199 protein-coding genes, 4 tRNA genes, 3 rRNA genes, 1 other RNA gene and 5 pseudogenes (1 of these 212 cut by a window edge) are annotated in these 230,686 nt (G+C 58.1%); 140 read left to right on the top strand and 72 right to left on the bottom strand.

The window, feature by feature from the left end; genetic code table 11:
• Positions 1-119 precede the first annotated feature (119 nt).
• From PP4_RS24380 to hrpB (PP4_RS24345), 8 genes are all read left to right on the top strand, one after another.
• The gene (locus tag PP4_RS24380; protein WP_016501775.1) at positions 120-1,796 is read left to right on the top strand and encodes a hypothetical protein; all 1,677 of its coding nucleotides are present in this window, start codon (positions 120-122) and stop codon (positions 1,794-1,796) included.
• A 176-nt stretch (positions 1,797-1,972) separates the two neighbouring features.
• Positions 1,973-3,844 carry a KAP family P-loop NTPase fold protein gene (locus PP4_RS24375; RefSeq protein WP_016501774.1) on the top strand — a complete coding sequence of 624 codons (1,872 nt, stop codon included), beginning with the start codon at positions 1,973-1,975 and terminating at the stop codon, positions 3,842-3,844.
• 196 nt (positions 3,845-4,040) lie between these two features.
• A complete protein-coding gene (gene qatB / locus PP4_RS24370) occupies positions 4,041-4,742 on the top strand; it encodes a Qat anti-phage system associated protein QatB (protein WP_014592512.1) in 702 nt (233 codons plus the stop codon).
• Positions 4,739-6,007 carry a Qat anti-phage system QueC-like protein QatC gene (qatC, locus tag PP4_RS24365; RefSeq protein ID WP_016501772.1) on the top strand — a complete coding sequence of 423 codons (1,269 nt, stop codon included), beginning with the start codon at positions 4,739-4,741 and terminating at the stop codon, positions 6,005-6,007. Before qatB ends, qatC begins: the two co-directional genes overlap by 4 nt.
• Before the next feature lie 579 nt (positions 6,008-6,586).
• Entirely contained in the window at positions 6,587-6,841 is a 255-nt protein-coding gene (locus PP4_RS24360; RefSeq protein WP_016501771.1) for a hypothetical protein, read from the top strand.
• 310 nt (positions 6,842-7,151) lie between these two features.
• Positions 7,152-7,436 (top strand): hypothetical protein, encoded by a 285-nt coding sequence (locus PP4_RS24355; RefSeq protein ID WP_016501770.1) that lies wholly within the window; start codon positions 7,152-7,154, stop codon positions 7,434-7,436.
• Positions 7,437-7,487: 51 nt separating this feature from the next.
• Entirely contained in the window at positions 7,488-7,910 is a 423-nt protein-coding gene (locus PP4_RS24350) for a hypothetical protein (protein ID WP_041168143.1), read from the top strand.
• Between the two features lie 98 nt (positions 7,911-8,008).
• Positions 8,009-10,543: an ATP-dependent helicase HrpB gene (gene hrpB, locus PP4_RS24345; protein ID WP_016501768.1), complete on the top strand. Its 2,535-nt coding sequence runs from the start codon at positions 8,009-8,011 to the stop codon at positions 10,541-10,543.
• 80 nt (positions 10,544-10,623) lie between these two features.
• On the opposite strand, the gene PP4_RS24340 is transcribed toward hrpB (PP4_RS24345), so the two are convergent.
• The gene (locus PP4_RS24340) at positions 10,624-11,109 is read right to left on the bottom strand and encodes a helix-turn-helix domain-containing protein (protein WP_016501767.1); all 486 of its coding nucleotides are present in this window, start codon (positions 11,107-11,109) and stop codon (positions 10,624-10,626) included.
• Positions 11,110-11,344: 235 nt separating this feature from the next.
• On the opposite strand from PP4_RS24340, the gene PP4_RS24335 reads away from it, so the two are divergent.
• The 4 genes from PP4_RS24335 (at position 11,345) to PP4_RS24320 (ending at position 13,392) form a co-directional block, all read left to right on the top strand.
• Positions 11,345-11,731, top strand: a complete 387-nt coding sequence (locus tag PP4_RS24335; protein WP_016501766.1) for a hypothetical protein — start codon at positions 11,345-11,347, stop codon at positions 11,729-11,731.
• Positions 11,732-11,734: 3 nt separating this feature from the next.
• Positions 11,735-12,130, top strand: coding sequence for a DUF6957 family protein (locus PP4_RS24330; RefSeq protein WP_016501765.1), 396 nt, complete (start codon positions 11,735-11,737; stop codon positions 12,128-12,130).
• Between the two features lie 72 nt (positions 12,131-12,202).
• Complete coding sequence (locus PP4_RS24325) at positions 12,203-12,934, top strand: metallophosphoesterase (RefSeq protein WP_016501764.1); 732 nt, start codon at positions 12,203-12,205, stop codon at positions 12,932-12,934.
• A 62-nt stretch (positions 12,935-12,996) separates the two neighbouring features.
• Positions 12,997-13,392, top strand: a complete 396-nt coding sequence (locus PP4_RS24320; RefSeq protein WP_016501763.1) for a hypothetical protein — start codon at positions 12,997-12,999, stop codon at positions 13,390-13,392.
• 20 nt (positions 13,393-13,412) lie between these two features.
• On the opposite strand, the gene PP4_RS24315 is transcribed toward PP4_RS24320, so the two are convergent.
• The 3 genes from PP4_RS24315 to PP4_RS24305 form a co-directional block, all read right to left on the bottom strand.
• Positions 13,413-14,300, bottom strand: coding sequence for a transporter (locus PP4_RS24315; RefSeq protein ID WP_016501762.1), 888 nt, complete (start codon positions 14,298-14,300; stop codon positions 13,413-13,415).
• 19 nt (positions 14,301-14,319) lie between these two features.
• On the bottom strand, positions 14,320-15,828 hold the full coding sequence (gene iaaH, locus PP4_RS24310) for an indoleacetamide hydrolase (protein WP_016501761.1): 1,509 nt from the start codon (positions 15,826-15,828) through the stop codon (positions 14,320-14,322).
• A 90-nt stretch (positions 15,829-15,918) separates the two neighbouring features.
• Positions 15,919-16,617, bottom strand: coding sequence for a helix-turn-helix transcriptional regulator (locus PP4_RS24305; protein WP_016501760.1), 699 nt, complete (start codon positions 16,615-16,617; stop codon positions 15,919-15,921).
• 402 nt (positions 16,618-17,019) lie between these two features.
• Between PP4_RS24305 and benA the strand changes: the two genes are divergently transcribed.
• The 5 genes from benA to catA all read left to right on the top strand — a co-directional run bounded on the left by benA (position 17,020) and on the right by catA (position 21,873).
• Complete coding sequence (benA, locus tag PP4_RS24300; RefSeq protein ID WP_016501759.1) at positions 17,020-18,378, top strand: benzoate 1,2-dioxygenase large subunit; 1,359 nt, start codon at positions 17,020-17,022, stop codon at positions 18,376-18,378.
• Complete coding sequence (gene benB, locus PP4_RS24295; RefSeq protein ID WP_016501758.1) at positions 18,375-18,860, top strand: benzoate 1,2-dioxygenase small subunit; 486 nt, start codon at positions 18,375-18,377, stop codon at positions 18,858-18,860. Before benA ends, benB begins: the two co-directional genes overlap by 4 nt.
• 55 nt (positions 18,861-18,915) lie before the next feature.
• Positions 18,916-19,926, top strand: a complete 1,011-nt coding sequence (gene benC / locus PP4_RS24290; protein WP_016501757.1) for a benzoate 1,2-dioxygenase electron transfer component BenC — start codon at positions 18,916-18,918, stop codon at positions 19,924-19,926.
• Positions 19,927-20,044: 118 nt separating this feature from the next.
• Complete coding sequence (locus tag PP4_RS24285; protein WP_016501756.1) at positions 20,045-20,803, top strand: 1,6-dihydroxycyclohexa-2,4-diene-1-carboxylate dehydrogenase; 759 nt, start codon at positions 20,045-20,047, stop codon at positions 20,801-20,803.
• Between the two features lie 143 nt (positions 20,804-20,946).
• Entirely contained in the window at positions 20,947-21,873 is a 927-nt protein-coding gene (gene catA / locus PP4_RS28340; RefSeq protein WP_016501755.1) for a catechol 1,2-dioxygenase, read from the top strand.
• An 84-nt stretch (positions 21,874-21,957) separates the two neighbouring features.
• Here catA and PP4_RS24275 read toward each other — a convergent pair whose 3' ends face one another.
• Together PP4_RS24275 and PP4_RS24270 are read right to left on the bottom strand one after the other, a co-directional pair.
• Positions 21,958-22,866, bottom strand: coding sequence for a transporter (locus PP4_RS24275; protein WP_016501754.1), 909 nt, complete (start codon positions 22,864-22,866; stop codon positions 21,958-21,960).
• Positions 22,867-23,148: 282 nt separating this feature from the next.
• Positions 23,149-24,126 (bottom strand): AraC-like ligand-binding domain-containing protein, encoded by a 978-nt coding sequence (locus PP4_RS24270; protein ID WP_041167898.1) that lies wholly within the window; start codon positions 24,124-24,126, stop codon positions 23,149-23,151.
• Positions 24,127-24,456: 330 nt separating this feature from the next.
• Here PP4_RS24270 and PP4_RS24265 point away from each other — a divergent pair, with 330 nt between their 5' ends.
• Positions 24,457-25,491: a carbon-nitrogen hydrolase family protein gene (locus PP4_RS24265; protein WP_197538704.1), complete on the top strand. Its 1,035-nt coding sequence runs from the start codon at positions 24,457-24,459 to the stop codon at positions 25,489-25,491.
• Positions 25,492-25,551: 60 nt separating this feature from the next.
• Here PP4_RS24265 and PP4_RS24260 read toward each other — a convergent pair whose 3' ends face one another.
• Positions 25,552-26,442 carry a LysR family transcriptional regulator gene (locus tag PP4_RS24260; RefSeq protein WP_016501752.1) on the bottom strand — a complete coding sequence of 297 codons (891 nt, stop codon included), beginning with the start codon at positions 26,440-26,442 and terminating at the stop codon, positions 25,552-25,554.
• A gap of 142 nt (positions 26,443-26,584) precedes the next feature.
• Between PP4_RS24260 and PP4_RS24255 the strand changes: the two genes are divergently transcribed.
• The 3 genes from PP4_RS24255 to PP4_RS24245 all read left to right on the top strand — a co-directional run bounded on the left by PP4_RS24255 (position 26,585) and on the right by PP4_RS24245 (position 30,368).
• Positions 26,585-27,925, top strand: coding sequence for an MFS transporter (locus PP4_RS24255; RefSeq protein ID WP_016501751.1), 1,341 nt, complete (start codon positions 26,585-26,587; stop codon positions 27,923-27,925).
• Between the two features lie 167 nt (positions 27,926-28,092).
• Positions 28,093-29,340 carry an OprD family porin gene (locus tag PP4_RS24250; protein ID WP_016501750.1) on the top strand — a complete coding sequence of 416 codons (1,248 nt, stop codon included), beginning with the start codon at positions 28,093-28,095 and terminating at the stop codon, positions 29,338-29,340.
• A gap of 68 nt (positions 29,341-29,408) precedes the next feature.
• Positions 29,409-30,368: a helix-turn-helix domain-containing protein gene (locus tag PP4_RS24245; protein ID WP_016501749.1), complete on the top strand. Its 960-nt coding sequence runs from the start codon at positions 29,409-29,411 to the stop codon at positions 30,366-30,368.
• Positions 30,369-30,404: 36 nt separating this feature from the next.
• Here the strand turns inward: PP4_RS24245 and PP4_RS24240 are convergent, their stop codons facing one another.
• From PP4_RS24240 to mdlC, 3 genes are read right to left on the bottom strand one after another with little or no spacing between them, the layout of a single operon-like run.
• Complete coding sequence (locus tag PP4_RS24240) at positions 30,405-31,484, bottom strand: mandelate racemase (protein ID WP_016501748.1); 1,080 nt, start codon at positions 31,482-31,484, stop codon at positions 30,405-30,407.
• On the bottom strand, positions 31,481-32,662 hold the full coding sequence (locus tag PP4_RS24235; RefSeq protein ID WP_016501747.1) for an alpha-hydroxy-acid oxidizing protein: 1,182 nt from the start codon (positions 32,660-32,662) through the stop codon (positions 31,481-31,483). The genes PP4_RS24240 and PP4_RS24235 overlap by 4 nt, the downstream gene beginning before the upstream one ends.
• Before the next feature lie 8 nt (positions 32,663-32,670).
• Positions 32,671-34,257: a benzoylformate decarboxylase gene (mdlC, locus tag PP4_RS24230; protein ID WP_016501746.1), complete on the bottom strand. Its 1,587-nt coding sequence runs from the start codon at positions 34,255-34,257 to the stop codon at positions 32,671-32,673.
• 151 nt (positions 34,258-34,408) lie between these two features.
• Between mdlC and PP4_RS24225 the strand changes: the two genes are divergently transcribed.
• From PP4_RS24225 to PP4_RS28330, 7 genes and pseudogenes are all read left to right on the top strand, one after another.
• On the top strand, positions 34,409-35,110 hold the full coding sequence (locus PP4_RS24225; RefSeq protein ID WP_016501745.1) for a helix-turn-helix domain-containing protein: 702 nt from the start codon (positions 34,409-34,411) through the stop codon (positions 35,108-35,110).
• A gap of 103 nt (positions 35,111-35,213) precedes the next feature.
• Positions 35,214-36,737, top strand: coding sequence for an indoleacetamide hydrolase (gene iaaH, locus PP4_RS24220; RefSeq protein ID WP_016501744.1), 1,524 nt, complete (start codon positions 35,214-35,216; stop codon positions 36,735-36,737).
• Between the two features lie 67 nt (positions 36,738-36,804).
• The gene (mdlD, locus tag PP4_RS24215) at positions 36,805-38,115 is read left to right on the top strand and encodes an NAD(P)-dependent benzaldehyde dehydrogenase MdlD (protein WP_016501743.1); all 1,311 of its coding nucleotides are present in this window, start codon (positions 36,805-36,807) and stop codon (positions 38,113-38,115) included.
• Between the two features lie 108 nt (positions 38,116-38,223).
• A complete protein-coding gene (locus PP4_RS29135) occupies positions 38,224-38,703 on the top strand; it encodes a hypothetical protein (protein WP_016501742.1) in 480 nt (159 codons plus the stop codon).
• Between the two features lie 990 nt (positions 38,704-39,693).
• Positions 39,694-40,140, top strand: a pseudogene (locus tag PP4_RS29935) (methyl-accepting chemotaxis protein); the annotation flags it as partial.
• Positions 40,141-40,144: 4 nt separating this feature from the next.
• Positions 40,145-40,473, top strand: a pseudogene (locus tag PP4_RS29930) (DUF4113 domain-containing protein); the annotation flags it as partial.
• 210 nt (positions 40,474-40,683) lie between these two features.
• Positions 40,684-41,049, top strand: coding sequence for a histone-like nucleoid-structuring protein, MvaT/MvaU family (locus PP4_RS28330; RefSeq protein WP_016501740.1), 366 nt, complete (start codon positions 40,684-40,686; stop codon positions 41,047-41,049).
• Positions 41,050-41,115: 66 nt separating this feature from the next.
• Here PP4_RS28330 and PP4_RS24190 read toward each other — a convergent pair whose 3' ends face one another.
• Entirely contained in the window at positions 41,116-41,382 is a 267-nt protein-coding gene (locus tag PP4_RS24190; protein ID WP_016501739.1) for a hypothetical protein, read from the bottom strand.
• A 269-nt stretch (positions 41,383-41,651) separates the two neighbouring features.
• Here PP4_RS24190 and PP4_RS24185 point away from each other — a divergent pair, with 269 nt between their 5' ends.
• Positions 41,652-42,947, top strand: coding sequence for a RusA family crossover junction endodeoxyribonuclease (locus PP4_RS24185; protein ID WP_016501738.1), 1,296 nt, complete (start codon positions 41,652-41,654; stop codon positions 42,945-42,947).
• A gap of 431 nt (positions 42,948-43,378) precedes the next feature.
• Here PP4_RS24185 and PP4_RS24180 read toward each other — a convergent pair whose 3' ends face one another.
• Entirely contained in the window at positions 43,379-45,664 is a 2,286-nt protein-coding gene (locus tag PP4_RS24180) for a 3'-5' exonuclease (protein WP_016501737.1), read from the bottom strand.
• Positions 45,665-46,044: 380 nt separating this feature from the next.
• On the opposite strand from PP4_RS24180, the gene PP4_RS24175 reads away from it, so the two are divergent.
• Together PP4_RS24175 and PP4_RS24170 are read left to right on the top strand one after the other, a co-directional pair.
• The gene (locus tag PP4_RS24175; protein ID WP_016501736.1) at positions 46,045-46,503 is read left to right on the top strand and encodes a hypothetical protein; all 459 of its coding nucleotides are present in this window, start codon (positions 46,045-46,047) and stop codon (positions 46,501-46,503) included.
• Entirely contained in the window at positions 46,500-47,534 is a 1,035-nt protein-coding gene (locus PP4_RS24170; protein WP_041167890.1) for a serine/threonine-protein kinase, read from the top strand. Before PP4_RS24175 ends, PP4_RS24170 begins: the two co-directional genes overlap by 4 nt.
• 346 nt (positions 47,535-47,880) lie before the next feature.
• On the opposite strand, the gene PP4_RS24165 is transcribed toward PP4_RS24170, so the two are convergent.
• Complete coding sequence (locus PP4_RS24165) at positions 47,881-48,627, bottom strand: hypothetical protein (protein WP_041167889.1); 747 nt, start codon at positions 48,625-48,627, stop codon at positions 47,881-47,883.
• Positions 48,628-48,916: 289 nt separating this feature from the next.
• Here PP4_RS24165 and PP4_RS28325 point away from each other — a divergent pair, with 289 nt between their 5' ends.
• Complete coding sequence (locus PP4_RS28325; RefSeq protein ID WP_016501733.1) at positions 48,917-49,147, top strand: DUF2188 domain-containing protein; 231 nt, start codon at positions 48,917-48,919, stop codon at positions 49,145-49,147.
• Positions 49,148-49,545: 398 nt separating this feature from the next.
• On the top strand, positions 49,546-49,815 hold the full coding sequence (locus PP4_RS28320; protein WP_197538703.1) for a hypothetical protein: 270 nt from the start codon (positions 49,546-49,548) through the stop codon (positions 49,813-49,815).
• Between the two features lie 163 nt (positions 49,816-49,978).
• Here the strand turns inward: PP4_RS28320 and PP4_RS24160 are convergent, their stop codons facing one another.
• Positions 49,979-50,791, bottom strand: a complete 813-nt coding sequence (locus tag PP4_RS24160) for a helix-turn-helix domain-containing protein (RefSeq protein ID WP_016501732.1) — start codon at positions 50,789-50,791, stop codon at positions 49,979-49,981.
• 328 nt (positions 50,792-51,119) lie between these two features.
• Here PP4_RS24160 and PP4_RS24155 point away from each other — a divergent pair, with 328 nt between their 5' ends.
• Complete coding sequence (locus PP4_RS24155; RefSeq protein WP_016501731.1) at positions 51,120-51,518, top strand: hypothetical protein; 399 nt, start codon at positions 51,120-51,122, stop codon at positions 51,516-51,518.
• A gap of 265 nt (positions 51,519-51,783) precedes the next feature.
• Here PP4_RS24155 and PP4_RS24150 read toward each other — a convergent pair whose 3' ends face one another.
• The 5 genes from PP4_RS24150 to PP4_RS24130 form a co-directional block, all read right to left on the bottom strand.
• Positions 51,784-52,611, bottom strand: coding sequence for a hypothetical protein (locus PP4_RS24150; RefSeq protein ID WP_016501730.1), 828 nt, complete (start codon positions 52,609-52,611; stop codon positions 51,784-51,786).
• A gap of 92 nt (positions 52,612-52,703) precedes the next feature.
• Positions 52,704-54,101, bottom strand: a complete 1,398-nt coding sequence (locus PP4_RS24145) for a tyrosine-type recombinase/integrase (protein WP_016501729.1) — start codon at positions 54,099-54,101, stop codon at positions 52,704-52,706.
• The gene (locus PP4_RS24140; RefSeq protein WP_016501728.1) at positions 54,094-54,702 is read right to left on the bottom strand and encodes a hypothetical protein; all 609 of its coding nucleotides are present in this window, start codon (positions 54,700-54,702) and stop codon (positions 54,094-54,096) included. The genes PP4_RS24145 and PP4_RS24140 overlap by 8 nt, the downstream gene beginning before the upstream one ends.
• A complete protein-coding gene (locus tag PP4_RS24135) occupies positions 54,689-56,785 on the bottom strand; it encodes a Site-specific recombinase phage integrase family domain protein (RefSeq protein WP_014592493.1) in 2,097 nt (698 codons plus the stop codon). The genes PP4_RS24140 and PP4_RS24135 overlap by 14 nt, the downstream gene beginning before the upstream one ends.
• Entirely contained in the window at positions 56,772-59,045 is a 2,274-nt protein-coding gene (locus PP4_RS24130) for a hypothetical protein (RefSeq protein WP_115283665.1), read from the bottom strand. Before PP4_RS24130 ends, PP4_RS24135 begins: the two co-directional genes overlap by 14 nt.
• A gap of 88 nt (positions 59,046-59,133) precedes the next feature.
• Between PP4_RS24130 and hrpB (PP4_RS24125) the strand changes: the two are divergent.
• The 8 genes and pseudogenes from hrpB (PP4_RS24125) to PP4_RS24090 form a co-directional block, all read left to right on the top strand.
• Positions 59,134-61,236 (top strand): annotated as a pseudogene (gene hrpB, locus PP4_RS24125) (ATP-dependent helicase HrpB); the annotation flags it as partial.
• A 97-nt stretch (positions 61,237-61,333) separates the two neighbouring features.
• Positions 61,334-62,824 carry a site-specific integrase gene (locus PP4_RS24120; RefSeq protein ID WP_016501725.1) on the top strand — a complete coding sequence of 497 codons (1,491 nt, stop codon included), beginning with the start codon at positions 61,334-61,336 and terminating at the stop codon, positions 62,822-62,824.
• Positions 62,814-64,703, top strand: coding sequence for a hypothetical protein (locus PP4_RS24115; protein WP_016501724.1), 1,890 nt, complete (start codon positions 62,814-62,816; stop codon positions 64,701-64,703). The genes PP4_RS24120 and PP4_RS24115 overlap by 11 nt, the downstream gene beginning before the upstream one ends.
• Positions 64,703-66,751, top strand: a complete 2,049-nt coding sequence (locus PP4_RS24110; RefSeq protein WP_016501723.1) for a hypothetical protein — start codon at positions 64,703-64,705, stop codon at positions 66,749-66,751. The genes PP4_RS24115 and PP4_RS24110 overlap by 1 nt, the downstream gene beginning before the upstream one ends.
• 3 nt (positions 66,752-66,754) lie before the next feature.
• A complete protein-coding gene (locus PP4_RS24105) occupies positions 66,755-67,183 on the top strand; it encodes a hypothetical protein (RefSeq protein ID WP_016501722.1) in 429 nt (142 codons plus the stop codon).
• A gap of 84 nt (positions 67,184-67,267) precedes the next feature.
• A complete protein-coding gene (hrpB, locus tag PP4_RS24100) occupies positions 67,268-69,790 on the top strand; it encodes an ATP-dependent helicase HrpB (RefSeq protein ID WP_016501721.1) in 2,523 nt (840 codons plus the stop codon).
• Between the two features lie 494 nt (positions 69,791-70,284).
• On the top strand, positions 70,285-71,472 hold the full coding sequence (locus PP4_RS24095; RefSeq protein WP_016501720.1) for a hypothetical protein: 1,188 nt from the start codon (positions 70,285-70,287) through the stop codon (positions 71,470-71,472).
• A gap of 175 nt (positions 71,473-71,647) precedes the next feature.
• A complete protein-coding gene (locus PP4_RS24090; RefSeq protein ID WP_016501719.1) occupies positions 71,648-71,860 on the top strand; it encodes a hypothetical protein in 213 nt (70 codons plus the stop codon).
• A 64-nt stretch (positions 71,861-71,924) separates the two neighbouring features.
• Here the strand turns inward: PP4_RS24090 and PP4_RS24085 are convergent, their stop codons facing one another.
• Positions 71,925-72,386 (bottom strand): helix-turn-helix domain-containing protein, encoded by a 462-nt coding sequence (locus PP4_RS24085; RefSeq protein WP_016501718.1) that lies wholly within the window; start codon positions 72,384-72,386, stop codon positions 71,925-71,927.
• Between the two features lie 143 nt (positions 72,387-72,529).
• Here PP4_RS24085 and PP4_RS29735 point away from each other — a divergent pair, with 143 nt between their 5' ends.
• Genes PP4_RS29735 through PP4_RS24070 form a run of 3 tightly spaced genes read left to right on the top strand, consistent with a single transcriptional unit; the run spans position 72,530 to position 73,827 of the window.
• Complete coding sequence (locus PP4_RS29735; RefSeq protein WP_016501717.1) at positions 72,530-72,928, top strand: DUF6957 family protein; 399 nt, start codon at positions 72,530-72,532, stop codon at positions 72,926-72,928.
• A 42-nt stretch (positions 72,929-72,970) separates the two neighbouring features.
• Positions 72,971-73,441 carry a hypothetical protein gene (locus PP4_RS24075; RefSeq protein WP_016501716.1) on the top strand — a complete coding sequence of 157 codons (471 nt, stop codon included), beginning with the start codon at positions 72,971-72,973 and terminating at the stop codon, positions 73,439-73,441.
• 2 nt (positions 73,442-73,443) lie between these two features.
• Positions 73,444-73,827: a hypothetical protein gene (locus PP4_RS24070; RefSeq protein ID WP_016501715.1), complete on the top strand. Its 384-nt coding sequence runs from the start codon at positions 73,444-73,446 to the stop codon at positions 73,825-73,827.
• A gap of 349 nt (positions 73,828-74,176) precedes the next feature.
• On the opposite strand, the pseudogene PP4_RS29625 reads toward PP4_RS24070, so the two are convergent.
• Positions 74,177-74,330, bottom strand: a pseudogene (locus PP4_RS29625) (phosphoglycerate mutase family protein); the annotation flags it as partial.
• A 167-nt stretch (positions 74,331-74,497) separates the two neighbouring features.
• On the opposite strand from PP4_RS29625, the gene PP4_RS24065 reads away from it, so the two are divergent.
• The 3 genes from PP4_RS24065 to PP4_RS24055 all read left to right on the top strand — a co-directional run bounded on the left by PP4_RS24065 (position 74,498) and on the right by PP4_RS24055 (position 76,705).
• Entirely contained in the window at positions 74,498-75,892 is a 1,395-nt protein-coding gene (locus PP4_RS24065) for a hypothetical protein (RefSeq protein ID WP_016501714.1), read from the top strand.
• 139 nt (positions 75,893-76,031) lie between these two features.
• Positions 76,032-76,241: a hypothetical protein gene (locus tag PP4_RS24060; RefSeq protein WP_016501713.1), complete on the top strand. Its 210-nt coding sequence runs from the start codon at positions 76,032-76,034 to the stop codon at positions 76,239-76,241.
• Between the two features lie 161 nt (positions 76,242-76,402).
• Positions 76,403-76,705, top strand: a complete 303-nt coding sequence (locus PP4_RS24055; protein WP_016501712.1) for a nucleotidyltransferase family protein — start codon at positions 76,403-76,405, stop codon at positions 76,703-76,705.
• On the opposite strand, the gene PP4_RS24050 is transcribed toward PP4_RS24055, so the two are convergent.
• From PP4_RS24050 to PP4_RS24040, 4 genes are all read right to left on the bottom strand, one after another.
• Positions 76,695-77,000, bottom strand: a complete 306-nt coding sequence (locus PP4_RS24050) for a hypothetical protein (protein ID WP_016501711.1) — start codon at positions 76,998-77,000, stop codon at positions 76,695-76,697. The two genes, PP4_RS24055 and PP4_RS24050, sit on opposite strands and share 11 nt — an antisense overlap.
• 314 nt (positions 77,001-77,314) lie before the next feature.
• Positions 77,315-78,112, bottom strand: coding sequence for a carboxymuconolactone decarboxylase family protein (locus PP4_RS24045; RefSeq protein ID WP_016501710.1), 798 nt, complete (start codon positions 78,110-78,112; stop codon positions 77,315-77,317).
• Positions 78,081-78,455, bottom strand: coding sequence for a (R)-mandelonitrile lyase (locus PP4_RS28310; protein ID WP_016501709.1), 375 nt, complete (start codon positions 78,453-78,455; stop codon positions 78,081-78,083). Before PP4_RS28310 ends, PP4_RS24045 begins: the two co-directional genes overlap by 32 nt.
• A gap of 171 nt (positions 78,456-78,626) precedes the next feature.
• The gene (locus tag PP4_RS24040; RefSeq protein ID WP_016501708.1) at positions 78,627-79,070 is read right to left on the bottom strand and encodes a (R)-mandelonitrile lyase; all 444 of its coding nucleotides are present in this window, start codon (positions 79,068-79,070) and stop codon (positions 78,627-78,629) included.
• Between the two features lie 103 nt (positions 79,071-79,173).
• Here PP4_RS24040 and PP4_RS24035 point away from each other — a divergent pair, with 103 nt between their 5' ends.
• Entirely contained in the window at positions 79,174-80,076 is a 903-nt protein-coding gene (locus PP4_RS24035; RefSeq protein ID WP_016501707.1) for a LysR family transcriptional regulator, read from the top strand.
• A 21-nt stretch (positions 80,077-80,097) separates the two neighbouring features.
• Here PP4_RS24035 and PP4_RS24030 read toward each other — a convergent pair whose 3' ends face one another.
• Together PP4_RS24030 and PP4_RS24025 are read right to left on the bottom strand one after the other, a co-directional pair.
• Complete coding sequence (locus PP4_RS24030; protein ID WP_016501706.1) at positions 80,098-80,439, bottom strand: cyclophilin-like fold protein; 342 nt, start codon at positions 80,437-80,439, stop codon at positions 80,098-80,100.
• 242 nt (positions 80,440-80,681) lie between these two features.
• Positions 80,682-81,629, bottom strand: a complete 948-nt coding sequence (locus tag PP4_RS24025; protein ID WP_041168130.1) for an AraC family transcriptional regulator — start codon at positions 81,627-81,629, stop codon at positions 80,682-80,684.
• Positions 81,630-81,852: 223 nt separating this feature from the next.
• On the opposite strand from PP4_RS24025, the gene PP4_RS24020 reads away from it, so the two are divergent.
• On the top strand, positions 81,853-82,881 hold the full coding sequence (locus PP4_RS24020) for an alpha/beta hydrolase (protein WP_041167885.1): 1,029 nt from the start codon (positions 81,853-81,855) through the stop codon (positions 82,879-82,881).
• Between the two features lie 81 nt (positions 82,882-82,962).
• Positions 82,963-84,135, top strand: a complete 1,173-nt coding sequence (locus tag PP4_RS24015; RefSeq protein ID WP_041167883.1) for an MFS transporter — start codon at positions 82,963-82,965, stop codon at positions 84,133-84,135.
• Between the two features lie 41 nt (positions 84,136-84,176).
• Here PP4_RS24015 and PP4_RS24010 read toward each other — a convergent pair whose 3' ends face one another.
• Complete coding sequence (locus PP4_RS24010) at positions 84,177-84,626, bottom strand: 3'-5' exonuclease family protein (protein WP_016501701.1); 450 nt, start codon at positions 84,624-84,626, stop codon at positions 84,177-84,179.
• A gap of 409 nt (positions 84,627-85,035) precedes the next feature.
• On the opposite strand from PP4_RS24010, the gene PP4_RS24005 reads away from it, so the two are divergent.
• Positions 85,036-85,437 carry a hypothetical protein gene (locus PP4_RS24005; RefSeq protein WP_016501699.1) on the top strand — a complete coding sequence of 134 codons (402 nt, stop codon included), beginning with the start codon at positions 85,036-85,038 and terminating at the stop codon, positions 85,435-85,437.
• Positions 85,434-85,643 (top strand): hypothetical protein, encoded by a 210-nt coding sequence (locus tag PP4_RS24000; protein ID WP_041167882.1) that lies wholly within the window; start codon positions 85,434-85,436, stop codon positions 85,641-85,643. The genes PP4_RS24005 and PP4_RS24000 overlap by 4 nt, the downstream gene beginning before the upstream one ends.
• A 1,404-nt stretch (positions 85,644-87,047) precedes the next feature.
• Here the strand turns inward: PP4_RS24000 and PP4_RS23990 are convergent.
• The 3 genes from PP4_RS23990 to PP4_RS23980 form a co-directional block, all read right to left on the bottom strand.
• A complete protein-coding gene (locus tag PP4_RS23990; protein WP_016501695.1) occupies positions 87,048-89,528 on the bottom strand; it encodes a DEAD/DEAH box helicase in 2,481 nt (826 codons plus the stop codon).
• Positions 89,529-90,323 (bottom strand): Hachiman antiphage defense system protein HamA, encoded by a 795-nt coding sequence (locus PP4_RS23985; protein WP_016501694.1) that lies wholly within the window; start codon positions 90,321-90,323, stop codon positions 89,529-89,531.
• 629 nt (positions 90,324-90,952) lie between these two features.
• Positions 90,953-91,609, bottom strand: coding sequence for a YciC family protein (locus tag PP4_RS23980; RefSeq protein ID WP_016501693.1), 657 nt, complete (start codon positions 91,607-91,609; stop codon positions 90,953-90,955).
• A 167-nt stretch (positions 91,610-91,776) separates the two neighbouring features.
• Between PP4_RS23980 and PP4_RS23975 the strand changes: the two genes are divergently transcribed.
• The 5 genes from PP4_RS23975 to PP4_RS23955 all read left to right on the top strand — a co-directional run bounded on the left by PP4_RS23975 (position 91,777) and on the right by PP4_RS23955 (position 96,216).
• Entirely contained in the window at positions 91,777-92,541 is a 765-nt protein-coding gene (locus PP4_RS23975; protein WP_016501692.1) for a DUF2076 domain-containing protein, read from the top strand.
• A gap of 159 nt (positions 92,542-92,700) precedes the next feature.
• Entirely contained in the window at positions 92,701-93,180 is a 480-nt protein-coding gene (locus PP4_RS23970; RefSeq protein WP_016501691.1) for an NYN domain-containing protein, read from the top strand.
• 9 nt (positions 93,181-93,189) lie between these two features.
• A complete protein-coding gene (locus tag PP4_RS23965; protein ID WP_016501690.1) occupies positions 93,190-93,795 on the top strand; it encodes a 3'-5' exonuclease in 606 nt (201 codons plus the stop codon).
• Between the two features lie 122 nt (positions 93,796-93,917).
• Entirely contained in the window at positions 93,918-94,838 is a 921-nt protein-coding gene (gene yedA / locus PP4_RS23960) for a drug/metabolite exporter YedA (protein WP_016501689.1), read from the top strand.
• 55 nt (positions 94,839-94,893) lie between these two features.
• Positions 94,894-96,216: a DEAD/DEAH box helicase gene (locus tag PP4_RS23955; protein ID WP_016501688.1), complete on the top strand. Its 1,323-nt coding sequence runs from the start codon at positions 94,894-94,896 to the stop codon at positions 96,214-96,216.
• Between the two features lie 35 nt (positions 96,217-96,251).
• Here PP4_RS23955 and PP4_RS23950 read toward each other — a convergent pair whose 3' ends face one another.
• From PP4_RS23950 to pmrG, 3 genes are all read right to left on the bottom strand, one after another.
• Entirely contained in the window at positions 96,252-97,493 is a 1,242-nt protein-coding gene (locus PP4_RS23950) for a TIGR03862 family flavoprotein (protein WP_016501687.1), read from the bottom strand.
• Between the two features lie 148 nt (positions 97,494-97,641).
• Positions 97,642-98,556 (bottom strand): histone deacetylase family protein, encoded by a 915-nt coding sequence (locus PP4_RS23945; protein ID WP_016489319.1) that lies wholly within the window; start codon positions 98,554-98,556, stop codon positions 97,642-97,644.
• A gap of 182 nt (positions 98,557-98,738) precedes the next feature.
• On the bottom strand, positions 98,739-99,425 hold the full coding sequence (gene pmrG / locus PP4_RS23940) for a lipopolysaccharide core heptose(II)-phosphate phosphatase PmrG (RefSeq protein WP_016501686.1): 687 nt from the start codon (positions 99,423-99,425) through the stop codon (positions 98,739-98,741).
• A 179-nt stretch (positions 99,426-99,604) separates the two neighbouring features.
• Here pmrG and PP4_RS23935 point away from each other — a divergent pair, with 179 nt between their 5' ends.
• The 4 genes from PP4_RS23935 to PP4_RS23920 all read left to right on the top strand — a co-directional run bounded on the left by PP4_RS23935 (position 99,605) and on the right by PP4_RS23920 (position 102,869).
• Complete coding sequence (locus PP4_RS23935) at positions 99,605-100,174, top strand: GNAT family N-acetyltransferase (protein ID WP_016501685.1); 570 nt, start codon at positions 99,605-99,607, stop codon at positions 100,172-100,174.
• A gap of 96 nt (positions 100,175-100,270) precedes the next feature.
• Complete coding sequence (gene tesB, locus PP4_RS23930; protein WP_016501684.1) at positions 100,271-101,140, top strand: acyl-CoA thioesterase II; 870 nt, start codon at positions 100,271-100,273, stop codon at positions 101,138-101,140.
• A complete protein-coding gene (locus PP4_RS23925; RefSeq protein ID WP_016501683.1) occupies positions 101,137-101,727 on the top strand; it encodes an HAD family hydrolase in 591 nt (196 codons plus the stop codon). The genes tesB and PP4_RS23925 overlap by 4 nt, the downstream gene beginning before the upstream one ends.
• A 131-nt stretch (positions 101,728-101,858) precedes the next feature.
• Positions 101,859-102,869, top strand: a complete 1,011-nt coding sequence (locus tag PP4_RS23920) for a zinc-dependent alcohol dehydrogenase family protein (RefSeq protein ID WP_016501682.1) — start codon at positions 101,859-101,861, stop codon at positions 102,867-102,869.
• Between the two features lie 79 nt (positions 102,870-102,948).
• On the opposite strand, the gene PP4_RS23915 is transcribed toward PP4_RS23920, so the two are convergent.
• Complete coding sequence (locus PP4_RS23915) at positions 102,949-103,650, bottom strand: FadR/GntR family transcriptional regulator (RefSeq protein WP_016501681.1); 702 nt, start codon at positions 103,648-103,650, stop codon at positions 102,949-102,951.
• Positions 103,651-103,911: 261 nt separating this feature from the next.
• Here PP4_RS23915 and PP4_RS23910 point away from each other — a divergent pair, with 261 nt between their 5' ends.
• From PP4_RS23910 to PP4_RS23895, 4 genes and pseudogenes are all read left to right on the top strand, one after another.
• A complete protein-coding gene (locus PP4_RS23910) occupies positions 103,912-105,264 on the top strand; it encodes an MFS transporter (RefSeq protein ID WP_016501680.1) in 1,353 nt (450 codons plus the stop codon).
• 19 nt (positions 105,265-105,283) lie between these two features.
• Entirely contained in the window at positions 105,284-106,639 is a 1,356-nt protein-coding gene (gudD, locus tag PP4_RS23905) for a glucarate dehydratase (protein ID WP_049824903.1), read from the top strand.
• Between the two features lie 398 nt (positions 106,640-107,037).
• Complete coding sequence (locus PP4_RS23900; protein WP_016501678.1) at positions 107,038-108,429, top strand: amino acid permease; 1,392 nt, start codon at positions 107,038-107,040, stop codon at positions 108,427-108,429.
• A 143-nt stretch (positions 108,430-108,572) separates the two neighbouring features.
• Positions 108,573-109,613: pseudogene (locus PP4_RS23895) on the top strand (PDDEXK nuclease domain-containing protein).
• 7 nt (positions 109,614-109,620) lie between these two features.
• Here the strand turns inward: PP4_RS23895 and PP4_RS23890 are convergent.
• On the bottom strand, positions 109,621-110,490 hold the full coding sequence (locus PP4_RS23890; protein ID WP_016501675.1) for a LysR family transcriptional regulator: 870 nt from the start codon (positions 110,488-110,490) through the stop codon (positions 109,621-109,623).
• A gap of 280 nt (positions 110,491-110,770) precedes the next feature.
• Here PP4_RS23890 and PP4_RS23885 point away from each other — a divergent pair, with 280 nt between their 5' ends.
• From PP4_RS23885 to PP4_RS23875, 3 genes are all read left to right on the top strand, one after another.
• Entirely contained in the window at positions 110,771-112,312 is a 1,542-nt protein-coding gene (locus PP4_RS23885; protein ID WP_016501674.1) for an MFS transporter, read from the top strand.
• A gap of 189 nt (positions 112,313-112,501) precedes the next feature.
• Complete coding sequence (locus PP4_RS23880) at positions 112,502-112,987, top strand: hypothetical protein (RefSeq protein WP_016501673.1); 486 nt, start codon at positions 112,502-112,504, stop codon at positions 112,985-112,987.
• 139 nt (positions 112,988-113,126) lie between these two features.
• The gene (locus PP4_RS23875) at positions 113,127-115,520 is read left to right on the top strand and encodes a TonB-dependent siderophore receptor (protein ID WP_016501672.1); all 2,394 of its coding nucleotides are present in this window, start codon (positions 113,127-113,129) and stop codon (positions 115,518-115,520) included.
• A 96-nt stretch (positions 115,521-115,616) separates the two neighbouring features.
• Here PP4_RS23875 and PP4_RS23870 read toward each other — a convergent pair whose 3' ends face one another.
• The gene (locus PP4_RS23870; protein ID WP_016501671.1) at positions 115,617-116,264 is read right to left on the bottom strand and encodes a TetR/AcrR family transcriptional regulator; all 648 of its coding nucleotides are present in this window, start codon (positions 116,262-116,264) and stop codon (positions 115,617-115,619) included.
• Positions 116,265-116,386: 122 nt separating this feature from the next.
• Here PP4_RS23870 and PP4_RS23865 point away from each other — a divergent pair, with 122 nt between their 5' ends.
• The 7 genes from PP4_RS23865 to PP4_RS23835 all read left to right on the top strand — a co-directional run bounded on the left by PP4_RS23865 (position 116,387) and on the right by PP4_RS23835 (position 123,967).
• On the top strand, positions 116,387-118,423 hold the full coding sequence (locus PP4_RS23865) for an NADH:flavin oxidoreductase (RefSeq protein WP_016501670.1): 2,037 nt from the start codon (positions 116,387-116,389) through the stop codon (positions 118,421-118,423).
• Positions 118,424-118,549: 126 nt separating this feature from the next.
• Positions 118,550-119,857: a M24 family metallopeptidase gene (locus PP4_RS23860; protein WP_016501669.1), complete on the top strand. Its 1,308-nt coding sequence runs from the start codon at positions 118,550-118,552 to the stop codon at positions 119,855-119,857.
• 13 nt (positions 119,858-119,870) lie between these two features.
• Complete coding sequence (locus PP4_RS23855) at positions 119,871-120,680, top strand: amino acid ABC transporter ATP-binding protein (protein WP_016501668.1); 810 nt, start codon at positions 119,871-119,873, stop codon at positions 120,678-120,680.
• Positions 120,680-121,321: an amino acid ABC transporter permease gene (locus PP4_RS23850; protein WP_016501667.1), complete on the top strand. Its 642-nt coding sequence runs from the start codon at positions 120,680-120,682 to the stop codon at positions 121,319-121,321. Before PP4_RS23855 ends, PP4_RS23850 begins: the two co-directional genes overlap by 1 nt.
• Positions 121,318-121,977: an amino acid ABC transporter permease gene (locus tag PP4_RS23845; RefSeq protein WP_016501666.1), complete on the top strand. Its 660-nt coding sequence runs from the start codon at positions 121,318-121,320 to the stop codon at positions 121,975-121,977. The genes PP4_RS23850 and PP4_RS23845 overlap by 4 nt, the downstream gene beginning before the upstream one ends.
• Before the next feature lie 58 nt (positions 121,978-122,035).
• Positions 122,036-122,869 carry a substrate-binding periplasmic protein gene (locus PP4_RS23840; RefSeq protein ID WP_016501665.1) on the top strand — a complete coding sequence of 278 codons (834 nt, stop codon included), beginning with the start codon at positions 122,036-122,038 and terminating at the stop codon, positions 122,867-122,869.
• Positions 122,870-122,959: 90 nt separating this feature from the next.
• Positions 122,960-123,967, top strand: a complete 1,008-nt coding sequence (locus PP4_RS23835; protein WP_016501664.1) for an Ldh family oxidoreductase — start codon at positions 122,960-122,962, stop codon at positions 123,965-123,967.
• A 46-nt stretch (positions 123,968-124,013) separates the two neighbouring features.
• Here the strand turns inward: PP4_RS23835 and PP4_RS23830 are convergent, their stop codons facing one another.
• From PP4_RS23830 to PP4_RS23795, 9 genes are all read right to left on the bottom strand, one after another.
• Positions 124,014-125,882 carry a DUF2075 domain-containing protein gene (locus tag PP4_RS23830; RefSeq protein ID WP_016501663.1) on the bottom strand — a complete coding sequence of 623 codons (1,869 nt, stop codon included), beginning with the start codon at positions 125,880-125,882 and terminating at the stop codon, positions 124,014-124,016.
• Positions 125,883-125,906: 24 nt separating this feature from the next.
• On the bottom strand, positions 125,907-126,290 hold the full coding sequence (locus PP4_RS23825; RefSeq protein ID WP_016501662.1) for a nucleotide pyrophosphohydrolase: 384 nt from the start codon (positions 126,288-126,290) through the stop codon (positions 125,907-125,909).
• 524 nt (positions 126,291-126,814) lie between these two features.
• Positions 126,815-127,078 (bottom strand): DUF3077 domain-containing protein, encoded by a 264-nt coding sequence (locus PP4_RS23820; RefSeq protein WP_016501661.1) that lies wholly within the window; start codon positions 127,076-127,078, stop codon positions 126,815-126,817.
• A gap of 88 nt (positions 127,079-127,166) precedes the next feature.
• A complete protein-coding gene (locus PP4_RS23815; protein WP_016501660.1) occupies positions 127,167-127,409 on the bottom strand; it encodes a hypothetical protein in 243 nt (80 codons plus the stop codon).
• A 359-nt stretch (positions 127,410-127,768) separates the two neighbouring features.
• Positions 127,769-128,161: a transfer-messenger RNA gene (gene ssrA, locus PP4_RS27615) on the bottom strand.
• A gap of 99 nt (positions 128,162-128,260) precedes the next feature.
• Positions 128,261-128,557: a hypothetical protein gene (locus tag PP4_RS23810; protein ID WP_016501659.1), complete on the bottom strand. Its 297-nt coding sequence runs from the start codon at positions 128,555-128,557 to the stop codon at positions 128,261-128,263.
• Between the two features lie 316 nt (positions 128,558-128,873).
• Complete coding sequence (locus PP4_RS23805; protein WP_016501658.1) at positions 128,874-131,684, bottom strand: FAD-binding and (Fe-S)-binding domain-containing protein; 2,811 nt, start codon at positions 131,682-131,684, stop codon at positions 128,874-128,876.
• 75 nt (positions 131,685-131,759) lie between these two features.
• Positions 131,760-132,905 (bottom strand): FMN-dependent L-lactate dehydrogenase LldD, encoded by a 1,146-nt coding sequence (lldD, locus tag PP4_RS23800; protein WP_016501657.1) that lies wholly within the window; start codon positions 132,903-132,905, stop codon positions 131,760-131,762.
• A 63-nt stretch (positions 132,906-132,968) separates the two neighbouring features.
• The gene (locus PP4_RS23795) at positions 132,969-134,639 is read right to left on the bottom strand and encodes a lactate permease LctP family transporter (protein ID WP_016489185.1); all 1,671 of its coding nucleotides are present in this window, start codon (positions 134,637-134,639) and stop codon (positions 132,969-132,971) included.
• 254 nt (positions 134,640-134,893) lie between these two features.
• Here PP4_RS23795 and PP4_RS23790 point away from each other — a divergent pair, with 254 nt between their 5' ends.
• Positions 134,894-135,661, top strand: coding sequence for an FCD domain-containing protein (locus tag PP4_RS23790; protein WP_016501656.1), 768 nt, complete (start codon positions 134,894-134,896; stop codon positions 135,659-135,661).
• Positions 135,662-135,759: 98 nt separating this feature from the next.
• Here PP4_RS23790 and smpB read toward each other — a convergent pair whose 3' ends face one another.
• A complete protein-coding gene (gene smpB, locus PP4_RS23785) occupies positions 135,760-136,242 on the bottom strand; it encodes an SsrA-binding protein SmpB (protein ID WP_016501655.1) in 483 nt (160 codons plus the stop codon).
• A gap of 162 nt (positions 136,243-136,404) precedes the next feature.
• On the opposite strand from smpB, the gene PP4_RS23780 reads away from it, so the two are divergent.
• Entirely contained in the window at positions 136,405-136,839 is a 435-nt protein-coding gene (locus PP4_RS23780; RefSeq protein WP_016501654.1) for a type II toxin-antitoxin system RatA family toxin, read from the top strand.
• 63 nt (positions 136,840-136,902) lie between these two features.
• On the opposite strand, the gene PP4_RS23775 is transcribed toward PP4_RS23780, so the two are convergent.
• Positions 136,903-137,439, bottom strand: a complete 537-nt coding sequence (locus PP4_RS23775) for an outer membrane protein assembly factor BamE (protein ID WP_016501653.1) — start codon at positions 137,437-137,439, stop codon at positions 136,903-136,905.
• A gap of 97 nt (positions 137,440-137,536) precedes the next feature.
• On the opposite strand from PP4_RS23775, the gene fur reads away from it, so the two are divergent.
• Complete coding sequence (fur, locus tag PP4_RS23770; RefSeq protein WP_003249922.1) at positions 137,537-137,941, top strand: ferric iron uptake transcriptional regulator; 405 nt, start codon at positions 137,537-137,539, stop codon at positions 137,939-137,941.
• A gap of 195 nt (positions 137,942-138,136) precedes the next feature.
• Here the strand turns inward: fur and recN are convergent, their stop codons facing one another.
• Positions 138,137-139,810, bottom strand: a complete 1,674-nt coding sequence (recN, locus tag PP4_RS23765) for a DNA repair protein RecN (RefSeq protein ID WP_016501652.1) — start codon at positions 139,808-139,810, stop codon at positions 138,137-138,139.
• A gap of 193 nt (positions 139,811-140,003) precedes the next feature.
• Here recN and grpE point away from each other — a divergent pair, with 193 nt between their 5' ends.
• From grpE to PP4_RS23725, 8 genes are all read left to right on the top strand, one after another.
• Positions 140,004-140,561, top strand: coding sequence for a nucleotide exchange factor GrpE (gene grpE / locus PP4_RS23760; protein ID WP_016501651.1), 558 nt, complete (start codon positions 140,004-140,006; stop codon positions 140,559-140,561).
• Positions 140,562-140,662: 101 nt separating this feature from the next.
• Positions 140,663-142,588, top strand: coding sequence for a molecular chaperone DnaK (gene dnaK, locus PP4_RS23755; RefSeq protein WP_016501650.1), 1,926 nt, complete (start codon positions 140,663-140,665; stop codon positions 142,586-142,588).
• Positions 142,589-142,784: 196 nt separating this feature from the next.
• Entirely contained in the window at positions 142,785-143,909 is a 1,125-nt protein-coding gene (gene dnaJ / locus PP4_RS23750; RefSeq protein ID WP_016501649.1) for a molecular chaperone DnaJ, read from the top strand.
• Between the two features lie 13 nt (positions 143,910-143,922).
• Positions 143,923-144,726, top strand: coding sequence for a 4-hydroxy-tetrahydrodipicolinate reductase (dapB, locus tag PP4_RS23745; protein ID WP_016501648.1), 804 nt, complete (start codon positions 143,923-143,925; stop codon positions 144,724-144,726).
• A gap of 309 nt (positions 144,727-145,035) precedes the next feature.
• Positions 145,036-146,172 (top strand): glutamine-hydrolyzing carbamoyl-phosphate synthase small subunit, encoded by a 1,137-nt coding sequence (gene carA, locus PP4_RS23740; RefSeq protein WP_016501647.1) that lies wholly within the window; start codon positions 145,036-145,038, stop codon positions 146,170-146,172.
• A gap of 105 nt (positions 146,173-146,277) precedes the next feature.
• Positions 146,278-149,499: a carbamoyl-phosphate synthase large subunit gene (gene carB / locus PP4_RS23735; RefSeq protein WP_016501646.1), complete on the top strand. Its 3,222-nt coding sequence runs from the start codon at positions 146,278-146,280 to the stop codon at positions 149,497-149,499.
• A complete protein-coding gene (gene greA / locus PP4_RS23730; RefSeq protein ID WP_016501645.1) occupies positions 149,496-149,978 on the top strand; it encodes a transcription elongation factor GreA in 483 nt (160 codons plus the stop codon). Before carB ends, greA begins: the two co-directional genes overlap by 4 nt.
• Complete coding sequence (locus PP4_RS23725; RefSeq protein ID WP_016501644.1) at positions 149,956-150,405, top strand: hypothetical protein; 450 nt, start codon at positions 149,956-149,958, stop codon at positions 150,403-150,405. Before greA ends, PP4_RS23725 begins: the two co-directional genes overlap by 23 nt.
• Positions 150,406-150,417: 12 nt before the next feature.
• Here the strand turns inward: PP4_RS23725 and PP4_RS23720 are convergent, their stop codons facing one another.
• Positions 150,418-150,726, bottom strand: coding sequence for a YhbY family RNA-binding protein (locus tag PP4_RS23720; protein WP_016489174.1), 309 nt, complete (start codon positions 150,724-150,726; stop codon positions 150,418-150,420).
• 102 nt (positions 150,727-150,828) lie between these two features.
• On the opposite strand from PP4_RS23720, the gene rlmE reads away from it, so the two are divergent.
• From rlmE to pnp, 15 genes are all read left to right on the top strand, one after another.
• On the top strand, positions 150,829-151,455 hold the full coding sequence (gene rlmE / locus PP4_RS23715) for a 23S rRNA (uridine(2552)-2'-O)-methyltransferase RlmE (RefSeq protein ID WP_041167880.1): 627 nt from the start codon (positions 150,829-150,831) through the stop codon (positions 151,453-151,455).
• 202 nt (positions 151,456-151,657) lie between these two features.
• On the top strand, positions 151,658-153,562 hold the full coding sequence (ftsH, locus tag PP4_RS23710) for an ATP-dependent zinc metalloprotease FtsH (RefSeq protein ID WP_041167879.1): 1,905 nt from the start codon (positions 151,658-151,660) through the stop codon (positions 153,560-153,562).
• Between the two features lie 8 nt (positions 153,563-153,570).
• Entirely contained in the window at positions 153,571-154,422 is an 852-nt protein-coding gene (gene folP / locus PP4_RS23705; RefSeq protein ID WP_016501641.1) for a dihydropteroate synthase, read from the top strand.
• A 16-nt stretch (positions 154,423-154,438) separates the two neighbouring features.
• Positions 154,439-155,779, top strand: coding sequence for a phosphoglucosamine mutase (gene glmM / locus PP4_RS23700; RefSeq protein WP_016501640.1), 1,341 nt, complete (start codon positions 154,439-154,441; stop codon positions 155,777-155,779).
• Positions 155,780-155,844: 65 nt separating this feature from the next.
• Complete coding sequence (gene tpiA, locus PP4_RS23695) at positions 155,845-156,600, top strand: triose-phosphate isomerase (RefSeq protein WP_016501639.1); 756 nt, start codon at positions 155,845-155,847, stop codon at positions 156,598-156,600.
• A 4-nt stretch (positions 156,601-156,604) separates the two neighbouring features.
• Positions 156,605-157,003 carry a preprotein translocase subunit SecG gene (gene secG / locus PP4_RS23690; protein ID WP_016501638.1) on the top strand — a complete coding sequence of 133 codons (399 nt, stop codon included), beginning with the start codon at positions 156,605-156,607 and terminating at the stop codon, positions 157,001-157,003.
• 21 nt (positions 157,004-157,024) lie between these two features.
• Positions 157,025-157,110, top strand: a tRNA-Leu gene (locus PP4_RS23685).
• A gap of 101 nt (positions 157,111-157,211) precedes the next feature.
• Positions 157,212-157,288, top strand: a tRNA-Met gene (locus PP4_RS23680).
• Between the two features lie 130 nt (positions 157,289-157,418).
• Positions 157,419-157,877, top strand: coding sequence for a ribosome maturation factor RimP (gene rimP, locus PP4_RS23675; RefSeq protein WP_033702568.1), 459 nt, complete (start codon positions 157,419-157,421; stop codon positions 157,875-157,877).
• 59 nt (positions 157,878-157,936) lie between these two features.
• Positions 157,937-159,418, top strand: coding sequence for a transcription termination factor NusA (nusA, locus tag PP4_RS23670; RefSeq protein ID WP_016489167.1), 1,482 nt, complete (start codon positions 157,937-157,939; stop codon positions 159,416-159,418).
• A gap of 27 nt (positions 159,419-159,445) precedes the next feature.
• Positions 159,446-161,974, top strand: coding sequence for a translation initiation factor IF-2 (gene infB / locus PP4_RS23665; protein WP_016501636.1), 2,529 nt, complete (start codon positions 159,446-159,448; stop codon positions 161,972-161,974).
• A gap of 116 nt (positions 161,975-162,090) precedes the next feature.
• Complete coding sequence (gene rbfA / locus PP4_RS23660; protein ID WP_016501635.1) at positions 162,091-162,489, top strand: 30S ribosome-binding factor RbfA; 399 nt, start codon at positions 162,091-162,093, stop codon at positions 162,487-162,489.
• Positions 162,490-162,492: 3 nt separating this feature from the next.
• Entirely contained in the window at positions 162,493-163,410 is a 918-nt protein-coding gene (gene truB, locus PP4_RS23655) for a tRNA pseudouridine(55) synthase TruB (RefSeq protein ID WP_016501634.1), read from the top strand.
• Between the two features lie 147 nt (positions 163,411-163,557).
• Positions 163,558-163,827, top strand: a complete 270-nt coding sequence (gene rpsO / locus PP4_RS23650; RefSeq protein WP_012274241.1) for a 30S ribosomal protein S15 — start codon at positions 163,558-163,560, stop codon at positions 163,825-163,827.
• A 249-nt stretch (positions 163,828-164,076) separates the two neighbouring features.
• Positions 164,077-166,182, top strand: a complete 2,106-nt coding sequence (gene pnp, locus PP4_RS23645) for a polyribonucleotide nucleotidyltransferase (protein ID WP_016501633.1) — start codon at positions 164,077-164,079, stop codon at positions 166,180-166,182.
• Positions 166,183-166,300: 118 nt separating this feature from the next.
• On the opposite strand, the gene PP4_RS23640 is transcribed toward pnp, so the two are convergent.
• Positions 166,301-167,719, bottom strand: a complete 1,419-nt coding sequence (locus tag PP4_RS23640; protein ID WP_016498256.1) for an IS1182 family transposase — start codon at positions 167,717-167,719, stop codon at positions 166,301-166,303.
• 314 nt (positions 167,720-168,033) lie between these two features.
• Here PP4_RS23640 and PP4_RS23635 point away from each other — a divergent pair, with 314 nt between their 5' ends.
• The gene (locus PP4_RS23635) at positions 168,034-168,384 is read left to right on the top strand and encodes a BON domain-containing protein (RefSeq protein ID WP_016501632.1); all 351 of its coding nucleotides are present in this window, start codon (positions 168,034-168,036) and stop codon (positions 168,382-168,384) included.
• A gap of 78 nt (positions 168,385-168,462) precedes the next feature.
• Here the strand turns inward: PP4_RS23635 and PP4_RS23630 are convergent, their stop codons facing one another.
• On the bottom strand, positions 168,463-168,765 hold the full coding sequence (locus tag PP4_RS23630) for a putative quinol monooxygenase (protein ID WP_016501631.1): 303 nt from the start codon (positions 168,763-168,765) through the stop codon (positions 168,463-168,465).
• A 60-nt stretch (positions 168,766-168,825) separates the two neighbouring features.
• Here PP4_RS23630 and PP4_RS23625 point away from each other — a divergent pair, with 60 nt between their 5' ends.
• Positions 168,826-169,239, top strand: coding sequence for a VOC family protein (locus PP4_RS23625; RefSeq protein WP_016501630.1), 414 nt, complete (start codon positions 168,826-168,828; stop codon positions 169,237-169,239).
• A 121-nt stretch (positions 169,240-169,360) separates the two neighbouring features.
• Here PP4_RS23625 and PP4_RS23620 read toward each other — a convergent pair whose 3' ends face one another.
• From PP4_RS23620 to dksA, 13 genes are all read right to left on the bottom strand, one after another.
• Positions 169,361-172,297 carry a DUF748 domain-containing protein gene (locus PP4_RS23620; RefSeq protein WP_016501629.1) on the bottom strand — a complete coding sequence of 979 codons (2,937 nt, stop codon included), beginning with the start codon at positions 172,295-172,297 and terminating at the stop codon, positions 169,361-169,363.
• A 78-nt stretch (positions 172,298-172,375) separates the two neighbouring features.
• Entirely contained in the window at positions 172,376-173,245 is an 870-nt protein-coding gene (locus PP4_RS23615; RefSeq protein WP_016501628.1) for an oxygenase MpaB family protein, read from the bottom strand.
• Positions 173,246-173,287: 42 nt separating this feature from the next.
• Positions 173,288-175,222 (bottom strand): acetate--CoA ligase, encoded by a 1,935-nt coding sequence (acs, locus tag PP4_RS23610; protein ID WP_016501627.1) that lies wholly within the window; start codon positions 175,220-175,222, stop codon positions 173,288-173,290.
• 198 nt (positions 175,223-175,420) lie between these two features.
• Positions 175,421-177,085, bottom strand: a complete 1,665-nt coding sequence (pgi, locus tag PP4_RS23605) for a glucose-6-phosphate isomerase (RefSeq protein ID WP_016501626.1) — start codon at positions 177,083-177,085, stop codon at positions 175,421-175,423.
• Between the two features lie 177 nt (positions 177,086-177,262).
• Positions 177,263-178,126 (bottom strand): pantoate--beta-alanine ligase, encoded by an 864-nt coding sequence (gene panC, locus PP4_RS23600; protein WP_016501625.1) that lies wholly within the window; start codon positions 178,124-178,126, stop codon positions 177,263-177,265.
• Complete coding sequence (panB, locus tag PP4_RS23595) at positions 178,123-178,923, bottom strand: 3-methyl-2-oxobutanoate hydroxymethyltransferase (protein WP_016501624.1); 801 nt, start codon at positions 178,921-178,923, stop codon at positions 178,123-178,125. The genes panC and panB overlap by 4 nt, the downstream gene beginning before the upstream one ends.
• A gap of 262 nt (positions 178,924-179,185) precedes the next feature.
• Positions 179,186-179,665 carry a 2-amino-4-hydroxy-6-hydroxymethyldihydropteridine diphosphokinase gene (gene folK, locus PP4_RS23590; protein ID WP_016501623.1) on the bottom strand — a complete coding sequence of 160 codons (480 nt, stop codon included), beginning with the start codon at positions 179,663-179,665 and terminating at the stop codon, positions 179,186-179,188.
• Positions 179,662-181,050 carry a polynucleotide adenylyltransferase PcnB gene (locus tag PP4_RS23585; protein ID WP_016501622.1) on the bottom strand — a complete coding sequence of 463 codons (1,389 nt, stop codon included), beginning with the start codon at positions 181,048-181,050 and terminating at the stop codon, positions 179,662-179,664. The genes folK and PP4_RS23585 overlap by 4 nt, the downstream gene beginning before the upstream one ends.
• 842 nt (positions 181,051-181,892) lie before the next feature.
• Positions 181,893-183,335, bottom strand: coding sequence for a sigma-54-dependent transcriptional regulator (locus tag PP4_RS23580; RefSeq protein ID WP_016501621.1), 1,443 nt, complete (start codon positions 183,333-183,335; stop codon positions 181,893-181,895).
• 4 nt (positions 183,336-183,339) lie between these two features.
• Positions 183,340-186,315, bottom strand: coding sequence for a sensor histidine kinase (locus PP4_RS23575; RefSeq protein WP_162471775.1), 2,976 nt, complete (start codon positions 186,313-186,315; stop codon positions 183,340-183,342).
• The gene (locus tag PP4_RS29120; RefSeq protein WP_003250005.1) at positions 186,299-186,475 is read right to left on the bottom strand and encodes a hypothetical protein; all 177 of its coding nucleotides are present in this window, start codon (positions 186,473-186,475) and stop codon (positions 186,299-186,301) included. The genes PP4_RS23575 and PP4_RS29120 overlap by 17 nt, the downstream gene beginning before the upstream one ends.
• Before the next feature lie 243 nt (positions 186,476-186,718).
• Complete coding sequence (gluQRS, locus tag PP4_RS23565) at positions 186,719-187,606, bottom strand: tRNA glutamyl-Q(34) synthetase GluQRS (protein WP_041168127.1); 888 nt, start codon at positions 187,604-187,606, stop codon at positions 186,719-186,721.
• Positions 187,607-187,669: 63 nt separating this feature from the next.
• The gene (gene dksA / locus PP4_RS23560; protein ID WP_016501618.1) at positions 187,670-188,116 is read right to left on the bottom strand and encodes an RNA polymerase-binding protein DksA; all 447 of its coding nucleotides are present in this window, start codon (positions 188,114-188,116) and stop codon (positions 187,670-187,672) included.
• Between the two features lie 210 nt (positions 188,117-188,326).
• Between dksA and PP4_RS23555 the strand changes: the two genes are divergently transcribed.
• A complete protein-coding gene (locus tag PP4_RS23555) occupies positions 188,327-189,499 on the top strand; it encodes a pyridoxal phosphate-dependent aminotransferase (protein WP_016501617.1) in 1,173 nt (390 codons plus the stop codon).
• Positions 189,499-190,212: a DNA/RNA nuclease SfsA gene (gene sfsA / locus PP4_RS23550; RefSeq protein ID WP_016501616.1), complete on the top strand. Its 714-nt coding sequence runs from the start codon at positions 189,499-189,501 to the stop codon at positions 190,210-190,212. Before PP4_RS23555 ends, sfsA begins: the two co-directional genes overlap by 1 nt.
• Here the strand turns inward: sfsA and PP4_RS23545 are convergent.
• Positions 190,202-190,519 (bottom strand): Rieske (2Fe-2S) protein, encoded by a 318-nt coding sequence (locus tag PP4_RS23545; RefSeq protein ID WP_016501615.1) that lies wholly within the window; start codon positions 190,517-190,519, stop codon positions 190,202-190,204. The two genes, sfsA and PP4_RS23545, sit on opposite strands and share 11 nt — an antisense overlap.
• A 148-nt stretch (positions 190,520-190,667) precedes the next feature.
• Between PP4_RS23545 and PP4_RS23540 the strand changes: the two genes are divergently transcribed.
• From PP4_RS23540 to PP4_RS23525, 4 genes are read left to right on the top strand one after another with little or no spacing between them, the layout of a single operon-like run.
• Entirely contained in the window at positions 190,668-191,552 is an 885-nt protein-coding gene (locus PP4_RS23540) for a heme/hemin ABC transporter substrate-binding protein (RefSeq protein WP_041167878.1), read from the top strand.
• A 50-nt stretch (positions 191,553-191,602) separates the two neighbouring features.
• Positions 191,603-192,586 (top strand): FecCD family ABC transporter permease, encoded by a 984-nt coding sequence (locus PP4_RS23535; protein ID WP_162471788.1) that lies wholly within the window; start codon positions 191,603-191,605, stop codon positions 192,584-192,586.
• Positions 192,586-193,353, top strand: a complete 768-nt coding sequence (locus PP4_RS23530) for a heme ABC transporter ATP-binding protein (protein WP_016501612.1) — start codon at positions 192,586-192,588, stop codon at positions 193,351-193,353. The genes PP4_RS23535 and PP4_RS23530 overlap by 1 nt, the downstream gene beginning before the upstream one ends.
• A 12-nt stretch (positions 193,354-193,365) precedes the next feature.
• A complete protein-coding gene (locus PP4_RS23525) occupies positions 193,366-194,250 on the top strand; it encodes a ChaN family lipoprotein (RefSeq protein WP_016501611.1) in 885 nt (294 codons plus the stop codon).
• Positions 194,251-194,456: 206 nt separating this feature from the next.
• Here PP4_RS23525 and PP4_RS23520 read toward each other — a convergent pair whose 3' ends face one another.
• Positions 194,457-194,735, bottom strand: a complete 279-nt coding sequence (locus PP4_RS23520; protein ID WP_016489141.1) for a TfoX/Sxy family protein — start codon at positions 194,733-194,735, stop codon at positions 194,457-194,459.
• A 252-nt stretch (positions 194,736-194,987) separates the two neighbouring features.
• Positions 194,988-196,550 (bottom strand): bifunctional aminoglycoside phosphotransferase/ATP-binding protein, encoded by a 1,563-nt coding sequence (locus PP4_RS23515; RefSeq protein ID WP_016501610.1) that lies wholly within the window; start codon positions 196,548-196,550, stop codon positions 194,988-194,990.
• A 115-nt stretch (positions 196,551-196,665) separates the two neighbouring features.
• On the opposite strand from PP4_RS23515, the gene mrcB reads away from it, so the two are divergent.
• From mrcB to PP4_RS23430, 17 genes are all read left to right on the top strand, one after another.
• On the top strand, positions 196,666-198,987 hold the full coding sequence (mrcB, locus tag PP4_RS23510; RefSeq protein ID WP_016501609.1) for a penicillin-binding protein 1B: 2,322 nt from the start codon (positions 196,666-196,668) through the stop codon (positions 198,985-198,987).
• 15 nt (positions 198,988-199,002) lie between these two features.
• Positions 199,003-199,803, top strand: coding sequence for a tetratricopeptide repeat protein (locus PP4_RS23505; protein WP_041167877.1), 801 nt, complete (start codon positions 199,003-199,005; stop codon positions 199,801-199,803).
• Complete coding sequence (locus PP4_RS23500) at positions 199,803-200,135, top strand: YqcC family protein (RefSeq protein ID WP_041167876.1); 333 nt, start codon at positions 199,803-199,805, stop codon at positions 200,133-200,135. The genes PP4_RS23505 and PP4_RS23500 overlap by 1 nt, the downstream gene beginning before the upstream one ends.
• A gap of 410 nt (positions 200,136-200,545) precedes the next feature.
• Positions 200,546-202,270: an acetolactate synthase 3 large subunit gene (locus tag PP4_RS23495; protein ID WP_041168126.1), complete on the top strand. Its 1,725-nt coding sequence runs from the start codon at positions 200,546-200,548 to the stop codon at positions 202,268-202,270.
• A 1-nt stretch (position 202,271) separates the two neighbouring features.
• Complete coding sequence (gene ilvN / locus PP4_RS23490; protein WP_003250040.1) at positions 202,272-202,763, top strand: acetolactate synthase small subunit; 492 nt, start codon at positions 202,272-202,274, stop codon at positions 202,761-202,763.
• A gap of 54 nt (positions 202,764-202,817) precedes the next feature.
• Positions 202,818-203,834 (top strand): ketol-acid reductoisomerase, encoded by a 1,017-nt coding sequence (gene ilvC, locus PP4_RS23485; RefSeq protein ID WP_003250043.1) that lies wholly within the window; start codon positions 202,818-202,820, stop codon positions 203,832-203,834.
• A gap of 150 nt (positions 203,835-203,984) precedes the next feature.
• On the top strand, positions 203,985-204,836 hold the full coding sequence (gene pssA, locus PP4_RS23480) for a CDP-diacylglycerol--serine O-phosphatidyltransferase (RefSeq protein WP_016501605.1): 852 nt from the start codon (positions 203,985-203,987) through the stop codon (positions 204,834-204,836).
• Positions 204,837-204,915: 79 nt separating this feature from the next.
• Positions 204,916-205,929: a protein-methionine-sulfoxide reductase catalytic subunit MsrP gene (gene msrP / locus PP4_RS23475; protein WP_016501604.1), complete on the top strand. Its 1,014-nt coding sequence runs from the start codon at positions 204,916-204,918 to the stop codon at positions 205,927-205,929.
• Complete coding sequence (gene msrQ, locus PP4_RS23470; protein ID WP_016501603.1) at positions 205,929-206,540, top strand: protein-methionine-sulfoxide reductase heme-binding subunit MsrQ; 612 nt, start codon at positions 205,929-205,931, stop codon at positions 206,538-206,540. Before msrP ends, msrQ begins: the two co-directional genes overlap by 1 nt.
• 681 nt (positions 206,541-207,221) lie before the next feature.
• Positions 207,222-208,758 (top strand): 16S ribosomal RNA (locus tag PP4_RS23465).
• An 87-nt stretch (positions 208,759-208,845) separates the two neighbouring features.
• Positions 208,846-208,922, top strand: a tRNA-Ile gene (locus PP4_RS23460).
• Between the two features lie 24 nt (positions 208,923-208,946).
• A tRNA-Ala gene (locus PP4_RS23455) sits at positions 208,947-209,022 on the top strand.
• Between the two features lie 244 nt (positions 209,023-209,266).
• Positions 209,267-212,158: ribosomal RNA gene (locus PP4_RS23450) — 23S ribosomal RNA — on the top strand.
• Positions 212,159-212,292: 134 nt separating this feature from the next.
• Positions 212,293-212,408 (top strand): 5S ribosomal RNA (gene rrf / locus PP4_RS23445).
• The 16S, 23S and 5S rRNA genes sit together here with 2 tRNA genes alongside, the layout of an rRNA operon.
• A 255-nt stretch (positions 212,409-212,663) precedes the next feature.
• On the top strand, positions 212,664-213,323 hold the full coding sequence (locus tag PP4_RS23440; RefSeq protein WP_016501602.1) for a paraquat-inducible protein A: 660 nt from the start codon (positions 212,664-212,666) through the stop codon (positions 213,321-213,323).
• Positions 213,310-213,933: a paraquat-inducible protein A gene (locus PP4_RS23435; RefSeq protein WP_016501601.1), complete on the top strand. Its 624-nt coding sequence runs from the start codon at positions 213,310-213,312 to the stop codon at positions 213,931-213,933. Before PP4_RS23440 ends, PP4_RS23435 begins: the two co-directional genes overlap by 14 nt.
• Positions 213,926-216,226 (top strand): PqiB family protein, encoded by a 2,301-nt coding sequence (locus tag PP4_RS23430; RefSeq protein ID WP_016501600.1) that lies wholly within the window; start codon positions 213,926-213,928, stop codon positions 216,224-216,226. The genes PP4_RS23435 and PP4_RS23430 overlap by 8 nt, the downstream gene beginning before the upstream one ends.
• 247 nt (positions 216,227-216,473) lie before the next feature.
• On the opposite strand, the gene rpsT is transcribed toward PP4_RS23430, so the two are convergent.
• On the bottom strand, positions 216,474-216,752 hold the full coding sequence (gene rpsT / locus PP4_RS23425; RefSeq protein ID WP_003247625.1) for a 30S ribosomal protein S20: 279 nt from the start codon (positions 216,750-216,752) through the stop codon (positions 216,474-216,476).
• Between the two features lie 250 nt (positions 216,753-217,002).
• On the opposite strand from rpsT, the gene murJ reads away from it, so the two are divergent.
• From murJ to ispH, 6 genes are all read left to right on the top strand, one after another.
• Complete coding sequence (gene murJ, locus PP4_RS23420; protein WP_016501599.1) at positions 217,003-218,541, top strand: murein biosynthesis integral membrane protein MurJ; 1,539 nt, start codon at positions 217,003-217,005, stop codon at positions 218,539-218,541.
• A 118-nt stretch (positions 218,542-218,659) separates the two neighbouring features.
• On the top strand, positions 218,660-219,610 hold the full coding sequence (gene ribF, locus PP4_RS23415; RefSeq protein ID WP_016501598.1) for a bifunctional riboflavin kinase/FAD synthetase: 951 nt from the start codon (positions 218,660-218,662) through the stop codon (positions 219,608-219,610).
• Positions 219,607-222,438 (top strand): isoleucine--tRNA ligase, encoded by a 2,832-nt coding sequence (gene ileS, locus PP4_RS23410; protein ID WP_016501597.1) that lies wholly within the window; start codon positions 219,607-219,609, stop codon positions 222,436-222,438. The genes ribF and ileS overlap by 4 nt, the downstream gene beginning before the upstream one ends.
• Positions 222,431-222,946 carry a signal peptidase II gene (gene lspA / locus PP4_RS23405; protein ID WP_016501596.1) on the top strand — a complete coding sequence of 172 codons (516 nt, stop codon included), beginning with the start codon at positions 222,431-222,433 and terminating at the stop codon, positions 222,944-222,946. The genes ileS and lspA overlap by 8 nt, the downstream gene beginning before the upstream one ends.
• Complete coding sequence (fkpB, locus tag PP4_RS23400) at positions 222,939-223,376, top strand: FKBP-type peptidyl-prolyl cis-trans isomerase (protein ID WP_016501595.1); 438 nt, start codon at positions 222,939-222,941, stop codon at positions 223,374-223,376. Before lspA ends, fkpB begins: the two co-directional genes overlap by 8 nt.
• Positions 223,377-223,390: 14 nt before the next feature.
• Positions 223,391-224,338, top strand: a complete 948-nt coding sequence (gene ispH, locus PP4_RS23395) for a 4-hydroxy-3-methylbut-2-enyl diphosphate reductase (protein ID WP_016501594.1) — start codon at positions 223,391-223,393, stop codon at positions 224,336-224,338.
• Positions 224,339-224,382: 44 nt separating this feature from the next.
• Here ispH and PP4_RS23390 read toward each other — a convergent pair whose 3' ends face one another.
• The gene (locus PP4_RS23390) at positions 224,383-224,874 is read right to left on the bottom strand and encodes a GspH/FimT family pseudopilin (protein ID WP_016501593.1); all 492 of its coding nucleotides are present in this window, start codon (positions 224,872-224,874) and stop codon (positions 224,383-224,385) included.
• Positions 224,875-224,983: 109 nt separating this feature from the next.
• Here PP4_RS23390 and PP4_RS23385 point away from each other — a divergent pair, with 109 nt between their 5' ends.
• The 5 genes from PP4_RS23385 to thiO are packed head-to-tail and all read left to right on the top strand — an operon-like array spanning position 224,984 to position 227,811.
• Positions 224,984-225,163, top strand: coding sequence for a prepilin-type N-terminal cleavage/methylation domain-containing protein (locus tag PP4_RS23385; protein ID WP_016501592.1), 180 nt, complete (start codon positions 224,984-224,986; stop codon positions 225,161-225,163).
• Positions 225,160-225,807: a PilW family protein gene (locus tag PP4_RS23380; RefSeq protein ID WP_016501591.1), complete on the top strand. Its 648-nt coding sequence runs from the start codon at positions 225,160-225,162 to the stop codon at positions 225,805-225,807. Before PP4_RS23385 ends, PP4_RS23380 begins: the two co-directional genes overlap by 4 nt.
• Positions 225,804-226,268: a hypothetical protein gene (locus tag PP4_RS23375; RefSeq protein ID WP_016501590.1), complete on the top strand. Its 465-nt coding sequence runs from the start codon at positions 225,804-225,806 to the stop codon at positions 226,266-226,268. The genes PP4_RS23380 and PP4_RS23375 overlap by 4 nt, the downstream gene beginning before the upstream one ends.
• Position 226,269: 1 nt before the next feature.
• Complete coding sequence (locus PP4_RS23370; protein WP_016501589.1) at positions 226,270-226,659, top strand: type IV pilin protein; 390 nt, start codon at positions 226,270-226,272, stop codon at positions 226,657-226,659.
• 54 nt (positions 226,660-226,713) lie between these two features.
• Positions 226,714-227,811 (top strand): glycine oxidase ThiO, encoded by a 1,098-nt coding sequence (gene thiO / locus PP4_RS23365; RefSeq protein WP_016501588.1) that lies wholly within the window; start codon positions 226,714-226,716, stop codon positions 227,809-227,811.
• 85 nt (positions 227,812-227,896) lie between these two features.
• Here the strand turns inward: thiO and PP4_RS23360 are convergent, their stop codons facing one another.
• Both PP4_RS23360 and PP4_RS23355 read right to left on the bottom strand, forming a co-directional pair.
• Positions 227,897-228,127 (bottom strand): PP0621 family protein, encoded by a 231-nt coding sequence (locus PP4_RS23360; RefSeq protein ID WP_016501587.1) that lies wholly within the window; start codon positions 228,125-228,127, stop codon positions 227,897-227,899.
• 94 nt (positions 228,128-228,221) lie between these two features.
• Positions 228,222-229,241, bottom strand: coding sequence for an outer membrane protein assembly factor BamD (locus tag PP4_RS23355; protein ID WP_016501586.1), 1,020 nt, complete (start codon positions 229,239-229,241; stop codon positions 228,222-228,224).
• Positions 229,242-229,388: 147 nt separating this feature from the next.
• Between PP4_RS23355 and rluD the strand changes: the two genes are divergently transcribed.
• Both rluD and pgeF read left to right on the top strand, forming a co-directional pair.
• A complete protein-coding gene (rluD, locus tag PP4_RS23350; protein ID WP_041168125.1) occupies positions 229,389-230,351 on the top strand; it encodes a 23S rRNA pseudouridine(1911/1915/1917) synthase RluD in 963 nt (320 codons plus the stop codon).
• Positions 230,348-230,686: the beginning of a peptidoglycan editing factor PgeF gene (pgeF, locus tag PP4_RS23345; protein WP_016501584.1), read on the top strand. The gene runs 402 nt beyond the window's last position; the window shows 339 of its 741 coding nt (coding positions 1-339); the start codon lies at positions 230,348-230,350; its stop codon lies off the right edge, out of view. Before rluD ends, pgeF begins: the two co-directional genes overlap by 4 nt.

The following is a 230,686-nucleotide window of genomic DNA, read 5'->3' as shown; positions in this document are numbered from 1 at the left end:
GAACGCACCAGCCTCCTCAGTCACCAAGCTACCCGTCCCCCCACCCCCATCACCGCAATCGCAATCACCTCAATTTCCAAGCATGATCAGCACATCCAAATTCATCACCGGGATAGTGCATGAGCGGGTCGAAAGCTAAGCTAAAAACTAGCGCTGAGAAGAAAGCCGAAGCCAAACCAAAGCGTGACGACTTCGTGGGATCAACACCGCAGAAGATTCGCGACAGTGCTGGAAATGTATGTTCATACCCAGGCTGTCACGTACACACTCATGGTGCGAAATTAAACGGAGGAGGCACAGTAAACGTTGGTGTCGCATGCCACATCAAAGCTGCTGCCCCAGGTGGCCCGAGGTACGATGAAAAGCAAACCTCAGAACAGCGCAGGCACTTCGATAACGGCATCTGGATGTGCCAGACACATTCAAGGTTGATCGATGCAGACGACTCTGCCTTTAGCGTCGAAACCTTACTTCAGTGGAAGCGCGATGCGGAAGCTAGATCCAACTCGTTACTGAACCAGAAAAGCTTCACCGAAAAGGAAGTGAAGGTCGCTGCAGAGCAAGGCTCAGTAGATCTGCTCCATCGCTTCGTGAATCGAGCTAACGACCCGCTGGATACACCTGTAGCGGAGATAGTGAAGGGCTACGAATCTAACCTGGAAAACCTCGATTCGCGCTTCACTGTTGAAGTGAACAAAAGCGGAAATCACTACACGCATGTGATTCAGGCGGCTCAAGACAAGGTCAGCATCGACTTGGTTTTGCAGAACCTCGATAAGCTGGATGACTTCTGGGCGGCGCAGAAGGCGTTTGTTGAAGAAGGCAGGGAGCTTAGGATCCCCGGCAAGCATTTTGAGCTCAAGGGTTCCAAACTCTTTGACGCTATTCAGCAGAGAGCCACTGGTGGTGGCCAAGGGGTGCTGATTATCGGCGGGGTCAAGAAGCCGATCGTAGCCAATCTCTACATCCGCACGGATAACGGGAGCGAAGTGTTCCTTGAGTCATTCACCTGCTACTACACCTCCGGCACTTTACGAACAGTCTTCGAGGGCTCGGCCTTGGAGGGCTTCATCGCGGTCAAAGCCCATTGCTCGCATGAGGGCCAGGATCATCAGTTTGATCTGTCATTCAACGTTGAGTCTTGGAAGGGGAAAAACATACTCGAGCTGCCTCGTTTTTCTCGGCTGTTGAAAGCAGCCCAGCTGATGGACAAGGGAAGGCTGGTGTTTGAGCTGGAGGTTGGCAGCAATGCTGCAGCGTTTGACTCAAAATCGAGCACGGTCTCGGATGAGTTCCACGCCCAGTTGAAGTGGGTGATTCTCTATATAGACGTGGCACGCAAGATCGCTGAGGAGTGTGGTAGGCCTGTGCTGCTGAATGAGCTCGACTTCGACTATGAGCTTTATAAAGAGCTGAAGAAGTACGTGAAGCTTTTAGCTGGCCCCGTCCATACGCAGCAGACCTCTGGTTTTGTTTGCTCAGGGGTACTGAATGAGTACGAACCTGGTGCGATGGAGCGTGCTCAGTCCAGAGGCTGTTCTTCTCAGATCAAGCTGGCACAAGAAGACTCGTTGGTGTTCGGGCTGTTTGGGACGGTCATACGGGCGCCAAGGAGGGAGTACATTTATACGGGCGTTGAAGCGCTCTACTTCAGCGACGTCGAAGAGCGCGGTGAGCCAAGGGTTGAGATTCACGCGACTCCTGAGACGAGTGTTGTGGTTCAACTGCAGCCTGGCGAAGCGTGGACTGTTTTGGACGACTGGGATGGATCAGAGCTACCGGCAGTAATTGACTGATCTCACCAGAGTTCCTTCAGCCTGGCTGACCCCTTTAGGCGAGCGGAGCACATGCAAGCTCGCGACAGACGATCACCTCCCGCATAAGTCGTGCCGGTTGTAGTGGCCATTTGCCAAGCGCGACGGCTACTATTGGCCGGAGTTGCTTCACGCCAAGACTTCCAGGGAGGGTCGCCATGTGGGTAGATAACGAGACGGATACCGACTTCCTCAATTTCTCAGGGGTAGCAGATACGGTTGCTGAGATCATCTACTCAGCCAACGGCCGTCCGATTTCCATCGGCGTCTCTGGTGCCTGGGGCGCCGGCAAGTCGTCGATGATCAAGCTGATCCAGGCTTCTTTGAAAAACCCTCCCGAGCCAGGTGAAAAACCGGCCAAAGACTTCGTGTTCGTTGAGTTCAATGCCTGGCTCTACCAAGGCTACGACGATGCACGCGCAGCGTTGATGGACGTGATCGCATCGCAACTGGAAGCCGAGGCACAGGCTAGAAAAAGGGGGTTGGACAAAGTTGTAGATTTGGCCGCGCGCGTGAACTGGCTGCGTGCCGCTAAGCTTGCTGGCAATGGCATCGTATCGCTCGTGACGGGGTTTCCACCCCCTGGATTGATAGGTGACATGGTCGGACTGTACGACCGAGTCCGTTCTGGTGGGGTCGATCAAGACGCGATTGAGGCGGTACACGATGCCGCCGAAGAGGCAAAAGGTGAGGCGGAAAAGTTGTTCCGTAGCGCACCTCCCAGGAAGTCCCCTCCGAAAGAGATCCAAGCCCTAAGGGATAACTTCGAAGACATTCTCGACGAGCTGGGCGTCACGCTGGTGGTGCTTATCGACGACCTTGATCGTTGCCTTCCCGAGACCACGATCTCTACTCTCGAAGCTATCCGTCTCTTCCTGTTCCTGCGCAACACAGCGTTCGTGATTGCTGCCGATAACGAGATGATCAAGCACGCGGTGCGCAAGCACTTCAGCGGCGTACCGGATGATTTCCTGGTCACCAGCTACTTCGACAAGCTGATTCAGGTGCCCATTCGTGTTCCTCCACTGGGTACCCAGGAGGTGAGGGCGTACATGATGATGCTGTTCCTTGAGAACAGTGCGTTGCCGAAAGAGGTGCTCGAGGATATCCGGCTAAAAGTACGCGGCCAGCTCCGTTCGACCTGGCAAGGCAGTCGCGTGGATCGAGCCTTCATGCAGGGCTTGTACAAAGAATACCCCTCCGAACTGATTGGCAAGTTCGATACTGCCGAGCGCTTGGCAGCAGTCATGACTTCTGCCTCAGGTATTCAAGGCAACCCTCGACTCATCAAGCGTTTCCTCAATGCGTTGGCCATTCGCATGAGCATCTCTCGTGCCCAAGGCGTAGGTGTAGATGAAGCTGTGTTGGTGAAGCTGATGTTGTTCGAGCGCAGCGGTAATCCGAAGGCCTACGAAGAGCTGATGAAGGCGGTGGCTACCGACAAACACGGGAAGCCGGCCATGCTTCGAGACTGGGAAGATCATATAGACAAAGGCAAGAACCTAGCTCTATCCCAGCCTTGGGATCAGCCCTTTGTGAAAGAGTGGTTGGCTCTGCCTCCTGCGTTGGCAGACAAGGATCTTCGTGGCGCGATCTACGTGAGCCGTGAGCATGCGCCCATCATTACCGATGAGGATCGACTGTCCTCCGAAGCAGCGGAGCTTTTGACGGCTCTGCTGGAGATGCCTGAGATGGCACCTCAGCTGAAGGAGCGTTTGGGAGCCCTTGCACCAGTTGAGATCAACGTTGTTATGGATCGCTTGCTGGACAAAGCAGGTGGAGAACAAGAATGGGGCGTGCCAGACATTCTCGAAGCGATGCTGGTTGTTGCAAGGCTGGATGCGCAGCAAGGAGTTAGGCTGGCTGCATTTTTGAAGGAGCGTCCGCCAGCGCAAATTCAGGCCGGTATTGTGCCTAAATTGAGCGATGAAGAATGGGCCAAGTCGGTGTGCGATTTCTGGCTGAACGCCGACGTCGGCATGCCGGTAAAAACTGCGATAAGGAAGTTGAATGGGAACGTCACAAAATAACGACGGGCCTGGGAAGGGCACGCCATACGTACCACCTTGGACGCCGCCATTGCCTCCGGTGCCGCCTCAGCCGCCTGCTCCTCCTGAGCCGTTAGACCCGACCGATCCGGAGTGTGGCCCTCCAGATGAAGGGCCTCCTGATCCAGATCAGGAGGTAGCTGACGATGGTGATGAGGGGACTGATGATCCAAGGCAGGTGCCGCAAGCACCGCAGCCAATAGCGCCACCTGGGCGTTTTGGTGGTGCACGCCGTGGTCTAGGTGACTATGCGAGCAACGGTGATCGGCGCAGTCTGCGCAAAAGCCTTCGCGACTATGTACGTCAGGGCTACGGTGGGTCTAAAACAACCACTGCGCGATTCGGCGGCACTGCTTCGGTCGCCGGCGCTCTGGGTGCTGCACTCGAATCCGTTGCTGATGCTGCCAACCAGGCCGCACCAGGTGTGCTCGATCCCGCTATGTGGCAAGGGCGTTCACCTTCTGAGGTGATGGATGCGCTGGTTGAGGCGGTGCGTCCAGTAGACGGTACTCAAGATGCAGAAGCTGAGCGAGCATCCATTCGCGGCTCCCTTTCTGACGTTCTCGTGCGCTATCCAGATGCTGACCTGCTCAACCTTTCGACGGAGCAGCGGGCATTTGTGATCGAGCGTTACACAGCGATGGATGTATTCCATCGATATGAGCTCGACCTCGGTAAAACCATTCAAGAGAAGGCTAAGTCGGCAACCGTGGCTGTCCGCCGCTTGAAGGAAATCAAGGACTACATCAAAGAGTGTGTCTCTGCGTCGTTCCGTAAGATTGCGGCAACTGGGGCGCGGCTGACAACGGGCCGGATTTCGCAGGTGGTCAGCCAGGCATTGCAGGACACCTTTGAAGTGTTTGAGGGGTACGTAGAATGAAGTTCGTATGCGGCCCAGCCGACTTCAAGGTGCCGGGTGTCGATGATGCGATGCAGATAGTGATCTACGGTAAGGCAGAGAAAGGGCAGGTGAGTGTCGGAGGGTATGCTCGCGAGCTTCTTGAGAAAGCCCACCTGGAGATCGATCCCCGAGCTTGGGATTTCCTGAGCATTGCGCTTGCGGTAGTCGCAGCAGACTTCACTGCTCTCCGTGCAAAAAGCGCAGATGCTTGGACGCGTGTGATTGATCTAGAGATTGCCGTTCAAGATCCGGTGTTCTGGAACACCCAAGCTCGAGCGCTTGAAGGAGCTTTGCGCTTTCTCACCACGGATCGTTGGACGCTCACATTCCATGCGGGTGGATTCGGGCCACCTGCGCAGCTGCAGGCTCTGCATCCTAGCGAAGACTCTGTCGTGCTTCTGTCGGGTGGCTTGGACAGCTTGATCGGTGCTATCGATTTGGTGGAGCAAGGTGTGAAGCCCTATGCGGTGAGCCAGATCGTCAGGGGTGATGGAGAAAAGCAGGATCGCTTCGCCAAGAGTTTGGGCTTGGAGCGACTTGGCCTTAACCATGTCACGAAATCACCCGGGCAGCAGGAGCCTTCGCAGCGTGCTCGTTCGATAATCTTCTTGGCGTTTGGTTTGGCGGTGGGGACGTCGCTTGACCGTTATCACCGGGGCCAGACTGTGCCGCTCTACATCTGTGAGAACGGCTTCATTGCAATCAACCCTCCATTGACGATGTCCAGGCTCGGTAGCCTGAGCACGCGCACAGCCCACCCTGAATACCTCGGGCGGCTTCAACAAATCCTCGATGCTGCAGGCATCAATGTGCAGATTCTCAATCCCTATGCCCTGATGACCAAGGGTGAAATGCTCGCTGCATGCCGAAACCAAGAGCTGCTCAAAGAGCATGCTGTGGCTTCAACAAGTTGCGGACGATTCCAGCGTTTCGGGTACAAGCACTGCGGTCGGTGTGTGCCTTGCCAGGTGCGGCGCGCCTCCTTCAAACAATGGTCTGCGATACGCGATGACACCCGGTACGTCTATGACAACCTGACCCTGGATGATCTGCAGCATGGGAAGTTTGAGGACGTACGGTCTGTCGGCATGGCGTTAGCCAATGTTGCCCACGAGGGATTTGAGCACTGGCTGGGGCACAGTCTGTTCTCTCCCTTTATCCAGGATCGAGCTGGTTACAGCGCAATGCTTGCCAGAGGTTTGGAAGAGCTTGGCCGTCTGCACCAAGCCTACAAGCTCAACTAAATGTCTCATCGCTAAGCCAAGCAAGAAGCAATGCCAGTCGACGCCTCGCGGATGGGATGTCGACTTGCCCGAGAGAGGGCGCCCACTTGAAATGCGCATGCTGCAGCGGCGCAAAATCCTGCCAGTTTGCGTCGCTCAGTGCCGGGAATCAGGGCGGTTTGATAAAGAAAAAAGTTATTTGTAACAAGATAAATCAAGATTGAAACGCTGGAACCCTTGTGCCATGCGGGCTGTGCATGCGTACAGTACCCGGATGGGATCCAAGACACAGTTTGCGCACAAGTTATCCACACCCCATCAACTTGCGCGTCTCGAAATAGCCCCTTATCTTGTAGCTAAGTCGTAACGAGCCCACTATATCTTGGGTTTCGGCGGCTGAAGCGGAATCGAAAAAGCTAGCAGGCACATGCGCAACGTTTGCAGACACAACGCATGAACCTGCCACCCGATACTGCTCGTGAAAGCGGTGGGATGCGCATTTAGAGATAACCAGGGGAGGGTGTCAATGCTCTACCAGAGGTTTCTGCTCAACGTGCTCCCGCCTGAATCTCGATTCAAGACTGTGGAGTATTCCCTGCTATGTCTAAAAATTCGAAAGAAACGTCCCCGAAGGTTGCCACCCTGGCATCTGAAACCCTGCGTGACTCGAACGCCTCTGCTATCCAGAAGCAGCTGGCAGCCTCTGCCATGTCCCAATCGTCATCTGGTAAGCAGACCAGTGCTGAGATGGAGGCGGTTGCTGGTCGCGTGCTGGAAAGCGACAAGTACAACGCGACTACCAAAACGTTGGCAGCTTCGGTGCTCGCTCAGTCCAACAAAGAGCGGGGTAACTGACCATGGCTCGTTATTACGTGAACAGAAACGCGCAAGCCAACGGTGATCATGAAGTGCACACCGGTAGCTGCACCTTCCTCCCTTCGATTTACAACCGTCAAGATTTGGGCGAGCACACCTCGTGCTTGACTGCTGTTCGTCAGGCTCGGGTGACGTACCCACAGTCCAATGGCTGCCGGTTCTGCTCTTCGCTCTGCCATACCAGCTAACCCTTGGCCAGGGTCGACGCTCCTTGTTTTGGAGTGCCGACCCCTGGAGTTTATGCAGCGATTTGCTGCGTGTAGAAATCTCAAAGCCTAGGAGGCAGGACATGGCTGTAACGGTGAAGCGTTCGGATCTGCAGCAGAAGTACAAGTACACCTGGAAGCGCGATAAAGGGGATGGGACGTACGCCGGCCCACTTGACCGAGCTAAGGTTGACAAGGACGAGGGCTATGAGGTCGCTGACTTCATCGAGAAGCTGATGAATGACCATGGCAAGTCTGGAGCGGCAAATATCCGTGCCGCAGAGGAAGCTCTCAAGGCACCTCAACTCAGCACCATGACTTCTCGAGCGGATCTCTATAAGGCGGTCAAAGCTGATCTGCGCTGGTAGGTCTGCTAGCCAGTACCTTTCACGATAGTCATGAGATCTATGGGGAAGCGCATGTTGGATGCACCGTTTTTCGATCCGCGTATGCCTTGGTGGTTTGACCAGGTCGCGAAGGATTACAGCCAGAAGCTGGCCACGCTTGGAAAATGGCTTTTTGTAGGAAGTGGCGGGCTGTTTTTTGTTCCGCTAACTCAGTGGTTAGCTCTGGGGTTGGCCGGGGTGCTGCTTGTGAGTGCGGTCATCCTGGGGCGTGCTTACAATAAGCATGTTGATGAATTCATCGAGCACACTTCACTCGCAAACCTCATCAAAATTTTCGCTCCAACCTGGCGATTCGTGCTCATGACGAGCATTCTTCTCGGGGTTGGCTGTGGGCTGACTGAGTGGAGCTTCTTCGCCGAGTACAAGCAGATGATTATTGGTCTGTTCGTTTCGGGCGGGATTTTGGATCTGGCTAAAGGTCTCTTCAGCAACTGAAGAATGGCGGGTAGCGGCCCGGTTTGGCCAGCTATCCGCTACACAGATCCGTCACCTGGCGAACCTTTGTATACTGCGCTCCTGCCGCAGGAGTACTCATGAGTTTGTTGCCAATCAACGCCGCGTTGCCGGCCCTTCTTGAAGCCCTTCAAAATCGAAATGAGGTGGTGCTTCAAGCACCGCCTGGCGCCGGTAAAACGACTCGCGTCCCGCTTGCCTTGCTCGATGAACCATGGCTCCAAGGGCATACGATCATCATGTTGGAACCTCGCCGGCTCGCAGCCCGAGCTGCCGCCGAGCGCATGGCGAACGAGCTAGGTGAGAAGGTCGGTGAGACCGTTGGCTATCGGATTCGCCTGGACAGCAAAGTCGGAGCAAAGACGCGGATCGAGGTGGTGACGGAAGGAATACTGACGCGCCGGCTGCAAAGCGATCCTTCGCTTGAGGGCGTCGGCTTGGTGATCTTCGACGAATTCCACCTGAGAAGCCTGGATGCCGATCTCGCCCTTGCCCTGACGCTCAATGGTCGCGAGCTTTTCCGGGACGATGCACCGCTGAAGGTGCTGCTGATGTCGGCAACGTTGGAAGGTGAAAGGTTGTCCCGTCTGCTGAATGACGCACCGATCGTGACGAGCGAAGGACGCATGTTCCCGGTCTCGACAGTCTGGGGGAAACCTCTGCAACCTGGAGAATACATCGAGCCGCGAGTCATCAGTGCGTGCCTTGAAGCACTTGCTGATCAGACTGGTAGTTTGCTGGTTTTCCTCCCTGGTCAAGCCGAGATCCGTCGAGTCGTGACAGGCCTGGAAGATGCTTTGACCCAGTCTCCATCACTTCAGCGTGACGTTCTTCTTTGCCCCCTTCATGGTGAGCTCGATCTGAATCAGCAGCGGGCCGCGATTGATCCGGCACCGGCAGGAAAGCGGAAGGTTGTGCTGGCCACAAACATCGCTGAGACCAGTATCACCATCGACGGTGTGCGTGTCGTTATAGATGCAGGCCTTGAACGTGTACCACGTTTCGATCCTCGCAGCGGGATGACACGGTTGGACACCCAACGCATATCGAAAGCCAGTGCTACTCAACGTGCTGGTCGAGCAGGGCGGGTCGAGTCAGGTGTGTGCTACCGACTCTGGTCTGAAACCCAGCACGACCAAATGGCGGGTTTCAGTTCGCCCGAAATTCAACAAGCGGATCTCACAGGTTTGGCCCTGCAGCTCGCTAAATGGGGCGTCCAGCCAAGTGACCTGAAGTGGCTTGATGCTCCGCCTACAGCTGCATACTCGCAAGCGAACGATTTGCTTCGACGGCTTGGCGCGCTGCAACCAGATGGGCAACTGACAAAGCACGGCCAAGCGATGGCCGAGCTGCCGAGTCATCCTCGGATCGCACATTTGCTAATGCGTGGCCATGAGCTTGGTCTGGCTGAAACCGCGTGCAACATCGCTGCTTTGCTCGGCGAGCGTGATATTCAGCGTGGCGGTGGAGCAGACCTTCACAGTCGTTTGGCCATCCTGTCCGGTGAGCAGAGAGCACAGCGCGGTGAGCAAGGCGGTGCTCAAAGAGCGAAGCAACTAGCAAGGCAATACCGGTCGTACTTGCGCGGCCCAGCATCGCGACCAGTCGCTGATTCAGACCACCCGAGGTGGGTGGGCTGCCTTCTTGCTTTGGCGTATCCCGACCGGGTCGCACATCAGCGTCGTGCGGGTGGGGCTGAATATCGATTGGCAAATGGTCGTGCAGCGATGTTCACCGAGACCGATGCACTGATGAAGCATTCTTGGCTGGTGATTGCCGACTTGGGTAGCAGGCAAGGCCAACGTGAGGAGCGGATCTACCTGGCCGCCGATCTGGATGAAGCGCTGTTCGACACTGTTCTGAAAGAGCAGGTTAGCCAGGTGGACGAGCTCGACTGGGATGAGCGTGAAGGTGCTTTGCGCGCTGAGCGGCAAGTGAAAGTAGGGGAGCTGATTTTGTCCCGCGCGCCGTTGTCCGACCTGAGCGATGAAGCGCGCGTTCAGGCTTTGCTTAACTACGTTCGCCGGAAGGGTTTGGAGCTTTTGCCCTGGACGCCTGAACTACGTCAGTGGCAGGCCAGGGTGGAGCTGCTGCGCACTCTTGATGAAGAGTCCGGTAATCAAAGCTTATGGCCTGATCTTAGGGATGAAGCCTTGCTCGTGTCGCTTGAGCAGTGGTTGGGGCCATATGTAAGTAAGGTGACTCGGCTGAGTCATTTCGGGCAGCTAGACCTGTCCTCAATCATCCGCAATCTGTTGCCTTGGCCACTGCCACAGCAGCTGGATGCGCATGCTCCCCAGACAGTTTCGGTGCCGTCAGGATCGAACATTCGAATTGACTACAGCGAGCGTCCGCCGATTCTTGCGGTGAGATTGCAGGAGCTGTTTGGACAGGCTGATACGCCACGCATCGCGAATGGGCGACAGGTGCTCAAGCTGCATCTTCTGTCACCAGCGCGCCGTCCGGTGCAGGTTACCCAAGACCTGGCCAACTTCTGGCGCACGACCTACGCCGAGGTGAAGAAGGATCTGAAAGGTAGGTACCCAAAGCATTTCTGGCCCGATGATCCAATTGTTGCCCAAGCCACCGCACGAGCCAAACCGAGGGGTACCTGATTTACTCGGAATGGATAGGTAAAAGGTGAGGGCTAACATTCTGCTGCTGCCTTCGTTAACCGACTTACCGCTACCTCACCTTACTGATCAGAAGTTGGCATGTGCCATATTTTGTGCACCGAAGTGGTCGACAGGCCTAACGCCTTCGAAGTCTCCTTCTGTGTCATCCCATCAGCCTTGCACTTAAGCACAGCTCTGATTTTCTCCTCAGTAATCGGCGGCTTGCCTGCTTTCGCAGTGGTCAATTTTCCATCAGAGAATTGCGCGGGCAAGCTTTCTAAAATGCGCATGTCGCGCAGCTTGGCAAGCTCTGTCGAAAGATACGCCATGTACTCCTCAAGCGATTCTTGGCGCTCAAAGCTCGATGCGGCTGCCAGCAGGGCCACTACATCTATGTCCAAGCGTTTGCTGATGCCTTCGAGCATCTCCATTGTGACGCCGAATTTTCCGTGTTCGACATTGTGGAGGTGACGGGCTTCCTGCGTACCCACCAGTTGATCTCGGGAGAGGCCTCGAGCGGCACGAGTGGTGCGCAGGACTGCTGCCAGGGTGTATCGCGATGGCATGAGTGCTTCCCGCAAAGGGAAGGATAAAGCCATACCCGATAATTCGCATCTATGAAATATATTGCGCGAATGCGAATTGGTGATAAGGTGGCCTTTCCCATTTCAGCTGGTAGAGAAACGTTGAAGTTGTGATGGCAGGACAATCATCGCTCGGCGGGCAGTTGTCAATTTATATGAATTATTGAGTGGCTCTCAAAGCTAAAAGAGCCCGGCACAGATAGGCGGTAAGACAGTCGTGTTCTTCACTAAACAAGCAGAGCTTCAAGGACAGTTTTTGGCTCATGATAGCCTTCGCTTGCTGTGGAATTCAGCGAGCTTGAACCCTGACAGCTACTACTTCGTGATCGAAGGTTGTGGGTTGGTTGATGACGGTTTTGGCCCCTCGGTGCGCCTGGTTTCCAGCGTCGCGGAGGTCGATGCTTTGTGCAAGGGGGATGCAGTCGACTTCTTGAACGTGAACAAGGTGCAGCTAATTGCTCCTCCTTCTATGACCAATCAGTCAGAGTTCTCGATGCAGCTATTGACGGAGATTAGGATCAAGGAAGGGAGCGAGGGTCAGGCGCACCCGGTGTATGAGTTTGTCACTCGAAGCGGACAGATCTACTCAAGCGTGAGAGCTTGACCCATGTCTGCCTCCTTGGAAGACGCGATGTCATTTCTATACGGCTCTTGTGAGGTCGCCAAAGGTTGGGCTGGTGAGAGGGCCGACCTAATTGAAGCTGCTCAGGAGCGCTTCCCTGGAAAAGCATTCTGCCTCGTGAAGCGATGGATCATTGTCGAGATTTCCGCAAATGAGGCTGAGCCGTTGGCCGGCGGGATTGCTCCAATGGTCGTGCTCGCTCATGAGGTCATCTACGACAGTCGAGGGCGTTTCGTACCTGGCAGTTGGGTGAGATCGACCTATGCGGTTTCGCATGAGTGCCCATGGATGTTCGAGACTTGCAACACAGTCTATCTCCTTGTCGGCGACGGATACAGAAAGCAAGCATCACTGGAATTGGTGATGTCGTTTCGTCCTTGAGCATTTCAGCTTTGTAGCCCGGTCGTCCTTTGGACTGACCGGGAGTAGCGACGCAGCCCTATGGAGCACCGTATGAAGATCGCGATCTACTCGGATCTACACAATGAGTTCTCGGAGTTTGAGCCACCTCAGCTGGACGTCGACCTGGTCGTGCTCGCCGGAGACATCTCAGTGCGTGGCAGAGGGGTAACGTGGGCAAACGCTAAATTTGACTGTCCGGTGATCTACGTCCCCGGTAACCACGAGTACTACAAAGGTGGGCACCTGGATCGTACGCTCATCAAGATGAAGGAGGCAGCGGAGGAGCATGTGCATGTCCTCGAAAACGAATGCCTGGTCATTGGTGATACCCGATTTTTGGTGACCACCGCCTGGACAGACTTCACCTCAACCGGCGATTACAAAACTGCGATGTACGAGTGTTGGGAGTGGATGAATGACTTCAGGGTTATCCGAAGCGGTGAGGGTTTCAGGAAGCTTCGCCCCGTCGATCTCATTGCTCGGAACATTACCGCTCGCGATTTTCTTGCCACTGAGCTTGCTAAGGGCTTTGAGGGAAAGACGGTTGTGGTCACTCACCACTGCCCGATCCAAGAGGTAGCTGGTGATGGGCACGAGGGTCATCTCAGGGCTGCGTATTTCAACCAATGGCATGCCTTAGTTTCGCAGGCTGATGCCTGGATCTTCGGTCATACCCATCACGCGGTCGACACGGTCGTTTCGGGATGTCGGCTCGTTTCGAACCCGAAAGGGTATTCAGGTGAAAAGACCGGCTTTGTACCGGATTTCATCATTGAAATCTAAGCGCCTCCAAGAGCGGAAGCTGTCAGGGGGATGTTGAATTGGACGCAGGAGCGCAAGAACACATGACAGATGAGATCATCAGGTACCCAGGTGAAGAGCCATCGATTCTTCAGCTCACGCGCATCATACAAGCGATGGGTCAGCAGTACCCTATGCCGATTACTGCCTATCTGAGCGACGCAAAAATTTCGAACGATTGCGCAGTCGGGGTTGTGGTTGGTCAAATCGTTCCAGGGCTCATTGAGAAGCGCACAGGGGCATATTTGCTGACGACCACGCCGATCTTCTCGTTGGACAGAGTAGAGCGCTTCTGGGTAGTTGGTACAAAGGCTGGGAATTTTGTCCTGACTTCATTCAAGCGCGGAGCGGGGCGGAAGAGTTTTCGAGCGCTGATCGCAACCTCTGACCAACCTGGCGCATCTTCGGGGCGCGAGCCAGGCGCCTTCGCGGGCGCCTGAATGGCCGATCTGGCCCTTTTTCAAAAAAGATGTGCAAGTCGAATATTGACTCTGGCATTTTCTTTAGGGCCATTGCGGACTTCAATGTCCTGCCCGAACTGTGTTTGAATTTGTGTTTTGGGTGTGAAGAAGTGTGCCCAAGTCACCAGAAACTTGCTGGAGTTCAATCCGTCCCCCAAATCCTCACCGTTAAATTCGTGTTCGCCACCTGTGGTGCGTAGGTAGGTTAGGCCGACTTGGTTACTCTCATTAACAACATACCGAAGGTGTGTCTGTACTTCAAATGCAGGCGCCTGTTTCAAGGTGCCATCTAAGTAGTCATCATTCTTGCCATACCAGTCCCGCTCCAGCGTAATTTCCCCATATAGTTTATGTGGAATTAAGGCGTGGACATAGTTCAATTCCAGTACGCCTTTCCATCGGTTCTCCCCCATGTTCATCCCGCCGAGATCTGAGTCGTATTCTCCGAGCGGCATGGCGATGAAGGTACCTACGCTGAAATAACGCTCTTTCATTGGGTCGTTGTAAAGCCACGTGGTGCTACCAATAAAAGGGTCGCCGAATCCAGTTTCGCGATCACCGTTAAGGTTCAAAGAGCCCCAGGGGACGATCACTTGCGGTGTCACCAAGATCCCATTAAGGTCAATCCATTTCACATATCGTGCTAAGAAGACATCACTTTTAAGGTTGTAGCCATCAGATACCTTATGGTTGTCTTCCATGACGGCGTTCCGTTCCGCATGTTGAAAGTATAAAATGGCGGTGTCTGTGCCTGCCGGTAAAGGCGCGTTATCGCCCGGCTCCGAGGTGATGACGTTAGCCTCAACATTATTTGCAATGCACGCAAAAAGAACTGCAGCGCAGCCGAGAATTCGCCGCGAAATTTTGCCAAGTGCGAAATTGATCATAGTGATACTCGTTGAATTATTATTTTGTTGGAGGTGTTTGGGCGTTTACGATTTTCTCGACCATGAGAGCTAGAGCAAGAAGCTCCTTGTCAGTTCCTGGAAGGCTGTCGAGCTCAATGCCTACGGGCAAGTTGGCCGCTCCCGCAAGCCCTATGGGGAGGCTTATTCCTGGTAAACCAGCGTTGCTTCCAGGGTCGGTGTTCTTGATCATACGACCGAAGGCCTTGAAGGATGTGGAGTCTAAGTTGCTTGGGATCGCAAGATCTGGAGTTGTTGGAAAAATAAGCGCGTCGAGCTTGAATTCCTTGAAAGCTCGCGTGTATGTTTTTTTCATTTCGGGCTGACCAACTTCGGTTGCCCACTTGTAGGCGTCGGCTACGTCTACCAACTTACCATCAGTTCCAGGCATCTTTTGAGGCAGGATGTATTTTTCGAACAATACTTTCACATCTGGACTTGAAATTTGTGCGGCAAGCTTAGACAGCTCCACACCAGTTTGATTTTCGGATAGATAGTGCTCCAGTGACTTCCGGCCTTCATAAAATGCCATTGGCATGCCGACTTTCTGATTCAATGCATGGATGTCGGGCATCGATAACGGAACCAGTTTTACGCCTGCGTCTTTCAGTTTTTTGATTACGGCTTCAGACCTGGCTGCAACCTCCGGAGACAAGTCACCCCAAAATTCATTTGGTATCCCTAGTCGAATTTCCTTAACGTTTGGTGGGGTTGCGGTTTTCTCTCCAGTAATAATTGAGTCCATCAGAATGACGTCTGCCACGGTACGAGCCATGGGGCCTGCGGTGTCACGAGTAGGAGAGATGGGGGTAATACCGGTCTGACTATAACGACCTACCGTAGGGCGAAGCCCAACGATCCCATTTAGCGCTGCCGGTTGTCTTACGGAACCGCCGGTATCAGTTCCCAGTGCCGCTGCTACGAGTCGAGCGCCTACGGCGCTTGCACTGCCCGAGGATGACCCACCTGCAATGCGGCTTTGATCGTAAGCGTTTCTGACACCTACTGTGTCCTTGACGTGGAATGCTGTGTTGTAGCCGGAAGTGCCATAGGCCAGCTCTTGCATGTTGGCTTTACCAACGATTATTGCACCGGCATTCTCCAGTGGATCGATAATTGGTGCATTTTTCGTCGGAAGATAAGCCTTCAGGGCCGGAGTGCCTGCAGTATTTGGGAATCCGACCACCTGGATGTTGTCCTTGATAGCGATAGGGACGCCCCCGAGAGGAAGGCAGGCTTCACCGTTTTTGATTCTCTGATCGTAAGCGTCCGCCTTCAACCTGGCTGCTTTCATGTCAACCGTGATGAAGGCATTGAGATTCTGATGGCTATCGATGCGGGCGACGTAGGCATCCAGAAGTTCGCGACTGGAAATCTGCTTTGTGCAGATCTGCTTGGCCGCCTCCGAGGCGGAAAGCAGAGTCGGGTCAGCGAGTGGAGCAGCGATTGTGGTGGATGACAGAGCAAGCAGTGCAAAAGGCGCACTTTTCATCCAGCGTTGGTAATGCATGGCTCTTATCCTTGTAATCACGGCGTTGATGCCGTGTGATTACCTTAGCGAGCCTGCAGGGATGTGAAACTCCTTAAGATTGAGGAGGCGTCAGAAGTGGCGAGACAGTTGTGTGCGATTAGTGCATTTAAACTTTTTCATAGCATTGTTCAAATGTGTGCGAACAGTTGTAAAGGATATGCCCAAGATTAGTGCAACCTGCTTATCACTTGCACCATTAGCGACCAATTTTGCAACATCCATTTCCCGCTGCGACAGTCTGGCCTCAGATTTTTGGGCTGATAGTGACCTAACGAAATAAGGTGTAAGATCTTTGAGGATTTGTTCGTCGCGTTCACAGAACGGTGGGTCGCCAGCACCCCTCCAGATCCGCAGGTCGCCGACGTCCTGATGGTTGTCTTTGAAGTATACGTTGATGCCGTGGAACATACCGGCTGGCTTCAAAAACTCAGAGTAAAACTGGCTGTTCAGCAATGTGGAGCGTTTGATCGCACTGTCGACATTGGCGGCATGACCAACTTGATGCATCGTTGGCGTGACGAGGTCGTACTGGTGGTGGTGTTGATCGTACTCATGCAGTAACTGCTCGCTGATATTGACTGAGCAGCGGCGAGTTGAGCGCTGCAAATCCTCACTCCAGATGAACGATGACGTGTAGTCAGCATTGAGCAGTTTTGCAATCAGGCCAAGTACTGCGGGGCGTGCTTCAGCCTTGCCTCTGTGTTCGCAAAGCAACCAGACGATCTCCGCCATGCAGTCAATTTCATCGGCTCTTAGGGCAGCATGCATGTTACTTAACCTCCCACTTCGCTCTGAATTTTCAGCGTAAGCAAGATGTAGGCCGCTTTTTTCTAGCTCTCTGCGCTAAGCACGTGGCGGCGGAGGTAGAGACACCTTCGAAACCTCAGGCCACAGGAGTTGGCGACTTTTGTGAGAGGCTGGCCGTCTCACGTTCAAGCTAGGAGGAGCTGCAGGGTCAGTAGGAGGTCGTCTTCATTTGGTTACACCCGACCCACCGACGGAAGTGGTCACACGTCACCGCATTTGCCCGATCCGCACCCTTCGTTGGTGCTTTGTCCTCAAATGATGGATGCAAAAAGTGGACACGTCTCTGCATTAGCTGGATATCCCTCCATGTATGGCAACCCTAACCTTGGCTGGCCTGAACAATAACAATTGGAGACCCTGGCCATGTCCCTGGGATTCGACTACCTAAATTCCATGCTCGAAGACGATCGCGAAAAGGGCGTCTACCGTTGTAAGCGCGAGATGTTCACCGACCCGCGTCTGTTCGACTTGGAGATGAAGCATATCTTCGAGGGCAATTGGATCTACTTGGCGCATGAAAGCCAGATCCCCGAAAAGAATGATTTCCTGAGCCTCACCATGGGGCGTCAGCCGATCTTCATCGCGCGCAACAAGGACGGGGAACTCAATGCCTTCCTCAACGCTTGCAGCCACCGTGGTGCCATGCTGTGCCGGCACAAGCGAGGCAACCGTTCCAGCTACACCTGCCCGTTCCATGGCTGGACGTTCAACAACAGCGGCAAGCTGCTCAAAGTCAAAGACCCGAGCAATGCCGGCTACCCAGACAGTTTCAACTGCGACGGCTCCCACGACCTGACCAAGGTGGCACGATTCGAGTCGTACCGGGGCTTCCTGTTTGGCAGTCTGAATGTCGATGTGAAACCGCTGGTCGAGCACCTGGGCGAGTCGGCAAAGATTATCGACATGATCGTCGACCAGTCGCCAGAAGGTCTGGAAGTACTGCGCGGTGCCAGCTCGTACATCTACGAGGGCAACTGGAAGCTGACTGCTGAGAACGGTGCCGACGGCTATCACGTCAGCTCCGTGCACTGGAATTACGCCGCCACCCAGAACCAGCGCAAGCAGCGCGAGGCAGGCGACGAAATTAAAACCATGAGCGCCGGCTCTTGGGCTAAGCAGGGTGGTGGTTTCTATTCCTTCGACCATGGACACCTGCTGCTCTGGACGCGTTGGGCGAACCCCGAGGATCGCCCAGCTTATGAGCGCCGTGACCAACTGGCTCAAGATTTCGGCCAAGCCCGCGCAGACTGGATGATTCAGAACTCGCGCAACCTGTGCCTGTACCCGAACGTGTACCTGATGGATCAGTTCAGCTCTCAGATCCGCGTTGCCCGACCAATTTCGGTAAACAAGACCGAAATCACCATCTACTGCATCGCGCCGAAAGGCGAGAGTGCCGATGCCCGTGCTAAGCGCATTCGCCAGTACGAAGACTTCTTCAACGTCAGTGGCATGGCCACCCCGGACGACCTGGAAGAGTTCCGCTCATGTCAGACCGGCTACGGCGGCGGTATCGGCTGGAACGACATGTCGCGAGGCGCCGAGCACTGGGTAGAAGGCGCTGACGAGGCGGCCAAGGAGATTGAGCTCAGACCGCTCATGTCCGGCGTCCGTACAGAGGATGAGGGCCTATTTGTGCTGCAGCACAAATATTGGCAGGACACCATGATTCAAGCCCTCAAGGACGAACAGCAACTGATCCCCGTGGAGGCTGTGCAATGAGCCTTTATGAAACCGTGCGCGACTTCCTCTTCCGCGAAGCGCGCTACCTGGACGATGCCCAGTGGGATCAGTGGCTTGAGCTCTACGCCGTCGATGCAAGCTTCTGGATGCCTTCCTGGGATGACGACGACAAGCTCACCGAAGACCCGCAAAGCGAAATCTCGCTGATCTGGTACGGTAACCGTGGCGGCCTGGAAGACCGCGTGTTCCGTATCAAGACTGAGCGTTCCAGTGCGACCATTCCGGATACCCGCACTTCACACAACATCAGCAACATCGAGATCGTCGAGCAAGGCGATGGTATGTGCAAGGTTCGTTTCAACTGGCACACCTTGAGCTTCCGCTACAAGACCACCGACAGTTACTTCGGTACCAGCTTCTACACCCTCGATCTGCGCGGCGAGCAGCCGCTGATCAAGGCCAAGAAGGTAGTGCTGAAGAACGACTACGTGCGTCAGGTCATCGACGTTTATCACATCTGAGATGAGGTAGAGCGAGCCGAAGCCGAGGTGCTGAGGCTCGTTTGCGAGGTGCAACATGAGCTTCCAGATCGCACTGAATTTCGAGGACGGGGTTACCCGCTTTATCGAGGCCACTGGCAATGAAACGGTGGCTGATGCCGCCTACCGCCAAGGTGTAAACATCCCGCTCGATTGCCGCGATGGGGCCTGCGGCACCTGTAAATGCAGGGCTGAATTCGGACGTTATGACCTGGGTGACAACTTCATTGAAGATGCCCTGAGCGAAGATGAAATCGCAGAAGGCTATGTGCTGACCTGCCAGATGCGTGCGGAAAGTGACTGTGTCATCAGTGTTCCAGCGTCTTCATTGGTCTGCAAAATCGAACAGTCCAGCTACCAGGGAAGCATTAGCGGGCTGGAGCAGCTTTCTAAGAGCACTATTGCGCTGTCCATCAAGGGCGAATCCTTAGCTCGCCTGTCCTTCCTGCCTGGGCAATACGTCAACTTGAGCGTGCCTGGCACGGAGCACAGCCGCGCATACTCATTCAGTACCTTGCAGAAAGAAGGCGAAGTCAGCTTTCTGATTCGAAATGTGCCAGGTGGTCTGATGAGCAGTTTCCTGACCGGGAAAGCTAAAGTCGGTGACACCATGAGTTTGGCAGGGCCGTTGGGAAGCTTTTACTTACGGCCAATCGAGCGTCCACTTCTTCTCCTGGCGGGTGGCACCGGCCTGGCTCCGTTCACCGCGATGCTGGAGAGGATCGCGGAGCAGGGTAGTGATCATCCGTTACACCTGATCTACGGAGTCACCAACGACTTCGACCTGGTCGGGCTCGATCGTCTGCAGGCGCTGGCCGATCTCATTCCGAACTTCACCTTTAGTGCATGCGTGGCAAATCCAGAGAGCCAGCATCCGAAAAAGGGGTTCGTCACTCAGCATATTGAGCGCGGTCATCTCAACGATGGTGATGTTGATGTGTACCTGTGTGGGCCGCCTCCCATGGTAGAGGCCGTCAATCACTACATCCGCGAGCAAGGTTTCACGCCGGCCAATTTCTACTACGAGAAATTCGCACCCGCTTCATGATTTTTTGGGGGCGTCCCATCGTGCGGGTGTGGACGTCCCCCTTTTTATTTCAGGCTTCAATCGTCATGCGCCAAGTGCTCCCACAATTCAGTTGGGAGCAGGTCAGGGAGTCATAGTGATGAACCGATTTGATGGCAAGGTCGCTTTAGTGACCGGAGCTGCCCAGGGAATTGGACGGGCGGTTTGTGAGCAACTCAAGACTGAAGGTGCGCGAGTAGTTGCAGTGGATCGCTCTCCTCTCGTCCACGAAATGACCGGCGAGGGCATGCTTACCCTTACGGCCGATCTCGAACTGCATGAAGACTGCTCGCGCGTCATGGACGCAGCGGTTGAAAAGTTCGGCAAGCTCGACATCCTGGTTAACAACGTAGGCGGCACTATCTGGGCCAAGCCTTTCGAGCATTACGATACTCAGCAGATCGAGGCAGAGGTTCGTCGATCTTTGTTCCCCACATTGTGGTGCTGTCATGCGGCGCTTCCACACATGCTAAAGAAAGGCAGCGGTGCGATCGTGAACGTTTCGTCGATCGCTACTCGTGGGGTCAATCGCGTCCCTTATGGGGCTGCGAAGGGTGGAGTCAATGCATTGACTGCCTGTCTTGCATTCGAGACAGCCGAGCGGGGTGTACGGGTCAATGCTACTGCTCCAGGGGGTACTGAAGCCCCGCCCCGACGCATTCCCCGCAACGCCGAAGAGCAAAGCAACGAAGAGAAAGTTTGGTATCAACAAATCGTTGATCAAACCATCAGCAGCAGCCTGATGAAGCGTTACGGGAGCATTGAGGAGCAAGTCGGAGCGATCCTCTTCCTCGCTTCAGATGATGCTTCCTACATCACAGGGGTCACGCTTCCTGTAGGCGGTGGCGACCTGGGTTGAGATGTACGAACTCCTTCAGTCATCACAGCGACGCGCCCAATCATCTATCGAGCCGACCAGAGGAAGTGCGTCGCTACCTTCATCTATCCGCAGTAAACACCTGCCATTCGCGTTTCTATTAAAACAATACGAGGCCTACGAAAATGACCGTGAAGATATCTCACACTGCCGATATTCATAAATTTTTTGAAGAGGCTGCCGGTTTCGGCAACGCTGAAGGCAACCCTCGCATCAAAAGTATCATCCTACGGGTCTTGCAAGACACCGCGCGACTGATCGAAGACCTGGAAATCACAGAAGATGAATTCTGGTTCGCAGTTGATTATCTGAATCGTCTAGGTGGCCGTGGAGAAGCTGGTCTTCTGGTTGCAGGGCTTGGCATTGAGCACTTCCTCGACCTGTTGCAAGACGCCAAGGATGCTCAGGCTGGCCACACTGGTGGCACGCCACGCACCATTGAAGGCCCACTCTATGTCGCGGGTGCGCCGATAGCTCACGGCGAAGTACGTATGGACGATGGCGCGGAAGAGCACAAGGCCACAGTGATGTTCCTGGAAGGCCAGGTTCTGGATCCGAACGGGAAGCCAGTTGAAGGCGCTACCGTGGATCTGTGGCATGCCAACACTTGTGGCACATACTCGTTCTTCGATCAGAGCCAATCTGAATACAATCTGCGTCGGCGAATCATCACAGATGCGGAGGGACGCTACCGTGCCCGCTCCATTGTGCCATCCGGCTATGGGTGCGATCCTCAAGGGCCAACCCAGGAGTGTCTGGATCTGCTTGGCCGGCATGGGCAGCGACCGGCGCATATTCACTTCTTCATCTCGGCACCTGGTCACCGCCACCTGACTACACAAATCAACTTGTCTGGAGAGAAATACCTCTGGGACGATTTCGCCTATGCCACTCGTGATGGGTTGGTTGGAGAGATTGTCTTCCGAGAGGATGGTGCGCGTGGTGTGCCAGGCCGTTACGCAGAGCTGAATTTTGATTTCCAGCTGCAAGCAGCTCCAGAAGCGACCGCTGAGCAGCGCAGCTCTCGTCCGAGAGCCTTGCAAGAAATCTAAGGGCTACAAGGATTAAATGATTAAAGGGCAAGCCGGCTAGTCCCGGGCTTGCCCTTTGTCATTTCTACAATCTATTTGTTGGCTTTAGAACACATGGGTCAAGCGGAATTGAAGTCTAAGTTTTTCTTTCGGCCCGTTGGTAACATCTAGGTCACGACCGAATTGAAATTGCGCCTGGGTCTTCGGAGTGACAAGGTTTTGCCAAGTTACCATGTAACGCTTGGTGTTGAGCCCGTCGTCTTGGGCTAACCCGTCCAGATGGTTTTCACCTCCAACTGTATGATAGTAGGTCAGGCCAACTTGGTTTCGATCATTCACTGCGTAGCGGAGATGAAGAGTAGTCTCGAATATGTTGTCTTGGCGGAGGGTTTTCCCAAGGAAATCATCATTCTTGTCGTACATGTCGTACTCGAAAGTTACCTCGCCGTATAGCTTGTGAGGAATGATTGCTTGAACATAGCCTGTTTGCAGCACGCCTTTCCATCGGTTCGAGCCGATGTTGATCCCGCCTTGGTCAGCATCGTATTTTCCGACTGGAACACCGACAAAACCACCAACGTTAAGCCATCGCTCATTGACTGGGTCATTGATGAGCCAAATCATGCTCCCCACCAGCGGGTCGCCTAGGCCACTGGCCTCCTCATTCTGAGGGGCACTTTGCTTGAGCCGCCCGAACGGAACAATGATTTGGGGTGTGATGGTGTAACCACCAACGTCCATCCATTCTACGTAGCGCGCGACCATGATATCGCTGTTTAACCCAAACTTCGTCGGGACGGAGTGTCCGTCCACATTTACCTTGTCTCTTTCAGCATGCTGATAGTAGAAGACGCCCAACCCTGTCCCCGCAGGTAGAGCGACCATGTCACCAGGGTCAGTTGATAGTTCTGCAGCTGAAGCTTGAAGAGTAACTGCAGCCAAGGCTGTCGCGAGCAAAGTTCGTTTTGGGTTGCAGAGATGATGAGTGTTATTGAAGATTTGAACAGCTTTCATTCGAAGCTCCGAATTATTATTAGCAGGAGTAACGAAAATTCATGACTTCCTACGGGCAAGCCGTGGCCGAGGCTTTTGAGGTTGTTGTCTTTTACTCGGTAGTCTGATTATAAAGCTGCTAATAGCAGGGGCTTATCTGGCTTTATCGAGGTTTTTGTTTGAGATTACTGGGTGTTTGGCGGGTAGGAAGATGAAAGTAGCTTAGGGGGTAAGCCGAAAGGAAAGCTATTTGCCCAGGGCGTGGGGTCTAGGACTTTGTGGTAAGCGATTTAAACTTGCCGGTTAGAGCGAAAAATTATTTTTTCGGTGCGCGGTTGGCGTTATGCCGTAGCGCTCTTTGAATGCCCTGCTAAAGTGGGCGCTGCTATTGAAACCCCACCTGAAGGCAATTTCTGTTATAGAAAGGTCAAGGTAGCATTTGTTGATCAAGTCTTCGAAGCAACGTTCTAGCCTGCTGTTCCATATGTATTGGATTAGCGGTACTGGTTCATGGGAAAATATTCTGTAGATACTGCTGATTGATAGGCCAAGCTGTAGAGAGAGAAGCTCTGCGCCAAGCTTCGGATTCGCAAGCTCCGTAGCGATTGTTCGCTTGAGTTCGTATAGGTGGGTTTTCTTTATGCTGGAGTCATTGGCGGACTTGCTTTCCGGTAGCTCTTGTAGCATCCCTCCTATCATCTCAATAAGCGCATTGGAGAATGCGCTCGTGCAATTTTGTGGCAGTGTTTTGTACTCGGATATCAGGCTTCCGATATACGTAAAAAGTAAGTTTGCGCCTGGTGCTTTGCTGTTTATGTTGATGGCGCAGAGTCGATCAGGTCTTGAGAAAAGCGTCTTCAATGTTTCTGAGGGTATTCGTATTACGATTTTTTCAAAGTCTTCGTCAAGCTGGAAGGAGTAGGGGCGCGATGTGTCAAATAGAACAGCTTCACCGGGTCGCACAATGGCTTGTCTTCCGTCCTGCTCTACTTTTCCTATGCCCCTAAGCTGGAGGCTGAACAGGGTATAGTCTTGCCTATGTGCGTCAGCAATGATCTTGCGGTGGTCACGTTGCACCGTTTGCCTGCATGCATCAAGTTGAATCAGATCTAACTTCCCGAATTCACTGTGCACCAGCGTGGAGCGTAATCCTTTTGACAGATCCTCATTATGTACTCCAAGTTCTAGAGATGCGAAGTGCTTGCAGACACTGTCATGCCAGAATTCCAAGCGCTGCTTAACTGGAAGCATTGCGGTGGAGATGAGGGTTTGCTGGGCCATTTTCAGCTCCGGATCGTAAACATCTATTCTCAAGCAGTAATTGTGCCAATGCTGTTTAGGCTGCTGGTGGGAATGTAGGTCAAAAGAACCGAGCAAATCAAGCAAGTCAGCAGCGTAAAGTGGCTACAAAATTCTCGTTGTTACCGGCCTGCCCTGCTGCGCACATCGTCCTGTTACACCTGGTAATGTCGTGGATTCAGGGCAGCCAGGCGATAGGGTTGGTCAATTCGCACAACAATGCTGGTAAAGGTTGGCCTGTTTTTGACTGATAAGATTCGGTCTGCCAACAAGAGTGTGCAGTATATTACAATTACTTCTAAGGGTGGCTACATGAACGCTTCCAAAACACATTATAAAGTTGCAGCTGTGCAAGCCGCTCCTGAATTCCTGGATTTGGACAAAGGGGTTGATAAGGCTATACGCCTCATTAAAGAAGCAGCTGATAACGGAGCATCACTGGTTGCCTTTCCGGAGGTTTATCTTCCAGGGTATCCGTGGTGGATCTGGCTTGGCTCTCCCGCATGGGGAATGCAGTTTGTTCAGCGCTACGTAGAAAACTCGCTTGACTTGAAAAGCGAGCAGTTTGAGCGACTGTGCAAAGCGGCTGCTACTTACCGTATTCACGTTGTAATGGGTTACAGCGAGCGCTCGTTTGGCACCCTCTACCTCGGTCAAGCAATTATCGATGACAACGGTAAAGTGATTGGTACGCGCCGTAAACTCAAGCCCACCCATGCTGAGCGTACTGTTTACGGTGAAGGTAACGGCAGTGACCTTAAGGTCTTCAATTCGCAACTGGGAAGGGTAGGTGCACTCTGCTGTGCAGAGCACGTACAGCCACTCTCCAAGTTTGCGATGTACAGCCAGCATGAGCAGTTGCACATTGCCTCGTGGCCGAGCTTCTCGGTATATCGCGGTGGCGCATATCAGCTGAGCGCTGAGGCTAACTGCGCGGCCACCCAAGTTTATGCTCTTGAGGGTCAATGTTTCGTAATTTCAGCGTGCGCAATCGTATCTAAAGACATGCTAAACCTTCTCATCGACACCCCTGATAAGGGCAACCTGTTGCAGGATGGAGGTGGTTTCGCGATGATTTATGGCCCCGATGGCGCACCGCTGTGTGAGCCTCTGGGCGAATATGAAGAAGGCATCCTTTATGCCGACGTCGATTTGGGCGCCATTTCTGTAGCTAAAGCGGCACTCGACCCGGTTGGGCATTACTCGCGGCCAGATGTTTTGCGTCTGCTTTTCAACGATCAACCGACACCTTGCGTGGAGGCATTCAATCCGGCTCCTGTCGGTACTGATGCTGTAGGTACTGACCTTCAAGGTGATGAGCCCGATGCGCGACTGATATCTGAGTAAGACATAAGCGATAAGGACGATGGTTGGGCTACCTGCCCAGACATCGTCCGTGCTTGGCGTTTATAAGCAGGTAATCGTTTCCTTCAGGAACTCACAGAACCATAACTGGGCAGTGTTATCACCGCTGTGCTCATGCCAGTGCAAGCTGACTTCAAACTTTGGTACGGTGAATGGTAGCTCCATTGTCTTGAGGCCATTGCGCTCTGCATAGACGTTGGCGACCCGCTCAGGCAGCGTCACCAGCAGGTCGCTGGATGAAATGATCTCGGGCAGAACGCTGAAGTGTGGAACGCGAAGGCTCACAGTTCGCTCAACCCCTGCTTCCCTCAGTCGATCCTCAACAAAGTGGTGGCCGGTGCCGGCAGATACGACAACGTGGCGTTCTTCAAGGTATTGCTGCATGGAGAGTTCATCTCCGATGCGTGGGTGATCTTTGCGAGCCATACAGACGTACCGCTCTTCAAACATCAGATCACATTTTGCTTGAACAGGTAGGAAGCTTCGGTTGCAGATCGCAGCATCGATTTTTCCTGTTTTCAGCCATTCGTCCATCCGGTCTATCTCGACCTGGATCACCTCCAATTCGACGAGTGGCGCTGTGGTCTGTAGTCCGCGCAGTACATGCGGGAGGAAGTAAACCTCTCCCAAATCCGACAGAGCAAGACGGAAACGGCGAGTCGAGAGGTGCGGCTCAAATTTTTGGGTAAGTGCCACCGCGCGTTCGATATCACTAAGCGACGAACGGAAGGATCCGTAGAGCTGTGAAGCTAGAACGGTAGGCTGCATCCCATCACGCGAGCGCTTGAAAAGCGGGTCACCCCATTGGTCGCGGAGCCTGGCCAAGGCATAGCTCACGGACGGCTGCGTGACGTGGAGACGCTCAGCTGCACCGCTGACGCTGCCGGTTTCGAAGATGGTCACGAAGACACGGACAAGATTGAGATCGATCATTTTAAATAGATCCGGCTTATTTCAAATGCAAAAATATATCTATTTGATCTATCAGGCAACACCCCATAACGTGAAGGTCGAACGGATCGGGGGTGTGCAGCTCTCGTTCGATCACCTCAAAAAAACAACAAGAGTACATGCCATGCAACGCATCAGCGCAGTCGGTATCCTCGATACCGCAAAGCTCAGTCGCTTCCATTTTCTCCTGGTTTTTTGGTGCTCTTTCATCATGCTGTTCGATGGCTACGACCTGGTCATCTACGGCTCCGTGCTGCCGCACCTGATGACAGAATGGAATCTGACGCCTTCTCAAGCTGGGATGCTTGGCTCTAGCTCCATGTTGGGCATGATGGTCGGAGCCGTGCTCCTTGGCACTACCGCCGATCGTTTCGGTCGCCGCCCGATTATCCTTTTCTGCGTCGCTCTCTTCAGTGTTGCAGCTTTCGCGAACGCCTTCGCTGTCGACTCTATTACATTCGCGATTTGCCGCTTCCTCACCGGTGTGGGATTGGGTGGGGTGGTACCCAACCTGGTGACTATCCTGAAAGAAATGGCACCCACCCAGTACAGGAACCGTCTCATCAACCTGATGCTTAGCTTCTTCGCGGTAGGTGGCTTGCTCTCGGCGCTGGCGGGTATCTACCTCATCCCAATGCTGGGCTGGCATTCCCCATTCTATATCGCAGGGCTGTCACTGCTTTGCCTGCCACTGCTGTATAAAACGCTTCCTGAATCGGTGGCGTACCTGGTGCATAAAAAGCGCCACGATGATGTCGGTGCACTGCTGCAGCGTATCAATCCAAGCCACCGCCACATCAGCGGCACCCAGTACGAAGTCGACGTCGTAGCCAATACTGCAGGAACGTCCATGGCTTCGCTGTTCAGCGACGCGCGTGCATTCGCCACCTTGATGGTCTGGGTTGCCTTTGGTATGTGCATGCTCATGGTGTACGGCCTGAATACTTGGTTGCCGAAGCTCATGAATAGCGGTGGCTATCCACTGGGCTCGAGCATTACCTTCCTGCTGATCATGAACATCGGTGCTCTATTCGGCCAGTTGGCCAGTGGTTTCGTAGCAGACCGTTGGGGCTGCAAGGCAACGCTGCTGGTTTTCTTCGCGCTTTCTGCCATCTCGATTTCGCTGTTGGGCGTTCGTCCCGGCCCCGTGACTTTGTATGCACTGCTGCTGGTCGCCGGCGGAGCAACAGTTGGATGTCTGTCTGTAGTGCATACCCTCGCAGCCGACATCTATCCCGCCAATGCACGGTCTACCGGTGTCAGCATGGCAGCCGCAGTCGGGCGCTGCGGGGCAGTAGCAGGCCCACTTCTTGGTGGCTACCTTTATAGCCTGAGCCTGCCATTTGAGCAGAACTTCCTCCTGTTTGGTCTGCCTGGCGTAGTCGCTGTTATCGCTGTGATGATGATTTCTCAGAGGCATGCTGGTCGGCTGTCTGCTGAAACCCCAGTAAAGCAGAGCGCTTAATCTTCTTGTAATACCCCGTCCAGGTAAAAAGCTCGCCTGTAACGGGTTTCGGCGCGGCGCGTGCGTCGCGCCTTTTTTATTAAGCACATCACTCTTGGCCATATTTTCGGTTGGAGTGAGTGCGCACTAGAAAAACTCGCACACAATAATAATTCGGAGTGGGTTGGATGAAACAAATCGATCGTATGGGCTGGGCTGTCACAGGTTTGGCTATGATGTATGCGGCTACAGGCCACGCGGATGTCTTTGACGATAGTCATCTGACTTTAGGCCTTCGTAACTTCTATTACGACAGGGATTTCAAGCAGGACAACGCTCCCAAGTCGCGTGTGGGAAGCTGGAGCCAAGGGTTCGATCTGCAGTTTAAATCGGGATACACTGACGGGCCTGTAAAGTTTGGTTTGGATGCCTTCGGGCAGTACGCATATCGCCTCGACGGTGGTGGTGGTCGTGGGCCAGATACCGTTCTTCCCTATGATGACAGCAAAGGTAAGCCTGTCACTGACTATGGTCGTGCTAGTGTCGCGGCGAAGATTAAATTCTCTAACACGGAAGTCAAGATCGGCGAGCATAGGCCGATGCTCCCTGTCGCTTTTTACGATGACTCGAGGCAGCTTATCACCACCTATGAGGGGGCGACAATTGAGTCAAAGGAGTGGTCTAAGCTGACGCTGAATGCCGGTCGATTCTGGAAAACGGCGACACGTGAATCGTCCAACAGGGAAGATATTTACTTGTTTGGTGATTCACCTGCGCAGAGCAGTGATGGTTTGAACTTTGCCGGTGCGCGATACGAATTCACTCCTCAGCTCAATACGACTTATTACTTTGGTCAGCTGGAAGATATCTACAAGCAACATTACGCTGCGGCAGCGTATACCATGGACTTAGGTAATGGCTATTCGTTGAAGTCAGACCTTCGCTATTACAACACTCAAGATGAAGGCGCAAAGCTTTCCGGTAGTCTTGATAACAGCTCGCTGGGCCTGATGACGGCGCTTAGCAAGGGTGGACATACATTCACCGCAGCCTACCAGCGTATGTATGGCGATGATGCCTTCCCGTTGCTAAATGGCTACGCCCCCCAGCCATTCCTGGTCAACTGGTCAACCATCGCTTTCTACAAGGCCCAGGAGCGCTCATGGCAAGCCCGTTACGACTATAACTTCGCGGCAATGGGTGTGCCAGGGCTGAAGTTTATGACCCGTTATCTGCGTGGTACAAACATCGATCGCGGCCCTGGCCTTTCTGATAACGTCGAAAGCGAAACGAACTTTATTCTCTCTTATGTTATTCAAAGTGGCCCGCTCAGTGGATTGGCTTTTGAAGGTAGAAATATAAAAGTTAAGACTAAGTATGGTGCGGACTTTGATGAGAATCGTCTGATTACAAGTTATACCTGGAAGTTTTGGTAACCAGCTGACCGGCACGCATTATATTCCAAGGCGTGTTACCTCAGCGCTTTTCGCTAGAGGCCGTGATTATGAGTATCGAACTGTTAAGTGAACGTAGCAAAGTCTACGATCTTGCAGATCCTCACTTGGTTTCAGCCTATGTAAACCAGCATGTTGGAAATCACTCCATCGTTATCGCTGATGTGCGTCGCGAGGCGATGCTCATTCACAGGCAGGTATCAGAACTTGATTTTTGTCGAATCAGATATGGCAGCGAAACGCGCGTTACATCGACAGCTCTTCGAGACAAATTTCACATTCAAATTATGTTGACTGGAAGCTGCCTCCAATGTCACCGAAATGGTCGGCGTGTCCTGCTTGCTGGTGATTTGATCGTGATTAATCCACAGGATGAAGTGGACTTCACTTACTCGGATGACTGTGAAAAATTCATTTTGAAAATTCCAGTCAATTTGATCGGTAAGGTGTGTGAGCTCCAGCGCTGGTGTCTGCCAGCCGAAGGCCTACGTTTTGAGGATAAAGTATACAAGCTAATCGACCTGGAAGGGATTGCGCAGCTGTTGAGCCTTGTCTGTAACGAGATTGAAAGTGAGAACATGATTCGTGCGGTTCAAGAGCATTACGTTCAAATTATAATTATCAAAGCACTTACTTCTTTTTTGACTAACCTGGATGTAAAGGGGGAGGGAGTGCAGAGTCAAGTTTTGCGCAAGGTGCTGCAATATATTGAGGATAATTTGAAGCAAGATTTGACACCTGAAACGTTGGCTCGTTATGCTAACGTAAGTGTGCGCAGCCTCTACGTTCTCTTCGAGCAGCACATGGGCGAGCCACCCCGTCGGTATTTTGTCAGCAGGAAACTAGATCGGATACGTGCGGCTTTGTTGAATGCTGACGGTCGAAAAAAGAGTGTAACTGAACTCGCGATGGATTACGGTTTTACGCATTTGGGCCGTTTCTCGGCTGAATATAAAGCCAGGTTTTCAGAGCTACCTTCCGAAACGCTAAAGCATGGAAAGTCTGTATAAGAAAAGGCCCGCATAAGCGGGCCTTTTTATTTTGCATTACACCAGATATTTCCCGATTTCTTTCTCGCGCCAGATGATCCCAACGCCAGGGAGATCCGGAATCACAGCATTTCCGCCCTCAAATGTAAGAGTAGGCTCGATGACGCTGCCGGCGAGATCCAAACGCTCCAGCCAATGCGCAGTTGGGGTGGCGGCTAGCAGGTGAGCGCTGATTTCTTGGAACAGGTGGCTGGACATTGGAATACCGAATTGTTGTGCGAGTGCACTGGCTCGGATCCAGCCCGTCACGCCACCGATCTTCATTGCATCTGGCATAGCCAACCGGCATGCACCGATGCTCAATGCTTTGAACATCTCCTCAGGGCCGAGCCAGTTCTCACCCATCTGGACGGGCACATTGAGCTTGCTTTGAATGCGCTGATGGCCTTCGTAATCGTGTTGAAGCGTCGGCTCTTCAATCCAGGTGACGCCCTCTTGCTGCAGCGCCTGGCTGCGTTTGATTGCGGCTGGTACATCCAAACTCTGGTTGTAGTCGACCATGATGCCGAAGTCGTCACCTACTGCTTGGCGTATGCTGCGCACGACTGCCAGATCTTGATCCAATGCCGGATAGCCGATCTTGGTCTTAACCGCCCGGAATCCGAGTTCTGCTGCGGTCACAGCGCGCTCAGTCGCGAGTTTGACTCCATCCAAGCTGTGGCTGTCATAAGCCTGAACTGGTCGAGCGTTCGCGCCGAGGAGTTTTACTAGTGGCGTTTCGTGAACCTTGCCCAGCGCATCCCAAGCTGCCATATCGATGCCAGCAGCGGCCATTCGGATCAATCCCGTATAACCTGCCAGGCAGAAGCGTTTTGCGAGCATGGCTTCCAAGCTAACCGGTGCCAATGGTTCGTTGACGATCATGGCTGCCATGTCGTCCAGGAGCTGCTTCAGCGACTTCAACGCAACGGGGGTGTATGCGAACAGGTAGGAATGGCCTACCACGCCGGCACTGGTGGCCAGGTCGATCAGAACAAGAGGCGCTGTGCCAACAGTTCCAACAGCGGTGTGAACGGGGTAGGCCAATGGGACATTGACGGCCCGCGTCCTCAGGCCGGTAATCAGTACTTCACTCATGCGTGTGTTCCTTTACCAATGAGGTGATCGACTGGAGCGGTGTTAGTCACTCCCTCGTTTTGGAGGTAATCAGGAGAAAGGGAGGTGATGTCAGGGCATCCAATCTGGGCAAGGGTGCGGTCGATATCCGCTTTTAGGAGGGTTAGCACCTCGTCAACACCCGTTTCACCTCGTGCTGCAAGGCCATACAAAGTTGCACGACCCAGGAGTACAGCCTCAGCACCTAGCGCAAGTGCTTTAACGATGTCCGAACCCCGTCGGAAGCCGCTATCGATAAGCACTGGTTTTCCAGTTTTCGCTACCGATTGAGCCAAAACTTCCATTGGCGATATCGCGCAATCGAGTTGGCGACCGCCGTGGTTTGATAGGATTACGCCGTCTGCACCTTCAGCGATGCACCGATCGGCGTCCTCAGCACTGAGCAACCCCTTTACGAGGAGTTTGTGCGGCCAGAGGTCACGCAGCCATCTCAATGCCTCCCAGTTGAAACTGGCATCCATTTGGCGGCTCATCAATGCTGCCTGCATTTCTAAGCTAGACGTTTGACTGCTGACGAAATTGGCCAGTTGCGGCATGCCGTGTCGCACGAAGTCGAGCGACCAGCGCGGATGCAGGCATCCGTCCAGCACCACCTTTGCGGAGTAGCTCATTGGTATCTTGAATCGGTTATGCAGGTCGCGCTCGCGATAGCCGTTAACCGCCACATCCGTAGTAAGCACCAGTGTCGTGTAACCAGTGTGCAGGGCTTTGAGCACCATCCCCTGCGCAATCTCTCGGTGGATCACATAGAGCTGGAACCACAGATCGCCATCACACTGACGTGCGAGGTCTTCAATGGACATGTTGGAGGCGGTCGACAGCACGAACGGGATTCCGGCCTTGGTTGCTGCTCGAGCTAAAGCGAGATCCCCCTTAGGCCACAGCGCACCGTTCAGCCCAGTAGGCCCAATCAAGAGAGGCATCGACTGCCTCTTTCCAAGTACTTCCGCTTGGAGGCTGCGGCGGCTGACGTCTACTAGCCGCTTCGGTTTGAATCGCCATTGCTGGAAGACGTCGCGGTTGTGTTTCACCCCGTATTCGTCTTCAGCCCCACCTTCCAGATAGTCGTAGACCATCTTCGGCAAGCGCTTTTGCGCAAGCTTGCGATAGTCCTCAACGTTAAAGAGATTCTGGCTCATGGCTTACCTCACTTCACCGGGCTTACGGTGCTTACTTCGATAAGTACCGGGCCTTTGGCAGAAAGCGCTTCTTGTAGCGAACCCTTGAGCTGCTCAAGGTTGTCGGCTTTCAGCGCTTGGACACCATAGCCCTTGGCGAGTGCGCGGAAGTCGATCCCTGGCACATCCAGCCCAGGAACGTTTTCTGCTTCGAGAACGCCGGCAAACCATCGCAACGCACCGTAGGTGCCGTTGTTCATGATCACGAAGATAGTGGGGATGTTGTACTGAGCTGCAGTCCACAACGCACTAATGCTGTAGTTCGCCGATCCGTCGCCAATGACGGCGATGACTTGTCGCTCGGGTTCTGCGAGTTGAACGCCAATTGCTGCAGGCAGGGCGAAGCCCAGTCCGCCAGCTGCACAGAAGTAGTAGCTACCAGGGTTGCGCATGTTCAGGCGCTGCCACATTTGGGCGGTCGTTGAAGTCGACTCGTTCAGGTAAATCGCATTCTCCGGGGCCATGTCGTTCAGTGTGTCGAACACTGTCTCTGGGTGAAGTCGGCCAGCGTCTTGGTCAACCTTCGCGGGTTCCGGAGCTGCAGTTGGGAGCTGGCGGCTGCTCTCTTCAACCAAGTTGGCAAGAGCGCTAGCCATCGCACCAATGTCTGCCACGATCGCATCGCCCATTGGCGCGCGTGCAGCTTCGAGCGGGTCGCAGGTCACCGAAATCAATCGCGTGCCAGGTTTGAGATATTGACCTGGGTCGTATTGGTGGTAACGGAACACTGGAGCGCCGATTACCAAAACCACATCGTGACCTTCGAGCAGCTGAGAAATCGCTGCGATGCCAGCTGGCATCAATCCACGGAAGCAAGGATGACGGGTAGGGAATGGGCAGCGTGGAGCGGATGGCGCAACCCAAACCGGAGCTTTGAGGCGTTCGGCCAACATGACGCAGTCTGCGTTCGCATTTGCTGCGTCGACGTCCGGGCCCAGGACGATCGCCGGGTTGGATGCGCTGTTGAGAGCTTTCACCAGAATATCGAGATCCTGGTCGTTCAGGCGTACTGATGAACTGACATGGCGATCAAAAAGGTGGTGGGACTGAGGATCAGCATCCTTATCCCAATCGTCATATGGCACCGAAAGATAGACAGGGCCTTGTGGCGCCATGCTTGCCATATGGATAGCCCTGCTCATCGCATGAGGGACTTCTGCTGCGCTTGCGGGCTCGTAGCTCCATTTGACAAGTGGTCGTGGCAGGTTGGCGGCATCGACGTTGGTCAGCAGAGCTTCAACGCCAATCATCGCCCTGGTCTGCTGGCCGGCAGTGACGATCAGCGGGGAATGTGAGTTCCAGGCGTTACTGAGTGCACCCATAGCATTGCCGGTACCAGCAGCAGAATGCAGGTTAATGAAAGCCGGCTTCCGACTGGCTTGCGCATAGCCGTCTGCAATGCCCACCACACACGCTTCCTGCAAAGCCAGGATGTATCGAAAGTCCTCTGGAAAGTCCTTCAAAAACGGGAGCTCGTTCGAGCCAGGATTGCCGAAGACCGTATCGATGCCTTGACGTCGCAAGAGTTCGTATGTGGTGCCGTGTACCGAAGCCATGATTTTTATCTCTTACCAAATGGTGAATCCCACGATAAAATCGAGACCTAAATAGATCAAATAGATAGATTCTAAAATAATATATAGATCGGTTCTATTTTGATGCTTTTACCCTTCTGTGACGCTTTGACAGCATTTTCGGAGGTAGGCAATGGCAACAGTGCTGCGTGGAACCGATATGGATCAGCTTGCTGAGCTGGTCTGGCTTCTTGCTCAGTTCCAGGGAAAACCAAACGCTCGGGCTGCGATTTTGCAAGCGGTAGCGGCCTTTCTCGACGCGGAGTTCGTTGCTTCATTCGTATGGGACAAAAGTGAGGGGCGATCCATCGACCCGCTGGCTTTCAATATGGAGAGCCAGTTCATAGAGGCTTATCAGAAGCACTTTTACCAGGTCGATTTGGTAACCCCGATCATGCGAGAGGTGAGGGCGCCGGCGCGAGTCGACTGCCATGTGCCACGTTCAGCAATGCTCAAGAGCGAGTTCTACAACGACTTCCTTCAGCCGGCAGATATGGAGCATGGCCTCAACGTCTTTTTCTTCGACGGTGATCGGGACATCGGCGATCTCAGGGTATGGAGGAGCAAGGGGAGCAAACCCTTCAGCGAGAGAGAAGAACGTCTGCTATCGACCCTCCAGCCATATGTTCAGAAAGCTTTTAGCCCGGCGCCGACACTTTCCCAACGATTGTCGTTGAGAGAAGCTGAGGTGGCCGAACTTGTGGCTCAGGGGGCCAGCGATAAAGAGGTCGCCCGCCGCTTGGATATAGCGTTCAGCACGGTACGCACTCATCTGAAGAACGCCATGGCGAAGCTTGAGTGTCAGAACCGCACTCAGCTAGCCCGCTGCTTATGAAATGTTTCTGGCAATCCTCAAATTTGGGGAGACCTATTGCCGCAGGCCCACATTACCGTTGTGTGAACCACAGCATCGCCAGTGCGGCTAGGAGAGGTAAAAAATGCGCCACCCAGTAGATATGCCTGAAAAGGTCGGTACCGACGCAAAGCGTCTGTTCGCACAACCCGAGCATCTTTGGGAGCTCACCCTCACCGAAGCGTCTGCCTTGGTTCGGCATCGACGGATCACAAGCCGCCAGCTTGTGGAAGCGTGGCTTTCTCGGATCGCGGACTTCTCTGAGCTGAACGCATTTATCAGCGTTGATGCAGCGGCCGCCCTGAAGCAAGCAGATTCGTATGATCACTACCTTGAGGCGGGTGGTGATCCGCTGCCATTGGGCGGTGTACCGATCGCGGTAAAGGACAACATCCAGGTGGTTGGCTTCGCGAACACGGCCGGGACTCCAGCGCTGTCCAAATTCTTTCCAACGTGTAACGCCCGAGTTATTGAGCCGTTGCTCAAAGCCGGTGCAATCGTTGTTGGGAAGACCAACATGCATGAGCTAGCGTTTGGCACCTCGGGCTATAACACCGCGTACCACATCCCTGGCGTTATAGGTGTTCGTAACGCATTTGACCACTCATGCATCGCGGGCGGGTCGTCCTCTGGGAGCGGTACTGCTGTCGGCGCACTTTTAATTCCTGCAGCTTTGGGTACCGATACAGGTGGATCTGTTCGACAGCCTGGTGCCGTGAATGGATGCGTTGGTTTTCGACCAACAGTTGGGCGTTATCCAGTCGACGGAATCACACCGATTTCCCCAACGCGCGATACGCCGGGCCCAATCGCTCGCTCGGTCGAAGACATAGTGCTGCTGGACTCGATCATTACCGGGGCCCTGCCTGCGGAAGTTCCTGCTGCCGAGTCGATTCGACTGGGGGTAGTTGATCAATTGTGGGCTGATCTCAGCGAACCGGTTAGAAAGCTGACTGAAGATGCGCTGAGAAAGCTTGAGCAGCAAGGTGTGCAGATTGTGAGGGTTTCGATGTCCGAAATCTTCGAGATGAGTCATGCAGTCAGTATGCCGTTGGCATTGCACGAATGCAGGTCAGCCCTAACGGAATACCTATCGGCAAACGAGACCGGTGTTTCCTTCGACGAGCTGGTCGCTGGGATCAGCAGCCCAGATGTCCGAACCATCTTTGAAGATTACATCCTGCCTGGAAGGCTGGGGGAGCTGGAAGGTCAATCTGTGGATCTTGAGCAGGCCTACGCCACTGCTATGAAGGATGCTCGTCCGAAGCTCATCCAGAGCTTCGAGTTTCTATTCAAAGAGCATCAACTCGACGCGATTATCCATCCCACCACGCCTGACCTCGCGATCAAGAGCAATCCCGCTGCGACCAGTTTCGAGGCCTTCGCACGCATGATTCGAAATGCCGACCCGGCCAGTAATGCTGGCATGCCTGGTATTAGCCTGCCTGCCGGGTTGTCTCAACAAGAAGGCTTGCCGGTGGGTATTGAGATCGAGGGGCTTCCGGGCAGTGATGCGCGATTGCTCAGTATCGCAAATTTCATCGAGAGCATTTTGGGGCGTGGCCCGACTCCGACGCGTTCGGGGGTTGAAAGCAAAATTTCCATGTAGCACTGCCGATCCCAAGTCGGTTACTACCTATAGCGCCTGTAATCCCGAATAAAGAGGAAATCCATTCATGAATTATCTGTCTCCGGCTAAGATTGACTCGCTGTTCTCCGCTCAGAAGGCGTACTTTGCTACCCGAGCTACGGCTGATGTGGGCTTCCGCAAGCAATCGCTAGAAAGACTGAAAGAGGCGGTTATCAATAACAAGGAAGCTCTTTATTCCGCGCTTGCAGAGGACTTGGGCAAGCCCAAGGATGTAGTCGACCTGGCAGAGATCGGTGCAGTATTGCACGAAATTGATTTTGCGCTTGCTCACCTTGATGAATGGGTCGCGCCAGTTTCGGTTCCGTCGCCAGACATTATTGCGCCTTCCGAATGTTATGTAGTCCAAGAGCCGTACGGTGTCACCTATATCATCGGCCCCTTCAACTACCCAGTTAACCTGACTCTCACCCCGCTGATTGGTGCGATAATCGGCGGTAACACTTGCATCATCAAGCCATCTGAAACCACTCCGGAAACCTCGGCGGTAATCGAGAAGATCATTGCTGAGGCGTTTGCTCCTGAATATGTCGCGGTTATCCAGGGTGGCCGAGACGAAAATAGTCATTTGCTCAGCCTACCTTTCGACTTCATTTTTTTCACTGGTAGCCCCAATGTTGGCAAGGTGGTTATGCAGGCGGCTGCTAAACACCTGACTCCTGTCGTTCTAGAACTCGGTGGTAAGTGCCCACTGATTGTCCTGCCTGACGCGGATCTCGATCAGACGGTCAATCAATTGATGTTCGGTAAATTCATAAACAGTGGTCAAACCTGCATTGCACCGGATTACCTCTATGTGCATTACAGTGTCAAAGATGCACTTTTGGAGCGCCTTGTTGAGCGCGTGAAGACCGAGCTGCCCGAGATCAACTCTACCGGCAAGCTCGTCACCGAGCGTCAGGTGCAGCGATTGGTCTCCCTGCTGGAAGCAACGCAAGGGCAGGTGCTTGTAGGATCTCAGGCGGACGTAAGCAAGCGCGCCTTGAGTGCTACGGTAGTAGATGGTGTGGAGTGGAATGACCCTCTGATGTCCGAGGAGCTTTTCGGCCCTATTCTGCCTGTTCTTGAATTTGATAGCGTTCGGACTGCAATTGATCAAGTCAACAAGCACCATCCAAAACCTTTGGCCGTTTATGTGTTCGGTAAGGATATGGATGTCGCCAAAGGTATCATCAACCAGATTCAGTCTGGTGATGCGCAGGTGAACGGCGTAATGCTCCATGCGTTCTCGCCATACCTCCCGTTCGGGGGAATCGGTGCTTCTGGTATGGGTGAATACCATGGGCATTTCAGCTACCTGACCTTTACTCATAAAAAGTCCGTGCGGATTGTGCCGTAATTATAGATGCAAGGCGCGCTCCGGCGCGCTTCTTGTGCTATTGGATTTCAGATCAACAGCATTGTCTGGCCTAGTTTGTTTTCATTAACGAACGTCAGGAGGTAGGATATGACCACGGGCAAAGACTTTATCCCAAGGCGATGCCAGGACGAATCTATCGCTTGTAGTCAAGATCAGAATATATTGAAAAGCTATCCATCAAATAGTGGAGTGCACCTGGAGGCATTAGATGCCGAGCTCTCTCGAATAATTGAATTTTATCAAGAAGATACGGGAAGTCAGCGGCTAGCTCTTCCTGCTTTTGGTGAGATTTTCTATAATCTGTCATCTGATCTTTCTGAGGCTTTGGGTCTATTAAGTGTTAGTGTGAGTAATGTTGAAGCGCCTGCTGTTTTCAAGATTTTGTATGTGCGCGCCGTCAACTTGGTAGAGTCGATGCTGATCTCAATACTGATTAAGGCTATCGTAATTCGTCCAGGTTTGCGAGCCGGGTTTAAAATCAGCTCGTTGGAGGGTGGGTTATCTTCAGGTATGAAGAAATTTCATCGGAGGAGAGAGGGGTGGCAGTTGATGTTGCGTCCAGTCTGAGCTTGAAGACCTTTTGCAATTATGAATATTTGTTAATTGAGGTTTTTGGTGCGCGACTTGAAATGTTGAATTTCACTGCTATAGATCGAATTTTCGCGAAGCGTGACGACCTCCTTGTCCGTCATGGGAGGTGTATTGAAGGCCAATCAGCGCAGGTTACATCAGAGGAAGTGGAGCGCGTGATAGCCACACTTCGCGACTTCGCAGTGGATCTTAATATCAATATTTATCACTCAGTGTTTGATCACAATTCCTCGGATATTTGAGTACCGCTATCTGAAAGCCTCACCCTGTATTGATCGTTCAGCGTCAGGGCAGTTTGGATTCGCTCCACGAAACCGGATACACCCCTGCACGAAGCGGATAGTGGGCTGGAATTCCGTAGCGATATTCTTGGCTGACCGTAAGTCTATGTGCGTGCTAGGCGACGGTGCTACTCGTCCATTGGTGCTCGAGCGAATGCATGGGCACCTAGAGAATAATAATGAAGCGCGCCCGACAGGCCTTAGGCGTGCGGGCTGGGGAACAACTATGTCGAAAATAGCGTGGCGTCTTTGGGCCGCTGCAATGGTACAGGTCGGTGCAGCAATCGCGGGCGTGACAGCATTTCTTTACCCTGAGTCTTTGACTTTCTGCCTATCACTCAATGTATTCTCGCTACTTTTAGCCGGTTGGCTGTACCATTTTGCAAGGATCGAGAGGGTAGAGGTGCGTGTTGAAATACCCTATGAGGTGCGCGTGCCGTGCACACGGACGGAAGACAATTCACACAACGCCGAGCCTATTGTTCTTGATCCTCGCGTGAAGGTTGATCTGGAGCGACTGAGCGTTGCGATTGCAGATACCGAGCGAGATATGGACTTCGCTAATCAGCTGGCTCGCGAGGCAGGTGGAAAAGTCAGCTCCAGTTCAGACAGCATTCAAAGCTCGGCTGGCATTTTCAGAGAGCTTGACGAGTCAATGGTTCATTGTGGCCAGGCCTTTAATGCGTTGGGTGGTCAGTCTGTGGAAATTACAGGTCTCGTAGCTAGCATCCAGGACATCGCTCGCCAAACAAACCTCTTGGCACTGAATGCGGCTATTGAGGCAGCAAGGGCAGGGGATCATGGTCGTGGCTTCGCTGTGGTGGCCGATGAAGTGCGTAATCTTTCCAGGCGAGTAGCTGACTCCAGTGCGCAAATTCACCAGATAGCACAGAGTCTTGAACAGACCGCTGGTGATGCTCGTGAGGGAATAGATCGACTCGGCGTCTCAGCGCGGAGAGGGTTGGCTCAGTCGGACGAGGCGCTGCAGACCATGCAAGGGCTGCGCGATGCGGCGGCGGCTCGTATGAAAATCGTCGAGCAGATCATGTCTCGCCTCGCAGGGCTGCGCAAGTTGGCTGAAAGGATAGAGATGATGCTCCCTGAAGCTGAAGATCCCGTTGCATGCGGATGAGAGGCGTTTGCTGACAAAGGCCGCGTAGGAGGGCGTGGAGCTGTTGTTCCGGCAGGGCTTCTCCTGCAGCAACGTAGAGGCGCTGCTGCTCGAACTGAGCCAGCCGAAGGAATTATCGGTGACTTGTTCGCGGCTGCTCAGCCGGTGGCGAGTGAGAAGCTGATGGGCGTGCTGGGCGCGGTAAACGGGAGATGGGGCAGGGGAACGATGCGGTTGGCGAGCGTTCCAGTCGATCCGTTATGGAGCATGCGCCGCGAGATGATGAGCCAAAGCTTCACGACACGTGTAGATGAGCTCAAGCCCGCTGCTAGGCGGGCAAGGTCTATCACGTAGGGATAACGAGAGACTGCCCTAGCCGGCGTGAAAATAAGGTGAAAGAAGAGACACACGATCTAAAGGGTCATTTGTCCGAGCATTCCTCCGCTACGACTGGTGTGAGCTTGGGAGCCGGGTATGTCCATGACTTTTTCTTTCTCCTTGGTCTAGCAGGTGAGTAAAAACAAAATGTACTCTTAGGCGATCAACCATTCAGGAATGCTAAAAATGTCGCGCCTCGCAGAATACCGTCGCCTTGAGCAGCAACTCGCTCAGCAACTCGCTGAACTGGAAGCCATGAAAAGTGATGGCGCTATCCAGGCTGAAATGGATTTTGAAAATAAACTCCGTGCTCTGCTTGGTGAGTATGGTTTCAGTCTCCGCGAAGTAATTGGCATTTTGGATCCCCACGCTCATGGCCGTCATCAGACACCAGCAGCGGTAGAGAAAAGCTCCCGCAAGCCAAGGGAAGTGAAGGTTTACAAGAATCCGCACAATGGTGAATTGGTACAGACCAAAGGTGGTAACCACGCGGTGCTAAAGGCCTGGAAGGCTGAGCATGGCTCTGAAGTTGTAGAGTCCTGGCGCCAGTAAGCTCTTCGCCTGTCTCTTGATTACCACGCTGCGAGCTACCGTTCGCAGCGTGGTTTGATGTGCTCCTCAGCAGATGAGTGGGTCGTCGGGCTGATTGCCACGTCTGCGCGCCATGATGGCGTCCACGGCATCAGCAACAGGCGTACCCCCATCGTTGATCGTTCTGACCTGCCGGAGCATCCCGGCAGCGGTAACTATTGCGCTCAATCGATCCTCTCCCGGAAGCCCCAAAGCGATTTCCATAGTGAGCTCTTCATCAGATATTTCGTAGCGTTTTCGCCGATCGTCGGCACGCAGCTCTCGTTCCGCTCTAAAAATTCGACCTAAAGCCATAGCCACCTCCTGTCTCGTTGGTGTGTGATTATTTCTTATCTAGTCGATTACTCACTTGTGCGCCATGCATTCCGGCCAACGGTTCGGTAAGGTCGTAAGCAGCCTGAAGAGTGTGCCAGATATACCCCATCCAGACCGCGCGAGTGACGGAGCCTTCGTTGGAGTCGTACCTATGGCGGTTGGCTCGCTGTCCTCATCTTATGCGCTTGCGAGGGCGGATGGCTCTTTGACATTATCGTGGCCTTTGAAATCCATAGGTGCCTATCGTGATGTTCGGTAGAAGGATGGACAGGTTTAAGGCCTTCCTGGAAAGCAAAGCTGGTAGGAGGGCCGTCCACGAGAAGCGCGAGCGTCGGCGTGTGAGAATCGTGATTGACGGCATTGAGCCAAAGTCAAAGAAGATGCCAAAGGCCGAAAAGTGTGAGCTCCAGTCGGCTATCGTGGATCACCTCAAGCGCTTCAAGCGGCAGGCCTTTACGGGCGACATCGCGCTGAAGTTGCAGCTGAATACCACTGATAAGAATGCTCCCCAGGCACATACCATCGCGAAGAACCTACTCGACCTGTTTGGCCTGAAAGAGGCCAGTGTGCAGTGGCCTCGAAAGCACTTGCTGTACAAGGACGATAAGCAGATTCAGGTGCTATCGGTTTCCTGTCGTCACGGAAATAACGAACCGTTCATTTATGTAGAGGCGACCCCTTTGTCTGTGATGCTTGAGGAGCTTAGGATTGCAGCTGAAGCCAGCCGTAAGGATGAGTTGAGCCTTGAAGCACTCTATCGCGAAGATATGGCAACCGACTGGATAGGCGATTACCGCAAGTTGGTTGAGAATGAGGCGAAGTCACGAGCCGACTATGGCGAGCTCTACGAGCCATACTTGAAGCTCACCCGTGTGAATGCGCAGCAAGCGCTTCTCAACCAGGCTGGTATGGGCATCTCGGTGCTCAACTGGCTTTACGAAGATCCGTTAAGCAAGCTCAAGCTAGATGGCTTCGCTGCCAGTGACTGGGCGAACCTTATTTCACGATCGATTCTCCGACTTCAGTTTGGTGAACTGCCTATCGCTCCTGGTAGCTCCAAACTATTCAAAGAGCGCGTCGCAGCTGAGGTTCAGGCGTTCAAGGAACGCTGGGCGTGGATCCTCGACCCTTGGGAAGTGGCTGTGGGTCTAGAGGTCATCGTTCGTCCTAATCCAAACACGCCCCCGGATGTCCTTCATGACCTCGACAATATCGTTCGGGATTACCTGATTCCTGAGATCGTGCCTAGGCTTAAAACCGTCACTGACCCATTGTGGTTGGTGGACTGGGAGGCCATGGAGAAGGCCGGGGTTTACTCGGGCAACAAGGCTTGGTCGTTGCTCAGATCGACCCCGAGACTTCCTGCCAGTACGAAGTCTGGTGTGACTCGCTACGAGGTATGGCGGTTGCCCGCAGTTATCGGTCAGCCGGGAATCTTAAGTGTCGCATTGACTGCCGACACTGATGGCAGGGGAGATCTAATTGATCGAATTCAAAGGCACGTGAAGGAGATCGTCGAACGAGAGGAGAAGCGTAGGTGGTGATGGTGTGTCTGCTGCGGTGCTGATTCGCGGATGCGGCACGCCACACAACAGTCGCGTTAGGGAATGTTCTGCAAAGCGGCGCAAGGACTAATGAACAAGCCTCTGGTTAGGGCGGCAAATGAAGGTGGATTGACGATGTTGGTGTCTCCATGATGCGTAAATTTCGCTGCTTCGGGCACGAAGTGGCCGCCTATGGGCCAATCAACGTCGGCGTGTGGCTAGGCCCGCTTGCGAAATCCGGCCGTTCCATTTTCTGACTCTCACATGCTCCAATTCAACCCAAGGGAAAAATCAACAATAGAATTTTGAAAAGGACGGTTGTGAGGCGTCGGACAGTCCGAGACTGAGGGGAATCGCACTGCAGGGCAGCCCCTGCAGTGCGATTTCAATTCAGGTTGCTAACCCGAATGTGGAGGCGAAAAGCTACATGGTCAGGCCTCCACTGGGAGGATTTCACCTTGGCGATACCGGGCTTCGTTGCAGTCTTTAACGATGGCTTGGATGAATCGAGACGCAGGGTAACTCGCGTTTGGGCTGTAGGTCATGAAGAGCGACTCTCGAGCACGAGTCATAGCCACGTAAAGCCTTGAGGCTTCACGAGCGAGCTCATGAGGCTGAATGTTTGACTGTGGCAAAACACCTTCCACCAACCCCATAATCAGGACGGTTGCGAACTCATGGCCTTTGGCCGATTCGATCGTACTGATCTTCACATTGTCGCTTTCGTAATGAACATCTTGCTTCAGCTCTGCGCTTGAAATGCCTTTGGCTTCCAGTGCCGCTCGAACTTCCTCGCGAAGAGATTTCTGAGGGGCGATCACGCAGATCTGCCCTGCGGTTTGCCCCATGGCGAGCAGCGCATACACCTGACGTGATACGGCCTCGACTTCATCATGAGTGTTGGCACACCGCAGCAGCAATGGACGCTCGCCGTGGCGTTTAGCAAAATCGGGCAGTGAAGGCTTTTGAACTTCGTCTTCATCAGTGTCGGAGAACTCAAATTGCGACACTAGATTGAACGCGGCAGTCAGAATTTCGTGGGTGTTTCTGTAGTTTTTCTTGAGGCTAACGCTTCGCCCGATAACGTCGATGCCCGCCCGCTTGAGCGCAAACCCGCGCTTATAGATGCTCTGAGCACCGTCTCCGGCTAGGAACAAACCGTTTTCAACGTCAGCCAATCGCGCACTAGCTGGAGTTGTCAGCTTGCTCAACAACACGACGTCCAGCTCAGTCAGATCCTGAACCTCATCGATAAGGATGCAGCGGAACTGGCCTTTTCGATCGTTCGTATTGTTTAGCGCGCCAATCGCTTGAGATACGATCAGTTCGTGGTCGATGAGTCCGTTGCCCTCTACACCACCAACGTATGTCTCAACAGCCCGTACCATCAATTCACGCGAGGCTTTATTGAGGGGAATAGACCGGCCACGGCGATGGAATACGGACGAGTCTAGGTAAGCCTTGAAGTCGGTAGGGCATAGGCGACCTCGCACATAATCGAACTCTTCCTTGAGGAAGCTTCGAAGCTCTTGATCGGACATCGAGGCCATCGGTGTCTTAGCGAAGCCAGGATCGCTTTTGAGGTTGATGATGCAGGTGCTCAGGAGTTGGTACTGCACCTCGGGTGATAACTGTGCGCGACCGTGCAAATCACTGCTGACGTCTCGTGCGAGCGAGTTCATCGTTTTGGTATGGATGAGATGACGCTCATGCCCGCACAGGTCTTCAACTAGCCTTTGAAGAAGGCTGCTCATGCTCTGAGTTAAGGTGACCAGCAGCACGGGCTGGTTGTATTTTTTCGCCAGGAAACGCGCGCGGTGAACCAGTACCGAGGTCTTGCCGCTACCTGAAACGCCACGTAGCCGTGCAGGGCCACGGTACTCGCGTTGAGCGATTTTTTTCTGTTCTGGATGGAGGAACAGCATCCACTCAGAGAAGGTTTTCTTACTGAAGAAATCGTCTAGAAGGCCCGCATCATCGAACGTGACAAAATGCTCGGCATTGATGATCGACTGCATTTCATTCAGAAGGCTCTCGTCGGCGATTGCCTCTGGGCGGCCCTGGATACCCATGCGCTGGTTGACCTCAGCCCACTCTTTGCCATGGCTCAGCACCAACAGGTCAAACAGCAGGCTTGCAGACTCGTAGTCACCGAGGGCATCTAGCTTTTCCAAGATGCCAGCAGCATCCTGTTCGTACTGCTCGCCAGTTACCTTTTTTGCGAGTTCTTTCTGAGCGTCTGTACAGGGCAGCCTAGACCAATCTGTCTCAGGCACGTAGCGGAGCAGAGGGGAAAGTAAGTCGATTTCAGGGCTATCCAGATCGAGCCTGTCGGCAGGGATGTGACGCAGCTCATCGTAGGTGACCGGGAGGAAATTCAACGTGCCGTCGGTAGGGCTTTTCACCCAGGTGTAGTTTCGATGGCTGTCGAGCCATCTTTCTGCCTCATCGTGGGCGCCTACGAAAAGGAATGCCCGTGATTTCTTTACACCGTCAACCAGCTGAACGACGAGTCTGTAAGCGTCCGGCAGATCAAATTTCTCGACGTTCTTCAACCGGGTCTCACCATGCTTCGTCCTAGGTAAGGATTCGATCGAGCCGTTCGTACCTGCTTCGGTCATCGCCGCACGAACGGCCTGTACGATTTTTTTCTGACCGATGTTGTTCAGCTTTCTCAGGTAGCTGTTGAAGCGGTTGGTATAGATTACGGGTTCCATCATCGTCCTTGGCGCAGAGTCGTCTGCAGATCATTTGCCTACAAAAGGCCCCACCACCGGAGGCCTGACCAATACGAGGTTATAGCACCTGGTAATGGCTATAGGCCACTAAATCAGGGTCGATTTCATTCCAGATCTTCGCGTTGCCTATGTAGCGTTAGGTGGCTCCGCAATCCTTTTGAGGGCGAGTCCAAGGGGGCTTTGCACGTACGGTTAAGGCGGCATAGATGGCGCCCACTCAATAGAGGACGCATGCGAGGCTACGGGCTTGAAGAGACTGTCGACCGTCATCTGGGAGGATTCCATCGACGTATGGTCGCTACTGGCCAGCGGTGCTAGTGTTCGAACCACAACCGACACCTCTTCACGCAGGGAAAGCCATGCGATCACTCGGAATACGCGCTGAGCCTAAAAAGGCGACGTTCGTCATCTACGACGATGAAGCGAAGCAAATCTTGAACGTCGAATCGTTGATCATCCCCCAGATCCTGAACAAGCCAGAGCAACTCAAGTTTGCTCGTCACAGCATCCTCGACATCCTTCGAGAGTATGAGGTTGATGTAGCTGGCATCCGAGTCGCAGAAGGCAACTCTCAGAACCAGGATGCTGATCGGCTCTACCTGGAGGCCGTGTTCATGGAGTCGTTCGCAAGCAGCAGCATCAAAAGCTACTTTGTTGGACGCAAGACAAGCATCAGCGCGCGCCTCGGCATCACCGCAGCGGAGTTTGCTTCGATCGTGAAGTGCGACACTGATCTTGACGACGTGGATGGGTGGCCAGCTGGCAAGGCTCAAGCTGTCCGAGAGGCAATCCTCGTTGCGGTAGGAGCCACCCGATGATGATTCCGTACCAAACGGCCCAGGTTTCGTTCCAGAAAAAGCAACGAATCGGCGAGCATGGTGAGAACTCCGAGGTCTACGTCGTCCATGATGAACATCTGGATGCCGAACTGGTTGTGAAGCAAGTCAAGACTGATGGTTTCAACGAAGAGCGTTTCCTGCTCGAGGCTCAGCTGCTTTACAAGAGCGTGCACCCCAATGTCGTGCAGGTGCTTTACGCCTGTAAGGATGCTCAAAACATATACATCGCCATGCCGTATTACAGCAGAGGATCCCTTCACCAGGTAGTAGAGGCGGAAGGGCTGACCTGCAGACAGCTCATACGCTACTCCATTCAATTCCTGAGCGGCCTCAACAACATTCACTCCAAGGGGCTGCTCCATTTCGACATCAAGCCTGACAACATCCTGATCTCTGACACAGATGAAGCACTCCTGTCAGATTTTGGGTTCGCCAAGAATATGGATGACGATGGCTTCGCTACCCCCGAAGCCACCTACCGTCTCCATCTTCCGCCCGAGAGCTCGGCTACCCGGGACTTCAACAACAGCGCAGACATCTATCAAGTCGGGCTGACGTTGTACCGCCTGCTTGTGGGATTAGAATCCCTGCAGCGACAGCGAGATTCCTACAAGCTTGGTGCCGAGCTTATTCGTGCACAGCGCACAGAAACCTATCCAGACCTCACTCAGCTGCCGCGCCATGTCCCGAAAAAGCTGAAGACCATTATCAAGAAGTGCTTGAAGTTCGACCCTGACAAGCGGTATCAATCAGTGATGGAGCTACTGAATGAGTTGTCGTCAATCGAGGATTTGGGTCTGGATTGGCGGTTTTCCACAGACGGGAACGCCCAGCGCTGGGAAAGCATTTCGTCGGATGGAACATCGCTTTTGGTAGAGGTGGCCGATAATGGCCAGTGTGTCGCCTCGAAAAAGACGGCTGGTGGCGCATATCGCAAGAAGCCCAAGCTCTGCGAAGACAATGTAACCCCGGAGCGGATTCATGAAATCCTCATGTCATCAGAGTGGTAAGCCTACAGGCAGGAAGGAAGGGGATGGTTACCTGACCAGATCCCAGATTTCCACAGGACGCAGCCAGACAAGTTCTGGTCGCGTTCGCTCGTCTGTTCCGCTGGTCGACGTGGATGACCTTCTGGGCGAGTCCCGAGTCATCTATCACCGCCGATAGTCACCAAGGCCCGTGCGATTGTCACTCCCGGGCCTTTCTCCTACGTCCATCCCATCGCCATAACTCGCCCTTGCTTGATCGTTTCTCCCGAAGGGGCTTCCGGCAGGACGGGGTGGAAAATCCTTTTTCGACGACTACCCCCTCGCAGCATCCAATGGCAAGCCATATCAGGTGAGGGCATCCTGTCCTTCAAAGCGCAGATCCCTCATCAAGTGCCTTGTTGATCCTGTTCTGTAGGTCGTCAGCAAAAGCTCGAACGACGAGCATCGCGTTACGAACCTCTTCCACAGTGAGGTCAATCGGTTCGTCTCTTACAGTCTTGCCGTTGCGATGGACTATGTCATGACGCTTGCTGCAGATACGTGCGATTGGGGCAATCTTCAAGCCGTCCATGTGCTCGGCGAACATTGCATCCAGGATCTGCTTGATCGTGGCGACATTGTGAAACGTCAGCTCAGACAGGGCCTGTTGAGCGATGCTTTCCATTACCTTAGGTTGCTCTGCGATTTCCTTGAGGGTGATGGTCTTCGCGCTCAGCTTTCCATACCCGGCGACCAGGTTGGTCAGCAGCCGAGCATCCTTCACGATCAAGTGGCGCACAACCGAGCTGATCAACGCCTCCATGAGTGTGATGATATGGGCGTAGACGAGCTTGTTGAGGGTATCGGTGTGGACGGCGGAGGTGCCTACATTTAGCAAGCTGGAAGCCGTCGCGAGCTCGTTCGCGAATTGCAGGAAAAACTCACTGTGGGTATGCCGATTCAGCCATTGGTACTCGGCTTCCTCAGCCTCAAGCATGGCGGAGTACTCGCCGGCCAGATCCTCCCACGCTTCGGGGGGCTCATCAGGATCTATCTCGATTCCATACTGTTCCCGAATCCATGCAATGCAATTTTCCTGCTGCTTCTCGAAGTAGTATTCCTTGATCGAGCTCATGTGTGTCTTGTCCTTGTGACAACCATGGGACGCCGTCATAGGCGCGGAATTCGTATGCGGGCTGTAGTGAGACGAACGAACAGTTGGCTCCGTTAGCCTCTCCGTGTTCATCCCTAGCTTCTATAGGCTAGTAGCTTGCCACCATTTTGCGAAAGGCCTGGCGTCTGCACCGCATGCGCTCCAGCCAAGCACAATATGATGTGTTTCAATTTGTACTTTTGCGTACATCTTGTGCTTTCCGTTTCGCTTGCTAGGCTTCAAGTACATTCTCTACACACCGAGGTGGGACATGGCAGGCAAAGGAAAAAATCAGCACGTAGTAAAGCGGGATAAGGGGTGGGCGGTATTAGGGGAGGGCAACACCAGGGACACCTCTCATCACCCAACGCAGAAAGAGGCCGCTGAGGCTGCGCGTGAGATTGCCCGCAATCAGAAAAGCGAGGTGCTGATCCACGGGAAGGACAACAAGATCCGAGCTCGAGACTCCTACGGCAATGATCCGCATCCGCCGGAAGGCTGAGTACCTCCTCCCCAGGTAAGGGGTGTGAGGCCTACCAACAGGCCTCCCTAGCTGGAAGCTTGGATGACGGCTTGAGGCTTTCACGGAGCTGATGCCAGCGCAAACGCGACGCGGCTGTCGGGTATTTTATTTCGATGCTTCGGGCTCGAAGAGGCCGCCTATGCCTTTACTCCACCAGGCTTCCTACCAGGATCGTTGAAAGGGCGCTAATAGCAGGTCGGTGCTCAGGCAGAAAGTAAGGCCGGCGTCGAATCGCGGATGTTCAGAAACATGGAGCCCTGCCATGCACCGCCAGTGGACGCTCGTGCCTCCTCGTGTTTCAGCGCTGGAGTATTGGTATATTCGATGCTCAAAGGTCGTGTTAGGCTGGAAAGTTCTGCCGAGCAGGGCAAGCACGCATGAGCGCGCTTCATCAGCCCCCGAACACCTCAATGAGCAGAAGCCGTCGCAAAACCCCGATCCGGGGCATAACCTCCGCTGAAAGCGAGCATTTTGACAAGCAAACATGGCACCGCAGCTATCGGATTGCCGTACGCCGTCAGCTCGCTAAAGACCCTGATTCTGAGCTCCCACATCTGCGTGATTTCTTTAATCCTTGGTGCATGGCCAAGGATGGCAAACGCTATTACAGATTGAGCCAAGGCGATGAGAAGTCTTTGAGAAAATGATCCCAATCACTGGCCTAGCCGAGCAGTGGTGAATTGGCTGCATCAGGATCGGGTTGGAGCGCCCCTAAGGCCGCTTTGGCATTTCCCCGCCAGGGGAAGTAACCCGCACCACTCATCCGGCAGTGAGCATCTGCACACCGCCATAACCCACCGGCCTTTCTAACTAGTGGGCAGTTTGCTCAGGTTGGGCTGGTACTCGAGCTGCCGGCGCGTGGGGAGAGGCGACATCGGTCAGCCCTTGATAACGCACGTTGAGGCCCTTGATCAGGTAGCGATTAGTCCTATCAAAGTCCATGGCATCGTTCCCGCCATGGTTGCCAGAGCGGAACGTAATCAGGTTCATTTCCATAAGCAGGGTGATCGCCGGACTCACCGCGTGGCGACCCACACCCGTGCGGTCAGCGATGTTGTCGTAGCTGATCACAGTCAAGCCGTCGCCTTTCGGATAGTCGCGGTTGCGCATGGTTAGTAGCAAGATGTAGATCTTGAGCGCCTGCAGCGAAATGCGCTTGTTGAAGCCAAAAGCCTTGAGCTTCACCAGCTTCGTTACCTTGTGCTCACTCGACTGATCTTGTTTGGGCCCACGGCCCTGGTACAGCCAGCTTTTTGGGATTTTGGCGAACCCCTCATCCTCAAGCCATTTCTCGACATAGATCAGTGAGCCGTCCCTGGTCTTCCCAGTATCACGGCGAATGTACCCGAAGCTCTCAAGCACCTCGAGCGAGCGTGCAATCACGTTCCGCGAATGCCCAACCAAGTCGCAGAGCTCTGGATACGTCGTCTTGGCGATCCCTGTTTTGTAGTTCGCCCGAGTGCAGATAGCCAAGTACACCTTCAGCGCAGCAAGGGAGGTGTTGATCGCCACTAGGTCGACATTCCCTTGGTCATTCAGCTCGCCGAAATTAGCCAGTTCACCAGACATAGCCCACCGATTAGGCATTTTCGCCCAGCGGAGATCAGGTTTTGGCGAACTCATTTACCTTTCCTCAACACCGCCAAGCTAAGGATCAATGCGACGCAGAGGGCCAAAATCAGTGGATTAGTCGAGTTAGCCGCCTCGACAAGGGCAATTAGGTTAGGCATGGCAATAGGCTCCGTTCCGTGATGAGGCAGAATTTACAGGGACGTCGCCAGCTGTATCTAGATATAGGCGCGTTTGTGTAAGAACGTTTAGGCCACGGGATTAGCGGTTTCTAGAGGGTTATAGCGGAGGACTATTAGTATTTTCTAGAGTATTGCATTCAATCAAAAAATGCTTTTTGATTGCAAAGGTTAATTTTTGAAGTCGAAATCCAAGGATTGAAATGGCCGGCACCGATTTTCCTATCACCGAGCGGCAGCTGCAATTCCACCTGGAGGTAGCTGAGTGTGATGTCCGAGTCATGGCTCAAGCGGGTGGCTACAGCTTGCAGGTTGAGCATTCCGACCTAGCGCACACCCTGCACACCCAGCGCGGTAACCCTAGGGTGTTCAAGAATCTCACCACCGTAGCGGCCTTTCTGAAGGAGAGGGGTGTGAAGAGCTTTTCGGTGATGCTCGAGCAGATCGCGGCTGCCCCAGCCTCTGAAATCGAGGCCGAGTTTGAGAAGCGCTTTGTCGAGTCAATGAATGGTGCCGAACCTCCACGTCAGCGTCCGTCACCTCGTCAGATAGACCCGTTAAGCGTTGATAGTGATTGGGACGACGTTGATGCTCTGATTTAGTAAGCTGTTGACGTCCCCGTGTATAGCCAACCCCAGTAGCCGGGCAGCGGGCGGGCCCCTCAGGTGGAAGCTGGCTTCGACGGCCTTGGAGGCGATGCCATGAGATTGTCGCTAATACGGGCTCGTAGAGGCCGCCTATGCATTTCTCCAAATATGCACCCTCCCAAGACCGGTTAAGAAGGGGCTCTCAACAGTTCGCTGTTGAAGCTGAAGGAAAAGCCGGCATCGGATCGCGGATTTTCCCTATGGCACCTAGACGCGGAATTCAAGCTGCTGCCTTGTTAGGGAGTCTTGCGTCATAGATGGGCAGAATGGCTCGTTTTAGCAGAGCTTGGACAAAAAAGTTTAGTGTATTCTTAGAACACTTCCCTTTGCGGCGTTCTAGATAAAAGTCTCGCGATGCTCGCCATGCCATCGCTATCATGCCAAATATAACAGCGCAATATATTGAAAGGACTAGGCCTGCCAGTGTATAGGCTGGAAGGTCGTGGAAGTATGGGGTTGCTTGAGCTTTCAGGTTGGCATTGCTGTCAAGTATTCTGAATGTGGCGTTCATTGCTATTCCGATGAAACCAAGTGTAAAGAAGCCGCGAAACATCTTAATGCTGAATATGTGATTGAGAATGCTCTCGCCAAGAGCACGGGAATGTTCATTAAATCCTTTGCTGAATTCGAGTACCTTGCTTAGGTTCTCTACTATTTCTAGGTACGATGCCTCGGATGCGCCGATATTACGCTTCAGCCACACAGTTTTATAATCTTCAAGCTTGCTACGGGAAAAGTTAGTTTCGTTGCCGAGAATCCCATATTTCTTGAGCATGAACTGTCGATATTGCGGTTCGTACCTGCGAGCCAGTAAATATAGTGCGATCAGCTCAAAAATCGCGGCAATGAGGCTTAGCGGGAGTGTGAGATTTGAGTCTGCTACCTGGGTTGCTATAGATATGCCCATGAAAACCACTGTTAGAAGAATGAAGCTGATAGCAAGCTTATAGGTTTTAGTCTTAGGGCCTGACGCAATGGTGGAGGGGCCGAAGATTAGGTTGTATTTGATCGCCAGCTTTTCTACTTTTGCTAAAGTTAAGGTTTCCATCGTGTCTCTTAGAGTAATTTCAATAATTGTAGTTTGGGCTGTGTTGGAGTAATTCTAGTGTTCCCAGTTTAATTGAATATAACAGGGTTATATCAAGTTTTTCTGTCGTGTCTAGAAAGCTCCAAGTCGCGTAACGCCATTAACTCATCGCTTCGACGAATGAACTCGGGGTGAGTAATTAAATTGTTTTTGAACTCGTTATAGAGCGCGTCAGATTTCTCTTGGTAAAGACTAAGCGTTGTAGTTCTGTGCACACCTGCTGCTGAATCGCCTATGCCTTTCTCGCCCTCAAAGACCGTGGTCAAGTATTCTCTCAGAGATTCGATGCTCTTGTGGCCTGTCCATTCACGGACTTTTTTCAAAAAATCCTTGTCACTGATCAGGGCCGCTTCAAACTCATCTTTACTATTAAACTTATGACGTTCTACAAGTAGCGTAAAAAGATTTGTGATGAATGCGTGGCGAAACATATGTGCGCATGCTTGTTCTTCAATTCCTGCCGCTGATCTCATTTTGAATATTATCGAGGTAACTGTCTCAATCGCGATAGGAGCGCCTGTTGTTTCAGAGATGAATAAATAATCGTTTGTATTTTCCGGGTGTTGCTTCTCTATTTTACGTCTTTCCGCGAGATATATTTTTACTTCGTTTAATGCGATCGCGTTTATAGGTATTTCACGGGCAAATATCTCGCCACGCTTAAGTGTGACTAAGCGTAGCATTGGGTACTTCATGAGTTGAGCTTCTCGCAAAGCGGTCAGCGTCAAAGAGGCAATTTCCGCTCTTCGAGCGCCTGTGTGCTGCAGAAGAGTAATCAGTGCTAAGTGCCTGGCTCTCAGAAAACTGGATCGTGCATTGTCACGGATTGCTTGTTCCATTTTTTCAATGTTGTGTTTTGATATAGGGCTTCGAGTATGCTCGCGATGCGGTAAAGGGAAGGAATGGTGGGATTTCGTGAGAATGGGCCTACGGGCGTTATTGAATTTTCTAATAATTTCTTCTGTGCTTATTCTGATGGTTCCACTTTCGGAAACAAAGTTCGGATCGCCATGAAAATTTCCAGTCCAAGCTAGAAATTTTAAGCATTCTCTTCCGATGTTGAGTGTGGTGTTATCTTTTCTTTTAGGTTTTCCCGGTTTTTTTGGGTTTAGCTCCTCAATTAACTCAATGATGAAGTCTTCGAAAAATTTGTCATCGATGTGATAAGGATCAATGCCGTGAAGCCAGCATCGTTTAAGTAGGAGGCTAATATTGCTTGCATACTGTCCTAAAGTTCCACCTTTACTATCTGGCCTTCGCCCGTCAGCAGAGATCTGCGTGTGCAGGCGCGATAGATCTAGCAAGTAAAGATTTGCTATGTGACAGGGTTCGTTATTTGGCCAGCTTATAAAGGGGAATCTATAAAATTGGTAGCTTCGCACGCTGCGTGGCGTAACGCGTTGGAACAGATTGACATAATCAATTGTCTCGACCAGGAACTTGTCAGTCATTTTTCCCTTCCTTGGGGTTAATTGGCACCACCGTCGCTGTGGAAATCGCGGGTATCTTATAAGCTTCTGGGTTGAGGCTGGTGATCGCCGTTATTCTCTCCAGGACTTTGGACATTCGAATCTGGCGCGTATGTTCATCCGGGGGACTGACGATACCGCCTAACTTTCTTCGTACATCCGATAGCGTTTGTAGTAATATCAAGTTTGAGCGTTTTTGGATATCTAGTTCTATACTGAGATCTTCCACTTTTTGAGACAATGCATCTCTGCTGCGATTGTTTTTTGGTTGTGGCTTGTTTTTTTCTTTATGGATAGCCTGTGCTGCGCTTCTGCGTAAGCTATCGATAGCTGCAAAGCCGCCAGGAAGCCTTTCTTCGCTTCGCTGCTTAAATGTATTGAGGCTAAGCGAAAATATTTGAAAGTTCTCCTCCTCGATGGATGTTTGCAGCGAAAGCTTGGCTAAAGATGTTTGGCTAACCAGGGAACTAATTATAACCTCGTCCTCGAGGTACTTTGATGGCATCGCTATTATCGAAAATAGAAGCCGCCTAGTGTTTTCAATGGATTCGGTTTGTGACTCTTTCAGATCATCCCGTTTCATCGCTCTTCCTCACTACAGTAAAAATTTCGACACGAAAGCCATTGTCATCTTCCAGAAATTGAGGTTCGATGGTCAATTGACCTCCCTCGATTAGAAACTCCAAATACTCGGTGAGCTGTTCGGCATCCATGATGGAGACATTTCGAGTGTTAAATGTTTCCTCGATTAGCCCAATCACATCTGTATAGTGTGTGGCTCCTCCCGTTGTTATGCGCTCACTAAGGGCTTGAGATAATGTATTTTGAAGTTCCTTGCCTGGAAGCTCCTCAGTGATGTAATTCCAGATATGCTCAGGGTCTGCATGGCCGAACATCCACTGTAGAATTCCAATGCTTGCGCCGTAACCGCAGTTAAGGAACACCAAAGCAAAGAAACGCCTTAACTGGTGTTGACGTATATAGAATCGACGGCCGAGTTTGTCTGTGTCGACTTGGAAATAATCGCAGAACAGGTCTATGTTCTTGTAATACAAATACACATCGCATGGTGTTAATTGGCTTGTGCCAAATACGCCAGGTGATGAGAATAAAGGTAATTTTTCTTTGATGTAACCTATTTTGGTTAGTTCATTTTGAAAGTGGATAATCTCTTGAATCATCTCAGATGCGAGCGGGTCGATAGGTCTAGCGTTTCTTGACCGTCGGCCCTGAAGGCTGCGGGTGGACTTAGACAGGGGTGCAATAAGATAATCATGCTTTTCGCTCAAGCAAGTTTCTGGGTCGAGTCCTCGTAGCTCCGAACCTCGCTTCGCCATGGTAGCCCCGACGACCAACTGCACCGCTCCAAAATAGACAGCAATAAGCTCAAGTAACCCCTTGTTGTTTCGTAAGCTCGTAAAATATATTTCTTTTGATTCTTTTAGCTCTGACCCCGGTTCGTTACCAGCGGAACGGGTTGACAGGCCTAGTTGACTCACGCCAGCTTGAGCTATAGACGGTTCTAGAAGTGAAATAATTGTCTCGTCTGGAATGCTTGTAATGCTTATCCTATTCTTGACGGAGTATTTGGCAATATTCACATAGCTTTGCAGTAGTTTAGGGCCATACTCATAATGAAATTCAATGCCGTTCTGGATGGCAGTGAATATGATTGGAGTTGGAACGTTTTTGAAGCGCCCCATTGTTGTGCCTGCAACCTTGTATGTGGCCAACTCTCTAAGATCATCCAGGCTCGGAAGGGAAAGCCCTAGTTTGATAATTTTCTGCAGGCTGACGAAACATGATCGGTAAAGCACTAATTCCCGTTTGGTCATGCGATCACGATTGCCGTTAGTAACTGGAACACTGTCCAGTTCGCGCATGAAGGTTTCCTTCCGCCAAACAAACCCCAAAATACGATGGGTAGGCTTAAAGCGCTTTTTGCCCGCGAGCGTGTTCTTATATAGCTCGGCACTAATCTTGACGGAGCTAACATTATGGCCCCCAACAGGAACGCGGTGATACACATTGCTTAAAAATAATGCCGCCCTTACTCTCGGGACTATCTCGAGTGGGATGTCAAGTTTGTTATCCTCTAGCTGAATGGGGCTAATATCGCTCAGCGTGGGATTGTTTAACAAGCATTCGTCTATAGTCGTCGGGTCAGTGTTTTCTAGTGTTTTGATGCAGTATTCATTCAGGCGGCGGTTCCAATCATAAGTACTAACTGCAACATAACTACTGGAGCCAATCTGGTCAATAATTTCACACATGATTTCATACGTGAGCGCTGCCAGTCCGTGCTCAATCAGCTGCAGCTCCTCGGCGCACTGTAGAATATAGTCGATGAGCGTAAGTGTGCGGCGGAAGTCTATCGCTTGCGTTCGCATTCCGTTAGTGTGGTTTGTAGTTGCTGAATTTTGAGTTGAGGCAATAATCCAACATTTTAAGGATTTCAAAAGCTCTTCGTTACATGGGTCTGTGAGGCATGACCCATCATACATAAGTACTTTCCAGTCAAGCTCTTGGTCTCTCGCGAATGAGAAGTTATATTTCCACACATGCGCATCAAAATTTGAAACGAGCCAAGGCGCTGACATAAAGTCAACCAGTTCACGCTTTTTGAATAAACTAGCAAAGTGTGCGAGATGTTCAGGGCGCTGCATGAATCATGCTCCTGAATACGCTTGGGTCACAGCTTTTCAACGCTGCATTCAAGTGACTGTGTAAGTCAGTGTCTCGGCATTTGCGAATGTAGTTCTCGACAGCATCACAAACTGATGCCCAGTATTTTGCCAAGCCCCTAACTCTAGTAGGATTAGGGCTTTGTCTAATAGCCTCGCGTATTGATAGTAGTGCAGTCATGCTTTCAGTCGATACTGAAACACCAACCTCGACAACCTCACCTTGGGCTATTTTATTCTCTTCCAAGGTTCTGAGGTTTTCAGGCACTTCTTTCAAAGTATACCGGCTCAGGAAACTATGTAGCTGGTCAATAGTTTCAAATTTTGTCGCCTGAAGGAAGTATTTGCTTTCTCTCATTGCTTCGCAAATGATCCCTTTTTGGAAAATTCTAACGTATCGAGTTGCAAAAAAATCATAGATTGCAGTGGGAAGGTAAGAATCAAGTAAGTCTTGTGAGAAAGAAGCATGCCCGAGCTTTTTTGCAAGTCGAGTTAAGCTATGGTTCTGAATGTAATCGGCCACAGCTGACTGAGCTCGAACCCTGGATATACAAAGTTTTTTGATGAAATCAATTAAGTCTTCACCGCGCTTATGAGTAAATGGTGAAAGTTTCTCAATGAAAAGATCTCTCGTGCCTTTATACTTTTTCACTGCGCTGCTGTTTAACCCGTTGCTATCCGCCACCTGGGGGTAGTTGAAGCTCGAACCAGAGGTGAGAAACAGTTTTTGCCATTGGGGATCGCCTTGTTTTTTCAGAAAGACACGCAGAGGGTTTGTGATTTCCTCCACGATACGGACGAGAGCTGCTGCTCGAGGCGATAGAAGGATTTTCTGTTCCGAGTGCTTGCTGCCGCGTCGGTCTTTGAATCCTGTTAACTCATAACCTTTGTCGGTTTTAATGAAAGAAACTCTTGTCTCTCCATCCCAAATCACTAGGTCGTCTAGAAATGAAGCTGTGATTTCAGGATGGTAAAGCGTCAAGAGGCACTGGAAAGGAAATAAAGAGAATGTTGTTGGCAATCCAAGGAATTCAGCTAATGCTGGTAGTCGCTGTGTGTACCTGCTGCGCGCATCATCCGTAGTGCAGAACCCTTCATTTTCAAAGGTGTGACAAATACCTTGAATGCCAGTTTTTTCAAAGCTGTTGTAGTGCCGTGATCCTCTATAATGGATCCTGAGGATGCCTCCTGTTTTTGCCTCTCTGAGTCTACGCCGCTGTGCTCTACGGATTTTTAAGGCTTCAGAGATGCCATATTTTTCTACGGTGCGCAGATCAGACTTTATCTCTCCATATAATAAGTCGATGGCTTGTATGTCGCTTACATGGAGAGGGACTTCCGTAAGTAGTTTGTCTTTAATCTGTATGCCATGCTTGTTGATTTTTATATTTTGTTCGGCGCCCGGCTTACTTTTTATTGGCGGCAAAACAATAGCGCTTTCGTCTGCGCTCCAAATTTGAGGTTTGAGTAATGCTCGAATAATAATGACGCGAAGGGCACGCCAAGAGCGAATATTGGAGCTTTGATCTTCGTTTCTTTCCCATTCCGTAGTCTGGTAGTGCCAGAAGAATTCTTTGAAGAATTCCTCCATCATCTCGTGGGACTTGAAGGCTTGTGGGGGAAATCGAAAAGCTTCTTTGGAAATGAAAGCGGCCAATTTATTGATCATGCCGCTGGAGGCTTTGCAAATTTTCAAACAATCTCGGCGGATGGCCTCATGGAACTCAGACGTGAATTGAGGGCCATGGGAGTCATACATATCCACTAGCTTAAGATAGGCTGTCTTTCCTTTTTTTGCCTTCACAGGCCAGCATCCCCAGAACGATGCCGTTTCTGGATCAATCTTGTGCTTAGATTGGTTCCAAGTTTGGTTGTAGCCAGACTGCGCCCCGCTTGACCACATCACCGACTCAAGGCCTGAGACCTTGTCGATCAAACTTGAAATCATTTGGCCGAGAACCAATGAACGCATTCTGATCGGCTCTGCGGCTAGGCCGATCAACTCACCAGATCTCAGGTGTCCGTAGAAGGATTCGACAAGCCAACGGAGCTTAGTGGCATCGAGACTGGCAAGCGACAAGCGTTCACCTAGGCAGTGACAGTGGCAGTCGAACAGCTGCAGTGCAGTCCGCTTGTACCTCTCAGGTTTGATGGGCGTTTGTAGAAGCTTGAGCGCCAGGTCTTCGTCGATGGCCTGTAACGGGTAGTCCAAGAGGTAGGCGCTGCTTTTGATAATTGTCAAGGTTACGCTCGCTTCGGAAGACTGGCATGATCCCCTGAGCGTAGCCCTTCTGTTAATTTTGACAAGATGACAAATCAGCAAACTCAGCGAACGCAGCCTGGATGCCGACCTGGCCCTGGCGCTGAGCCTCAACGGCCGCGCGTTGCTGCGTGACGACCCACCGCTGAAGATCATGCTGATGTCGGCAACCCTGGAAGGCGAGCGCCTGTCGCGGCTGCTGGACGACGCCCCGGTGGTCAGCAGTGAGGGCCGCATGCACCCGGTGGACATCCGCTGGGGGCGGCCCTTCCAGCCGGGCGAGTTCATCGAGCCACGCGTCGTGGACAGCGTGCTGCAGGCGCTGGCCGACCAGACGGGCAGTGTGCTGGTGTTCTTGCCGGGCCAGGCCGAAATCCGCCGGGTGCACCAGAGCCTGCAGGAAGCACTGGGCGAGCGGCCGGAGATTCTGCTGTGCCCGCTGCATGGCGAACTTGACCTCAATGCCCAGCGTGCAGCCATCGACCCGGCGCCCAAGGGCCAGCGCAAGGTGGTGCTGGCCACCAACATTGCCGAAACCAGCCTGACCATCGACGGCGTGCGCGTCGTGATCGACGCAGGCCTGGCCCGGGTGCCGCGTTTTGACCCTGGCAGTGGCATGACCCGGCTGGATACCCAGCGTATCTCCCGCGCCAGCGCCACCCAGCGTGCCGGCCGTGCCGGCCGCCTGGAGCCGGGCGTGTGCTACCGGCTGTGGTCCGAAGCCCAGCATGACCAACTGGCTGCCCATGGCAGCGCCGAAATCCTCCAGGCCGACCTGGCAGGCCTGGCCTTGCAACTGGCGCGCTGGGGCGTCGCCCCGCATGAGTTGAGCTGGCTCGACCAACCGCCCAGCGCAGCGTTTACCCAGGCTCAGGACCTGCTGGCGCGCCTGGGGGCATTCAAACCGGGCAGCCGCGACAACCTCAGCGATCACGGCCAGGCCATGGCCGAGCTGCCGGCTCACCCACGCATCGCCCATTTGTTGCTGCGTGGTCAGAGCCTGGGGTTGGCCGCCATGGCCTGTGATGTGGCGGCGTTGCTCGGTGAGCGGGATATCCAGCGTGGCGGCGGTGCCGACCTGCACAGCCGGCTGGCCTTGGTCAGCGGCGAGAGCAAGGCCAGCCGTGGCGGCCAGGGTGGCGTGCAGCGCGCCCGGCAGCTTGCGCGCCAGTACCGTGGGCTGTTGCGCGGCAAGGCGGGGGCCGCCGTCGCCGACCCCGACCATCCGCGTTGGCTTGGCGCCTTGCTGGCGCTGGCCTATCCCGACCGGGTCGCGCAGCAGCGGCGTGCAGGGGGCGCCGAGTATCGCCTGGCCAACGGCCGTGCTGCCTTGTTCGGCGAGGTCGATGCGTTGATGAAGCACCCGTGGTTGGTGATCGCCGACCTGGGCAGCCGCCAGGGCCAGAGCGAAGAGCGCATCTACCTTGCGGCAGAATTTGACCCGGCGCTGCTTGATGATGTGCTGGCCGAGCAGGTCGAGCGTGTCGATCTACTCGACTGGGACGAGCGTGAGCAGGTGCTGCGTGCCGAACGCCAAACCAAAGTCGGTGAGCTGATACTAAGCCGTGAACCACTGGCGGGCCTGACTGACGAAGCGCGGGCCAATGCGCTGCTTGGCCTGGTACGGCGCAAAGGCCTGAACCTGCTGACATGGACCCCGGAACTGCGCCAGTGGCAGGCGCGCGTGGCACTGTTGCGCCAGCTGGACCTGGACAGGGACGGGCAAAGTGAATGGCCCGACCTGGGTGACGAGGCGCTGCTCGCCAGCATGGAAGACTGGTTGCAGCCCTACCTTGGCAAAGTGTCCCGGCTCAGCCACTTCAGCGCGCTGGACCTGCCGTCGCTGCTGCGCAACCTGCTGCCCTGGCCGCTGCCGCAACGCCTGGAAGAACAGGCCCCCGCGCATCTGGCCGTGCCGTCCGGCTCGAATATCCGCCTGGACTACAGCGAAACCCCGCCGATTCTCGCCGTGCGCCTGCAAGAACTGTTCGGCCTGGCCGATACCCCGCGCATCGCCAATGGCCGGCAGCAGGTCAAGTTGCACCTGCTGTCGCCGGCACGCCGACCGGTGCAGGTCACCCAGGACCTGGCCAACTTCTGGCGCACGACCTATGCCGAAGTGAAGAAAGACCTCAAAGGGCGGTACCCCAAGCTACCACGCAACGTTGCCTGATTGACGGTTTCGTGTAACGTTTAATGATTGACAAAATCCTTGAGCTGAAATCGCGAAACGTTTAGGATTGACGTCTTTTTCTGGCTGGATCTCCGCTGTGGCTGCTTTCGTAAACCCTGAACATTCAACGCGTTTGGTTGTTATCCCTCAGGTCAGTGAGGCTTTTGGAAGCCTTTATTTCGGATTAGAGCCGGACGGATCGACGCCTGTTGAAATAGTCGGCGTGGACGGAGTAATTCCCGGATTCCAAGTGCGAGAGTCTATTGGAGATGCAGTAACCCGTAGCATTTTTAATATGCCCTTTTTGTTTCATAAGAATGGTGAGCCTTGGAAAGAGGCTAATTCGTTTTTGATTAATTTAGTAAGGGATAAGCACGCTCACAACAGACCAACTGACGATGCTAAACGCAAGGCTAGTCGGCTTTTAGATTACTTGATGTTTACTGAAGAGAATAACATCAATTGGCTCGACTTCTCTGGGAAGAGGATAACTTTGCGACCAACCTATCGGTATCATGCTCATCTTATGAAAATGGAAGGGCGTGGGGCGGCGGTTTGCAATCAATACACTGGGGTCGTGTACCAGTTCTACAAGTTTGTATCGAAGTATTGGCACTCTATCGAAATTGATCGTGTTGATACTGTCAAGCAGATTAATATCTTCATTGAAAATGCTTATGGCTTCACGCGACAGGTAACTGTTGAGCAGAGAAGCCAAACACAGCGTTACAACAAGAGTAAAATAATTCCCAAGGGCTTTGTTGATGACGAAGGTGAATGCCTTCGTCCGTTAACCAATACTGAGTTAGTTAGCGTAATTGAGGCAGTCAATTCAGACAGCTGGAGCGCCCAAGAGCGGCTGATAATCCTGTTTGCTCTTATGACAGGCGCTCGAAAGCAGACTGTTTTGACGCTGAGGGTGAAGCATGTAGAAGCACTGGTTCAGGGAGAGCTTGAGCCAGAGGGTACGTACATTCTGAAGGCGGGGCCAGGTACGGGAATTGATACCAAGAACAATAAGCCCCAGACGCTTCACGTGCCCAAGTCGCTTGCTGAGGATTTGATCACGTTCGTGCGGAGCGCTTATTCGAAAAATCGGCGTCAACGCTTTCTTCAGGGATATAAAACTTCGTATCCTGCCTTGCATGTGATACCAGCAGGGGAAGAATACGTATTTCTGTCGGAGCAAGCTAACTGCTACTATATGGCTGGATCTGATCCCAGATACAGTTTTGTTAACACCCGTCCCCAGGGTGCTGTAGCTGAAACCCTTAAGAAAAAGCTGATGAGATCTGTGCCTGCAGATTTCCCTAAGGATTTCACCTTTCATTGGCTTCGAGCCACTTTTGCTTATCAGCTGTATCAGCTCTTGATTCCAGGTCTGGAAAGCTGTCGTCTGCTGCCTGGTGATGAGATTGCAATTATTCAGGAGCGACTTCACCATGAACGGCGTGAAACAACTGAAAACTACCTTAAGCTATTTAAAATGATCCCTGAGAAGATGAGGGCTCAAGAAGATTACGAAGACTCACTGTTCAAGATGTCTTCGTACCGGGATCTGGTTGTGGTAGAGCGTCATGGTAACTGAGCTGATCGTTCGCAGAACTTATCCCTCTACCTTGTCGTCAATTGCGCAGGCAGACAATATTGTCCATCCTGAGCTTATTACGCTCGAGCTAGATCATAGGCGCTCTCCTTTAGATGTAGGGGTGCTTGCTTACTCTGTTCGCGAGAAATCCAAAAGCGGATATCTTGTAGATGTTAATTCGGTTATGCCTAGTCGGCGCAAGGCTCTGGTCGCTTTGTGGGATTTCTACTTCTTGCAAGGTTCCAGCCATAAGACAATCGAGACGGAATTTAAGTCGCTTGAATCCGGGTTGGTCTGGTGCGAATCGAATGGCATTCCCGATGTACTTTGCAGTCCTGAGTCTGCGCGGCGGGGTTACGTTGGGTACTCTAACCATATTTTTGAGGCTATTCTCGGCCCCAAGAAAATGTCTCCGCATACTGGTCAACTCTACCAACGGGCTCTGAGACGTGCTATAGAACTACAGTTTCCTCTAGAGGCAGAATACGTTCTTACGGCTGTGCCTTCCGTGACACCTAGTCAAGACGGACTGGATGCTCCAGATGAGCGTGCTGTCCAGAAGTATGTCGATATTTCTCTCGTCATTGCTTTTACCTTTTCGAGGTTTTTGATCGAGGGAGCGCCATATCCGCTGAAGTTTGTTACTACTGACTACCATACGCATATATTTCCTGGGACTGGAAAGTACATTACGCCGCTTACTGAAGGTGGTCACGAGTTTTCCGCCTACGATTATAAAGAGGGTAGAATTAAGCGTGTTGAGGAACTGAGTCTTGAGCGTCCCGACTGGAGACTGAAGGATGTGAGGGAAGCTGTTGCAGGCGCTCTCCAGGCCGTCAATGAAGCGAATTCGGATGACTACCATCTCTTTAGGATGAGGTTGGCATCTGTTGCAATGAGAGCATTTGCATGCCTATTAAATGCGGTGATAGGTGCAAATTCAGGCGAAGTGATACAGTTTCTATACGAAGATGCTGCAGAGTTGGTCAGGTCGCCCTTTAAAAAAGATTTGACAGCTATCAAGCTCAGGGCTAAGGGATTGGAGGTTAGCTACCCCATCGGTCGTGGCCCTGGTATGGAGATCTTGCGTGAGTATCTGAAGTTTCGTGAGTGGGTATTAAAAGGGCGTGAGTCGGAATACCTTTTCTTTCAAGCAATTGATGTGGACAATGATTCTGACAGTCCAAAGCCTTTGGAAGCGGTATTTTCAACTAAATTTTATAGGGTTCTCGATGGAGTGTTTTTGCCTAGAGGTTCGGGCAACATACCGCCAAGGTTAATGCGTAAGCACAAGAGTGTTACGCTCCATTATCTGCGCCATTCGCCTCTCTTGGTAAGTGCGGTAATGAACCACGCGGAGCGGACGAACCTTGCTTCCTACGTTGGTACCCCGCTTTCAAATCAAAAGGAAGAACTTAAGAAGTATTGGGCTGCGCTCAGGAAAGCTGCTGAACGCATAAAGGAATCGCATAATGTTCCTGGCGTATCTATCGCAGTCGGGCACTGTGAGTCGCTTCATAATCCACAAAGCGATATTCCGGTGGTGTCCATAGAGCCGGATTGCAAAACGCAATATGGTTGTTTGTTCTGCGTTCATTATCTTGTTCACGCGGACGAGGCAGACATTCATAAATTGCTAAGCTTTCTTTATGTTATCGAAGGAGTTAGGTCTAATGCCCCTAACTTCGAATTTTCAGAAAAGATTTTCAAGGAAGTCGTCGTTCGCATTAATTTTATTTTAGACGCTATCTCTGAACGTTCTAAGGAATCTGCCAACTTGGTAGTTATGGTCAGGAAGAAAGTGTTTGACTTAGGAGTTCTCACCGTTTTTTGGGAGCGGCGACTCCAGCGTTATGAGAAAATGGGTATATATTTTTAATGGCTAGCATGCTCCACTTTAATGATGGTCAGTCAGAGTTTCTTGAAGCGGCATCCGAAATACCGGTTGATTCGGATTGGAGGCCTTCTCCCGATTTTGTCATCTGTCGGGACGTAAAAGGTACACCCATTGTCGTTTATGGAGGCGATATATGGGATTTAAATCCGTATCGTCTTAAAGCAACTAAAATTCGTCTTATTTTGTTCAGTAGCATTTTTGATAAGCTCGACGCTGAGTGTTCTGGTCTTGTTGAAGAGGTAAGGTATCTCCTGTTTTGCCTGCTTTTTTATGTGCGTGCAGGTAAGCTCGGCAGGCTCAGTGCTGAAGCTTTAGTTAAATATTTTTCTGTTTTGCGTATGGCTGCAAGGTATTGTTATGCCCAGAAGGCCAATCCATTGATTGGTATCATTAGTCTTCAACAGTTATTTACTAATCCTGCGTACCTTGATGGGTATAGCGACTGGATTATTAAAAGTGATTTTGGCGAAACATACCGGAAGGGCGCGCGGGCCATGTTGGGTCATATCGTTGCCATCGGTGAACATCGTCTGGGCTACAAATTGCATGGTGTTTTCCATCTCAGATTTGGCGTCGATGATAAGAAGTCAAATCAGACCCCTGTCATCCCTACGCGGATATATCTCGGGTTGCTAAACTCATCAAATGATTGGCTTAATCTTCTTTACGAAAATCGACACGCGCTCGAGGCATTCCTAAAATCTTTTGAAAGTCCACTCTATGGCCGCAGCCATAAGGCGCAGGCATCCCTTGATTCTCGGATTTCTTCGTATGAGCCTGACTTTAAGCAAGCAGTAATTTCTCATGAGCTAGAATCCGTGCTCAAAGATGACCTAGGTTGTATTGGTCGGAACAACTTGTCCGGGGCGATAATTAGGATTCAGTGGATTCTCAAAACCATTATACATCTTTATACAGGTATGCGAGACCAAGAGGTTATGCGACTGCCGTATGGTTGTATTAATGATGAAGAGGTAAGCGCAGCCACGGTCGATGACGAAGGCGTCACGCGAGACGACTCGATGATTGTCCAGGTGATCTCAACTACTACTAAGTTTACTGGGTATCGTAAGGCAGCCGCTTGGCTAGCTACTGATGAGGTCGTGCGTGCGGTCGAAGTTGCTCAAGGTATTTGTCGCGGGCTGTCATTATTGTTTCACGTTTCCTATGATGATATGCCCCTGTTCCTGACGCCTGCAATCATAAACTATTCTCAAACCCAAGTTGGTGTTTCTGAGCTAGGCAGTCAAAATAAGCCCGCTCGACTTAAGCAGTTTGAGCTTATCACCGAGACTGATTTCTTGGAGCTCCAGGCTAGCGATCCGAAGCGTGACTTTTCTCTAGAGCCGGAGTTCCAGGTTGGCTCACCTTGGCCTTTCAGAACCCATCAGTTTCGTCGCTCTCTAGCTTATTATGGCAGAAGTAGCGGATTCATTTCTTTGCCTACACTTCGGAGGCAGTTCAAGCACTTGACCACTCAAATGAGTCGCTATTACGGCAATAACTTTGAAAGGCTTAAAACCATTTTTGGTTATTATGACCCAGAGGCCGACGATTTCATCCTTCCCAAAAACCATGTCCTGTTTGAGTACCAGGCTGGTGTTCCCATGAGCATCGCTTACGATCTTTTGGATCATGCGTTCGGCAGCGATAGCCCGATTTTTGGTGGGACAGGTACCTATATCTCAAACCAGCGCAAAAAATTGGATCAGGGAGACATCCATATTGTCGATGTCAGGAAAGAGACCGAAAAGCTGGCTGCGGAAGGCAAGATTTCCTATAAATCGACTATTTTGGGTGCCTGTACCTACTCAGGTAACTGTGAATTCTATCTCTTGGGCGATGCTGGCCCCTGCACGAATTGCGATGAGTCCATCATCGAAAAGGACAAGCTTGAAGCTGCTATTGCTGATGATGAGGCAGATCTTGCTTTGTATGAGCCGGGTTCTGGTGAATACCAGGTGGTCAAAACTGAGCTCGACAGACTGAAAAAATTTCACCAAAAGTTTATCGCAGTAGCGGAGGTTTGACCGATGACAGTCAAAGGGATAGATAAATGCAGAGAGGCTTTTGAAAGGCTGAAGGCGGGTAAGCCCCATGTGGCTGCACATGTGGGTCTGGATCCAACCAAAATTACGGCTGGAGTTGTCAGTGTCGAGGCTGGCTTTGACCGTGGGTACCTAAAGAAAGACCGACCGAGTCATCGCGCTTTACTCGCTGATATAGAGGCTTATCGCAAAAGCTACGGCACCGAGAGCTCCTCAAAAGCGTTGCAGGTCAAGCGAGCGAATGACAAGGCGGCCAAAGCACTGTCCGATCTTGAAATCGCCCGTGGCCAGCTTCACCACGTGATGGCCCAGAACGTTCAGCTGGTAGAGCGCGTGCGAGAATTACAATTTCAGTTGGATGCCCGCAGCAACGTCACTCAGTTGAAACCTGGAGCTAAGAAACACCCTACCTGAGCAGGCTACCAAGCCCATTACGAGGATGGCTAAAAGGGCGTACAGGAACCTCTGTATACTGCATGCTTCGTTGTTGGAGTAGACATGAGTTCGTTACCAATCGATGCCGCTTTGCCAGACCTACGAGAGGCACTAGCCAACCGCAACGAAGTGATCCTTGAAGCACCACCTGGTGCGGGCAAGACCACTCGGGTGCCCCTGGCGCTGCTGAACCAACCTTGGCTTGGTGACCAGAAGATCCTGATGCTCGAACCTCGCCGCCTGGCTGCTCGGGCGGCTGCAGAGCGGTTGGCGAGTGAGCTGGGTGAGAAGGTTGGTGAGACCGTCGGCTACCGCATTCGTCTCGAAAGCAAAGTAGGCCTACGAACCCAGATCGAGGTGGTCACCGAAGGTATCCTGGCGCGCCGGCTCCAAGATGACCCTGCACTGGATGGTGTGGGCGTGGTCATCTTCGATGAGTACCACCTTCGGAACCTTGACTCTGACCTTGCACTGGCACTGTGCCTGAGTGCGCGTGAACTGCTGCGTGATGAGCCCCCGCTGAAGCTGCTCCTGATGTCCGCAACATTGGAGGGTGCTCGCCTTTCAAAGGTGCTGAATGATGCGCCTGTGGTCACCAGCGAAGGGCGGATGTATCCGGTCTCGACGGCTTGGGGTAGCCCCTATCAGCCGGGTGAGCGAATCGATGCGCGAGTCACAGACACCTGCTTGACCGCCATCAATGAACAGTCGGGAAGCGTTCTGGTTTTCCTCCCTGGGCAGGCAGAGATTCGGCGGGTGGCAGAAGACCTCAAGGAGCAGCTGAGCAGCCGTCCAGAGGTAATCGTATGCCCACTGTACGGTGACCTCGATCTGAACGCCCAGCGTGCCGCGATAGACCCAGCACCCAAGGGCTCCCGGAAGATCGTATTGGCAACGAACATCGCTGAGACCAGCTTGACCATCGAAGGCGTCAGGGTGGTGGTGGACAGTGGTCTCGAGCGAGTGCCGAAGTTCGATCCTCGCAGTGGCATGACCCGACTCGACACGCAGCGTATCTCGAAGGCCAGCGCTACCCAGCGTGCGGGTCGGGCAGGGCGCCTGGAGCCAGGCGTCTGCTATCGCCTATGGTCGGAGTCGCAGCACGAGCAAATGGCCGGCTACAGCACCCCAGAGATCCTGCAGGCGGATCTCGCAGCTCTGGCACTCCAGCTGGCCCGGTGGGGAATGAAACCGGAAGAGATGACCTGGCTCGACCAACCTCCATCAGCCCCTTTCGGCCAAGCCAGAGACCTGCTGAAGCGCCTGGGCGCACTCGACGATGCAGGACAGCTCACACCGCACGGCTCGGCCATGAGCGAGCTTCCAGCGCATCCACGGATCGCTCACATGCTCATCAAAGGCAATGCGATGGGCCTGGATGACCTGGCGTGCAACATCGCGGCGCTGCTCGGTGAGAAGGACATCCTGCGTGGAGCCGGTGCTGACCTCCACACCAGGCTGAGTGCCTTGTCAGGCGAGCAACATTCACGTCGTAGTGGTGGTTCCCTCCAGCGGGTGAAGCAGTCGGCTCGGCAGTACCGATCCCTGTTGCGAGGGAGCGCCTCCAGACCTGTCAGTGAGCCCGATCACCCAAGATGGGTAGGGTGCCTCCTGTCGTTCGCCTACCCTGATCGAATCGGCCTGCAGAGGCGTGCAAGTGCATCCGAATACCGTCTCTCCAACGGTCGGGCCGCGGTGTTCTCAGAGCCCGATGCTCTCACCAAGCACGAATGGCTGGTGGTGGCGGATCTGGGTAGCCGGCAAGGGCAGCGCGAAGAGCGGATCTACCTGGCGAGTGATCTCGATCCGGCCCTCTTCGATGACCAGCTGGCTGACCTTGTAAGATCTGTTGATGAAGTCGACTGGGACGAAAGGGAAGGGGTTCTGAAGGCTGAGCGGCAGTTGAAGGTTGGGCAACTCATCTTGTCGACAAAGGCCCTGCCGAGTCTTGATGAGCAAACCCGTTCGCTGGCCTTGGTCAACTTGGTGAGGCGCAAGGGCATTGAGCTCCTGCCTTGGAACCCTGAGCTACGGCAGTGGCAGGCGCGGGTCGATCTGCTGCGTCAGCTGGATATCCAGAATGGTCAGGCAGAGAGCAAATGGCCTGATTTCAGCGATGCCAATCTCCTCGAAACGCTCGAAGACTGGCTCACGCCGTACCTGGGTAAAGTTACAAGGCTCAGTCACTTCAGCCAGTTGGATCTGTCGTCGATAGTCAGGAACCTACTGCCGTGGCCGCTTCCGCAGGAGCTGGAAGCCCAGGCACCTCAGGCGATCCAGGTGCCGTCCGGATCGAATATCCGTATCGATTACTCGCAGCATCCGCCAATCCTCGCAGTACGGCTGCAGGAGCTGTTTGGTCTGGCAGAAACTCCTCGCATTGCCCAGGGCAGGCAGCCGCTGATTCTGCATCTTCTGTCGCCGGCTCGTAGGCCTGTGCAGGTCACCCAGGATCTCGCCAACTTCTGGCGCAGCACCTATGTCGAGGTGAAGAAGGATTTGAAGGGTAGATACCCCAAACATCATTGGCCTGAAGATCCATTGGTTGCTGAAGCGACTGCGAGAGCGAAGCCTAGAAAGACTTGAGGTTTGGGCGTGCCCTGCGGGAGCGGCTGTCGTGAATCGAGCCACTGCGTGTCTCGACCCTTACGGGCTTCCATCCTCACGTCTAGCGCGCTCCGCTTGCGCTTCAGCGTCGGCTTAGTCTAGGCAGCTCGCGATTACCAAGTAGCTGTTCACTTTGACTACATGGCCAAGATAGGTCATTTCTGGAACTCAACGGCCACCACTGATGAGGCTTCGAAGTCAGATAACTGCTTTGAGCCTTTTTGCGGCGGCGATTCAGTGGAGCTTTTGGGTTTCCGAGAGTAACAAGTCTTTCAGTTTGCCCGAGTGCGCGGGTTCAAGCAGCGTGCTATCCAAAACTCTGAATGTGGTCTTGCCTTCGTTGGCAACGACCATCAGAGTCATGAGTGCGATCAGCGTTGCGCTGGGATAAGTAGGATGTTGCGCTTCTCAGCCATAAGGCTAGCGGTATAGTGTATTGAGTCCCACATACAATTCGACCAAGGAGGTCAAGAGTGTCAGAAAACGGCGAGGTGGAAAGAGATGATCTTGAACTGCTACGAGCAGATCTCTCCAAGAGACTGAATGGATTTGCCAGCAACTATCCGGGCGTCGATGTTTATGAGCTGGAAAGCTCACGGCTGTCTAGGGAAGAGTTTCCGGTGCCTGAGATGCTCTTGCTCATGCTCCGAAACGTGCTGGGATGGCGGTGGTCTGGCACCGGCGAGAAGATTCGCTGGACTGTTTATGGCTCATTTAAGGGTGAGCCGCTCTCGATTGAGCTTGGAAAGTTTGGTCTCACCATGCGTAGCTCGCCCGTCCTTGATGAGAGCAGGAGGCGGATCGAGGGCCAGCTTAAAAGTGCAGTAAACCTTGTCGAGCAATTTATAAAGCCGATGCTAGATAACCAGATTTCCAATGGCGAGTTGACCATCGGTAATCATCTTTCTGAGTTCATGTCACGCTATGAATTTTTCCGTGGCAAGGCGGATAAGGCTTTTCGACGCGCCGACCGGAAAGCTAGGGAAAAGCCTAGGGAGGAGGGCGAATTTCCAGAGGGCATCATCAGTGCGCTTATGCATGGTTACAGTAGAAGTATGAGTGCTCAGCAGGAGGGGTTCTACTATTCGGTTGCCATGGTCGACGCATATTTCAGTGCTTTAGAACACAGGTTGAACTTACTTCGTGCCTTCACAGGAGTGCCCTTACCCGCTGAGGGGTTCAAAGCCTTCATGTCCAAGACATGGAATGAGAAAATTGACGAATTATTAGGGGAGAATCCATCGCCAAGGGCGCGTAAAACCCTGCAGGGTATGCGAGATATCAAGGAGCGGATTCGCAATCCGTTCGCTCACGGCGGATATGAAAATGACAAAGGGGCGCTCCACGTCCACATCCCGACAATAGGAACCATCCCCGGAAATATTACCAAATATGGGAAAAGTGCTAGGTTTTCCTTCATGCCTGTAGGTGTCAACGATCATGAATTAAATTGCGCGGTATTCGACGAGGTCGATAAGTTGTTGTCCACGGATCAGCTTGCCGGCCCCTACCGGCTTATGGAGGCTGGTATCGATCCATCGTTCGATGAGAAATCCTTATGTTCCTACAGAGACGCCATTTCGGGCGGAGATAAGGCTTTAGAAAGGTTCATCGACCGCTGGCATCATATGTGGGAGCGTCACGCCAACATGGATTACTAGCGCATATAGCTGTGTTAAAGAGGCAGGTTTTCATCTTTCATGCAATCAGGTTCTACTTGAGGTACACGATTCCGACCGATGATAGGGTAGAGGCTTATGGTTGATTCAGATGCCATTGATTCGGTCTGGGATGCTTCGAGTGGTAGCCTGTCACTCCGTGTCACTGGAGCACCACATGATTATCCTCGACCGCCTTGTCGTCTGGCTGTTCCCCGACCGCCTTCCCGAGTGGGAAAAGCAGCGTGAGCGTGAGTTCATCAAGGCGGTAAATAGCCTCAAGACGCTCAGGGTGACGCCGGGAGGTCGCATGTCCATCGACCCTGAAGAAATTCGTGACCAAGTGCTGGAGGCGCGGGAGCGGCTGAAGCATTTCGTCCAAAAACCGTAGACCTGTGCTTTCTGTCGACACTGAAGCGCGCCAGGGCAGGCGTTAGTTGCCGTGACTTGAGGGCTCAGCTACCTGGCTCTCGCTCCCAGAGTCGCCACACAGTGCCCTTCGAATACCCCAGAGCACGCGCCACCTCAGCCTGGGTGAGGCCGTCTTTTTTCAGCGCCTGCACCGCCTTCCACTTCTCTCTAGCAGCAGTCACTCGCGGATGCTCAATCTCGCGAGGCCGCCGTTCCATAATCTCGTTGGCTCTCCCCAATGCCTCTGCTTCCACGATTGCATCGATCAGCACCTGGTGAGTCGTCTGTTGGTTTTCCGCTGCAATGACCATGGCGAACAGGGTAGCTGGGCTGATGCCCAGCGAAATGGCCAGATCCCTCACGGTATCGATGGTGGCCGTGAAGCTAGCCGCTTCCAGTTCGCTGATCGTTTGTTGACGAAGAAGGCCCGAGATCTCCTGCTGAGACAGGCCTTGCTGCGTTCGGAGCGACTGGAGCACGGCAGCGAGAGAGTGGCGTAGCGGCATTTCTGCCTCCGCAAAAGGAGACGGTATGCCTCGTTTGCCTAGACTCGCTCAAACATATATATTGGTTTGAGTGAGTCGAACGGCGATCTGCTGCTACGTTCCCGTTCGCACATCACCTCGTCGTTTGAATACCGAGGTAATTGGTGACTGATAGCTCTGTAGAGCACGAGCTGCTCCAGGAAGGGCGCGTCTCTTCCGCTGGGACGTCACTGTCCCAACCCGAAATTGAGGCACTGCTTGCCGAGCGCTTTCCTCGCAGGCCGTATTGCTTGGTTGAGGACTGGATCCTCTTCCTCGTGGATGAGCCACCTGAGTCTTTGGCCAGGGTGCGATCTTTGGGCCTTGAGCCGATCTTCATGTACGCCCACTGCGTCATCTATGACGAGCAGGGCCGATTCCCACCTGGGGGATGGGTGCGCTCGACGCTGTGCAAGACCTACGACGGCGTGTGCATGTTCGAAACGCGCAACACCGTGTACGTCCTGGTTGGCCCTGGTCGTGAGCAGACCGCCTCGCTGAAGACAATATTTAGCTTATGTTGACCCGCAGGCCCCATATGTGGGCTTGCCCAGATGAGATCCACGATGTTCCGCATTAGCACGCAAGACCAGGCTGGCCCGGTAGGCATGTTTGGAGACGGTCTGGCTCACTTTCATGCAGTCACCCGGTCTCTGGCCACGCACTGGTATCACGTCAGCCTCAAGCGCCGGCACGAGGATCGGTTCGTTGCCTACGAAGAGATGCTCAACGATGAGATGCGCCTCGTTGAGCTGCTGGTAGCGCAGGACGAGAGCCTGGTTGTGCAGGAAGTCCAAGCCGTCACCCCATCCTGGATGAACAAGGATGGCAGTTGGAAGATGGAGAAGCTCACGTCGCTTTCGATGGGACACAACCAGGCTGGTGTGGCCGTCTGTATTCTGGAAGTGGAGGGTGGTGCTGTGTACGTCGATACGCATGAGCCTGGTCTCGGTGCGGACTCCCTGAACGGCGTCAAAGAGCTGTATCGACGTGGTATGGCTCAGGCCAGTGCTGCAGCAGGGCCCCGGAGGGCGTAGGCATGACAGAGGACAACACGGTGGCGGTCGACTTCCACGTTAAGCGCTACAGCGATTTCGATCTGCTGCGGATCGCTCGGGCTGTGGGCCAGGGGTATGAAGGCGAGATCACCGCGTTTCTGGTGAATGTCCACATTCATCGACTGAGCGCCGTTGGCGTGGTTTTTGGGCATGTGCGGCAAGGGCCTCATGGCCGATTCGCCGATGGGCACTTGATCCAGAGCTCCGACATCGTGGCTATCAAGAAGGAAGGTAAGTTTTGGGTGATCACGACCATGAACTCGAAATACGTCGTGGCAACTTTTCGCCGTGATGGTGGGCGCCGGAGCCTGAGGGGTTTCTGCCGCTTGGTCGGAGACCGCTTCCCCAATACACAGCTGCACTGATTAGATCGAGCCTGAGCACGCCGAGGTGGGCTCAAGGCTTTCCCCTGCCTGTCATTCAGGAATTGAGCAAGGAGCTGCCGTAAATTATATTAAGTCGCTTAAAGTTCTGAACATTTCGGCCTGTATCCCTCATTGCTGTTCGCCAGACCAGCCCATTGAAGCTTCCGAAACTATTAACGTCGATTTGAGTGATCATTCATTCGGCTCCTTTCCGTCTGCTTTATCAACGCTCGACAACGCCGTTCGAGTGTAGCTCAGTGCCATCATCACGGATCGGAATCGGCCTTCCGAGCGAGGTAGCTGCTTGGCATACCCCTAGTGCAGCTTCCCCTAGATGGTTGGGCGCGCAGAATGGCGAGGCAACGATTAGGTCAGGAGAGCTCGTATGGGATTTGGGCCTGCTCCAGGCCTTTTGCCGTCAAAGGAGTGCTTGCGTGATCCCTGGTAGGCTCGCCAGCGTTGGCGGCGCTCTCACCATGGCGTATCAGCCTTACATACTTCATTGACTATACATCCTTGGCTCACGTTGCTTGGATGTTCGCCGTATTGGCATGGCATCGTATGGGACAGCCGCGCGTAAGGGTGATTAGATTTTTATTTGAACTTTTAGTTGGCTTGGATATGCGTATATAATCAGCGCATCTGCCAAACAAAAATCATAGGAAATGACGTGAAATTAAAACCAGGCATTAAGTTTAATCTTTGTTCTCCGGATGAGCAGGGGAGCCTCGATTACACCACAAGCGTAATTCTATTGAACGCTTATTCATCCTCTGACAGAAGCTTGATTCGCTCCGCACTTAGGCCAAGCATTCGAAAGAATAAACTGAGTCCGAAAGAAATTGAAGCTTATAATCTCTGCATACATGAATATACACACTACCTCGATCTGTACAGCACGGTTTGGGGGATTGAGTTCTTAGGTCGTAGGTGCAAAGCGCTTTCGAGGATTCTTGAGCAAGGCAAGGAGGCTCTCTCTGTCACCATGCTTAATACAGCTGAAATCATGATGCATGAAGACTTCAATAGGGTGCATCAGGGGGTCAGGCTAGAAAATTTAGTTGCTAAGCATACGCTTACTTATTCTGAAAAGTACGGAACGATTATAGTTATCTATCTGTATCGCGATGGGGCTTTGATTGCAGAAACTTCGTTAAGTATGCTATCAATTCTAGAGGCAAATGCTGTCGCTAACGAATTTGAAGGTGAGTACCATTGGGTTGGCTGCACCCAAGGCGGGGTAACAGCCCACCAGCATGGTAGGATAGAGGCGAAATACGCTCAGCTCCTCCAAGATAGCTCCAGGCTTGAATATAATATTATACATATTCTTGTTGCCATTCATTTTCCTGCTCACACGCTTCGCCATAGGTTGCTGCTCGTCTCTACCCTTTGCCAGCTTGCATTGGATATTTACTTCATGGACTTGTCCATGCTGGCGAATGTGATTAATGACAGCATAAAAAACAAGCACCTGGGGGATGCACTTTGCAATGATCTATGTAGAGGTATGTCGCGGCAAATAGTGGTTTTTTATCTTGTGCTTTGGTTGTATGGATATATTCAGCATGCAGGGTTGAGCTTTGATGAGGTGGCCAGTTATTTTGAGGGTCGTCTAGATGAGTTGATAGATGACATGTTAGAGGCCGTTGGGTTGGAGATGCCTCTAAGTCGACATATGAGTGACTTTGAGTTTCGCACCATTAGCAAATCACTCAAAAAGGAGAGTGGTAAATTCATCTTGCCGGGAGCTTTGAAGGCTGCCAGCCACAATCGCAGGGTACGTAAGTCTCAGCTCGCCACTGGCAAGGCTTTACGAAAATTGTTGTTGCCCGATATTGTGTTGGACGATCATGCAACAGTTCGGGCACCTTCAAGGATCAAAGCCAGTGTAGTGACTCATTGGGATGAAATGTATGAAGAGTGCTCCGAGCTTGATGGCATGGTTAAAGACCCGGATGTTATGCGGAAATTCCATATGTCTCCAGACGATTTTGGGCCGATGCAACTGCGTCGGGAAAGGCACAGACAGCAACGGATGCAAATGGAATTTGATAAGCCCTGATGAGCCTATATGAAGCTTTGGTACGGAATCGCAAGATGAGCAGGCAGTGCACAGAGTATTGTCCTAGCGCGGGCAATACTCTAATAGACAAGTGGGGCATGGCACCGCATCGGAGATACCATGGTGAAGGGAAGAGGTCGTGAAAAGAGATCTGAGCAAGGTGCTCATGCCCGACCACCCTCTGTATATTGAGGCTGTGGAAGCGTTGAAGGTCTACCATCAAGCCCAGGCTGATGGCGTCGAAGGGATGGAGCTGGAGCGTCTGCGGTTGATGGCCGAGCATCGCTTTCAAGCCGTCACTGATTATCAGCTTCGAGCCCTTGGCGGGCCGGCAGAGAAAGGCCATTGAGACGCTGGCCGACCGCGTCCCACCTATCAGCGATTTAAGGCTTCCTGCACGGCGTCGACCGTACCGATCCAGTGACGGCCATTGTCCCGTGGACTGAACCCCAGCCTTTCGGCGAATGCTGATGCGTTGGCATTGGCAGGCCGTGGTTCAAGGAGAAAGCTATGAAGCCCACTGACGCCATACGAGGCAAGGAAGGGGACATCCGGCGCCTAATCGAGACCTATGGGTTCATAGAGCCCAAGCTCTTCGGCTCCGCCGTTCGAGGAGATGACCACGATGGGAGTGACCTCGATCTGCTCGCCACTATCCCTCTAGCAATGGCTGGCAAGATTTCCTTGTTCGACATCGCCGAGCTCGAGGATGAGCTCCAGGCCATGTTGGGTGTGCCGGTCGACTTGCACGTCCACAACAACATGCCTGAGCACCTCAGGCCATCCATCGAGCGTGAGATGGTTACGCTCTAGCTGTGAACATGCTTGCAATGATCCTAGCGTCTAGCAGGGCGTGGTGAGGCAATTCCTCCCCATCGTTCGTCGCAGTCAGGGTCGTGGCATCGGTGGGGAAATTTCTGACGTTCTGGGGCCATTTCCCATCGTCATAGGCGAGCTCGCAGAACAGCTCCCAGTCGTAGGCAGGTGCGTCTGTGACAATCTCAAGCTCTTCGTCATATGCCAGGAACCGCAGGAGCTCCGCTCTGGACTCGATGGTCGTAAGGGCGTAGTCACCGCCCCAGCGCTTTGGCAGTGCAAGCTCCTTCATGAACTTACTGCAGTCTTCTGCTCGCCATGTATCGAGGAGTGCAACCTAGATTTTTGGCTATCCAAGGCGATCCGCGCCAGGGAGATGAGCTTGGCCTGCTGGCTGAGCCCAGTGAATGTGCATTACGGAAAGAGTTTCGTGCGGTCGACTATCCTCTATGCCTAGCAAACGCCTATTCCTCGAACAGGAGCGCCAGCTTTGGAAGATTCCCCTTGAACACTTTGGCCCTGAGCTACTGCTTCAGATCGTCGTGGAGCTGTGGGGCACTTTTGATACCTGGAGCACGCCACGGTTGATCATCTGTCCACGGCTAATCATCCCTTGGCAGTTCTTGCCAGGTGTTTTTCTAGAGCATTTGCGGCTCGATCACCGGACTGAGTGTCCACACGGTCACTCAAGGTTTGACAGAGATGGCGTAGCTGCGAAATCGTGACTCCTGTATTTGTGCTAATTCGCATATGCGCCTGAAGCTGTGGCTCGACTCCCGCAAGCGCGGAAAGCATTCCCACTGTGGCCAGCTCACGCGTCTTCCAATCCAAGGTATCTCGTTCGAATATGTCACCAAACAGGTGAGTGCGGAGGTATTGGTTAGCTATCGGGGCAAAATCGAACAGGGCCCCCTCAACCGCTGAACCCGACAACTTCGTCTGGTTAGCGGTTCCAGCGGCCAGCAGTGCGTCACCTTGAGGTATTGGACGGATAGGTTCGCGACCTGGATCGTCAAAGATGCCGCGCTGTTTACGTGAGTCCAAGACTTGCATCAGCTCCGTCAGCGCGTTCAGAGATCGGGGGAAGCCGGCATAGGCGTAGAGTTGTACGAGAACCTCACGCAGTTCGCTGACCGTGAGTTTCAAATCCAACGCCTGATCCAGAGCAGTTTTCAAACGGGGCGCGTCACCAACAGCAGCAAGCGCGGCTACGACGACAACCGCTTGTTGTGCTTCGTTCAGCACCTTGGAATTGGATTTGGATGAAATGGGGTGGCTCATGACATTGCGCTTTCCGATTGGATCAGACAAGGCCATCTCCGTAGCGCCTAGTCCAATCATGAATGTGGTTGCTATTCCGGCATTGATCCACTTACTGAGCACGCGGCCCGCTGTATTGTTCATCGGTCACTTTCTCCATCCAATGGACATTATTACCTTCAGCTGTAGCTGTAACAGCCAGGTGCGTCATGCTCGTTGTGGGGGCAGCTCCATGCCAATGCTTAATGCCTGGCGGGCACCACACGACATCCCCAGGACGAAGTTCCTGGATAAGGCCTCCCCATTGTTGAGTCAGGCCAACCCCCGAAGTGACCACCAGCCGCTGGCCGGCAGGATGGGTATGCCATGCGGAACGTGCCCCCGGCTCGAATGTCACGAAGCTACCCGAGGCGCTAATACCCGAGTTCGCAGGCCACACCGGATCAATTCTCACGGCACCGGTGAAGAATTGAGAGGGGCCAACCATAGAGGCCTGTTTACCCGCTCTGGTTATTTCCTGTTGGCGGGGTGAGGGGGTTTCAGCTGCTTCGCTCGATGCGAGTTGCAAAGCAGAGATGCATATCGCAGCTGTAATGGGGTGAGCATTCATGTTGGATACCCTCATGGTCAGAGATCTTGGGTAGCACGAGACCTCAGCTCAGCCTTTTTCCACCGAGCCACTCAGGAAGACAACGTCAGTCACTGGCTCCAGCCAATCTACGGCCTTGCCATCCATATATTCATTGATCGCGACATGCTGCATAGCCGTAGTATCGGTCGCGCCATGCCAGTGTCGGCGTCCGCAGTTGCACCAGATCAGATCGCCTACGCGAATCTCGGTCTTCGGGCCATCTTCACATTGCGTCCAACCCACCCCCTCGGTAACCAGCAAGGCTTGGCCCAAAGGATGAGTGTGCCAGTGGGTACGAGCACCTGGCTCGAAGTTAACCACTGCAACGCCAACTCGAGCGGGGGCAGGCGCTGTGAAGACGCGGTCGATGCGTACTTGCCCCGTGAACCATTCAGCAGGCCCTTGGATCGCATTGGCCGAGCCTGCACGGTGGACTTGCATGGCCGCGCTGGAAAGGTTGTTGTCCGCCATATTGTTTCAGCCTCCCAAAAATGTGATTGAGACAACTGTAGCGACCGCGCTTTAATTCGAGTATTAGTAAAATCAAGAAATCGGTTTGAAGCTGAGCTTAACAATGAAATCAGGCAATCTGAGCGATCTGGTGGTCTTTGTGACCGTAGCCAGGGAGAGTAATTTCACCCGGGCAGCGGCACGATTGGGTGTGTCACCTTCAGCCGTTAGCCAGACAGTAAGGGGGCTCGAGGAACGTCTCGGTGTTCGCCTCCTCACCCGCACCACTAGGAGTGTTACGCGAACGGAGGCAGGGGAGAAACTGCTTCAAGATATCGCGCCGCTATTGGATCAGATCGATGGTCACCTGAATGGCCTCACCGAGTTCGGGCAACACCCCTCAGGGACGGTGCGGATCACAGCCGATGAGTTCGCCGCCCGCCATGTTCTATGGCCGAAACTACAGCCGGTGATCGAGTCCTACCCGGATGTCACGATTGAGTTGATGACCGATTACGGCCTGACTGACATCGTTGCCGAGCGATTCGATGCGGGTGTACGCCTGGGCGGCATCATCGATGCAGATATGGTGGCTGTGCCCATTGGGCCTCCCATGCGGATGGTTACCGTAGCCTCACCCGCCTACTTGAAGCAGTATGGAGTACCCCGCCGCCCCGAGGAGTTGATGGCCCACAGGTGTATCAACCTGCGGTTGCCTACGCACGGCGGCCTTTATCCTTGGGAATTCACCAATGATGGCAGCGAGTTTCGCGTTCGGGTGCAAGGGCCCCTGGTCATGAACAGTTCGTTGCAGATACTGGATGCCTGTCTAGCAGGGGTGGGTTTGGCCCAGGTGACCGATGTACACGCTCAGGAGCATATTGGCAGCGGTGCCCTTCAAGAGGTATTGGCTGATTGGTCGGAATTCTTCCCTGGTTATCATCTTTACTACACCACGCGCCGGCAGCAAACCGCTGGTTTCAGGGTTGTTCTTGAAGCACTCCGAAGTGAGGAGGGGCTTGCGTGATCTCAGATGTCCAGCCGGCATTCAGTGCTGGGAAAAATCGACTCGGATATCGTCACTGCCAAGCATCTGCATCAGGCCGTCGGGGTTTTCAATGTTTCCAATAAGGGTGTAAGAGTACGGCGTATTGAATGTCTTGTAGAAGATTACTAGGGTCTTCGATCCATACAGCATGACGTCCCCTGCCTTGATCGTTCCTGGAACGCTCGCATCCTTGGGGAGTGATACCGCGAGATCGACATACTTTTCGTTACTGTTGAGATCGGCCATTTCAAGCGTCAGGGGTATCAACGCGGAGAAGGCACGAGCTGCCTCAGTGTCAGCCAACCTGATTTTGTAATGCCGCTCGCCTACTGACATCTGCATGTAGGGTATCTCCTGTTGAGCTTTCGCTTCGCCAGATTTCGCCGTTTGGAAATCAGATGCACTGGCCGGAGTGTGAGCTAAAACAAGTGTCAGTAGTCCACTTACCCTACCAAGGTGCTGCAAAACAGGCCATCGATAGACAGCGGCCTTTTCGGTTATAGGACATAAAGCCCTGTGGGGTGTGTGCCTTCTCATTGCATCTCCTTGCATCCTGGGTTGGGCGACGTCTTATAGGCTGAGGATCAGGGTACGATGGGGAGGGAGGAAGCTGACCTTTCCGCACCTAAACGCAGTTCCGCAATATCGCGTTTTGGAGGCGTACCGAACTGGCGCCCGTACTCGCGGCTGAACTGCGATGGACTTTCGTAGCCAACCTTGAATGCGGCAGTCGCTGCATCGAGGTGTTCGTTGAGCATCAAGCGTTTTGCTTCGTTCAACCTCAACCATTTCTGGTACTGCAGTGGACTCATTGCGGTGAGCTGCCGGAAGTGATGATGGAATGTGGAGAGGCCCATCTGTACCTTAGAGGCGAGCTCGTCCACCCGCAGAGGCTCGGCGTAGTTGAGCTTCATCCAGTCGATGGCCTTTGCGATTCGATGACCCTTGCTGCCAACGGAGGCGATATAGCGCAGGAGAGGGGCTTGGTCACTTAGCAGCAACCGATAATGGATCTCTCGCTGAATTAAGGGCCAAAGCACCGGGATTGCATCGGGCTCCTCCAACAGTTCAATCAGGCGGGTGAAGCTCTCCAATAGCTTCTGGCCCAGTCCACCAACTCCAGCGCTGGTGTAAAAGGACTGACCGCTCGCAGGAGGGCGACCATCTTGCGCGATCAATTCGGCCAGTGTGCGCAAATCGAGCTTGAACACCAAGCCAAGACAGGGGGCTTCCTCGCTGGCCACAGTCACCGCAGAGTTGGCGGGAATGTTTAGCGATGTGACCAGAAAACGAGTCGTGTCGTATGGGAATACGTCACCGCCGATAACCATTTCCTTTGCCCCTTGCGCAACCAAAACGATGCTTGGTTCGACAATGCACGTAATCGGTGGGGCTGGTGCGTTGCGTCGATAGACGCTTAGGCCTGCAATGCTCGTCGCGAAATCTCCAGCGGTGGGCGCGTGGGCACCGATGACCCTACACAGTGTGGCCCTTGGGTTCGTGCGTGAAGGCGGCAGTGCGGTTGCGGGCATGGTGAGCGTTCCGATCAGCGTATAGCGAAACACTACTCGCGCGTCGCTTTAAGTGTCCATGCCCAGTCAGCTAGCTCTGGACAATTAGGCAAGAAAACTACCGGTTTGCTCTACTGGTGTGCTGGTGCACGCGGGGAACATGGGTGGCAGGTGAGAAGACCCTAGCGTCCGGGAGCGATGTCCTCTCACATCCCTTCCATTTCGAGCAGACAGGAAGATGTGCATGAAGTCTTTGTTCGTTACGTTTGCCTTGATGGCCAGTTCACTCACTGCGGGAGCCGCCGATATGTCCCATGGGGCCAACAATTTCTATCAGAGTGAGCAGGTTTCACTCGAGCGCGTCACCTTCAAGAACCAGTTCCAGATGACCACTGTCGGAAATCTGTATCTGCCGAAAAAACAGAGCGTGAATGCTAAGCATCCCGCAATCATCGTTGGACACCCGATGGGTGCGGTAAAGGAGCAAAGCTCGAACCTTTATGCCCAAAAGCTGGCAGAGCAGGGCTTCGTGACCCTGGCCATCGATCTGTCGTTCTGGGGTGAAAGTGACGGGCGTCCACGCAATCTGGTGTCGCCGGACATCTATGCCGAAGACTTCAGTGCGGCGGTCGACTATCTCAGTGCCCAAGGGTTCGTTGATCGGAGCCGTATTGGCGTGCTGGGTATCTGTGGAAGCGGCAGCTTCGCCATCAGTGCTGCGAAAATTGATCCACGCATGAAAGCGATTGCCACGGTCAGCATGTACGACATGGGGGCCGCCAACCGCAATGGACTCAAGCATGGCGTCTCGGTCGAACAGCGCAAAAAGGCTATCGCCGAAGCAGTAGCCCAGCGTGATGTCGAGTTTGCCGGAGGCGAAACCAAGTACACCAGTGGCACAGTGGATCAGCTAACAGAGAGCTCTAATGCCATTGAGCGGGAGTTTTACGACTTTTACCGCACACCTCGTGGTGAGTTCACACCCAAAGGGTTGTCGCCGCTTCTGACGACCCACCCGACTCTGACCAGTAACGTCAGGTTCATGAACTTCTATCCGTTCAATGACATCGAGACGATCTCGCCTCGTCCAATGTTGTTCATCGCAGGAGAAGAAGCTCATTCCCGTGAGTTTAGCGAGGAGGCGTATCGCCTTGCCGGCGAACCCAAGGAGTTGGTAATCGTGCCAGGCGCAGGCCATGTCGATCTCTATGACCGCGTTGAACTGATCCCCTTCAGCAAGCTGACCACCTTCTTCCGAGAAAACCTCAAGTAACTACTGCTATTCCCAGACCCAGCTCCTGAAAGCTAGGCCTGGGCGCATGTGTCTTTTGAAATCTCTGCAACGAGAACCGCCATGAGCAGCCCAGCAATCTCCCTTCAACACTCAAGTCGTCAGGTCTGGAGCGCTGTCCTGGCGATGTCACTCTGTGCCTTCGCATTGGTGGCATCTGAATTCTTGCCGGTGAGCCTGCTCACGCCGATTGCATCCGATTTGTCATTGACTGAGGGGCAGGCCGGCCAGGCTATTTCCATCTCCGGCTTCCTTGCTGTCATCACAAGCTTGTTGCTCTCCAGCTTAACCCAGGGGATCGACCGCAAGCCTGTCCTGCTGGCCACAACGGTGCTCATGCTGGTTTCGGGTGGGATGGTGGCCTTTGCTCCGAACTATCTCACCTTGATGGTAGGGCGCGCCGTGCTTGGGATTGCCATTGGTGGTTATTGGTCGATGTCCACTGCAGTAATGATGCGCATCGCACCTGAAGCGCTCGTTCCGAAGGCCATTGCCGTTATGCAGGGCGGTACAGCGTTGGCCACGGCAATCGCAGCGCCAGTTGGAAGCTACCTAGGCGGCATGATTGGCTGGAGAGGGGCATTTTTTTGCGTCGTGCCATTGGCCGCATTGGCGTTGATCTGGCAAGCATTCACACTCCCGGCCATGCCGAGTGAGCGGACTCAAGTATCGGCCACCGGCTCCTTGCGTTTGCTGGGAGACAGCAAAGTCGCTCTCGGCATGGCTGCAGTAGCGTTTCTCTTCATGGGTCAGTTCACACTATTCACATATCTGCGACCCTTCCTGGAAACGGTCACGCATGTCGATGTGCCCACCCTCTCGCTCCTGCTCCTGATCATCGGTGTGGCAGGATTGGTGGGCACCACGTTTGTCGGCTCCTTCGTTAGCCGAAACCTGAATAGGATTTTGATAGGCATACCCTTGATCATGACTGCCACCGCATTTGCCGTGATCGCGGTTGGTAGCTGGGTGGTTCCGGTCGCCGCATTGTTGGGGCTGTGGGGGCTGGTTGCGACCTGCGCGCCTGTTGGGTGGTTCACTTGGTTGGCCAAAGCGCTGCCGCACAATGCAGAAGCCGGTGGTGGTTTGATGGTCGCGGTTATTCAGTTGGCGATCACTGCTGGTGCAACTGCAGGCGGGATGCTGTACGACGGCATGGGTTATCAGGCTACCTTCATCTCTAGCGGCATATTCTTGCTCATTGCAACCACACTCAGTGTTGTCACAAACCGATAGCGTGGCGCGGCACACACGTAGAACTGTGTGAGCCAGCCTGCTTACGCTCTAGCTGCGAACATGCTTGAAATGATCCTAGCGTCTAGCAGGGCGTGATGAGGCAATTCCTCCCCATCGTTCGTCGCAGTCAGCGTCGTGGCATCGGTGGGGAAATTTCTGACGTTCTGGGGCCATTTCCCATCGTCATAGGCGAGCTCGCAGAACAGCTCCCAGTCGTAGGCAGGTGCGTCAGTGACAATCTCGAGCTCTTCATCGTAGGTTGCCAGGAAGCGCAGGAGCGCCGCTCTGGCCACGATGACCGGCATGGCGTACTCACCTCCCCACAACTGCCGCAGCACGATCTCCTTCACGAACTCACTGCAGTCCTCTTCTCGCCACGCGTCGATCACTTCCACGTAGAATTCCTGGCGATCCTGGCCAACCAGAGCCAGGGAGATCAGCTTCGCCTGCGCGCTGAGCTGAGTGAACTCACAATCGAGAAAGAGCCTCATCTGTTGGAACCTTTGCAATGACTAGGGCCCGCCTGAAATTGTCCCAGGAAGGCTGCCTGTGGGAAATCGCGTTGGCGTATTTCGGCCCCGAAAAGCTGTTGGAAACGGTTGTAGATCTGTGGGCGGTGCGAGCCCTCCCACAAGGCCAACCGTCGAGCACCTGTCGACTGACACGCTACCCGCAGATGTCGTGAATATACTGAAAATTGCCCAGGTGCGAGTCGGGGCCCTCGTCCCTGATCGCCAGCCTGTACCTGGTGTTGTCACGTTGTACGCCCGGCACGCCAATGATCTCGCCGATGGAATCCTGGCAAAACTGCCGAGAGGCGAGCTCACCCGTGCCTTGCGGGGATCGCAGTTAGAAGTCGAACTTGGCCTGTGACGTCCACCTGCGGCATGGAGAAGTGATGTGACGATTGATCATCGACTGCGGAGCCTGGAGATAGCGAGGCGCAGAGCCCTGTGGGCGCTTGCCGACCTGCGGCCTGGAACCGCTCGCGCTGAAACGGCGCTGGCTGAACTCGAAAAGGTTGACCAGGCCCTGCTGGGAGTCGTGGGCGGTGATCAGCTCACGGCCCAGGAGGTCGTCGATGTCATCACCACGAAACTCCACAACGGCGTTCAACTGGTCGTTGAGGACAGCATCCCCGAGCCATGGCTGCAGCGCTTCCAGGCTGCGAGCGTTGGATCTACCCGCCTGGCGGAAGGGCCGTATCTACGCGACTTCGAGAAGTTCATGGTGGTCTGGCATCAAGAGCTTGAGCACGTAAAGGCACATCGGGCCCACAGCCCTAGCGGAAGATCGCGATGAAAAGAACGATACTGGGCATGGCCGAGGCCGGCGAGCCGCTCTTGCAGCAGGCTCTCCAAGCCATCCGAGCTCATCAGAAGGCGGTGGATGAAGGGCGACCAGCCGAGGAGATCGAAAGGCTCCGTCTTGAGGCTGATCACCTGTATCAAACAGTCATCGACTACCAGTTGCACAAGAGCGGCAAGTTTGGTGAGACCGTGCACTGATCATGGTTGTCGATGAGGTCGTCGGCGGTTGGAGGGGATGAGCATTCCCCCCCGCAGCATCGCTATATTGCGGCTTTGGCGGATGCCGCGAGGCAGTTTCTTGTGGAGCCCCTAGACACCGCAGAGACCTTTTTCGAGCCTCCGGTCGGTCTGTACGGACAGGTTCAGGTTGATCGGGCAAAGCGAAGCGGCTACTCTCAAGGCAGGCCGTTCATGCTCGGGTAGGAACCGAGTAGGCCTAGTAAAAAGGTCACTTAAACTAGGGCACGCTCACTGAGCAAGAGTCAGGAGTGTTAAATGTTAAGCTGGGATGAGTTTGACAGGGAAGAGGATACCTCCTTTGTTAGGAGTATTTCTTGTTCCGTCAGAAGGAATGATCTGTACGGGAGCGCTATCAGACGTGCTCGCGAAGTTATCTGGAGGAAATATAGTCGCCGAAGCGTACTTGTCGGAGGCAAGGAACAGAGAAACGCCTATTGGATCGGGCGAAGCATAGATCCATTTTCTGTCTATAATATTTTTGATTTTCTAAGGGATCAACCTGATCGTTCGCAGTTCGTAAAATATTTCAATGCACTTGCTGATCACGCTAAAGTTGTAGTTTCCCTCTGGCTTCAAGCTCTTAAGGTCAGTCTGACCTCTCCTTTCTCCGCTTATGATGCTGAGTTGAGCATTCGCAGGCATAGGCTTCGTACTTTCTCTTAATTAAGTTTTGTCTAATCAAAAGCTAAATTAAGAGGCTTCACATGCAAATCAATGTCCAAGGCCCGAACGGCCCAGGTTCGGATAAATATCCGCCTCAGTCTATCCATATTACTATCAATTATGGGGCTGCCAGTCCGGCTTCGTCAGAAAAGCCAAAACTACAATGGCTTAAATTTCTCGGCGTTGGCGCGACTGTGATCACATTCGCGAAAAAGGTTTACGGTCTATTCGCTGAGTAAGTAGGCGGAGCAGCGTGCTCATTTGTGAAGCCCAGAGCAGGGCTGCTGAAGCTTATTTTCAGATGCGGAATGCGTGCAAACCTGGCCTCGAAGCCCAGTTTCTCAGGGCTCGTCATTTACCAGGCCTTCGCTCGGGGTTCGGAAAACGGATAGTGATTAGCCGAACCCCGGAGTGGGAAGCCCTATAAAACGATGAAGGGTAATGTGATGAAAGGACTGAAATCGATTGGCCAGTGGCTGGCAGAACAAGCTGCAAGAGCGCTCTTCAAGGAGTTGCTCCGAGCAGTAGTCCAGTACCTGATGAGGGATGATTCATAGTAACCCGTTAAGAGCCCGAGGCCGCTTACGTAGCGGCCTCGGTTGTGGGGGGAGGGCTGATTTTTGAGCGCTCCAGGCTTATAGGGCACTCCTAGTCATTAACCGATTGGGCTGCTCTTGATATCAGCAAGCCCCGTCAGCGTTACGCCAATGTCTCCGGAATGGCTTTCAGATTCATCTGAGCTTCAAAAATAAGCAGATCGCTCTCCTCATTTTCCCTCATGAGACCGATGACCCTTGAGCTGACTTCGATTTCGCCATTGTTGTCGAGTCGAACGTACCGTGGGTATCGATCCAGCAGCAACTCAGCCAGCCCGCGACTGTAGCCCTCTCGAATTAGCTTAATCTTCGCATCGTCTGTGGTGCCATATTTGATCCGCTTGTAAAAACCTGGGTCAACAGCACCTACACCATTTAGAACCTCTACAAACTTGAAGATTTTGTTGTCGAAGAAGTCATCTTCTTCTTTCAAGCGAACGATGGCGAGGTTGACTTTCTCTACATCGTTCTTGGTTGAAATTCTGACCCAGTAGGTATAGTGGCTGTCGCCGTATTTGGTATCGCCCCAATTCGACACGTAAACATAGTCAGTGCCTTTCTTTTCAGGGAGCTCGTTCCAATATTTAAGCGTGTATCTCAGGGTTTGCTTGACGCTATATTTTTTTAGCTTCCAGTCCAGGAGCATGGCGTAAAAATCAATCGTCGCTTTGTTCTGTAGGCGCTTCAGGTCGCTGTATGTTCGCTTGTCATCGAACTTGTCGATGAAGCAGGTTTTGATCTCCAGTAGCAGGCGGTCGGCGTTGTCGATTATGCCGTTCGCATCAACAGACATGGTGATGGCGTTGTCAATCTCCTCCTCAGAGGTGAAGACATCGATTTCGCTTACGCTGTTGGCAATTAGTAATCGGCCAACCTCCGTCTTCACGTACTTGCAATCTTGACCCGTGACGACGCCTGGTTGAAGGTTCTCCAACCTTGATACAGCGTCACGATGACGGTCTTTCATCTCACCGTCTAATATGGTTGTCGCCTCAAGGAGAACGTTGCTAACGCTGTCCTGGTCAACCTTCGAGACGTTGACCGCTTTCTCGTAAAATGTCTGGAGGTTAGATTTTTTGTTCGTGTATCCATCCATGCCCAGCAAGTAGATGCTCGACTCAAGCTTTTTGAGGGTGGTTCCTGCTTCGGGCGCAAACACCTCGCTGAACCTATTCACACGCCCAACCAGGTTCTTAAATTGCGATGAGGTGAGGTTCCCTCGACCTTTCGAATAATCGAAGACGAAAAGCCGTTCGATAGGGAGGTTTACCCCTTCAAGCAGAGTAGAGTTGCAAACCAGATACTTCATGGCCTTGGACTGGTGGAACAGGTTTTCCAAATACAGTCGGATGGTGTCGGGGATGGAGCCGTGGTGGTACATCACCCCTTTCCGCAGGCAAGAAATCAGTCGATATCGTTTGTCGAACGCATCTTCAAGCTCATCGCAAGCTGTTTGAACCAATGGGCACTCGATGTTAGGCAGCGTCTCAGCGAGCTCGAGTGCGAACTGCTCAATTTTCTTTTTGGTATTGCCATAGATAATGTTTTTGGCCAGCGACTCGCCCTTGATGAGATCGAAGCCGCTCTTGTACTTTCTATCTATCTCTAACCATTGGTTGAGGAAATGGTCGTAAAGTTTGAGTTTTCCGTCGTTTTTGCCAGTTCTGAAGTCCCGAGTGTAAAAGCGCTCGGATTTAATGTATTCATCAACCCTGAAGCCTTTGGGCGTCATGTCCAGGTAACGCACTCGGACGTTGAGTTCGTTACAAAGGAAAGGGGTCAGGAACTTGAATGAAGTCTTAGGGTTCCTGGCCCCCAGGATGCATAGCATTGTGGCCAAGAGCTCATTGCGACTATCGCCTTGGAGAAGGTTGTGGGCCTCGTCCACAAAAACCATGTCGAACTTGAGGGTGCTATATTCATTAAGTAAGCGATTTAGGCGCTCTTGTGTAAGGACAAAAGCACGATTGTTTCGCTCTGGCGAGAACATTTCAGGGTGGGTGACAACCTTTCCCAGCTTTGGGATGTCCGCGTAAATCAAACGCTTCTTTGTCTGCGCTAGAAGTGCCTTTGATGGCACCAAAATGAGAATGCGCTTAGAGGGGTTGTCTTTTACTGACTTGATGATGAGCTCGGACTTTCCGTAGGAGGTCGGAGCGATAACGACCGAAGAGTTCTCGTACTCATCTTGGACGAAGACTCTCAGCGTGTCCTGCTGCTCCGTCAGCACCATACCCTGGTCACGGAATGTGTCTACGTAACTGCTCACAATGTTTTGAATGAAAGACCTGTTGAGTCGCTCATCCTGTTCGAACGACTTACCAATCACAGCAGTAACCGGTAATAGGCCGCTGTTAACAGCTACATCATAAAGCGGCTCATATCGGCCAGTCAGGTTTCCATAGAATAGCGTGATTCGATAACCAAGGCGTTTGATCTCGGGCGCCTGATGGTTGAGTAGCAGGACTGCAATCGCCAAAAGCTTCACGATATCCCCATCTGACATCTGGCTTCCACGGAGAAGCTCTAGGTAGATGTCTTTGAAACGGGTCTTGGCCAATTCCTTGATGGTTAACTCTTGCATTTAGCATCCTGCCTCTGTGCGAAGGAAGTCCTCAAGCTTTTGAAGCGTTCCTTTTTGGATGGATAGCACCAAAACTGTTTTAAATATTGGCGTAGTCAAAAGGCTGTCCGCGAAGCCTGAAATGGTCGCTTCTTCCACTTTTTGAGTAGCATCGTTGAAGAGTGCTGAAACCAAAACAACGTTGTTGTCAGAGGCTACAGCAGAGTTTCCATATGCTTTTTCGCCTTCCATGCCAAGGATTTCTAGCACAGATTCTTTGTAGCGGGTTTTGTCATTAATGGATTTCTGGGCGGCGTTCATGGCGTTGAGCCAATGGTTCATTTCTGCCTCAGCAAGGCGACCCTTGAGATCGTCTCGAGCTTTCGCCAGTAATGCCTTGGTGGCTGCGCACGACGTCTTTTTGCCGGCACCTCCTGATTTCACCTCGGTGATCCATACTTCATTGGAAGTGGACTCGTAGAGAACGAGGTCGAAACCTTTTCGAATATGTTTTTCTTCCATGTTGAAGAATGGAGAAACCACATCGAAACTGTCGAGTTTTTTGAGGATGATGACGTGGGCAAGTAGCTCGCCGAGCATGCCAGTCCGGGTGTTGAGATCCTTGGTGGAGTAGCGATCCCAGAACGACTTCAGGGTGGCCTCATATTTGAAGATGACCATGTTGCGGCTACCCAGGTCGGCGCCATGACAAATTCGAGTCAGGTTGTCCCGTAGAGCCGTTATGAGCTCGTCCGACAGGTTCTCAATACAGCACATTGCGTACTGACCGGCTTGCTTGAAAGTAACGCCATCCATAACTCAAATATCCAAAGGGGCCGTAGCCTCTGAAATCCTCCGCTGCATCCGTCGCAGCGGCGTGGGGTTCTGGCAGCACTTTTTAGCTGTGCTGAATTCGCCTCTTCTATTATGTCGATGAGCCTGGTCAAGGCCTGAAGAAGCCATGGCGGCACTGTGCCATTTCATGAAGTATAGCGAGATGGTTCTGCAGAAAGTAGAGACTATCGTCTGTGTTGGAGAGGCTACTTTGGGGCCTCGGTGATGCCTGATGACTACACACGTCTGCGAGGTTGCAAAGCTGCTCTGAACACCCTTGTTGGCTTTACCGGCTTTCCATGCGCATGAGGACAGGTGTCAATGCACTGCAGAGGGCAGGAGGGGAGGGTGGATTCGGGGCGTCAATGGTGATGGCTGGCAAGGGTGATTTCAGTCAATCACTGGAGCTAGAATTGACAGTCAACCACCGTCGCACCCGGATTGAGCTGGGCCTCGGTTTTCCTGGGGGCAGGGGGTGTCAATCTTCAGAGCAGTCATTTGGTACCAGGTATTACTGGCCGGACGACCCTCTGGTGGCCGAAGCTACGGCGCGGGCCAAGCCTCGGGGTACCTGATTACGGTGCTGCCTGGCCGAAACGCGGGCCTGGGCATCACGCCCCGGCTTCGCCCTCCAGCAGCATGAACAGGCGGTACAGCACCACGGTGCTGAACAACTGCAGGAAGCCGCTGAGGCTGTCCATGGCCAGCTCCATGCCCGGCGATGGCTCGGGGAAGGCCATTAGCAGCAGCCCGTCGATCAGCCAGATTGGTGCCAGCACGGCCACCACGCAAATCATGATGCGCATGAAGTGCCCGGTGGTCATGCGTGCGCTTTCGCGCATTGCCTGCACCACCGGCAGGCCGCGCAGCACCAGCAGGTACTCGGCGAACACCAGGTTGATCATGATCCACACGCCCGGGAAGATGAACAGCGCCAGGCCGGCCATGATCAGCAGCGAGCTGATCAGGATCAGCAGGGCCAGTTGCGGCCATAGCTGCAGGGCGCGGGCGAAAAGGTCGCGCTTGCCGATGTCCTGGCCGTTGCTGCGCGTGTGCAGGTAAAGAATCAGTGCCGCGCTGTACAGCGGGTAGAACAGCAGGCTGACCAGCATGCCGTAGGCCGGCGAGGCCTGGTCGCCCATCTGCCGGTACAGCAGCTGGGTGAGCAAGGCCTCCAGCACCACCAACGGCAGGCACAGCTGGAGAATGCTCGGCAGGTGGCGGCGGAAGAAGTACAGGGAGTCGCGCAGAACGCTCAGCGGATTCATCAGTCAACATCGCATGGCAGTAAAATCAGGGGCATAACTTTAGCCCAAAGCGGGCGTGGGGCTGTCACTTGCTGAAAAAAGTTTCACGGCGCCAGTGATTGAATCCCGTGCCGCTACACCCCATCTTTGACGCTGTCCGTTGTCCCGCTACCCCACGAGGTCGCCCCATGAACACTGAAGAACAAACCCTGATCGACGGCCTGTTCGGCCGCATAAGGCAAGCCGAAGACCCAAGCCAGCCGCGTGACGCGCAGGCCCAGGCGTGCATCGAGCAACACCTGCGCCAGCAGCCGGCGGCGCCTTACTACATGGCCCAGGCGATTTTGGTGCAGGAGGCGGCAATCAAGCGCCTCGACGAACAGAACAAGCAGTTGGAGGCCGAGCTGAAGCAGGCCCGCGCCCAGGCCGAGGCGGCACAGGCCGGTACCGGCGCACCTGGCAGCGGCGGTGGTGGCTTCTTGTCCAGCATCTTTGGCTCGGGCGGGCGCAATGCGGCCCCGGCTGTGCAGCCTCAGCGCCCTTCGGCGCCGCCTGCAGCATCCGGTGGTGGCTGGCGCGAGCCGTCGGCACCGGGCTTCTCGCAGGCTCAGCCGCAACCGCAGCAGCCAGGCTTTGGCGCTGCGCCTGCGCGCGGCGGTGCCAGCAGCTTCCTCGGTGGGGCCATGCAGACCGCAGCCGGTGTGGCCGGTGGTGTGTTGCTGGCCCAGGGCATCAGCAGCCTGTTCAACCACAATTCACAGCCCGAGGAAGTGGTCGAGGTAATCAAGGAAGAGCCAGCACCGGCCAGCGACAGCGGTGGCTGGAACGACCAGGGCGGGCAGCAGCAAGTGGCTGACAACGGTGGTTGGGGCAGTGACCAGGGCGGTTATGCCGACACCGATTACGGCAGCGACGATGGCGGGTTCTTCTCGGACGACGATTCGTACGTCTGACAGGTCTGGCATACTGCAGGCAATTTTGGGGGCGCTTTGCGCCCCTTCGCGGGCACGCCCGCTCCCACGGTGACCTGTACGACACCTTTGGGAGCGGGCGTGCCCGCGAATGGCTGCGCAGCAGCCCCCGGTATTCCAGGCCAGACATGAGGTTCCCAGGTGAAAAAGATCGCGCTGTTCGCCGATGTGCAGAACCTCTACTACACCGTGCGCCAGGCCCACGGCTGCCATTTCAACTACACCGCGTTGTGGGCCGACGTCAGCCGTGAAGGCGAAATTGTCGAAGCGGTGGCCTATGCCATCGACCGTGGCGACAGCAAGCAACAGCAGTTCCAGCAGATTTTGCGCAACCTGGGTTTCGATGTGCGCCTCAAGCCTTTCATCCAGCGCAGCGATGGCTCGGCCAAAGGGGACTGGGATGTGGGTATTACCCTGGATGTGATCGATGCGGCCAGCCGGGTCGATCAGGTGGTGCTGGCCTCTGGCGATGGCGACTTCGACCTGCTGCTGGAACGGGTGATCCAGCGCCACGGTACAGAGGCCGTGGTGTATGGCGTGCCTGGGCTTACCGCATTGTCGCTGATCCGTGCGGCCACCCGTTATGTGCCCATCGAGGGTAAGCTGTTGCTCAAACATTGAGGCCCCTTCATGGAACGTATTGCTGTCATCGACTTTGAAACTACCGGCATCAGCCCTGGCGTCGGCTGCCGCGCCACCGAAGTGGCAGTGGTGATGCTGGAAGGCGGGCGTATCGTCGAGCGCTACCAGAGCCTTATGAACGCTGGCGTGCCGGTACCGGCCTTCGTCGCCGGGCTGACCGGGATTACCACCGCCATGCTGCGCAGCGCACCACCGGTGGACAAGGTGATGAACGAAGTGGCCGAGTTTGTCGGCGACACCCCGCTGCTGGCGCACAACGCGGCGTTTGACCAGAAGTTCTGGGACTACGAACTGAGTCGCATCGGCCGTAGCCGCAGCCAGTCGTTCGCCTGCTCCCTGCTGTTGTCGCGGCGCCTGCTGCCGATGGCACCGAACCACAAGCTGGGCACCCTCACACGCTGGGCCGGCTTGCCGGACACCGGTACCGCGCACCGGGCCATGGCCGATGCCGAGATGGCCGCCAACCTGCTGCAGCACCTGGTGGGCGAACTGCGCCAGGCCCACGGTATTCAGCAACTGTCCCATGGCCTGCTTTGCCGTCTGCAGAAAGTGCCTGCCGCAAAGGTACGTGAAACCCTGGCCAAGTTCCGCTAAGGCTACTGTCCAAGCCGTGCGCACCAAAAGTGTGCCGCTCATTTGAGCCCGTTCTGTAACGTAACTCCACTCAGGCAGGCCGTTAAACTGAATCACCCGTAAACGGATTTCGAGTTTTTCCCATGCCTGCCGCCCGTCGCTTCCCGTTGCTGCTCATTGGTGCTTTCCTGGCCTTGTACCTGGTCTGGGGCTCTACGTACCTGTTCATTCGTATTGGCGTGGAGAGCTGGCCGCCGATGCTCATGGCTGGTGTGCGCTTCGTGATCGCTGGGGGGCTGCTGTACGGTTTTCTGCGCTGGCGCGGTGCGCCGGCGCCGACCTGGGCGCAGTGGCGGGCGGCAGGGGCAATCGGCTTTCTGCTGCTCAGCTGTGGCAACGGTGGTGTGACCGTGGCCGAACATGCCGGGGTGGCATCGGGCGTGGCGGCGCTGGCCGTGGCGACAGTGCCCTTGTTCACCTTGTTGTTCGGCCTGTTGTTCGGGCACCGCAACTCGCGGCTGGAGTGGGCGGGGATTGCCCTGGGGCTGGTGGGTATCGGCCTGCTGAACCTGGGTTCCAACTTGCAGGCAAGCCCGATGGGTGCGGCCCTGATCATTTTCGCGGCGGCGTCGTGGGCGTTCGGCTCGGTGTGGAGCAAGAGCTTGCCATTGCCCCAGGGGCCGATGGCCAGCGCGGCGGAAATGCTGGTGGGTGGCGCGGCGCTGTTGCTGGGCAGCGTGCTGTCTGGGGAGCGTATGACGCAGATGCCGACCGCGGCCGGCTGGGGTGCGTTGGCCTATCTGGTGTTCTTTGGCTCGATCCTGGCGTTCAGCGCCTACATGTACCTGCTCAAGAACGTACGCCCGGCGGCGGCCACCAGCTATGCCTACGTCAACCCGGCGGTTGCCGTGCTGCTGGGCATCGTCTTTGCCGGCGAACAGATTGGCGCAGAGGAGTGCGTGGCCATGGCGGTGATTATCGGTGCGGTGGTGCTGATCGGCCTGCCACAGTGGCGCAAGGCACCTGCGCCTACGCAGCCGCTGGAAGGCGAAATCTGCAAGTAGGACGGGGTGATGCGGTAAACTTGCCGCCTTCGCTGAACCCCCTGACGGTATTGCCATGAATTTCGCCAAACTCGGCCTGATCGAACCGCTGCTGCGCACCCTGCAGCAGCTGGACTACACCACCCCGACCCCGGTGCAGGCCAAGGCCATCCCCGCCGTGCTGGCCGGCCGCGACCTGATGGCCGCAGCCCAGACCGGCACCGGCAAGACCGCAGGCTTTGCCCTGCCCGTGCTGCAGCGCCTGGCGCTGGAGGGCGAGAAGGTGGCCAGCAACTCGATCCGCGCGCTGGTGCTGGTGCCAACGCGCGAGCTGGCCGAGCAAGTGCACAACAACGTGCGCGAGTACGCCGAGAACCTGCCGCTGAGCACTTACGCGGTGTACGGCGGCGTCAGCATCAACCCGCAGATGATGCGCCTGCGCCGTGGCGTCGACCTGTTGGTGGCCACCCCGGGCCGCTTGCTCGATCTGTTCCGGCAAAACGCGGTCAAGTTCAACCAGGTGCAGACCCTGGTGCTGGACGAAGCCGACCGCATGCTCGACCTGGGCTTTGCCGAAGAACTGCAATCGGTGTACGCCGCGCTACCCCGCAAGCGCCAGACGCTGTTGTTTTCCGCCACGTTCTCTGACCAGATTCGCGTGCTGGCCGGGCTGGCCCTGAACGACCCGATCAGTATCGAAGTGAGCCCGCGCAACGCCACCGCGACCAGCGTCAAGCAGTGGCTGGTACCTGTGGACAAGAAGCGCAAGGAAGACCTGTTCTGCCACCTGCTGCGCAAGCAGCGCTGGACGCAGGTGCTGGTGTTTGCCAAGACCCGTAATGGTGTCGACCAGCTGGTGGCGCGCTTGCTGGCCGAAGGCGTGAACGCCGACGGCATCCACGGTGACCGCCCGCAGGCCACCCGCCAGCGTGCGCTGGACAGCTTCAAGGCCCGCGAGATTCAGGTGCTGGTGGCAACCGACGTGGCGGCCCGTGGCCTGGATATCGACGACCTGCCGCTGGTGGTCAACCTCGACCTGCCGATCGTTGCCGAAGATTACGTGCACCGCATCGGCCGTACCGGGCGGGCGGGTAACAAAGGCGAGGCGATTTCGCTGGTGTGCGCGGATGAAGTGCAGTTGCTGGGGGCTATCGAAGTGCTTACCCGGCAGACGCTGCCACGTCACGAAGAGCCGGATTTCATCCCCGATCACCGGGTGCCGATGACCGACGCCAGTGGCCAGGTGATCAAGAAGCCGAAGAAACCCAAAAAGCCGAAAGAGAACAGCGCCAAGCGCGGGCTGGGGCGCTGGATGGACAGTGGGGATCCGGAGCCTGCTGTGAAGGCGGTGCGCAAGGTGCCGAGCTTCAATGGTGGGCCGCGTAAGCGTAAGCCTTGAGATTTTTGGGGCCGCAAAGCGGCCCCAAAAATCTGTCAGGAAGCCCGCGTGACCCAATCCGCCGCCGCCCGCCCGGCGCGCAACCCGCTGGCGAAGCAAGCCGTCAGCAGATACCCCCCGGTCGGCGCCTCCCAGTCCAGCATCTCGCCGGCACAGAACACCCCCGGCATGCCCTTGACCATCAACCCCTCATCCAGCCCCTCGAAGCGTACCCCGCCGGCACTGCTGATTGCTTCATCCAGTGGCCGCGTACGCACCAATGTGATCGGCAATGCCTTGATCGCCCGCGCCAGCACCAGTGGGTCGGCAAAGCTCGCCTGATCGGTCAGCTCGCGCAGCAGCGCCGCCTTCACGCCATCAATGCCCAGCTGGCTGTGCAGATGTTTGGCCATGGAGCGTGAACCGCGTGGCTTGGCCAGTGCCTGGGCAATCTTGTCCACAGGCTTGTCCGGCAGCAGGTCGAGCAGCAATACCCCTCGGCCTTCGCGGTTGATGGCCTCGCGCACCGGCGCCGACCAGGCATACACCAGGCTGCCTTCCACACCTTGGGCGGTGAGGATGAACTCGCCCTTGCGCGGTGCACTGCCCGGTATGCTGAGGGCAATGTTCTTCAACGGCGCGCCGGCAAACTTGTCCTTCAGCAACGCGCTCCAGCCTTCCACCTCAAACCCGCAGTTGCTGGGCTGCAAAGGCGAGATATCCACAGCCCGTTCGGCCAGCAATGGCTGCCAGGCGCCATCCGAACCAAGCCGCGCCCAACTGCCGCCACCCAGCGCCAGTACCACGACTGCAGCCTTCACCGCGCGCTCGCCCTGTGGATAAGCGATCCGCAAGGCACCGTCGGCGTTCCAGCCCAACCAGCGGTGGCGGGTGTGGATAACTACCCCGCTGTCGCGCAGGCGCTTGAGCCAGGCGCGCAGCAATGGCGCGGCCTTCATGTCGGTGGGGAACACCCGCCCCGAGGTGCCGACGAAAGTTTCGATGCCCAGGCCGTGAATCCACTGGCGCAAGGCGTCGGCGTCGAAGTCGCGCAGCAGCGCATCGACTTCGCCCTGGCGCTCGGCATAGCGTGAAACGAACGCTGGGTATGGCTCGGAGTGGGTGATGTTCATGCCGCCAACCCCCGCGAGCAGGAACTTGCGCCCTACCGAAGGCATGGCGTCGAACACCTCGACCGCCAGGCCTGCCTGGGCCAGCGCTTCGGCGGCCATGAGGCCGGCGGGGCCGCCGCCGATAACGACGGCGAGGGGAGGGGAGGCGGGGTTTAGATCGGGCATGGTGGGCAGCAGGCTGTGGAAAAGATGCGCATTCTAGCGCAGCGCTGCCCATGCAGGCACTGGTCAAAAAACGATCAGAGTTCTGCAGGCCTTGTGTGCAAAGGGCTACAGCGCCTTTCCCGCAGGTTATCCACAAGCGGTTCCACAGTCATTGTGAACAACCGATGACGCGTGCCGCGCTGTGGTGCAGGATGCCATGGCGCCTGGCCAACGCTTCGCGGTCCTTGCTGTAGCCGCCGCCGATTACGCCAACCACCGGGATGTCACGGCCCAGGCAATGGCGCAGCACCGCTTCGTCACGGGCAGCCAGGCCCGCGTCAGTCAGTTGCAGGTAGCCCAGGGCGTCGTCCTTGTGCACATCGACGCCGGCGTCATACAGCACCAGGTCGGGTTGATAGAGCGGCAGCAGGTAGTTGAGGGTGTCGTCCACCACCTTCAGGTAGGCCGCATCGCCCATGCCACGAGGCAGGGGAATGTCCCAGTCGCTCTGCGCCTTGCGGGCCGGGAAATTCTGTTCACAATGCAACGACACGGTTATGGCTTCGGGGGTGTCGTGCAGGATGCGCGCGGTGCCGTCACCCTGGTGCACATCGCAATCGAAGATCAGTACCCGGTGTACCCGGCCAGCCTCCAGCAGGTAGCGGCTGATCACGGCCAGGTCGTTGAAGATGCAGAAGCCGGCGGGGTGGTCGTAATGGGCATGGTGGGTGCCACCGGCGAGGTGGCAGGCGATGCCATGTTGCAGCGCCATCTCGGCGGTCAGCAGCGAGCCACCCACTGCCCGCACCGTGCGCCGGGCCAGGGCTTCGCTCCAGGGCAGGCCGAGGCGACGCTGGTCTTCGCGGGACAGGTCGCCGTTCATGTAGCGCTCGATGTAGCCACGGTCGTGGGCCAGGGCGAGGATGTCGTTGGGGCAGATGTCCGGGCGCAGCAATGCCTGGTCGGTGGTCAGCCCGCTGTCTACCAGGTGGTCATGCAGCAGGCGGAACTTGTCCATCGGGAATCGGTGTTCGGCGGGGAACTCCGGGCTGTAGTCTTCGTGGTAGATCAGCGGCAACGGCATGGATGGGGTCGCAATCAGGGCCAGTGCTGATCTTGCCATGGCCGGGGCCGCTTTGCTGCCCAATCGCCTGTAGGAGCAGCCTTGTGCTGCGAAAGGGCCGGTATGACAAACAGGTTTCTGTGGCAGTAATGGCCTCTTCGCAGCACAAGGCTGCTCCTACAAGGGAATTGTGATTGCCTGCATCACTTGGCGGCGCTGGCCAGTACCCGTTGCCAGTCAGGTTCGTTCAGTCGCCCGAGGATGCGTGCTTTGCCATTGCCATCCACCGACACGAACAGGGCGCTGGCATAGTCACTCTGGCGCTCGCCACCGGTAACGTTCTGCTGGCGGGCGAAGTGGTCGATGCAGCCGTTGTGGGTCACCAGCACCAGGTTGTGGCCGGGGCGCTTGCGTGACAGTGCTTCACTGGCGAACTGGTTGTCACAGCCTTCCAGCCAATCCTCGCTGGCCACCGCCTGGCCGAGGATGAAGTGCGCGGTTTGCCGGGTGCGCAGCTTCGGGCTGCTGAGCATGTCGGCGTTGTTCAGGCCCAGTTGGTGCAGCCCCTGGCCAACGCGGCCAGCGGCCTGGCTGCCGGCCACGGTGATGCCGGTGGGGTCGTCCAGGCAGGGCCCGGGGGCGCTGTCGCAGCGTTCTGCGTGGCGGATCATCACGATCACAGCCCCGTCGGCCCAGTCCTGCAACAGGCCGCTGTCACTCAGTTGTTGCTCGTTACCAAGGTCCACGATGTGCGTCCTCGTCGCCAGCCAGGTGGTCAACGCCGCCACGACCATGCACAGGCCAAGGGCGGCACCGAGGGCCTTGCGTGACAGGCGTCGCTTGCGCCGGGCATGAATGGCAGGGTGCCCCAGGGTGTTGCTCGATAGCATGGGTTGCTCCGTTGGCAGTGCCGCGGCTGGCGCGGAGGTGGATGGCGGCATCCTGCCAAGCGGCCTGTCGGGGGCCGGTGAAGGGCGTGTGAAAATTGCATTCGGCTGCTGCCGGTTGGGTGAAACCCGCGCCCGCGCCTACGCTGTAAACTGCAAGGCGGTAAACCGGAGCAGGCCCCATGACCCCCATTCTCCAACTGGAAAGCGCACGGCTGGTGCTGCGCCAATGGCATGACGATGATTTGCGCGAGTTCGCCGCGCTGTGTGCCGACCCCCAGGTGATGCGCTACTTTCCGGCGCCGCTGACGCGCGTTGAGGCGGCTGCGTTGATCGGCCGTGTGCGCGGGCATTTCAATGAGTACGGCTTTGGCCTGTGGGCGCTGGAGCGCAAGGACAGCGGCGCGTTCATCGGCATGACCGGGTTGCTCAATGTCAACTTCGAGGCACCCTTTGCCCCGGCGGTGGAGATCGGCTGGCGCCTGGCACGTCGCCACTGGGGCCTGGGCTTTGCCAGTGAGGCGGCGTGGACCTGCCTGCGTTGTGCTTTCGCCCAATTGCGCCTGGAAGAAGTGGTGTCGTTCACTAGCGAGAGCAACCTGCCGTCGCAGAAGGTGATGCAAGCCATCGGCATGCAGCAGGACCTGAACGGCAGCTTCGAACACCCCCGCCTGGCCAAGGGCCACCCGCTGCGCCCGCACGTGCTGTACCGCATCGACCGCGCACACTGGGAGCGCACCCTGCGCGCCTGAATGCACGGCCATGCCCGGCGCGAATGACAAACCCTGTATCATTTGCCTTCATAACGAGCGCTGTAGAGACGTGTTGCCTTGCGAGGAGAACCCCCAATGAGTCATGTGTTGGACGACCTGGTCGACCTGTTGAGCCTCGAATCCATCGAGGAGAACCTGTTCCGTGGGCGTAGCCAGGACCTGGGCTTCCGCCAGCTGTACGGTGGGCAAGTGCTGGGCCAGTCCTTGTCGGCGGCCAGCCAGACGGTCGAGGACGCCCGCCATGTGCATTCGTTGCACGGCTACTTCCTGCGCCCGGGTGATGCCAGCCTGCCGGTGGTGTACTCGGTGGACCGCGTGCGCGATGGCGGCAGCTTCAGCACCCGGCGGGTAACGGCGATCCAGAAGGGCCAGACCATCTTCACCTGCAGCGCGTCGTTCCAGTACGACGAGGAAGGGTTCGAGCACCAGGCGCAAATGCCTGACGTGGTCGGCCCGGAAAACCTGCCCACCGAGGTGGAGCTGGCCCGCGCCATGGCCGACCAGTTGCCCGAGCGTATTCGCGACAAAGTGCTGTGCGCCAAGCCGATCGAGATCCGCCCGGTCACCGAGCGCGACCCGTTCAACCCCAAGCCTGGCGACCCGCTGAAGTACGCCTGGTTCCGCGCCGACGGCAACCTGCCCGACGTTCCCGCCCTGCACAAGTACCTGCTGGCCTATGCCTCGGACTTCGGCCTGCTGACCACGGCGTTGCTGCCCCATGGCAAGTCGGTGTGGCAGCGCGACATGCAGATCGCCAGCCTCGACCATTCGCTGTGGTTCCATGGCAACCTGCGCGCCGACGAGTGGCTGCTGTATGCAACCGACAGCCCTTGGGCCGGGAATTCCCGCGGTTTCTGCCGCGGCAGCATCTTCAACCAGGCCGGGCAACTGGTGGCATCGTCGAGCCAGGAAGGCCTGATTCGCCACCGCAAGGACTGGGCATGAGCCTGGGCGAGGTACGCAACTGGGTGTTCGACATGGACGGCACCCTGACCGTGGCCGTGCATGATTTCGACGCTATTCGCGTGGCGTTGGACATCCCCGCCGAGCACGACATCCTCACTCACCTGGCGGCCTTGCCCGCAGAGGTATCGGCAGCCAAGCATGCCTGGTTGCTGGAGCATGAACGCGATTTGGCAGTTGCCTCCACGGCGGCCACCGGCGCGGTGGAGCTGGTGCGCGAGCTGGCCGGGCGCGGGTGTCGGCTGGGTATTCTGACGCGCAATGCCCGCGAGCTGGCGCATGTGACGCTGGAGGCCATCGGCCTGGCAGACTGCTTCCCGGTGGAGCACATTCTGGGGCGTGACGAAGCGGCGCCCAAGCCGAGCCCGGACGGGCTACTGAAGATCGCCAGTGCCTGGGGCGTGGCGCCAAGCGAGCTGGTAATGGTGGGGGATTACCGGTTTGACCTGGACTGTGGGCGTGCTGCAGGCGCACGCACGGTGCTGGTGAATCTGCCGGATAACCCATGGCCGGAACTGGTGGATTGGCATGCGGCCGATTGCCGGGCACTGAAGGTGATGCTGGGCTGATTCTTGTGTCGGCAACGCGGGCCTCTTCGCGGGCATGCCCGCTCCCACAAGTATTGTGCAAGTCTCAGGTCTGTGGGGCCGGACCTGTCTATGCTCAACCCCATTCTTTCCTCTGATACGGAGACCCACCCATGACCAGCAAGGCCATCTACGTACAACCCGGCGGCGGCTACGACAAGGTCGAGGTCGGCACCAGCGAGGCCCAGGCCCCCAAGGCCGGCGAAATCACCGTGCGCCTGCACGCCAGCTCCCTCAACTACCATGACTTTGCCGTGGTCAGCGGCATGTGGGGCCCGAGCGAGCGGCGTATCCCCATGGCCGATGGCGCCGGCGAAGTGGTTGCGGTGGGCGAAGGCGTCAGCGAGTTCCAGGTCGGCGACGATGTGGTCAGCACCTTCTTCCCCGACTGGCTCGACGGCCAGGCCAATGTCGAGGGCTTTGCCCGGGTGCCCGGTGACGGCCTCGACGGCTATGCCCGCGAACAGGTGACCGCCCGCGCCACCGCGTTCACCCTGGCGCCCAAAGGCTTCAGCCATGCCGAAGCCGCTACCCTGACCACCGCTGGCCTTACCGCCTGGCGTGCGCTGATGAGCGACGACCACCTCAAGCCTGGCGACACGGTGCTGGTGCAGGGCACCGGTGGTGTGTCGATCTTCGCCCTGCAGTTTGCCAAGCTGGCTGGCGCCACGGTGATCGCCACATCGTCCAGCGACGCCAAGCTGGAGCGCTTGAAGGCCCTGGGCGCCGACCACCTGATCAACTACAAGAGCACCCCGGCCTGGGGCGAGAAAGTGCGCGCGCTCACCGACAACCGTGGTGTCGACCATGTGATCGAGGTGGGTGGCCCGGCGACGCTGGAACAGTCGATGATTGCCGCGCGCATCGGTGGGCATGTGTCGCTGATCGGCATCCTTACCGGCGTGGCCGGTCAGCTGCCGCTGGTGCAGGCGCTGGTGCGGCAGATTCGCCTGCAAGGTGTGCTGGTGGGCAGCCGCGCCCAGCAGCAGGCGATGGTGCGCGCGATCGATGCCAACGGCCTGCGGCCGGTGGTGGACAAGCACTTCGAACTGGAGCAGATCGTCGAGGCGTTCCGCTACCAGGAAAGCAACCGGCATTTCGGCAAGATCTGCCTGACCTGGTGAGGGCTGGATTCCCACACGCCCTGCCCATACGCGGTACCTGTGGGAGCGGGCGTGCCCGCTAAGGGCTGCGCAGCGGCCTCTAGTCCGGCAGCAAACGGTCGCGGCTGTTGGACAGGTGCAGGCAGACCGCCGCCCGCGCTGCGTCCGGGTCTTGCCGGCGGATGGCATTGAGGACTGCCTCATGCTCCAGGTTGGCCAGGTACGCCTGCCGCGCCAGCTTCGCCCCGCCGCGTTCGGCCAGGGCCATGCGGTTGCGCGGGATCAGGCTGTTGCCCAGATGCAGCAGCATTTCGGTGAAGTACAGGTTGCCGGTGGCCTCGGCAATCAGCAGGTGGAAACGTCGGTCGGGCTCGATACAGCTGTCGCCGGCGGCTGCCAGGTCCTGATAGTCATCCAGCGCCTGGCGCATGCGCACCAGGTGCCCCTCGTCACGGCGCAGCGCAGCCAGGGCGGCGGCCTGGCCTTCCAGGCCAATGCGCAGCTCCAGCAGGTCGCGCACATTCGCCGCGCTTTCCGCCGCGATGCGCAGCCCGGCCTGGGCCTGGCGCTCCATCACGAAGGTACCGATACCGTGGCGCGGCTCCACCAGCCCGGAAGCCTGCAACTTGGACAAGGCTTCACGCACCACCGTGCGGCTGACGCCATGCTCGCGCACCAGTGTGTTCTCTGAGGGCAGCTTGTCACCCGGCTTGAAGGTGCCCAGCAAAATCTGCTGGGTCAGGCTGGAGACCAGGTCATGGGCGCGGCTGTGGCCGCGTTTGCGGGCGTGTTCGGGGTCCATGGTGTGATCCGGTTCGCGCTGTACTTGTACGACAAGTTAATCCATAAAATTATTTTTTGCTGATTTTTTATGCCTCCAAGCTGGCATTTGACTTCTGTACTTTTGAAAGATCGCAGCATATTGGCATTGTGACAGCTTGTATTTTGCCATTTTGCCGACACTGTTGATCTTGTCGTACAACCTCGTCGCGAATATGCTCATCCCCACTGCCATGTCAGACAACCAAGACCCGCACAAAAACAATTAGTGGGAGATTCGCACGTGAACGACATCCTCGCTCCGTCTGCCCGGAATGACGGCGACGCCCTGGCCAGTGCTGTAGCCAAGGTCAAGCGCCATGTCCTGCCGCTGTTCGTCATCATGTTCATCGTCAACTACCTCGACCGCGTCAATATCGGTTTCATCCGCCCGCACCTGGAAAGCGATCTGGGCATCAGCGCTGCAGCCTACGGCTTTGGCGCCGGCTTGTTCTTCATCGGCTACGCGTTGTTCGAAGTGCCTTCGAACATGCTGCTGCAAAAAGTGGGGGCGCGGCTTTGGCTGACCCGCATCATGTTCACCTGGGGGCTGGTGGCCACGGCCATGGCCTTTGTGCAGAACGAAACCCAGTTCTACGTACTGCGCTTTCTGCTGGGTGTTGCCGAGGCGGGCTTCTTCCCTGGGGTGATCTACTACTTCACCCGCTGGCTGCCAGGCGCCGAGCGCGGCAAGGCGATTGCCATCTTCCTCAGCGGTTCAGCGCTGGCTTCGCTGATTTCCGGGCCGCTGGCCGGGGCGTTGATGCAGATCCAGGGCCTGGGCATGCATGGCTGGCAGTGGATGCTGTTCATCGAAGGCATGGCCTCGGTCGCCTTGTGCTTCTTCGTGTTTTTCTGGCTGGACTCCAAGCCGCACGATGCCAAGTGGTTGAGCCAGGCCGAGCAGGACGCGCTGGTGGCCACCATCGACCGCGAGCAGCATGAGCGCGAAGCCGTGGGTACGGTCAAGGCTTCGGCCTGGAGCCTGCTCAAGGACCGCCAGATCGTGCTGTTCTGCGTGATCTACTTCTGCATCCAGTTGACCATCTACGCTGCCACCTTCTGGCTGCCCAGCATCATCAAGCGCATGGGTGACCTCAGCGACCTGCAGGTCGGCTTCTTCAACTCGATCCCGTGGCTGATCTCGATCCTGGCCATGTACGCCTTCGCCGCCGGCTCCGCGCGCTGGAAGTTCCAGCAGGCCTGGGTGGCCGGTGCCCTGGTGGTCGCCGCCATCGGCATGTTCATGTCCACCACCGGTGGCCCGGTGTTCGCCTTTGTCGCCGTGTGCTTTGCGGCCATCGGTTTCAAGTCGGCATCGTCACTGTTCTGGCCGATCCCGCAGGGTTACCTGGATGCCCGCATCGCGGCGGCAGTGATCGCCCTGATCAACTCGGTCGGCAACCTCGGGGGCTTTGTTGCCCCCACCACCTTCGGCCTGCTGGAGCAGCAGACCGGCTCGATCCAGGGTGGGCTGTATGGCCTGGCCGTGACCTCGGTGCTGGCGGCCATTGCCATCTTCTTCGTACGCATTCGCCCAAAGGGCGCCCCTTCCGATGACCTCAAGGCCCCCTCGGCCCTGGGCCAGACCCACTGAATACTGCGAGACAACAATCATGAATATGCAGACCAATCCCGCCGTTCATACCAGCACCCCGGTGGTCACCGACCTGCGGGTGATCCCCGTGGCCGGCCATGACAGCATGCTGCTCAACCTCAGTGGCGCCCATGGCCCGTATTTCACCCGCAACGTGGTGGTACTGCGCGACAGCGCTGGCAATACCGGGCTGGGCGAGGTGCCTGGCGGTGAACAGATTCGCCAGACCCTGGAAGACGCCCGCAGCCTGGTAGTCGGCCAGCCGGTCGGCCACTACCAGCGCGTGCTCAATGCCATGCGCCAGACCTTCGCCAGCCGTGACTCGGCGGGCCGTGGCCTGCAAACATTCGACCTGCGGATTACCGTGCATGCGGTAACGGCCATCGAGTCGGCGCTGCTCGACCTGCTTGGCCAGCACCTCAACGTGCCCATGGCGGCCCTGCTAGGCGAGGGGCAGCAGCGCGATGCGGTGAAGATGCTGGGTTACCTGTTCTACATCGGCGATCGTCAGCAGACCAACCTGGCCTACCGCAACGAAGCCGACGCTGATGACGACTGGTTCCGCGTGCGCCACGAAAAGGCCCTGACCCCCGAGGCGGTGGTGCGCCTGGCCGAGGCGGCCAGGCAGCGCTATGGCTTCAGCGACTTCAAGCTCAAGGGCGGCGTGCTGCGTGGCGAGGAGGAGATGGAAGCCGTGACGGCGCTGGCCGAGCGCTTCCCTGAAGCGCGAATCACGCTTGACCCCAACGGCGCCTGGTCACTGAAAGAGGCCATTGCCCTATGTCGCGACAAGCATCACGTGCTGGCCTATGCCGAAGACCCCTGCGGCGCCGAGAACGGTTACTCGGGCCGTGAAGTGATGGCCGAGTTCCGCCGTGCCACCGGCCTGCGCACCGCTACCAACATGATTGCCACCGACTGGCGGCAGATGGGCCATGCGATCCAGTCGCAGGCAGTGGATATTCCGCTGGCCGACCCGCACTTCTGGACCTTGCAGGGTTCGGTGCGGGTGGCGCAGATGTGCAATGACTGGGGGCTGACCTGGGGTTCGCATTCGAACAACCACTTCGACATTTCGCTGGCGATGTTCACCCAGGTGGCGGCTGCGGCACCGGGCGAGATCACCGCAATCGACACCCACTGGATCTGGCAGGACGGCCAGCGCCTTACCCGTGAACCGCTGCGCATAGTGGACGGGCACGTGCGGGTACCGCCCCGGCCGGGGCTGGGGGTGGAACTGGATGAGGACCAGTTGGCCAAGGCCCATGATTGCTACCGCAACATGGGGTTGGGGGCGCGGGATGACAGCGTGGCGATGCAGTTTCTGATTCCGGGCTGGCGCTTCGATAACAAGCGGCCTTGCCTGGTGCGTTGAGGCGGTTACAGGCCCCGCAGTGCAAAGACAGCCCCGGGTGATCGGGGCTTTTTTGTGAGTAGCTGAAATTGCCTGGGCCGGCACTGGCAACACACATCCAAATGAAAAACAAAAGCGCCAGATGGCCCGGTGGCGCGATCGGGCATGCCATTCGCGACATCTGGCGGTAATGGAACTGCCCTGTCGTGATCGAACAGTTCCGGGGCGTTCTCGTGTAATTTCCCGCAGCCCTGCGAGGCTTAAATGAAGCCCGAACCGCACGGACTCGTTGCTCTGTGATGCGCGCCAAAGATCAACAACAGCGCGCGAGCAACCTGTCGACTAACTGATTTGAAAGGAGATATTTTCGCCTACGCCTGCCCGTCCATCCTTGTGTCAGCAAAAAGAGAACAACATCAATGAGCACCGTGGGATCTGATGGCAACCTTGCACAAGGTTTCAAGCCTCGTCATGTAACGATGCTGTCCATCGCCGGCATCATCGGCGCCGGACTTTTCGTAGGCTCTGGTCACGCCATCGCGGCGGCCGGGCCAGCTACCATAGTTTCGTATTTCGTGGCCGGAACCCTGGTGGTACTGGTCATGCGCATGCTCGGCGAAATGGCCGTGGCACACCCTGATACCGGATCGTTTTCCACCTACGCCGACCAGGCCATCGGCCGCTGGGCCGGCTACACCATCGGCTGGCTGTACTGGTGGTTCTGGGTACTGGTAATCCCTATCGAAGCACTGGCTGCCGGGCATGTGCTGAACGCCTGGTTCCCGCAGGTGGACAGCTGGATCTTCGCCCTGGCCTCGGTACTGCTGCTGGCCTGCACCAACCTGTTCAGCGTGGCCAAGTACGGTGAGTTCGAGTTCTGGTTCGCCATCCTGAAAGTTACGGCGATTCTGGGTTTCATCGGCCTGGGCTTTGCCGCACTGATGGGCTGGCTGCCCAACCGCGAGGTCAGCGGCCTGAGCGGGCTGATGGCCGAGTACGGCGGCTTTGCGCCGAAGGGCTGGTCGGCAGTGGTCGGTGCGTTCATCACCGTGATGTTCAGCTTCATCGGCACCGAGGCGGTGACCATCGCCGCGTCCGAATCCAGCGACCCTTCGCGCAACATCGCCAAAGCCACCCGCTCGGTTATCTGGCGAATCAGCACCTTCTACATCCTGTCGATCTTCGTGATCATTTCGGTGGTGCCGTGGAACGACCCGCAGTTGGCGGTGGTGGGCTCGTACCAGCGTGCGCTGGAAATCATGAACATCCCCAACGCGGCGTTCATGGTCGACCTGGTGGTGCTGGTGGCTGTGACCAGCTGCATGAACTCGTCGATCTACATTGCTTCGCGGATGATGTATTCGCTGGCCAAGCGCGGTGACGCCCCGGCCTTCCTCAACAAGACCTCCAAGGTTGGCGTACCGCGCGCTGCAGTGTTTGGCAGCACCCTGATCGGCGCAGCCATCGCCGTGCTCAACTACTTCGCACCGAAGGGCGTGTTCGAGTTCCTGCTGGCCAGCTCCGGGGCCATCGCCCTGCTGGTGTACATGGTCATCGCCATTTCGCAGCTGCGCATGCGCCGCCGGCTGGAGCGCGAGAACACCGAGCTGAAGTTCCGCATGTGGCTGTTCCCGTACCTTACCTGGGCGGTGATCATCTTCATTGCCGGGGCGCTGGCAGTGATGATGTACACGCCCGAGCACCGGGTGGAGGTCAGCTCTACATTGGGCCTGGCGATCGTGATTTCCTTCCTGGGGATCGTGACCTCGCGCGGCCATGCGCAACCGGTGGGGGCGCGGTCGATGGGGTGATTGAGTTCACCATGCGGTAAGGCGAAGGGCACCCGAGGAGGGTGCCCTTTGTTTTTTTGAAACACTGGTCTGGCGGCGCGGGCGACCGGGCGCTGGCTCGTTGGGGGTAGACTTCCTGTCGAATTCACAAAGGGAGTCGATGCATGAGCGCTGAACAAAAAACACAAGCGCCGACCGCCTGTCTTTCGGTTAAGGATGACCGGTTCGAGGAAGTGCTCGGGTTGATTAAAAATGCTAGGCAACGTGCGGTGCAGGCGGTCAATACACAATTGATCGATTTGTACTGGCAGGTGGGGGCTTACATCAGCCGCAAGCTGGAGCGAGCTGAGTGGGGGGAATCTGTAGTAAGCCAGCTGGCAGCACACCTGGCTCAGACGCAGCCTGGGCTGCGTGGCTTTACAAAGCGCAATCTCTTCCGCATGCGGCAGTTCTATGAGGCGTATCGGAATGACGAGAAAGTGTCAGCACTGCTGACACAATTGCCTTGAACCCATAACCTTACCATCCTGACCTTGAGCAAATTGCCTGACGAACGTGAGTTCTATCTGCGTTTGGCCGTCCAGGAGAAATGGTCCAGTCGTGAGCTGGAACGGCAGTTCAGAGCTTCTCTTTTCGAACGCAGTGTGGCGAACCCTGCTAAAGCCTCAGCAAATCTGAAACAGCATTACCCTGCAGCAATGGATGTGTTTCGAGATGCCTACGTGGTCGAGTTCCTGGGCCTACCGGGTGGCCATGTCGAAGCGGATCTGCAAAGTGCGCTGATGGATAGGCTCAAACAGTTCCTGATCGAGCTGGGCCGGGATTTCTGCTTCGTTGGTTCCCAATACCCGCTTCAGGTCGGCGGCCGTGATTTTGCACTCGACCTGCTGTTTTTCCATCGGGGCCTCAACTGCCTGGTCGCGGTCGAACTGAAAGTCGGCCGCTTCGAGCCTGAGTACCTGGGCAAGCTCGATTTCTATCTGGAAGCACTGGATCGCAATGAGCGTAAGCCTCATGAAAACCCTGCCATCGGCGTGTTGTTATGCGCCAGCAGAGATGACGAGGTGGTCGAGTACGCACTTAATCGAAGCTTATCTCCAGCGCTGATTGCCGAGTATCAAACGCGTTTGCCGGACAAGGCACTGCTGCAAGCCAAGCTGCATGAGTTTTATGCCTTGGGTGCTGCAGAAGATCAGAATGCTTGAGCGGCCATCAAGTGCCGCCCATCACGCTTTGCACATATCCCATCACCGCTGGCGCTTTCTCGAAGCGCCGGTGGACCAGGCTTAGCCACGAGCTGGCCTGGCAATCGACGATCTGCCGGTAATTCACCTGCGGCAGGTTGATGCGCTGCACCACCGATGCCGGGACTACGGCAATGCCTTGCCCAAGTGAGACCAGGGTAATCACGGCCACCAGGCTGCCGGGTTGTGGGCCAAGCCTGGGCACGAAACCACCTTGCGCGGCCACTTCCAGCGTGCCGGAAATCTGCTCGGGCAGGATGAAGGTTTCGTTGGCCAGGCGCGAGGCCGGGATGTGCGGTACTTCATTGATCCGCGAGCTGGCGGGCAGGGCGAGGACGAAACCTTCCTGGTGCAAGGTGATGGCTTGCAGTTCGTCTGGCAGCTCCATCGGTGAGCGCACGTAGGCAAGGTCGAGCAAGCCGTCGCGGACCATGCCGGGGAGTTCGGCCATGGGCAGTTCACGGATATTCAGGCGCACGCCAGGGCAGGTTTCGCTGTAGCGGGTGACGTGCTGCTGGAGCATGCCCGAGTAGGCGGCCGAGGCCACGTAGCCCAGTTCGATACGCCCGCTTTCGCCACGGGCGGCCCTTTGTGCGCCCAGTTGCGCCGCATCGAACTGGCGCACGGCGTGCTCCGCCTCGATCAACAACGCCTGGCCGGCGGCGGTGAGGTTGACTTCGCGCTGGCTGCGCTCGAACAAGCGCACACCCAGCTCGCGTTCCATGTCCTGGATCTGCCGGCTGAGGGTGGGCGGGGCGATGCCCAACTGCTCGGCGGCCCGGGTGAAATGGCCGTGGCGGGCGACGCAGAGAAAATAGCGGAAATGGCGGATTTCCATCAGGTGTTACCTGCAGGGTAATGACGCGGGCCGCCGGGGCTAACAAGCCTTGGCGCAGGCGGCGGTATGGTAAGGCCAACACTACAAGGCTGGTGGCTTGGCGGCAAAGCCTGCCTGTGCAATTGCAGGGTACCGCTTTGCACAGTGGCTGCAGCGCTTTCGAAGGTTACGCAAAACCTGTGGGAGCTGGCTTGCCTGCGATGGGCTGCAAAGCAGCCCCGGCGATGCTGCAAGCTGACAGTACCTCCGAGCCAGCCCGCTCAGCTTCCGGAGCCCCATCATGCCCTCTGCACGTTTCACCCTGCTCACTGCCTCCCTGGTCTGCGCCCTGATCATTCTCGACACCAACATCGTCGCGGTCAGCCTGCCCAGCATCGCCCGCGACCTGTCCGGCTCGTTCGCCGATATCGAGTGGGTAGTCAGCGCCTACCTGCTGGCCTTCGCCGCCTGCCTGTTGCCCGCCGGCAGCCTGGCCGACCGTTTTGGCCGGCGGCGCATGCTGCTGCTCGGCCTGGTGCTGTTCGGTTTGGCCTCGCTGGCGTGTGGTGCCGCGCCCAACCTGCTGTTCCTTGACCTGGCCAGGGCCGCCAAGGGTGTTGGGGCTGCGTTGTTGCTGACCTCGGCCCTGGCCGCGATCGGCAACCGCTTTCATGAGCCGCAGGAGCGCATGCGCGCGTGGGCTTTCTGGGGGGCCTGCATGGGCGCCACCATCACCTTTGCGCCGTTACTGGGCGGGGTGATCGCCAGCACCCTGGGCTGGCGCTGGATCTTCTACATCAACCTGCCGTTGGTGGGGCTGCTTGCCGTGATGGTAATGCGCAGTGTCGAAGAATCTCGCGACACCGACGCCGCCCGGCTCGACCCATGGGGTAGCCTGACCTTCGCCGGCAGCCTGGGCTACCTGATCTGGGCGATGATCGATGCCAACCAGGTGGGCTGGGGCAGCGCGCAAACCCTTGGGCGGCTGGTGATCAGCGCCTTCCTGTTCGGCCTTTTCGTAATGGTGGAGCGCAGCCAGGCACGGCCGATGATCGACCTGCGGCTGATGCGCAGCGGGCGTTTCGTCGGCGCCCTGCTGGGCATGTTCGCGTACGCCGCTTGCGCCCAGGTGATGATGACCCTGCTACCGCTGTACCTGCAGAACGGCCTGCAGCTTTCGGCCCTGGCCGCTGGCGCAGGCATGTTGCCGTTCGCCATTGCCATGTTGGTGACGCCGCGCCTGGGCATGCGCCTGGCCACCCGCTTGAGCCCGGCGCAGGTGTTTGCGTTGGGCCTGGTGCTGGTGGGGGGGGGCAACCTGCTGTGTGCCTGGGCCGCCGGGTTTGGCGGCTATGCAGCCTTTGCCCTGGCCAGCCTGGTGCTGGGGGCGGGTGCCGGGCTGCTAAATGGCGACACCCAGAAAAACATCATGGCGTGTGTGCCACGCCAACGTACCGGGATGGCTTCCGGGTTAAGTACAACTACGCGCTTCGGGGCCATCGTCCTGGCTATCGGTTTACTGGGTGGCGTACTGGCCGCCCGCAGCGGGCAATTGCTTCACGAAGCCCTGGTTGCCGTAGCGCCATCGCAAGTGGGCCAGGTTGCTGCGATGGCCACGCGGGTAGCGGCGGGCGACCTGCAGGCGGCCCTGGCGCTGCTTGATCCGGGCTTGCGTGAAGCGGTGGCACCCTTGGCCCGCCAGGCGTTCATGGGTGGCTTCGAGGCCGTGTTGCAGGTTGCGGGCCTTGCAGCGCTGGTGTTCGCGGTGGTGGTTGGCGTGCTGCTGAGCCGACCGCTGCCCGCTACGCAGGAAACGCTACTGGCGCAAAGCCAACCCCTGTAAAAGGCCTGTATCCATACCGGCAAAACCGCTTTGAAACCGCACTCGGATGAGTAGGTAGCTGACCGCGGTTATTTCAGCCTTGCGCGCAACTAATACAACCGGAAAATGTCATTTCACTGCGCGCCAGCAATGGCGCGTGGATGATGCTGGCGCTGGCCAGTAAAACTATGCCGAGGCAAGGAGCTTCCCGTGCAAAACGACGACTATTCCGACCAGCTATCAATTCAGGCGGACCAACTACCGCCAGGCGTTTTTCCGCCGATGCCGGGCTTCACCATCGCCGACCTGCTTTATGTTGCTTACCAACCCACTGAAACGCTACTTGAAAAGCGCGATATCGACCCAGGCCTGATTCGCGAAACCAGCATCGCTTTTGCCAGCCATCTGTATCAGGCGCTGGAAAGAGAAGATATCCAGTATCAGATCGCGAGCTGGTACCAGAAGCCCTATGACCACCCTGAAAAGCGTGTGCACAGTGTGGAAATCATCGCTGAACAATCCGGGACCATAACGTTAAAAGCTGTCGCTGACTCATTGAAGGGCTCACCGCTGCGGCAACTGGGTAAAGACTTCTATATGGAATACATCGAGCTGGCCGGTTATGCCATCAAGAACCACATCCTGAAGTTGAACGACCCCGAGTTTGACCCGTTTGCGAACCGCGATAGTGAATAAGGTTTAAGTGCTGGAGGCGCCCGCGATGTGGTGCCTCCAGCTAACCGAAAAATAAATGAGGTGTTTTCTCATTCTCGTTCGGCTTGTAGAGAAGGCCGGAATACAGGCCAGCCCGCCGACCCCTCTACGGAGCGAGAAAATGAGTTTGACCCCGGTTTCACAGCGCCATCCTTTGAGCCGTGCTGTGCACGCTGCTTTTCTGGGCCTGGTTGTCAGCAGCGCTGCGCTGCCTGCGTTTGCGCAAGCTGCTACCGCTGAGCACAACAACCAGGTCCAGCAATGGAACATTCCTGGTGGCCCACTGGCGCCGGCGCTGGACCACTTTGCGCGCCAGGCCGGTATCAGCCTGTCCTTCGACGCACAGAGCGTAGCCAACCGCAACACGGCGGGCGTGCAGGGCGCGTTGGGCACGTCGGCTGCACTGTCGTCGTTGCTGCAGGGGACCGAGCTTCAAGCTGAGCAGCAAGGCCCGAGTGCTTACCTGGTGGTACCTCAGCCAAAGCCGACCGGCCCGCTGGAACTGGGCGCGACCGAGGACTACCGCCTGGCGCCCGTCATCATCAACGCCAAGGTCAAGGCCAGCGCCGACGACGACACCAACTCGGTGGTTGCCAAGGAACTGTGGGTGGGTGGCAAGGTGGCGACCAGCATCCTCAACACGCCAGCCTCCGTGTCGGTAGTGACCAACAAGGAAATGCAGCAGCGCAGCGTCAGCACCACGGAAGAGGCGCTGCAATACACCCCAGGTGTGGTCAGCGACTTCTACGGCTCGGACGACCGCAACGACTACTTCCAGATCCGCGGCTTCCAGGCCACCACTTACCGTGACGGCCTGACCTTGAGCTCGATGCGTGGTGTGCGCGAAGACCCGCTCGCCTATGAGCGCATCGAAATTCTGCGCGGCGCCAACTCCACCCTGTTCGGCCCGGCAGACCCAGGCGGCTCGGTCAACTTCGTGACCAAGCAGCCGCGCTTCGAAAAATTTGGCCAGGGCTATGTCACCTACGGCTCGTATGACCATGCCGAAACCGGTATCGATGTAGGCGACGCCCTGAACGACGAACAGACGCTGGCCGGCCGCTTTACTGCCAAGATGCAGAACAGCGACCGTGAGTACGACCATTCGCAGGACGATAACCGGTTCGTGATGGGCGGCCTGACCTGGGCGCCTACCGACTTCACTTCGGCTACCGTGATCCTCGACTACCTGAAGACCAACAGCTCGCCAAACAGCGGTGGCTACCCACTGGACAAGGAATACGACCGCAGCGATTTCTACGGCGAGCCCGGCTACAACTTCCACGATGTCGAGCGCACCAGCCTCAGCGGCAACATCACCCACGACTTCGACAACGGCTTCACGCTGCGCGGCAACCTGCGCTACAGCGAGTTGAGCGATGACTTTGGCTATGTCTACCTGAGCGACAGCGCTTCGCGGGTTGGCACCACCATACCGCGCTACGTGTTCGGCACCGACAGCGATGCCGATCAGCTCAACGGCAACCTGATGCTGCAATACGATGCCCAGTTCGAGCACATCGACAGCAGCACCCTGGTGGGTGTGGAATACCTCGACTCCACCACCAAACAGAGCTCCGTATATAGCCTTGCGCCCTCCATCGATATCGCCAACCCAGTGTTCACCGGCGTGCCTGGCGGCATCACGCCCTATACCCGCAAGAAGAACGACGCCACCACCAAGGCCGTGTTCCTGCAGCAGAACCTGTCCTTCCATGACCGGCTGATCGCTACAGCGGGTGTGCGTAATGACTCCATGGACCTGTCCAGCACGGAGTACGTCGGCGGGGTGAGCAAGCAAAGCGACAACTTCTCTGAAACGTCCTACCGTGGCGCGCTGACTTACATCGTCAACGATGAAGTCTCCACTTACGTCAGCATGGTGGAATCGGTTTCGCCTCCGCAGGTTGGCGTAACGCCGCAGACCGGCAGGCAGTACGAAGTGGGTGTGAAGTACTCGCCACTGGGCATGGATGCGTTGTTCTCTGCTGCCGTTTATGACCTGACCCAGGAAAACGTCACCATCGCCGTCGTGCTGCCGAGCGGCATCATCGAGCAGCAGACGGTGGGCGAGTCACGTGCCCGCGGCCTGGACCTGGAAGCCAAGGCGCAAGTCACGCAAAACCTCAGCCTGATCGGTGCCTATTCCTACATGGAAACCGAGGTGCTGCGCGGCGCGCTATATGACGGCAGTTCGCTCAAGGGCAAGGAATTCACTGTGGCGCCGAAGCATACGGCTTCGCTGTGGAGCTACTACGACATTGCCAACACTGATGTGAGCGTTGGTCTGGGGGCCAGGTACGTTGGTGGTTATTACATGGATGCTGCCAACACCAAGAAGAGCGACGGCACCACGCTGTTTGACGCGGCGCTGAACTACAAGATTGCCAAAGGGACTGACCTTGCCCTGAATGTCAGCAACCTGTTTGACGAGCAGCATGTGGTGGGGTCGGGGACGGCGAATTATTACAACCCGGGGCGTGAGGTTACGGCGAAGGTGAGTTATAGCTGGTAATACGGCTAGGGGATGGCACGGGTTGCGCCCTGTTCACGGGCAAACCCGTGCCCACAGGTGCGCAAATCCTGAAGTTTTCAAAGGCCCCGGTGTTTGTCAGGCGTTCAAATCGGCACTACTGAAACCGTTGCGCTGATAAAAGCGCTCCAGCTCACGGGCCTCCGGCTCCCGGCCGGTGAAAATCTTCAGGTACTCGGGGATATAGCGCATGCGCTGCGCCAACGGCTCCCGGGTTTTCATGCTGATGTAACCGATTTGCGTAAGGTAGATCGAACGGGCGCGGGTGATCGCAGCATCGTCTTCAAAGCCGAAACGGTCAAACATCTGCCGCAATGCCTCGACGCGCTGCGCGTCTGCCTCGCCGATTTCCTGCGCCACTTCCGGTGACTGCAGCGCCCAGCTGCGCATGGCGAACTCGAATTGCGAGTCGAACAATTCGCTGTTCAGCCAGCAGTCGAAGACGTTGAGAATCGCCTCGGTGATGGACTCGGCATAGGCCTGGGACTGGGTCACCAGATTGAAGGTGTTCTTGTTTTTCCACTGCTCGATCAAGGCTACGAGCAGTGCATCGCGGTCTTCGAAAAACCAGTAAAAGCTGGTGCGCGACAAATTCAGTTTTTTTGCCAGCGGCATCACGCGCACGGCATCGACACCTGACTCGGTCAGGCTTTCATAGGCCGCATTCAGCCAGCCTTCCAGTGAGCCTCGGCCTGCGGGTTCCGCCTTTGAGGTGGCGCCTTTCATGGGCATTTCTCCCTTTTCAATCTGCTATTTCTGGCAACTGTACACCATCGTCAAGAGTATTGACACCTGTGTACAGAGGGGCATATTGTCGGCTTGCCTGATGACCTGTTTGCGAGACCGATATGAAAAACGATCCGCTACTTCAGCCTTATCGCCTCAAGCATCTGACCCTGCGCAACCGCATCATCACCACTTCCCACGAACCGGCTTACCCGGAAGACGGGATGCCGAAAAAACTCTACCGGGCCTACCACGTCGAGCGCGCCAAAGCGGGCGTGGCCATGACCATGACCGCAGGCTCCGCCGCGATCTCCCGTGATAGCCCGCCCGTGTTCAACAACATTCTGGCCTACAAGGACGAAGTGGTCGGCTGGATGAAAGACCTGACCGATGAGTGCCACGAACATGGCGCGGCGGTGATGATCCAGCTCACCCATCTGGGCCGGCGTACCCGCTGGGACAAAGGCGACTGGCTACCGGTGGTGTCGCCCTCCCATAATCAGGAACCCGCACACCGCGCCTTCCCCAAGCAGCTTGAACATTGGGACATCGACCGCATCATTGGCGACTACGCTGATGCCGCCGAACGCATGAAGGCCGCCGGCCTGGATGGCATCGAGCTGCAAGCCTACGGCCACTTGATGGACCAGTTCTGGTCGCCCCTGACCAACGAACTGGAAGGGCCGTACGGCGGCTCGCTGCAAAACCGCCTGCGTTTCACCTTCGATGTGCTCACGGCCATTCGCAAACGTGTGGGCCCCGAATTTATTGTCGGCATCCGCTACACCGGGGACGAAGTGCTTGCCGGTGGCCTGCAAAAAGAGGAGGGCTTGCAGATCTCTCAACTGTTGAAAGACAGTGGCATGATCGACTTCCTCAATGTGATCCGCGGCAATATCGCCACCGACGCCGGGCTGACCGACATTATCCCGATCCAGGGCATGCGCAATGCGCCACACCTGGACTTTGCCGGTGAAATCAGGGCGCTGACCGGCTTCCCTACCTTCCATGCAGCGAAGATTCCCGACGTGGCCACAGCGCGTCATGCCATTGCCTCGGGGTTGGTGGACATGGTCGGCATGACCCGCGCGCACATGACCGACCCGCACATCGTGCGCAAGATCATCGAAGGCCGTGAAGACGATATCCGCCCATGCGTGGGCGCCAACTATTGCCTGGACCGCATTTACAACGCTGGCGCTGCGTACTGCATTCACAACGCCGCGACCGGGCGTGAAACCACCATGCCCCACGAAATACCCAAGGCGGTGCACAAGCGCAAAGTGGTAATTGTGGGCGCCGGCCCTGGTGGCCTGGAGGCGGCACGTGTGGCTGCAGAGCGCGGCCACGAGGTGGTGGTGTACGAGCTGGCGGACAAACCCGGCGGGCAGATTCGCCTGACCGCGCAGTCCGAGCGGCGCAAAGAAATGATCAGCATCATCGATTGGCGCATGGCGCAATGCGAGCGCCTTGGCGTGACGTTCCACTTCAACACCTGGGCAGACACCGCGGTTGTGCTTGATGAAAATGCCGACGTGGTGATTGTGGCCACCGGGGGCATGCCGCACACCGAAGTGCTGGCACACGGCAACCAGTTTCTGGTTTCAAGCTGGGACATCATTTCTGGCGACGTGAAGCCTGGGCGCAATGTGCTGGTGTACGACGATGCGGGCGACCACGCCGGCCTGCAAGCCGCCGAATTCATAGCCCGCAGTGGTGCCAAGACCGAAATCATGACCCCCGACCGCTCGTTCGCGCCAGAAGTCATGGGCATGAACCTGGTGCCCTACATGCGCTCGTTACAGCAACTGGACACCACCTTCACCGTCACCTACCGGCTCAAGGCTGTGGAAAAACAAGGCGACCAATTGCTGGCCACGATCGGCACCGATTACAGCGACCTGACCAAAACGCGCCTGGTGGACCAGGTGGTGGTTAACCACGGCACCCGGCCGCTGGACGAGCTGTATTTCGAACTCAAACCCTTGGCCAGCAACGAAGGCGCCGTGGAGTACATGGACCTGATTGTCGGCAAGCCGCAAACCGTTGTCAGCAACCCCGAAGGGCGTTTCCAATTGTTCCGCATTGGTGATGCAGTGGCGTCGCGCAATACCCATGCGGCCATCTACGATGCCCTGCGGCTGGTCAAGGACCTGTAGCTACCGTGTGTTGCCCACAACAATAAAGACAGCCGTCACCCGATTTAGAAACCTTAAGTTACTGCCCCGAAGTTTGGTCTGACTGAATTTGATGAACATCAAACTCTTCCCAGCGGAGGTTGTTGCATGCAAACGGGTTCTGATTCCATTGAGCTGCTCACTGCGTTAACCGAACGCGACCTGCGTTTTCGCAGCGATGCCAAGGTCACTGAACATGCCATCGCGCCGGTCGACACGGCGTTACTCGATGCGTATGCCGCCATCGACCGCAAAGCCTTGCGCCATTACCGCCTGGAGCGCATTCGCGAGCAACTGCGCGCCCAGGATTACGCCGGCATTCTGCTGGCCGACCCAATCAATATTCGCTATGCCACCGACACCAATAACCTTGGTTTGTGGGTGATGCACTCGCCCAGCCGCTATGTGTTCGTGGCCACCGACGGCCCGGTGGTGCTGTTCGAGTTCACCAGCAGCCGACACAACAGCGAGCATGTAGAAACCATCGATGAAATTCGCCCGGCGATTCCCTGGCTGTATTTTCTTGCCGGCCCCCGCGTGCAGGAAAAAGCCGAGCGCTGGGCACAGGAGGTGGCAGACCTGATGGCCCGCCACGGTGGCGGCAACCGCCGCTTGGCGGTGGACCGCTGCGACCCTTGGGGCGCGCAGCGCCTGACGCAACAGGGCATTGAGCTATTCGATGCGCAGCCCTTGATGGAGCAGGCACGCCTGATCAAATCGGCCGAAGAAGTGGCCAGCCACCGGGTGTCCATGGGCGTGTGCGACCTGGCCATTGCCCGCATGCGCACAAGCCTGGTGCCGGGGGTTACCGAAAACCAGCTGTGGAGCATCATGCACGGCACCAACGTCGCGCACGGCGGCGAGTGGGCCGAAAGCCGCTTGCTCAGCTCCGGGCCGCGCACCAATCCGTGGTTTCAGGACGCCACCGACAAGGTCATCAAGGCAGGTGAAATGGTGTGCTTCGACACCGACATGGTCGGCCCCGGCGGTTACCTTTCAGACATCTCGCGCAGCTTCATCTGCCCCGGCAAGGCGCCGACCATGGCCCAACGCGACTTGCTCGACATCGCCTCGCAGCAGATCAACCACAACGTCGAGCTGCTGCGCCCGGGCCTGTCCTTTCGCGAGTTTGCCGAACACTGCTGGCCGGTGCCCAAGCGCTTTGAGCACAACCGCTACATGATGATGCTGCACGGCGTCGGCCTTGTGGACGAGTACCCCAGCGTCGCCTACGCCGTGGATTTCGCCGAGTGGGGCTACGACGGCCTGTTCCAGGAAAACATGGTGGTGTCGGTGGAAAGTTACATTGGTGAGCAAGGCGGAGGGGAAGGGGTGAAGCTCGAGGAACAGGTGCTGATCACCGCCAACGGGCCGATCAAACTCTCGCGCACGCCCTTAGTCGACGGCGATCGATAGCTGGAGCAAAACCATGAGCAGCATGACCGTGATTGAAACCGCACCCACCTTGGCGCCGCGGCCGGTGGCCAGCACCGAACCGTTCTTGTGCCTGGAGGGCATTCACAAACAGTTTGGCCCTTACCCCGTGTTGCACGACGTGTGTTTTGAAATGAACAAGGGCGAGGTGGTGGCCATTATCGGCCCCAGCGGGTCGGGCAAAAGTACCTTGCTGCGCTGCATCAACCAACTGGAGCCGCCGACCAAGGGGCGGGTCAGCATGGATGGCGTGCACATCGAAGCGGGCAAGGCGTTACCCCGTACCGAGCTGCTCAAGTTGCGCCGGCGCATTGGCATGGTGTTCCAGTCGTTCAATCTGTTCCCGCACCTGACAGTGCTGCGCAACGTCAGCCTGGCGCAAATCCGCACCTTGGGCCGCAGCGCCAAAGACGCCGACGCCCGCTCCTTGCAACTGCTCGAACGCGTTGGGCTGGCTGACAAGGCCCAGCATTATCCGGCGCGCTGCTCCGGTGGCCAGCAGCAACGCATCGCTATCGCCCGCGCCCTGGCACTGGACCCTGAGCTGATGCTGTTCGATGAGCCGACCTCGGCGCTGGACCCCGAGCTGGGCCTGGAGGTGCTGGCGGTGATGAAAGAGCTGGCCGGCGAAGGCATGTCGATGATTGTGGTAACCCACGAGATGCACTTCGCCGAAACCGTGTCTGACCGTGTGGTGGTAATGGCTGACGGGCGCATCATCGAGCACGGGCCAAGCCAGCAGGTGATGCGCGACCCCCAGCATGAACGGGTGGTGCAGTTTCTCCAGGCCGTGAGGAATCGCTGATGCAAGACATCCTGATGATGCTGTTGAACGGCGTACCCTGGACCATTGCCGTTACCATGCTCGCATTCTGTGTCGGCGTAGTGCTGGGGTTTCCGATCTGTGCACTGCGCATGTCCAGGGTCAAGGTGCTGAGTGTTCTGGCTGCCATGCTGGTACTGACTCTGCGCTCGATCCCCCCGATTGTCTGGCTGTTTTTCATCTTCTTCGGCATCGGTGGCGGCTATGTCAGCCTGTCGCCGTTTACCGCAGCGGTGGTTGGTTTGGGGCTGATTACGGCGGCGCACATGTCCGAGGTATACCGTGGTGCGTTCGCGGCAATTCCCGCCGGCCAGTTCGAAGCCGCCTACGCGCTTAACCTGTCGGCGCCACAACGGTTTTTCGATGTGGTGTTGCCGCAGTTGGTGCGTATCGCCATTCCCACCTCAGCCACCTACGCCATCGGCCTGCTGAAGGATTCGGCCGTGGCCTCGACCATTGGCGTGGGTGATATCAGCTTTCAGGCTTATCAGGTTTCACAACAAACCTTTCAGGGCCTGAGCGTCTACAGCGCGGCGGCGGTGGTGTACCTGGTGCTCAGCGTGCCAGTGGCCCTGTGCTCACGTTGGCTGTCGGCCACGTTGAAACAGAGGATTGCCCGATGAGCGAACTGCTGACGATGTGGGCGCAATGGTTGCCGGAGTTGTGGAAAGGCTTTGTGCTGTCGATGCAGGTGACAGCGGTGAGCCTGGGCCTGGGCGTTGTACTGGGCCTGCTGCTGGCCTTGGGCGTTTCGGCGCCGAGCCGCTGGTTGCGTTACCCCTCCCTGGTTGTGGTGGAACTGGGGCGTGGTGCACCGGCGCTGATCCTGCTGCAGTACTTCTACTTTGGCCTGCCCAGCGTCAACCTGACCCTGACCTCGTTCTGGGCCGCTGCGCTGGCCATGGCGTACTGCACGGCGGCCTACACCAGTGAAATCATTCGCGGTGGCATCGAGTCGGTGGCCGCAGGGCAAACCGAGGCCGCCGAAGTGATCGGCCTCAACCGGTTCGACGCACTGCGCTTTGTGATCCTGCCTCAGGCCTTGCGGGTGGCGCTGCCATCGTTGCTGGGGTTCTCGATCATGATGTTCCAGGCCTCGTCGCTGTGTTTCACCATCGCCCTGCCAGAAATTGTCAGCCGGGCATCGTCCATTGGCTCCTCCACGTTCGAGTACATGCCGGTGCTGATACTGGCCGGTTTGATGTATGCCGCTGTCTGCGCCCCGGCGACCCTGGGCGTGGCAGCGCTGGAAAAAAGACTGGCACCCAGCCAGCCATAACAACAAATGCCACTCGCGCCGATTTCGGCCGCTGCTCTCTTATTGCAAAGGTGACGTCATGACTCGCTCATTCAAACGTTTTACCCGTTGGATGTTGTTGTGCTCGACCCTGGCCGGCGCCCCGTACGCCCTGGCCGAATGCACCCCCGCGAACCAGTTTGAAACCATCACCCCAGGTGTACTCACCGTGGCGGCGTATGTGTTCCCGCCCTACTCGATACCGGGGCCGAACAACCAGTTGAGCGGCGTGGACGGCGAGATCATCAAGCGCATCGCCGAGCGCGAATGCCTGAAAGTCAAAACCATGGTGGTGGACACGGCAGCCGTCGTCCAGGCAGTGGTGGCAAAGCGCGCCGATGTCGGCATCGGTGATTGGTATCGCACGGCAGAGCGCAGCAAGGCATTGGGCTTGTCGGCACCGTTGTACCTGGACGTGATGGGCATTATTTCGGATGAGGGTTACACCAAGATCTCCGAACTGGATGGCAAGCGTATCGGCACCGTGCAGGGCTACCTGTGGGTGGACGATTTGAAGAAGGCCTTTGGCGATAACCTGGTGCTTTACCCAAACCCGGTGGCCATGGCCCAGGACTTGGCGTCCAGGCGCATACAGGTTGGCGCGGACAGCTTCGCGGTGGCCGTTTCTTCGCAGCAGAAGGGCGGCTACCCCGGCAAGAGCATCAAGGTGTCTGAGCCCGATCAACGGGTCAAGGCCACGCTTGAGCCCGGGCAAAGCGCCTTCCCGTACACCAAGGCCAACGCAGCCTTGGGCGAGGCCCTGGGCAAGAACATTCAGGCCTTGCACGCCTCGGGCGAAATCGCAGAAATCCTCGCCTCGTTTGGCCTGGACCGCGAGGCTGCAAAAGTGGGTGAGCCGAGGATGATTCAGTAAAGGTCATCAAATCCTGCAGGAGCGGCTAACGCCGCCCCAGCAGGTTCTCAGGCTGCGGCACACCTACAATCCGAGAACACCGAAGCCACCATGGACAACGACAAACCCGAAAAGCGCCTGTCTCTGGCCGATGCCACCGCCTTTGCCCACCAGCTCTGCCTCGCCCACGGCGCCAGCCAAGCGGTGGCCTCTGCGCTTGCTGATGCCACGGTATCAGCCCAGGCCCATGGCCAACACGAACTCGGTTTCGGCCATTTGCCTGATTACCTCAGCGGCTTTGCCACCGGCCGAATCGCCCCGGCTGCCGAGCCCATCGTGACCCAGGTCGCGCCGGCCATGATCCGCTGCGACGCGGGCCAAGGCATCGCGCAACTGGGGTTTGATCGTGCTTTCCCACAGCTGCGCAGCAATGCGCATCAACTGGGTATCGCCGTGTTTGCGCAGTTCAACGCTTTTACCTGTGGCGAGTTGGGCTATTACACCCGCCGCCTGGCGCGCGAGGGGCTGGTCGCGTTGGCGTTCACCAATGGCTCACCGCTGCTCACCGTTGCGGGCCAGAGTCGGCCGCTGTATTCCACCAACCCGATCGCATTTGCAGCGGCCAATGCAGAGGGGCGGTTATTGGCGATTGACCAGGCCAGCAGTGCCACGGCCTACGTGAACCTGCTGCGGGCCGCTGGAGCGGGGGAGGCGATACCGGCAGGCTGGGCGGTTGATGCACAAGGCAATGAAACGCGCAGTGCGCGAGAGGCATTGCACGGGACGTTGCTGGCGTTTGGGGGCGGTCGGGGGGCCAATATTGCGTTGATGGTTGAGGTGCTTGCGGCGGGGGTGACGGGGGCCAATTGGTCGTTGGATGCAGGCGATTTTCGGGCTGGTAGCGAATCGCCGGGGGCTGGGATGCTGGTGATTGGGATTGCTCCCAGGTTGTTGGACGAGTGCTTTGCCTCACGGTTGGGGGAGCAGATGGCCCGGCTTGAGGGCTTGGGCGTTTACCTGCCGGGCAAGGGGAAGGAGCAAGCTTATGCTTGTGCGGTTCGGGAGGGGATCAACTTGTCGTTAGCGGCGTACGATGCGTTTAAGTCGCAGGTGGGGTAGTCACGCCCTTTGCCAACACCGGCTGCGCCAGAAGCAAACGATACTGTCAGTGATTGCTATGTTGGCTAAGCCGATTCTTGAAGTATTGCGCAGTCTCTTTGTCGGTGCAGTACAGGTAGCAACCCTTCATCCCGCGTGTCATCAGGGTTCGGTATGTATTCTTGATGATCAGGTCTGTTTCATTTCTCGCGAGGGTAGGTTGCTCTTTCATCATTTTTTTCCAGCCGCGAATCGATTTATCGTGCTTGTCGCGCTCATCCGGGGATGTCACTACCTTACCGTCACGTACGACCAGGTCTGGCCCGATGATCACCCCGATGTAGTCGACTTCCAGACCTTGGCAGGTATGAATGCAGCCAACCTGCTCGACGGAGTTCTCTGCGACGATCCATAGGCTGCCATCCTGATCCAGGTTCCATTGGCGTTTGTAGTCACCAATGACGATATCAGCAGCGGTGGGGTCTTTCTTGCTCAACCAAGGCCAGCAATAGCCCGCGACCACGCGAGCTTTGTTTCCGTGGTTTTTCTCGTTGATTGCTTCATGCATCGCCTGAGGTGAGTCGAAAACATTAAACTCGTACTCTTGAGTCTCAAGCGTCGGATTTGCTGTCGAGCGAATGCTTAGCGTGTCATCCAGCCATGCCAGGTAACCGTCGGAACCACTGCAGCGAAACTGCGACGACAGCACGTGTTCTTCAACCACTGCACCCTTGGCTTTCGCAAAGGCGCGTATTGCCTGCTTGGTGCCGATGTCGCTCAAGGTTACACGCTGGTCTTCATCAATGAAGAAAATTGAGCATTTCGTTGAATCAATCAGCTCCTTGATCTGGTTTTCCCCAAGGTTTCCGTAAAGCCCGCTTTTCTCGTTCAGCCGGTGAGCTTCGTCCACGATAAGCGCATCGAATGTGTTGGACTCAGTGTCGATGAATGCCCCAGAGCCTGAGAAGAAATTCGAGAAATGGCTGCGTTTGATGGTGCCAACCAGTTTGCTTTCGTAGACCTTGCGAGGGGCTGCGTTCTTGGAGACGTATTTGCTCATCAGCTTCAGTTCGGTGAGCCTCACCAGCAGATTGATAGCTAAAACAGTTTTCCCGGTGCCCGGTCCACCTTCGATGATCATCACCTTGGGTGCTTGGTCCGAGGCCTCGCTTGCCGCCGCCAGCGCCGACTCGAAAATTGCTTTCTGATCGTCAATCAATACGAACTCGGGTTTGCCTTTCATCAACCCCCCGAGCGCTTCGGCTAGCGCTTTGGACGGGCGAATTTTTCCTTCGGACAGCTCGTAGAGAACCTCCTTATTGTCGCCATGAGTAATATGCTTTTTCAGAAAGCTTCTGAGTTTACTGAGCTCTTCTGGGCCTTTCAGAAACAGCGGAGCCCTGCTGATGTGCGGCTCGTAGTGAGCTGAATCTATGACGCCGTCGCTGACGTAGTTATGGAGGTAGGCACACGGGCGGATTTCGATGCTTTTGTCATACACCGCCTCGTTGAAGCCTTCCAGCAGCGCTGCATATGACCATACCTGGTAGGACGGGTGAATGGTCTCAACAAGGCCTCCACCCAATGCCGTTTTGACGATGGCATCCTTGGTTGTGGCGTTGGCCTTACTCCATTGCTTCAGCTCGATCAGTACGGCCTTTTTTGCTTGGTTTTCGTCGCGACCGGTGAGCAGAAAGTCGATTCGCTTCGACGACTGCGGAATGTGCAATTCAATGGCCAGCCCTGCATCGCTCGGCAGGCCCTCATCTCTAAGGACCTTGGCCATGTACGTCAGGGATCCTTGCCACGACCTGATTTCCGAGGTGCCAACGTTCTTGCCGGTAGCTTCCTTGTAATGCCTGAGGATCACCTCCTCAATGTCATCGTTATCGTTGTCTTTAAGAAATTGCTGTTTGGTCGCAGCGTAAACGATCACGGGTTGTCCTTAGGTGCGTGTTGGTCAGAGTCGGTCGTACTTCTTGCTGCTGCTTCTGGCTTTATCCACGGGATACTTCTCGCCATTCGAGGCGAGTTTCTGTGTAACGGCCTCGTTGAGGTCAATGCCAAGTACATCGCTTAGCCGAACCAGGTACATCAGTACGTCCGCCAGCTCGTCTTTGACGGCTTGGCCAATCTCGGCATCTTTAGCTGCGGAGAGAGAATCGGCATCATTCATCCATTGGAAAATCTCGCACAGCTCCCCAACTTCGCCGGTAAGAGCCAGGATCAGATTTTTGGGGGAGTGGAACTGTTGCCAGTCGCGATCATCTGCAAAACGCTGAAGGGATGCGGCTAGCTTCGCTACGTCAACAAGTGGCGCGGATGAGCTGTCAGGATTACTCACGGGCTGCTCTCGGCATCAATGGGGACAGAAAATGTGTAGGAAATCCGGCCTCTGATTGTAAGAGTTTTCGCTGTTTGCGCACCCTTTTTTGTTTCACGCTCACACGCTGTCTGCTTGCGGCAATCTTCGCCAGGACTCGTCATGCACTGTGATCGTGGCAAGGTTGCTCGCGACGACCATCATGGCAACTAACTGAAGACTCACTCACGCCTTGGTCGCCTGAACGCAGCTAGAGCGGCGGTACTTTCCAATGGGGGCGCTGTGCGGTCTAGTGCTGGCAACCTCGCAGCAATTATCGATGACCCCAGGCCTTGCGAGTATTTGTTCCGGTGAAGGATTGCAAATCCACCGATCGGGCAGGCAGTTCGGGAGAATGGGGGCGGCGATCACAATACGGTGTGCCGGCAAAAAATACTGAAATGGGGATCAACCATTGAGCGTTTGAAAGAACACTTTCCGCATTTTGATGATGTGGCCGCTACCTAGATCGTGTGGTTGCGGCCACGTAATGCAAGAGTTCGACCTCAACGCATCATGCCGAGTTCGGCATCATCCAGCAGTGCTTTGCCCAAAGCACAGAGATAGTGTGCGGCCCAGATAAGCTGGGGCTTGTCTTCCATCAGGCCATCGATGGTCAGGTCCCGTGCGTAGCCCATCAGTTCCGAGGCCTGTTCGCGGGCGTTCTGGCAAGGGATGCCGGGTTCGATGCGGAACAGCGGGTGAGTCTGGTTTTCGCCTTGAAAGAAGACGGTTTTGCCGACTGTGCAGTGCGTGTCTTCGGTGGTCATTGATCAATCTCCCTGGTCTGGTGGTTGCCTGGGCTGGCCCTTTCGCCGGCGAGCCGGGCTCCCACAGGTTTTCTGCTCGATATGCGAATCAATGCATCGGTTGCGGGTTCGCTGGCTGCTGTATCTGCGTCAGTGCTGATTCGAGTAATCGGCGCAGGGTTTCGAGCTCGTGCATCGCCGCCATGATCAAAACCGATGCGGGCGACCTGGGCTGCATCAGCATCGCCTGCTGGGCTACGGCTTCTGCACAGAGCGCGTAGTCCGAGGCCATCATGATCGTGTCTTCCAGGGAGTGGAGGTGGTGGGGTGGGTCAGGAACGATCTTTAGCATTTTACTGTGTTCTCGATAGGGGCCACCGCCAAACCGCTGTCAAACGGAATGGTGGCAGCTGTGCATGGGTTGACAGACCGGCGAACACAGAAACCGGCGCACGTGAGCGTGCCCCATGCACAACCGCCATGAACGGTTATGCGCGCTGTGTATCGTTGCGGCCTGTCAAAGCCGGTCGTTGATGAGCAACGACCCACCGAGACTAAAACCCTGAAAAAATGACCGCAACGGAAAACAGGCGCTGGGAGTATCTTTGGGAAACGCCCTACAAGAAAGGGGGTAAATCCGATTTTTCGGCCCGCAGGTCCCAAAATCCAGACACAAAAAAAGACGCCCGAGGGCGTCTTCTTCTTTGGATTTGGTGGAGCCGGGGGGATTTGAACCCCCGTCCGCCAGTACTCCGCTGTCGGTACTACATGCGTAGCCGTGTCTACTGATTTAATCCGCAGCCGCCCGACGGGCAGGGTGCTTTGGATGAGTTGTGTAAGTTTTAGTCACTTCGCCCACAACGTGCTACGCGACGATCCTGTTCTGTATGACAATCAGTTCGGGTTTACAGGCATCCCCTAGTGATTGCTGGAGCCGAAGCTACCAGAAGCAAAGGTCACTTACGCTGCGAGAGCGTAGGTTTCCTCGCCGTAGGTTTCGTCATTGGCAACTATAGAAAGTTGCAACAGTGGATTTACGAGTTCTGTTACCAACTCGGCATGCACCTAGAGTTTCGCTACCGGCGTCGAATCCTAATCGGCCCCACACTAGCGTTACGCTAACGCACCTTACGGCACGTGGGACGGAGTATACGCCATTGAGCGGGCGACGTCGACAGCTGGTCCTGTCGCCCGCATCAAGGCTCACGCGCCGCCGCCGCCGCTGCCGGAGCTGCTGCCTTTTTCGGTTTTTTCCAGGCGCTCCAGCACTTTGCTGGTGATGGCGATGCATTCCTTGGTGTCGCCCGAAGCCTGGGCGGCCTTGGCTTTGTCGACGTGCTCGGTGAGGGCCTTGTCCAGGCCTTCGGAGGTGGCGCCGGCGGTGGCCATGCTGTCGTCGATCTTTTGCAGGTTGGTGGTGCAGAGGTCATCGGCGGCAAACACCGGCGAAGCCAGCAGGGTGGCGGCCGCGAACAGGGCCGAAAGCGCGGTACCTTTCATGGGTGTCTCCTCTGGGGCCTCTGGAAGGTGGGCCTGTAGGGTGGACTGTGGGGGATTGGCGGGGGTTCAATCGGGATGGCGGCGGGGCGATATTGAGGTGGGGGATGGCACCGGCTTTGCCGGTGTTCGCGGCTGAAGCCGCTCCCACAGGGATCGTGCTTGGCTCGGGGATGCGCTGTACCTGTGGGAGCGGCCTTGTGTCGCGAAAGGGCTGCAGGGCAGCCCCCGATCTATGCAGCACTGCTGAGAACCTGGGGCCGCTTTGCGGCCCGATCGCGACACAGGGCCGCTCCTGCAAAGGTGAAGGTGTCTGCCTTTAGATGCTGCGTGGGCGGGTGACGCGGTCTACCAGGTAGACCAGGCCATGGTAGTCAATGCCGCTGTGACTCGACAGGCCTATCTCGCAGGTGCGGCTGGTGGAGATGCCTTCGCTGCAATACTGCACCGCATCCTTCAGGCTGCGCAGCGAGTGGGCGTTGAGCTCGGGGGTGGTGAAGCCTTTGTCACCGGCAAACCCGCAGCAATGGATGCCTTCGGGGATTACCACCTGTTTGCTGCAACGCCGGGCCAGGTCGATCAGGGCCTGGCTTTCGCCCAGGTGCTGGGTGCTGCAGGTCACGTGCACGGCCACCGGCTCGTCTTGGGGGGTGAACTCCAGGCGGTCGAGCAGGTGGGTGCGGATGAAGCGCACCGGGTCGTACAGGTCGAGGCGGGTTTCGCCCAGGTCTTGCACCAGGCGCAGGGTGCAGGGGCTGGTGTCGCAGTAGATCGGGTCCAGGCCGCCGCGGCTGGCGTGCAGCAGGGCGGCGATCAGTTCCTGGCGCTTGTGCTCGGCCTGTTCGGGGTAACCCTTGGAGGCGAAGGGCTGGCCGCAGCACAGGCTGTCGGCGTTGTCGGGGAACACCACCTGGTAGCCGGCCTTTTCCAGCAGGCTGCGGGTTTTGTCTAGCAGCGAACTTTGCTCGCGGTCGGCGTAGGCCGGGCCCATGACACGTGAAACGCAGGCGGCCAGGTACACCACGCGGGGGCGGGCGTCGTTGCTGGCCGGGCCGAAGCTGATCGGGCGCAGGGGTTGTGGCATGGCCGGTGTCCACTGCGGCAGGCGGCCTTTGCTGGCGTTGCTCAGCGAGGTGCTCAGGCGGCCCAGGCGCGGGGCGCCGAGCAGCTTGCGTGCAGTGTTGGCGGCCGTGAGGGTAAGGCGGGCGCCACCCAGTGCGGTGTGGAAGTGCTCGGCTAGCCAGTCGGCGGTCTTGGTGTGTTCGGCGGCCTGGCTGCGCAGCTTTTTCACCAGTTCGCCGGTGTTGATTCCGACGGGGCAGCGCTGGGCGCATAGGCCAGTGGCTGCGCAGGTGTCGAGGCCTTGGTACTGGTAGGTCTGCATCAGTTCGCGGGTATCGATGCCGGCGCGTTGCTTGGCCTGGATGTCCCGCCACATGACGATGCGCTGGCGCGGGCTGAGGGTAAGCCCTTTGGACGGGCACACCGGTTCGCAGAAGCCGCATTCGATGCACTTGTCGACGATTTCGTCGGCGGCTGGCAGCGGCTTCAGGTTTTTCAGGTGGATATCAGGGTCTTCGCTCAGCACCACGTCGGGGTTGAGGATGCCGTTGGGGTCGAGCAGGCGCTTGAGCTTCCACATCAACTGGTAGGCGTCATGGCCCCATTCCAGTTCCACGAACGGTGCCATGTTGCGCCCGGTGCCGTGCTCGGCTTTCAACGAGCCGCCAAACTCCACCGCCACCAGTTGCGCCACGTCGTCCATGAAGGCCTGGTAACGGGCGACTTCTGCAGCGCTGTTGAAGCCTTGGGTGAAGACGAAATGCAGGTTGCCTTCCAGCGCGTGGCCAAAAATGATCGCTTCGTCGTAGCGGTGCTTGTCGAACAGCAGGATCAGGCGGTTGACGCCTTCGGCCAGTTGCTCGACGGGGAAGGTCACGTCTTCGATGATCACCGTGGTGCCGGTCTGGCGCACGGCGCCGACGGCGGGGAAGGTGTCCTTGCGGATTTTCCACAGCTGGTTGTAAACGGCTGGGGCTTCGCTGAAGTCCACTTGCTGTTCCAGCGGGAAGTCGGCAATCGAGGCCATCACCTGGCGCAGTTGCTCGTGCAGCAGGCTCTGGCTGGCGGCGCGGGACTCGATCAGCAGGGCGCAGGCATTGTCCGACAGGCCTTTTACCCACAGCGGCATGCCGGGCATGTTCTGGACCGAGCGCAGGCTGCGGCGGTCGAGCAGTTCCACGGCCGAGACTGGCTGCTGCTTGAGCACGGGCACCGCGCGGCAGCAGCTTTCGACGCTGGGGAACACCAGCAAGGCGCTGGCCTTGTGCGGGTGGTCGGGCACGGTGTCGTAGGTGACGGCGCTGATGAAGCCCAGCGTGCCTTCGGAACCGACCAGCAGGTGCTGCAGGATGTCCAGCGGCTGGTCGTAGTCCACCAGTGCGTTCAGCGACAGGCCGGTGGTGTTCTTCAGCCGGTATTTGTGCCGGATGCGCTCGGCCAGCGCGGTGTTGGCGCGGGTCTCGCGGGCCAGGTGGGCCAGCGATTCCAGCAGCTCGGCGTGGCTGCGTTCAAAGGCGGCAACGCTGGCCGGGTCTTCGCTGTCGAGGCGGGTGCCGTCGGCCAGCACCAGGCGCAGGCCGGCCAGGGTGTGGTAGGTGTTCTGCGCGGTGCCGCAGCACATGCCGCTGGCGTTGTTGGCAACGATGCCGCCAATCTTGCAGGCGTTGATCGACGCAGGGTCGGGGCCGATCTTGCGCCCGAAGGGGGCCAGCCAGGCGTTGGCCTGGGCGCCGATCACGCCCGGTTGCAGGCGGATCTGCTCGCCCTGGCCACGGATTTCGCGGCCGTTCCAGTTATCGCCAAGCACGATCAGCACCGAGTCGGTGATGGCCTGGCCAGACAGGCTGGTGCCGGCTGCGCGGAAGGTGACCGGCACCCGCTCGCGCTGGGCCAGTTTGATCAGGCCGACCACTTCGTCCTCGGACTCGACGCGCACCACCAGCTTTGGGATCAGCCGGTAGAAGCTGGCGTCGGTGCCGAAGGCCAGGGTGGACGTGGGGTCGTCGAAGCGGCGTTCGGCGGGTATCAGGCGCTCGGCATCACGCAGGAACGCGGCGGGCAAGCTCATGCAGTCTCCTCGCGGGGCCGTGGCGTCTGTGCGCCACATGCCCCGGGTCAATCAGGCGGTGTTTCTTGCAGGCGGTCAGGCGCCCAGTTCGCGTACCAACGAGTCGCGGGTGATCTCGCTGATCGACTTGGCGCCGGTCAGCACCATCGCCACGCGCATTTCCTTCTCGAACAGCTCCAGCAGGTTCTTCACCCCGGCCTCGCCGTGCACGGCAAGGGCGTAGAGGAAGGCGCGGCCGATCAGGACGGTGTCGGCACCCAGGGCGATCATGCGCACCACGTCGAGGCCACTGCGGATGCCGGAGTCGGCCAGAATTTTCAGGTCGCCTTTGACGGCGTCGGCGATGGCCGGCAGGGCGCGGGCGCTGGACAGCACGCCATCGAGCTGGCGGCCGCCGTGGTTGGACACCACGATGCCGTCGGCGCCGAACTTGACCGCGTCGCGGGCGTCATCGGCATCGAGAATGCCCTTGATGATCATCGGGCCGTCCCAGTACTCGCGGATCCACTCCAGGTCTTTCCAGGAGATGGACGGGTCGAAGTTGTTGCCCAGCCAGCCGATGTAGTCGGCCAGGCCGGTGGGGTTGCCCCGGTACCTGGAGATGTTGCCCAGGTCGTGCGGGCGGCCCATCACGCCGACATCCCACGCCCACTCGGGGTGGGTCATGGCTTGCAGTACACGGCGGAGCGGGCCGTTGCGGCCGCTCATGCCCGAGTGGGCATCGCGGTAGCGGGCGCCGGGTACAGGCATGTCGACGGTGAACACCAGGGTCTTGACCCCGGCGGCCTTGGCCCGCTCCAGGGCGTTGCGCATGAAGCCGCGGTCCTTGAGCACGTACAGCTGGAACCACATCGGCCGGTTGATCGCCGGGGCCACTTCTTCGATCGGGCACACCGACACGGTAGACATGGTGAACGGGATGCCATGGGCCGCGGCTGCACGCGCCGCCTGCACTTCGCCACGGCGCGCGTACATGCCGGTGAGGCCGACCGGGGCCAAGGCCACCGGCATGCTCAGGGTTTCGTCGAACAGCTTGGTTTCCAGGCTGAGCTCGGACATGTTGTTCAGCACGCGCTGGCGCAGGGCAATGCCGGCCAGGTCCGACACGTTGTGGCGCAGGGTGTGCTCGGCGTAGGCGCCGCCGTCGGCGTAGTGGAACAGGAAGGGAGGCAGCTTGCGTTGGGCCGCGGCGCGATAGTCGGTAGAGGCAGAAATGATCATGGATTCTCGCAGCGTTGCTTGTGGGGAGTGCCGGGCGCGCAATGGCGCCCGGCCCCTTTCACTTTAGTGATGAACCAGCATGCCGGTCAGCCAGTAAGCCTGGACCAGGGTGATCAGGCCCACGATGGTGGCAAAGAACAGGCTGTGCTTGACGGTGAAACGGAACAGGTCGGATTCCTTGCCCACCAGGCCGGTGGCAGCGCAGGCCACGGCGATGGACTGTGGCGAGATCATCTTGCCGGTCACGCCGCCGCTGGTGTTGGCCGCTACCAGCAGGGTGTCGTTTACCCCGATCTGGTGAGCAGTGGTGGCCTGCAGCGAGCTGAACAGGGCGTTGGACGAAGTGTCCGAGCCGGTCAGGAATACGCCCAGCCAGCCAAGGAACGGCGAGAAGAACGGGAACGCGGCACCGGTGCCGGCCAGTACCAGGGCCATGGTCGAGGACATGCCCGAGTAGTTGGTGACGAAGGCGAAGGCCAGCACCATGCCGATCGACAGGATGGGCCAGCGAAGCTCCCAGAAAGTCTCTTTGAAAGTGGTCAGACCAGTTTTGAAGTTGATCTTCAGCACTGCCATGGAAATCAGCGCCGAGAGGAAGATCGCGGTGCCGGTGGCGGAGATCGGGTCAAGCTTGAACACCGCTGGCATGGCAGTGGGCGCGGCAACGATCGGTGCGGTCTTGATCACCAACTGGTCGAGGTGCGGGATGGCGAAGTTGAAGACGAAGTTGTACATGGCACCGCCCGGGGCGAACGCTGCCTTGAACGGCTTCAGGGTCCAGATGGTGACCAGTACGGTCAGGATCAGGAACGGCGACCAGGCCTTGAAGATTTCGCCAAAGCTGTAAGGGCTAGGCTGGCTGCCACTTGGCTGCACAACGGCTGCGCCGACGCTGCCTTTGGCTTCGCTGAACGAACGCTTTGGCTGCCAGACTTTCAGGAACAGGGTAAGGCAGATAAGGCTGGCCAGTGCCGAGGTGATGTCGGGCAGTTCCGGGCCGATGAAGTTCGACGTGAAGTACTGGGTAACGGCGAAGCTCAGGCCGGCGACCAGGGCGGCAGGCCAGGTTTCCTTCACGCCGCGCAGGCCGTCCATCATGAACACCAGCCAGAACGGCACGAACAACGACAGCAGCGGCAGTTGGCGGCCGGTCATCGCGCCGATGTGGAAGGCGTCGATGCCGGTGACCTGGCCGGCCACGATGATCGGAATGCCCAGGGCACCGAATGCCACCGGTGCGGTGTTGGCGATCAGGCACAGGCCGGCGGCGTATAGCGGGTTGAAGCCCAGGCCCACCAGCAGTGCGGCAGTGATTGCCACAGGGGCGCCGAAGCCCGCCGCGCCTTCCAGGAAGGCACCGAAGCAGAAGCCGATCAGCAGCACTTGCAGGCGCTGGTCGTCGGTAATCGACAGCACCGAGCTGCGGATCACTTCGAACTGGCCACTCTTGACCGTGAGTTTGTACAGGAACACCGCGGCAACGATGATCCAGGCAATCGGCCAGAGGCCGTAGAGGAACCCATAACCCGCGGCAGCGAGGGCCATGTCGACAGGCATCTGGAATGCGAAGATCGCCACCAGGATCGACAGCGCGAGGGTGATGCTGCCCGCTACGTGGCCTTTCAGGCGGAACACGGCGAGGGCAAGGAAGAAGAACACGATAGGGATGACTGCCGCCAGTGCGGACAGGCCAAGACTACCAAGCGGGCTATAGAGTTGTTGCCAGGTTTGCATATGGGGTGGCCCCTAATTGTTGTTGGTCAGCACTGGCATTGGATAATTGGTAAGACCAATTTACAATGGCTGGTCGCTAGGTTAAAAGCGCTGTCGTGGGTGTGTCAATTTGTCCTGTGCAAAACTTTGGTCGCGTGCCGATGAGCGGGCGCCTGATGCGCTGGGAAAATCGCGGCTTGATGGGTGTTTGCGCGGCCTGGATCGGCGAGAATAGGCGCCCCTGAAATTTGCCGGGGGTTTGTGGAGAGCATGTGATGGTTTTTGATCAGGTCCGCCAACGGCGCCTGTCCGACGACATCGTCGATCGGTTGGAAGGGATGATTCTGGAAGGCACGCTGACCTCGGGGCAGCGGCTGCCGGCCGAACGCGCCCTCGCCGAGCAGTTCGGCGTGTCCCGCCCGTCACTGCGTGAGGCGATCCAGAAGCTGGTGGCCAAGGGGCTGCTGGTCAGCCGCCAGGGCGGCGGCAATTTTGTTGCCGAGTCACTGGGCTCTACATTCAGCGACCCATTGCTGCAGTTGCTCGAGCACAGTGCCGAGGCGCAGCGCGACCTCCTTGAATTTCGCCATACCCTGGAGGCGTCGTGTGCCTATTACGCCGCCCAGCGTGCCACCGAGCCGGACCGGGCACGCCTGAAGGCGGCCTTCGATGCGTTGCAGGACTGCTACACCCGGGTCGATGAAGTCACTCGGGCGGAGGAGGGGGTGGCCGATGCGCGTTTCCACCTGGCGATTGCCGAGGCCAGCCATAACGCGGTGCTGCTGCACACCATTCGTGGTTTGTTCGACCTGCTCAAGCGCAACGTGGTGACCAATATTGGTGGCATGTACCAGCAACGGACCGAGACCCGGGACATGCTGATCAGCCAGCACCGGGAGCTGTACCTGGCGATTGTCGAGGGCAGGGCGGAGGATGCGCGGGAGGTGTCCAGCCGGCACATTCTGTATGTGCAGGAGGTGCTGCAAGAGGCACACGAAGAGGCGCAGCGGGTGGCCCGGGCAGAGCGGCGCAGCGGGCGCTGAGATCGGTGCTGGATTCTTCGCGGGCACGCCCGCTCCCACAGGATGGGCGCCGGGTTTGAACCTGGCGCCGGTCCCTATGGGAACAGGCTAAAGACCGATTAGTCTTCCTTGCCCTTGTTCCGCACGACCCGCTGCAGCTCGCGGTTGGAATCGCGTTCGCGCACGGTGTCGCGCTTGTCGTATTCCTTCTTGCCCTTGCCCAGCGCAATTTCGCACTTGATCAGGTGCTTGCTCCAGTACAGCGACAACGCCACGCAGGTGTAGCCCTTTTGCGCTACAGCCGCTTCCAGCCGCTCGAGCTCGCGCTTGTTCAGCAGCAGCTTGCGGGTGCGGATGGGGTCGGCGATGACGTGGGTGCTGGCAGTGGTCAGCGGGGTGATGTGGCTGCCGAACAGCCAGGCTTCACCGTCCTTGAGCAGCACGTAACTGTCAACGAGGTGCGCCTTGCCAGCTCGCAGGCTTTTTACTTCCCAGCCGGACAGGACCAGCCCGGCCTCGAACTTGTGTTCGATGAAGTAATCGTGTCGCGCTTTTTTATTTTGCGCGATGGTCCCGGTCGGATGTTTTTTTTGCTTAGCCATAGGGGCGGCATTATAGGCAAGTCCGTGCGTCGTCCGCTATGGGATTTCGGTGTGCTTGAGCCACTGCAATGAATACCGGACAATACGGGCCTGTCTTGGTGACAGAACCTGTTTTCGGCACGCTGCGAAGCGCCGCCACCCAGCCTTGGAAGTGACGCCTGGATGACTACCCATATTCAACGCTCCGCCCTGCTGCCATACCCCGCCCAGGCGCTCTACGATCTGGTCAACGATGTGGCCAGCTACCCAGAGTTTCTGCCGTGGTGCTCGGCCTCGACGGTGATCGACGCCAGCGACACGCACATGCACGCCAAGCTCGAGGTGGCCAAGGGCGGCATGAGCCAGTACTTCGTCACGCGTAACGTGCTGGTGCCGGGGCAGTCTATCGAGATGAACCTTGAGGAGGGGCCGTTCACGCAGTTGCATGGCGTGTGGGTGTTCAAGCCGCTGGGTGAAAAGGCCTGCAAGATCAGCCTGGACCTGTCTTTCGATTATGCCGGGCCGATTGTGCGCGCCACCTTGGGCCCGCTGTTCAATCAGGCGGCCAACACGCTGGTCGATGCTTTCTGCCAGCGTGCCAAGCAACTGCATGCCTGACAGATACGGCGAAAACAAAAAGCCCGGACCAGGTCCGGGCTTTTTTGTGACTGCTGTTCCCGCTTAGCGGGTTTCCAGCGGAGCCGGCGTCGGGACCGGGGTGGTCTCGATGGTGTCGATTTCGCGCTGGATGGATTCTTCCACCGAGCCTGGCTTGGCTGGTTTTTCTTCAGGCTGAGCCGCTGGCTGCGCTGTCTGGCCTGGCTCGGTGGCCGGGCTGACTGTGGTGTCGCTGCTGCCCCCCAGGATTTCCTGGTCGCGGCTGACGCCTGGCATGAAGTCGCCCGACAAGCTGACCAGTTGGTCGCTCTCGTTGAAGAAGATGCTCATGCGCTCTTGCTGGCGTTTACCACCACCAGGCTGCAGGCTGTACAGGTAATCCCAACGGTTGGTGTGGAAGGTATCCTGAATCAGCGGGTTGCCCATGATAAACCTTACTTGCCGGCGGGTCATTCCCGGGCGTAATTGGTCTATCATGTCCTGCGTGACGACATTGCCCTGCTGGATGTCGATTTTGTAAACCCCGGGAAACGAGCAACCGGCGAGTGCGAGCAGTCCCACTAGGGTGAGGCTGGTTAGCAAGAGCTTGGTGTTTTGCATCGGTGGGCGACTTCCACTATCTTGGCTGGACAACGTAAACCCCGATCATACCCGTATTAAGAGAAGCTGCGAAGCAGCATCGGCGAGAAAGCTGACCATGGTTGAAAATAGCGAATTACGCAAAGCCGGTCTCAAGGTGACCCTGCCTCGAGTCAAGATCCTTCAGATGCTCGATTCCACCGAGCAGCGTCACATGAGTGCCGAGGATGTTTACAAGGCACTGATGGAAGCAGGCGAGGACGTAGGCCTGGCCACCGTCTATCGCGTACTGACCCAGTTCGAAGCAGCGGGTCTGGTGGTTCGCCACAACTTCGACGGCGGCCACGCAGTGTTCGAGCTGGCCGATGGCGGTCACCACGACCATATGGTGAACGTGGATACCAGTGAAGTCATCGAATTCATGGATGCCGAAATCGAGAAGCGCCAGCGCGAAATCGTAGCCGAGCATGGCTTCGAGCTGGTAGACCACAATCTGGTCCTGTATGTGCGTAAGAAGAAGTAACGATTTTTTATCGTTATGAATGACAAAGGCGACCTTCGGGTCGCCTTTGTGCTTTCTGCTTCGGCAGATTAATTGGGTTGTCTGCACTGGCCCTATCGCCGGCAAGCCAGCTCCCACAGGTACACCACATATTTCAGGGCCTGTGATCACCTTGTGGGAGCTGGCTTGCCGGCGATAGGGCCAGTACCGGTAGCATCAGGCCTTGCCAGAAACCACCATCTTGCGCGCATGCGCCAGGGATTCCTTGGTCAGGTCAATGCCGCCCAGCATCCGCGCCACTTCTTCTACCCGCTCACGCTTGCCCAGGCTGGCCACGGCGGTGTGGGTGGTGTCGCTGTTGCGCACCTTGTGTACAAACAGGTGGTGATGCCCTTGCGCCGCAACCTGTGGCAGGTGAGTCACGGTCAGCACCTGGCCGCGCTCGCCCAGGCGGCGCAACAACTGGCCGACGATTTCGGCAGTAGGGCCGCCGATACCCACATCGACTTCGTCGAACACCAGGGTAGGAATGCGCGATGTCTGTGCGGTAATCACCTGGATCGCCAGGCTGATACGCGACAGTTCGCCACCCGAAGCCACCTTTGCCAGGCCCTTGAGCGGCTGGCCGGGGTTGGCGCTGACCAGCAGTTCGATCTGCTCCAGGCCATGCGGTGACAGGTCCGCGCCCTCGGTGGGCGTCAGCTCGATGCGGAAACGCCCGCCGGGCATGCCCAGGCGCTGGATTTCCTGCTCGACGGCGCCCGCCAGTTGCTGGGCGGCTTGCTGGCGCAGGGCGCTGAGTTCACGGGCCCGCTCTTTATAATGCTGTGCGAAAGCAGCCAGTTCTTCGCCCAGCCGCTCGATCGACTCGTCGCTGGCGTTCAGGCCTTCGATTTCTTCCATCAGTTGTTGCTGCAGGTGCGGCAGTTCAGTGGGGTGCACGCGGTGTTTGCGCGCCAGTGTATAGATGGTGTCGAGGCGTTCTTCCAAAGCCTGCAGGCGCATCGGGTCGGCGTCGAAGTTGTCGAGGAAGCGGTTGAGCTCGCCTACGGCTTCTTCTACCTGGATCTGAGCGCTGGCGATCAGGTTGGCGGCCTCGCCCAAGGCCTTGGGTGAGTGGGTGGCAGCGCCCAGCCGGTTGAGGCTGGAGGTGAGGGCGCTGAGCACGTTGCCCGAGTCGCTTTCACTGCACTGGTCGATCACCTGGCGACAAATGCCGAACAGCGCTTCGGCGCTGGTCAGGTTCTTGTGCTCCTGCTCCAGTTGCTCCAGTTCGTGCTCGCCCAGGCCCAGGTTGTCCAGCTCTTCCAGCTGGTAGCTGAGCAGCTGATGGCGGGCGCGCTGCTCATCACCTGAATTGGACAGCCGCTCCAGCTCCAGGCGGGTCTGGTTCCAGCGCTTGGCCGCCAGATGCACCTGGCGGGCCAGGTCGACGGCGCCGGCGTACTCGTCGAGCAGGCGGCGGTGGGTGTCGGTTTTCAGCAGCGACTGGTGCTCGTGCTGGCTGTGGATATCGATCAGCAGCTCGCCCAGCGCCTTGAGGTCGCCCAGCGGGCACGGCGTGCCGTTGATGTAGCCGCGGCTACGGCCTTCGGCGGTGATGACCCGGCGCAGTATGCACAGCCCGTCGTTGTCCAGGTCGCGTTCGGCCAGCCAGGCGTGGGCCTCGGGGATGTCTACCAGGTCGAAAGTGGCGAGGATGTCTGCCTTGTCGGTGCCAGGGCGCACCACGCCACTGTCGGCCCGATCGCCCAGGGCCAGGCCGAGGGCGTCGAGCATGATCGATTTACCGGCACCGGTCTCGCCCGTGATGACGGACATGCCGCGGGCAATTTCGAGGTCGAGGTGCTCGACGATGGCGTAGTTGTGAATGGACAGGTGCACCAGCATGAGGGGCGGCTCCCGAAAGTCAGGTCTGGTTATTTATACAGTACTTTTTTCAGGCCTGCCAATGCCCCTTGGCAGATTCTGTTGCAACCGGGAAAACCACCTTGCCCCTTGAAGCTGGTTTTTCCGGCCCCATATAGCCGACATCACAGGCGAGCCTGGCTCGCAGTCCACAAAATTGCGCAGGAGAGACCCCATGGCTGATGAACAGCTGAACGAGAAAGACCTTAACGTGGAAGAAACCGGTGCAGGCACTGCAGCTGACACCCGTGTTCTGGAGCTCGAGGAACAGCTGGCCGCAGCCAAGGACCAGGCGCTGCGCGCCGTTGCCGACGTGCAGAACGTGCGACGTCGTGCCGAGCAGGATGTCGAGAAAGCCCACAAGTTCGCCCTGGAGAAGTTCTCCAACGACTTGCTGCCGGTGATCGACAGCCTGGAATTGGCCCTGGCGCACTCCAGTGACGAAGATGAGCAGGTCAAGGCTATCCGCGAAGGCGTCAAACTGACCCTCAAGATGTTCCAGGACACCCTGAAGCGCTACAACCTCGAAGTCGTCGATCCGCACGGTGAACCGTTCAACCCTGAGCATCACCAGGCGATGGCCATGCAGGAAAGCGCCGAAGTCGAGCCGAACAGCGTGCTGAACGTGTTCCAGAAGGGTTACCTGCTGAACGGCCGTCTGCTGCGCCCCGCCATGGTGGTGGTCAGCAAGGCGCCGAGCGCTGCGCAACCCTCGATCAATGAAAAGGCTTGAAATCCGTCGGGGCAACCCCATCTAGGTGTCAAGCCTTCAAGTATTACCGCAGTTGGCCAAAGTAGTCGCTGCTACCAAATTCAAGTTTCGGGAGAGTTAACATGGGCAAAATCATCGGTATCGACCTGGGGACCACCAACTCGTGTGTCTCCATCCTGGAAAACGGTAACGTCAAAGTCATCGAAAACGCCGAAGGTGCGCGTACCACCCCTTCGATCGTGGCCTACGCCAACGATGGCGAAATCCTGGTAGGTCAGTCGGCCAAGCGTCAGGCTGTTACCAACCCGCACAACACCCTGTTCGCGGTAAAGCGCCTGATCGGCCGCCGCTTTGAAGAGCAGGTCGTGCAGAAAGACATCCAACTGGTTCCGTACAAGATCGCCAAGGCTGACAACGGTGACGCCTGGGTTGAAGTGAACGGCCAGAAAATGGCACCGCCGCAAATCAGCGCCGAAGTGCTGAAAAAGATGAAGAAAACCGCCGAAGACTACCTCGGCGAGCCAGTTACCGAAGCGGTCATCACCGTTCCGGCCTACTTCAACGACAGCCAGCGTCAGGCGACCAAAGACGCCGGCCGCATCGCCGGTCTGGACGTGAAGCGCATCATCAACGAGCCGACCGCTGCTGCGCTGGCCTACGGCATGGACAAGGCCAAGGGCGACCACACTGTCATCGTTTATGACCTGGGTGGCGGTACCTTCGACGTTTCGGTCATCGAAATCGCCGAAGTCGACGGTGAGCACCAGTTCGAAGTACTGGCTACCAACGGCGACACCTTCCTGGGTGGCGAAGACTTCGACATGCTGCTGATCGACTACCTGGTCGAAGAGTTCAAGAAAGAGTCCGGCATGAACCTGAAGGGCGACCCTCTGGCCATGCAGCGCCTGAAGGAAGCGGCCGAGAAGGCCAAGATCGAGCTGTCGTCTGCTCAGTCGACCGACGTCAACCTGCCGTACATCACTGCAGATGCCACCGGTCCTAAGCACCTGAACGTGAAGATCTCCCGCGCCAAGCTGGAGTCGCTGGTTGAAGAGCTGGTGCAGCGCACCATCGAGCCTTGCCGTATCGCCCTGAAAGATGCTGGCATCGACGCCAGCAAGATCGACGACGTGATCCTGGTCGGTGGCCAGACCCGTATGCCGCTGGTGCAGAAAACCGTTGCCGATTTCTTCGGTAAAGAAGCGCGCAAGGACGTCAACCCGGACGAAGCCGTCGCCATGGGCGCCGCCATCCAGGCTGCTGTTCTGGCCGGCGATGTGAAAGACGTGCTGCTGCTGGACGTCAGCCCGCTGACCCTGGGTATCGAAACCATGGGCGGCGTGATGACTGCGCTGATCGAGAAGAACACCACCATTCCGACCAAGAAGTCGCAGGTGTTCTCGACTGCCGATGACAACCAGGGCGCCGTGACCATTCACGTGCTGCAAGGTGAGCGTAAGCAGGCCGCGCAGAACAAATCGCTGGGCAAGTTCGACCTGGCTGACATTCCGCCAGCTCCACGTGGCGTGCCTCAGATCGAAGTTACCTTCGACATCGATGCCAACGGTATCCTGCACGTCAGCGCCAAAGACAAGGCGACCGGCAAGTCGCAGTCGATCGTGATCAAGGCCAACTCCGGCCTGTCGGACGAAGAGATCGAGCGCATGGTGCGTGACGCCGAGGCCAACGCCGAGGAAGACCGCAAGTTCGAAGAGCTGGCCGCTGCCCGTAACCAGGGTGATGCGCTGGTTCACTCGACCCGCAAGATGGTCGCTGACGCGGGTGACAAGGTCACCGCTGAAGAGAAGACTGCCATCGAAGCGGCCGTGGTTGCCCTGGAAGCCGCCGTCAAAGGCGACGACAAGGCTGCCATCGATGCCAAGGTCGAAGAGCTGTCCAAGGTCTCTGCCCCGGTTGCCCAGAAAATGTACGCCGAGCAGTCGGCCGAACAGCCTCAGGGTGGCGCGCAGCAGGCCGAGCCGGAAGCCAAGCACGATGACGTGGTTGACGCCGAGTTCGAAGAAGTAAAAGGCGACGACAAGAAGTAATCGTTGCATGTTGTCGGCCAGCTCACCGCCGTTTGGCGGTGAGCTGGTAGGATGTCGCCGCGCGGGGGCTTGCTCCCGCGTTGGCGTATCTGGAATTCGAGAATTTTTACAGCATCTGTCAGCGGCCCTTGGTGGCGCAGGCAGGTGCTGACGGCGCGGCGCAGATGCCAGACGCCCAACAAGGTGCAAATGACCTATGTCCAAGCGTGATTACTATGAGGTTCTGGGTGTCGAGCGCGGCGCCAGTGAAGCTGACCTCAAAAAGGCTTACCGCCGTTTGGCGATGAAGTACCACCCGGACCGCAACCCGGGTGACAAAGAGTCGGAAGACATGTTCAAGGAGGCCAACGAGGCCTACGAAGTACTGTCTGATGCCAGCAAGCGCGCGGCGTTCGACCAGTATGGCCATGCCGGTGTCGACCCAAGCATGGGCGGCGGCGGTGCCGGCTTCGGTGGCGCCAACTTCTCCGACATCTTCGGTGATGTATTCAGCGACTTCTTTGGCGGCGGCCGTGGTGGCGGACGTGGCGGTGCCCAGCGCGGCAGCGACCTGCGCTACACCCTGGAGCTGAACCTGGAAGAAGCGGTGCGTGGCACCACGGTCAGCATCCGCGTTCCTACCCTGGTCAATTGCCAGCCTTGCGACGGTTCCGGTGCCAAGAAGGGTTCGACCCCGTCGACCTGCCCGACGTGCGGCGGCATCGGTCAGGTGCGCATGCAGCAAGGCTTCTTCTCGGTGCAGCAAACCTGCCCGCGCTGCCATGGCCAGGGCAAGATCATTACCGACCCGTGCACCTCGTGCCACGGCGAAGGGCGTGTCGAAGAATACAAGACGTTGTCGGTCAAGGTGCCGGCAGGTGTCGATACCGGCGACCGCATCCGCCTCTCGGGCGAGGGCGAGGCCGGTACCCATGGTGGCCCGACTGGCGACCTGTACGTGGTGATCAGTGTACGTGAGCACGAGATCTTCCAGCGCGACGGCAAGCACCTGTACTGCGAAGTGCCCATCAGCTACACCGATGCCGCCTTGGGTGGTGAGCTGGAAGTGCCGACCCTTGATGGTCGCGTGAAGCTGAAAATTCCGGAAGGCACCCAGACTGGCAAGCAGTTCCGCCTGCGTGGCAAGGGTGTGGCGCCGGTGCGCGGTGGTGGTGCGGGTGACCTGCTGTGCCGTGTGGCGGTGGAAACCCCGGTCAACCTCAGCCGCCGTCAGCGCGAGCTGCTCGAAGAGCTGCGTGACTCGCTGGAAGGCGACAGTTCCCACTCGCCCAAGGCCAGTGGCTGGTTCGATGGCGTGAAGCGCTTCTTCGGCGATCTCTGACAAGGAAAAGGCTATGCGACGTATTGCAGTGATGGGCGCGGCAGGGCGGATGGGCAAGACCCTGATCGAGGCTGTGCAGCAAACCCCGGGTGCCGGCCTGACGGCAGCGATCGATCGCCCTGACAGCTCGCTGGTCGGGGCGGACGCCGGTGAATTGGCGGCCCTCGGCCGGATCGGTGTGCTGCTGTCCGATGACCTGGCCAAGGTTGCCGACGAGTTCGACGTGCTGATCGATTTCACGCACCCTTCGGTCACCCTCAAGAACCTGGCGTTCTGCCGCAAGCACGGCAAGGCGATGATCATCGGTACTACGGGCTTCTCTGTTGAAGAGAAGCAACTGCTGGCCGAGGCAGGCAAGGACATTCCAATCGTGTTTGCCGCCAACTTCAGTGTCGGCGTCAACCTCAGCCTCAAGCTGCTGGATATGGCGGCGCGGGTGCTGGGTGATGATGTTGATATCGAGATCATCGAGGCGCACCACCGGCACAAGGTCGATGCGCCGTCGGGCACTGCGCTGCGCATGGGTGAAGTGGTTGCCAATGCGCTGGGCCGGGACCTGCAGGAAGTGGCCGTGTATGGCCGCGAAGGGCAGACCGGTGCGCGTGATCGCAAGACCATTGGTTTCGCGACTGTGCGTGCCGGTGATGTGGTGGGTGATCACACTGTATTGTTCGCTGCCGAAGGCGAGCGTCTGGAAATCACTCACAAGGCCTCCAGCCGCATGACCTTCGCCAAGGGCGCCGTGCGTGCGGCACTGTGGCTGGATGGGCGCGAGCCTGGCCTGTACGACATGCAGGATGTGCTCGAGCTGCGCTAAGCCGTTCGAGTGGTGTGGGCTTCTTCGCGGGCTTGCCCGCTCCCACAGGTATTGCGCCGGTCTTGTGGGAGCGGGCAAGCCCGCGAAGAAGCCACCGCCGATGTCAGTCTGTCGCATTCATGTGTTTTAGAGACACATATGCGGTAGACCGAAAACGCACTTTTCTGTAAGCTACAGCTTTAGTGTGTCCACTAAAAGCGCGCAGCGAATTGAATTCAGCACATGAAAGCGGGGTGACGTGTCCATACGTCACTCCGCTTTTTTGCAACCTGCGATCGCCCTTTCATGCTTGATTTACGGGAGGTCTTCTTGACAAAGCCAGCCATACTCGCCCTTGCCGACGGCAGTATTTTTCGCGGTGAAGCCATTGGTGCCGACGGTCAGACCGTTGGTGAGGTGGTATTCAACACCGCTATGACCGGCTACCAGGAAATCCTTACAGACCCTTCCTATGCGCAGCAAATCGTTACCCTGACCTACCCGCACATCGGTAACACCGGTACTACGCCGGAAGATGCCGAGTCGAACCGCGTCTGGTCCGCTGGCCTGGTCATCCGTGACCTGCCGCTGCTGGCCAGCAACTGGCGTAACACCCAGTCGCTGCCTGAATACCTCAAGGCCAACAACGTCGTTGCCATCGCTGGCATCGACACCCGTCGCCTGACCCGTATCCTGCGTGAAAAGGGCGCCCAGAACGGTTGCATCCTCGCCGGTGACAACATCAGCGAAGAAGCCGCCATCGCCGCTGCCCGTGGTTTCCCGGGCCTGAAGGGCATGGACCTGGCCAAGGTCGTTTCCACCAAAGAGCGCTACGAGTGGCGCTCCAGCGTGTGGGAGCTGAAAACCGACAGCCACCCGACCATCGAAGCTGCCGACCTGCCTTACCACGTGGTTGCCTTCGACTACGGCGTCAAGCTGAACATCCTGCGCATGCTGGTTGCCCGTGGCTGCCGCGTGACTGTGGTGCCGGCCCAGACCCCGGCCAGCGAAGTGCTGGCCCTCAACCCGGACGGCGTGTTCCTGTCCAACGGCCCTGGTGACCCTGAGCCGTGCGACTACGCCATCCAGGCGATCAAGGAAATCCTCGAAACCGAGATTCCGGTATTCGGCATCTGCCTCGGCCACCAGCTGCTGGCCCTGGCCTCCGGCGCCAAGACCGTGAAAATGGGTCACGGTCACCACGGTGCCAACCACCCGGTCCAGGACCTGGACAGCGGTGTGGTCATGATCACCAGCCAGAACCACGGTTTTGCTGTTGACGAAGCTACCCTGCCGGGCAACGTTCGCGCCATCCACAAGTCGCTGTTCGACGGCACCCTGCAGGGTATCGAGCGCACCGACAAGAGCGCGTTCAGCTTCCAGGGCCACCCTGAAGCGAGCCCTGGCCCGACCGACGTCGCGCCACTGTTCGATCGTTTCACCGATGCCATGGCCAAGCGCCGCTGAGCATCCTGCTTCAAGGCCCCGGGCCGGCTCGCGCCGCGCCCGGAAGCGCCTGACCCAGATTGTTCTAAGCGGCTTGCCGACTGACCCCGGATTTGAGTGACCACCATGCCAAAACGTACAGACATCAAAAGCATCCTGATTCTCGGTGCCGGCCCGATCGTGATCGGCCAGGCCTGTGAATTCGACTACTCCGGCGCCCAGGCCTGCAAGGCCCTGCGCGAGGAAGGTTTCCGCGTCATCCTGGTGAACTCCAACCCAGCCACCATCATGACCGACCCGGCCATGGCCGACGCCACCTACATCGAGCCGATCAAGTGGCAGTCGGTGGCCAAGATCATCGAGAAAGAGCGCCCGGACGCCGTTTTGCCGACCATGGGTGGCCAGACCGCCCTGAACTGCGCCCTGGACCTGGAGCGCCACGGCGTTCTGGAGAAGTTTGGCGTAGAGATGATCGGTGCCAACGCCGATACCATCGACAAGGCTGAAGACCGCTCGCGCTTCGACAAGGCCATGAAAGACATCGGTCTGGAATGCCCGCGCTCGGGTATCGCCCACAGCATGGAAGAGGCCAATGCGGTCCTCGAAAAGCTCGGCTTCCCGTGCATCATTCGCCCGTCGTTCACCATGGGTGGCACCGGCGGTGGTATCGCTTACAACCGTGAAGAATTCGAAGAAATCTGCACCCGTGGTCTGGACCTGTCGCCGACCAAAGAGCTGCTGATCGACGAATCGCTGATCGGCTGGAAAGAGTACGAGATGGAAGTGGTCCGCGACAAAAAGGACAACTGCATCATCGTCTGCTCGATCGAAAACTTCGACCCGATGGGCGTGCACACCGGTGACTCGATCACCGTTGCTCCCGCGCAGACCCTGACCGACAAGGAATACCAGATCATGCGCAACGCCTCGCTGGCGGTGCTGCGTGAAATCGGTGTTGAAACCGGCGGTTCCAACGTGCAGTTCGGTATCTGCCCGGACACCGGCCGTATGGTCGTCATCGAGATGAACCCGCGCGTATCGCGTTCGTCCGCCCTGGCTTCCAAGGCCACCGGCTTCCCGATTGCCAAGATCGCCGCCAAGCTGGCCATTGGCTACACCCTCGACGAACTGCAGAACGACATCACCGGCGGCCGCACCCCGGCTTCCTTCGAGCCGTCGATCGACTACGTCGTCACCAAGCTGCCGCGCTTCGCCTTCGAGAAATTCCCGAAAGCCGACGCCCGCCTGACCACCCAGATGAAATCCGTGGGTGAAGTCATGGCCATCGGCCGTACCTTCCAGGAATCCCTGCAGAAAGCCCTGCGCGGCCTGGAAGTCGGTGCCTGCGGTCTGGACCCGAAAGTGGACCTGGCCAGCCCTGAAGCTGCCGGCATCCTCAAGCGCGAGCTGACCGTACCGGGCGCCGAGCGTATCTGGTACGTCGCTGACGCCATGCGTTCGGGCATGACCTGTGAAGAAATCTTCGCACTGACCGGCATCGACATGTGGTTCCTGGTGCAGATGGAAGATCTGATCAAGGAAGAAGAGAAGGTCAAGACCCTGGCCCTGTCGTCCATCGACAAGAGCCTGATGCTGCGCCTCAAGCGCAAAGGTTTCTCGGACCAGCGCCTGGCCGTGCTGCTGGGTATCACCGACAAGAACCTGCGCCGTCACCGCCACAAGCTGGAAGTGTTCCCGGTGTACAAGCGCGTCGACACCTGCGCCGCCGAGTTCGCCACCGACACCGCCTACCTGTACTCCACCTACGAGGAAGAGTGCGAGGCGAACCCGTCGACACGCGACAAGATCATGATCCTGGGTGGCGGCCCGAACCGTATCGGCCAAGGTATCGAGTTCGACTACTGCTGCGTACACGCCGCCCTGGCGCTGCGTGAAGACGGTTACGAGACCATCATGGTCAACTGCAACCCGGAAACCGTCTCCACCGACTACGACACCTCCGACCGCCTGTACTTCGAGCCGCTGACCCTGGAAGACGTGCTGGAAGTGTGCCGTGTCGAGAAGCCGAAAGGCGTGATCGTCCATTACGGCGGCCAGACCCCGCTGAAACTGGCACGTGCCCTGGAAGAAGCCGGCGTACCGATCATCGGTACCAGCCCGGATGCCATCGACCGCGCCGAAGACCGTGAGCGCTTCCAGCAGATGGTTCAGCGCCTGAACCTGCTGCAGCCGCCAAACGCCACCGTACGCAGCGAAGAAGAAGCCATCCGTGCTGCTGGCGGCATCGGCTACCCGCTGGTGGTGCGCCCGTCGTACGTACTGGGCGGCCGCGCCATGGAAATCGTCTACGAACTGGACGAGCTCAAACGCTACCTGCGTGAAGCGGTACAAGTGTCGAACGACAGCCCGGTACTGCTCGACCACTTCCTCAACTGCGCCATCGAGATGGACGTGGATGCGGTGTGCGATGGCACTGACGTTGTGATCGGCGCCATCATGCAGCACATCGAACAGGCCGGCGTTCACTCCGGCGACTCGGCGTGCTCGCTGCCACCTTACTCGCTGAGCAAGGAAGTGCAGGACGAAGTCCGCGTACAGGTCACCAAAATGGCCCTGGAGCTGGGCGTTGTCGGCCTGATGAACGTGCAGCTGGCCCTGCAAGGCGACAAGATCTACGTGATCGAAGTCAACCCGCGCGCCTCGCGTACCGTGCCGTTCGTGTCCAAGTGCATCGGCACTTCCCTGGCCATGATCGCAGCCCGCGTAATGGCCGGTAAAACCCTGAAAGAGCTGGGCTTCACCCAGGAAATCATCCCGAACTTCTACAGCGTCAAGGAAGCCGTCTTCCCGTTCGCCAAGTTCCCGGGGGTTGACCCGATCCTCGGCCCTGAGATGAAATCGACCGGTGAAGTCATGGGTGTCGGTGACACCTTCGGTGAAGCGTTCGCCAAAGCCCAGATGGGTGCCAGCGAAGTGCTGCCGACCGGTGGTACCGCGTTCATCAGCGTGCGTGACGACGACAAGCCACAAGTGGCTGGCGTTGCCCGCGACCTGATCGCCCTGGGCTTCGAAGTGGTTGCAACTGCTGGCACCGCCAAGGTTATCGAGGCGGCTGGCCTGAAAGTGCGCCGTGTGAACAAGGTGACCGAAGGTCGCCCGCACGTGGTCGACATGATCAAGAACGACGAAGTCTCGCTGATCATCAACACCACCGAGGGCCGTCAGTCGATTGCCGATTCTTACTCGATTCGTCGCAATGCGCTGCAGCACAAGATTTACTGCACCACCACCATTGCGGCCGGTGAAGCCATCTGCGAGGCGCTGAAATTTGGTCCTGAAAAGACCGTTCGTCGCCTGCAAGATCTGCATGCAGGACTGAAAGCATGAGCATTACCAAGTACCCGATGACCGTCCAGGGCGCTCGCGCCCTGGAAGAGGAGCACCTGTTCCTGAGCAAGACCGAGCGCCCGCGCCTGAGCCAGGCGATCGGTGAAGCGCGCGAACTGGGCGACCTCAAGGAAAACGCCGAATACCATGCCGCCCGCGAAGAGCAGGGCATGGTCGAGGCGCGTATCCGCGATATCGAAGGCCGTCTGCAGAACTCGGTCGTGATCGACGTGACCACCATTGCCCATACCGGCAAGGTCATTTTCGGCACCACCGTTGAGCTGGCCAACACCGAAACCGACGAGCGGGTTAAATACCAGATCGTTGGCGAGGATGAAGCCAACATCAAGCTCGGCAAGCTTTCGGCAAGCGCGCCGATTGCCCGTGCCATCATCGGCAAGGAAGAAGGCGACATCGTCGTCATCAAGACGCCAAGCGGCACGGTCGAGTACGAGATTGTCGAAGTCCAGCACATCTGACCGGCGCCTGCGGGCGCCATCCCTTGAGGGGATCCTCTGGCAACTGGCCCAGGTTTTCTGGGTTGGTGGCCTGTGGGTGTTCCATGTGGGGCTGGTGCCTGCGCTCAAGGTCAGTGGTCTGGCACCCTTGCTGGTGCAAGACATTGCCGGGCAGATCGACCGCTGGTTGATTGGCGTGGCGCTGCTTGGGCTGTTGACTCAGCTGGCGGTACTGGCGAGGGTGGACGGCCTGGCGGCCTGGTGGCGGCAATTTCGCGGCCAGATGCTGTTGCTGGGGTTTTCAGCCTGCGTGGGGTACTACACCTTGCGCTACGGCATTTCGGTCGGCGAGCGCTGGCAGATGTTCTGTTTCCTGGTGCTGGGTTTTTCCGGCATCGTGCTGGTGGCCCAGCCGGTACCGGTCAGGGCGCGCAAACCGCGCCACTGATCGGAGCCACCGTTACTTGTAGCGGTGGATATTGGACAGCTGCTTGTTGGGCTGTGGGTTCTTACGGTAGATCAGCGCTTTCTTGCCGATGGTCTGCACCAGCTCGGCACGGCCGGCCTTGCACAGTTCTGCAATGGTTGCGGCACGTTCTTCGCGGTCTTCCGAGCGAATCTCGACCTTGATCAGCTCATGGTCGACCAGGGCGCGTTCCAGTTCGGCAACTACGCCTTCATTCAAACCGTTGCCAGCAACGATCAAAACCGGCTTCAGGTCATGACCAATGGACTTGTACTGCTTCTTCTGCTCGTTATTGAGCGGCATAATCTGACCCTTTCCGTCTGATTCTGTAAAATTGACCGGCATTTTACCCGAGGGCCACCGGCTCCGCCCAGTCAATCACGACGCATATCATCGAGGTGCCCCGTGGTACAACGTTCCAAAAGCAGCGCAAACTGGCTGCGAGAGCATTTTAACGACCCTTTTGTGAAACAGGCGCAGAAGGATGGCTACCGCTCGCGTGCGAGCTACAAACTGCTGGAGATCCAGGAAAAGGACCGCCTGATCCGACCTGGCATGAGTGTAATCGACCTCGGCGCGGCCCCTGGCGGCTGGTCGCAGGTGACCAGTCGTCTGATTGGTGGTCAGGGCCGGTTGATCGCTTCCGATATCCTGGAAATGGACTCGATCCCTGACGTGACCTTCATCCAGGGTGACTTCACCGAGGATGCAGTGCTGCAGCAGATCCTCGCGGCGGTCGGTGATTCGCACGTAGACCTTGTGATTTCGGACATGGCCCCCAATATGAGTGGTACGCCCGAAGTGGACATGCCGCGCGCCATGTTCCTCTGCGAGCTGGCTCTGGATCTGGCAACCCGCGTGCTGAAGCCCGGCGGAGATTTCCTGATCAAGATTTTCCAGGGCGAAGGCTTTGATATGTACCTGAAGGATGTGCGCACCAAGTTCGACAAGGTGCAAATGCGCAAGCCGTCTTCTTCGCGGGACCGTTCCCGTGAGCAGTACCTGTTGGGCAAGGGTTTCAAAGGCGTTTGAACAGCGTGCTGCGGGTGGTCGATAGTTATTTCCAATCGGCCCTCCCGTCTGGATCGTCCGAACTTCGTGTAGTCTAGCTTTCACAAAGGGTTACAGACGGTGCCTGCGGCTGCGTAGGTAATGTAGTAAGTTAGGGCGATGAATATCATGCGAGGCACGGCTGCGTCGTGCGCCGGCCTCAGAGGGTAGCGAATTGAACGACATGGCAAAGAATCTGATCCTGTGGTTGATCATCGCAGCTGTCCTGGTGACAGTGATGAACAACTTCTCCAGCCCTAACGAGCCGCAGACCCTCAACTATTCCGACTTCATCCAGCAGGTCAAGGATGGCAAGGTCGAGCGTGTGACCGTCGACGGCTACATCATTACCGGCAAGCGCGCCGACGGCGACAATTTCAAGACCGTGCGCCCGGCCATTACCGACAATGGCCTGATCGGTGACCTGGTCGACAATCACGTGGTTGTCGAAGGCAAGCAGCCAGAGCAGCAGAGCATCTGGACGCAGTTGCTGGTCGCCAGCTTCCCGATCCTGGTCATCATCGCCGTGTTCATGTTCTTCATGCGCCAGATGCAAGGTGGTGCGGGTGGCAAGGGCGGGCCGATGAGCTTTGGCAAGAGCAAGGCGCGCCTGCTGTCCGAAGACCAGGTCAAGACCACATTGGCTGACGTTGCAGGTTGCGACGAAGCCAAGGAAGAAGTGGGCGAGCTGGTCGAGTTCCTGCGCGATCCGGGCAAGTTCCAGCGCCTGGGTGGTCGTATCCCGCGCGGTGTGCTGATGGTTGGCCCGCCCGGTACCGGTAAGACCCTGCTGGCCAAGGCCATTGCGGGCGAAGCAAAAGTACCGTTCTTCACCATTTCCGGTTCGGACTTCGTGGAAATGTTCGTCGGTGTCGGTGCCAGCCGTGTGCGCGACATGTTCGAGCAGGCCAAGAAGCACGCCCCGTGCATCATCTTCATCGACGAAATCGACGCCGTTGGTCGCCACCGTGGCGCCGGCATGGGCGGCGGTCACGACGAGCGTGAGCAAACCCTCAACCAGTTGCTGGTAGAGATGGACGGCTTCGAAATGAACGATGGCATCATCGTCATTGCCGCTACCAACCGCCCTGACGTACTCGACCCGGCGCTGCTGCGTCCAGGCCGTTTCGACCGCCAGGTAGTGGTAGGCCTGCCAGACATCCGCGGTCGCGAACAGATCCTCAAGGTGCACATGCGCAAGGTGCCGATTGGCGAAAACGTCAACCCGGCGGTCATTGCCCGTGGTACCCCTGGCTTCTCCGGTGCCGACCTGGCCAACCTGGTCAACGAGGCCTCGCTGTTTGCCGCGCGTTCCAACAAGCGCCTGGTCGAAATGAAAGAGTTCGAGCTGGCCAAGGACAAGATCATGATGGGCGCCGAGCGCAAGACCATGGTCATGTCCGAGAAAGAAAAGCGCAACACTGCCTACCACGAGGCGGGTCATGCCATCGTTGGTCGCCTGGTGCCTGAGCACGACCCGGTCTACAAGGTTTCGATCATTCCGCGCGGTCGCGCCCTGGGCGTGACCATGTTCCTGCCGGAAGAAGACCGCTACAGCCTGTCCAAGCGTGCACTGATCAGCCAGATCTGCTCGTTGTACGGCGGCCGTATCGCCGAAGAGATGACCTTGGGCTTCGACGGCGTCACCACGGGTGCCTCCAACGACATCATGCGGGCCAGCCAGATCGCTCGCAACATGGTCACCAAGTGGGGCTTGTCGGAAAAACTCGGCCCGCTGATGTACGCAGAAGAAGAGGGTGAAGTGTTCCTCGGTCGCAGCGCGGGCAGCCAGCACGCCAGTGTTTCCGGCGAGACTGCCAAGCTGATCGACTCCGAAGTACGCAGCATCATCGATCAGTGCTACGCCACTGCCAAGCAGCTGTTGATCGAGAATCGCGACAAGCTCGAAGCGATGACCGAAGCGCTGATGAAGTATGAGACCATTGATGCCGATCAGATCGATGACATCATGGCTGGCCGTACGCCACGCGAACCGCGTGACTGGGACGACGACAAGCATTCGGGCACCCCTGCTGCCCAGGATGATCGCCCTGAATCGCCAATTGGCGGTCCGGCAGCTCAACACTAAGGGCGTCTATGAGCTCAGTGCAGTACCCGACCCGGTTGCCTTGCGGCAACCGGGTTCTTGATTTGTCGCGTACCCATGTCATGGGTATTCTCAATATCACCCCCGATTCCTTCTCCGATGGTGGGCGCTTCAGTCAGCGCGACGCGGCCCTGCGCCATGCCGAAGCGATGGCTGCCGCCGGCGCCACGCTGATCGACATCGGTGGTGAGTCCACGCGCCCCGGTGCGCGTGCGGTATCCGTGACCGAGGAGCTGGAGCGTGTGGCGCCGATGGTCGAGGCTATCAACAGCCGCCTGGACGTCGTCATTTCGGTCGATACTTCGACGCCTGCCGTCATGCGTGAATCGGCGCGCCTCGGTGCCGGGCTGATCAATGACGTCCGTGGCCTGGAGCGTGATGGCGCCCTGGATGCCGCTGCCGACACCGGGCTCCCGGTGTGCCTCATGCACATGCGCGGCGAGCCGGGTAACATGCAGGACGACCCGCATTACGATGATGTGACCGCCGACGTTACGCGTTATCTTGAACAGCGGATGGCCGCCTGCGCCGCAGCGGGCATCGATGCGAACAGAATCATCCTTGACCCGGGCTTTGGTTTCGCCAAGACATTGGCGCACAACCTGAGCCTGTTCAAGCACATGGAAGCGCTCTATCGCCTTGGGCGCCCGCTGCTGGTGGGCGTTTCACGAAAGAGCATGATCGGCCTGACGCTGGATCGTCCGGTCGGCGAGCGGTTGTACGGCAGCCTTGCGCTGGCGGCGTTGGCCATGACCAAGGGGGCGAGCATCCTTCGTGTCCATGACGTGGCCGAAACTGTCGATGTGGTGCGCATGATCGCTGCGGTACAAAACGCCGAATAAGAACATTGGAGTCCCTATGAGCAGAAAATACTTTGGTACCGACGGCATTCGTGGCCGCGTCGGCGAATTCCCGATCACGCCTGACTTCATGCTGAAGCTTGGCTGGGCGGCCGGCATGGCCTTCCGTAAGCAGGGCCATTGCCGCGTGCTGGTGGGCAAGGACACGCGTATCTCCGGCTACATGTTCGAGTCCGCACTCGAAGCCGGTCTGGCCGCAGCAGGTGCCGACGTCATGCTGCTGGGGCCAATGCCTACACCGGCCATCGCCTACCTGACTCGCACCTTCCATGCCCAGGCGGGCATTGTCATCAGTGCTTCGCACAACCCGCACGAAGACAACGGCATCAAGTTTTTCTCGGGCCAGGGCACCAAGCTGCCCGACGAAGTCGAGCTGATGATCGAAGAGTTGCTCGACCAGCCGATGACCGTTGTCGACTCGGGCAAGCTGGGCAAGGTCTCGCGCATCAACGATGCTGCTGGCCGATACATCGAATTCTGCAAGAGCAGCGTGCCTAGCAGCACCAGTTTCGATGGCCTGAAGCTTGTGGTCGACTGTGCCCACGGTGCCACCTACAAGGTCGCGCCAAGCGTGTTCCGCGAGCTGGGTGCTGACGTGACCGTGCTGCATGCCCAGCCGGACGGCCTGAACATCAACGAAGGTTGCGGCTCGACCCACATCGAATCGCTGCAGGCCGCCGTGCTGGTTGGCCATGCCGACCTCGGCATTGCCTTCGACGGTGACGGGGATCGCGTGTTGATGGTCGACCACACTGGCGCCATCGTCGACGGTGACGAGCTGCTGTTCATCATTGCCCGCGACCTGCACGACCGTGGCAAGCTGCAGGGCGGGGTGGTGGGTACCCTGATGAGCAACCTGGGCCTGGAGCTTGCGCTGAAGGACCTGGATATCCCGTTCGTGCGGGCCAAGGTCGGCGACCGTTACGTCATGGCCGAACTGCTGGAGCGCGAGTGGCTGGTCGGGGGTGAAAACTCCGGCCACGTCGTGTGCTGCAACCACACCACCACCGGTGACGCGATCATTGCCGCGCTGCAGGTGCTGATGGCGCTCAAGCGCCGTGGTGAAACCCTGGCGCAGGCTCGTCAGGCCCTGCGCAAGTGCCCGCAGGTGCTGATCAACGTGCGCTTCGGCGCGAGCAAGGTCGACCCGCTGGAGCACCCGGCAGTCAAGGAAGCCAGTGCCAATGTGACCGAAGCCTTGGCTGGTCGCGGCCGTGTTCTGTTGCGCAAGTCCGGTACCGAGCCGTTGGTGCGGGTCATGGTCGAGGGCGAAGACGAAAGCCAGGTGCGGACGCACGCTGAAGCGTTGGCCAGACTGGTCGGCGAAGTTTGTGTCTGAAGGCGCTTGCCAGCGCAGATCTGGTTGGGTAAGATCTGCGCCCACTTTGACCGACGAGGTAAAGCATGCGTCGCCCTATGGTAGCTGGTAACTGGAAGATGCACGGTACCCGCGCTAGCGTCGCTGAGCTGACCGAAGGCTTGAGCAATCTCGCCTTGCCGAGCGGAGTGGAAGTCGCGGTGTTTCCACCGGCTTTGTTCATCAATCAGGTGATTGATGCCCTGGAAGGTAAAGAAATAACTGTCGGCGCACAGAATTCTGCTGTACAACCCGAACAGGGTGCGCTGACCGGGGAAGTTGCTCCGGAACAGCTGGTTGAAGCAGGTTGCAAGTTGGTGTTGGTGGGGCACTCGGAACGTCGCCAGATCATTGGTGAAACCGACGAAGTGCTCAATCGCAAGTTTGCAGCGGCCCAGGCCAAAGGTTTGAAGCCAGTGCTTTGCATTGGGGAAACCCTTGAAGAGCGCGAGGCAGGCAAAACGCTTGAAGTTGTCGGGCGTCAACTAAGCAGTATCATCGAAGCATTCGGTGTTAAGGCTTTTGCCAATGCAGTAATTGCCTATGAGCCTGTATGGGCCATCGGCACCGGCCTGACGGCCACGCCACAGCAGGCCCAGGATGTGCACGCCGCCATCCGCGGCCAGCTGGCGGCAGAAGATGCTGAAGTAGCTGCGAAGGTGCAGCTGCTCTACGGCGGCAGCGTGAAGGCGGCCAATGCGGCCGAACTGTTCGGCATGCCGGATATCGATGGGGGGCTCATTGGTGGGGCTTCCCTGAACGCAGACGAATTCGGTGCAATTTGTCGCGCCGCAGGAAACTGAACAAATGCTGGAAACAGTCATCGTTGTTTTTCATCTGTTGGCAGCGCTGTCGCTTGTAGTGCTGGTACTGTTGCAACAGGGTAAGGGTGCCGAAGCAGGTGCATCGTTCGGCGCGGGTGCTTCAAATACCGTGTTCGGGAGCCAGGGCTCTGCAACGTTCCTAAGTAAATTCACTGCTATACTCGCTGCCACTTTCTTTTTGACAGCACTTGGGTTAGGATACTTCGCGAAGCAACAAGCTCACCAGCTTAGCCAAGCAGGTCTTCCAGATCCAGCAGTGCTAGAAGTGAAAGAGCAGCAGAAGCCGGCAGTTAATGATGATGTGCCGGTGCTCCAACAGCAGAAGAGCGAAACCACCAGTAATACCGGTGATGTACCTCCTCCGGCTCAAGAGCAGAAGTAACGGGTTTCAAGTAGTAGTATTGCCGAGGTGGTGGAATTGGTAGACACGCAACCTTGAGGTGGTTGTGCCCATAGGGTGTAGGGGTTCGAGTCCCCTTCTCGGTACCATATTGAAGCTTGAGAGCCCGCTTTAGCGGGCTTTCTTGTAGGTGAAGGTTTGGATTTGACCCTCAATGGGGTTCGGTCTTATACTTTCGCCCCAGCTTTGTCGCGGGGTGGAGCAGCTTGGTAGCTCGTCGGGCTCATAACCCGAAGGTCGTTGGTTCAAATCCAGCCCCCGCAACCAGCTTCAGCGGAGCCCCTTTTCAGGGGCTTTTTGCTAACCGAACAGTTTTCGGCGTCGTTGTCCAACGGCGCTTTCAGGGATGGGCGCTTCGCCCATTTTTCATTTGCACAGCATGCACGAGGGGGTTCAGGTGTCGAGCAAGCTAGAACAGTTGCAGGCCTTGTTGGCCCCGGTGGTCACGGGGCTGGGCTTCGAATGCTGGGGGATTGAATTCGTCTCCCAAGGCAAGCATTCGGTACTACGTGTCTACATCGACAAGGAAGGCGGGATTCTGGTGGACGACTGCGCAGAAGTCAGCCGTCAGGTCAGCAGCGTTCTCGATGTGGAAGATCCGATCAGCTCTGAATATACCCTAGAGGTTTCTTCTCCTGGCATGGAACGCCCGCTGTTCACGCTTGAACAGTTTGCCTCGCATGCCGGCGAACAAGTGAAGATCAAGCTGCGCTCACCCTTCGAGGGTCGTCGTAACTTCCAGGGCCTTCTCCGCGGTGTGGAGGAGCAGGATGTGGTGGTCCAGGTGGACGATCAAGAGTTCCTGTTGCCGATCGACTCGATCGACAAGGCCAATATTATTCCCAGTTTTGACTGAGACGTGCCGGGCCCGGCGGACTATCCGGGCCCAATGGCTTGCGCAAGGCGAGGCGTACGATGAGCAAAGAAGTACTGCTGGTTGTTGAATCGGTATCCAACGAAAAAGGTGTACCGCCCGGCGTCATTTTCGAAGCGCTGGAAGTGGCTCTGGCCACTGCGACCAAAAAACGTTTTGAAGATGAAGTCGATCTGCGTGTGGAAATCAATCGTCACACCGGTAGCTACGAGACCTTCCGTCGCTGGACCGTGGTCGATGAAGCCGATCTTGATGATCCGGCGATCGAAACCTGGCTGGACAAGATCAAGGACACTCATCCGGAAGCCAAGATTGGTGACGTGATCGAGGAGAAGATCGAGTCCATCGAGTTCGGTCGCATCGCCGCCCAGACCGCCAAGCAGGTCATCGTACAGAAGGTCCGTGAGGCCGAGCGTGCCCAGGTGGTCGATGCTTACCGCGAACGCGTAGGCGAGATCATTTCCGGTACCGTTAAAAAGGTTACCCGCGACAACGTCATCGTTGACCTGGGTAACAACGCCGAGGCCTTGCTGGCCCGCGAAGATATTATTCCGCGCGAAACCTTCCGTGTGGGTGTGCGCCTGCGTGCACTGCTCAAGGAAATTCGCACTGAAAACCGTGGTCCTCAGCTGATTCTGTCGCGCACCGCGCCACAGATGCTGATCGAGCTTTTCCGCATTGAAGTGCCGGAAATTGCCGAGGGCCTCATTGAAGTCATGGCTGCCTCCCGTGATCCGGGTTCGCGAGCCAAGATCGCCGTCCGCTCCAAGGACAAGCGCATCGACCCGCAAGGCGCCTGTATCGGCATGCGTGGTTCGCGCGTCCAAGCTGTATCCGGGGAGTTGGGTGGTGAGCGTGTGGATATCGTTCTCTGGGACGATAACCCGGCGCAGTTCGTCATCAACGCCATGTCGCCGGCTGAAGTCGCGGCGATCATCGTTGATGAAGATGCCCATGCCATGGACATCGCCGTCGCCGAGGATAACCTGGCCCAGGCCATTGGCCGTGGCGGTCAGAACGTTCGTCTTGCCAGTCAGTTGACCGGCTGGACCCTGAACGTGATGACCGAGAAGGACATTCAGGCCAAGCAGCAGGCCGAAACAGGTGACATCCTGCGCAATTTCATCGATGAACTGGAAGTCGACGAGGAGCTGGCCCAAGTGCTGGTCGACGAAGGCTTCACCAGCCTCGAAGAAATTGCCTACGTACCGTTGGAAGAAATGCTCAACATCGATGGCTTTGACGAAGATATCGTCAATGAGCTCCGCGCTCGAGCCAAGGACCGTTTGTTGACCAAGGCCATCGCTACCGAAGAAAAACTGGCAGACGCCCACCCGGCCGAAGACCTGCTCTCTCTTGAGGGTATGGACAAGGACCTGGCGGCTGAACTGGCGGTGCGCGGCGTGGTTAACCGCGAAGACCTGGCCGAGCAGTCGATCGACGATCTGCTCGACATCGACGGCATCGACGAAGAGCGTGCCGGCAAGTTGATCATGGCCGCCCGAGCCCATTGGTTCGAGTAATTAGGCGCGGCCTGAGGAGAGAAGTGCATGACGCAAGTCACGGTGAAAGAACTGGCCCAAGAGGTCGAGGCACCGGTAGAGCGCCTGCTGCAGCAGATGCGTGAGGCAGGTCTGCCGCACACCGACGCCGGTCAGGTAGTGACCGACAATGAGAAGCAGACCCTGCTGACTCATTTGAAAAGCAGCCACAAGAGCAAGGCGGAAGAGCCGCGCAAGATTACCTTGCAGCGCAAAACCACCAGCACCCTGCGTGTCGCCGGTAGCAAGAGCATTAGCGTAGAAGTACGCAAGAAGAAAGTATTCGTGCAGCGCAGCCCGGAAGAAGTCCAGGCTGAGCAGAAGCGTGAAGTGGAAGAGCGCCGTGCGGCTGAAAACGCCGTTCGTGACAAGGTTGATGCCGAAGTCCGCCAGCGCAACGAAGATCAGGCTCGCCGTCAGGCAGCCGACTCTGCTGTAGCCGCTCCTGCGCCTGCCGCCAAGCCAGAGCCGGCACCTGCCGCTGCCCCGGCTCCGGTAGTCGCCGACGCCCCGGCCTCCGAAGACGCTGCAGCCCGTGCTGCCGAGCGCAAGAAGGACGAGACCCGTCGCAACGAAAGCCGTACTCGCGATGACGATCGTCGTCGTGGCGAGGCGCCTCGTGTGTCGATCAAGGTCAAGGTCAAGGAAAAGGAAAAGGCGCCGACTCCGCGTGCCGCTCCGCGTACCACCGACGAAGAGAGCGATGGCGCTCGTCGCGGTCGTGGTGGCAAGGGCAAGCTGAAGAAGCGTAACCAGCATGGCTTCCAGAACCCGACCGGCCCCGTCATCCGTGACGTGACCATCGGCGAGACCATCACGGTCTCCGAACTGGCCAACCAGATGTCCGTCAAGGGCGCTGAAGTTGTCAAGTTCATGTTCAAGATGGGCACCCCGGTTACCATCAACCAGGTACTCGACCAGGAAACCGCTCAGCTGATCGCAGAAGAGCTGGGCCACAAGGTCACTCTGGTCAGCGACAGCGCCCTGGAAGACTCCCTGGCCGAATCGCTGAAATTCGAAGGCCAGTCCGAGTCGCGTGCGCCGGTGGTAACTGTCATGGGTCACGTTGACCATGGTAAGACCTCGCTGCTCGACTACATCCGTCGTGCCAAGGTTGCCGCTGGCGAAGCCGGTGGTATCACCCAGCACATCGGTGCCTACCACGTCGAAACCGACCGCGGCATGGTCACCTTCCTCGACACCCCGGGCCACGCAGCTTTCACTCAGATGCGTGCACGTGGTGCCAAGGCGACCGACATCGTCATCCTGGTGGTGGCGGCGGACGACGGCGTGATGCCGCAAACCCGCGAGGCCGTTCAGCATGCCAAGGCAGCTGGCGTTCCGCTGGTGGTCGCGGTGAACAAGATCGACAAGCCGGGCGCTGACCTCGATCGCATCCGCAACGAACTGTCCGTCGAAGGCGTGACCTCCGAGGAATGGGGTGGTGACACGCCGTTCGTCAAGGTTTCGGCGAAGATGGGTACCGGTGTCGACGAACTGCTCGAAGCCGTCCTGCTGCAGGCCGAGGTTCTCGAACTGACCGCTACGCCGACCGCCCCAGGCCGTGGTGTCGTGGTTGAATCGCGCCTCGACAAGGGCCGTGGTCCGGTTGCTACCATCCTGGTCCAGGACGGTACGCTGCGTCAGGGCGACATGGTCCTGTGTGGCTCCAACTATGGCCGTGTTCGCGCCATGCTCGACGAGAACGGCAAGCCTGTGAAGGAAGCTGGCCCGTCGATCCCGGTCGAAATCCTCGGCCTGGATGGCACGCCGGAAGCCGGTGACGAGCTGTCGGTAGTGGCCGACGAGAAGAAAGCCCGCGAAGTTGCCCTGTTCCGTCAAGGCAAGTACCGCGAGGTCAAGCTGGCCCGTGCTCACGCCGGCAAGCTGGAAAACATCTTCGAGAACATGGGCCAGGCCGAGAAGAAAACCCTCAACATCGTTCTCAAGACCGATGTTCGCGGTTCGCTCGAGGCGCTCAACGGTTCGCTCGGCGCTCTGGGCAACGACGAAGTACAGGTCCGTGTGATCGGTGGCGGCGTCGGTGGTATCACCGAGAGCGACGCCAACCTGGCGCTGGCTTCGAATGCAGTACTGTTCGGCTTCAACGTGCGTGCCGATGCCGGCGCGCGCAAGATCGTCGAGCAGGAAGGTCTGGATATGCGTTACTACAACGTGATCTACGACATCATCGAAGACGTCAAGAAGGCCCTGACCGGCATGCTCGGCAGCGATGTTCGCGAGAACATCCTGGGTGTCGCCGAAGTACGTGACGTGTTCCGTTCGCCGAAGTTCGGCGCCATCGCTGGCTGTATGGTCATCGAGGGTACCGTGTACCGTAACCGTCCGATCCGCGTACTGCGCGAAGACGTGGTTATCTTCGAAGGCGAGCTGGAATCGCTGCGTCGCTTCAAGGACGACGCCGCCGAAGTGCGTAACGGCATGGAGTGCGGTATTGGCGTCAAGAGCTACAACGACGTCAAGGTCGGTGACAAGATCGAAGTGTTCGAGAAAGTCCAGGTGGCTCGTACCCTCTAAGGGCGAGCTAGCCGCAAACGCCCGCTACAGGGCGGTTTGCGGCACCTCTTCAGGTAGCGCCCGGTCAGGCATTCGTCTGACCGGGCGTTTGCCGCTTTAAGTTACAGGTAGCAAGAATGGCCAAAGAATACAGCCGTACCCAACGTATCGGCGATCAGATGCAGCGCGAGCTGGCCGAGCTGATCCGTCGCGAAGTCAAGGATCCACGTGTCGGTCTGGTCACCATCACCGCCGTGGACGTCAGCCGTGACCTGGGCCATGCCAAGGTGTTCATCACCGTCATGGGCGAGGAAACGCCAGACGCCGTGAAGCAGTCGTTGAAGGCACTCAACAGTGCTTCCAGCTTCCTGCGTCTGCACCTGGGCCGCTCGATGCAGCTGCGCAGCGTGCCGCAGTTGCACTTCCACTTCGATGAAAGCGTCAGCCGCGGTGTGCACCTGTCGGCGCTGATCGAGCGTGCAGTGGCCGAAGACCGCCTGCACAAGGATACCGACGAGCTGGACACCAAGGAGTAAGCGGTGGCCCAGGTCAAACGTATCCGCCGCAATGTCAGCGGCATCATCCTGCTCGACAAGCCTCTGGGCTTCACGTCCAACGCCGCCCTGCAAAAGGTGCGCTGGCTGCTCAACGCGGAAAAGGCCGGTCACACCGGTAGCCTCGACCCGTTGGCAACCGGCGTGCTGCCGCTGTGCTTCGGCGAGGCGACCAAGTTTTCGCAGTACCTGCTCGATTCCGACAAGGGCTACGAAACCGTCATGCAGATGGGGCAGACTACCAACACCGGCGATGCTGAAGGTGAGGTGCTGCAGACCCGCGAAGTGACCGTTGGTCGTGCCGACATCGAAGCGGTGCTGCCACGTTTTCGTGGCCCGATCAGCCAGATACCGCCGATGTACTCGGCGCTCAAGCGTGACGGCCAGCCGTTGTACAAGCTGGCACGTGCAGGAGAGGTAGTGGAGCGCGAGGCGCGTTCTGTTACTATTAACCGCTTGGAGTTGCTGGAGTGCGAAGGCACTCGTGCACGGTTGACCGTAGGATGCAGCAAAGGCACCTATATCCGCACCCTGGTGGAGGATATCGGCGAGGCCCTTGGTTGCGGTGCCTATGTTGCCGAGTTGCGCAGGACCCAGGCCGGGCCCTTCGCGCTGGCACAAACGGTCACGCTCGAAGCGCTTGAACAGGCCCATGCCGAAGGCGGTAACGAAGCGCTCGATCGCTTCCTGATGCCCTCGGACAGCGGCCTGCAGGACTGGCCCATGGTGAGCCTGTCCGAGCACAGCGCGTTCTACTGGCTGCATGGTCAGGCGGTACGCGCGCCGGACGCGCCACAATTTGGCATGGTCCGGGTACAGGATCACAATGCGCGCTTCATCGGTATCGGTGAAGTGAGCGAAGACGGGCGTATTGCGCCGCGTCGGCTGATTCGGTCGGAATGACCGAAACCGCAGGGTGAGGCTTTGGCCGAACCCTACGGAATCAAGGGTGGCTGTCAGTAGGCACGGTCACACCTTTTTTATTAATACAGGGATTTGTCCCTGGCCTATTGGACCCCGCTTGCGGGATCCGTTATCAGGAGAAGCCAAATGGCCCTCAGCGTTGAAGAAAAAGCTCAAATCGTTACCGACTTCCAGCAAGCCGCTGGCGACACTGGTAGCCCGGAAGTTCAGGTTGCTCTGCTGACCGCGAACATCAACAAGCTGCAAGGCCACTTCAAGGCCAACGGTAAAGACCACCACTCGCGTCGTGGCCTGATCCGTATGGTAAACCAGCGTCGTAAGCTGCTGGACTACCTGAAGGGTAAAGACACCACTCGTTACAGCGCCCTGATCGGTCGCCTGGGCCTGCGTCGCTAATAGCGGCCTGGTCAGTGGTGTGCATGGCGTGTCTCATGCAGTGGCAGCGCTGCCTGGCAGCGTTGTCTATGGGCACGCCATGCGTATCTCCGAGGTTGGCAGCCTGGTGAAGTGGAGCGGTTTTCCGCTCTTCAGCCAGGCTCCCAGCCTCGTGTTGTATCTGGACGGTCAATGGGGCCGATTCCCCGTTCTGCCCACAAATTCGCAAGAAACCAGTTCCCCCAGAGCCACTGAAAAAGGTAGGAAACCGTGAACCCGGTAATCAAGACATTCCAGTTCGGTCAGTCGACCGTTACTCTCGAAACGGGCCGTATTGCCCGTCAGGCAACCGGCGCCGTGCTGGTTACCGTCGACAACGACGTCACCGTGCTGGTGACTGTGGTAGGCGCCAAACAGGCTGATCCAGGCAAGGGTTTCTTCCCGCTGTCGGTTCACTACCAGGAAAAGACCTACGCCGCCGGCAAGATCCCAGGTGGTTTCTTCAAGCGTGAAGGCCGTCCTTCCGAGAAAGAGACCCTGACCTCGCGCCTGATCGACCGTCCGATCCGTCCGCTGTTCCCGGAAGGCTTCATGAACGAAGTGCAGGTCGTCTGCACCGTGGTTTCCACCAGCAAGAAGACCGACCCGGACATCGCTGCGATGATCGGTACCTCGGCTGCCCTGGCCATCTCGGGTATTCCGTTCGAAGGCCCGATCGGCGCCGCCCGCGTTGCCTTCCACGAAAGCACCGGCTACCTGCTGAACCCGACCTACGAGCAACTGGCTGCCTCGAGCCTGGACATGGTCGTTGCCGGTACCTCCGACGCGGTACTGATGGTTGAATCGGAAGCCCAAGAGCTGACCGAAGACCAGATGCTGGGTGCCGTACTGTTCGCCCACGACGAATTCCAGGCCGTTATCCAGGCTGTCAAAGAGCTGGCCGCCGAAGCTGCCAAGCCTACCTGGGACTGGAAACCAGCCGTTGCCAACACCGAGCTGTTCAACGCCATCCGCGCCGAATTCGGCGAGGGCGTTTCGCAGGGCTACACCATCACCGTCAAGGCTGACCGCTACGCCCGCCTGGGTGAGCTGCGTGATCAGGCCATCGCCAAGTTCTCCGGTGAAGAAGGCCAGCCTTCGGCTGCGGAAGTCAAAGAAATCTTCGGCGAAATCGAATACCGCACCGTTCGCGAAAACATCGTAAACGGCAAGCCACGTATCGACGGCCGCGACACCAAGACCGTTCGTCCGCTGAACATCGAAGTAGGTGTTCTGCCGAAGACCCACGGTTCGGCGCTGTTTACCCGTGGCGAAACCCAGGCTCTGGTCGTTGCGACCCTGGGTACTGCCCGTGACGCCCAGCTGCTGGACACCCTCGAAGGCGAGAAGAAAGACCCCTTCATGCTGCACTACAACTTCCCGCCGTTCTCGGTGGGCGAGTGTGGTCGTATGGGCGGTGCTGGCCGTCGCGAAATCGGCCACGGTCGTCTGGCCCGCCGCTCGGTCCAGGCCATGCTGCCGGCTGCTGACGTGTTCCCGTACACCATCCGCGTGGTTTCGGAAATCACCGAATCCAACGGTTCCAGCTCCATGGCTTCGGTCTGCGGTGCATCCCTGGCCCTGATGGACGCCGGTGTGCCAATGAAGGCGCCGGTTGCCGGTATCGCCATGGGCCTGGTCAAGGAAGGCGAGAAGTTTGCCGTTCTGACCGACATCCTGGGTGACGAAGACCACCTGGGCGACATGGACTTCAAGGTAGCCGGTACCGCCAAAGGTGTTACCGCGCTGCAGATGGACATCAAGATCAACGGCATCACCGAAGAGATCATGGAAATCGCCCTGGGCCAAGCCCTGGAAGCGCGCCTGAACATCCTCGGCCAGATGAACCAGATCATTGGTCAGTCGCGTACCGAGCTGTCGGCCAACGCCCCGACCATGATCGCGATGAAGATCGACACCGACAAGATCCGTGACGTCATCGGTAAAGGCGGCGCCACCATCCGTGCCATCTGTGAAGAGACCAAGGCTTCGATCGATATCGAAGACGACGGCTCGATCAAGATCTTCGGCGAAACCAAGGAAGCGGCAGAGGCTGCCAAGCAGCGCATCCTGGGCATCACCGCCGAGGCCGAAATCGGCAAGATCTACGTGGGTAAGGTTGAGCGTATCGTCGACTTCGGCGCCTTCGTGAACATCCTGCCTGGCAAGGACGGCCTGGTGCACATTTCGATGCTGAGCGATGCTCGCGTCGAGAAAGTCACCGACATCCTGAAAGAAGGCCAGGAAGTTGAAGTGCTGGTACTGGACGTGGACAACCGCGGCCGTATCAAACTGTCGATCAAAGACGTTGCCGCGGCCAAGGCCTCGGGCGTCTAAGCGACTGCACCGCAACAGAAAAAGGGCCCTACCAGACTGTGTGAAAACGCACTGGTAGGCCCTATACCAAACGCCCCGACTTGTTCGGGGCGTTTGTTTTTGTGCTGAAAAAGGCCCTTCAGCCCATCAGTTGCATGATTTGCTTGGCACCCAGGACACTAATCGCCCGCTTGAGGTTGTAAGCGGTCACAGCGAGAGCCATTTCAGCTCTTGTGCCTGCGAGTTGTCGCAGCAGGAAGCGCCCGTTGCCAAACAGCCATTGTTTGAGATTGCCAAACGGGTGCTCCACGATGGATCTGCGCCGTTCCATCATCTCTGGATGCATCTGCATCCGCTGCGCCATACGCTCAAAGGCTTCCTCTTGAGCGTGGCGCGAGACATAGCGGCGCTTGGCCGTCGTGCATTGGGATTTCAGCGTGCACCCGGCGCAATCACTGATCGCCGCCTGGTAGATCCGGTCGCCCTTGTGACGCTGCTTCAGCGTTAGCCACTGCCCTGCCGGGCACTGGTACCGATCCTGTTCGGCGTCGTAGGTAAAGTCCTTGCGCTCGAATAATGCCTCACCGCCTGGGTTCGAGGTTCGGTTTGGCGGAACGTACGCGGTAATGGAGGCTTCCTCACATGCCTGGAACTGCTGGCCATTCGAGTAACCCATATCAGCTGTAACGGTCAGCGCTTTCTGTTTCAGCTCAGCCTTGGCCGCTTTAGCCATGGGTTCAAGCTGCTTGCGATCATCGCCCTCTTGCGTCACCTCGTGATGCAAAATCAGGCAGTGTTCTGCGTCAACGGCGGTCTGCACGTTATAGGCAACCCGCGCTCCTTTGGGAGTGCGCATCATGCGGGCATCGCTTTCGTGCGTGTTGAATTGCTCCAGCCCCATTGATTTCATCAAGGCCTGGCAAGTGCGGTTGTCTTGCTGCTTGGCCTCAAGCTTCGCCAAGGCCGCTTTGATCGCAGTGCGATCGACCACTTGCTCGCCCTCAGACTTGTCAGCGGCATCCAGATCAGCCAGATATTGGGCGATCCGCTTGTCCAGTTTCTCATCCTGACGCTTGAGTTGACTCAGGTTCAAATGGCGCCGGGGGGAAGCGACCGCCTGAAACTTGCTGCCGTCGATGGCAACCAAGTCACCAGCAATCAAACCGGCGGTTCGGCAGAACTGTACAAACGCCCGGCACGTCGCAACGAAAGCGGCTTTGTTGTTCTTGCGAAAGTCAGCGATGGTCTTGAAGTCAGGTTTGAGCCGGTTGATCAGCCACATCACCTCGATGTTACGCTGGCACTCGGCTTCCAAACGCCGCGAGGAACGGATGCGCTGAAAATAGCCATAGAGGTAGAGCTTGAGCTGATCGGCGGGGTCGTAGGCGGGGCGCCCTATGGCCTTGGACTGCGCTTTTTCGAAGCCGAGCTGGCCCAGGTCGAGCCTGGCGACATACAGGTCAATGACCCGTACGAGGTGATCTTCCGGGATCAGCTCCTCCAGCGAGACCGGGAACAGACTGGTCTGGCTGCGAGACTCTCCTTGTATGTAGGCCATAACGAAAAATGCTCCGTATCTTCCGATACGGAGCATTCTCTTAAAGGGCCGGGCAGAATGCTAGGTTTTCACACAGTCTGCTACGGGGCCCTTTTTTCATGGGTGGCGGGAACCTTTTGCGGACTTGCATCTTGCATGCAGGTTTACCGCGCAGATTGCAAAATGCACGACCACGCAACTGATGGCTGTGTGCTAACTAATTGATTTATAAGGGTTAAATAGAAGTCTCAAAGCTGGCACAGCACATGCAACTACCTTCATACCTGCCGCCAGGACACAGGCGCAGACCTTTCGAAAAAACAGGAGTGACCCACATGAAGAAGTTCGCCATTGCTGCCGCTACTGCTACCGCTCTGACCCTGACCATGGCTAACGCGGCATTTGCCCAACAGTCCACCCAGGCCCCCATGACGCTGGCGGCCGGTGAGGTGACCCAAGCCAAGGAAGCTACCTCTGATACCTGGATCACCACCAAGGTCAAAGCTGACCTGATGACCGAGAAAGGCGTGCCAGGCAGCGACATCAAGGTTGAAACCAACAAAGGCGTTGTGTCGCTGTCGTCCGATGTTGCCGTTACCGATTCACAGAAAGAGATGGCGGTCGCCATCGCCAAGAAAATCAAAGGCGTCAAGGCCGTGTCGGCTGATGGCCTGAAGTCCGAATAAGGGATGTCCCGTCGGCCATAAGGATTTGGCCACCTCTACTGAAGCCCTGGCCCTGTGCCGGGGCTTTGCTTTTGGCGCTCAGTACACCGGGTTGCGGGCGATTACATCGCTCTCGAAGCATTCCTGCTCCAGGATCAGCGGTTCTACCAGTGGGCGGCTGTCGCGAAAGTGCGCGGTCTGGGTATGGGCTTCATACGCGGCATCGTCGCGGTAGATTTCGTACAGATAGATCAGCTCCGGGTCGACCCGGTCCTGCGACACATCGAACACCAGGCAGCCAGGCTCGCTGGCAACGGACGCGGCGGCATTGACCTTGATCGCTGCCAGAAACGCCTTCGCACAACCGGGCTTTACACGGGTCTTGATGAACAGGCTATACACAAGTCGCTCCTTTTGTTTTAAATTCGATTATGAATTGTATACAAAAATGGAGCCTCGCCAATGTCTGAATTGCCTGCACGTCCCGGCCGCCTGAATGGCCTGCGCCATATTGCCCTGCTGGTACCCAACCTGGAGGAGTGCGAACGCTTCTACGTCGAGGTGCTGGGCATGGAAGTGCTGAACCGCGCCAACGAAGACCTGGTGTACCTCACCTGCGGCAACGACAACCTTTCGCTGGGGCGGGGAGCCGGGGCGGCCAACGGTTTGCAGACCCTGGATCACTACGGGTTCATTGTGGACAGCGTGGAGGAACTGGAAGCCTGGTACCAGTACTTCAAGGCCCATGGCGTAACCTTGCTGGACAGGCCATTCAACCATGGTGACGGGGCGCGCAGCTTCCACCTGCTGGACCCGGCGGGAAACAAGGTGCAGCCGCTGTATCACCCGGCGGTGTCGGGGCAGCGGTTGGTCTGAAGCCTGTGCCGGCCTCTTCGCGGGCGCGCCCGCTCCCACAGGTATCGCGCAGGTCTGTGGTAGTGCGCGATCTCTGTGGGAGCGGGCATGCCCGCGAAGAGGTCAAGCCTGCTAGAGGGGATTACTCGGCATCCAGATGCATCGGCGTCACCACCCGGCCATCGCTCTCGGGCTGGCCCAGGCTGGTATCGATGAAATACACCCGGTCATCTTCCAGCTTGCCCTTGTCCACCAGGTAATCCTTGATACTGCTGGCCCGCTCTTGGCCCAGTGTACGCAGCAGTGGGGTGCTTTCTGCCCACGACTTGATCACTGCCTCACGTAGCTTGGTGGTGCGTTCGTCGCGGCCCAGTTGCTCCCATTCGGCAGGCGGTTGCTGTTTCAGGCGCGTGCGGTAGATGCCTTCCAGCATTGCTGGCTTGTCGCTGTCGTCGACTACCAGCATCGACGCATTGGCCGGCACTTTTTCACCGCGGCGCTGGAGGATCTTGTACCAGGTGGCCTGGTATTCACGCTCCAGGCGCTGCTGGGCGATCAGCGGGCCGTCGCTGGCCTGGGCGCTGGTGCCTTCGATTTCCAGGCGCAGCTCCGGGCGCTCTTTCAGCGCCGACGCCAGCTTGTCCAGTGACGACTGGGCATCGCCGGTGAGTTCGCTGGAGCCCGGGGCAAAGGCCACGTTACCCAAGTCTTCCGAGCCACCGCCGGTAACCAACCCGCCAATGAACTTGAACGGCGCCTGTGCCGCGCGCAGCACCAGGTTGCGCAGGGTTTGCCAGACAATCGGCATCACGCTGAATTGTGGGTTGTTGAGGTCGCCGGTTACCGGCAGCTCGATCGAGATCTTGCCCTCGGTGTCCTTCAGCAGGGCCACTGCCAGGCGGATCGGTAGGTCGACCGCGTCCGGGCTGTCGACTTTCTCGCCCAGTTGCAGTTGCTCCACCACTACCTTGTTCTCGGCCTTGAGTTGGCCGTTGGTAATCAGGTAGTGCAGGTCGAGGTTGAGCCGGCCCTTGCGGATGCGGAAACCGGCAAACTTGCCGGAGTAGGGCGTCAGCGTGGTCAGCTCGACGCGCTTGAAGCTGGTGGCGATGTCCAGGCTGGCAAGCGGGTTGAACGGGTTGAGGGCACCCTTGATGGTAACCGGTGCGTAGCGGTCGACCTTGCCCTTGATATCGACCTTGGCCGGCAGCGGCTTGCGGTTGTCGATGGTGCCGATCTGGCCGTTGAGCTGCTGGACGGCGGTGGCGAAATTGGGGGTGAGCGACAGGTCGGCAAAGTTGGCCGAACCGTCCTTGATGTCGACTTGGCCGATGTGGATGCCCAGCGGCTTGTCGCTGCTGGCCGAGGCCGGTTTCGCCGGGCTGCTCGCCGGGGCGCCGGCCGGTTGCGGGATCAGCAGGTCATTGACGTTGGTGGTGCGGTCTTCGTTGATGATGAAACGCGCATAGGGCTGTAGCAGGGTCACCTTGTCGATCGACAGTGCATCGCCGTGCACGTAGGACAAGCCGTCGACATTCACCTGCTGCCATTTGACGAAGTCGCGGCTCTTGATGGTATCCAGGGTATGCAACTGGTTGACCTGCGCCTTGCCGGTCACGTTGAACGCCAGCGGCGCGGTGTTCTTCAGGTCGACCTTGAGGTCGCTGGCGAGCATGCCGCTGCGCAACTCCAGCAGGATGAACGGGCTGATGTAGGCCTGGGCCACGCGCAGGTCGATGTCGCGAGTACTCACATCCAGCTTGGCCCATATCGGCGCCAGGTTGACCTGGCCAGCCGCCTGCAGCTTGCCTTGCTTGCCTACGCCGGTATCGAGCTTGAGCGTGAAGGGCGACTGGTTGAGGCTGTCGAAACCTTGCAGGTCGGCGTTGAGCGGGCCGATGTCCAAGGCGACAGGCTCTTTCTGGCTGCGGTCTGCCAGGTGCACCAGGTAGTTGCGCAATTGCACGTCCTTGAGCAGCACTTGCCACGGCTTGCCAGGCTCCTTGGCGGCTTTCTCTTCAGGCGTAGGCTCGGCGGCGGCAGGCTCGGCCTTTTCCTTCGGCGTGGCCTTGGCCGGTTGGCTGGCGAACAGTTTCTGCCAGTCGAGCTGGCCGTCTTTTTCCAGTGCCGCCCAGGTTTCCAGTTTTTCGCTGCGGATCTTGCCCACGCTGACCAGTTGCTTGACCAGGTCTACGGAGGTTTCGCTCACCTCCAGGCTGGCCAGGCGCGCCAACGGGCGACCGTCCGGTGCCTTGATGGCGAATGGCGCGATGCGCAGGGAGGCGTTATCCAGCAGCAGTTCGGTCTGTTTGGCGAGGTTGAGCTTGTAATGCGTATCGAGGCTGACCACGCCGTCTTCCAGCACCAGTGGCACCGCATCGCGCACGTAGGGCCAGAACAGCTTCATCTTGGCGTCGGTGACTTTCAGGGTGCCTTCGGAGGCGATCGGCGACAGGCTCAAGGTGCCTTTCCAGTCGACACGGCCACCGTTGGGGCCGTTGGCCACCAGCGTCATGTCGGCATTGTCGTTGGGCAGGGTGCTGAGGTTTTTCAGCTCCAGGTTCATGTTGTCGTAGAGGAACTCGATGGGCTCGCTGGGGCGCTGGTCCTCGAAGTGCAGGTAGCCATCGATTAGCTTGATGCTGGCAACACGTAGCGGGAACGGGTCGCTGGGCGGCTCTTCGGGTTTCGCTTCACTGGCAGGCAGCTTGAACAACCTGGTCAGGTTCAGGGTACCGTCCTTGGCGAACAGCACCTCGTTGCGTGGCTTCTCGAGTTCCACGGCTTCCAGATGCAGGGCTTTGGTCCACAGGCTGTCGAGCGAGAGGTTGGCGTACAACCGCTCGAAACCGACCTGCTCCTTGCCGGGCTCGCCGATCTGCAGGCCCCACAGCGTCATTTCGAGGCTGAAGGGGTTGAGTTCGATCCGCTCGAGGTGGGCCGGCACGGTCGCGTACTGGGCCAACTGCTGGTTGGCGATGCGCAGCGCGACACCGGGAAGGACGAGAAAGCCGAGCAGGCTGTAGAGGGCTACGAGGGCCACGATTGCGCCAGCGGCGCGAGTCAATCCTTTGTACATGTGTCGCTTCGTCTGTCTAAGCAGGAGTGCTTGGAGTATGGCACGTTAAATCAGTTCCGCAGGGGCGACCATTTGCCCTCACTCGATGCCCATGCGCCGTTTGGCCCGATGCGCCGAGCCGTCGCGCATTGCCCAGCGCAGCACAGGCGCGGTGCGTTTCAGGCCCAGGCGGATCAGGCGCTGTTGCAAGGGGCCGTGCTGCAGGCCGAGCATGGTCTGGGCCCAGCCTGGAAGCAGGTCGATGCCGGCGTGCAGCATCAGCTTGCCTACCGGCTGTGCCAGGCGGCTGGGGGCAGGGGCGTCGAGCAGGATCTGTATCACCTCATGGCTGCGCGTATCGCAGTGCAGCTGCGCGCGCATGCGTTGCAGGTAGTCTTCGACTTGCTGACAGGAACGTGGCACGTCACGGGCGCCAAGGCGTTCGGCGATCAGGGCGATTTCGTTGTAGTAGGCATCCTGCTCGGCGCGCGGCAGGTGCGGGTTGCGGTAACTCAGGTGGGCGGCGAGGAAACTGCTGACCTCCGCCACATGCACCCAGGTCAGCAGGTCCGGGTCGCTGGCGGCATAGGGGCGGCCGTCCGGTGCGGTGCCGGTGACCTGCAAGTGAATGGTGCGCACCTTGTCGATCAGCCACTCGGCATCGCCGGTGGCACCAAAGGTGGTACCGGAAATGAACTGGCTGGTGCGGCGCAGGCGGCCGAGCAGGTCTTCACGGAAGTTTGAGTGGTCCCACACACCGGCCAGGGCCAGCGGGTGGAGCAACTGCAGCATCAGTGCGCTGATCCCGCCCACCAGCATGCTCGGGAAGTCGCCATGTACCCGCCAGCTGATGCTGTGCGGGCCGAACAGTCCGGGGTCGCCCTTGGGCGATTCCAGGTCGAGCTGGCCGAGGGCCAGCCCGGTGAGGCTCATGACCTGGGTTTCGATGCGGCGGCGAAGGGCTTCCATGGCGACCTGTGGTTCAGGGCGGCCATGGACAGTGGCCGCCGGTTACTGGTTGAGGCGTTTATCAATCAGGCCCTGTACCACGCTGGGGTCGGCCAGGGTCGAGGTATCGCCCAGGTTGTCCAGCTCGTTGCAGGCGATTTTGCGCAGTATACGCCGCATGATCTTGCCTGAGCGGGTCTTGGGCAGCGCCGGGGCCCACTGGATCAGCTCGGGCTTGGCGAAACTGCCGATTTCCTTGCTGACCAGGGCCAGCAGTTCGGCCTTGAGCGCGTCGTCCGGGGCCACGCCGTTCATGGTCGTGACGAAGGCGTAGACGCCCTGGCCCTTGAGGTCGTGGGGGTAACCGACCACCGCTGCTTCGGCGACGCTGTCATGCAACACCAGCGCGCTTTCCACCTCTGCGGTGCCGATGCGGTGCCCGGACACGTTGATCACATCGTCGATGCGCCCGGTGATCCAGTAGTCACCATCGGCGTCGCGGCGGGCACCGTCGCCGGTGAAGTAGTAGCCGGGCATGGGCTTGAAGTAGGTGTCGACCATGCGCTGGTGGTCGCCATAGACGCTGCGGATCTGACCCGGCCAGCTGGCCTTGATCACCAGCAGGCCGGCGCCGGGGCCTTCGATCAGCTTGCCTTTTTCGTCCAGCAGTACCGGTTGCACGCCGAACATGGGCTGGGTGGCGCAACCGGGCTTGAGTGACTGCGAGCCGGGAAGCGGTGTGAGCATGATGCCGCCGGTTTCGGTCTGCCACCAGGTATCGACGATGGGGCAGCGCTTTTGCCCGACTTCCTCGAAATACCATTCCCAGGCTTCGGGGTTGATCGGCTCGCCGACGCTGCCCAGCAGGCGCAGGCTTTTGCGCGAAGTACCCTGCAATGGCGCCGAGCCCTCGCGCATCAACGCGCGCAGGGCGGTTGGGGCGGTGTAGAAGATGTTCACCTGATGCTTGTCCACCACTTGCCAGAAGCGCGAGGTGTCCGGGTAGTTGGGCACGCCTTCGAACATCAGCGAGATTGCGCCATTGGCCAGCGGGCCATAGACGATGTAGCTGTGGCCGGTGACCCAGCCGACGTCGGCGGTGCACCAGAACACCTCGCCGTCGCGGTAATCGAACACCACCTTGAAGGTCATCGTCGCCTGCAACAGGTACCCGCCGGTGGTGTGCAGCACGCCCTTGGGTTTGCCGGTGCTGCCTGAGGTGTAGAGGATGAACAGCGGGTCTTCGGCTTCCATCGGTTCGGGGATGCAGTCGTCGCCAGCGTTGTCGGTTGCCTCGTGGTACCAGAGGTCGCGGCCTTCGGCCCAACTGACATCGCCGCCGGTGCGGCGCACCACGAATACACTGCTGACTGCGGGGCAGCTGGCCAGGGCCTTGTCGACGTTCTGCTTCAGCGGGATGCGCTTGCCACCCCGCACGCCTTCGTCGGCGGTGATCACCGTGCGGCAGTCGGCGTCGAGTATGCGGTCACGCAGGGCGTCGGGGGAGAAACCGCCGAACACCACCGAGTGGATGGCACCGATGCGGGTGCAGGCGAGCATGGCGAAGGCAGCCTCGGGGATCATCGGCATGTAGATGCATACCCGGTCGCCTTTTTTAACCCCGCGTGCTTTCAGTGCGTTGGCCAGGCGGCAGACCTGATGGTGCAGTTCGCGGTAGGTGATGGTCTTTGCATCTTTCGGGTCGTCGCCTTCCCACAGCAGGGCGGTCTGCTCGCTGCGCTGGGCCAGGTGACGGTCGATGCAGTTGTAGCTGACGTTCAGTTGTGCACCGTCGAACCAGCGGGCTTTGCCGGTGTTCAGGTCGCATTGCTGCACGCTCGACCAGGGCTTGATCCAGTCCAGGCGTTTGGCTTGTTCGGCCCAGAAGGTGTCAGGGTCGTCGACCGACTGGCGGTAGAGGCGGCGGTATTCGTCGGGGGTGAGGGCGGCGGACTGGCTGACGGCCAGGGCCTGGGGGTAATTGCGGATATCGAACATGGCGGGTGGTCCTGCTCTTGTAAGGGGCGATGGACTGCAACGGCTATTCGATAGGACAGTGTAGCTGGGAGCGGTGTTCAACCTGTGCTGACCTCTTCGCGGGTGAACCCGCTCCCACAGGGGCCGCACAATTCTTGAAACCTGTGCAATTCCTGTTGGAGCGGGTTTACCCGCGAAGCGGCCCGTACAGGCGTTGGATCAACCGCGGTGACGGCCGCGGAAGTAGTTGATCAGGCCTTGGGTAGAGCCGTCTTCGGCGCTGTCTTCCAGGGTGCCGACCAGGCGTTGGTAAACACCCTTGCCCAGCTCTTTGCCCAGTTCCACACCCCATTGGTCAAAGGCGTTGATACCCCAGATCACGCTCTGCACGAACACTTTGTGCTCGTACATTGCCACCAGTGCGCCCAGGCGGCGTGGGCTGATGCGCTCCACAACCAAGGTGTTGCTCGGGCGGTTGCCCGGGATCACCTTGTGCGGGGCCAGCTTCGCGATGTCCGCTTCGTTCAGGCCTTTGCTTCGCAGTTCGGCCTCGGCTTCTTCACGGGTCTTGCCCTGCATCAGCGCCTGGCTCTGCGACAGGCAGTTGGCGTACAGCCACTGGTGGTGGTCGGCCACCGGGTTGAAGCTCACCACCGGAACGATGAAGTCGGCCGGAATCAGCTGGGTGCCCTGGTGCAACAACTGGTGGTAGGCGTGCTGGCCGTTACAGCCGACCCCGCCCCAGATCACCGGGCCGGTATCGATTTTCACCGGGGTGCCGTCCTGTAGCACGCTCTTGCCGTTGGACTCCATGTCCAGCTGCTGCAGGTGCTTGGTGATGTTGCGCAGGTAGTGGTCGTACGGCAGGATCGCGTGGCTGTTCGCGCCCCAGAAGTTGCCATACCACACGCCCAGCAGGGCCAGCAGCACCGGCATGTTCTTGTCGAACGGCGCGGTCTGGAAGTGCTGGTCCATGGTGTGGGCACCGGACAGCAGTTCCTTGAAGTTGGCTGTGCCGATCGCCAGGGCGATTGGCAGGCCGATGGCCGACCACAGCGAATAGCGCCCACCCACCCAGTCCCACATCGGGAAGATGTTCTCTTCGCGAATACCAAAGGCCACGGCGGCGGCCTTGTTGCTGGAAACCGCGATGAAGTGGCGGTACAGCTCGGCTTCCGAGCCGCCCTGGGCCAGGTACCAGGTGCGCGCGGCCATGGCGTTTTTCAGGGTCTCGAGGGTGTTGAACGACTTCGACGAGACGATGAACAGGGTGGTTTCGGCGCGCAGGTTGGCCGACAGCTCGTGGAACTCGCTGCCGTCGATGTTGGCCAGGTAGTGGCAGCGTACGCCACGCTGGGCGTAGGGCAGCAGCGCCTCGGAAACCAGCTCGGGGCCAAGGAACGAGCCACCGATGCCGATGTTGACCACGTCGGTGATGGGCTTTTCGCTGTAGCCGCGCCACAGGCCGTCGTGGATGCGCCCGACCAGTTCGGTGATCTGGTTGAGTACCTTGTGTACTTCCGGCATGACGTTCACGCCGTTGACGCTGAGCTTGTCGCCCACGGGCCGGCGCAGGGCAGTGTGCAGCACCGGGCGGCCTTCGGAGGCGTTGATGATTTCGCCGCTGAACATCGACTTGATGGCGTCTTGCAGGCCCACTTCGTTGGCCAGGTTCACCAGCAGGTCGCGGGTTTGTTCGGTGATCAGGTTTTTCGAGTAGTCGAGGAACAGGCCGCAGCAGCTCAGGGAGAACTGGTCGAAGCGTTGGGCATCGGCGGCGAAGGCTTCGCGCATGCTGAAGCCTTGCATGGCGTCGCGGTGTTGCTGAAGCGCCTGCCAGGCGGGCAGGGCCGTCACATCGTGGGGAGTACGGTAATACGCCATTGCGCGGGGTTCCCTTGGTGCGTGGTGATGCCTTGGACACGGCAGTCATTGCCGGGTTCAGGCTGGCATCATTATAGGCAAAGGCCACGCGCTGGGAATGGGTATGGCAAGGTGATTTTGGGGGCGCCTGTGGGAGCGGGCATGCCCGCGAATGGGCTGCAGAGCAGCCCCAGGCCGTTACGCGGTCTTCTCTTCCACATGCAGGTAAAGGTTGTCGATCAACCTGGTGTTACCCAGGTAAGCCGCCGCAATCACCACCAGGTCCCGGTCATCGATCACGGCCGGGCGCAGGCTCACGGCATGGCGCACCTCTAGATAATCTGTGCGCAACCCCGCCGCACTCAGCTGCGCCTGCCCATCGGCGACCAACGCGGCAAAGTCCCGTTGGCCACGGCCGATGGCCTCTGCAATGTGCTGCAACGTGCGGTACAGCACTGGCGCGATCGCACGCTGCTCCGGCGTGAGGTAGCCATTGCGCGACGACAGCGCCAGGCCATCTTCGGCGCGCACAGTGGGCTCGCCTATGATCTGAATCGGCATGTTCAGGTCGCGCACCATGGCGCGGATCACCGCCAGCTGCTGGAAGTCCTTTTCACCGAACACGGCAAGGTCAGGCTGGACCATGTTGAACAGCTTGCTGACCACGGTGGCCACACCTTCGAAATGCCCGGGCCGGCTGGCGCCACACAGGCCTTCGGAAAGGTGGGGCACACTGACGCGGGTTTGCACGCTCATGCCGTCGGGGTACATCTCTTCGGCGCTGGGCGCGAACAGCAGGTTGCAGCCCGCCTGCAGCAGGCGCTCCTGGTCGGCGGCCAGGGTGCGCGGGTACTTGTCGAGGTCTTCGTTGGCGCCAAACTGCAGCGGGTTGACGAAGATGCTGGCCACAACGAAATCGGCGCGCTGCGCAGCCTTGGTCACCAGGGCCGCGTGGCCGCTGTGCAGGTTGCCCATGGTCGGCACGAAGCCGATGCGCTTGCCTTCACCACGAGCGCGGGCGACGGCGGCGCGCAATTCGCGGACGGTCTTGACTGTATTCATGCACTGAACCCGTGTTCGCTACCTGGGAAGCTGACCTGCTTTACCGCCTCGACGTAAGCGACGAGGGCGCTGTGGATATCAGGCTGGCCTTGCATGAAGTTCTTCACGAACTTCGGCACCCGGCCGGTCAGCGACAGGCCGAGCATGTCGTGCAGTACCAGCACCTGGCCATCGGTGGCGCTGCCGGCGCCAATGCCGATCACCGGAATGCCCACGGCATTGGTAATCTCTGCCGCCAGTTCGCTGGGCACGCATTCGAGCAGCAGCATGGCCGCGCCGGCCTGTTCCAGGGCGATGGCGTCGGCACGCATCTGGCGGGCCTGGGCTTCCAGGCGACCTTGCACCTTGTAGCCGCCCAGCACGTTGACGGTCTGCGGAGTCAGGCCCATGTGCGCACACACCGGCACGCCGCGCTCAGCCAGCAGACGGATGGTTTCGGCCAGCCATGCTGCGCCTTCGATCTTGACCATGTGGGCGCCAGCCTGCATCAGCGTGGCGCTGTTGGCAAAGGCTTGCTCCGGGGTGGCGTGGGCCATGAACGGCAGGTCGGCGAGGATCAGCGCGCCGTCGTTGCCGCGTTTGACGCTGGCGGTGTGGTAGGCCATGTCCGCTGTGGTGACCGGCAGGGTGCTGTCGTGGCCTTGCAGGACCATCCCCAGCGAGTCGCCAACCAGCAACACTTCGATGCCGGCCTGGCTGGCGGCCTTGGCGAAGGTCGCGTCATAGCACGTCAGCATGGTGATTTTTTCACCCTTGGCCTTGAGGCCATTGAGGGTGGTAAGGGTTACTTCAGGCATGTCGGAAAATCCTCGTTCAGGCGCTGTAAAAAACGACTGCATTCAACGCGTGTAGTCATCTTCCGGAGCGGCACATCATCGCGCGTGATGTTCGGGCACAGGTCCGTCCGGGCCTAAATACGGGTATGCGGCACTTTGGTGCCACACGGGACGCCTATAGTCGTGAGCGAGGTGGGGGAAGTCAATCACCCTGTTACCGCATTGTTACGATCAGGGTGTTACTGGCGTTACCGTGCCAGCGGGCAAGGCTGGAACGCCCGGTTTACAGGCGTTCAAGGCCGACGAACGGGCAGTCGTCGAGCAGTTGCGCAAGGGCCCGGCCATCGGCCAGGTGGAAATTGTCCGGTACCAGTTCGGCCAGTGGGTACAACACGAAAGGCCGGGCATGCATGTGGTAGTGCGGCACTTTAAGGCGTGGCTCGTCGAGTACCTGGTCGCCGAACAGCAGGATGTCCAGGTCCAGCGTGCGCGGGCCCCAGCGCTCCTTGCGCACGCGGCCCTGGCCGTTCTCGATGGCTTGCAGTGCATCAAGCAGCGCCAGTGGCGGCAATGCGGTGTCCAGGGCGGCGACAGCGTTGGTGTAACGCGGTTGACCGGGCAGCAGCGAATCGCTGGTGTACAGGGCCGAAGCCGCCACCAGGCGGGTCTGCTCGACCTGGTCCAGCGCCTGCAAGGCACTGCGCAGTTGCTCGGCAGGTGCGTCCAGGTTGCTGCCCAGGCCGACGTAGGCGCGAGTCTTCACTCGGGCGCCTCGTCGCCACCGCGCTTGCGTTTGCTGGCGCTGCGTTTGCGTTTACGCGGGCCGGCACCGGTGCCTTCGTCACGGCTGCCCAGCTCGCGGATCATCTCGCGGCGCTCGCTGTCGTTGGCATCCTGGTAGTCGGTCCACCACTGGCCGAGATCGTCGGTCTCTTCCCCGGCGCTTTCACGCAGCAGCAGGAAGTCGTAACCGGCGCGGAAGCGTGGGTTGTCCAGCAGCAGGTCGGCGCGTTTGCCGCTGCGCCGTGGCAGGCGCTCCTGCATGTCCCAGATCTCGCGGATCGGCAGGGTGAAGCGCTTGGGAATGGCGATGCGCGCGCATTGCTCGGCGATCAGGTCGTGTGCCGCGCCGTTCATGGCCGGGATCGGCGGCACGCCCTGGTTCTGCAGGTGCAGTACACGGGCCGGCAGGGCTGGCCACAGCAGTGCAGCGAACAGGAATGCCGGAGTTACCGGTTTGCCCTGCTTCACGCGCAGGTCGGTGTTTTGCAACGCCTGGCTGATCAGTGTGTGGGCGTAGGTCGGGCGCTCGTCCAGGGCGTGTGCACTGGCCGGGAACAATGGCTCGAACAGCTGCAGGTCGACCAGCATTTCGAAGGCGATGGCGCCTTGGCCGGAGAGGAACAACTTGAGGCATTCCTCGAACAGCCGTGCCGGCGGGATCTCGCGCAGCAGTGGGGCCAGTTCGCGGATCGGCTGGACCGTGTGCTTCTCGATACCGAAGTCCAGCTTGGCGGCGAAACGCACCGCGCGCAGCATGCGCACCGGGTCTTCCTGGTAGCGGTGGGTCGGGTCGCCGATCAGCCGCAGCAGGCGGTTGCGTACATCGTGTACACCATTGGCGTAATCGAGAATGCGCTCGCTGACCGGATCGTAGTACAGGGCATTGATGGTGAAGTCGCGACGTTGCGCGTCTTCTTCCAAGGTGCCGTAAACGTTGTCACGCAGGATGCGGCCACTGGAATTGTGCGACGAACGGTGGCTGTCGCCCTGATCGTCTTCCGAGTGGGGAGCACGGAAGGTGGCAACTTCGATGATCTCACGGCCGAAATGCACGTGAACCAGCTTGAAGCGGCGACCAATGATGCGCGCGTTACGGAACTCGGCACGGACCTGTTCGGGGGTGGCGCTGGTGGCGACGTCGAAGTCCTTCGGCGTGATGCCCAGCATCAGGTCGCGGACACAGCCACCGACCAGGTAAGCCTGGTAGCCGGCGCTCTGCAGGCGTTCCACGATGTTCACCGCGTGACGGCTGAACTGGTGGCGCTGCAGCGAGTGCTGGCTCTTGTTGATCACCTCAGGCGTGGTGCGCCTGTGGTGCGGGCCCGGTACGGGCGGGCGGAAAGACTGGAACAGCTTCTTCAGCATGGGATGCACTGTGTGAAGGAATGTTCGGCCAACAATAGGAGAATGGCCGCATGATGGGCGGGGATTCTAGCATTTACTCGGGGAATGGTGTAGGCGGGTAGCAGGATGGCTGCCAGAAGGGTAGAAACGACAAGGGGAGCCTAAGCTCCCCAAGAAGTCGTTGCGTGCTCTTATTGTTTTTTTTACTGGGCTTTTTGTTTTTGTTGAGTGCCCTGTCCACAAATCTCGAAGCTTGTGGACGACCCCCAATCCAGGGGTTAAGAGCAAACGGATTGCTTTGGCCGCTGATGTCACGTTGATCTATCGATCCAACCAGTTCAGGCGCTGCTTTTTAGTGCAGTTTTTGTTGTTCTCTGCCTGGTCGTGGGGCAAGCCCCAAACACGCATCCTCTCCAAAAGAATCAGTTAGCTGCGCCTCCGCCGTCTTGTTTTTATTGTGCGTGAGCCGTTTCGTCTTGTTCTTATTTTAGGTTGCAGTGCTTGTTATTGTTTTTGTACTAAGCATATAGCAGGTGCCGTGCCAACTTTTCAAAACCCAGTAAAATCAAGGGTTTGAGGGGTTTCGGCGAAATTTTGCGGGCTGAAATCGGTGCGATTTCGTTACCGTACACCTCGGGAACTGTTACGGCGGAAAGGTTGGGTAACAGATTTTTGTGGGAACTGATGTGTTACCTGGGTGTACGCGGTGGCTGTGCTGGCCTTTTCGCGGGCTTGCCCGCTCCCACAGGATCCCCACAGGCTGCGAAGTTGTCCGGTCCCTGTGGGAGCGGGCGAGCCCGCGAATACGCCGGTGAGGCTGGTAGAGAAGGGGCAGGAGGAACCTCCTACCCCTGGCAGGCAGGTTATTCGCTGGTAGCGTTGCTCTTGCGCCGTGGAATGCCCAGGCGCTGGCGGCGTTCCCACAGGCACTTGCGGCTGACGCCTAGCTTCCGTGCCAGTTCGGTTTCGGTCATGTGGTCCTGGTGCTCGAGCACGAAGTGCTGGAAGTAGTCTTCCAGCGAAAGGTCTTCGGTCGGCTCGTGGCTGGCACTGGCAGCACTGGCCACGACCAGCGCGTTGTTGAGGATCTCGTCCTCCTCCAGGTCGCTCAGCTCGATGTCGATGCCCAGCAGCTCGGCAGAAATTTCTGCGCTCTCGCTGAGGATCACCGCGCGCTCCACGGCGTTTTCCAGCTCGCGTACGTTACCCGGCCAGCTGTAATGACGAATGGCCTGCTCGGCTTCGGCCGAGAAATGCAGGTCGTCGCGGCCGATGCGCGCACTCTGGCGGGCGAGGAAGGCACTGGCGATCTCGTTGACGTCGCTGCCGCGCTCGCGCAGGGCAGGCAGTTTCAGGGCGATCACGTGCAGGCGGTAGTAAAGGTCCTCGCGGAACTGGCCGGCCTTGGCCAGGTTCTTCAGGTCGCGGTGGGTCGCGGCGATCAGGCGCACATCGACCTTTTGCGATTGCACCGAACCTACCCGGCGAATCTCGCCTTCCTGCAGCACGCGCAGCAGGCGGGCCTGGGCCTCCAGTGGCAGTTCGCCGATTTCGTCGAGGAACAGCGTGCCGCCGTCGGCGGCTTCTACCAGGCCGGCACGCCCGGCGCTGGCGCCCGTGAAGGCGCCTTTTTCGTGACCGAACAGTTCGGAGTCGATCAGTGTCTCGGGGATGGCGGCGCAGTTCACCGAGATCATCGGTGCCTTGGCCCGGCGCGACAGGTTGTGCAGGGCGCGGGCCACCAGCTCTTTACCGGTACCCGACTCGCCCTGGATCAGCACGTTGGAGTCGGTAGGCGCCACCTTGCGGATCTTGCTGTACATGTCCTGCATCGGCGGACACGAGCCGATGATGCCGATTTCGCCATTGGCCGCAGCCGCGCTGCCTTTGTCGGCCGGTGCGGCCTTGCCATTGGTGGCGCGTGGCTCGGCAGCCGATGCGGCAGCCGGGGCGTTCTGCCGGTCGCGCAGGATGCGCGCCACGGCCTGCAGCATCTCGTCGTGGTCGAAAGGCTTGGCGATGTAGTCCACCGCGCCCATTTTCATCGAGTCCACCGCCGAGCGCAGGCTGGCGTAGCTGGTCATGATCAGCACCGGGGTGCCCTGGCCGAGCTTGATCAGCTCGGTGCCGGGTGCGCCTGGCAGGCGCAGGTCGCTGACGATCAGGTCGAAGGTGGCAATGCTGAAGCGTTCCTGGGCTTCCTGCACCGAGCCGGCTTCGCTGACCTGGTACTGGTTCCGCTCGAGCAGGCGACGCAAGGCCGAGCGGATGATGGTTTCGTCTTCGACGATCAGAATGTGCGGCATTGATTCAATTCTCTCGACGGTCTCGAATTTCAGGGGACGTCGCTACGACATGCCGGGGCAGGGTCACGCGGATCCGGGTGCCACGTTGCCGTTCGATATCGGCCGGGCTGTCGATGGTGATTTGCCCATAATGCTCTTCCACGATGGAATAGACCAGAGCGAGCCCTAGTCCGGTTCCCTCGCCCGGGTCCTTGGTGGTGAAGAAGGGTTCAAACAGGCGGTCCATGATGTTCTTCGGTATCCCGCTGCCCTCATCCTCGACGATCAGGTCGACGGTATGTTCGCTGACCTCGCTGCGCACGCGTACGGCGCTGCCGGGCGGTGAGGCGTCGCGCGCGTTGGAGAGCAGGTTGATCAGCACCTGGGCCAGGCGCTGCGGGTCCCCTTCGGCCCAGTGATCCGGGTTGCAGAGGTTGAAGAACTGTACTTCGAAATTGCGCCGGTTCAAGGCCAGCAGACCGATGGCGTCCTGCGCGACTTCGGCCAGGCACACCGGTTCTTCGCTGTTCTGGTGGCTGCCGCCGGCATGGGCGAAGCTCATCAACGACTGGACGATGCGCGACACACGCTTGGTCTGGTCGAGGATCTGGCTGGACAGCTCGATGATTTCGCCATCGCCTTCGCGTTCCTCGCGCAGGTTCTGCGCCAGGCAGGCGATGCCTGTAATCGGGTTGCCGATTTCGTGGGCCACGCCGGCGGCCAGGCGGCCGATGCTGGCCAGGCGCTCGGAGTGCACCAGCTTGTCTTCCAGGGCCTGTGTTTCGGTAAGGTCTTCCACCAGCAGCACAAGGCCGCTGTTACCGGGGGCCAACGGCTCGTCGATGGCGGCCTTGTGCAGGTTCAGCCAGCGCGGCTGCCCGTCCAGTGCCAGGCGCTGCTTGTGCAGGTGTTCGTCGGGCAGGTTGATGAAACCTTGCAGCAGGCCCCGCCACGGTTCGTCGATGGTGAGCAGGCGCGAGCCGACCACGTGCTTGGCGGCGATACCAGTCAGCTCTTCCATGGCCTTGTTCCACATCAGGATTTCCTGGTCCTTGGCCAGCGAGCAGACGCCCATGGGCAGCTCCTGCAGGGTCTGGCGGTGGTAACGGCGCAGGGCATCGAGCTCGGCGGCCAGGCCGGTCAGGCGCGAGTGATAGTCTTCCAGGCGGCTTTCGATGAAGTGGATGTCTTCGGTCACGTAGTTTTCGTTACCGGACTTGTAGGGCAGGAAGGTTTCAACCATGTCCTGCGCCACGCTCGGCCCCATCAGGCCTGACAGGTTGGCCTCGATGCGGTCGCGCAGGCGGCGCAAGGCGTAGGGGCGACGCTCGTCGAACGGCAGGTAGAGGTCACGCAGGGCCTGTTCCACTTCCTTTTGTGCGGCCTTGGCGCCCAGCGGCTTGGCCAGTTGGGTGGCGAACTCCTGCGGCGAGGCGGCGTGCAGCTCGCGCCGCTGCGGGCGGCGTACGTTGTCCACGGCGCAGGCTTCGGCCGCGCTGACTTCTTCTGTGCTGGCGTTGGTGAACAGCGAGATCAGGGTGAACAGCAAAACGTTGGCCGCCAGCGAGGCAATGGCCGCCATGTGCCAGCTGGTATCGTCCAGCACATAGATCATGTCCAGCAGCGGGATGTAGAAGCCCTGCAGATTGCCCAGCAGCGGCAGCAGCATGGTCACCATCCACACCAGGGTGCCGGCCAGCAGCCCGGCGATGAAGCCGCGGCGGTTGGCGGTGGGCCAGTACAGCACCGACAGCACGCCCGGCAGGAACTGCAGGGTGGCGACGAAGGCGACGATGCCCAGGTTGGCCAGGCTCTGGTGGTTGTTCTGGGTCAGGTAGAACATGAAGCCGGCGGTGATGATGGCGACGATCAGCGCGCGGCGGGTCCACTTCAGCCAACGGTAGATATTGCCTTCGGCCGGGGGCTGGTACAGCGGCAGCACCAGGTGGTTGAGGGCCATGCCCGACAGCGCCAGGGTGGTGACGATGATCAGGCCGCTGGCGGCCGACAAACCGCCGACGTAGGCCAGCAGTGCCAATGCTTCGTTGTTGGCGGCAATCCCCAGGCCCAGGGTGAAGTACTCGGGGTTGGTAGTGGCGCCCAGGCGCAGGCCAGCCCACAGCACCAGCGGCACGGCCAGGCTCATCAGCAGCAGGAACAGCGGCAGGCCCCAGCTGGCACTGACCAGCGAGCGCGGGTTGAGGTTTTCGGTGAAGGCCATGTGGTACATGTGCGGCATGACGATGGCCGAGGCGAAGAAGACCAGCAGCAGGGTGCGCCATGGGCCTTCCTGCAGCGGGGTGTGCAGCGCGGCCAGGGCGGTCTGGTTCTGCAGTAGCCACACTTCCAGCTCGTGCGGGCCACCGAATACGCCGTACAGGGCGTAAAGCCCGATACCGCCCAGGGCCAGCAACTTGATCACCGACTCGAAGGCGATGGCAAACACCAGGCCTTCGTGTTTTTCGCGCGTGGCGATGTGCCGCGAGCCGAAGAAGATGGTGAACAGGATGATCAGCGTACAGAAGGCAAAGGCCACCCTGGCCTTGACCGGCTCACCGGTGAGGATGCTGATCGAGTCGGCCACCGCCTGGATCTGCAACGCCAGCAACGGCAGCACGCCGATCAGCATGATGATGGTGGTGAGCGCCCCGGCCCAGGTGCTGCGGAAGCGAAACGCCAGCAGGTCGGCCAGCGATGACAGCTGGTAGGTGCGGGTGATCTTGAGGATCGGGTAGAGCAGCACCGGTGCCAGCAGGAACGCGCCGGACACCCCCAGGTAACAGGCAAGGAAGCCGTAGCCATATTGGTAGGCCAGGCCCACCGAGCCATAGAAGGCCCAGGCACTGGCGTACACGCCCAGCGACAGGGTGTAGGTGAGCGGGTGGCGAATGATCGAACGCGGGATCAACCCCCGCTCGCTGATCCAGGCCACGCCAAACAGCACCATGAGGTACCCGGCGCTGATCAGGATCATCTGGGTCAGGCTAAAGCTCATCGGCATCTCGTTGGCTCTGCAGGATGAAGGTGACGACGATCAGGATCAGCCAGAGCAGGTAGGGGCGGTACCAGGCTCCGGTCGGTTCGATCCACCAGTCCATGATGGCCGGGGAGAACAGGTAGATCCCCACGACCAGAAGCAGGACCAAACGATAGATGTACATGCTGGCCTCGATGGTTGGGCGCTGCGGGCTTGGACTTATTATTGGCGCAAATGGCGGGGGGGATGCTAGCGGGAATCCATTGCGTTAGCCAAGGTTTTGAAATTATTGGGCTTTTGTTTTTAGGGGGCTTTGCCTGTGCCGGCCCTTTCGCGGGCATGCCCGCTCCCACAGGTAGATCACAGGCCTTGAAGGTGGCGTGGTTCCTGTGGGAGCGGGCGCGCCCGCGAAGAGGCCGGTAAAGGTTCAGCGCAAATCAGCCTCTGGCACCGTGGTCCGCTGCGCAATCGCCTCCGGCCGCCACTGCTTGCGGGCTATCGCCAACACTTCAGCCGGCGTTGCCAGCAGCAAGTCGGGGTCTGCTTCCTGCCCCAGCGCCCGCAATGCCCGCAGCAGCAGCGGTGTAGCATGCTCTGCCTGCAGGGGGGGCGAGCGGTACGATTTGCCCAGCTTGTGCCCATCCGGCTGCACGATCAGCGGAATATGCAGGTAGCGCGGCTGTGAGAACCCCAGCAACTCCTGGAGGTACAGCTGACGCGGGGTGTTGTCGAGCAGGTCGGCGCCACGCACGATGTCGGTAACACCCTGCCAGGCATCGTCCAGCACCACTGCCAGCTGGTACGCATACAGCCCGTCGCGGCGCTGGATGACGAAGTCGCCCACTTCACGGCCCAGGTGCTGCTGGTACTCGCCCTGTACCCGGTCGGTAAAGCGGTAGATCAGCTCTGGCACGCGTAAGCGGATCGCCGCGCCTTCCCGGGCATGGCCGGCGTTGCGGCACAGGCCTGGGTAGATGCCGTTGTAACCCTCCAGTTGCTTGCGCGAGCAGGTACAGGCATACGCCAGGCCCATGTTGAACAGGCGGTCGACTACTGCGGCATAGGCATCGTGCCGCTGGCTCTGGAACACCACTTCGCTATCCCATTCCAGCCCGTAACGCTCCAGTGTCTGCAGGATGGCATCACGGGCCCCGGGCATTTCCCGGGGTGGGTCGGTGTCTTCCATGCGCAGCAGCCAGCGGCCGTTGACGGCACGGGCATCGAGCCAGGAGGCGAGGGCGGCGACCAGCGAGCCGAAGTGCAGGAAGCCGCTGGGGGTGGGGGCGAAGCGCCCGATGTAGCTGGAGTCGGTCATGGTCAGGCTGGGCATATAAATGAAACGGGGCGCATCAAGCGCCCCGTTCAGGTGGAAGAAAGATCAGCCTTTGCCGACCGTTTTTTCCTTTTTCTCGGCGATTTCCTTGCAGTCGAAGCACAGGTCGGCGGTCGGACGTGCTTCCAGGCGGCGCAGGCCGATTTCGATGCCGCACGATTCGCACCAGCCGTAATCTTCGTCCTGGATCTTCTGCAGGGTCTTGTCGATTTTCTTGATCAGCTTGCGCTCGCGATCACGGTTGCGCAGCTCAAGAGCAAATTCTTCTTCCTGGCTGGCACGGTCGGCCGGGTCCGGGAAGTTCGCAGCTTCATCCTTCATGTGGTCTACGGTGCGATCCACACTCTGCATGAGCTCGCCTTTCCAGGCATTGAGAAGCTTGGTGAAGTGCTTCTTCATGGGCTCACCCATGTACTCTTCGCCCTTGGTCTCTTTATAGGGCTCGACACCGTACATGGTTTGACCGGTTTTTTGCTTTTCTACGGTGGACATGAATAGACCGCCTCTCACTCATCTGATCCAATGCGCAGGATGCTCCATCCCCGGCGACCGCCGGCCCTGCGACTGCGAGCCGCCGAACTTACCAGATAGATCGGGGGTGCGCTACCCCGCCCGATCCTGCTTATTGACATCGGCGCGAGCCGTACGTTCGTTGGCGTGCAGAGGTAGAATCTCCAGTTTAGACGCAATTGAGAGAAGGTCATGGCCCACCCCTACAGTGCGCGCAGCCGCGCCATCGAACCCTTCCACGTCATGGCGCTGCTGGCCCGGGCCAACGAGTTGCAGGCGGCCGGGCACGACGTGATCCACCTGGAAATCGGCGAGCCCGACTTCACTACGGCTGCGCCGATCGTGGCTGCCGGCCAGGCGGCACTGGCCGCCGGGCACACCCGCTACACCGCCGCACGCGGCCTGCCGGCACTGCGCGAAGCGATCGCCGGCTTTTATGGCCAGCGTTATGGCTTGAACATCGACCCGCAGCGCATCCTGATTACCCCAGGTGGTTCTGGCGCGTTGCTGCTGGCCAGCAGCCTGCTGGTCGACCCGGGCAAGCACTGGTTGCTGGCCGACCCGGGTTACCCGTGCAATCGCCACTTCCTGCGGCTGGTCGAGGGCGGAGCGCAGCTGGTGCCAGTGGGCCCGGAGGTGAATTACCAGCTCACCGCCGACCTGGTCGAGCGTTACTGGGACAAGGACACCGTCGGTGCACTGGTCGCGTCGCCGGCTAACCCGACCGGTACCGTGCTGGGGCGCGAAGAGTTGGCCAGCCTTGCCAGGGCCACCCATGAGCGACACGGCCACCTGGTGGTGGACGAAATCTACCATGGCCTCACTTATGGCATGGACGCGCCAAGCGTGCTGGAAGTCGACGACTCGGCGTTCGTCCTGAATAGTTTTTCCAAGTATTACGGCATGACCGGTTGGCGCCTTGGCTGGCTGGTAGCCCCACCCGGCGCGGTGGGCGACCTGGAGAAGCTGGCGCAGAACCTTTACATCAGTGCACCGAGCATGGCCCAGCATGCCGCGCTGGCCTGCTTCCAGCCCGAGAGCCTGGCCATTTTCGAAGAACGCCGGGCCGAGTTCGCCCGCCGTCGCGACTATCTGTTGCCCGCCCTGCGCGAATTGGGCTTCCGCATTGCCGTCGAGCCGCAGGGGGCTTTTTACCTGTATGCCGACATCAGTGCCTTTGGCGGTGATGCGTTTGCCTTCTGCCGGCATTTCCTGGAAACCGAGCACGTGGCCTTTACGCCGGGCCTGGACTTCGGCCGCCACCTGGCCGGGCACCATGTGCGCTTTGCCTACACCCAGAGCCTGCCGCGCCTGGAAGAGGCGGTGCAGCGCATTGCCCGTGGCCTGCGGAGCTGGCAAGGCTGATGCAGTTCTATCCCCCACTCGAACAGGGCCGCCTGCTGCGCCGTTACAAGCGCTTTCTGGCGGACATCGAACTGGCCAGCGGCGAACAGCTGACCATTCACTGCCCGAACACCGGCTCGATGCTCAACTGCATGCGTGAGGGCGGGCAGGTGTGGTTCAGCCGCTCCAACGACCCCAAGCGCAAACTGCCGGGCACCTGGGAAATCAGCGAAACCCCGCAGGAGCGGTTGGCCTGCGTGAATACCGGGCGTGCCAACGCGCTGGTCGAAGAGGCACTGCGGGCCGGCGTCATCACCGAACTCGCCGGGTTCACCGCGCTCAAGCGCGAAGTGGCGTACGGTGACGAAAGCAGCCGCATCGACTTTCGCCTGGAGTTCGACGGTGCCCCCGCGTACGTCGAGGTCAAGAGCGTGACCTTGGGCTACCCCGACAGCACAGTTGCAGCCTTCCCCGATGCGGTGACACAGCGCGGTGCCAAGCACCTGCGCGAGCTGGCGAAATTGGCCCGCCAGGGTGTACGGGCGGTGCAGTTGTATTGCGTGAACCTGACGGGCATCGACGCCGTACGCCCAGCTGAGGAAATCGACGCAGCCTATGCCCAGGCCCTGCGTGCGGCGGTGGCGGACGGCGTGGAGGTGCTGGCCTACGGCACCCGTCTGGATGCCGAAGGCATTGTTGTTGATCGCCGCCTGCCGGTGCTGGTCACGCCATAAGCCAGATGCCCTGGCTGTCCTCGTGACAGCCCAGGGCCAGCAATTGCTCACCTTCGCAAGGCCCGGCTACGCACTCGCCGCTTTCAATCAAAAATAGCGCGCCATGGTGGGCGCAGTGGATGAGGCTGGCGCTGTCATCAAGAAATGCATTTTGCGCCCAGTTCAGCGGGATGCCGCGGTGTGGGCAACGGTTGCGGTAGAGGTACACCTGGCCCTGGCGGCGTACGCCGAACAGTTCGAGGCCGTCTACGCTGAAGGCGCGGCTTTGGCCTTCGGCCAGGGCGTGGGAGGTACAGAGCAAGTGCATGGCGAGGACGACTCATGAAACAGATGATGACTTGACGCGTCAATGCGAATAATTATCAAATTGCCCGCATTCGCTGCGCCTGGCTACCTATGGTGCGCAGTTCTGCCGTCCGCCACAAGGCGCGCGGCTCGCCCTCAGAAGGAACCCGATGATGCGCCGTCCAGTCGCCTTGCTCGCCCTGTGCGCAAGCCTTGTGCTCTCCACTCAGGCCCTGGCGGCCGAGTTGCCGCAACGCTGGGTCAGCGCGGGTGGCGCCCTGAGCGAGTGGATAACGGCACTGGGCGGTGAAGCACGGCTTGTCGGGGTGGACACCACCAGCCAGCATCCGGCATCGCTGAAATCACTGCCCAGCGTGGGCTACCAGCGGCAGTTGTCGGCTGAAGGCATTCTCAGCCTGCGCCCGGATGTACTGGTGGGCACCGAGGAAATGGGCCCGCCGCCGGTCCTGGCGCAAATCCGCAAGGCCGGTGTGCGGGTGGAGTTGTTCTCCAGCAAAGCCGAACTCGCGGCGGTGGATGAAAACCTCAAGCATCTGGGGCAGTTGCTTGGCGCAGAGCAGCAAGCTTCGGCGTTGGCGGCGGGTTATCACCAGCAAATCGAGGCTGTGCAGGCCAAGGTCAAGCAGGCTCAGGCCGGGCAAAAGGCACCTGGGGTGCTACTGCTGGTCGGCCACGCCGGGGCCAAGCCGCTGATCGCCGGGCAGGGCACTGCGGGTGACTGGCTGCTGGGCCAGGCAGGTGGGCACAACCTGGCAGAACATCAAGGCTACAAGAACTTCTCCAACGAAGCCTTGGCGGCGTTGGACCCGGACGTGATCGTGTTTTCCGACCGGGCGCTGGCCGATGAGCAGGCCTTGCAAGCACTGTTGAAGGAAAACCCCGCGCTGGCTGCCTCGCGGGCTGTGCGTGAGAAACGCCTGGTGTCACTGGACCCGACGCTGCTGGTGGGCGGGCTTGGCCCACGCCTGCCATCGACCTTGCAGTCGTTGGCTGCCACCTTCTACCCGGCAGCCCAGGCCAGCTTCGCGCAATGAAACAGCGGGTCCAGCCACGTACGTTGTTCATATGCCTGAGCCTGCTGTGCCTGTTGGCGGTGTGGCTGTCGCTGGCCCTGGGGCCGGTCAGCCTGCCGTTGTTCGACACCCTGCGCGCCGGCCTGCGCCTGCTGGGGCTGCCGATTGCGGCTGACGGCCTGCAGCAGGCCGAGATGATCCTGGGCCAGATCCGTCTGCCGCGGACTTTGCTGGGGCTGGCGGTGGGTGCGGTGCTGGCGCTGTCCGGTGTGGCCATGCAGGGGCTGTTCCGCAACCCGCTGGCCGATCCAGGGCTGGTGGGGGTTGCCGCTGGGGCGGCGATGGGGGCCGCGGTCGCCATTGTCGGTGGTGCCTGGTTTGGCGGCATGCCGGAGGCTTTCGCGCCGTATCTGCTGTCGTTCTGCGCTTTTGTCGGGGGGCTTGGCGTAACCGCGTTGGTCTACCGTCTGGGCCGGCGCGATGGCCAGACCAATGTCGCAACCATGCTGCTGGCTGGCGTGGCCATGACTGCGCTGGGTGGCGCGGCCGTTGGGCTGTTCTCTTACCTGGCCGACGACGCCACCCTGCGCACGCTGACGTTCTGGAACCTTGGCAGCCTGAACGGTGCCAGCTACGAACGGCTGTGGCCGTTGCTGCTGGTGGCGGCGGGGGTGGCGGTATGGCTGCCACGCCGGGCCAAGGCGCTGAATGCCCTGTTACTGGGTGAGTCGGAGGCGCGGCACCTGGGCGTTGACGTTGAGCGGCTCAAGCGCGAGTTGGTGTTCTGCACGGCGTTGGGCGTAGGTGCGGCAGTGGCTGCAGCAGGGCTGATCGGCTTCATCGGACTGGTGGTGCCGCACCTGGTGCGCTTGCTGGCCGGGCCTGATCACCGTGTGGTGCTCCCGGCCTCGTTGCTGGCGGGGGGCGTGCTGATGCTGTTCGCCGACCTGGCGGCGCGGCTACTGCTGGCACCTGCCGAGTTGCCGATTGGTATTGTCACGGCCTTCATCGGTGCGCCGTTCTTTCTGGTCCTGCTGATACGAGGGCGCAGCTGATGTTGCAAGTCGAAGGCCTGCACCTGTGGCGCGGAAGCAATGAGGTGCTGCACGGTATCAATCTGCAGCTGAGCCCGGGGCAGGTGGTGGGCGTGCTAGGCCCCAACGGTGCCGGCAAGAGTAGCCTGCTGGGTGTGCTGAGTGGCGAGCTGGTGCCCGACCGGGGGCCGGTCACGTTGCAGGGCCGGCCCCTCACCGATTGGCCTGGGCAGGAGCGGGCCAGGCGCCTGGCCGTGTTGCCACAGGTGTCCAGCCTGGGCTTCTCGTTCCGGGTCGAGGAAGTGGTGGGCATGGGGCGCATGCCCCATGGCACCGGGCAGCGGCGCGATGCGGAAATAGTCGAAGCGGCGTTGCAGGCGGCGGATGCCTGGCACCTGGTGGAGCGCAGTTACCTGGCGTTGTCCGGTGGCGAGCGGCAGCGGGTGCACCTGGCCCGTGTGCTGGCGCAGCTATGGCCAGGCGAGGAGGGGACCACGCTGCTGCTCGACGAGCCGACCTCGATGCTCGACCCACTGCACCAGCACACCACCCTGGAGTCCGTGCGCCGCTTCGCCGACCGCGGCGCCGCGGTGCTGGTAATCCTGCATGACCTGAACCTGGCTGCGCGCTACTGTGACCGTATCCTGTTGCTGGAACAGGGGCGCAGTCATGCCTTTGCCTCGCCTGAAGAGGTACTGACGCCAGCGGCGTTGAGGGCTGTCTACGGTATCGATGTGCTGGTGCAGGCGCACCCGGAGCGTGGGCATCCGTTGATCATCGCCCGCTAGGAGGCATTGCCGATGCGTCATCCGCTGCTGTCCGGTTTCTCGCTTTGCCTGATGTTGGCACTGGGTGGCTGCCAGGCCAGCCTGCCGCCGTTGCCCGCTTGGCAGAGCAGTGAGGGGCTTACGCATGCCGAGTTGGGGCACATCATCGACCTTGCCAGCGGCCAGGCGATCAGCCCTGAGCAACTGGTGCAGCGCCTGGCGGGCGCCCCCCGTGTGCTGGTGGGTGAAAAACACGACAACCCGGACCACCACGCGCTGCAACTTTGGCTGCTGCGCGCGTTGCAGGGGCAGCGCGTGCAAGGCAGCCTCTTGCTGGAAATGCTGCAGCCCGAACAGCAACCGCTGGTCGACAAGGTTCAGGGGCAACCCGTGCCGGCAGACTTGCCCAAAGTGCTGGCCTGGCAGGACGGTTGGGATTGGCAACTGTACGGGCCGATAGTGCATGAGGCCTTGCAGCAGAGAGTGCCACTGCTGGCGGCCAACCTGTCGCCTGGCGAGATGCGCCAAGCCTATAGGCAACCCGCCTCGCTGACCGGCGAAAGGTCCAATGCGCCAGCGGTGAAGGCTGCCTTGCTGGAGCAGGTACGCGCCGGGCATTGCGGGATGCTGCCGGAGAACCAGTTGCCAGCGATGCTGGCCGTGCAGCAGCAGCGCGACCGGCGCATGGCCGAGCGTTTGCTGTCGGCGCCGCAGCCGGCGCTGCTGTTTGCCGGTGCCTATCACGTGCGCAAGGACTTGGGCATACCCTTGCACCTGGCTGATCTGGGGGCGTCGGGGGAGAGCAAGGTATTGCTGCTGGCCGAGGTGGGCGAGCAGGTTGAGCCAGGCGAGGCTGATTACATGTGGTACACGGCGGCGACGCCGGAGCAGGACTACTGCGCGCAGTTTCGCCAGTAGTGTGCAAGGTGGTAAGGCCAAGCCAGGAGGCACAAAACCACAGGCAAAAAAAGACCCGGCAAAGAGCCGGGTCAATAACCGTGATTAGCCTGATGAGGAGATAATCTGAGAGTCCGAACCAGGGGCTCTTAGGTTATCCAACCAGTCTCGCGACCAGTTGTGATAATCATAACGATTCTCATTTCTCAGTCAATCCCCTTCCACGATTATTTTGGATTTTTTTGCGTAGGGTTTTTCGCGTCCAGTTGTTGATTGAGCGCTTCTTTGCGTTCAAGTGGCAGATCGTTCCAGTGCATGTCCAGCAGGGCGCCTTCAATGGCGTACAACAGCACCTTGGAAGCGCGGAACCCTCGTGTCTTTACGGCCTGGTATGCACCCACCGCACCCAGGCGACGCAGGTCCGATGCACTGTGGATGCCGGCTGCATGCAGCCACTGCGCAGAGGTCTTGCCAAGGTTCTTCAGGTGCTGCAATTCATCGTTCATCGAGCCTCCTTGCGATGGCTGAACGTGGATTGGAGGATAAATCGCGAGCAGGTCAGAGAGGAGTGTAGCGGGGGTTAAGAAATGCGCGGCCTTTTGCCATCGGGGCGATGGAGCTGCCTTTGAGAAGTAGCCTGTTCTGGCCCTATCGCCGGCAAGCCAGCTCCCACAGGTACACCGCTGGCCTTGAAGGCGATGGTGTACCTGTGGGAGCTGGCTTGCCGGCGACAGGGCCAGAACAGGAAAGCGGCGAACTTACAGGCCAGGCAAACGCTGGCGAATCTGCTCGATCACCTGGTCCATGCTGCCAGCATCCTGGGTATCGACCCGGGTGCTCTGCACCAGCTCCTGCGCATCCAGGGCTTCACGGCTGGCCTGCTGGGCCTTGACCACGTCCAGGGTGGCATCCGAAGGGTCGGTGTTTTCGGCCTGACGCTGCTCCAGCCAGCTGGCGATAACTGCCTCGGGTGCGTGGCAGTCGAGGATCAGGAACGGTACACCGGTCTGGCTGGCAACGTCTGCCGCAGCTTGCCGCTGTTCATGCTTGAGGTAGGTGGCATCCAGCACCACCGGGAAGCCGGCGCGCAAAACGGTTGCTGCAACTTCGTGCAGACGTTGGTATGTGGCAGCACTGGCATCCTGGTCATAAATGCCGGAGGTGAGCTGACCGGCGCTCTCTTGCGGCTGTTCGCCGAACAGGCGCTTGCGCTCGACATCGGAGCGCACACGAATGGCGCCCAGGGCCTCGACCAGCCGCATTGCCACGTGGCTCTTGCCCACTGCCGAGACGCCATGGGTAACGGCCAGCAGCCGCGAAGGGATGGCGCTGTAGCTTTCGGCCAGGTTGGCGTAATTGCGGTAGGTGCGCAGGGTGGTGGCCCGCTGCACGCCGTCGGCATTGGCCGGCATGCTGAACAGCGCGACTTTGGCCCGTACCAGGGCGCGATAGGCTTTGTAGAAGTTGAGCACTTCCAGGCCTTCATAATCGCCGGTCAGCTCCAGGTACTGGCTGATGAAGCGTCGTGCCAGGCACTTGAGGCCGCGATCTTCCAGGTCCATGGCGAGGAAGCCGGTGTCCGCCCAGACATCGGTCATGCGGAACGGTTCGTTGAACTCGATGCAGTCGAAGATCACCACCTGGCCGTCGATCAGGGTGGCGTTGCCCAGATGGATGTCGCCGTGACACTCGCGGGTGAAGCCATTGGCCTTGCGCGAGGCGAACAGGCCTTGCAGCCGCTCGAAACTGCTGCGGGCCCAAGCCTGCAGGTTGTCCAGTTGCAGCAGGTCGGCCTTGTCGCTGAGGAATGGGCGGATCTGCTCGAAGTTCTGCTCGACCGGCGCCATGACGCTTTCAGGCGAGCCGTAGGGCTGCTCGGCGGATACCTTGGGCGTTTGCAAGTGGAACTCGGCGATTTGCCGGGCCATCTGGTCGATGTGCGCGGCATTCAGTTCGCCATTGGCCTGCAGGGTGCTGAGCATCTGCCCCTGCGGGAACTGTCGCATCTTCAGTGCGTATTCGATGGCTTCGCCGTCGCCACCGATCTGCGGTGCGTCGACGCTACCGGTCAGCGGCAGCACCTCCAGGTACAGGCCGTCGGTCAGGCGCTGGTTCAGGCGCAACTCTTCGTTACAGAAGTGTTGGCGCTGGCCTAGGTCGGTGAAGTCGAGGAAGCCGAAGTTCATCGGTTTCTTGATCTTGTAGGCGTACTCGCCGGTGAGCAGCACCCAGGAGATATGCGTCTCGATGAGCTGGAACCCATCCACGGGGTGAGGGTACAGGGCTGGGTTCTGCAACGCAGTGATAAGTGCTTGGCTCACGGGAAATCCTTCCGGGGGCAGGGAATTCGAATGCGCCATTATGGTCAATGGTGCCGTCCCTGCCTACCGCTGGGCCGTCTGCCCAGCCTTTATAAAGTGCGTATAATCCGCCGCCATGACCCGAACCCGAAATCCCCGTACCCCTCAGAAACGCCCGACCGGCCGCTCTCGCGCCTGGCTGGGCTGGGCTTTGAAGCTCAGCCTGGTAGGCCTGGTGATCGTTGCCGGCTTCGCGGTTTACCTCGATGCCGTTGTCCAGGAGAAGTTCTCCGGCAAGCGCTGGACCATCCCGGCCAAGGTGTATGCCCGGCCGCTGGAGCTGTTCACTGGTCAGAAACTGAGCAAGAACGACTTCCTTACCGAACTCGACGCGCTCGGCTACCGGCGCGAAAGTGCGGCCAACGGCCCGGGTGCGGCGGCCGTCAACGGCAATACCGTCGACCTCAATACCCGTGGTTTCCAGTTCTACGAGGGCATGGAGCCAGCACAGTTCGTACGCGTGCGTTTCTCAGGCGATTACGTGGCGGGCCTGTCGGCTGCCAACGGCAAGGCGCTCGACGTGGTGCGGCTTGAACCCCTGATGATCGGCGGTATCTACCCGAAAAACCTCGAAGACCGCATCCTGATCAAGATCGACCAGGTACCCAAGTACTTGCTCGAAACCCTCGTGGCGACTGAAGACCGCGACTTCTATAGCCACTATGGCGTGTCGCCCAAGTCCATCGCCCGGGCCATGTGGGTCAACACCTCGTCCGGCTCGATGCGCCAGGGCGGCAGTACCCTGACCCAGCAGCTGGTGAAGAATTTCTACCTCAGCAGCGAACGCAGCCTCAGCCGCAAGCTGACCGAAGCGATGATGGCCATGCTGCTTGAGTTGCACTACGACAAGCGCGAGATTCTCGAGGCCTACCTCAACGAGGTGTTTGTCGGTCAGGATGGCCAGCGTGCCGTTCACGGCTTCGGCCTGGCCAGCCAGTTCTTCTTCAGCCAGCCGCTTTCGGAGCTGAAGCTGCATCAGATCGCCTTGCTGGTTGGCATGGTCAAGGGGCCGTCCTATTACAACCCGCGGCGCTACCCTGACCGCGCTCTGGCCCGCCGCAACCTTGTGCTCGACCTGGTAGCCGAACAGGGCGTGGCCAGCCAGGCGGAAGTCGATGCCGCGAAGAAGATGCCGTTGGGCGTGACCAAGCGCGGCAGCCTGGCCGACAGCTCGTTCCCGGCCTTCCTCGACCTGGTCAAGCGTCAGCTGCGCCAGGACTACCGCGACGAAGACTTGACCGAAGAAGGCCTGCGTATTTTCACCAGCTTCGATCCGATTCTGCAGATGAAGGCCGAAACCTCGATGAGCGAGACCTTCAAGCGCCTTTCGGGGCGCAAAGGTGCTGACGAGGTGGAATCGGCCATGGTCGTGACCAACCCGGAAACCGGTGAGGTACAGGCGCTGATCGGTAGCCGCCAGGCAGGCTTCGCCGGTTTCAACCGGGCCATCGATGCTGTGCGGCCGATCGGCTCGCTGGTCAAGCCGTCGGTGTACCTGACTGCGCTGGAGCAGCCGAGCAAGTACACGCTGACCAGCTGGGTGCAGGACGAGCCATTTTCGGTCAAGGGTGCCGATGGCCAGGTATGGCGCCCACAAAACTACGACCGTCGACCGCATGGCACCATCTACCTGTATCAGGGCCTTGCCAACTCTTACAACTTGTCGACCGCCAAGCTCGGGCTGGAAGTGGGCGTGCCAAATGTGATCAAGACCATTGGCCGGCTGGGGGTAAATGTCGACTGGCCAGCCTTCCCGGCCATGTTGCTGGGGGCCGGTGGCATGTCGCCAATGCAGGTTGCGACCATGTACCAGACCATCGCCAACGGCGGTTTCAATACCCCGATGCGCGGTATCCGCAGTGTGCTGACTGCCGAGGGCGAGCCACTCAAGCGCTACCCGTTCCAGATCCAGCAAACCTTCGACCCGGGGGCCATCTACCTGGTGCAAAACGCCATGCAGCGGGTCATGCGCGAAGGTACCGGGCGCTCGGTGTACAACACCTTGCCGCGCTCGCTGACCCTGGCGGGCAAGACCGGTACCAGTAACGACTCGCGCGACAGCTGGTTCTCCGGCTTCAGCCAAGACCTGCTGGCCGTGGTGTGGATGGGCCGTGACGATAACGGCAAAACCCCCTTTACCGGTGCCACCGGTGCCCTGCAGGTGTGGACCAGCTTCATGAAGAAGGCCGACCCGCTACCGCTGGACATGCCGCAGCCGGACAACGTGGTGCAGGCCTGGATCGACCCGTACACTGGCCATGGGTCTGATGGCAGCTGTCCGGGAGCGGTGCAGATGCCGTATATTCGCGGGAGTGAACCGCCCGCCGGCGCGACCTGTGGCGGCGAGCAGAATCCTGCAGAATCAGTCATGGACTGGGTCAAAGGCTGGATGAATTAAGCACAGGCTGCATTGATGAGGTGTGACGTGAACAAGTGGCTGTTTCCTGCCGTGACGGCGTTGGCTGTGCTCCAGGGGTGCTCTAGCGTTCCGCGCGGTAATATTCCGGTGGTCGATTCGAGCACTCGCGTGTCAAACAGCGAGCGCGTGACGGCCAACCGCTCGGCGGGTGGCTATAACACGGGCACCGCGCAAGCGCAGACGCTGCCCGAAGACTCGGGCGTGACCGTGATGATCCCGCAGGGCGCTGGCGCTTCTGGCATCCAGACGTTCCCGGCTGCCAATGGCGCGGCGCCGATCAGCACCTCGCCAATCACACCGGGCCCGATTACCCCTGGCCCGGTCACTTCGGCGCCGATGACCACCAACCCCAACCCGATCGCCGACGAGCCGTTCGACATCGCGGCAATGAACAGCACCCCGGCAAGCTCCAGCGCGCCAACCGGCATTCCGCGCAGCACCGCTGCCGGTGGTCTGTCGGCTGACGAGCAACTGGACGGCCCGGTGCTGGCGCTGCTTACCACCGCGCAAACCCAGCAGGGCAGTGGTGACTTCAACGGAGCGGCTTCGAGCCTGGAGCGTGCCCAGCGCATTGCCCCGCGTGAGCCGCAGGTGCTGTATCGCCTGGCTCAGGTGCGCCTGTCGCAAGGTGATGCAGCGCAGGCCGAGCAGTTGGCGCGTCGCGCCCTGACTTACGCCAACGGCCGCCCAAGCCTGCAGGCCGAGCTGTGGAACACCATCGCCCAGGCCCGTGAAAAGCAAGGTGACAGCGCTGGCGCGGCACTGGCCCGGCAGAAGGCGCGGGTCAATTCGTGATGATCGAGCAACGTATTCTGGACATTGCCGACCACCTGTTGCTGATCGAGCGTGAACTGGTGGTGCAAGGGTGGTGGGATGACGAGCCACCCAGCGACGAGGCTCTGGCCAGTACCGTCCCGTTTGCGGTCGATACCCTCAGTTTCGAGCAGTGGCTGCAATGGATCTTCCTGCCGCGGATGAAGATCATCATCGAGCTCGGTCAGCCGTTGCCCAACGCCTCCAGCATCCTGGTCATGGCCGAGACCGTGTTTACCGACCGGCCGGAGCAAAGTCGTGAGCTGCGCCGCCTGTTGGCAGCATTTGACCAATTGATCGCTCCTTCCGCCTGATTTCTTCAGTTTTTCCTTCAAGGGCCGCAGATTGTGGCCCTTTTTTATGGAAATCTTATTTATTCTGCTGCTGAAGCGATTTTTAGTGGTGGCAGGAATTCATCTTGGGGAAAAATTGGCAATAATTTTTCTTGACATGTTGGCGCCGAATCACAAGAATCCAACTTCCGCTGTAGAGGGACTGCCAGAAGCAGACCCGCTAAGCAGATCATGAGGTGCACACCCGCGCCGACCTGTTACACCCCGCAACGCGTTACCTCGCGCTGGGTGGGAAAGCCCCGCAACACTCTGGGGTGCTCCCAATACTTGCTCAGTCAGTGCTGACGTTTTCGCTCATGCTCTGCTTGGCAGTAAACCTATTAAGACCCGTCCACTAGGGACGGTATTCTGGCGTTTTAGAGGTGAACAACGTGGAGCTTTTATCTGGCGCTGAGATGGTCGTCCGCTTTTTGCGTGACGAAGGCGTTAAGCACATCTACGGGTACCCTGGTGGTGCTCTCCTGCATGTTTACGACGCACTGTTCAAAGAACCGGAAGTGGAACACATCCTGGTTCGTCACGAGCAGGCGGCAACCCATATGGCGGACGGCTACGCCCGCGCCACCGGCAAGGCCGGTGTGGTGCTGGTAACCTCCGGCCCGGGCGCGACCAATGCCATCACCGGCATTGCCACCGCCTATATGGATTCGATTCCGATGGTCATCCTGTCCGGCCAGGTGCCTAGCACCATGGTGGGTACCGATGCCTTCCAGGAAACAGACATGATTGGTATCTCGCGGCCGATCGTGAAGCACAGCTTCATGATCAAGAACCCGACCGAGATCCCGGAAGTCCTGAAAAAAGCGTTCTACCTGGCGCAATCCGGTCGCCCAGGTCCGGTCGTGGTCGACATTCCAAAAGATATGACCAACCCGGCCGAAAAGTTCGAATACGTCTACCCGAAAAAGGTCAAGCTGCGCTCCTACAGCCCGGCGGTCCGTGGCCATTCCGGCCAGATCCGCAAGGCCGCCGAGATGCTCCTGGCTGCCAAGCGCCCGATCGTCTACTCCGGTGGTGGCGTGATTCTCGGCGGTGGCTCCGAAGCCCTGACCGAAATCGCCAAGTCGCTGAACTTGCCGGTTACCAATACCCTGATGGGCCTGGGTGGCTTCCCGGGTACGGACCGCCAGTTCCTTGGCATGCTCGGCATGCACGGCAGCTACACCGCCAACATGGCCATGCACAACGCCGACGTGATCCTCGCTGTGGGCGCACGCTTCGACGACCGTGTGGTCAACGGCCCGGCCAAGTTCTGCCCGAACGCCAAGATCATCCACATCGACATCGACCCGGCGTCGATTTCCAAGATGATCAAGGCCGATGTGCCGATTGTCGGCCCGGTCGACAGCGTGCTCAGCGAAATGCTCGGTATCCTCAAGGAAATCGGCGAGCAGCCTGACAAGGCGTCGCTGGATGCCTGGTGGAAGCAGATCGACGAATGGCGTGGCGATGGCGAGATGTTCCCTTACGACAAGGGCGACGGCACTGTCATCAAGCCGCAGAAAGTCATCGAAACCCTGTGCGAAGTGACCCATGGCGATGCCTTCGTCACCTCCGACGTGGGCCAGCACCAGATGTTCGCGGCGCAGTACTACCGCTTCAACAAGCCGAACCGCTGGATCAACTCCGGTGGCCTGGGCACCATGGGCTTCGGCTTCCCGGCGGCGATGGGCGTCAAGCTCAACTTCCCGGATCAGGACGTTGCCTGCGTGACTGGCGAAGGCAGCATCCAGATGAACATCCAGGAGCTGTCCACCTGCATGCAGTACGGCCTGCCGGTGAAAATCGTCAACTTGAACAACGGTGTGCTGGGCATGGTTCGCCAGTGGCAGGACATGGCCTACAACGGTCGTCACTCGCACTCGTACGTCGAGTCGCTGCCTGATTTCATCAAGTTGGCCGAGGCCTATGGCCATGTGGGTATCCGCATCACCAGCCTGAAGGACCTCAAGCCGAAGCTGGAAGAAGCGTTTGCGATGAAGGACCGTCTGGTGTTCATCGACATCGCGGTTGACCGCAGCGAGCACGTCTATCCGATGCAGATCAAGGATGGCTCGATGCGTGACATGTGGCTGAGCAAGACGGAGCGTACCTGATATGCGGCACATCATTTCCCTGCTGCTGGAAAACGAACCAGGTGCGTTGTCCCGTGTGGTCGGCCTGTTCTCCCAGCGCAACTACAACATTGAAAGCCTGACCGTGGCGCCGACCGAAGACCCGACCCTGTCGCGTCTGACGCTGACCACCGTTGGCCATGACGAAGTGATCGAACAGATCACCAAGAACCTGAACAAGCTGGTCGAAGTGGTCAAGCTTGTCGACCTGTCGGAAAGTGCTCACATCGAGCGTGAACTGATGCTGGTCAAGGTCAAGGCCACCGGTGCCCAGCGCGCCGAGATCAAGCGCACCACGGATATCTTCCGTGGCCAGATCGTCGACGTGACCGCCAGCGTGTACACCGTGCAGCTGAGCGGCACCAGCGACAAACTGGACAGCTTCATCCAGGCGATCGGCACTGCATCGATTCTCGAAACCGTGCGCAGCGGCGTTACCGGCATTGCCCGTGGCGACAAAGTGCTCAGCATCTAAATTCAAAAATTAGCGATGGCTCCGCAGGGGCCGAGATATAACCAGGGGTATTTCATGAAAGTTTTCTACGATAAAGACTGCGACCTTTCCATCATCCAGGGCAAGAAAGTCGCCATCATCGGTTACGGCTCCCAGGGCCACGCTCAAGCGTGCAACCTGAAGGACTCCGGTGTAGACGTTACCGTCGGTCTGCGTAAAGGTTCGGCTACCGTTGCCAAGGCTGAAGCCCACGGCCTGAAAGTTGCCGACGTTGCTACCGCTGTCGCTGCGGCTGACCTGGTCATGATCCTGACCCCGGACGAGTTCCAGGGCGCTCTGTACAAGAACGAGATCGAGCCGAACATCAAGAAGGGCGCTACCCTGGCCTTCTCCCACGGCTTCTCGATCCACTACAACCAGGTTGTACCGCGTGCCGACCTCGACGTGATCATGATCGCGCCGAAGGCCCCGGGCCACACCGTTCGCTCCGAGTTCGTCAAAGGCGGCGGCATCCCTGACCTGATCGCTATCTACCAGGATGCTTCGGGCAATGCCAAGAACGTTGCCCTGTCCTACGCTTCGGGCGTTGGTGGCGGCCGTACCGGCATCATCGAAACCACCTTCAAGGACGAAACCGAAACCGACCTGTTCGGTGAGCAGGCTGTTCTGTGCGGCGGTACCGTTGAACTGGTCAAGGCCGGTTTCGAAACCTTGGTCGAAGCTGGCTACGCGCCGGAAATGGCCTACTTCGAGTGCCTGCACGAACTGAAGCTGATCGTTGACCTCATGTACGAAGGCGGCATCGCCAACATGAACTACTCGATCTCCAACAACGCCGAATACGGTGAGTACGTCACCGGCCCGGAAGTCATCAACGAAGAATCCCGCAAGGCCATGCGCAACGCCCTGAAGCGCATCCAGGACGGCGAGTACGCGAAGATGTTCATCTCCGAAGGTGCTACCAACTACCCATCGATGACCGCCAAGCGCCGCAACAACGCCGCTCACGGTATCGAAATCATCGGCGAGCAACTGCGCTCGATGATGCCGTGGATCTCGGCTAACAAAATCGTCGACAAGACCAAGAACTAAGTCTTATCGAAAGATGAAAAACGCGGCTTCGGCCGCGTTTTTTCGTTCTGGCAGCCCGCTTCTGGTATAAAGCAGACCAGTGGCCTGCTGTCAGAACCTGTTTCGCGGGCCCGTGTCGAACATTTTCCATCCTGTTGCAAGGTACCCTTTATGAGCGAACGTCCCGAAGAGCCGAACAAGCCCTCCGACGCCGAAAGCCTGCTACCTATCGATGAGCACATTGAAGAAGGGCACGACGCCGAAGGCCGCAAGGTGCGCCACCGCGGCATCTACCTACTGCCCAACCTGTTCACCACCGCCAACCTGTTTGCCGGCTTCTATTCCATCATCAGCTCGATGAGCGCACAGAGCGCCCTGAGTGCCGGTGACCCGCGCGAGGCGAGCAAGTACTTCGCCTTCGCCGCCATCGCCATCTTCGTGGCCATGGTGCTCGACGGCCTGGACGGCCGCGTTGCGCGCATGACCAATACCCAGAGCGCCTTCGGTGCCGAGTATGACTCGCTGTCGGACATGGTCGCCTTCGGTGTGGCCCCTGCGTTGCTGGCCTTTGGCTGGGCGCTGGGTGACATGGGCAAGGTCGGCTGGATGGTCGCCTTCATCTATGTAGCCGGTGCCGCGCTGCGCCTGGCGCGCTTCAACACCCAGGTCGGTACCGCCGACAAGCGCTACTTCATCGGCCTGGCCAGCCCGGCTGCCGCAGGTGTGGTAGCGGGTACCGTGTGGGCGTTCAGCGACTACGGTATCCAGGGCTCCAAGCTGTCGTTCCTGGTGGCGCTGCTGGTGGCAGCTGCCGGCATGCTGATGGTCAGCAATATCAAATACAACAGCTTCAAGGAGCTGGACCTCAAGGGGCGCGTACCATTCGTGGCCATCCTTGCCGTGGTGCTGGTGTTTGCCGTCGTGTTCAGCGACCCGCCGCGCATCCTGCTGCTGATCTTCCTCGCCTATGCGGCGTCGGGGCCGATCCAGTTCCTGTTGAAGGCGCGCCGGCGCAAAGCGTGAAAATTGCTTAACGCTGGAATAACCCTCCGGCTCCATAGTCTTACTGGTACATCCGTTATCCAGTGCTATGGAGCCGCCCATGCTCATCAAGCTTCCCAGGTCTTCCGAGTGCAAGGCGTCGGAGATCACGCCCGAAGGCATCTACCTTTCCCGTCGCACCCTGCTGGGTGGCTCATTGGCCGGCCTGGCGCTGGGCGCATTGCCGGGCAGGGCGGGCGCTGCTGAAGTTTCCCCTTATGCCGATGTGCAGGCGGGTGCCGCACCGGCCTGGTTCACTGACAAGCTCGCTGCCACGCGCTGGCAGGCGGTGACGGTTAAGGGCGAGGCAATCACGCCGTTCAAAGATGCTACCCATTACAACAACTTCTATGAATTCGGGCCTGACAAGGGCGACCCGGCCGCCAATGGCGACAGCCTGAAGACCGAACCGTGGTCGATCGTGGTGGATGGTGAGGTGGGCAAGCCCGGGCGCTATGCGCTGGAAGACTTCGTCAAACCTTATCAGCTCGAAGAGCGGATCTATCGGCTGCGTTGTGTAGAGGCGTGGTCGATGGTCATCCCGTGGCTGGGGTTCCCGCTGGCGCAGGTACTCCAGCAGGTCGAGCCGACTTCCAGGGCGCGCTATGTACGCTTCGAGACGTTGAAAGATCCACAGCATATGCCTGGGCAGCGTTCAGGGTTCGCCTTGATCGACTGGCCTTATAGAGAAGGGTTGCGCCTGGACGAGGCGATGCATCCGCTGGCGATCCTGGCGGTCGGCATGTATGGCCGCGAACTGCCCAATCAGAATGGCGCGCCGTTGCGCCTGGTGGTGCCGTGGAAATATGGCTTCAAGAGCATCAAGTCGATCGTGCGCATCAGCCTGGTCGCTGAGCAGCCCGGCACGACCTGGGAAGGGCTGGCGCCGGATGAATATGGTTTTTATGCCAACGTGAACCCGACGGTCGATCACCCGCGCTGGACCCAGGCGCGCGAACGCCGGTTGCCCAGCGGGTTGTTCAGCCCCAATGTGCGAGAGACGCAGATGTTCAATGGTTACGCTGATGAAGTGGCGTCGCTGTATACAGGGCTTGATCTGCGGAAGAACTATTGATGCGTTACCCCTGGTTTCGCCTGGCGATCTTCATCGTGGGATGCGTGTTTCCGGCGTGGTGGCTATATGAGGCGGCGATGAACCTGCTGGGGCCTGACCCTGGGAAAATCATGATGGATCGCCTTGGGCTTGGAGCGCTTACCTTCCTGCTGGTGACCTTGAGCATGAGCCCACTGCAGAAGCTGACGGGCTGGTCGGGCTGGATTGTGGTGCGCCGGCAGCTGGGGTTGTGGGTGTTTGCTTATATAGTGCTGCACATCCTCTGCTACCTGTTCTTTATTCTTGGGCTGGATTGGGGGCAGTTGGCGGTGGAGCTGCGCAAGCGGCCCTACATTATTGTCGGTGCGCTGGGGTTCCTGTGCTTGCTGGCCTTGGCGGTTACTTCGAATCGGTATAGCCAGCGGCGGTTGGGGGCGCGGTGGAAGAAGCTGCACAGGTTGGTGTATCTGGTTCTTGGGCTGGGGTTGCTGCACTTTTTGTGGATTGTGCGCTCGGACCTGCGGGAGTGGGTTGTGTATGCGTTTATTGGTGCTGTGCTGATGGTGCTGCGGGTTCCTGCTGTTGGGCGGGTGCTTTGCAGGGTTGGCAGGAAGCAGGGTAGGGCGGTTTGAGAGTGGGGTGGGGCTGCCAGGGGTCAGTCTTGAGATAGTAGTGGCTGTGAAAGGTGCTTGCCTTTGATCTAGTGGCGCCTGTGAGATCGAGCGCCGCCCGCGCGGCGCTCGATCTCATGGGCACTACAAGGGTTGTGGCGAGCAACTGGTGGCCTTGATACAGTCTTCGCCTGGAATATTTCAAATAACTGAAATTAAGTGTTGACGCGGTTTTTAATCCCCTTATAATGCGCCCCACTTCCAGCGACATCGGAACGACAAACTCCTTGAGATTCAATGAGTTAGGTAGTTAAGGTGGTGCTGAAAGGGCTACGATCGAAAGATCGCAAGCGGTTGAAATGGTGGTTGACAGCGCTTCTAAACGCTGTATGATTCACCTCCCGCTACGAGAGATCGCAGCGAGTTAAGTGTTTGAAGCTAAACGAGTTTCTCGGAAAAAACTTCAAAATAAACGCTTGACAGGCTCTGGGGAAAGCGTAGAATGCGCGCCTCGGTTGAGACGAAAAGCTCTTAACCAAACGCTCTTTAACAAATTGAGTCAAGCAATTCGTGTGGGTGCTTGTGAGTATGGACTGATAGTCAACAAGATTATCAGCATCACAAGTGACCATGCGAGAAATCACATGGTCATTTGAGATTGCTGAGCCAAGTTTAGGGTTTCTTAAAAACCCAAGCAGTATTGAACTGAAGAGTTTGATCATGGCTCAGATTGAACGCTGGCGGCAGGCCTAACACATGCAAGTCGAGCGGATGAGAAGAGCTTGCTCTTCGATTCAGCGGCGGACGGGTGAGTAATGCCTAGGAATCTGCCTGGTAGTGGGGGACAACGTTTCGAAAGGAACGCTAATACCGCATACGTCCTACGGGAGAAAGCAGGGGACCTTCGGGCCTTGCGCTATCAGATGAGCCTAGGTCGGATTAGCTAGTTGGTGAGGTAATGGCTCACCAAGGCGACGATCCGTAACTGGTCTGAGAGGATGATCAGTCACACTGGAACTGAGACACGGTCCAGACTCCTACGGGAGGCAGCAGTGGGGAATATTGGACAATGGGCGAAAGCCTGATCCAGCCATGCCGCGTGTGTGAAGAAGGTCTTCGGATTGTAAAGCACTTTAAGTTGGGAGGAAGGGCATTAACCTAATACGTTAGTGTTTTGACGTTACCGACAGAATAAGCACCGGCTAACTCTGTGCCAGCAGCCGCGGTAATACAGAGGGTGCAAGCGTTAATCGGAATTACTGGGCGTAAAGCGCGCGTAGGTGGTTTGTTAAGTTGGATGTGAAAGCCCCGGGCTCAACCTGGGAACTGCATCCAAAACTGGCAAGCTAGAGTACGGTAGAGGGTGGTGGAATTTCCTGTGTAGCGGTGAAATGCGTAGATATAGGAAGGAACACCAGTGGCGAAGGCGACCACCTGGACTGATACTGACACTGAGGTGCGAAAGCGTGGGGAGCAAACAGGATTAGATACCCTGGTAGTCCACGCCGTAAACGATGTCAACTAGCCGTTGGAATCCTTGAGATTTTAGTGGCGCAGCTAACGCATTAAGTTGACCGCCTGGGGAGTACGGCCGCAAGGTTAAAACTCAAATGAATTGACGGGGGCCCGCACAAGCGGTGGAGCATGTGGTTTAATTCGAAGCAACGCGAAGAACCTTACCAGGCCTTGACATGCAGAGAACTTTCCAGAGATGGATTGGTGCCTTCGGGAACTCTGACACAGGTGCTGCATGGCTGTCGTCAGCTCGTGTCGTGAGATGTTGGGTTAAGTCCCGTAACGAGCGCAACCCTTGTCCTTAGTTACCAGCACGTTATGGTGGGCACTCTAAGGAGACTGCCGGTGACAAACCGGAGGAAGGTGGGGATGACGTCAAGTCATCATGGCCCTTACGGCCTGGGCTACACACGTGCTACAATGGTCGGTACAGAGGGTTGCCAAGCCGCGAGGTGGAGCTAATCTCACAAAACCGATCGTAGTCCGGATCGCAGTCTGCAACTCGACTGCGTGAAGTCGGAATCGCTAGTAATCGCGAATCAGAATGTCGCGGTGAATACGTTCCCGGGCCTTGTACACACCGCCCGTCACACCATGGGAGTGGGTTGCACCAGAAGTAGCTAGTCTAACCTTCGGGAGGACGGTTACCACGGTGTGATTCATGACTGGGGTGAAGTCGTAACAAGGTAGCCGTAGGGGAACCTGCGGCTGGATCACCTCCTTAATCGACGACATCAGCCTGCTGATGAGCTCCCACACGAATTGCTTGATTCACTTGTATAAAGACGATGCTGTAACGCGACCCTGTTATAGGTCTGTAGCTCAGTTGGTTAGAGCGCACCCCTGATAAGGGTGAGGTCGGCAGTTCAAATCTGCCCAGACCTACCATTCCACGGTTTAGCCGTAGAATACGGGGCCATAGCTCAGCTGGGAGAGCGCCTGCCTTGCACGCAGGAGGTCAGCGGTTCGATCCCGCTTGGCTCCACCACTTTCGCCGTACGCAGTAGCTTGTCAGAACTTAGAAATGAACATTCGTTGATGAATGTTGATTTCTGACTTTTGTCAGATCGTTCTTTAAAAATTCGGATATGTGATAGAAATAGACTGAACACCAGTTTCACTGCTGGTGGATCAGGCTAAGGTAAAATTTGTGAGTTCTGCTCGAAAGAGCAACGTGCGAATTTTCGGCGAATGTCGTCTTCACAGTATAACCAGATTGCTTGGGGTTATATGGTCAAGTGAAGAAGCGCATACGGTGGATGCCTTGGCAGTCAGAGGCGATGAAAGACGTGGTAGCCTGCGAAAAGCTTTGGGGAGTCGGCAAACAGACTGTGATCCAGAGATCTCTGAATGGGGGAACCCAGCCAGCACAAGCTGGTTATCTTGTACTGAATACATAGGTGCAAGAGGCGAACCAGGGGAACTGAAACATCTAAGTACCCTGAGGAAAAGAAATCAACCGAGATTCCCTTAGTAGTGGCGAGCGAACGGGGACCAGCCCTTAAGTTGGTTTGAGATTAGTGGAACGCTCTGGAAAGTGCGGCCATAGTGGGTGATAGCCCCGTACACGAAAATCTCTTATCAATGAAATCGAGTAGGACGGAGCACGAGAAACTTTGTCTGAATATGGGGGGACCATCCTCCAAGGCTAAATACTACTGACTGACCGATAGTGAACTAGTACCGTGAGGGAAAGGCGAAAAGAACCCCGGAGAGGGGAGTGAAATAGATCCTGAAACCGTATGCGTACAAGCAGTGGGAGCCTACTTGTTAGGTGACTGCGTACCTTTTGTATAATGGGTCAGCGACTTATATTCAGTGGCGAGCTTAACCGAATAGGGGAGGCGTAGCGAAAGCGAGTCTTAATAGGGCGTTTAGTCGCTGGGTATAGACCCGAAACCGGGCGATCTATCCATGGGCAGGTTGAAGGTTAGGTAACACTGACTGGAGGACCGAACCGACTACCGTTGAAAAGTTAGCGGATGACCTGTGGATCGGAGTGAAAGGCTAATCAAGCTCGGAGATAGCTGGTTCTCCTCGAAAGCTATTTAGGTAGCGCCTCATGTATCACTGTAGGGGGTAGAGCACTGTTTCGGCTAGGGGGTCATCCCGACTTACCAAACCGATGCAAACTCCGAATACCTACAAGTGCCGAGCATGGGAGACACACGGCGGGTGCTAACGTCCGTCGTGAAAAGGGAAACAACCCAGACCGTCAGCTAAGGTCCCAAAGTCATGGTTAAGTGGGAAACGATGTGGGAAGGCTTAGACAGCTAGGAGGTTGGCTTAGAAGCAGCCACCCTTTAAAGAAAGCGTAATAGCTCACTAGTCGAGTCGGCCTGCGCGGAAGATGTAACGGGGCTCAAACCATGCACCGAAGCTACGGGTATCACCTTTTGGTGATGCGGTAGAGGAGCGTTCTGTAAGCCTGTGAAGGTGAGTTGAGAAGCTTGCTGGAGGTATCAGAAGTGCGAATGCTGACATGAGTAACGACAATGCGAGTGAAAAACTCGCACGCCGAAAGACCAAGGTTTCCTGCGCAACGTTAATCGACGCAGGGTTAGTCGGTCCCTAAGGCGAGGCTGAAAAGCGTAGTCGATGGAAAACAGGTTAATATTCCTGTACTTCCAGTTATTGCGATGGAGGGACGGAGAAGGTTAGGCCAGCCTGGCGTTGGTTGTCCAGGTTTAAGGTGGTAGGCTGGAATCTTAGGCAAATCCGGGATTTCAAGGCCGAGAGCTGATGACGAGTTGCCATTAGGCGACGAAGTGGTTGATACCATGCTTCCAAGAAAAGCTCCTAAGCTTCAGATAACTGGGAACCGTACCCCAAACCGACACAGGTGGTTAGGTAGAGAATACCAAGGCGCTTGAGAGAACTCGGGTGAAGGAACTAGGCAAAATGGCACCGTAACTTCGGGAGAAGGTGCGCCGGCGAGGGTCAAGGACTTGCTCCGTAAGCCCATGCCGGTCGAAGATACCAGGCCGCTGCGACTGTTTATTAAAAACACAGCACTCTGCAAACACGAAAGTGGACGTATAGGGTGTGACGCCTGCCCGGTGCCGGAAGGTTAATTGATGGGGTTAGCGCAAGCGAAGCTCTTGATCGAAGCCCCGGTAAACGGCGGCCGTAACTATAACGGTCCTAAGGTAGCGAAATTCCTTGTCGGGTAAGTTCCGACCTGCACGAATGGCGTAACGATGGCGGCGCTGTCTCCACCCGAGACTCAGTGAAATTGAAATCGCTGTGAAGATGCAGTGTATCCGCGGCTAGACGGAAAGACCCCGTGAACCTTTACTATAGCTTTGCACTGGACTTTGAATTTGCTTGTGTAGGATAGGTGGGAGGCTTTGAAGTGGGGACGCCAGTTCTCATGGAGCCATCCTTGAAATACCACCCTGGCAACTTTGAGGTTCTAACTCAGGTCCGTTATCCGGATCGAGGACAGTGTATGGTGGGTAGTTTGACTGGGGCGGTCTCCTCCCAAAGAGTAACGGAGGAGTACGAAGGTGCGCTCAGACCGGTCGGAAATCGGTCGTAGAGTATAAAGGCAAAAGCGCGCTTGACTGCGAGACACACACGTCGAGCAGGTACGAAAGTAGGTCTTAGTGATCCGGTGGTTCTGTATGGAAGGGCCATCGCTCAACGGATAAAAGGTACTCCGGGGATAACAGGCTGATACCGCCCAAGAGTTCATATCGACGGCGGTGTTTGGCACCTCGATGTCGGCTCATCACATCCTGGGGCTGAAGCCGGTCCCAAGGGTATGGCTGTTCGCCATTTAAAGTGGTACGCGAGCTGGGTTTAGAACGTCGTGAGACAGTTCGGTCCCTATCTGCCGTGGACGTTTGAGATTTGAGAGGGGCTGCTCCTAGTACGAGAGGACCGGAGTGGACGAACCTCTGGTGTTCCGGTTGTCACGCCAGTGGCATTGCCGGGTAGCTATGTTCGGAAGAGATAACCGCTGAAAGCATCTAAGCGGGAAACTTGCCTCAAGATGAGATCTCACTGGGATCTTGAATCCCCTGAAGGGCCGTCGAAGACTACGACGTTGATAGGTTGGGTGTGTAAGCGCTGTGAGGCGTTGAGCTAACCAATACTAATTGCCCGTGAGGCTTGACCATATAACACCCAAGCAATTTGCTAGCGCAGATTGCGGTGGTGAAGATGATACGAACCGAAAGTTCGCAACAAACCACAAATATCGCATATCCGGATTCGCTGGGCTGTCCATCTGGACATTCTGGCTACAGAATTTCTTGACGACCATAGAGCATTGGAACCACCTGATCCCATCCCGAACTCAGTAGTGAAACGATGCATCGCCGATGGTAGTGTGGGGTTTCCCCATGTGAGAGTAGGTCATCGTCAAGATTCATTTCGCAAAACCCCTATCTGCACATGCAGGTAGGGGTTTTGTCTTTGCGGCGCAAATATCCCCATCCCTGCCTGAAGCCCTGTAGGAGCAGCCTTGTGCTGCGAAGCGGCCATTGCAGCCGAAGATAATCTTTAGCCTTACCGGCCTCTTCGCAGCACAAGGCTGCTCCTACAGGGATCTGTGGTAAGTCGCCTCCCACAATTCGAGCCAGAACACTAGAATAGGCCCACGCACCTATCCAGAAGCGCTATATGCCCAATCCTGTCGAACCCGATGCCCTGGCCCAATTGCCGTTGGACGAGCTTGTCGCCTGCCACGAATGCGACCTGTTGCTGCGCAAGCCTGTGCTGCAGCGCGATGAAAAAGCCGAATGCCCCCGCTGCGGCTACGAGCTCTATGCCCACCGGCACAATGTAGTCAACCGCAGCCTGGCCCTGGTACTGACCGCGCTGTTGCTGTTCGTACCTGCCAATTTTCTACCGATCATGCAACTGCACCTGCTTGGCCAGACCTCGGACGATACTGTCTGGAGCGGCGTACTGGGCCTGTACAATTCGCAGATGCGCGGTGTGGCGGTGGTCGTGTTCCTGTGCAGCATGGCCATCCCTCTGGCAAAACTGCTTTGCCAACTGGCGGTATTGCTGAGTATCCGCTTGAACGTGGGGCGCAACTTCGGCCTGCTGTTCTACCGCATCTATCACCACTTGCGTGACTGGGGCATGCTCGAGGTCTATTTCATGGGTGTGCTGGTGGCTATCGTCAAGCTGGTAGACCTGGCAGAACTGACCGTGGGCCTGGGGCTGTTCTGCTTCATCAGCCTGTTATTGGTCCAGGTATGGCTGGAGGTGGTCATGTCGCCGCACCAGATCTGGAGTGCACTATCCGGGGAGGACCTGCATGCGGGCGATTGATGCAGGCATTGTTGTCTGCAATGAATGTCATGAACTGAACCGGCAAGTGCCAGATGGCACTTCGCAGACCTGCACACGTTGCGGCGCCATTGTGCATGCCCGCCGCCCGAACAGTATCGTACGTACCTGGGCCCTGCTGATTGCCGCGTCGATCCTGTACATCCCGGCCAACCTGCTGCCGATCATGACCGTGAGTACACTCGGCCAGGGCAGCCCCGACACGATCATGTCCGGCGTCATCACCCTGCTCAAGCACGGCATGGTGCCGATTGCCGCGGTGGTGTTCATTGCCAGTATCCTGGTGCCCACCTTCAAGCTCGTGGGCATCGGTTTGCTGTTGTACTCCGTTCAGCGTCACCAGCCGCTTTCAGCGCGGCAACGGATATTGATGTACCGCTTCATCGAATTCATTGGGCGCTGGTCCATGCTCGATATCTTCGTCATCGCCATCCTGGTGGCAGTGGTGAATTTCGGCCGAATAGCCAGTGTCGAAGCCAATCTGGGCGCTGTCGCCTTTGCAACTGTGGTGATCCTGACAATGCTTGCCGCTTTAACTTTCGATCCCCGACTGATTTGGGATAACACGGAGTCGGATGACGACCATGAGTGACCTGCCAACGGCTAAAACCCGGCCAGCCTCGAACTGGTCGGCCATCTGGATCCTGCCTTTGATCGCCCTGATGATCGGTGGCTGGCTCGCGTGGCAGGCCTATAGCAAGGCCGGCGTGGAAATTGAAGTCCGCTTCGAGTCGGGTGAAGGTATCGTCGCCAACAAGACCGAAGTCATCTACAAGGGCATGCCGGTAGGCAAAGTGAAGAGCTTGTTGCTCGACGCCAAGGGCGACAACCAAGGTGTGATCGCCACCATCGAGATGAACAAGGACGCCGAACCACACCTGACCAAAGGCACGCGTTTCTGGCTGGTGAAGCCGAGTGTCAGCCTGGCGGGTATTACCGGCCTTGAAACACTGGTGTCGGGTAACTACATTGCCGTCAGCCCGGGGGAGGGCGAGCGTACCAAGCGCTTTACCGCCCTGAAGGTTGCGCCGCCGCTCTCGGATTCGGAGCCTGGCCTGCATCTGACCCTCAAAGCCGACAGGCTGGGTTCGCTCAACCGTGACAGCCCGATCTTCTACAAGCAGATCCAGGTGGGTCGGGTGAAAAGCTATCGCCTGTCCGAGGACCAGAGCACCGTCGAGATCAAGGTGTTCATCGAGCCCGCCTACGCCAGCCTGGTGCGCAAGCACACGCGTTTCTGGAACGCCAGCGGCGTCAGCATCGATGCTTCGCTGTCAGGTGTGAAGGTTCGCAGCGAGTCGCTGTCGAGCATTGTGGCCGGTGGTATCGCCTTTGCCACGCCGGAGTACCGCAAGGACAGCCCGCCTACCGATCCTAGCCTGCCATTCCGCCTTTATGAAGACTTCGACGCCGCCCAGGCGGGTATACGGGTCAAGGTAAAGCTGAGCGATTACGAGGGCCTGCAGGCAGGCCGCACGCCGGTCATGTACAAGGGCATCCAGGTGGGCTCGTTGAAAGCCCTGAAGATGGAAGACAACCTGTCCAGCGCATCGGCCGAGCTGACGCTGGACCCGCTCACCGAAGACTATCTGGTCGAGGGCACGCAGTTCTGGGTGGTCAAGCCGTCGATTTCCCTGGCAGGTATCACCGGCCTGGAGGCGCTGGTCAAAGGTAACTACATCGCCATCCGCCCGGGTGAGAAGGGTGAACGGCCCGAGCGTGAGTTCGAGGCCCGTGCCAAGGCGCCGCCGCTCGACCTCAAGGCGCCAGGCCTGCACATGGTGTTGTTCGCCGATACCCTGGGTTCTCTGGAAATCGGCAGCCCGGTGATGTACCGCCAGGTCAAGGTGGGTAGCGTGCAGAGCTACCAGTTTGCTCGTAACAGCAACCGTATCCTGATCGGTGTGCATATCGAGAAGGAATACGAAAAGCTGGTCAACGGCTCGTCGCGCTTCTGGAACGTCAGTGGCATTACCCTGACCGGGGGGCTGTCGGGCATCAAGATCAAGAGTGAATCGCTGCAAACGCTGATGGCCGGCGGTATTGCGTTCGACACGCCACGGCCCGATGTGGCGCTGAAGCGCCACATTCCACGCTTCCGTCTGCATGACAGCCAGGAAGCGGTAAACCGCGCGGGTACCTTGATCACCGTCCGTGTAGACCGTGCAGATGGCCTGAAGCCGGGTACGCCAATCCGCTTCCGTGGCCTGGATGTGGGCAGTATCGAGAGCGTCGACCTGACCGATGACTTGCAGGCAGTGCTGCTGCGGGCACGTATCACCGAGGCGGCGGACCGTATTGCCCGTGCCGGTACGCAGTTCTGGGTGGTCAAGCCAGCCTTGGGCCTGGTACGCACCGAGAACCTCGACACGCTGATTGGCGGGCAGTACCTGGAGGTGCAGCCGGCAGCCAAGGACCGTGGCCCGCAGCGCGACTTCATCGCCTTGGCCGATGCCCCGCAAGTGGCTGGGCCGGAGGTGGGCTTGCCATTGACGCTCAGTGCGCCGCGGCGTGGTTCGATCAAGCCGGGTGTGCCAGTGACCTATCGAGAGGTTGCGGTTGGCAAGGTGACGGGTTTCGAGTTGGGCCAGAGCGCTGACCGCGTGCTGATCCATATCCTCATCGAGCCGCGCTATGCAGCCCTGGTCCGTAGTGGCAGCCGGTTCTGGAACAGCAGTGGCTTCGGTTTCGACTGGGGGCTGTTCAAGGGGGCTACCGTGCGTACCGAGTCGGTGGAGACTCTGATCGATGGCGGTATCGCCTTTGCAACGCCGGATGGCGAGCAGATGGGCAACCCGGCACGGCCGCAGCAGACCTTCGCCTTGTTCGACAAGGCAGAGGATGACTGGCTGCAGTGGGCGCCGAAGATTCAGATAGCCAAGTAATGTAAAAGTAGGGCCGCCAACCGCGGCCCCGCTTTTTTGTGGGAGCGGCCTTGCGTCGCGAAAGGGGCGCGTAGCGGCCCCTCGGTCTTAGCGCAGAAGCTGAGATTGCCGGGGCTGCTCTGCAGCCCTTTCGCGACGCAAGGCCGCTCCCACAAAGACCGAGTTCCACATGGAGCCTTGCCCGCAAGCATAAATCGCAGGCAACAAAAAACCGACCCTAGGGTCGGTTTTTCGAATAGCGCGTCGCTTAGGCAGCTGCAGCTTCTTTCAGCGCCTTGATGTGGCCATTCAGACGGCCTTTGTGACGAGCAGCTTTGTTCTTGTGGATGATACCTTTGTCGGCCATACGGTCGATTACAGGTACAGCCAGAACGTAAGCGGCTTGCGCTTTTTCGGCGTCTTTTGCGTCAATGGCTTTAACTACATTCTTGATGTAGGTGCGGACCATGGAACGCAGGCTGGCGTTGTGGCTGCGACGCTTCTCAGCCTGTTTTGCACGTTTCTTGGCGGAAGGTGTGTTGGCCACCGTCGAGCTCCTCGAAAGACTTTAGGTAAATAGCAAACAAAATAGGCCGCGAATCATGCCGATCAAGAGATCGATTGTCAAGGCCACCTGCAAGGTTCCGCCGAGCGGTGCGCCAACAAGAGGGAAAGATTCCTTTCTGCTGCGCGACCTGTACACTCGGGAATTTTTGGCTCCCCTGCGAAGGCGCGGGAGTATCGCACATTCGGACGCTGTCTGGCAGCGTCCTCTGCCATTGGCGTGAATCTTTTCGATGAACCTGCTCAAATCCCTGGCTGCAGTAAGCTCGATCACCATGATTTCGCGGGTGCTGGGCTTCGTTCGCGACACCATCCTGGCGCGCATCTTTGGTGCCGGCGTCGCAACCGACGCCTTTTTCATCGCGTTCAAACTGCCCAACCTGCTGCGGCGCATTTTCGCCGAGGGTGCGTTTTCCCAGGCCTTTGTTCCGATCCTGGCCGAATACAAGACCCAGCAGGGCGAGGAGGCGACACGTACCTTCATCGCTTATGTCAGCGGCCTGCTGACCCTGGTCCTCGCCCTGGTGACTGCCATCGGCATCCTCGCGGCGCCGTGGGTGGTGTGGGCAACAGCCCCAGGCTTTGTCGACAACGCAGAAAAATACGAGCTGACCACCTCCCTGTTGCGGGTGACCTTTCCTTATATATTGCTGATCTCGCTGTCTTCCCTGGCCGGTGCGATCCTCAATACCTGGAACCGCTTCTCGGTACCGGCGTTCACCCCCACCCTGTTGAACGTGGCGATGATTGCCTTCGCCGTGCTGCTGACGCCGTACTTCAACCCGCCAATCATGGCCCTGGCCTGGGGCGTGCTGGCGGGTGGCCTGGCGCAGTTGCTGTACCAGCTGCCAGCGTTGAAGAAGATCGGCATGCTCGTACTGCCGCGCCTGAACCTCAAGGACGCGGGTGTGTGGCGGGTACTCAAACAGATGCTGCCGGCGATTCTCGGGGTGTCGGTGAGCCAGATTTCGTTGATCATCAACACCATCTTCGCCTCGTTCCTGGTGGCCGGCTCGGTGTCGTGGATGTATTACGCCGACCGCCTCATGGAGCTGCCTTCAGGCGTGCTGGGCGTGGCCCTGGGCACCATCCTGCTGCCTACCCTGGCCAAGACCTACGCCAACAAGGACCGCGAGGAATACTCGCGGATCCTCGACTGGGGCCTGCGCCTGTGCTTCCTGCTGGTGCTGCCGTGCACCTTGGCCTTGGCCATCCTTGCCGAGCCGCTGACCGTTGCGCTCTTTCAATATGGCAAGTTCAGTGCGTTTGATGCGGCCATGACACAGCGGGCGCTGATGGCCTATTCGGTAGGTTTGCTGGCGATCATTCTGGTCAAGGTGCTGGCACCCGGCTTCTATGCGCAGCAGAATATCCGCACGCCGGTAAAGATTGCGATTTTCACCCTGGTCTGTACCCAGTTGTTCAACCTCGCCCTGGTCGGCCCGCTTGCACATGCCGGCCTGGCATTGGCAATCAGCCTGGGTGCCTGCCTGAATGCCGGCTTGCTGTTCTGGAAGCTGCGCAGCCAGCAGTTGTTCGAGCCACAGCCAGGCTGGGCAATGTTCCTGCTCAAGCTTGTCTTGGCAGTGGTGCTGATGTCGGCGGTACTGTTGGCAGGCATGCACTATATGCCGGCCTGGGAGCAGGGCATCATGCTTGAGCGCTTCCTGCGGCTTGGGGCGTTGATTGTGGCAGGTGTCTTGACGTATTTCGGCTGCCTGTACCTGTGCGGCTTCCGGCCCCGGCACTTCGCTCGCAAGGCCCTGCACTGAGGCGTCAGGCGGGTCAGGCGTCGGTTTTTCATATTCCACGCCGCCCTTGGGCGCTGCTGCCTGTCACCGGCGCCCGGGTGTGGTTATAATCGGCCACTTTATGAGCAAGAAGCGCGTTATGCAGCTGGTTCGAGGTCTTCACAACCTGCGCCCCGAGCACCGGGGCTGTGTCGCCACCATTGGCAACTTCGACGGGGTTCACCGCGGCCACCAGGCTATCCTGGCGCGCCTGCGCGAGCGCGGTCAGGCCTTGGGCCTGCCGACCTGCGTGGTGATCTTCGAACCGCAACCACGCGAGTACTTCGCCCCCGATACCGCACCGGCGCGCCTGGCCCGCCTGCGCGACAAGGTCGAACTGCTGGCCGCCGAGGGCATCGACCGGGTGCTGTGCCTGGCGTTCAATCAGCGCCTGAGCAAGCTCAGCGCCGATGCCTTCGTCAAAGCCATCCTGGTCGACGGCCTGGGCGTGCGCCACCTCGAAGTGGGTGATGACTTCCGCTTTGGCTGCGACCGCGCCGGCGACTTTGCCTTCCTGATCGAGGCCGGCAAGCAGTACGGCTTCACCGTCGAGGCCGCCAACACGGTAATCCAGGACGGCCTGCGGGTCAGCAGCACCGAAGTGCGCAAAGCCCTGTGCGAAGGTAACTTCGAGCTGGCCGAGCACCTGCTGGGCCGCCCGTACAGCATCACCGGCCGTGTGCTGCATGGCCAGAAGCTGGCTCGCCAGCTCGGCACACCTACCGCCAACATCCAGCTCAAGCGCCGCCGCGTGCCGCTGTCCGGGGTCTACCTGGCCAGCATCGAAATCGACGGCAAGGCCTGGCCGGGTGTAGGCAATATTGGCGTGCGTCCCACCGTTGCCGGTGATGGGCGCCCGCACCTGGAGATTCATCTTCTTGATTTTGCCGGCGACCTGTATGGCCGGCGTCTGACGGTGGAGTTCCACCACAAGCTGCGTGAAGAGCAGCGATTCGCCTCCCTGGAGGCGCTGAAGTCGGCGATCGATGCGGATATCGCCGCCGCACGTGCACATTGGCACGCTCAACCGCTAACGAAGAGCCTGAAATGACCGACTACAAAGCCACGCTTAACCTTCCGGACACCGCCTTCCCCATGAAGGCCGGCCTGCCTCAGCGCGAACCGCAGATCCTGCAGCGCTGGGACAGCATTGGCCTGTACCAGAAGCTGCGCGAAATTGGCAAGGATCGTCCCAAGTTCGTCCTGCACGACGGCCCGCCCTATGCCAACGGCAAGATTCACATCGGTCATGCGCTGAACAAGATCCTCAAGGACATGATCGTCCGCTCCAAGACCCTGGCCGGCTACGATGCGCCGTATGTACCGGGTTGGGACTGCCATGGCCTGCCGATCGAGCACAAGGTCGAGGTTACCCACGGCAAGCACCTGTCTGCCGACCGCACCCGCGAGCTGTGCCGCGAGTACGCCGCCGAGCAGATCGAAGGGCAGAAGACCGAGTTCATTCGCCTGGGTGTACTGGGTGACTGGGACAACCCGTACAAGACCATGAACTTCGCCAACGAGGCCGGTGAAATCCGCGCCCTGGCCGAGATGGTCAAGCAAGGCTTCGTGTTCAAGGGCCTCAAGCCTGTGAACTGGTGCTTCGATTGCGGTTCGGCCCTGGCTGAAGCGGAAGTCGAATACGCCGACAAGAAATCCCAGACCATCGACGTGGCCTTCCCGATTGCCGACGAGGCCAAGCTGGCTGCCGCCTTCGGGCTGGAGGCGCTGGCCAAGCCGGCCGCCATCGTGATCTGGACCACCACTGCGTGGACCATCCCCGCCAACCAGGCGCTGAACATCCACCCGGAGTTCAAGTACGCCCTGGTCGATACCGGCGAGCGTCTGCTGGTGCTGGCCGAAGAGCTGGTCGAGTCGTGCCTCAAGCGCTACAACCTGGAAGGCTCGGTCGTCGCCACTGCCCAGGGTTCGGCCCTGGAGCTGATCAACTTCCGCCACCCGTTCTACGACCGCCTGTCGCCTGTCTACCTGGCCGACTATGTCGAACTGGGCGCCGGTACCGGTGTGGTTCACTCCGCGCCTGCCTACGGTGAAGACGACTTCGTCACCTGCAAGCGCTACGGCATGGTCAACGACGACATTCTCACCCCGGTGCAGAGCAACGGCGTGTATGTCGAGTCGCTGGAGTTCTTCGGCGGCCAGTTCATCTGGAAGGCCAACCCGGCCATCGTCGAGAAGCTGAGCGAAGCCGGTGCGCTGATGCACACCGAAACCATCAGCCACAGCTACATGCACTGCTGGCGCCACAAGACCCCGCTGATCTACCGCGCAACCGCGCAGTGGTTCGTCGGCATGGACAAGCAGCCAAGCGCTGGCGAGCCGCTGCGTGAGCGCGCCCTCAAAGCCATCGAAGAAACCAAGTTCGTACCGGCCTGGGGCCAGGCGCGCCTGCACTCGATGATCGCCAACCGCCCGGACTGGTGCATCTCGCGTCAGCGCAACTGGGGTGTGCCGATCCCGTTCTTCCTGCACAAGCAGACCGGCGAGCTGCACCCACGTACCGTCGAACTGATGGAAGCGGTGGCCAAGCGCGTTGAACAGGAAGGTATCGAAGCCTGGTTCAAGCTGGATGCCGTCGAACTGCTGGGTGAAGAAGCCGGCCAGTACGACAAGATCACCGATACCCTGGACGTGTGGTTCGACTCCGGCACCACCCACTGGCACGTGCTGCGTGGCTCGCACGATATCGGCCACGCCACCGGCCCGGTCGCCGACCTGTACCTGGAAGGCTCCGACCAGCATCGTGGCTGGTTCCACTCGTCGTTGCTCACCGGTTGCGCCATCGACAACCACGCGCCGTACCGCGAACTGCTGACCCACGGCTTCACCGTGGACGAGAACGGCCGCAAGATGTCCAAGTCGCTGGGTAACACCATCGAGCCGGAGAAGGTCAACAACACCCTGGGTGCCGACATCCTGCGCCTGTGGGTTTCGGCCACTGACTATTCCGGTGAAATGGCGGTTTCCGAGCAGATCCTGCAGCGTAGCGCCGACGCTTACCGCCGTATCCGCAATACCGCGCGCTTCCTGCTGTCCAACCTGTCCGGTTTCGACCCGGCCCGCGACCTGCTGGCCCCGGAAGACATGCTGGCACTGGACCGCTGGGCCGTGGACCGTACCCTGCTGCTGCAACGCGAGCTTGAAGAGCACTACAGCGAGTACCGTTTCTGGAACGTCTACTCCAAGGTGCACAACTTCTGCGTGCAGGAGCTGGGCGGCTTCTACCTCGACATCATCAAGGACCGCCAGTACACCACCGGCGCCAACAGTGTCGCCCGCCGTTCCTGCCAGACCGCGCTGTACCACATCAGCGAAGCGCTGGTGCGCTGGATTGCGCCGATCCTGGCGTTCACCGCTGACGAAATCTGGCAATACCTGCCGGGCGAGCGCAACGAGTCGGTGATGCTCAACAGCTGGTACCAGGGCCTGAGCGAGCTGCCGGAAGGCACCGAGTTGGACCGCGCCTACTGGGACCGTGTAATGGCGGTGAAGGCATCGGTCAACAAGGAGCTGGAAAACCAGCGTACCGCCAAGGTCATCGGCGGCAACCTGCAGGCCGAAGTCACCCTGTACGCCGACGAAGGCCTGAGCGCCGACCTGGGCAAGCTGGGCGACGAGCTGCGCTTCGTGCTGATCACCTCGGCCGCCAGCGTGGTGCCGTTCGTGCAGGCACCGGCGGACGCCGTGGCCACCGAAGTCGAAGGCCTCAAGCTGAAAGTGGTCAAGTCCGGCCATGCCAAGTGCGGCCGTTGCTGGCACTTCCGCGCCGACGTAGGCAGCCACCCGGAGCACCCGGAAATCTGCAGCCGTTGCGTCGATAACCTGACCGGTTCGGGCGAGGTGCGTCACTATGCCTAACCCGGCAGTGGGGCGCTTTGGGCGCCTTGCATGGCTTTGGCTGAGCTTGCTGGTGCTGGTCGTCGACCAGGCCACCAAGCTGTATTTCAACAACGCCCTGACCATGTACCAGCAGATTGTGGTCATCCCTGACTACTTCAGCTGGACCTTGGCCTACAACACCGGCGCCGCTTTCAGCTTCCTCGCTGATGGCGCTGGCTGGCAGCGCTGGCTGTTCGCCCTGATCGCCGTGGTGGTCAGTGCCGTGCTGGTGGTGTGGCTCAAGCGCCTGGGGCGCAACGAAACCTGGCTGGCCGTGGCGCTGGCGCTGGTGTTGGGTGGCGCCATTGGCAACCTGTACGACCGCGTCGTGCTGGGCCATGTGGTCGACTTCATCCTGGTGCACTGGCAAAACCGCCATTACTTCCCGGCCTTCAACGTGGCCGACAGCGCCATCACCGTTGGTGCGGTGATGCTGGCGCTGGATATGTTCAAGAGCAAGAAGTCCGAGGATCCGGTCCATGACTGACACCCGTATCGGCCAGAACACCGAAGTCACCCTGCACTTCGCGCTGCACCTGGAAAACGGCGACACCGTCGACAGCACGTTCGACAAAGCTCCGGCCACCTTCAAGGTTGGCGATGGCAACCTGTTGCCGGGCTTCGAAAACGCGCTGTTCGGCTTCAAGGCCGGTGACAAGCGCACCGTGGTAGTGGCCCCGGAGAACGCCTTCGGCCAGCCCAACCCGCAAAACGTGCAAGTCATGCCGCGGTCCAACTTCGAGGGCATGGAGCTGTCCGACGGGCTGCTGATCATCTTCAACGATGCCGCCAACGCCGAGCTGCCGGGTGTGGTCAAAGCGTTCGATGACGACCAGGTGACCATCGACTTCAATCACCCACTGGCTGGCAAGACCCTGACCTTCGAGGTGGAGATCCTCGAGGTGAAGGCCCTGTAAGCCTGGAGCCGATCATGCAAATCAAACTCGCCAACCCTCGCGGCTTTTGCGCGGGGGTCGACCGGGCGATCGAGATCGTCAACCGCGCGCTGGAAGTCTTCGGCCCGCCGATCTATGTGCGTCACGAAGTGGTGCACAACAAGTTCGTGGTAGAAGACCTGCGCAACCGCGGTGCCATCTTCGTCGAAGAGCTGGACCAGGTGCCGGACGATGTCATCGTCATCTTCAGTGCCCACGGTGTTTCCCAGGCCGTGCGCCAGGAAGCGGCTGGCCGTGGCCTGAAAGTGTTCGATGCCACCTGCCCGCTGGTGACCAAGGTGCACATCGAGGTGGCCAAGTACAGCCGCGACGGCCGTGAGTGCATTCTCATCGGCCACGAAGGGCACCCGGAAGTCGAAGGCACCATGGGCCAGTACGACGCCAGCAACGGTGGTTCCATCTACCTCGTCGAAGACGAAGATGATGTAGCCAGGCTGCAGGTGCGCGACCCTGACCACCTGGCCTTCGTGACCCAGACCACCTTGTCGATGGACGACACCAGCCGCGTCATCGACGCCCTGCGTGCGCGCTTTCCGAACATCGGTGGCCCGCGCAAGGACGACATCTGCTACGCCACCCAGAACCGCCAGGACGCCGTCAAGCAACTGGCGGGCGAGTGCGACGTGGTGCTGGTAGTCGGCAGCCCGAACAGCTCCAACTCCAACCGCCTGCGTGAGCTGGCCGAACGCATGGGCACCCCGGCCTACCTGATCGATGGTGCCGAGGACCTGCAACAGGGCTGGTTCGAACAGGCGGCGCGTATTGGCATTACTGCCGGTGCTTCGGCCCCCGAAGTGCTGGTACGTGGCGTGATCGAACAGCTCAAGGCCTGGGGCGCTACCGGTGCTGAAGAGCTGGATGGGCGTGAAGAGAACATCACCTTCTCGATGCCAAAAGAGCTGCGGGTTCGCTCGCTGATCTGACTGAAGCCTGTACTGGCCTCATCGCCGGCAAGGTCGGCTCAAGGCTATGTGCTTGCACAGCGAGTATTGTTTCGGTCCTCTGCAAGCAATCTGACTCTCCCGGTCGATGCCAGCACCACTTGATATCGGCTGCTGGCAGATGAGCGTTCACACACTTCCAGCGTTGTTCCCAACCAGCTGTTGTTCAGCGTCATTGGAACGCCCAGCGCACTGAACTTGAACTGCTCCCCGCGATTGCTCGTAATCTTGAGCGGCCTCGAAAGGCGCTGCTCGCGCAGCAGCTGCTGATTATGCTCCAGCATCACCCGCCAACCATTCCCCCAATTACCGTCCAACGCCTGCACCAGCACCGGCTGGCTTTGCAGCATCGCGTGGCTGCGTGCGCTGCGCAGTGCCTGTGCCAAATCACGGGCAGCGGCTGCCCTGTGTAGGTCGTCGCTCATCCTGGCGTAGGCCGGCATACCGAGCTGTGTCAGCAAGACAGCTATGGCCAAGGCCGACAACATTTGTATCAGTGTTACGCCTCGTTGCTTCACCGTGCATTCCTCCCTGGAAGTGCTTGGCTATAGCTTCACGTTCGCTGGCCAGGCGGTCTAGTCGGCCAGGTTCAGGGCTATTGCAGGAAAAGTCGCAGGAGGTGCAGGGATGCACGCGAGGCAACGGGGCATGACGCTCATGGAAGTGTTGTTGGCGGTCGTGGTTGTGGCCGTGGGCATGTTCGCAACGGCATCGATACAGTTGCAGGCATTGCAGGCTGCGGACAGCGCGCGTCGCGATGGGCAGGCGGCAATGGCGGCGCACAGTGAGCTTGAGAGGCGGCGATGAAGGCCCGTCAGAGCGGGTTCGGTTTACTTGAGGTGGTGATGGCGCTGGCCATCGGGTTGATGCTGCTGGCCGCAGCCAGCCAGCTCTTCGCTTCGGCACACCAGACGTGGCGCCTGCAAAGTACCGCGGTGCGCATGCAGGATGAGGCACGTCAGGCGTTGCTGCGTATGGCTCAGGATATTCGCATGGCCGGAATGTTCGGCTGCCTGCGCCTGCGACCTGACGACTTCAAGAGCTCCACTGCACAGCAGGCCTTCGCCCGTCCTCTGGAGGTGGCACCGTCCATGCTGAGCCTCGTGGTAGCAGAGCTGCCCGGGCAGGCAGGAGCACCTGACTGGTTCTTGCAGACAGACTGCCTTGAAAAGGTATCTGTGGAGGATGGGCAAAGCGCGAGCAAGCCCCACCCACTGGCGTATCCCGTTAGCAAGTACGTCTACCAGCTTAACGGCGATACCCTGAGCTTTAGGCGACGAACCAGCTTCCAGCCGCTGGTGGAGAATGTGCGAGAAGTGCATTTCGAGCGTGTGCAAACGCCCCGGGGAGAGCGGGTAGATATCGCACTCACGCTGTACGAGCCCACGCTCAAACTCGAACAGCGCCATGAACTGAGCGTGGCACTGCGCAACCCGGTGCCGGGGCCATGAAGCGTCAACGCGGTGTTGTGCTGCTGTTGGCGTTGGTACTGAGCTTGCTGCTCGGCTTGTTGTCGGCCTCGAGCCTGCGCGAGGCCTTGGTGGAGACGCGAATGGCTGGCTACATGCGCGATGGTCTGCTGGCGTTCGAAGAGGCCGAGGCCGCGTTGCAAGCAGGTGAGGGTGAGCTCAAGCGGGCACCTCCCGATCGGTGTACCGCGTGCTTGCCGCCAGCTCGACCGCACGATTTGGCCGGGCGGTGGCAGGGCACACAGAGCGGTTACTTCCATGTACAGAACCTGGGCACGAGCACCTGCGCTGCGCATATGCCGGATGAGCTGCTTGTCACCTTGTTCCGGATAACGGCCGTCAGCAAGCAAACCCAGTCCCGGCATGTGCTGGAGGCCGTCTACGCCGTGGCCGGCGACACAACCCGGCGCATCACCTGGCGGCAAAGACTGAGAGGAGACTGACATGCAGCAAGGCTTGAGCCTGATCGAGTTGTTGATTGTGCTGGCCGTGACCGGCATTCTGGCAGCCATTGCCTACCCCAGTTACAGCGACCAGCTTCGGCGAGCCGCACGCAGCGAAGTGGTTGGCCTGCTGCATGATGCCGCCCTGCGCCTGGAGCGCCACCGCGTACGCACCGGCCAATATGCCGAGGGCGACCCGGCCTTGCCCGACGGTACCCGCTATTACAGCTTGCAGGCCCTGCGCGACAGCGACTCCTTCACGCTGCGCGCTCGGCGGCTGCCCCATGGGCTGATGGCGCAGGATGGCTGTGGCGACTTCCAGCTGGACCAGGCCGGTGTGCAGCGCAACCCCGGTGCCGTTGACGGCAGCGAGCACTGCTGGGGAAGCTGAAGGTTGAATGATGCCCGGTGCATCGCGGTTTTACTTCAGGTGTTGGATCGACAGATGAGCAAGCAAGTAGTGGTGGTCGGCGGCGGGGTGATCGGCCTGCTGACGGCGTTCAACCTGGCGGCCAAGGTCGGGCAGGTGGTGGTGTGTGATCAGGGCGAAGTCGGCCGTGAGTCGTCGTGGGCCGGCGGCGGTATTGTTTCGCCGCTGTACCCGTGGCGCTACAGCCCGGCAGTCACCGCCCTGGCGCACTGGTCGCAAGACTTTTATCCACAGCTGGGCGAGCGCTTGTTCGCCAGCACCGGCGTCGACCCCGAAGTGCACACCACGGGTTTGTACTGGCTCGACCTGGATGACGAAGCCGAAGCGCTGGCTTGGGCCGAACGTGAGCAGCGGCCGCTCAGTGCCGTGGATATCTCGGCGGCCTACGACGCGGTGCCGGTGCTGGGCCCGGGTTTCAAGCGCGCCATCTACATGGCCGGTGTAGCCAACGTGCGCAACCCGCGCCTGGTGAAATCGCTGAAGGCAGCGCTGCTGGCGTTGCCCAACGTAACCCTGCGAGAGAACTGCCAGATCACCGGCTTTGTTCAGCAGGGCGGGCGCGTCACCGGTGTGCAGACCGCCGAAGGCGTACTGGCGGCAGATGAGGTGGTGCTCAGTGCCGGGGCGTGGAGTGGCGACCTGCTGCGCACCCTTGGCCTTGAACTGCCGGTAGAGCCGGTGAAGGGCCAGATGATCCTGTTCAAGTGCGCCGAGGACTTTTTGCCGAGCATGGTGCTGGCCAAGGGGCGCTATGCGATCCCGCGGCGGGATGGGCACATTCTGGTGGGCAGCACGCTGGAGCATGCCGGGTACGACAAGACCCCGACTGAAGATGCACTGGAAAGCCTGAAGGCATCGGCGGCGGAGTTGCTGCCAGGGCTCGAAGGGGCCACGGTGGTGGGGCACTGGGCCGGGTTGCGGCCGGGCTCGCCCGAGGGTATTCCCTACATCGGGCCGGTGCCAGGGTACGAGGGGTTGTGGCTGAACTGCGGTCACTACCGCAACGGGCTGGTGCTGGCGCCGGCTTCCTGCCAGCTGTTTACCGACTTGTTGACCGGTGCCAAGCCAATCATCGACCCGGCGCCGTATGCACCAGCAGGGCGTCTGGGTTGAGATCGCCGGGGCTACAGAGAGTACACGATGCTTTGTAGGCGCGGCCCTATCGCGAGGCAAGGCCGCTCCTGCCGCGGTTTGGTGTTCAGCCTTGTTGGCCAGGCCCCTGTTGCAGGTGCGCCTGGCTGCAATACCACTCTTTGCCCTGCTGCAGCGCCCGGTCGTTGGGCAGGTGCACACCGCAATGGGCGCAGCGCACCATCTGCAGGGGCGCATCCAGCTTCGCCTCGGGGTGCGACTGTTGGCTGACTTTGAACTTGCGCCACAGCCAGAACGCGGCGGCGATCAGGGCGATCCAGAAAAGTAGGCGAACCATGGTGTCCAGCTTGTCGATTGAAGAAGCTGACAGTCTAGGGCGCGGCCAATAAAAAAGGGAGGCCCAAGGCCTCCCTTTCATTTACCGCTGTGTGTCAGTCGAACAGACCAAAGGTCATGTAGCTGAACCAGGAACGGTCTTTTTCGGCTTCTTTCGGGCCTTCCGGCACGATCGGATCGCCGTTTTCGTCTTTCGGTAGCAGCTCTTGCGGCATCTCGTCACGCGCGTCCTGGAACTGCTTGACCACGTCCTGGTTGGCGCGGGTTTCGCCCGGCGGCAGCGGCGTATCGGTTTCGATCAGGCCCAGTGTGGCCTTGGACAGCCAGCCGCGCCCGTCAGACTCGGTCTGCTTGGGCTGGAACTCGCCATCGGCCAGGCTCGGGTGGTCCGGGTAGTTGAGCTTGAGGGTTTCCAGGCTGCTGGCGGCCAGTTCGTCCAGGTGCATCTTCTGGTACGACTCGACCATCACCGCCAGGCCGTCGCCGACCGATGGGGTTTCCTGGAAGTTTTCTACCACGTAGCGGCCACGGTTGGCGGCGGCCACATAGGCCTGGCGGCTCAGGTAGTAGTCGGCCACATGAATTTCATACGAGGCCAGCAGGTTGCGCAGGTAGATCATGCGCTGCTTGGCGTCGGGCGAGTAGCGGCTGTTGGGGAAGCGGCTGGTCAGCTGGGCGAACTCGTTGTACGAGTCGCGGGCGGCACCCGGGTCACGCTTGGTCATGTCCAGCGGCAGGAAGCGCGCCAGCAGGCCACGGTCCTGGTCGAACGAGGTCAGGCCTTTGAGGTAATAGGCGTAGTCGACGTTCGGGTGCTGCGGGTGCAGGCGGATGAAGCGCTCGGCGGCCGACTTGGCAGCCTCGGGCTCGGAGTTCTTGTAGTTGGCGTAGATCAGCTCGAGCTGCGCCTGGTCGGCATAGCGACCGAACGGGTAGCGCGACTCCAGGGCCTTGAGCTTGTTCACGGCGCTGGTGTAGCTGGAGTTGTCCAGGTCAGCTTGCGCCTGCTGGTACAGCTCGGCTTCGCTGAGGTTCTCGTCAATGACCTCTTTATTAGAGGAACAGGCCGCGGTAAGCCCGAGGATGGCGATCAGCAGCAGGTGTTTCACTTGCATGGCGGCTTGCGTCCCTTTGACGGCCGCTGTCTTGGGCGGTGCCGTCCTGTTATGATGAGCGCCCCGGCCAACCCCGGGACAAAAGAAGCCGTATTTAACCACAAGCTCGCAGCCGAAACCAAAGGCTGTGCGCCCGCCGAATCGAGCATGTCCGAGATCATTCAACTTAGCGCAGAGGTACCGTCCGAACTGGGCGGCCAACGCCTCGACCAGGTCGCCGCCCAATTGTTCGCTGAGTACTCGCGTTCGCGGCTTACTTCGTGGATCAAAGAGGGCCGCTTGACGGTCGATGGCGCCGTTGTGCGCCCTCGAGACACCGTCTATGGTGGCTCGCTGCTAGCACTGCAGGCCGAACAAGAGGCCCAGGGCGAGTGGATCCCTGAAGATATCGAACTGGATATCGTCTACGAAGACGACCATATCATGGTAATCAACAAGCCTGCCGGGCTGGTTGTGCACCCGGCTGCCGGTCATGCCAGTGGTACGCTGCTCAATGCGCTGCTGCACCACGTGCCAGACATCGTCAACGTACCGCGCGCCGGTATCGTTCACCGGCTGGATAAAGACACCACCGGCTTGATGGTGGTGGCCAAGACCTTGCAGGCGCAGACCAGGCTGGTCGAGCAGATGCAGGCGCGCAAGGTCAGCCGCATTTATGAATGCATCGTGATCGGCGTGGTCACTTCCGGTGGCAAGATCGATGCCCCGATCGGCCGCCACGGCGGCATGCGCCAGCGCATGGCAGTCACCGACGGCGGCAAGCCGGCGGTCAGCCACTACCGCGTGCTCAAGCGCTTCCGCTCGCACACCCACGTGCGGGTAAAGCTGGAAACCGGCCGTACCCACCAGATTCGTGTGCACATGGCCCACGTTGGCTTCCCGCTGGTCGGTGACCAGACGTACGGTGGGCGCTTCCGCATTCCACCGGCTGCCAGCCCGACCATGGTCGAGGCGGTGAAAACCTTCCCGCGCCAGGCGCTGCATGCGCGCTTCCTGGCATTGGCTCACCCGATCACCGGTGAAATCATGAAGTGGGAATCGCCACTGCCCGATGACTTCCTCTGGTTGCTGTCGCTGCTGAGCGAAGACCGCGAGAGCTTTATCGGATGAGTGGCCTGACGCAGTCGCTGCTGTTTCCCGACTGGCCGGCCCCGGCCTCGGTTCGCGCCTGTGTCACCACCCGTCAGGGCGGCGTCAGCCTGCCGCCCTACGAAACCTTCAACCTTGGCGACCACGTAGGGGATGACCCTGCTGCCGTTGCCGAGAACCGCCGTCGCCTCAGCGACACGTTCGCCATCCAGCCGGCCTGGCTCAAGCAGGTGCATGGGCTGGTGGTGGCGGATGCCGACCCGGCCGTGGTGGCCGAGGCCGACGCCAGCTGGACCGACCAGCCTGGCATTGCCTGTACCGTGATGACCGCCGATTGCCTGCCTGCGCTGTTCTGC

Origin of the sequence: Pseudomonas putida NBRC 14164 (assembly GCF_000412675.1) — a bacterium.
Taxonomy (GTDB): Bacteria; Pseudomonadota; Gammaproteobacteria; order Pseudomonadales; family Pseudomonadaceae; genus Aquipseudomonas; species Aquipseudomonas putida.
This window is presented reverse-complemented; position numbering and strand designations above follow the sequence as displayed.

What these genes read in the sequence shown, in the direction of transcription:
- PP4_RS24380 (WP_016501775.1), top strand. Translation starts at nt 120, where the DNA reads ATGAGCGGGTCGAAAGCTAAGCTAAAAACTAGCGCTGAGAAGAAAGCC.
- PP4_RS24375 (WP_016501774.1), top strand. Translation starts at nt 1,973, where the DNA reads ATGTGGGTAGATAACGAGACGGATACCGACTTCCTCAATTTCTCAGGG.
- qatC (WP_016501772.1), top strand. Translation starts at nt 4,739, where the DNA reads ATGAAGTTCGTATGCGGCCCAGCCGACTTCAAGGTGCCGGGTGTCGAT.
- PP4_RS24360 (WP_016501771.1), top strand. Translation starts at nt 6,587, where the DNA reads ATGTCTAAAAATTCGAAAGAAACGTCCCCGAAGGTTGCCACCCTGGCA.
- PP4_RS24355 (WP_016501770.1), top strand. Translation starts at nt 7,152, where the DNA reads ATGGCTGTAACGGTGAAGCGTTCGGATCTGCAGCAGAAGTACAAGTAC.
- PP4_RS24350 (WP_041168143.1), top strand. Translation starts at nt 7,488, where the DNA reads ATGTTGGATGCACCGTTTTTCGATCCGCGTATGCCTTGGTGGTTTGAC.
- hrpB (WP_016501768.1), top strand. Translation starts at nt 8,009, where the DNA reads ATGAGTTTGTTGCCAATCAACGCCGCGTTGCCGGCCCTTCTTGAAGCC.
- PP4_RS24340 (WP_016501767.1), bottom strand. Translation starts at nt 11,109, where the DNA reads ATGCCATCGCGATACACCCTGGCAGCAGTCCTGCGCACCACTCGTGCC.
- PP4_RS24330 (WP_016501765.1), top strand. Translation starts at nt 11,735, where the DNA reads ATGTCTGCCTCCTTGGAAGACGCGATGTCATTTCTATACGGCTCTTGT.
- PP4_RS24325 (WP_016501764.1), top strand. Translation starts at nt 12,203, where the DNA reads ATGAAGATCGCGATCTACTCGGATCTACACAATGAGTTCTCGGAGTTT.
- PP4_RS24320 (WP_016501763.1), top strand. Translation starts at nt 12,997, where the DNA reads ATGACAGATGAGATCATCAGGTACCCAGGTGAAGAGCCATCGATTCTT.
- PP4_RS24315 (WP_016501762.1), bottom strand. Translation starts at nt 14,300, where the DNA reads ATGATCAATTTCGCACTTGGCAAAATTTCGCGGCGAATTCTCGGCTGC.
- iaaH (WP_016501761.1), bottom strand. Translation starts at nt 15,828, where the DNA reads ATGCATTACCAACGCTGGATGAAAAGTGCGCCTTTTGCACTGCTTGCT.
- PP4_RS24305 (WP_016501760.1), bottom strand. Translation starts at nt 16,617, where the DNA reads ATGCATGCTGCCCTAAGAGCCGATGAAATTGACTGCATGGCGGAGATC.
- benA (WP_016501759.1), top strand. Translation starts at nt 17,020, where the DNA reads ATGTCCCTGGGATTCGACTACCTAAATTCCATGCTCGAAGACGATCGC.
- benB (WP_016501758.1), top strand. Translation starts at nt 18,375, where the DNA reads ATGAGCCTTTATGAAACCGTGCGCGACTTCCTCTTCCGCGAAGCGCGC.
- benC (WP_016501757.1), top strand. Translation starts at nt 18,916, where the DNA reads ATGAGCTTCCAGATCGCACTGAATTTCGAGGACGGGGTTACCCGCTTT.
- PP4_RS24285 (WP_016501756.1), top strand. Translation starts at nt 20,045, where the DNA reads ATGAACCGATTTGATGGCAAGGTCGCTTTAGTGACCGGAGCTGCCCAG.
- catA (WP_016501755.1), top strand. Translation starts at nt 20,947, where the DNA reads ATGACCGTGAAGATATCTCACACTGCCGATATTCATAAATTTTTTGAA.
- PP4_RS24275 (WP_016501754.1), bottom strand. Translation starts at nt 22,866, where the DNA reads ATGAAAGCTGTTCAAATCTTCAATAACACTCATCATCTCTGCAACCCA.
- PP4_RS24270 (WP_041167898.1), bottom strand. Translation starts at nt 24,126, where the DNA reads ATGGCCCAGCAAACCCTCATCTCCACCGCAATGCTTCCAGTTAAGCAG.
- PP4_RS24265 (WP_197538704.1), top strand. Translation starts at nt 24,457, where the DNA reads ATGAACGCTTCCAAAACACATTATAAAGTTGCAGCTGTGCAAGCCGCT.
- PP4_RS24260 (WP_016501752.1), bottom strand. Translation starts at nt 26,442, where the DNA reads ATGATCGATCTCAATCTTGTCCGTGTCTTCGTGACCATCTTCGAAACC.
- PP4_RS24255 (WP_016501751.1), top strand. Translation starts at nt 26,585, where the DNA reads ATGCAACGCATCAGCGCAGTCGGTATCCTCGATACCGCAAAGCTCAGT.
- PP4_RS24250 (WP_016501750.1), top strand. Translation starts at nt 28,093, where the DNA reads ATGAAACAAATCGATCGTATGGGCTGGGCTGTCACAGGTTTGGCTATG.
- PP4_RS24245 (WP_016501749.1), top strand. Translation starts at nt 29,409, where the DNA reads ATGAGTATCGAACTGTTAAGTGAACGTAGCAAAGTCTACGATCTTGCA.
- PP4_RS24240 (WP_016501748.1), bottom strand. Translation starts at nt 31,484, where the DNA reads ATGAGTGAAGTACTGATTACCGGCCTGAGGACGCGGGCCGTCAATGTC.
- PP4_RS24235 (WP_016501747.1), bottom strand. Translation starts at nt 32,662, where the DNA reads ATGAGCCAGAATCTCTTTAACGTTGAGGACTATCGCAAGCTTGCGCAA.
- mdlC (WP_016501746.1), bottom strand. Translation starts at nt 34,257, where the DNA reads ATGGCTTCGGTACACGGCACCACATACGAACTCTTGCGACGTCAAGGC.
- PP4_RS24225 (WP_016501745.1), top strand. Translation starts at nt 34,409, where the DNA reads ATGGCAACAGTGCTGCGTGGAACCGATATGGATCAGCTTGCTGAGCTG.
- iaaH (WP_016501744.1), top strand. Translation starts at nt 35,214, where the DNA reads ATGCGCCACCCAGTAGATATGCCTGAAAAGGTCGGTACCGACGCAAAG.
- mdlD (WP_016501743.1), top strand. Translation starts at nt 36,805, where the DNA reads ATGAATTATCTGTCTCCGGCTAAGATTGACTCGCTGTTCTCCGCTCAG.
- PP4_RS29135 (WP_016501742.1), top strand. Translation starts at nt 38,224, where the DNA reads ATGACCACGGGCAAAGACTTTATCCCAAGGCGATGCCAGGACGAATCT.
- PP4_RS28330 (WP_016501740.1), top strand. Translation starts at nt 40,684, where the DNA reads ATGTCGCGCCTCGCAGAATACCGTCGCCTTGAGCAGCAACTCGCTCAG.
- PP4_RS24190 (WP_016501739.1), bottom strand. Translation starts at nt 41,382, where the DNA reads ATGGCTTTAGGTCGAATTTTTAGAGCGGAACGAGAGCTGCGTGCCGAC.
- PP4_RS24185 (WP_016501738.1), top strand. Translation starts at nt 41,652, where the DNA reads ATGTTCGGTAGAAGGATGGACAGGTTTAAGGCCTTCCTGGAAAGCAAA.
- PP4_RS24180 (WP_016501737.1), bottom strand. Translation starts at nt 45,664, where the DNA reads ATGGAACCCGTAATCTATACCAACCGCTTCAACAGCTACCTGAGAAAG.
- PP4_RS24175 (WP_016501736.1), top strand. Translation starts at nt 46,045, where the DNA reads ATGCGATCACTCGGAATACGCGCTGAGCCTAAAAAGGCGACGTTCGTC.
- PP4_RS24170 (WP_041167890.1), top strand. Translation starts at nt 46,500, where the DNA reads ATGATGATTCCGTACCAAACGGCCCAGGTTTCGTTCCAGAAAAAGCAA.
- PP4_RS24165 (WP_041167889.1), bottom strand. Translation starts at nt 48,627, where the DNA reads ATGAGCTCGATCAAGGAATACTACTTCGAGAAGCAGCAGGAAAATTGC.
- PP4_RS28325 (WP_016501733.1), top strand. Translation starts at nt 48,917, where the DNA reads ATGGCAGGCAAAGGAAAAAATCAGCACGTAGTAAAGCGGGATAAGGGG.
- PP4_RS28320 (WP_197538703.1), top strand. Translation starts at nt 49,546, where the DNA reads ATGAGCGCGCTTCATCAGCCCCCGAACACCTCAATGAGCAGAAGCCGT.
- PP4_RS24160 (WP_016501732.1), bottom strand. Translation starts at nt 50,791, where the DNA reads ATGAGTTCGCCAAAACCTGATCTCCGCTGGGCGAAAATGCCTAATCGG.
- PP4_RS24155 (WP_016501731.1), top strand. Translation starts at nt 51,120, where the DNA reads ATGGCCGGCACCGATTTTCCTATCACCGAGCGGCAGCTGCAATTCCAC.
- PP4_RS24150 (WP_016501730.1), bottom strand. Translation starts at nt 52,611, where the DNA reads ATGGAAACCTTAACTTTAGCAAAAGTAGAAAAGCTGGCGATCAAATAC.
- PP4_RS24145 (WP_016501729.1), bottom strand. Translation starts at nt 54,101, where the DNA reads ATGACTGACAAGTTCCTGGTCGAGACAATTGATTATGTCAATCTGTTC.
- PP4_RS24140 (WP_016501728.1), bottom strand. Translation starts at nt 54,702, where the DNA reads ATGAAACGGGATGATCTGAAAGAGTCACAAACCGAATCCATTGAAAAC.
- PP4_RS24135 (WP_014592493.1), bottom strand. Translation starts at nt 56,785, where the DNA reads ATGCAGCGCCCTGAACATCTCGCACACTTTGCTAGTTTATTCAAAAAG.
- PP4_RS24115 (WP_016501724.1), top strand. Translation starts at nt 62,814, where the DNA reads ATGGTAACTGAGCTGATCGTTCGCAGAACTTATCCCTCTACCTTGTCG.
- PP4_RS24110 (WP_016501723.1), top strand. Translation starts at nt 64,703, where the DNA reads ATGGCTAGCATGCTCCACTTTAATGATGGTCAGTCAGAGTTTCTTGAA.
- PP4_RS24105 (WP_016501722.1), top strand. Translation starts at nt 66,755, where the DNA reads ATGACAGTCAAAGGGATAGATAAATGCAGAGAGGCTTTTGAAAGGCTG.
- hrpB (WP_016501721.1), top strand. Translation starts at nt 67,268, where the DNA reads ATGAGTTCGTTACCAATCGATGCCGCTTTGCCAGACCTACGAGAGGCA.
- PP4_RS24090 (WP_016501719.1), top strand. Translation starts at nt 71,648, where the DNA reads ATGATTATCCTCGACCGCCTTGTCGTCTGGCTGTTCCCCGACCGCCTT.
- PP4_RS24085 (WP_016501718.1), bottom strand. Translation starts at nt 72,386, where the DNA reads ATGCCGCTACGCCACTCTCTCGCTGCCGTGCTCCAGTCGCTCCGAACG.
- PP4_RS24075 (WP_016501716.1), top strand. Translation starts at nt 72,971, where the DNA reads ATGTTCCGCATTAGCACGCAAGACCAGGCTGGCCCGGTAGGCATGTTT.
- PP4_RS24070 (WP_016501715.1), top strand. Translation starts at nt 73,444, where the DNA reads ATGACAGAGGACAACACGGTGGCGGTCGACTTCCACGTTAAGCGCTAC.
- PP4_RS24055 (WP_016501712.1), top strand. Translation starts at nt 76,403, where the DNA reads ATGAAGCCCACTGACGCCATACGAGGCAAGGAAGGGGACATCCGGCGC.
- PP4_RS24050 (WP_016501711.1), bottom strand. Translation starts at nt 77,000, where the DNA reads ATGAAGGAGCTTGCACTGCCAAAGCGCTGGGGCGGTGACTACGCCCTT.
- PP4_RS24045 (WP_016501710.1), bottom strand. Translation starts at nt 78,112, where the DNA reads ATGAACAATACAGCGGGCCGCGTGCTCAGTAAGTGGATCAATGCCGGA.
- PP4_RS28310 (WP_016501709.1), bottom strand. Translation starts at nt 78,455, where the DNA reads ATGGTTGGCCCCTCTCAATTCTTCACCGGTGCCGTGAGAATTGATCCG.
- PP4_RS24040 (WP_016501708.1), bottom strand. Translation starts at nt 79,070, where the DNA reads ATGGCGGACAACAACCTTTCCAGCGCGGCCATGCAAGTCCACCGTGCA.
- PP4_RS24035 (WP_016501707.1), top strand. Translation starts at nt 79,174, where the DNA reads ATGAAATCAGGCAATCTGAGCGATCTGGTGGTCTTTGTGACCGTAGCC.
- PP4_RS24030 (WP_016501706.1), bottom strand. Translation starts at nt 80,439, where the DNA reads ATGCAGATGTCAGTAGGCGAGCGGCATTACAAAATCAGGTTGGCTGAC.
- PP4_RS24025 (WP_041168130.1), bottom strand. Translation starts at nt 81,629, where the DNA reads ATGCCCGCAACCGCACTGCCGCCTTCACGCACGAACCCAAGGGCCACA.
- PP4_RS24020 (WP_041167885.1), top strand. Translation starts at nt 81,853, where the DNA reads ATGAAGTCTTTGTTCGTTACGTTTGCCTTGATGGCCAGTTCACTCACT.
- PP4_RS24015 (WP_041167883.1), top strand. Translation starts at nt 82,963, where the DNA reads ATGAGCAGCCCAGCAATCTCCCTTCAACACTCAAGTCGTCAGGTCTGG.
- PP4_RS24010 (WP_016501701.1), bottom strand. Translation starts at nt 84,626, where the DNA reads ATGAGGCTCTTTCTCGATTGTGAGTTCACTCAGCTCAGCGCGCAGGCG.
- PP4_RS24000 (WP_041167882.1), top strand. Translation starts at nt 85,434, where the DNA reads ATGAAAAGAACGATACTGGGCATGGCCGAGGCCGGCGAGCCGCTCTTG.
- PP4_RS23990 (WP_016501695.1), bottom strand. Translation starts at nt 89,528, where the DNA reads ATGCAAGAGTTAACCATCAAGGAATTGGCCAAGACCCGTTTCAAAGAC.
- PP4_RS23985 (WP_016501694.1), bottom strand. Translation starts at nt 90,323, where the DNA reads ATGGATGGCGTTACTTTCAAGCAAGCCGGTCAGTACGCAATGTGCTGT.
- PP4_RS23980 (WP_016501693.1), bottom strand. Translation starts at nt 91,609, where the DNA reads ATGAATCCGCTGAGCGTTCTGCGCGACTCCCTGTACTTCTTCCGCCGC.
- PP4_RS23975 (WP_016501692.1), top strand. Translation starts at nt 91,777, where the DNA reads ATGAACACTGAAGAACAAACCCTGATCGACGGCCTGTTCGGCCGCATA.
- PP4_RS23965 (WP_016501690.1), top strand. Translation starts at nt 93,190, where the DNA reads ATGGAACGTATTGCTGTCATCGACTTTGAAACTACCGGCATCAGCCCT.
- yedA (WP_016501689.1), top strand. Translation starts at nt 93,918, where the DNA reads ATGCCTGCCGCCCGTCGCTTCCCGTTGCTGCTCATTGGTGCTTTCCTG.
- PP4_RS23955 (WP_016501688.1), top strand. Translation starts at nt 94,894, where the DNA reads ATGAATTTCGCCAAACTCGGCCTGATCGAACCGCTGCTGCGCACCCTG.
- PP4_RS23950 (WP_016501687.1), bottom strand. Translation starts at nt 97,493, where the DNA reads ATGCCCGATCTAAACCCCGCCTCCCCTCCCCTCGCCGTCGTTATCGGC.
- PP4_RS23945 (WP_016489319.1), bottom strand. Translation starts at nt 98,556, where the DNA reads ATGCCGTTGCCGCTGATCTACCACGAAGACTACAGCCCGGAGTTCCCC.
- pmrG (WP_016501686.1), bottom strand. Translation starts at nt 99,425, where the DNA reads ATGCTATCGAGCAACACCCTGGGGCACCCTGCCATTCATGCCCGGCGC.
- PP4_RS23935 (WP_016501685.1), top strand. Translation starts at nt 99,605, where the DNA reads ATGACCCCCATTCTCCAACTGGAAAGCGCACGGCTGGTGCTGCGCCAA.
- tesB (WP_016501684.1), top strand. Translation starts at nt 100,271, where the DNA reads ATGAGTCATGTGTTGGACGACCTGGTCGACCTGTTGAGCCTCGAATCC.
- PP4_RS23925 (WP_016501683.1), top strand. Translation starts at nt 101,137, where the DNA reads ATGAGCCTGGGCGAGGTACGCAACTGGGTGTTCGACATGGACGGCACC.
- PP4_RS23920 (WP_016501682.1), top strand. Translation starts at nt 101,859, where the DNA reads ATGACCAGCAAGGCCATCTACGTACAACCCGGCGGCGGCTACGACAAG.
- PP4_RS23915 (WP_016501681.1), bottom strand. Translation starts at nt 103,650, where the DNA reads ATGGACCCCGAACACGCCCGCAAACGCGGCCACAGCCGCGCCCATGAC.
- gudD (WP_049824903.1), top strand. Translation starts at nt 105,284, where the DNA reads ATGAATATGCAGACCAATCCCGCCGTTCATACCAGCACCCCGGTGGTC.
- PP4_RS23900 (WP_016501678.1), top strand. Translation starts at nt 107,038, where the DNA reads ATGAGCACCGTGGGATCTGATGGCAACCTTGCACAAGGTTTCAAGCCT.
- PP4_RS23890 (WP_016501675.1), bottom strand. Translation starts at nt 110,490, where the DNA reads ATGGAAATCCGCCATTTCCGCTATTTTCTCTGCGTCGCCCGCCACGGC.
- PP4_RS23885 (WP_016501674.1), top strand. Translation starts at nt 110,771, where the DNA reads ATGCCCTCTGCACGTTTCACCCTGCTCACTGCCTCCCTGGTCTGCGCC.
- PP4_RS23875 (WP_016501672.1), top strand. Translation starts at nt 113,127, where the DNA reads ATGAGTTTGACCCCGGTTTCACAGCGCCATCCTTTGAGCCGTGCTGTG.
- PP4_RS23870 (WP_016501671.1), bottom strand. Translation starts at nt 116,264, where the DNA reads ATGAAAGGCGCCACCTCAAAGGCGGAACCCGCAGGCCGAGGCTCACTG.
- PP4_RS23865 (WP_016501670.1), top strand. Translation starts at nt 116,387, where the DNA reads ATGAAAAACGATCCGCTACTTCAGCCTTATCGCCTCAAGCATCTGACC.
- PP4_RS23860 (WP_016501669.1), top strand. Translation starts at nt 118,550, where the DNA reads ATGCAAACGGGTTCTGATTCCATTGAGCTGCTCACTGCGTTAACCGAA.
- PP4_RS23855 (WP_016501668.1), top strand. Translation starts at nt 119,871, where the DNA reads ATGAGCAGCATGACCGTGATTGAAACCGCACCCACCTTGGCGCCGCGG.
- PP4_RS23850 (WP_016501667.1), top strand. Translation starts at nt 120,680, where the DNA reads ATGCAAGACATCCTGATGATGCTGTTGAACGGCGTACCCTGGACCATT.
- PP4_RS23845 (WP_016501666.1), top strand. Translation starts at nt 121,318, where the DNA reads ATGAGCGAACTGCTGACGATGTGGGCGCAATGGTTGCCGGAGTTGTGG.
- PP4_RS23840 (WP_016501665.1), top strand. Translation starts at nt 122,036, where the DNA reads ATGACTCGCTCATTCAAACGTTTTACCCGTTGGATGTTGTTGTGCTCG.
- PP4_RS23835 (WP_016501664.1), top strand. Translation starts at nt 122,960, where the DNA reads ATGGACAACGACAAACCCGAAAAGCGCCTGTCTCTGGCCGATGCCACC.
- PP4_RS23820 (WP_016501661.1), bottom strand. Translation starts at nt 127,078, where the DNA reads ATGACCACCGAAGACACGCACTGCACAGTCGGCAAAACCGTCTTCTTT.
- PP4_RS23815 (WP_016501660.1), bottom strand. Translation starts at nt 127,409, where the DNA reads ATGCTAAAGATCGTTCCTGACCCACCCCACCACCTCCACTCCCTGGAA.
- PP4_RS23810 (WP_016501659.1), bottom strand. Translation starts at nt 128,557, where the DNA reads ATGAAAGGTACCGCGCTTTCGGCCCTGTTCGCGGCCGCCACCCTGCTG.
- PP4_RS23805 (WP_016501658.1), bottom strand. Translation starts at nt 131,684, where the DNA reads ATGAGCTTGCCCGCCGCGTTCCTGCGTGATGCCGAGCGCCTGATACCC.
- lldD (WP_016501657.1), bottom strand. Translation starts at nt 132,905, where the DNA reads ATGATCATTTCTGCCTCTACCGACTATCGCGCCGCGGCCCAACGCAAG.
- PP4_RS23795 (WP_016489185.1), bottom strand. Translation starts at nt 134,639, where the DNA reads ATGCAAACCTGGCAACAACTCTATAGCCCGCTTGGTAGTCTTGGCCTG.
- PP4_RS23790 (WP_016501656.1), top strand. Translation starts at nt 134,894, where the DNA reads ATGGTTTTTGATCAGGTCCGCCAACGGCGCCTGTCCGACGACATCGTC.
- smpB (WP_016501655.1), bottom strand. Translation starts at nt 136,242, where the DNA reads ATGGCTAAGCAAAAAAAACATCCGACCGGGACCATCGCGCAAAATAAA.
- PP4_RS23780 (WP_016501654.1), top strand. Translation starts at nt 136,405, where the DNA reads ATGACTACCCATATTCAACGCTCCGCCCTGCTGCCATACCCCGCCCAG.
- PP4_RS23775 (WP_016501653.1), bottom strand. Translation starts at nt 137,439, where the DNA reads ATGCAAAACACCAAGCTCTTGCTAACCAGCCTCACCCTAGTGGGACTG.
- fur (WP_003249922.1), top strand. Translation starts at nt 137,537, where the DNA reads ATGGTTGAAAATAGCGAATTACGCAAAGCCGGTCTCAAGGTGACCCTG.
- recN (WP_016501652.1), bottom strand. Translation starts at nt 139,810, where the DNA reads ATGCTGGTGCACCTGTCCATTCACAACTACGCCATCGTCGAGCACCTC.
- grpE (WP_016501651.1), top strand. Translation starts at nt 140,004, where the DNA reads ATGGCTGATGAACAGCTGAACGAGAAAGACCTTAACGTGGAAGAAACC.
- dnaK (WP_016501650.1), top strand. Translation starts at nt 140,663, where the DNA reads ATGGGCAAAATCATCGGTATCGACCTGGGGACCACCAACTCGTGTGTC.
- dnaJ (WP_016501649.1), top strand. Translation starts at nt 142,785, where the DNA reads ATGTCCAAGCGTGATTACTATGAGGTTCTGGGTGTCGAGCGCGGCGCC.
- dapB (WP_016501648.1), top strand. Translation starts at nt 143,923, where the DNA reads ATGCGACGTATTGCAGTGATGGGCGCGGCAGGGCGGATGGGCAAGACC.
- carB (WP_016501646.1), top strand. Translation starts at nt 146,278, where the DNA reads ATGCCAAAACGTACAGACATCAAAAGCATCCTGATTCTCGGTGCCGGC.
- greA (WP_016501645.1), top strand. Translation starts at nt 149,496, where the DNA reads ATGAGCATTACCAAGTACCCGATGACCGTCCAGGGCGCTCGCGCCCTG.
- PP4_RS23720 (WP_016489174.1), bottom strand. Translation starts at nt 150,726, where the DNA reads ATGCCGCTCAATAACGAGCAGAAGAAGCAGTACAAGTCCATTGGTCAT.
- ftsH (WP_041167879.1), top strand. Translation starts at nt 151,658, where the DNA reads ATGGCAAAGAATCTGATCCTGTGGTTGATCATCGCAGCTGTCCTGGTG.
- folP (WP_016501641.1), top strand. Translation starts at nt 153,571, where the DNA reads ATGAGCTCAGTGCAGTACCCGACCCGGTTGCCTTGCGGCAACCGGGTT.
- glmM (WP_016501640.1), top strand. Translation starts at nt 154,439, where the DNA reads ATGAGCAGAAAATACTTTGGTACCGACGGCATTCGTGGCCGCGTCGGC.
- tpiA (WP_016501639.1), top strand. Translation starts at nt 155,845, where the DNA reads ATGCGTCGCCCTATGGTAGCTGGTAACTGGAAGATGCACGGTACCCGC.
- secG (WP_016501638.1), top strand. Translation starts at nt 156,605, where the DNA reads ATGCTGGAAACAGTCATCGTTGTTTTTCATCTGTTGGCAGCGCTGTCG.
- nusA (WP_016489167.1), top strand. Translation starts at nt 157,937, where the DNA reads ATGAGCAAAGAAGTACTGCTGGTTGTTGAATCGGTATCCAACGAAAAA.
- infB (WP_016501636.1), top strand. Translation starts at nt 159,446, where the DNA reads ATGACGCAAGTCACGGTGAAAGAACTGGCCCAAGAGGTCGAGGCACCG.
- rbfA (WP_016501635.1), top strand. Translation starts at nt 162,091, where the DNA reads ATGGCCAAAGAATACAGCCGTACCCAACGTATCGGCGATCAGATGCAG.
- rpsO (WP_012274241.1), top strand. Translation starts at nt 163,558, where the DNA reads ATGGCCCTCAGCGTTGAAGAAAAAGCTCAAATCGTTACCGACTTCCAG.
- PP4_RS23640 (WP_016498256.1), bottom strand. Translation starts at nt 167,719, where the DNA reads ATGGCCTACATACAAGGAGAGTCTCGCAGCCAGACCAGTCTGTTCCCG.
- PP4_RS23635 (WP_016501632.1), top strand. Translation starts at nt 168,034, where the DNA reads ATGAAGAAGTTCGCCATTGCTGCCGCTACTGCTACCGCTCTGACCCTG.
- PP4_RS23625 (WP_016501630.1), top strand. Translation starts at nt 168,826, where the DNA reads ATGTCTGAATTGCCTGCACGTCCCGGCCGCCTGAATGGCCTGCGCCAT.
- PP4_RS23620 (WP_016501629.1), bottom strand. Translation starts at nt 172,297, where the DNA reads ATGTACAAAGGATTGACTCGCGCCGCTGGCGCAATCGTGGCCCTCGTA.
- PP4_RS23615 (WP_016501628.1), bottom strand. Translation starts at nt 173,245, where the DNA reads ATGGAAGCCCTTCGCCGCCGCATCGAAACCCAGGTCATGAGCCTCACC.
- acs (WP_016501627.1), bottom strand. Translation starts at nt 175,222, where the DNA reads ATGTTCGATATCCGCAATTACCCCCAGGCCCTGGCCGTCAGCCAGTCC.
- pgi (WP_016501626.1), bottom strand. Translation starts at nt 177,085, where the DNA reads ATGGCGTATTACCGTACTCCCCACGATGTGACGGCCCTGCCCGCCTGG.
- panC (WP_016501625.1), bottom strand. Translation starts at nt 178,126, where the DNA reads ATGAATACAGTCAAGACCGTCCGCGAATTGCGCGCCGCCGTCGCCCGC.
- panB (WP_016501624.1), bottom strand. Translation starts at nt 178,923, where the DNA reads ATGCCTGAAGTAACCCTTACCACCCTCAATGGCCTCAAGGCCAAGGGT.
- PP4_RS23585 (WP_016501622.1), bottom strand. Translation starts at nt 181,050, where the DNA reads ATGCTGAAGAAGCTGTTCCAGTCTTTCCGCCCGCCCGTACCGGGCCCG.
- PP4_RS23580 (WP_016501621.1), bottom strand. Translation starts at nt 183,335, where the DNA reads ATGCCGCACATTCTGATCGTCGAAGACGAAACCATCATCCGCTCGGCC.
- PP4_RS23575 (WP_162471775.1), bottom strand. Translation starts at nt 186,315, where the DNA reads ATGCCGATGAGCTTTAGCCTGACCCAGATGATCCTGATCAGCGCCGGG.
- PP4_RS29120 (WP_003250005.1), bottom strand. Translation starts at nt 186,475, where the DNA reads ATGTACATCTATCGTTTGGTCCTGCTTCTGGTCGTGGGGATCTACCTG.
- gluQRS (WP_041168127.1), bottom strand. Translation starts at nt 187,606, where the DNA reads ATGACCGACTCCAGCTACATCGGGCGCTTCGCCCCCACCCCCAGCGGC.
- dksA (WP_016501618.1), bottom strand. Translation starts at nt 188,116, where the DNA reads ATGTCCACCGTAGAAAAGCAAAAAACCGGTCAAACCATGTACGGTGTC.
- PP4_RS23555 (WP_016501617.1), top strand. Translation starts at nt 188,327, where the DNA reads ATGGCCCACCCCTACAGTGCGCGCAGCCGCGCCATCGAACCCTTCCAC.
- sfsA (WP_016501616.1), top strand. Translation starts at nt 189,499, where the DNA reads ATGCAGTTCTATCCCCCACTCGAACAGGGCCGCCTGCTGCGCCGTTAC.
- PP4_RS23545 (WP_016501615.1), bottom strand. Translation starts at nt 190,519, where the DNA reads ATGCACTTGCTCTGTACCTCCCACGCCCTGGCCGAAGGCCAAAGCCGC.
- PP4_RS23540 (WP_041167878.1), top strand. Translation starts at nt 190,668, where the DNA reads ATGATGCGCCGTCCAGTCGCCTTGCTCGCCCTGTGCGCAAGCCTTGTG.
- PP4_RS23530 (WP_016501612.1), top strand. Translation starts at nt 192,586, where the DNA reads ATGTTGCAAGTCGAAGGCCTGCACCTGTGGCGCGGAAGCAATGAGGTG.
- PP4_RS23525 (WP_016501611.1), top strand. Translation starts at nt 193,366, where the DNA reads ATGCGTCATCCGCTGCTGTCCGGTTTCTCGCTTTGCCTGATGTTGGCA.
- PP4_RS23520 (WP_016489141.1), bottom strand. Translation starts at nt 194,735, where the DNA reads ATGAACGATGAATTGCAGCACCTGAAGAACCTTGGCAAGACCTCTGCG.
- mrcB (WP_016501609.1), top strand. Translation starts at nt 196,666, where the DNA reads ATGACCCGAACCCGAAATCCCCGTACCCCTCAGAAACGCCCGACCGGC.
- PP4_RS23505 (WP_041167877.1), top strand. Translation starts at nt 199,003, where the DNA reads ATGAGGTGTGACGTGAACAAGTGGCTGTTTCCTGCCGTGACGGCGTTG.
- PP4_RS23500 (WP_041167876.1), top strand. Translation starts at nt 199,803, where the DNA reads ATGATCGAGCAACGTATTCTGGACATTGCCGACCACCTGTTGCTGATC.
- ilvN (WP_003250040.1), top strand. Translation starts at nt 202,272, where the DNA reads ATGCGGCACATCATTTCCCTGCTGCTGGAAAACGAACCAGGTGCGTTG.
- ilvC (WP_003250043.1), top strand. Translation starts at nt 202,818, where the DNA reads ATGAAAGTTTTCTACGATAAAGACTGCGACCTTTCCATCATCCAGGGC.
- pssA (WP_016501605.1), top strand. Translation starts at nt 203,985, where the DNA reads ATGAGCGAACGTCCCGAAGAGCCGAACAAGCCCTCCGACGCCGAAAGC.
- msrP (WP_016501604.1), top strand. Translation starts at nt 204,916, where the DNA reads ATGCTCATCAAGCTTCCCAGGTCTTCCGAGTGCAAGGCGTCGGAGATC.
- msrQ (WP_016501603.1), top strand. Translation starts at nt 205,929, where the DNA reads ATGCGTTACCCCTGGTTTCGCCTGGCGATCTTCATCGTGGGATGCGTG.
- PP4_RS23440 (WP_016501602.1), top strand. Translation starts at nt 212,664, where the DNA reads ATGCCCAATCCTGTCGAACCCGATGCCCTGGCCCAATTGCCGTTGGAC.
- PP4_RS23435 (WP_016501601.1), top strand. Translation starts at nt 213,310, where the DNA reads ATGCGGGCGATTGATGCAGGCATTGTTGTCTGCAATGAATGTCATGAA.
- PP4_RS23430 (WP_016501600.1), top strand. Translation starts at nt 213,926, where the DNA reads ATGAGTGACCTGCCAACGGCTAAAACCCGGCCAGCCTCGAACTGGTCG.
- murJ (WP_016501599.1), top strand. Translation starts at nt 217,003, where the DNA reads ATGAACCTGCTCAAATCCCTGGCTGCAGTAAGCTCGATCACCATGATT.
- ribF (WP_016501598.1), top strand. Translation starts at nt 218,660, where the DNA reads ATGCAGCTGGTTCGAGGTCTTCACAACCTGCGCCCCGAGCACCGGGGC.
- ileS (WP_016501597.1), top strand. Translation starts at nt 219,607, where the DNA reads ATGACCGACTACAAAGCCACGCTTAACCTTCCGGACACCGCCTTCCCC.
- lspA (WP_016501596.1), top strand. Translation starts at nt 222,431, where the DNA reads ATGCCTAACCCGGCAGTGGGGCGCTTTGGGCGCCTTGCATGGCTTTGG.
- fkpB (WP_016501595.1), top strand. Translation starts at nt 222,939, where the DNA reads ATGACTGACACCCGTATCGGCCAGAACACCGAAGTCACCCTGCACTTC.
- ispH (WP_016501594.1), top strand. Translation starts at nt 223,391, where the DNA reads ATGCAAATCAAACTCGCCAACCCTCGCGGCTTTTGCGCGGGGGTCGAC.
- PP4_RS23385 (WP_016501592.1), top strand. Translation starts at nt 224,984, where the DNA reads ATGCACGCGAGGCAACGGGGCATGACGCTCATGGAAGTGTTGTTGGCG.
- PP4_RS23380 (WP_016501591.1), top strand. Translation starts at nt 225,160, where the DNA reads ATGAAGGCCCGTCAGAGCGGGTTCGGTTTACTTGAGGTGGTGATGGCG.
- PP4_RS23375 (WP_016501590.1), top strand. Translation starts at nt 225,804, where the DNA reads ATGAAGCGTCAACGCGGTGTTGTGCTGCTGTTGGCGTTGGTACTGAGC.
- PP4_RS23370 (WP_016501589.1), top strand. Translation starts at nt 226,270, where the DNA reads ATGCAGCAAGGCTTGAGCCTGATCGAGTTGTTGATTGTGCTGGCCGTG.
- thiO (WP_016501588.1), top strand. Translation starts at nt 226,714, where the DNA reads ATGAGCAAGCAAGTAGTGGTGGTCGGCGGCGGGGTGATCGGCCTGCTG.
- PP4_RS23360 (WP_016501587.1), bottom strand. Translation starts at nt 228,127, where the DNA reads ATGGTTCGCCTACTTTTCTGGATCGCCCTGATCGCCGCCGCGTTCTGG.
- PP4_RS23355 (WP_016501586.1), bottom strand. Translation starts at nt 229,241, where the DNA reads ATGCAAGTGAAACACCTGCTGCTGATCGCCATCCTCGGGCTTACCGCG.
- rluD (WP_041168125.1), top strand. Translation starts at nt 229,389, where the DNA reads ATGTCCGAGATCATTCAACTTAGCGCAGAGGTACCGTCCGAACTGGGC.